Source organism: Mycobacterium sp. NBC_00419, from assembly GCF_036023875.1.
In the GTDB taxonomy this organism is placed as follows: Bacteria; Actinomycetota; Actinomycetes; order Mycobacteriales; family Mycobacteriaceae; genus Mycobacterium.
Genome location: NZ_CP107931.1, coordinates 5,084,526 through 5,315,211, shown reverse-complemented (window position 1 = coordinate 5,315,211; position 230,686 = coordinate 5,084,526). Strand labels below are relative to the sequence as shown.

Annotated in this window: 214 protein-coding genes and 1 pseudogene (1 of these 215 running past the window's edge); 86 read left to right on the top strand and 129 right to left on the bottom strand. The window is 66.4% G+C overall.

Features of this window, described 5'->3' with window-relative positions; all coding sequences use genetic code 11:
* The first annotated feature begins 327 nt into the window (after nt 1-327).
* Nucleotides 328-2,055 carry an aa3-type cytochrome oxidase subunit I gene (ctaD, locus tag OG976_RS25420; protein ID WP_328364014.1) on the top strand — a complete coding sequence of 576 codons (1,728 nt, stop codon included), beginning with the start codon at nt 328-330 and terminating at the stop codon, nt 2,053-2,055.
* Nucleotides 2,056-2,073: 18 nt separating this feature from the next.
* Here ctaD and pyrF read toward each other — a convergent pair whose 3' ends face one another.
* From pyrF to pyrR, 7 genes are all read right to left on the bottom strand, one after another.
* Entirely contained in the window at nt 2,074-2,937 is an 864-nt protein-coding gene (gene pyrF / locus OG976_RS25415) for an orotidine-5'-phosphate decarboxylase (RefSeq protein ID WP_328355368.1), read from the bottom strand.
* On the bottom strand, nt 2,930-6,271 hold the full coding sequence (gene carB / locus OG976_RS25410; protein WP_328355365.1) for a carbamoyl-phosphate synthase large subunit: 3,342 nt from the start codon (nt 6,269-6,271) through the stop codon (nt 2,930-2,932). The genes pyrF and carB overlap by 8 nt, the downstream gene beginning before the upstream one ends.
* Nucleotides 6,272-6,357: 86 nt before the next feature.
* On the bottom strand, nt 6,358-7,479 hold the full coding sequence (gene carA / locus OG976_RS25405) for a glutamine-hydrolyzing carbamoyl-phosphate synthase small subunit (protein WP_442930391.1): 1,122 nt from the start codon (nt 7,477-7,479) through the stop codon (nt 6,358-6,360).
* On the bottom strand, nt 7,476-8,003 hold the full coding sequence (locus OG976_RS25400; RefSeq protein ID WP_328355359.1) for a PH-like domain-containing protein: 528 nt from the start codon (nt 8,001-8,003) through the stop codon (nt 7,476-7,478). The genes carA and OG976_RS25400 overlap by 4 nt, the downstream gene beginning before the upstream one ends.
* Complete coding sequence (locus tag OG976_RS25395) at nt 8,000-9,307, bottom strand: dihydroorotase (protein ID WP_328355356.1); 1,308 nt, start codon at nt 9,305-9,307, stop codon at nt 8,000-8,002. The genes OG976_RS25400 and OG976_RS25395 overlap by 4 nt, the downstream gene beginning before the upstream one ends.
* Nucleotides 9,304-10,257 carry an aspartate carbamoyltransferase catalytic subunit gene (locus OG976_RS25390; RefSeq protein ID WP_328355354.1) on the bottom strand — a complete coding sequence of 318 codons (954 nt, stop codon included), beginning with the start codon at nt 10,255-10,257 and terminating at the stop codon, nt 9,304-9,306. Before OG976_RS25390 ends, OG976_RS25395 begins: the two co-directional genes overlap by 4 nt.
* A complete protein-coding gene (gene pyrR / locus OG976_RS25385) occupies nt 10,254-10,820 on the bottom strand; it encodes a bifunctional pyr operon transcriptional regulator/uracil phosphoribosyltransferase PyrR (RefSeq protein ID WP_328355352.1) in 567 nt (188 codons plus the stop codon). The genes OG976_RS25390 and pyrR overlap by 4 nt, the downstream gene beginning before the upstream one ends.
* Before the next feature lie 122 nt (nt 10,821-10,942).
* Here pyrR and OG976_RS25380 point away from each other — a divergent pair, with 122 nt between their 5' ends.
* Nucleotides 10,943-12,145, top strand: coding sequence for a serine hydrolase domain-containing protein (locus OG976_RS25380; RefSeq protein ID WP_328355349.1), 1,203 nt, complete (start codon nt 10,943-10,945; stop codon nt 12,143-12,145).
* A gap of 21 nt (nt 12,146-12,166) precedes the next feature.
* Here OG976_RS25380 and nusB read toward each other — a convergent pair whose 3' ends face one another.
* The 3 genes from nusB to OG976_RS25365 are packed head-to-tail and all read right to left on the bottom strand — an operon-like array spanning nt 12,167 to nt 14,380.
* On the bottom strand, nt 12,167-12,661 hold the full coding sequence (gene nusB / locus OG976_RS25375; RefSeq protein ID WP_328355346.1) for a transcription antitermination factor NusB: 495 nt from the start codon (nt 12,659-12,661) through the stop codon (nt 12,167-12,169).
* A 1-nt stretch (nt 12,662) separates the two neighbouring features.
* Complete coding sequence (efp, locus tag OG976_RS25370) at nt 12,663-13,226, bottom strand: elongation factor P (protein ID WP_328355343.1); 564 nt, start codon at nt 13,224-13,226, stop codon at nt 12,663-12,665.
* Nucleotides 13,227-13,240: 14 nt separating this feature from the next.
* On the bottom strand, nt 13,241-14,380 hold the full coding sequence (locus OG976_RS25365) for a M24 family metallopeptidase (RefSeq protein ID WP_328355340.1): 1,140 nt from the start codon (nt 14,378-14,380) through the stop codon (nt 13,241-13,243).
* 33 nt (nt 14,381-14,413) lie between these two features.
* On the opposite strand from OG976_RS25365, the gene OG976_RS25360 reads away from it, so the two are divergent.
* Nucleotides 14,414-15,043, top strand: a complete 630-nt coding sequence (locus OG976_RS25360) for a B-4DMT family transporter (RefSeq protein ID WP_328355337.1) — start codon at nt 14,414-14,416, stop codon at nt 15,041-15,043.
* Here the strand turns inward: OG976_RS25360 and aroQ are convergent.
* From aroQ to OG976_RS25300, 12 genes and pseudogenes are all read right to left on the bottom strand, one after another.
* Nucleotides 15,010-15,453 (bottom strand): type II 3-dehydroquinate dehydratase, encoded by a 444-nt coding sequence (gene aroQ / locus OG976_RS25355; RefSeq protein ID WP_328355334.1) that lies wholly within the window; start codon nt 15,451-15,453, stop codon nt 15,010-15,012. The genes OG976_RS25360 and aroQ overlap by 34 nt on opposite strands.
* The gene (gene aroB / locus OG976_RS25350) at nt 15,450-16,547 is read right to left on the bottom strand and encodes a 3-dehydroquinate synthase (RefSeq protein WP_328355331.1); all 1,098 of its coding nucleotides are present in this window, start codon (nt 16,545-16,547) and stop codon (nt 15,450-15,452) included. Before aroB ends, aroQ begins: the two co-directional genes overlap by 4 nt.
* A gap of 167 nt (nt 16,548-16,714) precedes the next feature.
* Nucleotides 16,715-17,230, bottom strand: a pseudogene (locus OG976_RS25345) (shikimate kinase); the annotation flags it as partial.
* Nucleotides 17,231-17,235: 5 nt separating this feature from the next.
* Nucleotides 17,236-18,444 (bottom strand): chorismate synthase, encoded by a 1,209-nt coding sequence (aroC, locus tag OG976_RS25340; RefSeq protein ID WP_328355328.1) that lies wholly within the window; start codon nt 18,442-18,444, stop codon nt 17,236-17,238.
* A 90-nt stretch (nt 18,445-18,534) separates the two neighbouring features.
* Nucleotides 18,535-18,942 carry a prepilin peptidase gene (locus OG976_RS25335; protein ID WP_442930569.1) on the bottom strand — a complete coding sequence of 136 codons (408 nt, stop codon included), beginning with the start codon at nt 18,940-18,942 and terminating at the stop codon, nt 18,535-18,537.
* Nucleotides 18,943-18,961: 19 nt separating this feature from the next.
* A complete protein-coding gene (locus tag OG976_RS25330; RefSeq protein WP_328355321.1) occupies nt 18,962-19,765 on the bottom strand; it encodes a shikimate dehydrogenase in 804 nt (267 codons plus the stop codon).
* 3 nt (nt 19,766-19,768) lie between these two features.
* Nucleotides 19,769-21,019: an endolytic transglycosylase MltG gene (locus OG976_RS25325; protein ID WP_328355320.1), complete on the bottom strand. Its 1,251-nt coding sequence runs from the start codon at nt 21,017-21,019 to the stop codon at nt 19,769-19,771.
* On the bottom strand, nt 21,012-21,515 hold the full coding sequence (gene ruvX / locus OG976_RS25320; RefSeq protein WP_328364011.1) for a Holliday junction resolvase RuvX: 504 nt from the start codon (nt 21,513-21,515) through the stop codon (nt 21,012-21,014). Before ruvX ends, OG976_RS25325 begins: the two co-directional genes overlap by 8 nt.
* Nucleotides 21,516-21,523: 8 nt before the next feature.
* Nucleotides 21,524-24,226, bottom strand: a complete 2,703-nt coding sequence (gene alaS / locus OG976_RS25315) for an alanine--tRNA ligase (protein ID WP_328355318.1) — start codon at nt 24,224-24,226, stop codon at nt 21,524-21,526.
* Nucleotides 24,227-24,303: 77 nt separating this feature from the next.
* Complete coding sequence (locus OG976_RS25310) at nt 24,304-24,693, bottom strand: secondary thiamine-phosphate synthase enzyme YjbQ (protein ID WP_328364008.1); 390 nt, start codon at nt 24,691-24,693, stop codon at nt 24,304-24,306.
* Between the two features lie 22 nt (nt 24,694-24,715).
* Entirely contained in the window at nt 24,716-25,063 is a 348-nt protein-coding gene (locus OG976_RS25305; protein ID WP_328355316.1) for a hypothetical protein, read from the bottom strand.
* Nucleotides 25,064-25,212: 149 nt separating this feature from the next.
* Nucleotides 25,213-26,586 (bottom strand): replication-associated recombination protein A, encoded by a 1,374-nt coding sequence (locus tag OG976_RS25300; RefSeq protein WP_442930390.1) that lies wholly within the window; start codon nt 26,584-26,586, stop codon nt 25,213-25,215.
* Between OG976_RS25300 and OG976_RS25295 the strand changes: the two genes are divergently transcribed.
* Nucleotides 26,577-27,458 (top strand): DMT family transporter, encoded by an 882-nt coding sequence (locus tag OG976_RS25295; RefSeq protein ID WP_328355311.1) that lies wholly within the window; start codon nt 26,577-26,579, stop codon nt 27,456-27,458. The genes OG976_RS25300 and OG976_RS25295 overlap by 10 nt on opposite strands.
* Here OG976_RS25295 and OG976_RS25290 read toward each other — a convergent pair.
* Nucleotides 27,435-28,022: a TetR family transcriptional regulator gene (locus OG976_RS25290; RefSeq protein WP_328355309.1), complete on the bottom strand. Its 588-nt coding sequence runs from the start codon at nt 28,020-28,022 to the stop codon at nt 27,435-27,437. The two genes, OG976_RS25295 and OG976_RS25290, sit on opposite strands and share 24 nt — an antisense overlap.
* A 91-nt stretch (nt 28,023-28,113) precedes the next feature.
* Here OG976_RS25290 and OG976_RS25285 point away from each other — a divergent pair, with 91 nt between their 5' ends.
* On the top strand, nt 28,114-28,905 hold the full coding sequence (locus OG976_RS25285; protein WP_328355306.1) for an SDR family NAD(P)-dependent oxidoreductase: 792 nt from the start codon (nt 28,114-28,116) through the stop codon (nt 28,903-28,905).
* 20 nt (nt 28,906-28,925) lie between these two features.
* Here OG976_RS25285 and OG976_RS25280 read toward each other — a convergent pair whose 3' ends face one another.
* Nucleotides 28,926-29,651: an IclR family transcriptional regulator gene (locus OG976_RS25280; protein WP_328355303.1), complete on the bottom strand. Its 726-nt coding sequence runs from the start codon at nt 29,649-29,651 to the stop codon at nt 28,926-28,928.
* Between the two features lie 107 nt (nt 29,652-29,758).
* On the opposite strand from OG976_RS25280, the gene OG976_RS25275 reads away from it, so the two are divergent.
* From OG976_RS25275 to OG976_RS25265, 3 genes are read left to right on the top strand one after another with little or no spacing between them, the layout of a single operon-like run.
* Complete coding sequence (locus OG976_RS25275; protein WP_328355300.1) at nt 29,759-30,613, top strand: LLM class F420-dependent oxidoreductase; 855 nt, start codon at nt 29,759-29,761, stop codon at nt 30,611-30,613.
* A 10-nt stretch (nt 30,614-30,623) separates the two neighbouring features.
* On the top strand, nt 30,624-31,103 hold the full coding sequence (locus OG976_RS25270) for a nuclear transport factor 2 family protein (RefSeq protein WP_328355298.1): 480 nt from the start codon (nt 30,624-30,626) through the stop codon (nt 31,101-31,103).
* Nucleotides 31,100-31,876 (top strand): SDR family NAD(P)-dependent oxidoreductase, encoded by a 777-nt coding sequence (locus OG976_RS25265; protein WP_328355295.1) that lies wholly within the window; start codon nt 31,100-31,102, stop codon nt 31,874-31,876. The genes OG976_RS25270 and OG976_RS25265 overlap by 4 nt, the downstream gene beginning before the upstream one ends.
* A 3-nt stretch (nt 31,877-31,879) precedes the next feature.
* Here the strand turns inward: OG976_RS25265 and OG976_RS25260 are convergent, their stop codons facing one another.
* Nucleotides 31,880-32,500 carry an FMN-binding negative transcriptional regulator gene (locus OG976_RS25260; RefSeq protein WP_328355292.1) on the bottom strand — a complete coding sequence of 207 codons (621 nt, stop codon included), beginning with the start codon at nt 32,498-32,500 and terminating at the stop codon, nt 31,880-31,882.
* Nucleotides 32,501-32,536: 36 nt separating this feature from the next.
* The gene (locus OG976_RS25255) at nt 32,537-33,376 is read right to left on the bottom strand and encodes a DUF3097 domain-containing protein (protein WP_328355291.1); all 840 of its coding nucleotides are present in this window, start codon (nt 33,374-33,376) and stop codon (nt 32,537-32,539) included.
* A 324-nt stretch (nt 33,377-33,700) separates the two neighbouring features.
* Here OG976_RS25255 and OG976_RS25250 point away from each other — a divergent pair, with 324 nt between their 5' ends.
* The gene (locus OG976_RS25250) at nt 33,701-34,555 is read left to right on the top strand and encodes an LGFP repeat-containing protein (RefSeq protein WP_328355289.1); all 855 of its coding nucleotides are present in this window, start codon (nt 33,701-33,703) and stop codon (nt 34,553-34,555) included.
* Here the strand turns inward: OG976_RS25250 and OG976_RS25245 are convergent.
* The 5 genes from OG976_RS25245 to OG976_RS25225 all read right to left on the bottom strand — a co-directional run bounded on the left by OG976_RS25245 (nt 34,533) and on the right by OG976_RS25225 (nt 43,660).
* A complete protein-coding gene (locus OG976_RS25245) occupies nt 34,533-35,573 on the bottom strand; it encodes a zinc-binding metallopeptidase family protein (protein ID WP_328355287.1) in 1,041 nt (346 codons plus the stop codon). The two genes, OG976_RS25250 and OG976_RS25245, sit on opposite strands and share 23 nt — an antisense overlap.
* Nucleotides 35,566-36,495 carry a transglutaminase family protein gene (locus OG976_RS25240; protein WP_328355285.1) on the bottom strand — a complete coding sequence of 310 codons (930 nt, stop codon included), beginning with the start codon at nt 36,493-36,495 and terminating at the stop codon, nt 35,566-35,568. Before OG976_RS25240 ends, OG976_RS25245 begins: the two co-directional genes overlap by 8 nt.
* Before the next feature lie 85 nt (nt 36,496-36,580).
* Complete coding sequence (locus OG976_RS25235; RefSeq protein ID WP_328364005.1) at nt 36,581-39,262, bottom strand: circularly permuted type 2 ATP-grasp protein; 2,682 nt, start codon at nt 39,260-39,262, stop codon at nt 36,581-36,583.
* Between the two features lie 89 nt (nt 39,263-39,351).
* Complete coding sequence (locus OG976_RS25230; RefSeq protein ID WP_328355282.1) at nt 39,352-42,666, bottom strand: transglutaminase family protein; 3,315 nt, start codon at nt 42,664-42,666, stop codon at nt 39,352-39,354.
* Nucleotides 42,667-42,727: 61 nt separating this feature from the next.
* Nucleotides 42,728-43,660 (bottom strand): DUF389 domain-containing protein, encoded by a 933-nt coding sequence (locus OG976_RS25225; protein ID WP_328355279.1) that lies wholly within the window; start codon nt 43,658-43,660, stop codon nt 42,728-42,730.
* Between the two features lie 41 nt (nt 43,661-43,701).
* Here OG976_RS25225 and OG976_RS25220 point away from each other — a divergent pair, with 41 nt between their 5' ends.
* Nucleotides 43,702-43,992, top strand: a complete 291-nt coding sequence (locus OG976_RS25220) for a hypothetical protein (RefSeq protein WP_328355277.1) — start codon at nt 43,702-43,704, stop codon at nt 43,990-43,992.
* Nucleotides 43,993-44,021: 29 nt separating this feature from the next.
* On the opposite strand, the gene OG976_RS25215 is transcribed toward OG976_RS25220, so the two are convergent.
* From OG976_RS25215 to OG976_RS25200, 4 genes are all read right to left on the bottom strand, one after another.
* Nucleotides 44,022-46,919: an MMPL/RND family transporter gene (locus OG976_RS25215; protein WP_328355275.1), complete on the bottom strand. Its 2,898-nt coding sequence runs from the start codon at nt 46,917-46,919 to the stop codon at nt 44,022-44,024.
* Nucleotides 46,916-47,344: an MmpS family transport accessory protein gene (locus OG976_RS25210; protein ID WP_328364001.1), complete on the bottom strand. Its 429-nt coding sequence runs from the start codon at nt 47,342-47,344 to the stop codon at nt 46,916-46,918. The genes OG976_RS25215 and OG976_RS25210 overlap by 4 nt, the downstream gene beginning before the upstream one ends.
* 262 nt (nt 47,345-47,606) lie before the next feature.
* Nucleotides 47,607-48,941 (bottom strand): hypothetical protein, encoded by a 1,335-nt coding sequence (locus OG976_RS25205; RefSeq protein ID WP_328355273.1) that lies wholly within the window; start codon nt 48,939-48,941, stop codon nt 47,607-47,609.
* Between the two features lie 35 nt (nt 48,942-48,976).
* The gene (locus OG976_RS25200) at nt 48,977-49,459 is read right to left on the bottom strand and encodes a winged helix-turn-helix transcriptional regulator (protein WP_328355270.1); all 483 of its coding nucleotides are present in this window, start codon (nt 49,457-49,459) and stop codon (nt 48,977-48,979) included.
* A 95-nt stretch (nt 49,460-49,554) separates the two neighbouring features.
* On the opposite strand from OG976_RS25200, the gene OG976_RS25195 reads away from it, so the two are divergent.
* Both OG976_RS25195 and OG976_RS25190 read left to right on the top strand, forming a co-directional pair.
* A complete protein-coding gene (locus OG976_RS25195) occupies nt 49,555-50,760 on the top strand; it encodes a thiolase family protein (protein WP_328355267.1) in 1,206 nt (401 codons plus the stop codon).
* Between the two features lie 3 nt (nt 50,761-50,763).
* Nucleotides 50,764-51,261 (top strand): DUF302 domain-containing protein, encoded by a 498-nt coding sequence (locus tag OG976_RS25190; RefSeq protein WP_328355264.1) that lies wholly within the window; start codon nt 50,764-50,766, stop codon nt 51,259-51,261.
* A 15-nt stretch (nt 51,262-51,276) separates the two neighbouring features.
* On the opposite strand, the gene OG976_RS25185 is transcribed toward OG976_RS25190, so the two are convergent.
* Complete coding sequence (locus tag OG976_RS25185; RefSeq protein ID WP_442930389.1) at nt 51,277-52,044, bottom strand: glucose 1-dehydrogenase; 768 nt, start codon at nt 52,042-52,044, stop codon at nt 51,277-51,279.
* Nucleotides 52,045-52,099: 55 nt separating this feature from the next.
* Nucleotides 52,100-53,713 (bottom strand): flavin-containing monooxygenase, encoded by a 1,614-nt coding sequence (locus tag OG976_RS25180; protein ID WP_328355262.1) that lies wholly within the window; start codon nt 53,711-53,713, stop codon nt 52,100-52,102.
* Nucleotides 53,714-53,845: 132 nt separating this feature from the next.
* Between OG976_RS25180 and OG976_RS25175 the strand changes: the two genes are divergently transcribed.
* The 4 genes from OG976_RS25175 (at nt 53,846) to OG976_RS25160 (ending at nt 57,112) form a co-directional block, all read left to right on the top strand.
* Nucleotides 53,846-54,157 (top strand): 2Fe-2S iron-sulfur cluster-binding protein, encoded by a 312-nt coding sequence (locus OG976_RS25175; RefSeq protein WP_442930388.1) that lies wholly within the window; start codon nt 53,846-53,848, stop codon nt 54,155-54,157.
* Nucleotides 54,158-54,301: 144 nt separating this feature from the next.
* The gene (locus tag OG976_RS25170; RefSeq protein WP_328355260.1) at nt 54,302-55,144 is read left to right on the top strand and encodes an IclR family transcriptional regulator; all 843 of its coding nucleotides are present in this window, start codon (nt 54,302-54,304) and stop codon (nt 55,142-55,144) included.
* The gene (locus tag OG976_RS25165) at nt 55,141-56,064 is read left to right on the top strand and encodes an alpha/beta hydrolase (RefSeq protein WP_328355258.1); all 924 of its coding nucleotides are present in this window, start codon (nt 55,141-55,143) and stop codon (nt 56,062-56,064) included. The genes OG976_RS25170 and OG976_RS25165 overlap by 4 nt, the downstream gene beginning before the upstream one ends.
* Before the next feature lie 67 nt (nt 56,065-56,131).
* Nucleotides 56,132-57,112 carry a Dabb family protein gene (locus OG976_RS25160; protein WP_328355255.1) on the top strand — a complete coding sequence of 327 codons (981 nt, stop codon included), beginning with the start codon at nt 56,132-56,134 and terminating at the stop codon, nt 57,110-57,112.
* A gap of 19 nt (nt 57,113-57,131) precedes the next feature.
* On the opposite strand, the gene OG976_RS25155 is transcribed toward OG976_RS25160, so the two are convergent.
* Together OG976_RS25155 and OG976_RS25150 are read right to left on the bottom strand one after the other, a co-directional pair.
* Nucleotides 57,132-58,019 (bottom strand): SDR family NAD(P)-dependent oxidoreductase, encoded by an 888-nt coding sequence (locus OG976_RS25155; RefSeq protein WP_328355252.1) that lies wholly within the window; start codon nt 58,017-58,019, stop codon nt 57,132-57,134.
* Entirely contained in the window at nt 58,016-59,938 is a 1,923-nt protein-coding gene (locus OG976_RS25150; protein ID WP_328355249.1) for a flavin-containing monooxygenase, read from the bottom strand. The genes OG976_RS25155 and OG976_RS25150 overlap by 4 nt, the downstream gene beginning before the upstream one ends.
* Before the next feature lie 100 nt (nt 59,939-60,038).
* On the opposite strand from OG976_RS25150, the gene OG976_RS25145 reads away from it, so the two are divergent.
* From OG976_RS25145 to OG976_RS25120, 6 genes are all read left to right on the top strand, one after another.
* Complete coding sequence (locus OG976_RS25145; RefSeq protein ID WP_328355246.1) at nt 60,039-61,637, top strand: fatty acyl-CoA synthetase; 1,599 nt, start codon at nt 60,039-60,041, stop codon at nt 61,635-61,637.
* A 72-nt stretch (nt 61,638-61,709) separates the two neighbouring features.
* Nucleotides 61,710-62,183, top strand: coding sequence for a nuclear transport factor 2 family protein (locus tag OG976_RS25140; RefSeq protein ID WP_328355243.1), 474 nt, complete (start codon nt 61,710-61,712; stop codon nt 62,181-62,183).
* Complete coding sequence (locus OG976_RS25135; protein ID WP_328355241.1) at nt 62,180-63,043, top strand: SDR family NAD(P)-dependent oxidoreductase; 864 nt, start codon at nt 62,180-62,182, stop codon at nt 63,041-63,043. The genes OG976_RS25140 and OG976_RS25135 overlap by 4 nt, the downstream gene beginning before the upstream one ends.
* A gap of 2 nt (nt 63,044-63,045) precedes the next feature.
* Nucleotides 63,046-64,086: an alpha/beta hydrolase gene (locus OG976_RS25130; RefSeq protein WP_328355238.1), complete on the top strand. Its 1,041-nt coding sequence runs from the start codon at nt 63,046-63,048 to the stop codon at nt 64,084-64,086.
* Nucleotides 64,073-65,149, top strand: a complete 1,077-nt coding sequence (locus tag OG976_RS25125; RefSeq protein ID WP_328355235.1) for a hypothetical protein — start codon at nt 64,073-64,075, stop codon at nt 65,147-65,149. The genes OG976_RS25130 and OG976_RS25125 overlap by 14 nt, the downstream gene beginning before the upstream one ends.
* Nucleotides 65,150-65,156: 7 nt before the next feature.
* Nucleotides 65,157-65,600 (top strand): nuclear transport factor 2 family protein, encoded by a 444-nt coding sequence (locus OG976_RS25120; protein ID WP_328355232.1) that lies wholly within the window; start codon nt 65,157-65,159, stop codon nt 65,598-65,600.
* 1 nt (nt 65,601) lies between these two features.
* On the opposite strand, the gene OG976_RS25115 is transcribed toward OG976_RS25120, so the two are convergent.
* Nucleotides 65,602-65,886 (bottom strand): ferredoxin, encoded by a 285-nt coding sequence (locus tag OG976_RS25115; protein WP_328363995.1) that lies wholly within the window; start codon nt 65,884-65,886, stop codon nt 65,602-65,604.
* 2 nt (nt 65,887-65,888) lie between these two features.
* Entirely contained in the window at nt 65,889-67,034 is a 1,146-nt protein-coding gene (locus tag OG976_RS25110; protein ID WP_328363992.1) for a Rieske 2Fe-2S domain-containing protein, read from the bottom strand.
* A gap of 140 nt (nt 67,035-67,174) precedes the next feature.
* Between OG976_RS25110 and OG976_RS25105 the strand changes: the two genes are divergently transcribed.
* Nucleotides 67,175-68,881: a 3-ketosteroid-delta-1-dehydrogenase gene (locus OG976_RS25105; protein WP_328355229.1), complete on the top strand. Its 1,707-nt coding sequence runs from the start codon at nt 67,175-67,177 to the stop codon at nt 68,879-68,881.
* Between the two features lie 13 nt (nt 68,882-68,894).
* On the opposite strand, the gene OG976_RS25100 is transcribed toward OG976_RS25105, so the two are convergent.
* From OG976_RS25100 to aspS, 4 genes are all read right to left on the bottom strand, one after another.
* Nucleotides 68,895-69,560, bottom strand: a complete 666-nt coding sequence (locus OG976_RS25100; RefSeq protein WP_328355226.1) for a PadR family transcriptional regulator — start codon at nt 69,558-69,560, stop codon at nt 68,895-68,897.
* 91 nt (nt 69,561-69,651) lie between these two features.
* The gene (locus OG976_RS25095; RefSeq protein WP_442930387.1) at nt 69,652-71,088 is read right to left on the bottom strand and encodes an FAD-dependent oxidoreductase; all 1,437 of its coding nucleotides are present in this window, start codon (nt 71,086-71,088) and stop codon (nt 69,652-69,654) included.
* Between the two features lie 100 nt (nt 71,089-71,188).
* The gene (locus tag OG976_RS25090; RefSeq protein WP_328355220.1) at nt 71,189-71,617 is read right to left on the bottom strand and encodes a nitroreductase family deazaflavin-dependent oxidoreductase; all 429 of its coding nucleotides are present in this window, start codon (nt 71,615-71,617) and stop codon (nt 71,189-71,191) included.
* A gap of 11 nt (nt 71,618-71,628) precedes the next feature.
* Nucleotides 71,629-73,392 carry an aspartate--tRNA ligase gene (gene aspS / locus OG976_RS25085; protein WP_328355217.1) on the bottom strand — a complete coding sequence of 588 codons (1,764 nt, stop codon included), beginning with the start codon at nt 73,390-73,392 and terminating at the stop codon, nt 71,629-71,631.
* A 118-nt stretch (nt 73,393-73,510) separates the two neighbouring features.
* Between aspS and OG976_RS25080 the strand changes: the two genes are divergently transcribed.
* Nucleotides 73,511-73,999, top strand: coding sequence for an SRPBCC family protein (locus OG976_RS25080; protein ID WP_328363989.1), 489 nt, complete (start codon nt 73,511-73,513; stop codon nt 73,997-73,999).
* Between the two features lies 1 nt (nt 74,000).
* Here the strand turns inward: OG976_RS25080 and OG976_RS25075 are convergent, their stop codons facing one another.
* A complete protein-coding gene (locus OG976_RS25075) occupies nt 74,001-75,485 on the bottom strand; it encodes a carboxylesterase/lipase family protein (RefSeq protein WP_328355215.1) in 1,485 nt (494 codons plus the stop codon).
* Nucleotides 75,486-75,557: 72 nt separating this feature from the next.
* Between OG976_RS25075 and ypfJ the strand changes: the two genes are divergently transcribed.
* Nucleotides 75,558-76,445, top strand: a complete 888-nt coding sequence (gene ypfJ, locus OG976_RS25070; RefSeq protein ID WP_328355212.1) for a KPN_02809 family neutral zinc metallopeptidase — start codon at nt 75,558-75,560, stop codon at nt 76,443-76,445.
* 9 nt (nt 76,446-76,454) lie between these two features.
* Here the strand turns inward: ypfJ and OG976_RS25065 are convergent, their stop codons facing one another.
* Nucleotides 76,455-77,336 (bottom strand): acyl-CoA thioesterase, encoded by an 882-nt coding sequence (locus OG976_RS25065; RefSeq protein ID WP_328355209.1) that lies wholly within the window; start codon nt 77,334-77,336, stop codon nt 76,455-76,457.
* A gap of 129 nt (nt 77,337-77,465) precedes the next feature.
* On the opposite strand from OG976_RS25065, the gene OG976_RS25060 reads away from it, so the two are divergent.
* From OG976_RS25060 to OG976_RS25045, 4 genes are all read left to right on the top strand, one after another.
* Nucleotides 77,466-78,092 (top strand): TetR/AcrR family transcriptional regulator, encoded by a 627-nt coding sequence (locus tag OG976_RS25060; protein ID WP_328355207.1) that lies wholly within the window; start codon nt 77,466-77,468, stop codon nt 78,090-78,092.
* Between the two features lie 115 nt (nt 78,093-78,207).
* Nucleotides 78,208-79,437 (top strand): amidohydrolase family protein, encoded by a 1,230-nt coding sequence (locus OG976_RS25055; protein WP_328355205.1) that lies wholly within the window; start codon nt 78,208-78,210, stop codon nt 79,435-79,437.
* 82 nt (nt 79,438-79,519) lie between these two features.
* A complete protein-coding gene (locus OG976_RS25050) occupies nt 79,520-80,653 on the top strand; it encodes an acyl-CoA dehydrogenase family protein (RefSeq protein WP_328355202.1) in 1,134 nt (377 codons plus the stop codon).
* Entirely contained in the window at nt 80,653-81,903 is a 1,251-nt protein-coding gene (locus OG976_RS25045) for an acyl-CoA dehydrogenase family protein (RefSeq protein ID WP_328355199.1), read from the top strand. The genes OG976_RS25050 and OG976_RS25045 overlap by 1 nt, the downstream gene beginning before the upstream one ends.
* A gap of 29 nt (nt 81,904-81,932) precedes the next feature.
* On the opposite strand, the gene OG976_RS25040 is transcribed toward OG976_RS25045, so the two are convergent.
* The 3 genes from OG976_RS25040 to OG976_RS25030 form a co-directional block, all read right to left on the bottom strand.
* Entirely contained in the window at nt 81,933-82,946 is a 1,014-nt protein-coding gene (locus OG976_RS25040; protein WP_328355194.1) for an Rv2578c family radical SAM protein, read from the bottom strand.
* Nucleotides 82,947-83,022: 76 nt separating this feature from the next.
* A complete protein-coding gene (locus OG976_RS25035; protein WP_328355191.1) occupies nt 83,023-84,294 on the bottom strand; it encodes a sensor domain-containing phosphodiesterase in 1,272 nt (423 codons plus the stop codon).
* A gap of 291 nt (nt 84,295-84,585) precedes the next feature.
* Entirely contained in the window at nt 84,586-85,248 is a 663-nt protein-coding gene (locus OG976_RS25030; protein WP_328363987.1) for a hypothetical protein, read from the bottom strand.
* A gap of 66 nt (nt 85,249-85,314) precedes the next feature.
* Between OG976_RS25030 and OG976_RS25025 the strand changes: the two genes are divergently transcribed.
* From OG976_RS25025 to OG976_RS25015, 3 genes are read left to right on the top strand one after another with little or no spacing between them, the layout of a single operon-like run.
* On the top strand, nt 85,315-85,920 hold the full coding sequence (locus OG976_RS25025; protein ID WP_328355188.1) for a TetR/AcrR family transcriptional regulator: 606 nt from the start codon (nt 85,315-85,317) through the stop codon (nt 85,918-85,920).
* Nucleotides 85,917-86,807, top strand: coding sequence for a haloalkane dehalogenase (locus OG976_RS25020; protein WP_328355185.1), 891 nt, complete (start codon nt 85,917-85,919; stop codon nt 86,805-86,807). Before OG976_RS25025 ends, OG976_RS25020 begins: the two co-directional genes overlap by 4 nt.
* Nucleotides 86,808-86,816: 9 nt before the next feature.
* Entirely contained in the window at nt 86,817-87,158 is a 342-nt protein-coding gene (locus OG976_RS25015) for a gamma-glutamylcyclotransferase family protein (RefSeq protein ID WP_328355182.1), read from the top strand.
* On the opposite strand, the gene OG976_RS25010 is transcribed toward OG976_RS25015, so the two are convergent.
* Nucleotides 87,155-87,592: a hypothetical protein gene (locus OG976_RS25010; RefSeq protein WP_442930386.1), complete on the bottom strand. Its 438-nt coding sequence runs from the start codon at nt 87,590-87,592 to the stop codon at nt 87,155-87,157. The genes OG976_RS25015 and OG976_RS25010 overlap by 4 nt on opposite strands.
* A 205-nt stretch (nt 87,593-87,797) precedes the next feature.
* Between OG976_RS25010 and urtA the strand changes: the two genes are divergently transcribed.
* The 7 genes from urtA to OG976_RS24975 are packed head-to-tail and all read left to right on the top strand — an operon-like array spanning nt 87,798 to nt 94,207.
* Nucleotides 87,798-89,060 carry an urea ABC transporter substrate-binding protein gene (gene urtA / locus OG976_RS25005; protein WP_328355179.1) on the top strand — a complete coding sequence of 421 codons (1,263 nt, stop codon included), beginning with the start codon at nt 87,798-87,800 and terminating at the stop codon, nt 89,058-89,060.
* Between the two features lie 35 nt (nt 89,061-89,095).
* On the top strand, nt 89,096-89,980 hold the full coding sequence (gene urtB / locus OG976_RS25000) for an urea ABC transporter permease subunit UrtB (protein WP_328355176.1): 885 nt from the start codon (nt 89,096-89,098) through the stop codon (nt 89,978-89,980).
* Nucleotides 89,977-91,086 (top strand): urea ABC transporter permease subunit UrtC, encoded by a 1,110-nt coding sequence (gene urtC, locus OG976_RS24995; protein ID WP_328355174.1) that lies wholly within the window; start codon nt 89,977-89,979, stop codon nt 91,084-91,086. Before urtB ends, urtC begins: the two co-directional genes overlap by 4 nt.
* Nucleotides 91,083-91,886 carry an urea ABC transporter ATP-binding protein UrtD gene (urtD, locus tag OG976_RS24990; RefSeq protein ID WP_328355172.1) on the top strand — a complete coding sequence of 268 codons (804 nt, stop codon included), beginning with the start codon at nt 91,083-91,085 and terminating at the stop codon, nt 91,884-91,886. Before urtC ends, urtD begins: the two co-directional genes overlap by 4 nt.
* Nucleotides 91,886-92,578 (top strand): urea ABC transporter ATP-binding subunit UrtE, encoded by a 693-nt coding sequence (gene urtE / locus OG976_RS24985; protein ID WP_328355169.1) that lies wholly within the window; start codon nt 91,886-91,888, stop codon nt 92,576-92,578. Before urtD ends, urtE begins: the two co-directional genes overlap by 1 nt.
* A 37-nt stretch (nt 92,579-92,615) precedes the next feature.
* Nucleotides 92,616-93,167, top strand: coding sequence for a hypothetical protein (locus OG976_RS24980; RefSeq protein ID WP_328355166.1), 552 nt, complete (start codon nt 92,616-92,618; stop codon nt 93,165-93,167).
* A gap of 14 nt (nt 93,168-93,181) precedes the next feature.
* Nucleotides 93,182-94,207 (top strand): DUF2330 domain-containing protein, encoded by a 1,026-nt coding sequence (locus OG976_RS24975; RefSeq protein ID WP_328355163.1) that lies wholly within the window; start codon nt 93,182-93,184, stop codon nt 94,205-94,207.
* Nucleotides 94,208-94,210: 3 nt separating this feature from the next.
* On the opposite strand, the gene OG976_RS24970 is transcribed toward OG976_RS24975, so the two are convergent.
* From OG976_RS24970 to OG976_RS24960, 3 genes are all read right to left on the bottom strand, one after another.
* Nucleotides 94,211-94,669: a hypothetical protein gene (locus OG976_RS24970; protein ID WP_328355160.1), complete on the bottom strand. Its 459-nt coding sequence runs from the start codon at nt 94,667-94,669 to the stop codon at nt 94,211-94,213.
* 99 nt (nt 94,670-94,768) lie between these two features.
* A complete protein-coding gene (gene hisS / locus OG976_RS24965; RefSeq protein WP_328355157.1) occupies nt 94,769-96,028 on the bottom strand; it encodes a histidine--tRNA ligase in 1,260 nt (419 codons plus the stop codon).
* Nucleotides 96,025-96,678 (bottom strand): MBL fold metallo-hydrolase, encoded by a 654-nt coding sequence (locus tag OG976_RS24960; RefSeq protein WP_328355154.1) that lies wholly within the window; start codon nt 96,676-96,678, stop codon nt 96,025-96,027. The genes hisS and OG976_RS24960 overlap by 4 nt, the downstream gene beginning before the upstream one ends.
* A 114-nt stretch (nt 96,679-96,792) precedes the next feature.
* On the opposite strand from OG976_RS24960, the gene OG976_RS24955 reads away from it, so the two are divergent.
* A complete protein-coding gene (locus tag OG976_RS24955; protein WP_328355151.1) occupies nt 96,793-97,692 on the top strand; it encodes a peptidylprolyl isomerase in 900 nt (299 codons plus the stop codon).
* A gap of 6 nt (nt 97,693-97,698) precedes the next feature.
* Nucleotides 97,699-98,709 carry a peptidylprolyl isomerase gene (locus OG976_RS24950; protein WP_328355148.1) on the top strand — a complete coding sequence of 337 codons (1,011 nt, stop codon included), beginning with the start codon at nt 97,699-97,701 and terminating at the stop codon, nt 98,707-98,709.
* An 8-nt stretch (nt 98,710-98,717) separates the two neighbouring features.
* Here OG976_RS24950 and OG976_RS24945 read toward each other — a convergent pair whose 3' ends face one another.
* Both OG976_RS24945 and OG976_RS24940 read right to left on the bottom strand, forming a co-directional pair.
* Nucleotides 98,718-99,596: a 3-keto-5-aminohexanoate cleavage protein gene (locus OG976_RS24945; protein ID WP_328355145.1), complete on the bottom strand. Its 879-nt coding sequence runs from the start codon at nt 99,594-99,596 to the stop codon at nt 98,718-98,720.
* 23 nt (nt 99,597-99,619) lie between these two features.
* On the bottom strand, nt 99,620-101,530 hold the full coding sequence (locus OG976_RS24940) for a primary-amine oxidase (RefSeq protein WP_442930385.1): 1,911 nt from the start codon (nt 101,528-101,530) through the stop codon (nt 99,620-99,622).
* Between OG976_RS24940 and OG976_RS24935 the strand changes: the two genes are divergently transcribed.
* A complete protein-coding gene (locus tag OG976_RS24935; protein WP_442930384.1) occupies nt 101,472-103,103 on the top strand; it encodes a biotin carboxylase in 1,632 nt (543 codons plus the stop codon). The two genes, OG976_RS24940 and OG976_RS24935, sit on opposite strands and share 59 nt — an antisense overlap.
* 6 nt (nt 103,104-103,109) lie before the next feature.
* Here the strand turns inward: OG976_RS24935 and OG976_RS24930 are convergent, their stop codons facing one another.
* From OG976_RS24930 to yajC, 8 genes are all read right to left on the bottom strand, one after another.
* On the bottom strand, nt 103,110-104,396 hold the full coding sequence (locus OG976_RS24930; RefSeq protein WP_328355139.1) for a serine hydrolase domain-containing protein: 1,287 nt from the start codon (nt 104,394-104,396) through the stop codon (nt 103,110-103,112).
* Between the two features lie 55 nt (nt 104,397-104,451).
* A complete protein-coding gene (locus OG976_RS24925) occupies nt 104,452-105,219 on the bottom strand; it encodes an SDR family NAD(P)-dependent oxidoreductase (RefSeq protein ID WP_328363981.1) in 768 nt (255 codons plus the stop codon).
* Between the two features lie 2 nt (nt 105,220-105,221).
* Complete coding sequence (locus OG976_RS24920) at nt 105,222-107,576, bottom strand: RelA/SpoT family protein (RefSeq protein ID WP_328355136.1); 2,355 nt, start codon at nt 107,574-107,576, stop codon at nt 105,222-105,224.
* Between the two features lie 43 nt (nt 107,577-107,619).
* A complete protein-coding gene (locus OG976_RS24915; protein WP_328355133.1) occupies nt 107,620-108,201 on the bottom strand; it encodes an adenine phosphoribosyltransferase in 582 nt (193 codons plus the stop codon).
* Nucleotides 108,183-109,844, bottom strand: a complete 1,662-nt coding sequence (locus OG976_RS24910; protein WP_328355130.1) for an ABC transporter substrate-binding protein — start codon at nt 109,842-109,844, stop codon at nt 108,183-108,185. Before OG976_RS24910 ends, OG976_RS24915 begins: the two co-directional genes overlap by 19 nt.
* Before the next feature lie 6 nt (nt 109,845-109,850).
* Nucleotides 109,851-111,083 (bottom strand): protein translocase subunit SecF, encoded by a 1,233-nt coding sequence (gene secF / locus OG976_RS24905; protein WP_328355127.1) that lies wholly within the window; start codon nt 111,081-111,083, stop codon nt 109,851-109,853.
* Nucleotides 111,084-111,087: 4 nt separating this feature from the next.
* The gene (gene secD / locus OG976_RS24900; RefSeq protein WP_328355124.1) at nt 111,088-112,896 is read right to left on the bottom strand and encodes a protein translocase subunit SecD; all 1,809 of its coding nucleotides are present in this window, start codon (nt 112,894-112,896) and stop codon (nt 111,088-111,090) included.
* Between the two features lie 99 nt (nt 112,897-112,995).
* The gene (gene yajC / locus OG976_RS24895) at nt 112,996-113,331 is read right to left on the bottom strand and encodes a preprotein translocase subunit YajC (protein WP_328355121.1); all 336 of its coding nucleotides are present in this window, start codon (nt 113,329-113,331) and stop codon (nt 112,996-112,998) included.
* Between the two features lie 160 nt (nt 113,332-113,491).
* Here yajC and OG976_RS24890 point away from each other — a divergent pair, with 160 nt between their 5' ends.
* From OG976_RS24890 to OG976_RS24880, 3 genes are all read left to right on the top strand, one after another.
* Nucleotides 113,492-114,169: a nitroreductase family protein gene (locus OG976_RS24890; protein WP_328355118.1), complete on the top strand. Its 678-nt coding sequence runs from the start codon at nt 113,492-113,494 to the stop codon at nt 114,167-114,169.
* A 151-nt stretch (nt 114,170-114,320) separates the two neighbouring features.
* Nucleotides 114,321-115,661, top strand: coding sequence for a 4-aminobutyrate--2-oxoglutarate transaminase (gabT, locus tag OG976_RS24885; RefSeq protein WP_328355115.1), 1,341 nt, complete (start codon nt 114,321-114,323; stop codon nt 115,659-115,661).
* A gap of 9 nt (nt 115,662-115,670) precedes the next feature.
* Nucleotides 115,671-117,107 (top strand): aminobutyraldehyde dehydrogenase, encoded by a 1,437-nt coding sequence (locus tag OG976_RS24880; protein ID WP_328355112.1) that lies wholly within the window; start codon nt 115,671-115,673, stop codon nt 117,105-117,107.
* A gap of 81 nt (nt 117,108-117,188) precedes the next feature.
* Here OG976_RS24880 and OG976_RS24875 read toward each other — a convergent pair whose 3' ends face one another.
* Entirely contained in the window at nt 117,189-117,809 is a 621-nt protein-coding gene (locus OG976_RS24875) for a hypothetical protein (protein ID WP_328355109.1), read from the bottom strand.
* Nucleotides 117,810-118,029: 220 nt separating this feature from the next.
* On the opposite strand from OG976_RS24875, the gene car reads away from it, so the two are divergent.
* Nucleotides 118,030-121,518, top strand: a complete 3,489-nt coding sequence (gene car / locus OG976_RS24870) for a carboxylic acid reductase (protein ID WP_328355106.1) — start codon at nt 118,030-118,032, stop codon at nt 121,516-121,518.
* 130 nt (nt 121,519-121,648) lie between these two features.
* The gene (locus tag OG976_RS24865; RefSeq protein WP_328355103.1) at nt 121,649-122,761 is read left to right on the top strand and encodes a GGDEF domain-containing protein; all 1,113 of its coding nucleotides are present in this window, start codon (nt 121,649-121,651) and stop codon (nt 122,759-122,761) included.
* Between the two features lie 8 nt (nt 122,762-122,769).
* Here the strand turns inward: OG976_RS24865 and OG976_RS24860 are convergent, their stop codons facing one another.
* From OG976_RS24860 to OG976_RS24825, 8 genes are all read right to left on the bottom strand, one after another.
* On the bottom strand, nt 122,770-123,153 hold the full coding sequence (locus tag OG976_RS24860; RefSeq protein WP_328355100.1) for a DUF1304 domain-containing protein: 384 nt from the start codon (nt 123,151-123,153) through the stop codon (nt 122,770-122,772).
* Between the two features lie 22 nt (nt 123,154-123,175).
* A complete protein-coding gene (ruvB, locus tag OG976_RS24855) occupies nt 123,176-124,243 on the bottom strand; it encodes a Holliday junction branch migration DNA helicase RuvB (protein ID WP_328355097.1) in 1,068 nt (355 codons plus the stop codon).
* On the bottom strand, nt 124,240-124,833 hold the full coding sequence (ruvA, locus tag OG976_RS24850; protein ID WP_328355094.1) for a Holliday junction branch migration protein RuvA: 594 nt from the start codon (nt 124,831-124,833) through the stop codon (nt 124,240-124,242). Before ruvA ends, ruvB begins: the two co-directional genes overlap by 4 nt.
* Nucleotides 124,830-125,384, bottom strand: a complete 555-nt coding sequence (gene ruvC, locus OG976_RS24845; RefSeq protein WP_328355091.1) for a crossover junction endodeoxyribonuclease RuvC — start codon at nt 125,382-125,384, stop codon at nt 124,830-124,832. Before ruvC ends, ruvA begins: the two co-directional genes overlap by 4 nt.
* Before the next feature lie 82 nt (nt 125,385-125,466).
* Nucleotides 125,467-126,687, bottom strand: coding sequence for an MFS transporter (locus OG976_RS24840; RefSeq protein WP_328355089.1), 1,221 nt, complete (start codon nt 126,685-126,687; stop codon nt 125,467-125,469).
* A complete protein-coding gene (locus tag OG976_RS24835) occupies nt 126,671-127,003 on the bottom strand; it encodes a hypothetical protein (RefSeq protein ID WP_328355086.1) in 333 nt (110 codons plus the stop codon). Before OG976_RS24835 ends, OG976_RS24840 begins: the two co-directional genes overlap by 17 nt.
* Before the next feature lie 5 nt (nt 127,004-127,008).
* Nucleotides 127,009-127,764 (bottom strand): YebC/PmpR family DNA-binding transcriptional regulator, encoded by a 756-nt coding sequence (locus OG976_RS24830; protein ID WP_328355083.1) that lies wholly within the window; start codon nt 127,762-127,764, stop codon nt 127,009-127,011.
* A 56-nt stretch (nt 127,765-127,820) separates the two neighbouring features.
* Complete coding sequence (locus OG976_RS24825) at nt 127,821-128,426, bottom strand: TetR/AcrR family transcriptional regulator (protein ID WP_328355080.1); 606 nt, start codon at nt 128,424-128,426, stop codon at nt 127,821-127,823.
* A 91-nt stretch (nt 128,427-128,517) separates the two neighbouring features.
* Here OG976_RS24825 and OG976_RS24820 point away from each other — a divergent pair, with 91 nt between their 5' ends.
* Nucleotides 128,518-130,281: a CocE/NonD family hydrolase gene (locus tag OG976_RS24820; RefSeq protein WP_328355077.1), complete on the top strand. Its 1,764-nt coding sequence runs from the start codon at nt 128,518-128,520 to the stop codon at nt 130,279-130,281.
* Between the two features lie 18 nt (nt 130,282-130,299).
* Here the strand turns inward: OG976_RS24820 and OG976_RS24815 are convergent, their stop codons facing one another.
* From OG976_RS24815 to OG976_RS24765, 11 genes are all read right to left on the bottom strand, one after another.
* Nucleotides 130,300-130,848 carry a nuclear transport factor 2 family protein gene (locus tag OG976_RS24815; RefSeq protein ID WP_328355074.1) on the bottom strand — a complete coding sequence of 183 codons (549 nt, stop codon included), beginning with the start codon at nt 130,846-130,848 and terminating at the stop codon, nt 130,300-130,302.
* Nucleotides 130,849-130,925: 77 nt separating this feature from the next.
* Nucleotides 130,926-131,699 carry an SDR family NAD(P)-dependent oxidoreductase gene (locus tag OG976_RS24810; RefSeq protein ID WP_328355071.1) on the bottom strand — a complete coding sequence of 258 codons (774 nt, stop codon included), beginning with the start codon at nt 131,697-131,699 and terminating at the stop codon, nt 130,926-130,928.
* Nucleotides 131,700-131,783: 84 nt separating this feature from the next.
* On the bottom strand, nt 131,784-132,530 hold the full coding sequence (locus OG976_RS24805) for a FadR/GntR family transcriptional regulator (protein WP_328355068.1): 747 nt from the start codon (nt 132,528-132,530) through the stop codon (nt 131,784-131,786).
* Nucleotides 132,531-132,609: 79 nt separating this feature from the next.
* Nucleotides 132,610-133,503: an acyl-CoA thioesterase gene (locus OG976_RS24800; RefSeq protein WP_328355065.1), complete on the bottom strand. Its 894-nt coding sequence runs from the start codon at nt 133,501-133,503 to the stop codon at nt 132,610-132,612.
* 13 nt (nt 133,504-133,516) lie between these two features.
* On the bottom strand, nt 133,517-134,641 hold the full coding sequence (locus tag OG976_RS24795) for an acyl-CoA dehydrogenase family protein (protein ID WP_328355062.1): 1,125 nt from the start codon (nt 134,639-134,641) through the stop codon (nt 133,517-133,519).
* A 66-nt stretch (nt 134,642-134,707) separates the two neighbouring features.
* On the bottom strand, nt 134,708-135,904 hold the full coding sequence (locus tag OG976_RS24790; RefSeq protein WP_328355059.1) for an acyl-CoA dehydrogenase family protein: 1,197 nt from the start codon (nt 135,902-135,904) through the stop codon (nt 134,708-134,710).
* Between the two features lie 7 nt (nt 135,905-135,911).
* The gene (locus OG976_RS24785; protein ID WP_328355056.1) at nt 135,912-136,703 is read right to left on the bottom strand and encodes an enoyl-CoA hydratase-related protein; all 792 of its coding nucleotides are present in this window, start codon (nt 136,701-136,703) and stop codon (nt 135,912-135,914) included.
* Complete coding sequence (locus OG976_RS24780) at nt 136,700-137,551, bottom strand: enoyl-CoA hydratase-related protein (protein ID WP_328355053.1); 852 nt, start codon at nt 137,549-137,551, stop codon at nt 136,700-136,702. Before OG976_RS24780 ends, OG976_RS24785 begins: the two co-directional genes overlap by 4 nt.
* Entirely contained in the window at nt 137,544-138,437 is an 894-nt protein-coding gene (locus OG976_RS24775; RefSeq protein WP_328355050.1) for an SDR family oxidoreductase, read from the bottom strand. The genes OG976_RS24780 and OG976_RS24775 overlap by 8 nt, the downstream gene beginning before the upstream one ends.
* A 28-nt stretch (nt 138,438-138,465) precedes the next feature.
* Nucleotides 138,466-139,344, bottom strand: a complete 879-nt coding sequence (locus OG976_RS24770) for an amidohydrolase family protein (protein WP_328355047.1) — start codon at nt 139,342-139,344, stop codon at nt 138,466-138,468.
* The gene (locus OG976_RS24765; RefSeq protein WP_328355044.1) at nt 139,331-140,122 is read right to left on the bottom strand and encodes an enoyl-CoA hydratase/isomerase family protein; all 792 of its coding nucleotides are present in this window, start codon (nt 140,120-140,122) and stop codon (nt 139,331-139,333) included. The genes OG976_RS24770 and OG976_RS24765 overlap by 14 nt, the downstream gene beginning before the upstream one ends.
* A 70-nt stretch (nt 140,123-140,192) precedes the next feature.
* Between OG976_RS24765 and OG976_RS24760 the strand changes: the two genes are divergently transcribed.
* From OG976_RS24760 to OG976_RS24745, 4 genes are read left to right on the top strand one after another with little or no spacing between them, the layout of a single operon-like run.
* On the top strand, nt 140,193-141,413 hold the full coding sequence (locus tag OG976_RS24760; RefSeq protein ID WP_442930383.1) for an acyl-CoA dehydrogenase family protein: 1,221 nt from the start codon (nt 140,193-140,195) through the stop codon (nt 141,411-141,413).
* Nucleotides 141,410-142,630, top strand: a complete 1,221-nt coding sequence (locus OG976_RS24755; protein WP_328355038.1) for a CaiB/BaiF CoA transferase family protein — start codon at nt 141,410-141,412, stop codon at nt 142,628-142,630. Before OG976_RS24760 ends, OG976_RS24755 begins: the two co-directional genes overlap by 4 nt.
* Nucleotides 142,631-142,671: 41 nt before the next feature.
* A complete protein-coding gene (locus tag OG976_RS24750) occupies nt 142,672-143,700 on the top strand; it encodes a hypothetical protein (RefSeq protein WP_328355035.1) in 1,029 nt (342 codons plus the stop codon).
* A complete protein-coding gene (locus OG976_RS24745) occupies nt 143,684-145,114 on the top strand; it encodes a class I adenylate-forming enzyme family protein (RefSeq protein WP_328355032.1) in 1,431 nt (476 codons plus the stop codon). The genes OG976_RS24750 and OG976_RS24745 overlap by 17 nt, the downstream gene beginning before the upstream one ends.
* An 11-nt stretch (nt 145,115-145,125) precedes the next feature.
* Here the strand turns inward: OG976_RS24745 and OG976_RS24740 are convergent, their stop codons facing one another.
* Complete coding sequence (locus OG976_RS24740; RefSeq protein ID WP_328363978.1) at nt 145,126-146,298, bottom strand: thiolase family protein; 1,173 nt, start codon at nt 146,296-146,298, stop codon at nt 145,126-145,128.
* A 126-nt stretch (nt 146,299-146,424) separates the two neighbouring features.
* On the opposite strand from OG976_RS24740, the gene OG976_RS24735 reads away from it, so the two are divergent.
* The 3 genes from OG976_RS24735 (at nt 146,425) to OG976_RS24725 (ending at nt 149,924) form a co-directional block, all read left to right on the top strand.
* On the top strand, nt 146,425-147,591 hold the full coding sequence (locus OG976_RS24735; protein ID WP_328355029.1) for an acyl-CoA dehydrogenase family protein: 1,167 nt from the start codon (nt 146,425-146,427) through the stop codon (nt 147,589-147,591).
* Nucleotides 147,588-148,661, top strand: coding sequence for an acyl-CoA dehydrogenase family protein (locus OG976_RS24730; protein ID WP_328355026.1), 1,074 nt, complete (start codon nt 147,588-147,590; stop codon nt 148,659-148,661). Before OG976_RS24735 ends, OG976_RS24730 begins: the two co-directional genes overlap by 4 nt.
* A gap of 114 nt (nt 148,662-148,775) precedes the next feature.
* Nucleotides 148,776-149,924, top strand: coding sequence for an acyl-CoA dehydrogenase family protein (locus tag OG976_RS24725; protein WP_328355023.1), 1,149 nt, complete (start codon nt 148,776-148,778; stop codon nt 149,922-149,924).
* 33 nt (nt 149,925-149,957) lie between these two features.
* On the opposite strand, the gene OG976_RS24720 is transcribed toward OG976_RS24725, so the two are convergent.
* The 3 genes from OG976_RS24720 to OG976_RS24710 all read right to left on the bottom strand — a co-directional run bounded on the left by OG976_RS24720 (nt 149,958) and on the right by OG976_RS24710 (nt 153,327).
* Nucleotides 149,958-150,707 (bottom strand): FadR/GntR family transcriptional regulator, encoded by a 750-nt coding sequence (locus OG976_RS24720; protein WP_328355021.1) that lies wholly within the window; start codon nt 150,705-150,707, stop codon nt 149,958-149,960.
* Nucleotides 150,708-150,864: 157 nt separating this feature from the next.
* A complete protein-coding gene (locus OG976_RS24715; RefSeq protein ID WP_328355019.1) occupies nt 150,865-152,073 on the bottom strand; it encodes an amidohydrolase family protein in 1,209 nt (402 codons plus the stop codon).
* Between the two features lie 129 nt (nt 152,074-152,202).
* Nucleotides 152,203-153,327, bottom strand: a complete 1,125-nt coding sequence (locus OG976_RS24710) for a serine hydrolase domain-containing protein (RefSeq protein WP_328355016.1) — start codon at nt 153,325-153,327, stop codon at nt 152,203-152,205.
* 119 nt (nt 153,328-153,446) lie between these two features.
* On the opposite strand from OG976_RS24710, the gene OG976_RS24705 reads away from it, so the two are divergent.
* Nucleotides 153,447-154,031 carry a TetR/AcrR family transcriptional regulator gene (locus OG976_RS24705; protein WP_328355013.1) on the top strand — a complete coding sequence of 195 codons (585 nt, stop codon included), beginning with the start codon at nt 153,447-153,449 and terminating at the stop codon, nt 154,029-154,031.
* 1 nt (nt 154,032) lies between these two features.
* Here the strand turns inward: OG976_RS24705 and OG976_RS24700 are convergent, their stop codons facing one another.
* The 5 genes from OG976_RS24700 to OG976_RS24680 all read right to left on the bottom strand — a co-directional run bounded on the left by OG976_RS24700 (nt 154,033) and on the right by OG976_RS24680 (nt 159,688).
* Nucleotides 154,033-155,559 carry a class I adenylate-forming enzyme family protein gene (locus OG976_RS24700; protein ID WP_328355010.1) on the bottom strand — a complete coding sequence of 509 codons (1,527 nt, stop codon included), beginning with the start codon at nt 155,557-155,559 and terminating at the stop codon, nt 154,033-154,035.
* 20 nt (nt 155,560-155,579) lie between these two features.
* Nucleotides 155,580-156,386 (bottom strand): enoyl-CoA hydratase/isomerase family protein, encoded by an 807-nt coding sequence (locus OG976_RS24695; RefSeq protein WP_328355007.1) that lies wholly within the window; start codon nt 156,384-156,386, stop codon nt 155,580-155,582.
* A gap of 10 nt (nt 156,387-156,396) precedes the next feature.
* Nucleotides 156,397-157,557 (bottom strand): thiolase C-terminal domain-containing protein, encoded by a 1,161-nt coding sequence (locus tag OG976_RS24690; RefSeq protein WP_328355004.1) that lies wholly within the window; start codon nt 157,555-157,557, stop codon nt 156,397-156,399.
* Nucleotides 157,554-158,789 carry an OB-fold domain-containing protein gene (locus OG976_RS24685; RefSeq protein WP_328355001.1) on the bottom strand — a complete coding sequence of 412 codons (1,236 nt, stop codon included), beginning with the start codon at nt 158,787-158,789 and terminating at the stop codon, nt 157,554-157,556. Before OG976_RS24685 ends, OG976_RS24690 begins: the two co-directional genes overlap by 4 nt.
* 68 nt (nt 158,790-158,857) lie before the next feature.
* A complete protein-coding gene (locus tag OG976_RS24680) occupies nt 158,858-159,688 on the bottom strand; it encodes a PaaI family thioesterase (RefSeq protein ID WP_328354998.1) in 831 nt (276 codons plus the stop codon).
* A gap of 51 nt (nt 159,689-159,739) precedes the next feature.
* On the opposite strand from OG976_RS24680, the gene OG976_RS24675 reads away from it, so the two are divergent.
* Nucleotides 159,740-160,561, top strand: coding sequence for a mycofactocin-coupled SDR family oxidoreductase (locus tag OG976_RS24675; RefSeq protein ID WP_328354995.1), 822 nt, complete (start codon nt 159,740-159,742; stop codon nt 160,559-160,561).
* Between the two features lie 4 nt (nt 160,562-160,565).
* Here OG976_RS24675 and OG976_RS24670 read toward each other — a convergent pair whose 3' ends face one another.
* From OG976_RS24670 to OG976_RS24655, 4 genes are all read right to left on the bottom strand, one after another.
* Nucleotides 160,566-161,102 carry a TetR/AcrR family transcriptional regulator gene (locus OG976_RS24670; protein WP_328354992.1) on the bottom strand — a complete coding sequence of 179 codons (537 nt, stop codon included), beginning with the start codon at nt 161,100-161,102 and terminating at the stop codon, nt 160,566-160,568.
* Between the two features lie 97 nt (nt 161,103-161,199).
* Nucleotides 161,200-162,741, bottom strand: a complete 1,542-nt coding sequence (locus OG976_RS24665) for a class I adenylate-forming enzyme family protein (RefSeq protein ID WP_328354990.1) — start codon at nt 162,739-162,741, stop codon at nt 161,200-161,202.
* A gap of 8 nt (nt 162,742-162,749) precedes the next feature.
* Complete coding sequence (locus OG976_RS24660) at nt 162,750-163,961, bottom strand: amidohydrolase family protein (protein ID WP_328354987.1); 1,212 nt, start codon at nt 163,959-163,961, stop codon at nt 162,750-162,752.
* A 124-nt stretch (nt 163,962-164,085) separates the two neighbouring features.
* Complete coding sequence (locus OG976_RS24655) at nt 164,086-164,544, bottom strand: MaoC family dehydratase (protein WP_328354984.1); 459 nt, start codon at nt 164,542-164,544, stop codon at nt 164,086-164,088.
* 108 nt (nt 164,545-164,652) lie between these two features.
* Here OG976_RS24655 and OG976_RS24650 point away from each other — a divergent pair, with 108 nt between their 5' ends.
* From OG976_RS24650 to OG976_RS24590, 13 genes are all read left to right on the top strand, one after another.
* The gene (locus OG976_RS24650; protein ID WP_328354981.1) at nt 164,653-165,066 is read left to right on the top strand and encodes a Zn-ribbon domain-containing OB-fold protein; all 414 of its coding nucleotides are present in this window, start codon (nt 164,653-164,655) and stop codon (nt 165,064-165,066) included.
* 75 nt (nt 165,067-165,141) lie between these two features.
* Nucleotides 165,142-166,296, top strand: coding sequence for a thiolase family protein (locus tag OG976_RS24645; protein WP_328354978.1), 1,155 nt, complete (start codon nt 165,142-165,144; stop codon nt 166,294-166,296).
* Between the two features lie 5 nt (nt 166,297-166,301).
* A complete protein-coding gene (locus OG976_RS24640; RefSeq protein WP_328354975.1) occupies nt 166,302-167,459 on the top strand; it encodes an acyl-CoA dehydrogenase family protein in 1,158 nt (385 codons plus the stop codon).
* Nucleotides 167,456-168,598, top strand: coding sequence for an acyl-CoA dehydrogenase family protein (locus OG976_RS24635; RefSeq protein ID WP_328354972.1), 1,143 nt, complete (start codon nt 167,456-167,458; stop codon nt 168,596-168,598). The genes OG976_RS24640 and OG976_RS24635 overlap by 4 nt, the downstream gene beginning before the upstream one ends.
* A 19-nt stretch (nt 168,599-168,617) precedes the next feature.
* Nucleotides 168,618-169,793, top strand: coding sequence for an acetyl-CoA hydrolase/transferase C-terminal domain-containing protein (locus OG976_RS24630; RefSeq protein WP_328363975.1), 1,176 nt, complete (start codon nt 168,618-168,620; stop codon nt 169,791-169,793).
* An 11-nt stretch (nt 169,794-169,804) separates the two neighbouring features.
* Nucleotides 169,805-170,713 carry an SDR family NAD(P)-dependent oxidoreductase gene (locus tag OG976_RS24625; RefSeq protein ID WP_328354969.1) on the top strand — a complete coding sequence of 303 codons (909 nt, stop codon included), beginning with the start codon at nt 169,805-169,807 and terminating at the stop codon, nt 170,711-170,713.
* A 69-nt stretch (nt 170,714-170,782) separates the two neighbouring features.
* On the top strand, nt 170,783-171,991 hold the full coding sequence (locus tag OG976_RS24620) for an acyl-CoA dehydrogenase family protein (RefSeq protein WP_328354966.1): 1,209 nt from the start codon (nt 170,783-170,785) through the stop codon (nt 171,989-171,991).
* Nucleotides 171,988-172,974, top strand: coding sequence for an acyl-CoA dehydrogenase family protein (locus OG976_RS24615; protein WP_328354963.1), 987 nt, complete (start codon nt 171,988-171,990; stop codon nt 172,972-172,974). Before OG976_RS24620 ends, OG976_RS24615 begins: the two co-directional genes overlap by 4 nt.
* A gap of 23 nt (nt 172,975-172,997) precedes the next feature.
* Nucleotides 172,998-174,140, top strand: a complete 1,143-nt coding sequence (locus OG976_RS24610; RefSeq protein WP_328354960.1) for an acyl-CoA dehydrogenase family protein — start codon at nt 172,998-173,000, stop codon at nt 174,138-174,140.
* A 6-nt stretch (nt 174,141-174,146) separates the two neighbouring features.
* Nucleotides 174,147-175,031: an alpha/beta fold hydrolase gene (locus OG976_RS24605; protein ID WP_328354958.1), complete on the top strand. Its 885-nt coding sequence runs from the start codon at nt 174,147-174,149 to the stop codon at nt 175,029-175,031.
* Between the two features lie 22 nt (nt 175,032-175,053).
* Nucleotides 175,054-175,869: a hotdog domain-containing protein gene (locus tag OG976_RS24600; protein ID WP_328354956.1), complete on the top strand. Its 816-nt coding sequence runs from the start codon at nt 175,054-175,056 to the stop codon at nt 175,867-175,869.
* A gap of 19 nt (nt 175,870-175,888) precedes the next feature.
* Entirely contained in the window at nt 175,889-176,704 is an 816-nt protein-coding gene (locus OG976_RS24595) for an enoyl-CoA hydratase-related protein (protein WP_328354953.1), read from the top strand.
* Between the two features lie 172 nt (nt 176,705-176,876).
* Entirely contained in the window at nt 176,877-177,866 is a 990-nt protein-coding gene (locus OG976_RS24590) for an IS481 family transposase (RefSeq protein ID WP_328354950.1), read from the top strand.
* A 51-nt stretch (nt 177,867-177,917) separates the two neighbouring features.
* Here the strand turns inward: OG976_RS24590 and OG976_RS24585 are convergent, their stop codons facing one another.
* From OG976_RS24585 to OG976_RS24575, 3 genes are read right to left on the bottom strand one after another with little or no spacing between them, the layout of a single operon-like run.
* Complete coding sequence (locus tag OG976_RS24585) at nt 177,918-178,766, bottom strand: SDR family NAD(P)-dependent oxidoreductase (protein ID WP_328354947.1); 849 nt, start codon at nt 178,764-178,766, stop codon at nt 177,918-177,920.
* Nucleotides 178,718-179,653: a hypothetical protein gene (locus tag OG976_RS24580; RefSeq protein ID WP_328354944.1), complete on the bottom strand. Its 936-nt coding sequence runs from the start codon at nt 179,651-179,653 to the stop codon at nt 178,718-178,720. Before OG976_RS24580 ends, OG976_RS24585 begins: the two co-directional genes overlap by 49 nt.
* Before the next feature lie 50 nt (nt 179,654-179,703).
* Nucleotides 179,704-182,055 (bottom strand): CaiB/BaiF CoA transferase family protein, encoded by a 2,352-nt coding sequence (locus OG976_RS24575; protein ID WP_328354941.1) that lies wholly within the window; start codon nt 182,053-182,055, stop codon nt 179,704-179,706.
* Between the two features lie 197 nt (nt 182,056-182,252).
* Here OG976_RS24575 and OG976_RS24570 point away from each other — a divergent pair, with 197 nt between their 5' ends.
* Nucleotides 182,253-183,521, top strand: a complete 1,269-nt coding sequence (locus OG976_RS24570) for an amidohydrolase family protein (RefSeq protein ID WP_328354938.1) — start codon at nt 182,253-182,255, stop codon at nt 183,519-183,521.
* A 74-nt stretch (nt 183,522-183,595) separates the two neighbouring features.
* Here the strand turns inward: OG976_RS24570 and OG976_RS24565 are convergent, their stop codons facing one another.
* On the bottom strand, nt 183,596-183,847 hold the full coding sequence (locus tag OG976_RS24565; protein WP_328354935.1) for a hypothetical protein: 252 nt from the start codon (nt 183,845-183,847) through the stop codon (nt 183,596-183,598).
* Nucleotides 183,848-183,990: 143 nt separating this feature from the next.
* Nucleotides 183,991-185,112 (bottom strand): NAD(P)H-dependent amine dehydrogenase family protein, encoded by a 1,122-nt coding sequence (locus OG976_RS24560; RefSeq protein WP_328354932.1) that lies wholly within the window; start codon nt 185,110-185,112, stop codon nt 183,991-183,993.
* A 369-nt stretch (nt 185,113-185,481) separates the two neighbouring features.
* Here OG976_RS24560 and OG976_RS24555 point away from each other — a divergent pair, with 369 nt between their 5' ends.
* Nucleotides 185,482-186,315 carry a mycofactocin-coupled SDR family oxidoreductase gene (locus OG976_RS24555; RefSeq protein WP_328354929.1) on the top strand — a complete coding sequence of 278 codons (834 nt, stop codon included), beginning with the start codon at nt 185,482-185,484 and terminating at the stop codon, nt 186,313-186,315.
* A gap of 393 nt (nt 186,316-186,708) precedes the next feature.
* Here OG976_RS24555 and OG976_RS24550 read toward each other — a convergent pair whose 3' ends face one another.
* The 4 genes from OG976_RS24550 to OG976_RS24535 all read right to left on the bottom strand — a co-directional run bounded on the left by OG976_RS24550 (nt 186,709) and on the right by OG976_RS24535 (nt 191,049).
* Nucleotides 186,709-187,551 carry a spirocyclase AveC family protein gene (locus tag OG976_RS24550; RefSeq protein ID WP_328354926.1) on the bottom strand — a complete coding sequence of 281 codons (843 nt, stop codon included), beginning with the start codon at nt 187,549-187,551 and terminating at the stop codon, nt 186,709-186,711.
* Between the two features lie 313 nt (nt 187,552-187,864).
* Nucleotides 187,865-189,061, bottom strand: a complete 1,197-nt coding sequence (locus tag OG976_RS24545; protein WP_328354923.1) for a CaiB/BaiF CoA transferase family protein — start codon at nt 189,059-189,061, stop codon at nt 187,865-187,867.
* Between the two features lie 39 nt (nt 189,062-189,100).
* The gene (locus tag OG976_RS24540) at nt 189,101-190,156 is read right to left on the bottom strand and encodes a hypothetical protein (protein WP_328354920.1); all 1,056 of its coding nucleotides are present in this window, start codon (nt 190,154-190,156) and stop codon (nt 189,101-189,103) included.
* Between the two features lie 227 nt (nt 190,157-190,383).
* On the bottom strand, nt 190,384-191,049 hold the full coding sequence (locus OG976_RS24535) for a TetR/AcrR family transcriptional regulator (RefSeq protein ID WP_328354917.1): 666 nt from the start codon (nt 191,047-191,049) through the stop codon (nt 190,384-190,386).
* Between the two features lie 147 nt (nt 191,050-191,196).
* Between OG976_RS24535 and OG976_RS24530 the strand changes: the two genes are divergently transcribed.
* Nucleotides 191,197-192,654, top strand: coding sequence for an aldehyde dehydrogenase family protein (locus OG976_RS24530; RefSeq protein WP_328354914.1), 1,458 nt, complete (start codon nt 191,197-191,199; stop codon nt 192,652-192,654).
* Nucleotides 192,655-192,754: 100 nt separating this feature from the next.
* Nucleotides 192,755-193,930 carry a cytochrome P450 gene (locus OG976_RS24525; protein WP_328354911.1) on the top strand — a complete coding sequence of 392 codons (1,176 nt, stop codon included), beginning with the start codon at nt 192,755-192,757 and terminating at the stop codon, nt 193,928-193,930.
* A gap of 273 nt (nt 193,931-194,203) precedes the next feature.
* Here the strand turns inward: OG976_RS24525 and OG976_RS24520 are convergent, their stop codons facing one another.
* The 3 genes from OG976_RS24520 to OG976_RS24510 form a co-directional block, all read right to left on the bottom strand.
* Nucleotides 194,204-195,358, bottom strand: coding sequence for an ABC transporter substrate-binding protein (locus tag OG976_RS24520; RefSeq protein ID WP_328354908.1), 1,155 nt, complete (start codon nt 195,356-195,358; stop codon nt 194,204-194,206).
* Between the two features lie 197 nt (nt 195,359-195,555).
* A complete protein-coding gene (locus tag OG976_RS24515) occupies nt 195,556-196,239 on the bottom strand; it encodes an SDR family NAD(P)-dependent oxidoreductase (protein ID WP_328354904.1) in 684 nt (227 codons plus the stop codon).
* 11 nt (nt 196,240-196,250) lie between these two features.
* Nucleotides 196,251-197,282: an LLM class flavin-dependent oxidoreductase gene (locus tag OG976_RS24510; protein ID WP_328354900.1), complete on the bottom strand. Its 1,032-nt coding sequence runs from the start codon at nt 197,280-197,282 to the stop codon at nt 196,251-196,253.
* Nucleotides 197,283-197,421: 139 nt separating this feature from the next.
* Here OG976_RS24510 and OG976_RS24505 point away from each other — a divergent pair, with 139 nt between their 5' ends.
* From OG976_RS24505 to OG976_RS24495, 3 genes are read left to right on the top strand one after another with little or no spacing between them, the layout of a single operon-like run.
* The gene (locus tag OG976_RS24505) at nt 197,422-198,612 is read left to right on the top strand and encodes a thiolase family protein (RefSeq protein ID WP_328354897.1); all 1,191 of its coding nucleotides are present in this window, start codon (nt 197,422-197,424) and stop codon (nt 198,610-198,612) included.
* Nucleotides 198,613-198,615: 3 nt separating this feature from the next.
* Complete coding sequence (locus tag OG976_RS24500) at nt 198,616-200,217, top strand: GMC family oxidoreductase (protein WP_328354894.1); 1,602 nt, start codon at nt 198,616-198,618, stop codon at nt 200,215-200,217.
* A gap of 13 nt (nt 200,218-200,230) precedes the next feature.
* Nucleotides 200,231-202,336 (top strand): molybdopterin-containing oxidoreductase family protein, encoded by a 2,106-nt coding sequence (locus OG976_RS24495; RefSeq protein WP_328354891.1) that lies wholly within the window; start codon nt 200,231-200,233, stop codon nt 202,334-202,336.
* On the opposite strand, the gene OG976_RS24490 is transcribed toward OG976_RS24495, so the two are convergent.
* Nucleotides 202,317-202,868 carry a PaaI family thioesterase gene (locus OG976_RS24490; RefSeq protein ID WP_328354888.1) on the bottom strand — a complete coding sequence of 184 codons (552 nt, stop codon included), beginning with the start codon at nt 202,866-202,868 and terminating at the stop codon, nt 202,317-202,319. The genes OG976_RS24495 and OG976_RS24490 overlap by 20 nt on opposite strands.
* Before the next feature lie 88 nt (nt 202,869-202,956).
* Between OG976_RS24490 and OG976_RS24485 the strand changes: the two genes are divergently transcribed.
* The 4 genes from OG976_RS24485 (at nt 202,957) to OG976_RS24470 (ending at nt 206,943) form a co-directional block, all read left to right on the top strand.
* Nucleotides 202,957-204,429 carry an aldehyde dehydrogenase family protein gene (locus OG976_RS24485; protein ID WP_328354885.1) on the top strand — a complete coding sequence of 491 codons (1,473 nt, stop codon included), beginning with the start codon at nt 202,957-202,959 and terminating at the stop codon, nt 204,427-204,429.
* A 91-nt stretch (nt 204,430-204,520) separates the two neighbouring features.
* The gene (locus tag OG976_RS24480; RefSeq protein ID WP_328354882.1) at nt 204,521-205,303 is read left to right on the top strand and encodes an SDR family NAD(P)-dependent oxidoreductase; all 783 of its coding nucleotides are present in this window, start codon (nt 204,521-204,523) and stop codon (nt 205,301-205,303) included.
* A gap of 8 nt (nt 205,304-205,311) precedes the next feature.
* Entirely contained in the window at nt 205,312-206,127 is an 816-nt protein-coding gene (locus OG976_RS24475; protein WP_328354879.1) for a PaaI family thioesterase, read from the top strand.
* Nucleotides 206,128-206,193: 66 nt separating this feature from the next.
* On the top strand, nt 206,194-206,943 hold the full coding sequence (locus OG976_RS24470; RefSeq protein ID WP_328354876.1) for an SDR family NAD(P)-dependent oxidoreductase: 750 nt from the start codon (nt 206,194-206,196) through the stop codon (nt 206,941-206,943).
* 22 nt (nt 206,944-206,965) lie between these two features.
* Here OG976_RS24470 and OG976_RS24465 read toward each other — a convergent pair whose 3' ends face one another.
* From OG976_RS24465 to OG976_RS24455, 3 genes are read right to left on the bottom strand one after another with little or no spacing between them, the layout of a single operon-like run.
* Nucleotides 206,966-207,781, bottom strand: a complete 816-nt coding sequence (locus OG976_RS24465; RefSeq protein ID WP_328354873.1) for a mycofactocin-coupled SDR family oxidoreductase — start codon at nt 207,779-207,781, stop codon at nt 206,966-206,968.
* A gap of 21 nt (nt 207,782-207,802) precedes the next feature.
* Nucleotides 207,803-208,495, bottom strand: a complete 693-nt coding sequence (locus OG976_RS24460) for a hypothetical protein (RefSeq protein WP_328354870.1) — start codon at nt 208,493-208,495, stop codon at nt 207,803-207,805.
* A 10-nt stretch (nt 208,496-208,505) separates the two neighbouring features.
* The gene (locus OG976_RS24455) at nt 208,506-209,855 is read right to left on the bottom strand and encodes a phenylacetate--CoA ligase family protein (RefSeq protein WP_328354867.1); all 1,350 of its coding nucleotides are present in this window, start codon (nt 209,853-209,855) and stop codon (nt 208,506-208,508) included.
* 154 nt (nt 209,856-210,009) lie between these two features.
* Between OG976_RS24455 and OG976_RS24450 the strand changes: the two genes are divergently transcribed.
* Nucleotides 210,010-211,545 carry an AMP-binding protein gene (locus OG976_RS24450; protein WP_328354864.1) on the top strand — a complete coding sequence of 512 codons (1,536 nt, stop codon included), beginning with the start codon at nt 210,010-210,012 and terminating at the stop codon, nt 211,543-211,545.
* Between the two features lie 25 nt (nt 211,546-211,570).
* On the opposite strand, the gene OG976_RS24445 is transcribed toward OG976_RS24450, so the two are convergent.
* The 5 genes from OG976_RS24445 to OG976_RS24425 all read right to left on the bottom strand — a co-directional run bounded on the left by OG976_RS24445 (nt 211,571) and on the right by OG976_RS24425 (nt 217,091).
* Complete coding sequence (locus tag OG976_RS24445; protein ID WP_328354861.1) at nt 211,571-213,196, bottom strand: class I adenylate-forming enzyme family protein; 1,626 nt, start codon at nt 213,194-213,196, stop codon at nt 211,571-211,573.
* Nucleotides 213,193-213,831 (bottom strand): PaaI family thioesterase, encoded by a 639-nt coding sequence (locus OG976_RS24440; protein ID WP_328354859.1) that lies wholly within the window; start codon nt 213,829-213,831, stop codon nt 213,193-213,195. The genes OG976_RS24445 and OG976_RS24440 overlap by 4 nt, the downstream gene beginning before the upstream one ends.
* Entirely contained in the window at nt 213,828-215,000 is a 1,173-nt protein-coding gene (locus OG976_RS24435; RefSeq protein ID WP_328354857.1) for a hypothetical protein, read from the bottom strand. The genes OG976_RS24440 and OG976_RS24435 overlap by 4 nt, the downstream gene beginning before the upstream one ends.
* Before the next feature lie 17 nt (nt 215,001-215,017).
* The gene (locus OG976_RS24430) at nt 215,018-216,007 is read right to left on the bottom strand and encodes a phosphotransferase family protein (RefSeq protein ID WP_328354855.1); all 990 of its coding nucleotides are present in this window, start codon (nt 216,005-216,007) and stop codon (nt 215,018-215,020) included.
* Between the two features lie 64 nt (nt 216,008-216,071).
* Complete coding sequence (locus OG976_RS24425; protein ID WP_328354853.1) at nt 216,072-217,091, bottom strand: hypothetical protein; 1,020 nt, start codon at nt 217,089-217,091, stop codon at nt 216,072-216,074.
* A gap of 109 nt (nt 217,092-217,200) precedes the next feature.
* Between OG976_RS24425 and OG976_RS24420 the strand changes: the two genes are divergently transcribed.
* Together OG976_RS24420 and OG976_RS24415 are read left to right on the top strand one after the other, a co-directional pair.
* Nucleotides 217,201-218,058, top strand: coding sequence for a helix-turn-helix transcriptional regulator (locus OG976_RS24420; protein WP_328354850.1), 858 nt, complete (start codon nt 217,201-217,203; stop codon nt 218,056-218,058).
* A 182-nt stretch (nt 218,059-218,240) separates the two neighbouring features.
* Nucleotides 218,241-219,164 (top strand): NmrA family NAD(P)-binding protein, encoded by a 924-nt coding sequence (locus tag OG976_RS24415; RefSeq protein ID WP_328354847.1) that lies wholly within the window; start codon nt 218,241-218,243, stop codon nt 219,162-219,164.
* A gap of 60 nt (nt 219,165-219,224) precedes the next feature.
* Here the strand turns inward: OG976_RS24415 and OG976_RS24410 are convergent, their stop codons facing one another.
* The 7 genes from OG976_RS24410 to OG976_RS24380 form a co-directional block, all read right to left on the bottom strand.
* Nucleotides 219,225-220,292: a Rieske 2Fe-2S domain-containing protein gene (locus tag OG976_RS24410; RefSeq protein ID WP_328354844.1), complete on the bottom strand. Its 1,068-nt coding sequence runs from the start codon at nt 220,290-220,292 to the stop codon at nt 219,225-219,227.
* Entirely contained in the window at nt 220,289-220,975 is a 687-nt protein-coding gene (locus OG976_RS24405; RefSeq protein ID WP_328354842.1) for a hypothetical protein, read from the bottom strand. The genes OG976_RS24410 and OG976_RS24405 overlap by 4 nt, the downstream gene beginning before the upstream one ends.
* Nucleotides 220,966-221,217, bottom strand: coding sequence for a hypothetical protein (locus tag OG976_RS24400; RefSeq protein ID WP_328354840.1), 252 nt, complete (start codon nt 221,215-221,217; stop codon nt 220,966-220,968). The genes OG976_RS24405 and OG976_RS24400 overlap by 10 nt, the downstream gene beginning before the upstream one ends.
* 108 nt (nt 221,218-221,325) lie before the next feature.
* On the bottom strand, nt 221,326-221,916 hold the full coding sequence (locus tag OG976_RS24395; protein WP_328354837.1) for a TetR/AcrR family transcriptional regulator: 591 nt from the start codon (nt 221,914-221,916) through the stop codon (nt 221,326-221,328).
* 204 nt (nt 221,917-222,120) lie between these two features.
* Complete coding sequence (locus OG976_RS24390; RefSeq protein WP_328354835.1) at nt 222,121-222,588, bottom strand: nuclear transport factor 2 family protein; 468 nt, start codon at nt 222,586-222,588, stop codon at nt 222,121-222,123.
* Nucleotides 222,589-222,766: 178 nt separating this feature from the next.
* Complete coding sequence (locus OG976_RS24385; RefSeq protein ID WP_328354832.1) at nt 222,767-223,786, bottom strand: hypothetical protein; 1,020 nt, start codon at nt 223,784-223,786, stop codon at nt 222,767-222,769.
* 50 nt (nt 223,787-223,836) lie between these two features.
* Complete coding sequence (locus OG976_RS24380; RefSeq protein WP_328354830.1) at nt 223,837-225,150, bottom strand: amidohydrolase family protein; 1,314 nt, start codon at nt 225,148-225,150, stop codon at nt 223,837-223,839.
* Nucleotides 225,151-225,245: 95 nt separating this feature from the next.
* Here OG976_RS24380 and OG976_RS24375 point away from each other — a divergent pair, with 95 nt between their 5' ends.
* Nucleotides 225,246-226,142 (top strand): LysR family transcriptional regulator, encoded by an 897-nt coding sequence (locus OG976_RS24375; RefSeq protein ID WP_328354827.1) that lies wholly within the window; start codon nt 225,246-225,248, stop codon nt 226,140-226,142.
* Nucleotides 226,143-226,167: 25 nt separating this feature from the next.
* Here the strand turns inward: OG976_RS24375 and OG976_RS24370 are convergent, their stop codons facing one another.
* From OG976_RS24370 to OG976_RS24355, 4 genes are read right to left on the bottom strand one after another with little or no spacing between them, the layout of a single operon-like run.
* The gene (locus OG976_RS24370) at nt 226,168-226,971 is read right to left on the bottom strand and encodes an SDR family oxidoreductase (protein ID WP_328354825.1); all 804 of its coding nucleotides are present in this window, start codon (nt 226,969-226,971) and stop codon (nt 226,168-226,170) included.
* Nucleotides 226,972-226,985: 14 nt separating this feature from the next.
* Entirely contained in the window at nt 226,986-227,735 is a 750-nt protein-coding gene (locus tag OG976_RS24365; protein WP_328354822.1) for an SDR family NAD(P)-dependent oxidoreductase, read from the bottom strand.
* Between the two features lie 11 nt (nt 227,736-227,746).
* Nucleotides 227,747-228,349 (bottom strand): TetR family transcriptional regulator, encoded by a 603-nt coding sequence (locus OG976_RS24360; protein WP_328354820.1) that lies wholly within the window; start codon nt 228,347-228,349, stop codon nt 227,747-227,749.
* 10 nt (nt 228,350-228,359) lie between these two features.
* Nucleotides 228,360-229,394 carry a phosphotransferase family protein gene (locus tag OG976_RS24355; protein WP_328354818.1) on the bottom strand — a complete coding sequence of 345 codons (1,035 nt, stop codon included), beginning with the start codon at nt 229,392-229,394 and terminating at the stop codon, nt 228,360-228,362.
* A gap of 55 nt (nt 229,395-229,449) precedes the next feature.
* Between OG976_RS24355 and OG976_RS24350 the strand changes: the two genes are divergently transcribed.
* Nucleotides 229,450-230,686, top strand: the 5' portion of a protein-coding gene (locus OG976_RS24350) for an acyl-CoA dehydrogenase family protein (RefSeq protein WP_328354815.1). Its footprint extends 2 nt past the window's final position; the window shows 1,237 of its 1,239 coding nt (coding positions 1-1,237); it begins with the start codon at nt 229,450-229,452; only part of the stop codon is in view: it crosses the right edge, with 1 base visible at nt 230,686.

Sequence of the window (230,686 nt, the reverse complement as noted above, 5' to 3'; positions counted from 1 at the left end):
AACCTGCCCAGGGCAAAGGTTCAGACGTGTTCCCGAACACCTCCAGGACCGAACGCGGCGCCGGAAAAACCGGCTTCAACTGGGCTTTTACTGGCCAGTAGGAATGCGGTTGCACACGCAGCGCAACGCCGATCCCGGTTGGTGGCCAATTTTCAGCCTTTGCGCACGCAGACGGCGTGTCGGGCGTGTCGCCGAACGCTTGTCGCTTCGCCGGCGGGTGTGTCGGCCGACACTCTTTGAAGACGGGGGTATCGGAGGTGGATCGGCCGCCGACGGTCTAGAGTGCTCCTCAAGGTGCTGTAGGAAAACTAGATGTTGGGAGACATCGTGGTTTCTGAGGCGCCCCAGGCTGCCCTTTTGCCGGCAAAACGACCCTTCCCCCACGGGGGTGGTCCCAAAGGGAATCTGATCTACAAGGTCATCACGACCACCGATCACAAGCTGATCGGGATCATGTACGTGATCACGTGTTTCGTCTTCTTCGCGGTCGCCGGTGTGATGGCGTTGTTCATCCGGGCCGAGTTGGCGCTGCCGGGACTGCAGTTCCTGTCCAACGAGCAGTACAACCAGCTGTTCACCATGCACGGCACGGCGATGCTGCTGTTCTACGCCACCCCGATCGTGTTCGGGTTCGCCAACCTGGTGCTGCCGCTGCAGATCGGCGCCCCTGACGTCGCCTTCCCACGACTGAACGCATTGTCGTTCTGGCTGTTCCTGTTCGGTGCGATGATCGCGCTGGCTGGTTTCATCACCCCGGGCGGCGCAGCGGACTTCGGCTGGACGGTCTACGTGCCGCTGTCCGACGCGGTGCACAGCCCGGGTGCAGGTGCGGATCTGTGGATCCTGGGTGTCGCGGTGGGCGGCCTGGGCACCATCCTGGGTGCGGTCAACATGATCACCACGATCGTCTGCATGCGCTGCCCCGGCATGACCATGTTCCGGATGCCGATCTTCACCTGGAACATCTTCGTCACCTCGATCCTGGTGCTGCTGATCTTCCCGCTGCTGACCGCGGCGGCCTTCGGCCTGGCCGCCGACCGGCGTCTCGGCGCGCACATCTACGACCCGGCCAACGGCGGTGTCACGCTGTTCCAGCACCTGTTCTGGTACTTCGGCCACCCCGAGGTCTACGTGCTGGCACTGCCGTTCTTCGGGATCGTCTCGGAGATCTTCCCGGTGTTCTCCCGCAAGCCGATCTTCGGCTACACCACCCTGATCTACGCAACCATCAGCATCGCGGCCCTGTCGGTGGCGGTGTGGGCGCACCACATGTATGTCACGGGAGCCGTTCTGCTGCCGTTCTTCTCGTTCATGACGTTCCTGATCGCCGTCCCGACGGGCATCAAGTTCTTCAACTGGATCGGCACGATGTGGAGAGGCCGACTGACCTTCGAGACACCGATGCTGTTTTCGGTGGGCTTCCTGGTGATCTTCCTGCTCGGTGGACTCTCGGGTGTGCTGCTGGCCAGCCCGCCGCTGGACTTCCACGTCAGCGACACCTATTTCGTGGTGGCCCACTTCCATTACGTGCTGTTCGGCGTGATCGTGTTCGCCACCTACGCCGGCATCTACTTCTGGTTCCCGAAGATGACCGGTCGCCTGCTCGACGAGCGACTGGGCAAGCTGCACTTCTGGCTCACCGTCATCGGATTCAACCTCACGTTCCTGGTGCAGCACTGGCTGGGCAACATGGGTATGCCGCGCCGCTACGCCGACTACCTGCCCAGTGACGGGTTCACGACACTGAACATCGTGTCGACCGTCGGCGCGTTCATCCTCGGCATCTCGATGCTGCCGTTCCTGTGGAACGTCTTCAAGAGTTGGCGTTACGGCGAGGTCGTCACCGTCGACGATCCGTGGGGCCATGGCAATTCGCTGGAGTGGGCGACGTCCTGCCCGCCGCCGCGGCACAACTTCACCGAGCTGCCGACCATCCGCTCGGAGCGCCCGGCATTCGAATTGCACTACCCGCACATGGTGGAGCGGATGCGGCGTGAGGCCCACGTCGGACGCGAACACCACCACGACGCCGAGAAGGTCGTCGAGAAGGCCTAGCCCGGTGGCGTCGTTCGCCTACCCGGCGAGGTAGGCGAGCGCGTCACGCATCCGCTCCCCCGCACTCCGGATCGCCGCGAAATCCGGTCCGGCGCGCAGTATTTCGCGCGATACCGCGGGAAGCAGCTGTCCTGGCCGGGCACCGCCGAGGCCGCCGAGGGACTCCGGCCTGCCGCCCTGTGCGCCCACACCGGGGACCAGGACCGGCCCGCCGAGATCGCTGACGTCAGGCACCTGGTCCAGGGTGGCGCCGATCACGACGCCCACCGAACCGGGCTGCGGCAGCGCTGCCCGGTTGACAGTCGCGGCGGCGTCGACGATCGACTGCGCGACGGTGCGCTCCCCCACTTGTGCGCGTTGCACGCTGGCGCCCTCGGGGTTCGAGGTGGCGGCCAGGACGAAGACGCCGCGGCCGTGGGCGGCCGCGGTGTCCAGAAGTGGCTGCAGCGAACCGAATCCGAGATACGGCGAGGCGGTGACGGCGTCGGCGGCCAGCGGTCCGTCCCCTGCCCAGGCTTGGGCGTAGGCGGCCATCGTCGATCCGATGTCACCACGCTTGGCGTCGGCGAGCACCAGCACCCCGGACTCCTGCAGCGCCGCCGTCGTGCGCTCCAGGACCGCGAAACCCGCTGAGCCGTAGGCCTCGAAGAACGCCACCTGCGGTTTGACGACGGCGAAACCGGCGTAGGCCTGCACACAGATGTCACAGAACCGGGCCAGGCCGTCGGCGGAAACCGGCAGATCCCAGGCCTGCAGAAGCTCGGGGTGCGGGTCGATGCCGACACACAGCGGCCCGCGTGCGGTGATCGCCGCCGCGAGCCGGGCGCCAAAGCTCGGCGGGCAGGAGCGAAGCGACTCGGGGGTCGGCACAGCCTCAGCCATGGCCGAAGGTGGCGTGCAGTTCCTGCAGCGAGCGCACGCCGATGTCGCCGCGGATACCGGCCTCGATGCCCTGCACGGCGGCTGACGCACCCTGCACGGTGGTGATACACGGGATGTTCATCGACACCGCCGCCGAGCGGATCTCGTAGCCGTCGATGCGTGGCCCCGAGTTGCCGTAGGGGGTGTTGATCACCATGTTCACGTCACCGGCCAGGATGGCGTCGATGGCCGACATGGCCGGCCGACCCTCGCCGGGCTCCTCGAAGTGCTTGCGCACAACGTCACACGGAATGCCGTTGCGCCGCAACATCTCCGCAGTGCCCTCGGTAGCCAGCACCCGGAAACCGAGATCGGCCAGGCGCTTGACCGGGAACACCAGTGAACGCTTGTCGCGGTTAGCCACCGACACGAAGACGGTGCCGTCGGCCGGCAATGAACCGTACGCGGCGGTCTGGCTCTTGGCGAAGGCACTGCCGAAGTCGTGGTCGATGCCCATCACCTCGCCGGTGGACTTCATCTCGGGCCCCAGCAGCGAGTCGATGCCCGAGCCGTCGGCGCGGCGGAACCGGTGGAACGGCAGCACCGCCTCCTTGACCGCGATCGGGGCGTTCGGGTCCGGGCTGGCCCCGTCGCCGGTGCGCACCAGCACACCCTCCTCACGCAGCTGGGAGATGCTGGCGCCCAACATGACCCGGGCGCACGCCTTGGCCAGCGGCACCGCGGTGGCCTTGGAGACGAACGGCACGGTGCGACTGGCCCGCGGATTGGCCTCCAGCACGTAGAGCACGTCGTCCTTCAGGGCGTACTGCACGTTGAGCAGGCCGACCACCCCGACACCGTGCGCGATGGCCTCGGTGGCGCGGCGCACCGCCTCGATGTCGCTGCGCCCCAGCGTGACCGGCGGCAGCGCACACGCGGAGTCACCGGAGTGGATACCGGCCTCCTCGATGTGCTCCATCACGCCGCCGATGTACACCTCGGTGCCGTCGCACAGCGCGTCGACGTCGATTTCGATGGCGTCCTCGAGGAACCGGTCGACGAGCACCGGATGCTCCGGTGAGAGCTGGGTGGCGCGGGTGATGTAGCCGTGCAGGGTCTGCTCGTCGTAGACGATCTCCATACCGCGCCCGCCCAGCACGTAGGACGGCCGGACCAGCACCGGATAGCCGATCCTGGCGGCGATGTCGCGGGCCTGCTCGAAGCTGGTGGCGGTGCCGAACTTCGGTGCGGGCAGACCGGCATTGGTGAGCACCTGACCGAACCGGCCGCGGTCCTCGGCCAGGTCGATGGCCTCGGGCCGGGTCCCCACGATCGGCACACCGGCATCGGCGAGGCGCTTGGCCAACCCCAGCGGTGTCTGCCCGCCGAGTTGGACGATCACTCCGACCACGCCCGGACCGCCCTGCCCGGACTGCGATTCGGCGTGGTAAACCTCCAGCACGTCCTCGAACGTCAGCGGCTCGAAGTACAGCCGGTCGGCGGTGTCGTAATCGGTTGACACCGTCTCGGGATTGCAGTTGATCATGACCGTCTCGAAACCGGCCTCGGTCAACGTGGTCGCGGCATGCACACAGCTGTAGTCGAATTCGATGCCCTGGCCGATGCGGTTGGGCCCGGAACCGAGGATCAGCACCTTCGGCTTCTCGGTCTGCGGGGCCACCTCGGTCTCGGCCGCGGGGTCCAGTTCGTAGCTGGAGTAGTGGTAGGGCGTCTTGGCCTCGAACTCGGCGGCGCAGGTGTCCACCGTCTTGAACACCGGGTGGATACCGAGCCGCAGACGCAACGACCGAACCCCGGTCTCGCCGGCCAATTCGGGCCGCAGCGCGGAGATCTGGCGATCGGACAGGCCGTTGTACTTGGCCCGGCGCAGCAGCTCCTCGTCGAGCACAGGGGCGTCGATCAGCTCACGCCGCAGCGCCACCAGGCCGTTGACCTGCTCGACGAACCACGGGTCCACACCGGAGGCCTCGGCGACCTCCTCGACGCTCGCACCCATCCGCAGCGCCAGCTCGATGTCGTAGAGCCGTCCCTCGGTCGGGGTGCGCAGCCGCTCCAGGACGTCGGAGACCCAGCCGTCGTCGTCGGGTCCGGTCCAGAACCCCGCCTTGGTGGTCTCCAGCGAGCGCATCACCTTGCCGAGCGCCTCGACGAAGTTGCGCCCCAATGACATCGCCTCGCCCACCGACTTCATGGTGGTGGTCAGCGTCGGGTCGGCACCGGGGAACTTCTCGAAGGCGAACCGTGGCGCCTTGACCACCACGTAGTCCAGTGTGGGCTCGAAGCAGGCCGGGGTCTCCTTGGTGATGTCGTTGACGATCTCGTCGAGGGTGTAGCCGATGGCCAGCTTGGCCGCGATCTTGGCGATCGGGAAGCCGGTGGCCTTCGACGCCAGCGCACTCGAACGCGACACCCGCGGGTTCATCTCGATGACGATCAGCCGGCCGTCCTTGGGGTCGACCGCGAACTGGATGTTGCAGCCGCCGGTGTCGACGCCGACCTCGCGCAGGATCGCGATACCCAGATCCCGCATGGTCTGGTACTCGCGGTCGGTCAGCGTCATCGCTGGGGCGACGGTCACCGAGTCGCCGGTGTGTACCCCCATCGGGTCGACGTTCTCGATCGAGCAGACGACCACCACGTTGTCGCGGCCGTCGCGCATCAACTCGAGCTCGTATTCCTTCCACCCGAAGATGGACTCCTCGATGAGCACGTTGGCACTCGGCGATGCCGCGAGCCCGTCGCCGGCCATCCGTTCGACGTCCTCGAGCGAATGCGCCATGCCGGACCCGAGGCCGCCCATCGTGAACGAGGGACGCACCACCACCGGCAGTCCCAGCTCGGCGACCGTGTCCCGCACTTCGGCCATGGTGAAACAGACACGGCTGAGGGCAGATTCGCCGCCGACCTTGGCAACGATGTCCTTGAACTTCTGCCGGTCCTCACCGCGCTGGATGGCTTCGAAATCGGCGCCGATGAGTTCCACGCCGTAGCGCTCCAGCGCGCCGTTCTCATGCAGCGCCACCGCGGTGTTCAGCGCGGTCTGACCGCCGAGGGTCGCCAGCACGGCATCGATCGGGTTGCCGCGCTCGGCCTGCTGCGCGAAGACCTTCTCGACGAAGGCCGGGGTGATCGGTTCCACGTAGGTGTAGTCGGCGTACTCGGGGTCGGTCATGATCGTCGCCGGATTGGAGTTGACCAGGCTCACGGTCAGCCCCTCGGCGCGCAACACCCGGCAGGCCTGGGTGCCCGAGTAGTCGAACTCACAGGCCTGCCCGATGACGATCGGCCCGGAGCCGATGACCAGGACGTGGTTGAGGTCGGTACGGCGTGGCATCTAGTTCTCCTCGCGAGCGTGCGCAGACGGTACGGAAGTGGCGGCGTGTCGCGCGACGACACGCACGCTCGCGGTGGCGGGCATGCTCACTTGCGGCCTTCCATGAGATCTACGAACTGGTCGAACAGGTAGTTGGCGTCATGCGGCCCGGCGGCGGCCTCCGGGTGGTACTGCACCGAGAAGGCCCGCCCGTCGAGCAGTTTGATGCCTTCCACCACACCGTCGTTGGCGCAGGTGTGGCTGACGATCGCGGGCCCGAAGTCGGTGCCGAACTGTTCGCCTGCCTCGCCTTCGAGGGCGAACCCGTGGTTCTGGGCGGTGATCGCGACCGCACCGGTGGTGTGGTCGATGACCGGCACGTTGATGCCGCGATGGCCGAAGGTCATCTTGTACGTCGACCGGCCCAGGGCGCGGCCCAGGATCTGATTTCCGAAACAGATTCCGAACAGCGGTGTTCCGGACCCGAGTACCTCGCGGGTGACGCCCACGACGTGGTCGGCGGTGGCCGGGTCGCCGGGACCGTTGGACAGGAACACCCCGTCGGGCTTGAGGCCGGCGATCTCGTCGAAGGTGGCACTAGAGGGCAGCACGTGCGTCCGGATACCGCGCAGCGCGAAGTTTCGCGGGGTGTTGGTCTTGATGCCGAGATCCAGCGCGACGACGGTGAACCGCTGCGCGCCTTCGGGTTCCACGATGTAGGTCTCGGTGGTGCTGACTTCACCGGCCAGGTCGGCGCCCAGCATGGCGGGCTGGTTGCGGACGCGGCGCAACATCTCCTCGGCGTCGGCAAGTGCGGCCCCGGAGAAGACACCGGCCTTCATCGACCCACCGGTGCGCAGGTGGCGCACCACCGCTCGGGTGTCGATGCCGGCGATCCCGACGATGCGCTGACGCTTGAGTTCGTCGTCGAGGCTGCCGGTGGCCCGCCAGTTCGACGCGCGCGGTGAGGGATCGCGCACGGCGTAGCCGGCCACCCAGATCTTGTCGCCGCGGCTCTCGGCGTCCTCGTGGTTCCAGCCGGTGTTACCGATCTGCGGGGCGGTCGCCACCACGATCTGGCGGTGGTAACTCGGGTCGGTCAGGGTCTCCTGGTAGCCGGACATGCCGGTGGAGAACACCGCCTCGCCAAGGGTCTCACCGGCCGCACCGAACTCGGTTCCGGTGTAGACCCGCCCGTCCTCCAGCACAAGATGGGCTTTACCCGTCACGCTGCTTCTCCTGTCCATCTCGCGTACTCACTGCGGTCGTCGCCGCGGAATCCGGTGTCGATTTCGGTGCCCGACGGCAGCCGCCAGCGGATCGTCAGGATCCCGGCCGGCGCATCGGGTTTGCCCCGGCCGCCGCCCGGGATGACCTTCCCGGCCATCGCCCGCTCGGTGCGGATCGAGGTGATCGCGTCCTGCGGCATCCAGATCGGGGTGGCCCCGGACCGCTCGAGCAGGATGCCCTCCGGGTAGCGGGTCAGCACCGCCTTGGACCGGAAGCCGACGTCACCGACGGTGATGCGCTCCAGCCAGTTCGGCGCCAGCGTACTGCCGACGTAGAGGCCACGGGTGGGTGCCACGGTGGCCGAGCCGAGCAGGTCGGGCATCGGCGGGAACTCGCCGACCAACTCGGCCTGCAGCTGCGAGCGCCGCTTCCAGCCGCTCAGCATCCGGCGGATCACCGCACCGATGATCACGACGATGAAGAACGCGAAGACGAACGTCGCCACCGCCGTGCCGGTATTCATTGCGCCGGGCTCTTCCCGTCCCTCGCGGTCACCGTGCCCCGCAGCAGCGTCGCGGTGACTTTCGCGGGCAATGTCATTGCCGCATAGGGCGTATTGGCCGACCGGCTGGCCAGGTCGGCGCCGTCGACCACCCATTCGGCCGCCGGGTCGATGACCACGAGGTTGGCGGGCTCGCCGACTTCCAGCGGCCGGCCCTGGTCGTCGAGGCCCACGATGCGGGCCGGGTTCTCGCTCATCACCCGCGCGACACCGCGCCAGTCCAGCAGGCCGGTACGCACCATCGTGTCCACCACGACCGACAGCGCCGTCTGCAGGCCCAGCATGCCGGGGCGTGCGACGGAGAACTCGCAGCACTTCTCGTGCTCGGCGTGCGGGGCGTGGTCGGTGGCCACGCAGTCGATGACGCCGTCGGCCAGCGCCTGCCGCAACGCCACCGCATCGGAGGCCTCCCGCAGCGGCGGGTTGACCCGGTTGACGCCGTCATAGGACGCCAGTCGGCTGTCGTCGAGCATCAGGTGGTGCGGCGTCACCTCCGCGGTGATCGAAATACCCTGCTGCTTTGCCCATTTGACGATCTCGACCGTGCCTGCGGTCGAGGCGTGGCACATGTGTACCCGCGCTCCCGCGTCGCGGGCCAGAATCGCGTCCCGGGCCACGATCGACTCCTCGGCGGCCCGCGGCCAGCCCGCCAGGCCCAGCCGGGCGGCGTTGGGGCCCTCGTGCGCGACGGCGCCGACGGTCAGCCGCGGCTCCTCGGCGTGCTGGGCGATCAGCACACCCAGTCCGGTGGCGTATTCCAGCGCCCGGCGCATCACCAGCGGATCGTCCACGCAGACACCGTCGTCGGAGAACAGCTTCACCTGCGCCACCCCGGCGGCCATCAGGCCCATCTCGGTGAGCTGTTTGCCCTTCAGGCCGACCGTGACCGCACCCACGGGATGGACGTCGACCAGGCCGACCTGCTGACCGCGGCGCCAGACGTGGTCGGTCACCACCGGGCTGTCGGCCACCGGATCGGTGTTGGCCATCGCGAACACCGCGGTGTACCCGCCCAGAGCTGCTGCCGCCGAACCGGTTTCGATGTCCTCGGCGTATTCGCGGCCCGGCTCGCGCAGGTGGGTGTGCAGGTCGACGAAGCCCGGCAGTAGGACCTGGCCGGTGGCGTCGATCACGTCGGCGTCGTCGGGGACGTCGAGTTTCGGGCCGATCTGCGCGATCTGGCCGTCGGCCACCAGCACGTCGACCGGCTCGCCGTCGCCGTAGAGCAGCACGCCCCTGATCAGCACTGGCTGGGTCTGCGTCATACCGTCACCGCCTCGTCCGTGCCGACCAGCAGATGGAACAGCACCGCCATCCGTACGTGCACACCGTTGGAAACCTGTTGCAGCACCGCCGATTGCGATGAATCGGCAACCGAGAACGAGATCTCCATTCCGCGCAGCATCGGCCCCGGGTGCAGCACCACCGCATGATCGGACAGCATCGTCTGACGGCGGTCGGACAGCCCGTAGCGGATCGAGTACTCGCGCTCGGAGGGGAAGAAGCCGCCGTTCATCCGCTCGGCCTGCACCCGCAACATCATCACCGCGTCGGCCGCGGGCAGTTCGGCGTCCAGGTCGTGCGACACCGTCACCGGCCACTCCGAGACGCCCACCGGCAGCAGCGTCGGCGGCGAGACCAGCACCACCTCGGCGCCCAGCGTGTGCAGCAGGCTCACATTGGAGCGGGCCACCCGGCTGTGCAGGATGTCGCCGACGATGACCACACGGCGGCCTTCGATGTCGCCGAGGCGCTGGCGCAGCGTCAGCGCGTCCAGCAGCGCCTGGGTCGGGTGCTCGTGGGTGCCGTCACCGGCATTGATCACCGACGGCCCGCTGCCGTCGTCCTCCAGCGTCCACTCGGCGAGCTGCTGGGCCGCGCCGGAGGCGGGGTGGCGGATGATCAGCGCGTCGGCCCCCGCCGCCCGCAGAGTCAGCGCGGTGTCGCGCAGCGACTCCCCTTTGGACACCGAGGATCCCGAGGCGCTGACGTTGATCACGTCGGCGCTCATCCACTTGCCTGCGACCTCGAACGACACCCGGGTGCGGGTGGAGTTCTCGTAGAACATCGTGATGATGGTGCGCCCGCGCAGGGTGGGCAGCTTCTTGACCTCGCGGCCCAGCAGCGCCTGCCGGAACCGGTCGGCGTTGTCGAGGATCGCGGTGGCTTCGTCGCGGCTCAAGTCGGCCGCCGACAGCAGGTGTCTGATCGTCATCTGGCAGGACCTCCGTGCGGTGCGATCCAGATACCTTCGACCTCGTCGTCCTCCAGCAGCCGGACCATGACGTTCTCGCTGCGCGAGGTGGGCACGTTCTTGCCGACGTAGTCCGCCCGCAGCGGCAACTCGCGGTGACCGCGGTCGACCAGAACCGCCAGCTGCACGGACGTGGGCCTGCCGATATCGCGCAGTGCGTCGAGTGCTGAGCGCACCGAGCGTCCGGTGTAGAGCACATCGTCGACGAGGATCACCAGCGCGTTGTCGATGCCGCCGGCGGGGATGGACGTCTCCTCCAGCGCGCGGGGCGGCTTGAAGTCGAGGTCGTCGCGGTAGAGCGTGATGTCGAGGCCGCCGCAGGCGACGGTGACGCCGGAGAATTCGTGGATCTTCGCGGCCAGCCGGTTGGCCAGCGTGACGCCCCGGGTCGGGATGCCCAGCAGCACGATGCGTGGCGCGTCAGGACCGTCGAGTGCGGTCTTTTCGATGATTTGATGGGCGATGCGAGAAACGGTACGGCCGACGTCCGCGGCGGACATCAATTCCCGGTCGGTGGAGCCCACGAGCTGACCAGACCTCCTTCTCCGCCTCTCTGGACGGATCGTTAAAGGATGTCGAACTGTCCGGCAGCTTAGCATCCATTCGGCGCGATGGCCGCTCGGCGGGCGTGGGTAGACTTCCTCCGATGAATCTCGCGGACAACCGCACCTCGATCGCAGAAGCCGTCGACGGCGGGCTGCTGGCCGGCGCCGTGACGTTGGTCTGGCGGCACGGAAAAGTGTTGCAGGTCAACGAGATCGGCTCCCGGGACGTCGAGGCCAACCTCCCGATGCAACGCGACACCATCTTCCGCATCGCCTCGATGACCAAGCCGGTAACGGTGGCCGCGGCGATGTCCCTAATCGAAGAAGGCAAGCTCGCACTGACCGACCCGGTCAGCCGCTGGCTACCCGAGCTGGCCGATCTGCAGGTGCTCGTCGACCCGACGGGTCCCCTGGACCGCACGGTACCCGCGCGCCGGCCGATCACCATCGACGACCTGATGACCCATCGCAGCGGCCTGGCCTACACGTTCTCGGTCCTCGGGCCGCTCAGCCGGGCGTACGCGCAGGTCTCTTTCCGCCAGGACCAGGACCACTGGCTGGCCGAGATCGCGCAGCTGCCCCTGGTGCACCAGCCCGGCGAGCGGCTGACCTACAGTCACGCCACCGACGTGCTCGGCATCGTCGTCTCGCGGATCGAAGGCAAGTCGCTGCACGCCGTGCTCACGGAGCGGATCTTCGAGCCCCTGGGCATGCCTGACACCGGGTTCTTCATCGCCCCGGCCAAACGTGCCCGGGCGGCCACTATGTACCGCCTCGATGAGGAGACCGGGCTGCACCACGACGCCATGGGCCCGATCCCGGTGATCGAGCCCCGGTTCTGCCAGGGTGGGGCCAGCCTGGTGACCACCGTTGACGACTACCTGCGGTTCGCCCGAATGTTGTTAGGCGGCGGCGAGGTCGACGGGGTGCGGGTGCTCTCCGGGGACTCAGTGCGCCTGATGCGCACCGACCGGTTGACCGCCGAGCAGAAGAACTACCCGTTCCTGGGGATGCCGTTCTGGGTCGGCCGCGGGTTCGGCCTGAACTTGTCGGTGGTGACCGATCCGGCGAAGTCGACACAGTTGTACGGACCAGGCGGCGAAGGCACGTTCAGTTGGCCGGGCGCCTACGGCACGTGGTGGCAGGCCGACCCGGCCAACGATCTGATCCTGATCTACCTGATCCAGAACTATCCGAACCTCAGCGCGCCCGCGGCCGCGGTGGCGGGTAACACCTCGCAGGTCAAGCTGCAGTCGGCGCAGCCGAAGTTCGTGCGCCGTACCTACGCCGCGCTGGGGCTGTAGGTCAGACCGTCCGGCGGGCCGCTACGCCTCCTGGGCACTCCCCTGGACCGCACCCCGCACCGCGTCGGCGGCGGCGCGGATCTGCGGGGTCACCAGCATCACCTGGCCGAGTACCCCGTTGACGAAGCCGGGCGACTCGTCGGTGGACAGCTCCTTGGCCAGTTCCACCGCCTCGTCGACGGCCACCGGCTCCGGAACATCGTCGGCGTGCAGCAACTCCCACACCGCGACCCGCAGGATCGCGCGGTCGACAGCGGGCAGCCGCTCGAGGGTCCAGCCCTGCAGATGGGAGGTGATCAAGTCGTCGATGTGCGCGGTGTGCTCACTGACACCGCGGGCCACCGTCACCGTGTACGGGTTGAGCACCGAGACGTCCTCGGTATTCGACTCGGCCAGCGCGATGCGCGAGTCGGCCACCTCGGTGGCGGTCAGGCCACGGGCCTCGGCTTCGAAGAGCAGGTCGACGGCGCGCTTGCGCGCCTGATGGCGACCCTTGTCACCCTTGCGGTCAGCCATGCTAGGAGTTCACGCGGCCCAGATAGTTTCCGTCGCGGGAGTCAACCTTGAGCTTGTCGCCGGTATTGATGAAAAGGGGCACCTGGATCTCGGCGCCGGTCTCCAGCGTCGCGGGCTTGGTACCCGCGCTGGAGCGATCGCCCTGCAGACCGGGTTCGGTGTGGCTGACCAGCAGCTCGACGGTCACCGGCAGTTCCAGGTACAGCGGCGCACCCTCGTTGAAGGCGATCTGCACCGGCATGCCCTCGAGCAGGAAGCCCGCGGCCCGGCCGACCAGCGCCTCGGGTAGCGGATGCTGCTCGTAGTCTTCGGAATCCATGAACACGAAGTCGGAACCGTCGCGGTAGAGGTAGGTGGCGTCGCGCCGGTCGACGGTCGCGATCTCCACCTTCACGCCGGCGTTGTAGGTCTTGTCGACGACCTTGCCCGAGAGCACGTTCTTCAGCTTGGTGCGCACGAAGGCGGGGCCCTTGCCGGGCTTGACATGCTGGAACTCGGTGATGGTCCACAGCTGGCCGTCGATGTTCAGCACGAGGCCGTTCTTGAAATCGGCAGTAGATGCCACGGTCGGTCGTTCTCCTAGGTCAAGATGGTCAGTTCCTTGGGGAACCGGGTGATCAGCTCGGTTGTCTCATGTCGCCGCCCAAGCGGCTCTGGCGCCCGTTCACCGAGCACGACCAGCGTGTCCTCGATACGTACACCGCCACGGTCGGGCAGGTACACGCCTGGTTCGACGGTCACCACAGAGCCAGCAAGCAGTGTACCGGCGGCCGCCGAGTTGATTCCCGGCGCTTCGTGGATCTGCAGGCCGACGCCGTGCCCCAGGCCGTGGCCGAAGTTCTCGGCGTAGCCGGCGTCGGCGATCACCTGCCGGGCGGCGCGGTCTACCTCGCTCAGGGTGGCGCCCACCTCGAGTGCCTCACGCCCGGCCTGCTGGGCGGTCGACACCAGCGTGTAGATCTCGCGCTGCCAGTCGTCGATCTTGCCGGCCTTGCCGAGCACGAAGGTCCGGGTCATATCGGAGTGGTAGCCGCCGACCAGGGCTCCGAAGTCGATCTTGACGAAGTCGCCGGCGGCGAGCACCGCATCGGTGGGCCGGTGATGCGGGATCGCCGAGTTGGCCCCGGCGGCCACGATGGTCTCGAAGGACGGCCCGTCGGCGCCGTGCTCGAGCATCAGGGCCTCCAGTTCGCGGCCGACCTCTTTCTCGGTGCGCCCCGGACGCAGCCCACCACGCCGTACCAACTCGGCCAACGCCGCGTCGGCGGCCTCGCATGCCAGCCGCAGCAGGGCGAGCTCGCCGGCGTCTTTGACCTCGCGCAGCGCCTCGACGACTCCGGATGCCCGCACCAGTTCGGCGGCGCCGGAATGCTCGTCGAGTTCCTTGGCCAGCAGATCGAACCCGTCGACGGTCACGACGTGACTCTCGAATCCGACCCGGCGGGCCCCGTCGGCGACCGCGCGTCCGACCAGATGCCGTGCGCAGGCACGCTCGATCACCGTCTCCACGTCCGGCGCCTGATTGGCTGCCTGGGTGCGGTAGCGCGAGTCGGTGGCCAGCACCGTCGGCGTGTCGCCGGCGAACACCAGCAACGCCGCGTTTGAACCGGTGAAACCGGACAAATAGCGGACGTTGACCAGGTCACTGACCACCATCGCATCCAGCCCGTCGGCGGCCAGCCGATCGGCCAGCCGGTCTCGGCGTTGGGAATGTGTCACGGTCGCCGACGGTACTCGCTACGCTGATGCCCCATGAACAGTTGGTTGTTGCGCGGACTGGCCTTCGCGGCCGGCATGGTTGTGCTCCGCCTGGTGCAGGGAACGCTGATCAACCAGTTCCCCACCAATGCCGGATTGGTCAGCGTCGCGCTCGTGGTGCTGTTCGGCATCGCGGCCTTCGTGTGGGGCCTGCTCGACGGTCGTGCCGACGCCAACGCCAACCCCGATCCGGACCGCCGCCGCGATCTGGCGATGACCTGGCTGCTCGCCGGGTTGTTCGCCGGGGTGCTCAGCGGCTTCATCGCCTGGCTGATCTCACTGGTCTACAAAGCCGTCTACGTCGAAGGCCTCATCGGCGAGGTGACGACGTTCGCGGCGTTCACCGCTCTGGTGGTGTTCATCCCGGCGATCGCCGCGGCGGCCATCGGCCGTTGGGGCGTCGACCGCAAGCGGCCCGCGCAGCCGCGCCGTCGCTTCGGCGAGGCTGCCGACGTGTTCGACGCCGTTCACGAGGACGACCGCACCGGCCCGATTCCAGGGACTGTCGGAGGCGGCGCGGCTGCTGCCGAGGAGCAGACCTCGGCCATCGCCACCGCCGAACGCGAGGACGCCCCCACCGAGGCGATCGACTACCCCGAAGAGGGCAAGGACTCCGCCAGGTAGCGCAGGGCCAGCAGGTAGCCCTGCACGCCCAAGCCGACGATCACTCCGGTCGCCACGGCACTCAGGTACGAGTGATGCCGAAACTCTTCGCGGGCATGCACATTGGAGATGTGTACCTCGATCAGCGGACCACGCAGCTCGGCGCAGGCGTCACGCAGCGCAATCGAGGTGTGGGTGAAAGCGCCGGCGTTGAGGATCACCGGGTCACCGGCGTCTGCGGCGGCATGCACCCACTGCAGCAGCTGCTCCTCGCTGTTGCTCTGTCGCACAACGGCTTGCAGGCCCAACTCGGTGGCCTCGGCTTCGATCGCGGCGACCAGCTCGTCGTAGGTGGTGCTGCCGTACACGTCGGGTTCGCGCCGGCCGAGCCGGTCGAGGTTGGGACCGTTGAGAACCAGAACTGTGGTCATCGCTTCTCTGCCACCTCCGCATAGGCCGCCACCAGAAGCGACGGGTCGGGCCCCTCGAGCCGGCCGGGTTTGGCCAAGCCGTCGAGTACGACGAAACGCAGCACGCCCGAGCGGGTCTTCTTATCCCCGGCCATGGTCTCGATCAACTGCGGCAGCGCGTCGGCGTCGTAGCTGACGGGCAGCCCGAGGGCGGTGAGCACCGCGCGATGCCGATCGGCGGTGGCGTCGTCCAGCCGTCCGGCGAGTCTGCCCAGTTCCGCGGCGAACACCAGTCCCACCGACACCGCGGCACCGTGGCGCCACCGGTACTGTTCGCGGCGTTCGATGGCATGGGCCAGCGTGTGCCCGTAGTTGAGGATCTCGCGCAGTGCCGATTCCTTCTCGTCGGCCGCGACGACCTCGGCCTTGACTGCGATCGCCCGCCGGATCAGTTCGGGTAGAACACTTCCGGCCGGGTCGACAGCGGCCTGCGGGTCGGCCTCGATGAGGTCGAGAATCACCGGGTCGGCGATGAAGCCGGCCTTGACGATCTCGGCCATCCCGGCCACCAGTTCGTTGCGCGGCAACGTCTCGAGCATGGCCAGGTCGACCAGTACGGCGGCGGGCTGGTGGAACGCGCCGACGAGGTTCTTGCCCGCATCGGTGTTGATGCCGGTCTTACCGCCGACGGCGGCGTCCACCATGGCCAGCAGAGTGGTCGGGATGTGGACAATGTCGACGCCGCGCAACCAGGTGGCAGCGGCGAATCCGGCGACATCGGTGGCCGCCCCTCCGCCCAGGCTCACGACGGCATCTTTACGTCCGATTCCGATGCGGCCCAACACTTCCCAGATGAAGCCCACGACCGCGAGATCCTTGCCGGCTTCGGCGTCGGGGATCTCGATACGGTGGGCGTCGACACCCTTGTCGGCCAGGTGCGCGCGGACGGCTTCGGCGGTCTGGGCGAGTACCGGCTGGTGCAGGATCGCGACCCGGTGCCGCGAGCCGAGCAGATCGCCGAGCTCACCGAGCAGTCCGGTGCCGACGATCACCGGGTAGGGCGGGTTGACGGCAACCTCGATGGTCACCGGGGCGGCCGGGGTGGTCTTGGTCATTTGCGGACTCCAGCGCGGCGGGCGGCCAGCGCTGCCGGCGTGGCAGGCGTGACCGGTGCGGATTCGGTCGGGGCGGATGACGCCGGTGGCGTGGGTGGCGTTGTGTCGGAGGGCTTTTCGGTCCGGCCAGCCGACAGCGACCGCCGCCACGGCGGGCGTCGCCGCCGTGCCGGCTGCGGATTCTCCAGGCGCGCGACAATATGACGCACCACCGCGCCGGGGTTGCGGCGGTTGGTGTTGATCCGGATCTTGGCGACCCGCCGGTACAGCGGCACCCGGTCGTTCATCAGCTTGCGGTACTTATCGGCATGATCGGGCCCGGCGAGCAGCGGGCGCACAGTGCTGCCGCTGGTCCGCCGAACCCCTTCGGCGGCACTGATTTCCAGGAAGACGACGGTGTGGCCGGCCAGGGCGTCCCGGACACCGGGGGTGGTGACCGCTCCGCCGCCCAGCGACAGGATGCCGTCGTGGTTGGCCAGTGCGTCCCGGATGACGTCCTCTTCGATGCGGCGGAACTCCGGTTCGCCGTCGTTGGCGAAGATGTCGGCGATGGTGCGGCCGGTCTTCTCCTCGATGGCGGCGTCGGTGTCGAGCAGGCTCAGGCCCATCGCCTTGGCCAGGCGGCGTCCGATGGTCGATTTACCCGAGCCGGGCAAGCCGATCAGTACGGCCTTGGGCGCCATCTCGGCTACCCCGATGCCCGGACGGCTGTTCCGGACGGTGTCCGAGCCGCGATCGCCGCCAGATAGCCGTCGATGTTGCGGCGGGTCTCCTCGAGCGAGTCGCCGCCGAACTTCTCCAGAACAGCGCGGGCCAGTACCAGGGCCACCATTGTCTCGACGACGACCGCAGCGGCCGGTACCGCACACACGTCGGAGCGCTGGTGGATGGCCACGGCTTCGTCACCGGTGGCCATGTCGACGGTGGCCAGCGCGCGCGGCACGGTGGAGATCGGCTTCATCGCCGCGCGGACCCGCACGGGAAGGCCGTTGGTCATTCCGCCTTCCAGGCCGCCGGCCCGGTTGGTGGAGCGCACCACGCCGTCAGGACCCGGGTACATCTCGTCGTGGGCCTGGCTGCCGCGGCGGCGCGCGGTCTGGAAACCGTCGCCGATCTCGACACCCTTGATGGCCTGGATGCCCATCACCGCGGCGGCGAGTTGGCTGTCGAGTCGGCTGTCGCCACTGGTGAACGAGCCCAGGCCGATGGGCAGCCCGTGCGCCACCACCTCGACCACCCCACCGAGGGTGTCGCCGTCTTTCTTGGCGGCCTCGATCTCGGCGATCATGCTCTCCTCGGCGGCCTTGCCGAAGGCACGCACCGGGCTCTCGTCGATGGCGGCCAGATCGGCGGCCGCCGGGGGCGGCCCGTCGTAGGGCTGCGAATCGCCGATGGAGATGACGTGGGAGACCACCTCGACGCCGACTGCCTGGCGGAGGAACTCTCGGGCCACTGTTCCGGCCGCCACCCGGGCGGCGGTCTCGCGGGCGCTGGCGCGTTCGAGCACCGGCCGTGCGTCGTCGAACCCGTACTTGAGCATGCCGGCGAAGTCGGCGTGACCGGGCCGGGGCCGAGTCAGCGGGGCGTTGCGCGCGACGTCGAGTTCGGCGGGATCCACGGGGTCGGAGGCCATCACGGTCTCCCACTTGGGCCACTCGGTGTTGCCGATCTCGATCGCGATCGGGCCGCCGAGGGTGTTGCCGTGCCGAACTCCGGCCAGGATGGTGACCTGGTCCTGCTCGAACTTCATCCGGGCGCCGCGGCCGTAGCCCAGCCGGCGTCGGGCCAGCTGTCCGCCGATGTCCTCGGAGGTCACCCGGACACCGGCGACCATGCCTTCGACCACCGCTACCAGCGCGCGGCCGTGAGATTCACCAGCAGTTGTCCATCGCAACACGCGTCCCATCTTCCCACGCCGGTCAGCCGGGACCCAATCCGCTCAGCGCGCGGCGCAGGTGCGGGGCGGTCTGGCTGGGGCCCCGGTACCTCAGAACGCCGCCAACGCCACCGCGGCCAGGCTGGCCAGGCACATCGACGGGCCGTGCGGCAGCGTCCTGGCCCGGGCCGCGACGCCGCACAGCGCCGTGAGCAGCGGAGCACCCAGCGCGGCCAGCAGCCACACCTCCGGGCCGAAGGCACCGGTCAGCCCGCCTAGGCCCAACGCCAGTTTGACGTCGCCGGCGCCCAGGGCAGCCGGGGCCAGGAGATGGACCACCAGGTAGAGCGCGGCCAGGCCGGCGGCGCCCGCCAGTGCGGGCAGCCCGCGCCCGGCCACGGCGGCGGCCACCAGAACCACCGCGGCGCCGGGCACTGTCAGCGTGTTGGGCAGGCGGCGCTGCCGGATGTCGAACGCCGTCAGCGCGACGGCCCAGAACAGCACCACACCGAAGGCCAGCCAGCGCATGAGCGCCACGCTAATCCAGGGCGGCGGTCATCTCGTGTCGCGGAGCGGGTCGGCCTGTGAATTGTTCGACCTGGCTGAAGGCCTGGTTCAGCAGCATCTGCAGCCCGCTGATCACCTCACCGCCAGCGGCCTCGACGGCGGCGGCCAGCGGGGTGGGCCAGGGGTCGTAGATCGCGTCGAGCAGCACCGGCACCGCGGCCAACGTGGCCGCGTGACCGGCGGCCGCGTCGGCGGGGATGGTGCTCACCAGAACATCGGCGGCGGTCACCACAGCGGCCAGCTCCGGCCCGTCGAGCGGGCAGAACTCGGTGCTGACCGCGACTGCCCTGCCGAGGTCGACGAGCCGGGCCGCCTTCTCGATGTTGCGGGCGACCACGGTGATGCGGGTGACCCCGATCTCGGCCAGCCCGACGACAGCGGCGGGTGCCGTCCCGCCCGAGCCGAGCACGATCGCATGGCGAAGGTCCCGGTGAGAGGCCAGCGCGCCTGCCACCCCGTCGATGTCGGTGTTGTCGGCCCGCCAACCGTGCCCGGTGCGGACCAGGGTGTTAGCCGAGCCGACCAGCGTGGCACGGTCGGTGCATTCGTCGGCGCACTCCAGCGCGGCGAACTTACCCGGCATGGTCACCGACAGGCCCACCCATTCCGGGCCCAATCCCCTTACCAGAGAGGGCAATTGCTCGGCAGTGCATTCGATCCGGTCGTAGGTCCAGTCGAGCAGGCCCAGCGCCCGATACGCGGCCAGGTGCAGAAGCGGCGACTTCGAGTGCGCGACAGGTGATCCCAGCACCGCCGCCTTGTGGGGCGCGGTCATCGCTCAGCGAGCCGAATCGAGGACACCATTGCGTCGCGCCAACTCGATATTCGCCAGATGCTGCTGATAGTCCTTGGTGAACAGGGTGGTGCCCTCGAGGTCCACCGTCACGAAGTACAGCCAGTCCCCCGGCTCCGGCCGTTCGGCGGCGGCCAGTGCCTCGTCGCCGGGCGAGCAGATCGGGGTGGCGGGCAGACCGTCGGATGCGTAGGTGTTCCACGGCGTGACCTGGGCGCGGTCGGCATCGGTGGTGGCGACCTCTTGGCGGTCCAGCGGGTAGTTGACCGTCGAATCGAACTCGAGGCGCTGCGGTTCGGCCAGCCGGTTGTAGATGACCCGGGCGACCTTGGCGAAGTCCTGCGGCTTGGCTTCGCGCTGCACCAGCGAGCCGACGACGAGGATCTCGTAGGGCGACAGGTTCATCGCCTTGGCGGTGTCGAGCAGTCCGCCGTCGACGTAGTGGGTGGCGCTTTCGGCGACCAGCGTCGCCAGGATCGCCTCGGGTGACCCGGACGGGTCGACGTTCCACGCTCCAGGTGCGATCAGCCCCTCGAGCCGGCGGTGGTTGGCGGCCAGCGCCGTCACCGGTTGCATCGCCCAGTCCGGGACGTTGAGCGCCGACGGCGCGGACTGCTCGGCCGCCTTGCGCAGGCTCTCGGCGGACACACACTTGCGCTCGCCGTTGAGTTCCACACAGCTGGCGTCGGCGATCAGCGTGAAGATCCCATCGGTGACCTTGTCGGAGCCGACGGCCTTGACGTCGTCGAGTTGTCTGCCCTCGGGGATGACGAGCTTGCCCACCCGGTTGGCCGGGTCGGCGAGGCGCTGCACCGCCGATGACGCCGACATCTCGGTGCGCATCTTGTAGTAGCCCGGCTGGATCGCGGCGATGGCCGCGTTGTCCTTGGAGGCGTCGACGAACGACTTGACGCTGGCCACGACGTTGCGGTCACGCAACGACTGGGCCACCTGGGTAGTGGAGTCGCCGGCGCGCACCGCGACGACGACGTCGTCCTTCCCGTCGCCGGTGTACTCGTCGGAGCCGCCGCCGAAGAGTTTGGTGCCCAGCAGTACCAGGGCCACCACCACGGCGATGAGCAGGCCCAACGCACCGAGCCCGATCGCCCTGCGCCGGTTGTTGTTTCGGCGTGCGCGGACTCGTTCGAGTCGGCTCATCCGGCGGCGCGGTGCGCCCACCGCGACCGGATCGGCCCGCTGGGCGTCATACCGGCCGGTGTCGTATTCGTCAGGCATCGTCGCTCTCCGGCTGGGTGGGCGCCGCGCTGCGGCGTTGGTCGAGCCAGCCCTGCAGGATTCCCACAGCAGCGGCCTGGTCAATGACTCCGCGTTGCGCCTTGGCCCGCACGCCGGCCTCCCGCAGCGACCGCTGGGCGGCCACCGTAGTGAGTCGTTCGTCGGCAAGGCGCACGGGCACCGGCCCGATCCGGTCGGCGAGCGCGTCGGCGAGGCCGACGGCGTCCTGCGCCGAGGTGCCGGCACGGTCGGCCAAAGTGCGTGGCAGCCCGACGATCACCTCGACGACCTCGAACTCGTCGACCAGTGCGGCAAGTCGGCGAAGATGTTTGCCGGATCGTTCCCGCCGAACCGTCTCCACCGGCGTGGCCAGGATCCCGTCCGGGTCGCAGATGGCCACACCGATGCGGACGGTACCCACGTCCACTCCGAGGCGCCTGCCCCGGCCCGGGTCGTCGGCACCGGGACGGTCGGGCACACGGTCGTGCGTGGGCAGCACTGAGGCTAGCTCCGGGCGATCTCTGCGCGCACCGCAGCCAGTGCCGCGTCGATCCCGGCGGCGTTCTTGCCGGAGCCCTGGGCGAGGTCCGGCTTTCCGCCGCCGCGGCCGTCGACCGCCGTCGCGATCTGGGCGATCAGTTCGTTGGCGCGCAGGCCGGTGTCCTGGGCGGCGGGGTTGGCCGCCACCACGAACGGCACGACGCCGTCGTCGCCTTCGGCGATCAGGGCCACCACGGCGGGATCCGAACCCATCTTGCCCTTGATGTCACCGACCAGGGAGCGCAGATCGTTGGCGGTCATCCCCGCCGACATCCGCTGCGCCACGAGACGGACCTTACCGACCTGTTCGGCGCCCGCGGCCGCATTTCCCGCCGCCGCGCGGGCCGAGGCCAGCCGCGCCCGGTCCAGTTCCTTCTCGGCGGCCTTGAGCCGCTCGACGAGGGTGGCCACCCTGGCGGGCACTTCCTCGGAAGGCACCTTCAGTGACGACGCCAGTCCCGCCATCAGCGCCCGCTCCTTGGCCAGGTGCCGGAACGAGTCCAGGCCCACATAGGCCTCGACACGCCGCACCCCGGAGCCCACCGAGGACTCACCGAGAATGGTGATCGGCCCGATCTGGGCGGAGTTGTGCACGTGGGTGCCGCCGCAGAGTTCCAGTGAGAACGGGCCGCCGATCTCGACCACCCGCACCTCGTCGGGATACTGCTCGCCGAACATCGCCATCGCGCCCATGGCCTTGGCCTTCTCCAGGCCGGTGGTGAAGGTATTGACCGGGAAGTCGGCCTGCACGGCCTCGTTGGCCACTTCCTCTACCTGGTTGCGCTGCTCTTCACTCAGCGCACCTTGGGCGTTGAAGTCGAAACGCAGGTAACCGGGACGGTTCAGCGAACCTGCCTGAACAGCGTTGGGCCCCAACACCTGTCGCAATGCGGCGTGCACCATGTGGGTACCGGAGTGGCCCTGGGTGGCACCGCGGCGCCACGTCGGGTCGACCGCGGCGACCACCGTGTCACCCTCGACGAACTCGCCGGACTCGACGTTGACGCGGTGCACCCACAGCGACTTGGCGATCTTCTGCACGTCGGTGACGGCGGCCTTGGCAGACTCGCTGCCACCGGTTCCGGAAATCGTTCCGGCGTCGGCGATCTGGCCGCCGGACTCGGCATATAGCGGAGTGCGGTCGAGCACGATCTCGATGCGTTCGGGGGTGGGGGTCTCCGAGTGCACGCGTGACTGGTGGCCCACCACCGGAACCCGCTTGCCGTCGACGAAGATCCCCAGAATTCTTGCCTGCGAAGTCAATTCCTCGAAGCCGGTGAACTCCGTGGGGCCGGCGTCGACCAGCTCCCGGAACGCCGAGAGGTCGGCGTGGGCGTGCTTGCGCGCGGCGGCATCAGCCTTGGCGCGCCTGCGCTGCTCGGCCATCAGCTCGCGGAAGCCGAGTTCGTCGACGGTCAGACCGGCCTCGGATGCCATCTCGAGGGTCAGCTCGATCGGGAATCCGTAGGTGTCGTGCAGCGCGAATGCATCCGAGCCGCCCAGCGTGGTCTTGCCCGCTGCCCTGGTGGCGGCGGCGGCATCCTCGAACAGCTTGGAGCCTGAGGCCAGCGTGCGGTTGAACGCGGTCTCCTCGGCGACGGCGATGCGCTCGATGCGGGGGTCAGCCAGTTCCGGATACGACGGGCTCATCGCGTCGCCCACGGTGAGTATCAGCTCGGACATGATCGGCTGCTCGATGCCCAGGAGCTTGGCCGCGCGGATGATGCGCCGCAGCAACCGGCGCAGCACGTAGCCGCGACCCTCGTTACCCGGGGTGACGCCGTCACCGATGATGATCGCCGCGGTGCGGCTGTGGTCGGCGATCACCCGGTAGCGGACGTCGTCCTCGTGTGACCCCTGGCCGTAGCCACGCGGGGAGTATTGCGCCACCTTGTCGATCACCGGGCGTAGCAGGTCGGTCTCGTAGACGTTGTCGACGTCCTGCAGCAGGCAGGCGATGCGCTCGACGCCCATGCCGGTGTCGATGTTCTGGCGCGGCAGCGGCCCGAGGATCTCGAAATCGTCCTTGCTGGTGCCCTCGCCGCGCTCATTCTGCATGAACACGAGGTTCCAGATCTCGATGTAGCGGTCCTCGTTGGCTTCCGGCCCGCCTTCGATGCCGTACTCGGGTCCCCGGTCGTAGTAGATCTCCGAGCACGGGCCGCAGGGGCCGGGAATGCCCATCGACCAGTAGTTGTCGGCCATGCCTCGGCGCTGGATCCGCTCGGGTGGCAACCCGGCGATCTCCTGCCAGAGCTGCTCGGCCTCGTCGTCGTCGTAGAACACCGTCGCCCACAGCCGCTCCGGGTCGAACCCGTAGCCGCCTTCGGAGACGGGGTTGGTCAGCAGCGTCCAGGCCAGCTCGATGGCGCGGCGCTTGAAGTAGTCGCCGAAGGAGAAGTTGCCCGCCATCTGGAAGAACGTGTTATGCCGGGTGGTGATGCCGACCTCGTCGATGTCGGGGGTGCGGATGCACTTCTGGATGCTGGTGGCCGTCGCGTAGGGCGGCGTGCGCTGGCCCAGGAAGTAGGGCACGAACTGCACCATGCCGGCGTTGACGAACAGCAGGTTCGGATCGTCGAGGATCACCGAGGCGCTGGGCACCTCGGTGTGTCCGGCGTTCACGAAGTGATCCAGGAACCGCTTCCTGATGTCATGTGTCTGCACTGGGTTGCTGTCCTTGCGTTTTTGGGGTGCGGCTCGACTGTCGCTTCGACCGCACTACATTACCGGTCCCGTCCGGCTCACCCGCCCAGGAAGCTCAGCCGCACCGACCGGCGCGGGTTGTCCCGGTTCAGGTCGACCAACACGATGCTTTGCCAGGTACCCAGCAGCGGGCTGCCGTCGCCGACCGGGACGGTCACCGACGGAGCCACGATCCCCGGCAGCACATGGTCGGCGCCGTGCCCGGGTGAGCCGTGCGAGTGGCGGTAGCGGTCATCGCGCGGCAGCAGCCGTTCCAGGGTGTCGACGAGGTCGTCGTCGGAGCCGGCTCCGGTCTCGATGATCGCGATGCCGGCGGTGGCGTGCGGGACGAAGACGTTGCACAAGCCGTCACCGCGGCCCCGGCAGAACGACCGCACCGCGTCGGTGAGATCGACGATCCGCCGCCGGGCTGTGTCGACGTCGAGCACATCGCTATCCACGGCGTCCAGCCTACGGACCCCAATGTCGGGTCGGTGGTTCCCGTCCGTCCTCCCGCAGAAGGCGTTGCGCCTCCTCGGCAACCATCCGCGAATTGTGGAGGCAGAGGCTGCGTAGAGCGGCCTCGCGCTGCCACGCAGACGAGGGCATCGCCGCAATCGCACGAGTGATCTCCAGGCCCTGCACGACGTCGGTGGGAAAAGCGTGGGCGCACAACGCAAGGGCGGCCGCGGTATCAGGGTCGGCGCGGCCCTTCAGGGCGAGGATCGACATCATCCTGGCCGACGGCAGCGGATGCTCGAGCGCATGCACAAGCCGTTCGGTGAACGAGTGGTCGGCCCGCCACCGGTCGGCGTCCACGCCACAAGTCGGGCAATCCCTTGTGCCGAACGGAACCTCGGCAAAGCATGCCGGGCAGAAGTACTGCGCCATGGGTGTGAGGTAATCATCTGCGAGCCGATCGCCCAAGTCGTGCCACCGAGCCACGGCCACGCGCCGAATCCGCGCGGCTATCCCCGACGGCGGCGTAGGATCGCGCGCAGTTTGTCCAGCCGCCCCGCGATCTCCCGCTCGACACCGTGGTTGGTGGGCTTGTAGTAGTCGACACCGACCAGATCGTCGGGTGGATACTGTTGCGGCACAATGCCATCCGGGTCATCGTGCGGGTATCGGTAGCCCACGGCGTTGCCCAGCTTGGCCGCTCCCGCGTAGTGCCCGTCGCGCAGATGTGCCGGCACCAGCCCGGCCTTACCGGCGCGGATGTCGTTCATCGCCGCACCCAGCGCAGTGGTGACCGCGTTGGACTTCGGGGCGGTCGCCAGGTGCACGGTGGCGTGCGCCAGCGTCAGCTGCGCTTCGGGCATCCCGATCAACTGCACCGTCTGCGCAGCTGCCACGGCGGTCTGCAGCGCTGACGGGTCGGCCATCCCGATGTCCTCGCTGGCCAGGATCATCAGCCGGCGGGCCAGGAACCGCGGGTCCTCCCCCGCGACCAGCATCCGCGCCAGATAGTGCAGTGCGGCGTCGACGTCGGAGCCGCGGATGGACTTGATGAAGGCGCTGATGACGTCGTAGTGCTGGTCGCCGTCGCGGTCGTAGCGCACGGCGGCTTTGTCCAGCGACTGCTCGATGACCTCGACAGTGACGTGCTCGCCAGTCTCGGCCGCCACCTCCAGCGCGGTCAGCGCGCGGCGGGCGTCGCCTGCCGACAGCTGCACCACTAGCTCTACGGCGTCGTCGTCGACGGTGACCGTGCCGCCCAGCCCGCGCGGGTCCTCGATGGCCCGGCGTACGACGGCACTGATGTTGTCGGCGGTCAGCGGCTGCAGTTGCAGGATCAGCGACCGAGACAGCAGCGGCGCGACCACCGAGAAGGACGGGTTCTCCGTGGTGGCGGCGACCAGAAGCACGATCCGGTTCTCCACCGCCGCCAGCAGGGCATCCTGCTGGGTCTTGGAGAACCGGTGCACCTCGTCGATGAACAGCACCGTCTGCTCGCCGTAAGCCGCGGCGCGACGGGCATTGTCGATGACCGCCCGAACTTCCTTGACCCCCGCGGTCAGCGCCGACAAGGCCTCGAAGCGACGGCCGGTGGCCTGACTCACCAGCGAGGCCAGCGTCGTCTTGCCGGTACCCGGCGGTCCGTAAAGGATCACCGATGCCGCGCCGGAGCCTTCCACCAGCCGGCGCAACGGTGAGCCGGGCCGCAGCAGGTTCTCCTGGCCGACCACCTCGTCGAGCGAGGACGGGCGCATCCGAACGGCCAGCGGGGCCGACGCGGGCACGTCACGACCGGGCCGGTCGTCGTCCCCGGGTACGTCGAACAGGCTGTCGGCCACGACCACAGGCTTACCACGTTCGTAATGTGGTCGTGGTGAGCGCACGCGGCTGGGTCCTGTTCGCCGCCATGAGTCTGATCTGGGGCGTGCCCTATCTGATGATCAAGGTGGCCGTCGGCGACGTCTCCGTCCCGTTCCTGGTGTTCGTGCGGTCCGCCGTCGGAGCGGCGCTGCTGGCGCCGCTGGCACTCTCAGCGACGAACCGCGCGCTGCTACGCCGACATTGGAAGGCGGTCGCCGGCTTCGCGTTCTTCGAGATGATCGCCGCGTGGCTGATGTTGTCCGACGCCGAACGCCACCTGACCAGTTCCCTGACCGGGCTGCTGATCGCCGCCGCACCGATCATCGCCGCGGTCGCCGACCGGCTCACCGGCGGTGAGCGGCTCGGCCCCACCCGGGTGATCGGGCTGAGTGTCGGACTGGCCGGTGTCGCGGTGCTGGCCGGCCCCGGCCTGACCGGCGGCGGAGCGTGGCCGGTCATCGAGGTGCTGCTGACGGCGACCTGTTACGCGATCGCGCCGCTGATCGCCGCCCGGTATCTCGCCGATGTCCCCGGCCCGGCACTGACGTCGGCGTGCCTGGGGCTGACGGCGCTGGTGTACCTGGTGCCGGCGGGGATGACCTGGCCCACCCACGCCCTGCGGACCCAGACCTACTGGGCGATCGCCGGGCTGGCCGGAGTGTGCACGGCGCTGGCGTTCGTGGTGTTCTTCGCGCTGATCCGCGAGGTGGGCGCCGCCCGGTCGTTGATCGTGACCTACGTCAACCCGGCGGTGGCGCTGCTGGCCGGGGTGATCGTGCTGCGCGAGCCGCTGACATGGTTCAACATCGCGGGGCTGGCGCTGATCCTGGCGGGATCGGCACTGGCCACCCGGCCGGGTACGGCGCGAACCTCAGAACTGGCCGGCCACCAGTAGCCGGCACGCCACCTCGACGTCGGCAAGGGCGCCCTCGGACGTCATCGCGCCGCCGACGGTCCACGTCAGGATGCCGGTGGTGGCCTGTTGCACCAGCCGCACCCGCCGACGCTGTTCGTCGGTGGGATCGTCGACACCGGCGACCTTCAGGATCAGCTGAGCCAGCGTCGGATCCTCCGGCTCGCCGACCTGCGCCCTGACCACCTGGGTGGAGGTGATCATGGCGTGGGCAAGGTGCTTGGACCGCAACACGTTTCGGCAGGCCTCCACCATGACGGCGACGATGTCGTCGACGCTGTTGCCGGTGGGCGCCGGCGGACGGAATCGCGCCACCTGATCGGTCAGCACCGCCGCGAACACGTGGTGCTTGGACGGGTAATAGCGGTAGAGCGTGCGCAACGCCACCCCGGCGTCGGCGGCGATCTCCTGGGCCTGGATCCGGTCGAGCCCCTTGGCGGCACCCAATCTGGCGGCCGCCCGCAGGATCGCGCCGCGGCGATTCTCCTGGTCGTCGGTCGCAGGCAGGGCCGGCGCCCTGGGCTCTCCGATCCGTGGCACGCCCATCAGTATCGGGTATCGCCTTCGGCTCAGCGCGGTGGTACCGATCACCGGGACCACCGCCACACCGGCGGTGCAGACGGGTCAGGATCGATGCGTGTCATACCCGAAGTACGGCCCGTGGGCAGTGGTGGCAGGCGGTTCGGAGGGTGTGGGGGCCGAATTCGCCCGGCTGCTTGCCGGTTCGGGCATCAACCTGGTTCTGGTGGCCAGAAAGCCGGGGCCGCTGGAGAGTACGGCAGCCGAGTGTCGCACGCTCGGTGTCGAAGTACTCACGCTGGCAACCGATCTCACGACGAGTGCCGCCGTCGATACGCTGACCGCCCTGACCGATGGCCTGGAGGTCGGGCTGCTGATCTACAACGCGGGCGCCAATACCTGCAGCGCGGAGTTCCTGGACGCCGAGCTGTCAGACTTCCAGCGGGTGATCGACCTGAACATCACGACGATGATGGCCCTGACCCAGCACTACGGCCGGTTGATGCGGGAGCGGCGGCGCGGCGGGATTTTGCTCGTCGGATCGATGTCGGGCTACCTGGGCTCGGTGCGGCACACCGTGTACGGCGGCGTGAAGGCCTATGGCCGGATCTTCGCCGAGGGCCTGTGGCTGGAGCTTCGGGACTACGGGGTCGATGTCCTCGAACTGGTCCTCGGTGTCACCCGCACTCCGGCCATGGAGCGGGTCGGCCTGAATTTCGACGTGCCGGGGATGCGGGTCGCCGAGCCCGCCGACGTCGCCCGCGAGGGTCTCGAACAGCTTGCGCACGGGCCGGTCTACGTGGCGGGCGGCAACGCCGAGGACGTCGCCCGGCGCAGCGATCCCGACCGGGCCAGAGTGGTGGCCGGTGCGCACCGGATGATGGCGAAACTCATGGGGCTGTCCACCTAGCCCCGACGGGCGCGATGGTGCTAGTTGCTGGCGCTACCGAGCGCTCGCGAGATGCTGGCCGCGGCCGCCCCGACCAGCGGTTGACATCGCTGTGCCATCACCCGGTCGGGTGTCACCACCCCGATCGCGGCGCGGCAACCGATCGTCGCCGCCACCGAGACCATGCCGTCGACGTAGTCACCGCGTCGGGTGGTGACCCGGCGGCGCACGTTGTGCAGCTCGCCCCACCACCCCGGATCGGGTTGCCAGTTGCCGACGTAGCTGAGTTCGGCGATGACGTCCTCCGGTGAGAGTCCGGCCAGCGCAGCGATGCCGAGTGCGACGCGATGCGCCGGGATTCGGCTGCCGACCGATGTCGGCACCTGCCGCGCCGAGGGCCCACCGAGCTTGTCCAGGTGCACGATGCAGCCCCGGTCCAGCAGACCCAGATGCACCACGGCACCGGTGCGAACCTGCAGGTCATGCAGCACGGGGGCGGCCGCCGAACGCAGCCGCACGTCGATACCGTCCCCGGCGCTGCGCCCTGATGTGCGCGCACCCAGCCGGTAGCCGCGGCCGCAATGGCTCAGCCAGCGCAGCCGGACCAGCTGGTCGAGGATCCGGTGCGTGGTGGACCGCGGCAGATTGGCCCGGGCGGCGATCTGGTCGAGCGTGAGCGCGACCGACCCGTCGTCGAAGGCATCGATGATGGCCGTGAACCGATCCAGCATCGATGCTGGAGCGGTATCGGTCAGTGCCGCCGTCATCCACACTCCTGTCCGCTAACGAGAATTCGTTCTACCTCACCGTAGCGGTCCCGATCACCGGGATGCAAGCATTCCCCCGGGTGTGGCGGCCGATAGAACAGCATCTTGTGCGGATTGGTCTGTCAACGCCGATGGTGATGCAGCTGCCCGGGGTCTCGTCCTCCTGGGAGCAGGACGCCACCATCGCAGACCTGGCGCGTATCGCACACACCGCCGACGAGCTGGGTTTCGACCACCTCACCTGCGCCGAGCACGTCGCCGTCCCGGTCGACGCCGCCGGCCAGCGCGGACTCGTCTACTGGGATCCGTTGTCCACCTTCGGTTTTCTCGCCGCGCACACCACTGCGATCAAGTTGGCGACATCCGTGGTCGTGCTGGGCTATCACCATCCGCTCGAGATCGCCAAGAGGTTCGGCACCCTGGACCGGATCAGTGAGGGCCGGCTCGTTCTCGGTGTCGGCGTGGGTTCACTGGCCCAGGAGTTCGAGCTTCTGGGTGCGGTGTTCGACGGTCGCGGCGACCTTGCCGACGACGCCATCGCCGCCTTGCGCGCCTCGCTGTCCAACACCCGCCCCTCCTACCACGGCAGCCATTACCGATTCGACGGGTTCGCCGTCGAGCCGTGCGCAGTGCAGCAGCAGGTGCCGATCTGGGTGGGCGGCCGCACGAAGCGGTCGCTGCGCCGGGCCGTGGCACTGGCCGACGGGTGGATGCCCTTCGGGCTGACCACCACCGAACTTCAGAACATGCTGGCCGGTGTCGATATCCCGCCCGGGTTCGACGTGGTTCTGCCCAGCGGCCACGCCCTGGACCCGGCCGGCGATCCCGAGCGGGTCACCCTGCGGCTCAACGCATTACGCGATGCAGGAGCGACATCGGCCACCTGTTCGGTGAGCGCGGCGTCCGCGGCCCACTATTGCGATCAGCTCGCCGCGCTGCGCGAGCTGGCCGACGCACTGTGAAAGGCACCCGATGAGCGAAGACAGGCTGGCCGCCCTCGAACGGCGCCTGGCGGCGGTGGAGGACGAACGTGCCATTGCCCGCCTGATCGCGTCCTACGGTCCCCTCGTCGACGCCGGGGAGGCACAGGCAGTGGCCGCGCTGTGGACGGCCGACGGCAGCTACGACGTCGGTGACTGGAATATGTCCGGGCGCGCCGAGATCGTCGAGATGGTGCACTCCGATGCCCACCAGGGCCTGATGGCCAGGGGCGCCTGCCACTTCTTCGGTCCACCGGTGGTCAGCGTCGACGGTGACGAGGCGACGGCGGTGTGCCAGTCGATCATCCTGGTCCGCCGGCAGGCGGGCGGCTACCACGCCATGCGCGCGGGGGTACACCTGCTCACCCTGCGCCGCGCCGACCACGGCTGGCAGATCGTGACCCGTGCGGCCCGCCAGCTGGACGGCGGCGGCGAGGCGTTCGGCCTGATCACCGAAGGCCTGCCGACATGAGCCGCGCGCTGGACGGCAAGGTGGCGCTGGTCACCGGTGGCGGCGCCGGTATCGGCGCGGGGATCGCCAGGCGCTTCGCCGACGAAGGCGCGACGGTGGTGGTGGCCGAGTTCGACGCGGGCACCGGCGCCGCAATCGCCAAGGAAATCGGCGGGCTCTTCGTTCCCACCGATGTCACCAAGCGCGAGCAGGTCGAGAATGCCGTAGCCGCAACCCAATCCGAGTTCGGATCGCTCGACATCCTGGTGAACAACGCCTGGGGCGGCGGGGCCATCGGACGGGTCGAGAACAAAACCGACGACGAGCTGGCACACGGTGTCGCGATGGGCTATTACGGCCCGTTCTGGGCGATGCGCGCTGCCTTCGGCCAGATGAAGCAGCGCGGCTGGGGGCGGGTGATCAACATGTGCAGCCTCAACGGGGTCAATGCCCACGTCGGCTCGCTGGAGTACAACGCGGCCAAGGAAGCCCTGCGTGCCCTGACCCGCACCGCCGCCAGGGAGTGGGCCACGACCGGAGTCACCGTCAACGCCATCTGCCCGGCGGCGAAGAGCGCGGCATTCCTGGCCGTCGTCGAAGAACACCCCGAGATCGGATCGCTGGCCGACGCCGCCAACCCGATGGGCCGGATGGGCGACCCCTACGACGACATCGCTCCCGTCGCGGTGTTCCTGGCCGGCGAGGGCAGCCGGTACCTGACGGGCAACACACTGTTCGTCGACGGCGGCAGCCACATCAACGGCGTGGCGTGGGTGCCGGATCTGGGTCCCTAACTCTCACAATCGGTTTCGCGCTTCCACCTGATCAGCGACCTGACGATCCTGCGGCCCATCGGAGCGCCGCAGCCCGTCGACCACCCCGGCCTGATTGCGCTGCGGCTGATTCTGCGACATCTTGGCCTTGCCTTCGACGCGCTCGATGATCAGCTCGACACCCACGATCGCCCGCAGCTGGGCGGTGACGAAGTCCGCCGGAGCGTCGTCGACGGCCCAGGGTGTCGTCCGGGCCGCCTCGTGGTGTTCGGTCAACTGCCCGACCAACTCTCGCACCCACTGCGCATCGTCGTGCACCACCAGCCGGCCGTGCACGACAAGCACGTCGTAGTTCCAGGTCGGAACGACCTTGCCGGTCTCGGCTTTGGTGGCATACAGGCTCGGCGAGATGTAGGCCTGCGGGCCGGCGATGACCGCCACGGATGCCCGCTGTGAATGCTTCCAGTGCGGGTTGGCCCGCGAGACATGCCCGACCAGCGAATGCGTCTGCGCCCGGTACAGCAACGGCAGCGGGGTGACGAGGTACTCATCGTCGCTACGGGTGATCAACTGCGAGAAGCCGCCGGCACCGAGCGCGGACGCCGTCTCGGCGTCGGACAGGGCGAATGCGGCCGGTACGTACATGGACCTATTGTCCCTATGCGATGTGTCCCTATGCGGTCACGCCGGCTGCGTCACGAAGTCGATGAGCTCCTCGACCCGTCCGATGAGGGCGGGCTCGAGATCCGTCCAGTCGCGCACCGAGGAGCGGATTCGCTGCCACGCCCGGGCGATGTCGGCCTGGTTGCGGTGCGGCCAGCCCAGGGCGTCGCACACACCGTGCTTCCATTCGACGGTGCGCGGCACCACCGGCCACTGCGCCAGCCCGATCCGGGCCGGCTTGACCGCCTGCCAGATGTCGACGTAGGGGTGACCGACGACCAGGGTGTGCTCGCCACCCGGCCCGCGCCGCACCGCCTCGGCGATCCGGGCCTCCTTGGACCCGGTGACGAGGTGGTCGACCAGTACCCCGAGCCGGCGGCCGGGGCCGGGCGCGAAGGTCGCGACGATGTCGACGAGGTCGTCGACGCCGCCGAGATGCTCGACCACGACGCCTTCGACGCGCAGGTCGTCTCCCCACACCTGTTCGACGAGTTCGGCGTCGTGGCGGCCTTCGACGTAGATCCGGCTGGCCAGGGCGACTTTGGCCCGAGCGTCGGCCACCTTGACCGAACCGGACTTCGTGCGTTGGCCGGCGGCCGGCGCGCTGCGTGCCGGGGCGGTCAGGATCACCGGCTTGCCCTCGAACCAGAACCCGGGGCCTAGCGGGAACACCCGTCGCCGGCCGCGGCGGTCCTCGAGTTCGACCCGTCCGCCTTCGATCCCGACCACCGCTCCGACATAGCCGGACTGCGGGTCCTCGACGACCATGCCCAGTTCGGCGGCACGCTCGGTCGAGCGGACCCGGCGCGACTGGTGCGGGTCGTCGGCGAGCACATCGGCGCCATAGCGATCAGCCACCCGGCGATCGTAGGGACCACGGGGCCGGTTCGCGGCGCAGGGGACGCGGCGCGTCGCGACACCAGTGGCCAAGGCCACGGCGCACCGTTCTTTGCCGAAGCCTTGCGCGGCGAACACGCGGGGCGGTACGGTGCAGCCGGCTCACAGAATGCGCTTGGGAGGGCGCACTCACCGAGTCAGACTGCCGCCCGGGGGATGTCGATTCGAAACCGCGTGTATGCAAGGGTGCGGCAGCCATGCCCTATTGGACATACACGCGGTCGCAGCCATGCACCGTGGGAACTCCCGCGACACAGTGACGTCTCGCGGGCGAAAGAAGGCCCCATGGCTCACACGCTGAAGTCATCAGCGGTCGGCGCACTACTGTTCGCCGGATTTCTGCTCACCGCCCCACCGGCCGGCGCGGCGCCGTCAGCCGATGCCGTCGACGCGATCGACGCGCACTACGAGGCGCTCGGACGTGACCGGTCCACCCTCGGCCCGCCGGTCAGTGACATCTACGAGGTGCCCGGCGGCGCGGAACGCGACTACGAGGGCGGCTCGATCTACTTCTCGACCGCAACCGGCGCCAAGGCGCTCTACGGGCCGGTGCTCGACCGCTATCAGGCGCTCGGCGGCCCCGGCGGCGAACTCGGCTTCCCGGTGACCGACGAGGTCGATGCCGGTAACGGCGTCGCGCACGTCGCCGACTTCAGCCAGCCGGGCGGGGCCGCCATCTACTGGAGTCCGCAGTGGGGCGCGGTGGTGGTCACCGGACAGGTGCTGCAGACCTACCGCAACGCCGATGGCGCCATCGGCCCGTTCAGCTATCCCAGCGCCGACACCACCACAGTGAACGGCGTCGAGACCGGGACGTTCATCGGCCCGCGGGGAACCAGGATCGCGTGGTCGGCCGCCTCCGGTGTCTCGACAGTCCCGGCGACGCTGGCCGCCACCCTGCCGGCAGCGAAAGCACAAGCCGCTCAGGCGGTTCGACGCAGCCAATGGTGGTGGATACCTACCGCGCTGGCCGGCGGCCTGGCCGTCGTCGCGACCGCTCGGCTCACACTGCGGCGGGTGCGGCGCGCACCCGCGGCACGGGATGCCGCGCGCGAGGCGCAGAACCCACCCAGCTGTCCCGCCGATCCTCGTGCGCTGTTCACGCACGAGGACACCCTCAACGGACTTGCGCCTCGCTGACCACCTCGTCGATCACGGTGTGGATGAAGCGCATCTTCTCCAGCACCGGAACGGGCAGTACGAACGGATAGAGGTCGTCTTTGCCCATCGAGCGGTTCACCATGTTCAACGACCACGCCAGCGGCAACCACATCTGGATGATCGTGTCGAAGCCGCTGGGCCCCAACACTTTGCGCTGGAGGGTCGCGTTCGCCGGGGCGAGCCCGAATGACGCGGCGGTGTCCAGCGTGTCGCGGATGTGCAGATAGTGGGCGAATGTCTCGGCCCAGTCCTCGGCAGGATGCATCGTGGCGTAGGACGACACATAGGTCTTCGCCCAGCCCGCGGGCGGCCCCTGGCTGTAATGCCGGTCCAGCGCCTGCTGATAGTCGGCGTCGGGATCGCCGAACAAGTCGTTGAACTGCTTCCGGTATTCCGGTGACCGGTCGACCAGCCGGTAGAAGTAGTAGTGCCCGACCTCGTGGCGGAAGTGACCGAGCAGGGTTCGGTACGGCTCGTCCATCTCGATGCGCAACTGCTCGCGGTGCACATCGTCGCCCTCGGCCAGATCGAGGGTGATCACCCCGTTGTCGTGGCCGGTGAAGACCTTCTCGGTTGCACTGGAGAGCAGGTCGAACGCCAGCCCGTAGTCCGGATCCTCGTCGCGGCCCACGATCGGCAGACCGATCTCGTGCAACTCGGCGATCAGCCGGCGCTTGGCCCGCTCGGCCACCGCGAAGGCCGCCAACGCGGCGGTGTCGTCGTCTTTGGGCCTGGTGCGCGTCAACCTGCATGAGGCACACAAGGCCCGCACCGGCTGCACCTTGACCAGCCAATTGCATTCGGCCAGATGAAGATTCGCACACAGCTGATATTCGGCGGCGTCGACGGCACCGCCGTGTTCACTCTCGGTACCGGAGGCGATCACCAGGAAGGTCTCATCCTCCAGGGAGAACCCCACCGACCGGCCGCACGACAGGCACACCGAATTCTCGAAGGCCAGGTGCTGGCCGCAGTTGGGACAGATGAAGTCACGCATGCAGCACACCCCCCTCGAACGGGGCGACGTCGACCGAGACGTCGATGACGCTGTGTTCGGAATCGGTGTAGATGATGCCGCGCAGCGGTGGCACGTCGGCATAGTCCCTACCCCAGCCGACGATGATGTAGCGCTCGTCGATCAGCTGGTCGTTGGTCGGATCGAGTCCGACCCAGTGGTTCTGCGGCGTCCACACCGCGGCCCAGGCGTGCGTGGCGTCGACCCCGAACATCCGTTCCTTCCCCGGCGGCGGGTCGGTCGCGAGGTATCCCGACACATAACTCGCCGCCAAACCGTTGGCGCGCAGGCAGGCGATCGCCAGCCGGGCGAAGTCCTGACATACCCCTTCTCGGGCTTTCAAAACCTGGCCTACCTGCGTGGACACCGTCGTGGAACCGGATTTATAGGTGAAATCGGAAAAAATTCGGGCGTTGAGATCGCGCAGCACCTCGACGAGCGGGCGGCCCGGCTCGAAACTGGGCGCGGCGTAGTCACGCACCGCGTCGCTGATCTCCGGCGGGCGTAGATCAAGGGTGAACTCGCACGCCAGCACGCCGTCGCGACCGACCGGGCGGGCCGATTCCCACGGCGCCAGAGCCGAACCGCCGTCGTAGAGTTCGGCGGGCGGCGGGTCGACCTCGACGACGGAGTTGCTGGTCACCGTCAGCGCGTGGTGGCGCTCGGTGACGTGGAAGTAGGAGCTGATGTTCCCGTAGACGTCGCGGCTGGTGGACCGGTCGGCCGGCTCGGGATCGATCTCGAGGGCATTGGTCACGCAGCGCTGGCGCGCGGTGTCGCGGGGGGTGAGGTGCCCGCGGCCGTAGGAACTGGTCACCACATCGGAATAGCTGTACTCGGTGCGGTGGGTGATGCGGTACACCCGGCTGTTGAGCGCCGGGGTGGGACCGTCGGGGAAGCTCATGCTGGTCCCCACCCCCCAGTCGCTTCGCTCCAGCCCGCCGGTCCCCATCCCCCAGTCGCTTCGCTCCAGCCCGCCGGTCCCCCGCTCACGGCACCACCCGGCGCTGGTCGGGTCCCCACAGCGGCTGCATGCCGCCCGGCAGCGACAGCTGAGTACGGGTGATGATGTCGGACAGCTCACGCAGCCCGATCTCCACACCCTTGAGCAGGCCGTCCAATTCGGCCCGGTGCCCCTCGTCGTCGACCTCTTCCAGCTCGGCGGGATCGAGTCGACGGAGCCGGGTGCTGATCTCGTCGACGATGCGCTCCGGCCGCGACGATCCCGAGGCACCGGGCAGCGCCCGCAGGTCGGTACGCAGTCGTTCCAGCTGGAAGACCAGTGATCGCGGGTTCTCCCCGTCGAACAGCACGAGGTCGGCCACGGCAGCCACACTAACCTTGCCCAGGTTGCGGCGCCGGTAGAGCACCGAGGACTCACACGCCACGAGAGCGGATTCGGTGATGGTCTGCTCGGCGCCCGGGCTGCGCTCGACGGTCAGGGTCACCCGCAGCAGGGCAGTCAGCCCCAGCCCGCGTTCGATGCGCTTGCCGATATCCATCATCATCCAGCCGGCGTCGTGGACCATCGACTCGGCGGCGACACCGGACAGCGCGAGCATGCCGGCCAGTGTCTGCTGCTGCGCGGCGGCCAACTGGGTGTCGTCGGCGACCCGTGACCCACGTTGCGGTGAGGGCGGTGAGCCCGCCTGCTGAGCCAGCGCCCGCTCGACGCCGCCGAGAACCATCCAGGTGTCGTTGGACATCTGGTCACGTACCGAACGCGCCGCCAGGCCCAGACCTTCGATGGACTGCGCCAACGAGCCCGGCCGCTGCCGGTCGGCGGTCAGCGACCACAGCGTGCGCTGGGCGCCTGCCACCGTCTCGGCGTAGGAAGTCGTTGTCGCCGAATCGGTTCCGGTGACTTGTTCGAGCGCACCCAGAAGCACCGGCACGCACTCGCTGCCTTCCATGTCCTGGCGGTAGCGGTACTCGTGATAGCGCTCGCGGGTGACGATCAGCAGCCGCGCTAGGTGCTCGGTGCGCTCGGCGTACCGACCCATCCAGAACAGGTCCGACAGCACACGCGGCGAACTGATGAAGCGGGTGCCGCTGGGCAACTCCACCGACGGGACGGTGATCGTCTCGGCCTTGGCCCGCGTCGGCGGACGCACCCAAAGATCTTTGGCGGCAACACTGTTGAGCTTGTAGGCCGCGTTACCGGGGGCGAGAACGTAGCCGAGACCGCCCACCATCGGGGCGTATCCGCCGCGCTGGGACACGGTGAACAGGCGCATCCCGACGCTGACGGCCGACAGCGCTCCCGGGTAGTGGTCGGTGGGCGCCGAGGAGAACTGCGGCAGTTCCTGGCCCACCCACTGCCAGGGCTGCGCCTCGATGCGGGCCGCGACCTGCTCGCGCTCGGCGGCCGACAGGGCCGGACCGACGAGCGTCTCGGGTCCGACCGTCGACTTGATCAACAACGACGACAATCGCGACAGCAGGTGCTGACGTTCCCTGTCGAATCCGCCCCAGTACAACTGCGGGGTGTCCAGCAGCGGCTTCTCCCCCAGCAGCCGCTCCGCGAGTTGCGGCAGGAACCGTTGCAGCCCTGGGCTTTCCAAGATCCCCGCACCGAGGGTGTTGACAACGGTGACCGCCCCACGGCGCTGCACCTCGACCAGGCCCACCACACCGAGGCGGGAATCCGGGCGCAGGTCCAGCGGATCGGCGTACTCGGCGTCGACCCGGCGCAGCACCACGTCCACCCGCTTGAGGGTGCCCAGCGAGCGCATCCACAGCTTGCCGTCGCGGACCACCAGGTCCGCACTTTCGACCAGGGGGAAACCCAGCACCGACGCCAGATAGGCCTGGTCGAACGCCGTCTCGGAGTGGATACCGGGCGAGAGCACCACCACCACGGGATCCTCGGCGGCATCCGGTGCGGCATCGATGAGGGCCAGCCGCAGCGCCTGGGCGAACGGCGACACCGGTCGCGGGCCGATCCGCTCGTAGACATCGGGGATGGCATGGGCAACCACCCGGCGGTCGGCGACCGCATAGCCCGCCCCCGAGGGCGCCTGGGTCCAGTCCGCATTGATCAGGAACCGGCCGTCTGCGGCCCGGCTCAGGTCGCAGCCATGCATGAACAGCTGATGGCGACCCGGGTTCTCGATACCGCGGGCGGCCCGGATGTAGCCGGGATGGGCGAACAGCAGCTGCGGCGGCAGGATGCCGCTGGTGAGTGCCCGGCGCGGGCCGTAGAGATCGGACAGCACGGCGTCGAGCAGCCTGGAGCGTTGCACCACCCCGGCTTCCAGAATGTCCCAGTCGGCGGCCGACAGCAGCAGTGGGATGCCGTCGAGATGCCAGGGCCCCGGCAGGGAGATGCCCTGGTTGTTGGTGACGGCCTCACCGTGCCGGTCGATCTCGATGTAGGTGATGCCGTCGTTGTCGACCAGACCACGCACCACGCCGCGCAGCCGGTCCAGCCCGGCCCGGCCGCGTTCACCGATCAGATCGCCGAGTTCCTGCCACGACGGCCGGACGGTGCCGGTGGCGTCGACGAACTCGTCGTAGCCGGTGCTGCCGAAATGCCCGAAAGCCCCCGGGCCGCCACCGCGCAGGTCGAACAGCGGCTCCTGCGCACGGGCGGCTCGATAGCCCGCGAGCAGGCGGTCCGGGTCGTGGCTGGGCCGGCTGAGGTCAGAGCCGGCAGCCGACAGCGACAACGGCCCCACCTCCTGTTTCAACCACCTCTGTGACTCCTGCAAACCTACGGTTGGCTCCGACCCGGACAGCGCCCGGGTCGGCGACCCCATCAGTTCTGCAGCACGGTACGCACCCGGCGCATGTCGAGGATTCCCGGCGCGCCGACATCGGTGGACTGGCGAGCCTGCTTCTCCCGGAGGTCGGCCACGTCGACCTTGCCGGGCGTGAAGCCGGTGGCCTCGAAGCGCCGCCCGCGCCGGGATTCGGCTTCCACGGCGTTGACCGGTGGGCTGTCGTAGGCGCGTCCGCCGGGATGGGACACGTGATACGTGCATCCGCCGCGCGATGTCCCGCTGGCGACGTCGACCAATTCGAAGCGCAGCGGTCCGTCCACGGTGATCGTCGGGTGCAGGGCGCTCGGCGGCTGCCAGGCCCGGTAGCGCACCCCGCCGACCTGGACGTCGGGATTGTCGGTGGCCAGCATCGGGATGGGATAGCCGTTGCAGGTGAGGACGTGGCGCTGCCGGTCGGCGCCGACGGTGCGCACCTGGATGCGCTCGACGGAGGAGTCGACGTAGCGGGCGGTACCGCCGCCTGCGGATTCCTCGCCGAGGGTGTTCCACGGCTCGATGGCACCCCGAAGTTCGATCTCGACGTGGTCGAAGACGGCGGTGCCGATGCGGGGGAAGCGGAACTCGGTGAACGGGTCCAGCCAGCTGGTGTCGAAGTCGATGCCGTGGCTCCGCAGTTCGGCGCAGACATCGGCGATGTCGTGAATAATGAAGTGCGGCAACAGGTATCGACCATGCAGGTTGAGGTCGTGGCGGATCAGTGGCGCCTGCAGCGGCTGGTTCCAGAACCATGCCACGAGCGAGCGCACCAGCAGCGACTGCACCATGGCCATCTGGAAGTGCGGCGGCATCTCGAAGCCGCGCAGCTCCAGGATGCCCAGGCGTCCGCGCGGGCTGTCCGGGCTGTAGAGCTTGTCGATGCAGAACTCGGCGCGGTGGGTGTTGCCGGTGATGTCGGTGAGCAGGTGGCGCAGGGCCCGGTCGGTGATCCACGCAGCGGGCGCACCTGAGGCGGTCAGCCGGGCGATCTCGGCGAACGCGATCTCCAGTTCGTAGAGCGCCTCGGAGCGGCCCTCGTCGACGCGGGGCGCCTGCGAGGTGGTCCCGATGAAGCGGCCCGCGAACAGATAGGACAGGGCCGGATGGCGCTGCCAATAGGTCAGCAGCGACACCAGCAGGTCGGGGCGGCGCAGCAGCGGAGAGTCCGCCGGGGTGATGCCGCCGAGCGTGATGTGGTTGCCGCCGCCGGTGCCGCCGTGGGTGCCGTCGAAATCGAACGACTCGGTGGACAGCCGGGCCTTGCGGGCTTCCTCGTAGAGCGTCTCCAGTTGCTGGCGCTGCTCGGCGAAACCGGCGCTGGGCGCCACGTTGACCTCGATGACACCCGGGTCGGGGGTGATCGACATCGACTCCAGGCGGGCATCCGACGGCGGGCCGTAGCCCTCGACCACCAGCGGGCAGCCGACTTTGGCCGCGGCGGCCTCAACCCGTGCGATCAGGTCGACGAAGTGGTCGAGCTTGTCGGTCGGCGGCATGAAGATGTAGAGCACCCCGTCGCGCACCTCGGCGACCATCGCGGTGGTCGGCGCGGTCTCCGGGTCCTCCAGGACGGCGTCCGCGCCGTCCGGGCCGACGAGCAGGTCGGCCGCGGCGGTGGCGATCGGATCGTCAGGGAAGGTGCTGCGCGGCGGGCGCCAGCTGATCGAGTTCAGCGGCAGTCGCAGCCCGGCGGGCGAGTCCCCGTCCAACAGCACGACGCGGCCCCGGCGCAGGCGCCAGTCGGCACTGGCCCACGAGGAGTCGTCGTCGCTGCGATGCACCGGAAGCACGTAAGCGGCCGGCTCGGCGACGGGCTCCTCGAGCCGGGCCAGCAGTCCGGCCCGGGCCTCGGGTGCATCGGCCGCCAGGTCGTCGCTAGCCTCGACCGCCTCGCCCGCAGGCAGCCGCACCGCGCTGGCCAGTCGGCTCAGCGGGTCCTCGTAGGCCGGGCGCACCTGGGTGGCGGGCAGGCCCAGGCTCGCGGCGACCACCGAGAGCACCTGCTGGGCGGCCAGCGGTTCGGTGTCGTAACGCTCGGGGCCCCACGGGTCGGCCAGCAGCGAGGCGTCACTCCACAGCGGTTGGCCGTCACGGCGCCAATGCAGTCCGATCTGCCAGCGCGGCAACGGTTCTCCCGGATACCACTTGCCCTGGTTGCGCTGCACCAGACCGTAGGGCGCCCACACCGCCTTGAGCCGCGCCGCCAGCGCGGAGGCGCGCTCGCGCTTGTGCGGGCCGTCGGCGGCGGTGTTCCACTCGTCGTCGACCTGGTTGTCCACCGAGACGAACGTCGGCTCGCCGCCCATGGTCAGCCGCACGTCGGCGTCGGTGAGGCGCCGGTCGATGCGCAGCCCCAGCTCGTTGATGGCCGCCCAGGCGGCATCGGTGTAGGGCAGCGTGACGCGCGGGTCCTCGTGCACGCGGGTGACGGTGTTGGAGAAGTCCAGCGTGGTCTCGGCCACGCCGGTGGCGCCGGTGATGGGCGCCGCCGAGGACGGGTGCGGGGTGGCGGCCAGCGGGATGTGCCCCTCGCCGGCGAACAATCCCGAGGTGGGGTCCAGTCCGATCCAGCCGGCGCCGGGAATGTAGACCTCGGTCCAGGCATGCAGGTCGGTGAAGTCGGCCTCCGGGCCCGACGGCCCGTCGAGAGCTTCGACGTCGGAGGACAGCTGCACCAGATAGCCCGACACGAATCGGGCGGCCAGGCCGAGTTGGCGCAGGATCGACACCAGCAGCCAGGCCGAGTCGCGGCAGGATCCGATGGCGCTGCGCAACGTGTGGTCGGGGGTCTGCACCCCCGCCTCCATGCGCACGCTGTAGCCGACGTCGGCGTTGACCGCCCGGTTCAGCGCGACGAGGAAGTCGATGGTGCGGGTGCCCGGCGGTACGGAGAAGTCCCGCACCCAGGACCCGACGAGGTCGCCGGGCCCGGAACCTTCGTCACCCTCGTCGACCGGACGCAGGTAGGGCTCGAGGTCGTCCTTGAGGGCCTTGGGATAGGCGAACGGATAGGTCTCGGCGTAGTCCTCGATGAAGAAGTCGAACGGGTTGATGACCTTGAGGTCGGCGATCAGACCGACCTTGATGGTCAGCTGCCGGGTGCGACTGGGAAACACCAGCCGGCCCAGGAAGTTGCCGAATGCGTCCTGCTGCCAGTTGATGAAGTGGTCGGCGGGTTCGACCTCCAGCGAGTACGCCTCGATGGGCGTGCGGCTGTGCGGTGCCGGTCGAAGCCTGACCACGTGCGGATGCACCTCGACCAACCGATCGAAGGTGTAGCTGGTCCGGTGCTCCAGCGCCACTTTGATACCCATAGGCCCCAATCCCATCACAAGAGGTAGGGCCGCGCAGGATGCACGCGCGGCGGGCCGCTGCTCAGTGTGCCCTAACCTGCCGGTGCCGGCTGGCGTGGCGGCGCCGAACCGCGAGCACCAGCACGCCGGCCACCGTGATCCCGACCAGGTTGAGCAGCAGCTGAGCGGCCGACTCGACGGCGATGTCCCAGTCCCCCACCGACGCCGCGACGACGGCGAAGCCGGCGGCGGGCACCGTGGTCACCGAGATGAACACTCCCACCAGTGCGGCGGATTTGGCGGACACCAGCGACAGCATGCCCGCCGCACCGGCCAGCAGTGCCACCACGAACGACAGCGGGCCGATCTGGAAGATGAAGTCCACCTCATCGAGCTGACGGGTGCTCTGCAACTGGATCCAGCCCAGCGCCTCACCACCGAGCACGAACGCCGCGGTGGCCGCCATGGCGACCGGGAAGCCCACCAGAAGGGCGATCGAGGCCCGGCGGGCCAGGTCGAGCCTGCGGCGCACCAGCGCGACCGCCAGCGCGGCCAGCGGCCCGAACTCGGGGCCGACGACCATCGCGCCGACGACGGTCACCGGGGAGTCGGTGACGACACCGACGGCGGCGATCATGCATGCCAGGCACAGGAACAACAGGAATGTGATGTTGAGCGTGGACTCCTCGCGGGTGCGGGCGGCGAGTTCCTCCCACACGATGGCGTCGCCCGGGTCGCCGTCGGCCTCTTTCTCGGCCCGGTAGGCCGCGGTTGAGACGACGGTGTCGACGACGTCGAGGGTGATCGCGCCGCGGCTGTGCAAGCCGAGGGCCTTGAGGTCGTCGACGACGTCGTTGGCGCTTTCCCTGGCGATGTCGGCGCTGATCTCGTCACCGGCGGGCTCCAGTGCCGCGTCGCGGTGCACGACCAGATGCGTCACCCCGGGGTGGCGCCGCAGCACGCCGACCACCTCGTCGCGCAGATCGACCGGAGCAATCACCCGCAGATGCAGCACAACCGCGAGACTACTTCGCCACGGGTGCGAGAATCGGAGCCGTGCATCGCTGGATACCGCAATGGTTACGGCCGTGGCTGGCCAGACAGTGGTTCGTCACACTGCTGGCGATCGTCGTGTTCGCCGTTCTGGCAGCGGTGTTCATGGCCGTCTCCGAGCGCAAGGACTCGTCATACTGGGCCGGGTACACCGACGCCCAGCGTTGGGTGCACGAGGGCGGCTACCAGGCCCACGACGAGTCGATCACCGCCTACTGCCATGACCGCAGCGCCCAGCAGAGCGGACAGTTCGAGCGCGGCTGCCTCGACGGCGCCCGCAACGCCATGAAGTAGTTACGCGCGGCCGATAGGACGAGGAGTCGCTAGGGCGAAGAGTCGGCCGAAACAGGTTGCGCCGAATCGGTTTTCGGCTGCGGCCACGGCGAGGGCGCCGGACGCGGGCGAACCCGCTGCGGCCACCAGAACCAGCGGCCCAGTAGCGCGGCGATCGACGGCGTCATGAACGAGCGGATCACCAGGGTGTCCACCAGCAGACCCATGCCGATGGTGGTGCCGACCTGGGCGAGGATGGTCAGCTCACTGAAGGCCATCGACGCCATCGTCACCGCGAACACCAGACCCGCTGAGGTCACCACCGAACCGCTACCGCCCATGGCCCGGATGATGCCGGTGTTGATGCCGGCACCGACTTCCTCCTTGAGTCGGGCCACCAGCAGCAGGTTGTAGTCCGATCCGACGGCGAGCAGGATGATGACCGACATCACCAGCACCATCCAGTGCAGCGGGCGACCGATGAGGTCCTGCCACACCAGCACCGACAGGCCGAACGAGGTCCCCAGGGAGAGCAGCACGGTGCCGACGATCGCCGCGGCGGCGACCACGGCCCGGGTGATGATCAGCATGATGATGAAGATCAGGCAGAGCGCGGCGATTCCGGCGATCAGCAGGTCGTAGTTGGCGCTGTCCTGCATGTCCTTGTAGCTGGCCGCGGTTCCGGCGAGGTAGATCTTGGACCCTTCCAGCGGGGTGCCCTTGATGGCTTCGAATGCCGCGTTCTTGATCGGGTCGACGTGGCTGAGGCCTTCCGGAGACATCGGATCACCCTCGTGAGAGATGATGAACCGCACCGCTTTTCCGTCCGGCGACAGGAACATCTTCATGCCGCGCTGGAAGTCGGGATTGTCGAAGGCTTCCGGCGGGAGATAGAACGAGTCGTCGTTCTTGGCCTCGTCGAAGGCCTTACCCATCGCGCTCTGGTTGTCCTGCTGGGCCGCGAGCTGGTCGTACATGCCGGCCTGCGTGCTCTGCATCGTGAGCTGCATGGTCCGCATGGACTTCATCGTCTCGATCATCGGCGGCATCAGGGTGCGCATCTGAGCGGTCAGGATGTCGAGTTGGTGGAGGTTGGGCACCAGGCTCTGGAAGTCGTCGGTCATCGTGTCGATGCCGTCGAGGGTGTCGAACACCGACCGGATCGACCAGCACATCGGGATGTCGAAGCAGTGCGGTTCCCAGTACAGGTAGTTGCGGATCGGCCGGAAGAAGTCGTCGAAGTCGGCGATGTGGTTGCGCAGCGTCTGGATGTCGGCCAGCGTCAGGTCCATCTTGCCGACCATGCTGTGGGTGGTGGCGTTGAGTTCGCCCATCAGGTCGTACATCTGGGTCATGGTGGCGATGGAGACGTTCATGTCGTCACCCATCTTGAGCATGTCCTTCATCCGGTCGTCGAGATACGACTGGTTCAGGGTCTGCGTGGTGCCCTGCATGCCCAGCATGAACGGGATCGAACTGTGCTCGATGGGCGAGCCCAGTGGTCGGGTGATGGTCTGCACCCGTCCGATGCCCGGGGTGTGGAACATGGCCTTGGCCACCCGGTCGATGACCAGGAAGTCCGCCGAGTTCCGCAGGTCGTGGTCGCTTTGCAGCATCAACAGCTCGGGGCTGAGCCGAGCGGCCGGGAAGTGCCGTTCGGCGGCGGCGAAGCCCTCGGCGGCCGGGATGTCCGGCGGCAGGTAGTGCCGGTCGTTGTAGTCGGTACGGTAGCCCGGCAGCGCGAGCAGACCGATGAGGCACAGCGCGGTGGTCGCCACCAGGATCGGCCCCGGCCAGCGCACGACGGCGGTTCCGATACGCCGCCAAAAGCGTTCACGCGAGGCACGTTTGGGCTCCAGCCGGCCGAAGCGACTGGCTACCGTCACCACGGATGGTCCCAATGTCATCGCGGCGCAGACGACGACGAGCATGCCGATGAACAGAGGTATACCCAGCGAGCTGAACATCGGGCTGCGGGTGAAGTGCAGGCAGAGCATGGCACCGGCGATGGTCAGGCCGGATCCGAGGATCACGTGCGCGGTGCCGTGGAACATCTCGTAGTAGGCGGACTCTTTGTCGGCACCTTTGGACCGGGCTTCCTGATAGCGCCCGAACAGGAAGATCACGTAGTCGGTGCCCGCGGCGATGGCCAGCATGGTGAGCAGGTTGACCGCGAACGTGGAGAGCCCGATCAGATGATGGTGACCCAGGAAGGCCACCACGCCGCGGGCCACTGCCAGTTCGAGGAACACCATGAACATCGCGAGCAGGACGGTGGCGATTGAGCGGTAGACGAACAGCAGCATCACCGTGATGACGCCGAAGGTCAGCAGGGTGATGAGTTGCAGGCTGCGGTCACCGGCGATGTGGGTGTCGGCGATCAGTGCGGACGGCCCGGTGACGTAGGCCTTGACCCCGGGTGGGGCCGGCACACTCTGCACGATCGCCTTGGCTGCTTCGACCGACTCGTTGGCCAGGCCCTCGCCCATGTTGCCGGCCAGATAGACCTGCACGTAGGCGGACTTGCCGTCCTCGCTCTGCGAGCCCGATGCGGTCAGCGGATCGCTCCAGAAGTCCTGGACGTGCTCGACGTGCTTCTTATCGGCGACAAGCTTGCTGATGATGTCGTCGTAGTACTTGTGCGCCGCGTCACCCAGCGGCTGCTGGCCTTCCAGCACGATCATGACCGAGGTGTTGGAGTTGAACTCCTTGAACGTCTTGCCGATCGTGTTCATCGCGATCGTCGACGGGGCGTCGGGGGCCGCCATCGGCACCGACTGCGCCTGACCGACAACCTCGATCTGGGGCACCACCACGTTGGTGACGACCGTCAGCGCCAGCCAGCCGAGGATGATCGGGACCGACAGCCACCGCACCCACTGCGCAATGTGCGGGCGCTTACCGTGCTCGTCGGCCTGTGGTCGGTCCTTTTTGTTCAGCGTGATCATGCCGACTTGACCAGACAAAAGGTCTGGGCGTTCACCCCGGTCGAGGTCTTTTCGTCCTTGAGTTCGCCGTTGACGGTGATGCGGCAGCCGATCGTATCGCTGTCGCCCTGGGCCACGATGTTGGCCGAGGCGGCAGGCGCGGTGGTGGTCAGGGTCAGCGACCACGGCAGGGTGACGTCGCGGGCGATCTGCGGCGTGGCGTCGAGGTCGAGGTAGTTCACGGTGGCCACGGTCCCAGGCGGCCCATAGATCTCGTAGGTCACCGTCTTGGGGTTGAACGGCTTGGTGTCGTTGGCCAGACCCGAGCCCGCGCGGGTGATCTCGGTCTTGCCGAAGACGCCGTGCAGGCGGTACACGCTGAAGCCGGCCACCGCGACGACGAGAAGGATGACCACCGGCAGCCAGATCTTGCGGAAGCCGCGCATCAGCCAGCCGCGCCGCTTCGTGGGGCGCTTGGCGGCGTCACCGGCGGCCGGTGCCGTGGCAGTGGACTCAGCCTCTGACGGTGTCGAGGAGTAGGTCCGGCTATCGAGACTCATGACCCGCCCCCTTCGCTTCCTGCAGTTGCCCCTGACTTGGTACCACGGCTGCAGTTAGCACCGCTACATAGTAGAACTAACCGTTGTGTGATCCTAGCCCGTGTGACAAGCGTCATGGGCATATCCCTGCTCGGATCAGCTCACAGCGCTAGAGCAGCGTGGCCTCGACGCCGAAGTCTTTCAGCGCTTGGTCGAACTGCTCAGCCAGCACTTTCTTGTCGTTGGGGCCGCCGGCATACCAGGCCTGAGTCACCACCAGTATCGTGCCGGCCATCCGCAGCGACGCGACCATCAACGAACCGCCGATCTGGTCGAGCGTGTCGCGTGTGACGGGCCATTCCACGCCGCGGGCCCAGAACGACGCGGCCTCGGTCCCGTCGATCCGGTTCACATCATCCGGGAGGTGCCCGACATTGGAGCAGCCCACCGACTTCTCGCCACCCGTGGTCATCTTCTCCAGCCGCCGCAGCAGGCGCTTCGAGGTCAGCGGGGTCAAGGGCAGAGGCGCAATGAGCTTGTTGCTCTCCTTCTCGAGAGCCTTGAATCCCTCCCGCACGCTGGCGCGCAGGCCCTCGAGGCTGGCCGTCACGGTCTCGGGGTCGCCCTTGATGGTCATTCCGGTGAGAGCATTGGCCCTGGTGTCGGTCAGCGTCCGCTCGCTCACCGGGAAGTTGATCGTCACCAGTCCGTCGGGTCCGATCCGGCCCCGCGTCTTACCGAGCAGGGTGGCCACCCCGGCGACCAGCGAGTTGCTGGTCCCACCGAGGCTGGCCGCGCGGGCGTCCCACACGTCGGCGTCGATATAAGCGGCCACGGTCGGGATGAGGGTCAGCGCGCCGGCCCCGGGCGAATGGTCGATCGGCGGTGGAGTGGCGGTGTCCTGCGACTTGGGGGCACCGGCCTCTTCGCGACCCAGCTTGACTGCCGCCTTCGCGGCTGTGCCCATCGCCGGAACAGCTCGCGCGATCTCGCGAATATCGTCGCGCAGCGCGCGTCCGAGGGGGCGCGAACGCGCGGGCGGGTAGCCGAGTTCCATCTTCTGGCCGTGCAGCGCCGCCATAAGGGACAGCACCATGCCAGCGCCATCGGACACCGAATGCGACACGATCAGCGTCACCGCGCCGCCGCCGTCGGTGAACCCCACGACGGCCATGCGCCATGCCGGGCCGAACTCGGGGTCGATCGGGATGCGAACCTGTTCGTCGAGCCAGTCCAATAACTCCTCGCGCGGCCGTGCGGCAGGGGCGACGTCGAGGTCGGCCTGGCGCGGCGCGGCGACCCAGCGATGCCGCCCGAACGGCAGGGGCGAACGTTCGATCAGACGGCCCAGCAGTGTGTAGCCGAGATTGGCGTGCAGGCGGCGCACCGCGTCGATGTCGATCGGGTGGTCGTAGATCCAGGCGATCTGTTCCTGCGGGCTGTGCCCGAGGGCGCGCAAGCCCAGGAATGACGCCTGATCGATGTAGGCCAGCTGGTTGTCCACCGGCTCATGCTAGACGGCGGTGGCGCCGGCCCGGGTTAGTCAGTGCCGCTTCGCCTCCGCAGCGCCACACCCAGTTCGTCGGGTGGCACGGGATGTCCTTCGGCGCATCGGATCTCGACGGTCGCCTCGGCTCCGCAGCCCCGGTGGGTCAGCCGCAGCCGGGTCTCGTCGCCCAGGTGGCGCCTGCCCCATTCGAACATCGCCCACACCACGGGCATCAGGTCGGTGCCCGCCTCGGTGAGCACGTACTCGTCGCGCGCCCGCTGGCCCGGCTCGCGGTAGGGACGCCGGGTCAGGAGCCCGGCGTCGACGAGCTCGGTCAGCCGCGCGGACGTCGCGGCCTTGGTGATGCCGACCCGGCGCGCGAAATCGTCGAACCGGGTGGTGCCGTAGTAGGCCTCCCGCAGAATCAACATCGCCGACTTGGTGCCGACCACGGCCATGGTCTTTTCGATCGGGCACTTCCCCACCGCTGACCAGCTATCCCGGTCAGCCAGGGGTCCTTGTAGGACTGTCACCGACGTCACCTCCCCTCTGGGTTGTTTGAAGTATACCCAGGTGGTATAGCTGGGTATATAAAGCAATACTCAGAGTGGAGTCTCAGGAGGATGTCATGACCGGAACTTCAGGGCGCGACGCGGTCATCGTGGCGGCGGTGCGCACCCCGGTGGGCAAGGGCAAGCCCGGCGGCGCACTGCATGGTGTGCTGCCCGCCGATCTGCTGGCGCACAGCCTCTCGGAGCTGGTGACCCGCAGCGGCGTCGACCCGGCCGAGATCGACGACGTGATCGCCGGTGCGGTCACCCAGGTGGGCGACCAGGCCGTCAACATCGCCCGCAACGCACTGCTGGGCGCCGGCTTCCCGGAGTCGGTGCCGGGCACGACCGTCGACCGCCAGTGCGGCAGCAGCCAGCAGGCAATCAGCTTCGCCGCCCAGGGCGTGATCGCGGGCGCCTACGACATCGTCATCGCTGCCGGCGTGGAGTCGATGAGCCGGGTGCCGATGGGATCCTCGGTACTGCCCGGCAGCGATCCGTTCGGTGTCGGGTTCGCACAGCGCTACTCCGAAGGCCTTGTGCCCCAGGGCATCAGCGCCGAGTTGATCGCGGCGCGCTGGAACCTCTCGCGCACCGAACTCGACGAGTTCTCGGCGGCCAGCCACGAGAAAGCGGCCCGCGCCACCAAGGACGGGTTGTTCGACAACGAGCTGGTGCCGATCGCGGGGTTGCAGACCGACGAGATCATCCGTCCCGGAACCACCGTCGACACCCTGGCGGGCCTCAAGCCGGCGTTCTACAACGAGGCTGTCGCCCAACGGTTTCCGCAGATCGGCTGGAACATCACCCCGGGTAACTCCTCGCCGCTGTCCGACGGCAGTGCAGCGGTGCTCATCACCACCAGTGAGGTGGCCCGCAAGCGGGGCTGGACGCCGTTGGCGCGCATCCACACCACCACCGTCGTCGGCTCCGATCCGCTGTACATGCTGACCGGAGTGATCCCGGCGACCGAGAAGGTGCTCGCACGCGCCGGGCTGACGATCGCCGACATCGACCTGTTCGAAGTCAACGAGGCGTTCGCGCCGGTGGTGCTGGCCTGGGCCAGTGACGTAAGAGGGGCGCACAGCCGGGATGAGATTTTGGCCCGGACCAATGTCAACGGCGGCGCCATCGCGATCGGCCATCCGTTGGGCGCCAGCGGGGCGCGGATCATGACCACCCTCGTCAACGCCTTTGAGCAGCGCGGTGGGCGCTACGGCCTGCAGACGATGTGCGAAGGCGGCGGTATGGCCAACGCGACGATCATCGAGCGGCTCGGCTAGCCCGTGCCGACCGAGATCGGGTTCCGCGGCGTGCGAGTGCGCTACGACAGTGCCAAGAGCTTCGAGGACCTACTGACCGCGCTGCTCGCCGACATCGGCGAGCAGCGCGTGCCCATCGAGGAGATCACGGTGGCCAGCCCGGACTGGACGTCGTACCGGGATGCGCTCGAGCGGCATGCGGGCCCGAGCGGATTCATGTTGTTCGCATTGTTCGACCACGGCGCGTGGATCACCAAGGCGGGCCTCGAGCGCAAGGCGATGCGGGTCATCCTCGGCAACCCGCTGATCGCGATCACGATGCTGCGCCACGACGTGACGGCCGGGCTGTTCGCCCCTGTCGAAGTTCTGCTCCTCGACGAGGACGGCGGGCGCAGCAGCCTGACCTACGTCAAGCCCTCGTCGCTGATGGTCGTGGCGCCCAACCAGGAATTGCTCAGTGCCGCCGAGGAACTCGACGACAAGCTGGCCGCACTCGCCGCGACGGTGACCTGCTCGCATTGACACGCGCGGCCGCGTTCACTCGCCCATCATCGAGCGCACGGTCGGACCGGCGGTCCAGCCGCCGTCGACGGCGATCTCCGATCCCGTCGTGTAGGCGGCGTCGTCGGACAGCAGGTACCCGACCGCACCGGCAACTTCCTCGGGGACACCGATGCGTTCCATCGGCGCCCCGGGGAAGTTGCCCTCCCCCAACTGGATTCCGATGCCCGACGTCATCGGGGTGTACACCATGCCGGGATGCACCGAGTTCACCCTGATCCGGTCGGCCCCGAGTTCGACGGCAGCGACCTTGGTCAGGCCCCGCACACCCCATTTCGATGCGCCGTACCCGGCGGTCATGGGCAGCCCCATCAGTCCCGCGGCCGAGGAGATGTTCACGATCGAGCCGCCGCCGGAGGCCCGCATCGGCGCGATGACGGACTGCATTCCGTTGAAGACACCGACGAGGTTGACCTCCAGGACCGAACGGAAGTGGTCGACGGGTTCGTGCTCGATGAACTGCCCCGTCGACACGCCGGCATTGTTGACCAACCCGGTCAGTGATCCGAATTCCGCGACCGCGAAATCCACGACGGCACTCCAGCGCTCGCGGTCGGTGACGTCGAGGGGGGCGTAGCGCGCGGCCGGCCCGAGTTCGGCCGCAACAGCCGCACCCTCGTCGTCGAGTACGTCGGCAATCACCACCTGCCCGCCGCGATCGGCCACCATTCGCGCGAATGCCGCGCCCATCCCCCGGGCACCACCGGTGACCAGGACGACCTTGCCCTGCAATGAATCAGCCATTCCTGACAGCCTTCCTCTCGCAGCGGTCATGTCGTCTTCCGAGTGAGGCTTTCATCTAGGGCACCTTGAGAAGGTCGAACCCCTTGTAGCCGGCGGCAGCCACCTCGTTGCAGATATCCAGATACGTCCCGAAGCCGCCGATGAACAGCATGAATTGCCGAGGCTTGCCGGGCACATTCGCTCCCACGTACCAGGAATTGGCCTTGGTGAACAGCGTCGCCTCAGCGCGCTGCGCGCATTCGGCCATCCAGCTCTCGACGGCGCTGGCGCTCGGTTCGATCCCGGTGTAGCCGTGACCGTCGAGGTAGCCGATGACATCGGCGATCCAATTCACGTGGGCCTCGGCATGGAGCACCATGTTGGCCAACACTGCCGGCGCCCCCGGCCCGGACACCAGAAACAGATTGGGAAATCCGTCGGTTCCCAATCCCAGATAGGTGCGCGGCCCACCGGACCAGTCGTCGACCAACCGTTGACCGTGACGACCGACGATGTCGATCTTGGCCAGCGTGCCCGTCATGGCATCGAACCCGGTGGCCAGCACCAGTACGTCGATCTCGAAGCGCTCGTCGGTGGTGGCGATCCCCGTCTCGTCGATCGCTTCGATCGGGGTGTTCCGGACACTGATGAGCCGGACGTTGGGCCGATTGAACGTCTGGAAATAGTTGGAATCGGTGCAGATCCGCTTGGTACCGATCGGATGGTCGGTCGGGATGAGCAGATCCGCGAGCGCTGGATCATCGATCACGGATCGGATCTTCTCTTCGTAGAATCTGCGTGCCTCGTCATTGGATTCCAGGGACACCATCTGATCGGCGAAGGTCTTCGAGAACAGCACGCCGCCGAGCTCCCAACGCTTTTGGAACGCTGCCCTGCGTTCCTCCGGGGTGGCCTCCATCGTCAGCTGTGGATGGGCAACATGCGGTGAGCCACCACCACTGCGCCACGACATTCGCCGCCGCTCGGCATAGTTGGCCTTGACGTCGGCTATCTCGTCTGCCGTCAACGGCCGGTTGCCTGCCGGCACACTGTAGTTCGGCGTGCGCTGGAATACGTACAGCTGTTGCGCTTGGTCGGCAATGATCGGAATAGATTGGACGCCTGAAGATCCGGTGCCGATCACGGCGACGCGTTTGCCGGTGAAGTCGACGCCCTCATGCGGCCAGTGCGCGGTGTGGTACACCTCGCCCCGAAAGGTATCTAGGCCGTTGATATCAGGGGTGAGGGCTGCCGAGAGCGGACCGGTGGCCATCACGACGAAACGTGCCTCGACACTCTCGTCACCGTCGGTGCTCACCGTCCACCGCAACGTCTGTTCGTCGAGCACCGCGCTCATCACCCGGGTGCCGAAGGTGATGTCGCGCCGCAGATCGAGCTTGTCGGCAACCCAGTTGATGTAGGCCAAGATCTCAGTTTGAGTGGCGTACTTCTCAGTCCACGTCCACTCCTGCTGCAACTCGTCGGAGAACGAGTAGCAGTAGTCCACGCTTTCCACATCACACCGCGCACCGGGGTAACGGTTGTAGTACCAAGTGCCTCCCACATCGGGTGCGGCTTCGAATACCCGCACCGACAGTCCCTGGGAACGGAACTTGTGCAGGGCATAGAGGCCGCCGAACCCGGCCCCCACCACCACGACGTCAACATAGGACTTCGATCCGCTGCTCACGCGCCGAACGGTAGGTGGCCCCCACCCTCCCGTGCAGGGTGCCTCCCGGTCACCGGACGCCGAACCCCAACGTCCCGGACATCGGACCTGGCGGCTTGGCGGCGGGAAACCTCCGCGCCAGAATCGGCGCTCATGTCCGACGTCGACAACAGCACCGATCCCGGCGGTGGCGACAGCGCCGGCGTCCAGGTCGATGTGGACGGCACGAGCCACCATGTGCGCTGGCCCCGGCGGACGACGCTGCTCGACACCATGATCGCCGCCGGGATCGACGTGCCGTACTCCTGCAAGGAGGGTCGGTGCGGGTCGTGCGTCGCGACCGTGCTGCATGGCGAGGTGGAGATGGCCAGCTGCGAGATCCTCGAGCCGGAGGACCTCGCCGACGGACTGATCTTGAGCTGCCAGGCCAGGCCGGTCTCCGACGCCCTCCGCATCGAATTCTGAAATCGATTTCCCACCAGAGGCTTCCGCTGACCGGAGTCAAAGTTGCCCGGTGTTTCATGTGACAGCGGCCACAAACCTGTGCTACAAGTATATGACTAATAGTCATATAGCGGGTTGGTATACCGCTGCACCGAGGAGGGCCTCATGACCATGGCTGTCGAGAAGGCCGGCGAGACGCCGAGCGCCGTCATCGATCGGATTTCGCTGGTTCTTGACTCCTTCGACGGGCCGGGGCGGCTGACACTGGCGCAGGTCGTGCGCCGCACCGGGCTGCCGCGGTCATCGGCGCACCGCATGCTCGAACGCCTGGTCGCGCTGCGCTGGCTGCGCCGCGATGGCCGCGACTATGAGTTGGGGATGCGCCTGGTCGAGTTGGGATCATTGGCGCTGCACCAGGACCGCATTCATCAAGCAGCCATCCCGCTGTTGCGTGATCTGCACCGGGCCACGGGACTGGTCGTCCACCTTGCGGTCCTGGATGGCTCCGACGTGGTGTACCTGGAAAAGATCGGCGACCACCTGGGAGCGGCGATCCCCACCCGCGTCGGTGGGCGCCAACCGGCACACTGTACGGCGGTGGGCAAAGCAATCCTCGCCGAGAACGGCATCACAGAGGTCGACCTGTCGGATCGCAAAACGCGCTTTTCGATCGCCACAGCTGCGCAGTTGGTCGCCGAGTTGGACAAGGTGCGCGCACACGGGGCGGCTTTCGAGCGTGAAGAATCGCTGCCCGGCTTCGGTTGCGTTGCCGCACCCGTCGGCCCGCCGGGGCAGGCGGTGGCCGCGATATCGGTCTGTGGCCCGATGAGCCGGATGACATTCGACGGCCGGCTGGTGGCTCCGGTGCGAATGACGGCGATGGCTGTCTGGCGCAGCGCTCACGACGGTCCCGGCTGTGTCGCCCCCACACTGCAGCCGCTGCGCCCGCTGCGTCCCGGGCCGCGCCCCGTCGGGCCGCGGGACTCGGCAGCCCTTCAGCCGGCGTGACGCTCGATCCTCAGATCGCAGCCATGGTGGAAACCCTGGATGCGGGGTTTCCGCCGGTGCATACGATGACCGGCGCCCAGGCCCGCGCGGCGATCCGCGGCCGCGTTGTCCCCAACCCGGACCCCGAACCCGTTTTCCGGGTCACCGACCACCAGGTCGATGTGGCGGGAGGCCGCATCAGGGTCCGGGTATACCGGCCCAACGCCAGTGATTCCTTGCCAATACTCGTCTACGCCCACGGCGGCGGATTCGTCTTCTGCGACCTCGACAGTCATGACGGCTTGTGCCGCAATCTGGCCAATCTCATTCCCGCCGTGGTGGTCTCGGTCGACTATCGGCTAGCGCCCGAGCATCGGTGGCCCACCGCAGCCGAAGATGTACTTGCCGCCACCCGATGGGCCGCGGCGCACGCCGCCGAACTCGGCGGCGATGTCACCAGGATCGCGGTGGGCGGAGACAGCGCCGGCGGCAACCTCGCGGCAGTGACCGCACTGATGGCACGCGACCACGGCTCCCCCGCCATCGCCGCGCAACTCCTGCTGTATCCAATGATCGCAGCCGACTTCGACACCGTGTCGTATCGCCGCTATGGCCGAGGCTTCTACAACCCTCGCCCGGCGTTGCAGTGGTACTGGGATCAGTACGTGCCCGCGCTCGACGATCGCCGACATCCCTATGCCTCACCGCTGCAGGCGGATCTGACAGGTCTGCCACCGTCGATCATCGTGCTGGCCGGACATGATCCCCTGCACGATGAGGGCATCGCCTACGCGAACGCGTTGGCCGCCGCCGGCGTACCGACCACCCGATGGTCCTACGAGGGCGGCATCCACGGCTTCATGACGATGCCCATGCTCGACATCGCCCACCGTGCTCGGCGGGAGGCCAGTCGATCGCTGGGTGAGGTGCTCAACCGCTGACGGTGATCTCCCGATGGCCGGGAGCACCAGGGGCCGCACGCCGGTCGCAACCCGTAACCTCGCGCACATGGCCGAGGTGTTCGTCATCGACCGCGTCGTCACCGCCCCTGGCTGCGCGCGGGCTTTCATCGACGCCTACCTCTCCGGCTACGTCCCAGGTGCTCGTGATCGCGGTATGGATCTGCGCGACGTCATGGTGAGCCCACCGATGCTGTCCGACGACCGCACCAACGTCGTGACCATCACCTGGGCGTTGCCCAGCCCGCAGGCCTGGTGGCAGATGACCTGGCGCGCTCGACCCGACCCGGCGGTCGCGCGCTGGTGGCAGGACATTTCCCACCTGGTGGACGAGCGCAGCCGCAGCGTAGCGTCGCGTGCCGAGGACCTGGGAGACGCCGAAACCACTGTGGCACTGCCTGACTCGCCCGGTACCGAGAGGGTGGGCGTCACCCGACTACTTGATGTCGTCGAGTCCGAGCGTGAGCGAGTACTCGCCATGCTGCGGCAGGCAGCCGAAGCCAGTGATTCGCAGCGGGCACTGGTGCAACCGACGTTGACCGGTTCGCGCAATGGCGGCGATATTCTGGTGCACCTGCGGTTCCGGGACCACACCGACTGGACGGAATGCGGTTTCGACGATGTCCTGCGCGACGAGGCAATTACGAACGTCAACGGCGTGACCTACCGCGGAACACCCCGGCGGCGCGGTAGCGGCACCGTGTATCGAACGCTGCTACTGCGGGTGCCGGCGGAGGTCTCCACCGAAGACGTCACCGCGTTCGAACAAGAACTGGCGATGATGCCCCGCTGTGTGCCGACGATCCAGGCATGGCAGCTCAGCAAAGTCGACGAGGCGATCGGGACGACGCGGTGGACCCACGTGTTCGAGCAGGAGTTCACCGATGTCGACGGTCTGATGGGCCCCTACCTGATGCATCCCGTCCACTGGGCTGTGGTGGACCGCTGGTTCGATCCCGAGACGACGGACATGATCGTGCGAGACCGGGTATGCCACAGTTTCTGCGACATGCCCGCGGCGGTGCTCTGAGGCGACCGTCGACAGACCGTCACAGTCCGGCGGGCAGGATGTTCGGATTCGCCGTCGCCGGCGGCTCCAACGGCGGCAACACGGTGAGCCCGTCGAGGGAGTGCACCGGGAGCTCCTGTGCCCACGGGTAATGCAGGCTGAAGGCCACCAGGCCCGTCCGCTGTTCGGCGGGTAGGTGACACATCGCCAAGACCGTCTCGGCCAGGTATTCCACCGGCTCGGTGGGGAAGCCGTCCGGTATCAATGACGCGGCGCCGGGAGTCAGTACAGCCGTCGACGGGCCGACGCAGTTCACAGCGATGTTCGCGTCAAGCAGTTCGGCGGCCACACCCTGGGTGAATCGGTGCAACGCCGCCTTGCAGGATGCATAGACAACGTCGCCGGCGGTCTTGTTGTAGTCACGGTACGGCCGAACCGGGGCCACCCCGGTTACCGAGCCGATATTGACGATCCATCCCCCGCCCTGTCGCCGCATGTGCGGCACTGCGTACTTCGTCAAGACAAACGGTGTCCTCAGATAGTGCTCGACGGTCCGATCGAATGTCTCTAACGACATGTCCTCAACCAGCCCGTAATCGGCGAAGCCGGCATTGTTGACCACGATGTCGATCCGGCCGCTACGTTCCACCACCGCGTCGATCAGGCCCTCGCGCGCCGCGTCGTCGTCGAGATCGGCAGCCAGACCGAACGCTTCACCGCCGACCTCTTCGATGAGCGCGATCGTCTCGGCGATGGTGCCGGGCAACGCCTCGGCTGCCCCGGAACGCCGCGACGGCGAGGCGGTGTAGGCCCGGGCCGTGACCGCAACCGTGGCGCCTTCGGCCGCCAGTCGCTGGGCGATGGCGCGCCCGATTCCCCGGCTACTTCCCGTCACCAATGCCGTTTTCCCGGCGAGGATCTGACTCATTGCAGGATGAAATCGTCTTCGATGGGAGCCCGGTGCGCTCGCCAGAGGTCGACCAGCCGGTACGGGGTCGCCACGACGACGCGGCCCGATTCCGACCGGTAGTAGGTGTGGGCATTCGGCGTATGGCACCAGACGGTGCGCTGCATTGCCTCGTCGATCCCGGCGACGTAGTCGTCGAAGGCGCCCTGAGTGACTTCGATCGTCGTGGCGTCGCGTAATGCCATGAGCTGCAAGCACTCCACGATGAAGTGCGCAAGGACCTCCATCGAGAAGTTGGCGCCCGCTCCATGTCCCGGGCTGTAGTTGGGCGCCGACGTGATGAACAGGTTCGGGAATCCGGGGACTGTCCCGCCCCGATAGGCCCGCGGACTGTCACCCCACTCCGCGGCCAGGGTCTTTCCGTTGCGTCCGCGGATGTCGACCGTGGACAGGAAGTCGAGGTGGTAGCCGGTGGCGTAGACGATGACGTCGAGGTCGATCTGGCGGCCGTCGGCGGTGACAATGCCGCGAGCGTTCACCTCGGCGGGCTCGCCGGCTTCGACATCGACGTGGTCGCGGGTCAGTGCGGCGTAATAGCCTCCGGGATCACGGATGATGCGCTTCCCGTACGGCGCGAAGTCCGGTGTGACCTTGCGTGCCAACTCGGTGTCGCTGCCGAACATGCGGTCGATGTAGTCCAGGCACATCTGCAGCAAGACGTCGTTGGCCGGCGAGATCGACACGTGCGTCTGCGACCACTCCGGATCTTGCAGGATGACCGGGTAGTTGTTGTCGGCAGTCGCCCAGTATGCCTTGAGCCGGTGCCACATCGCGTAGAAGGGCAGCACCCGGCCCAGGTAGCGGCGGTGCTCGGGCACCTCATCGGAGAGGCGCTTGCGGGGCGCCACCCAGTGCGGTTGGCGTTGGAACACCGTGAGGTGCTCGACTTCCTCGACGCAGGCGTCCACGATCTGCACAGCGGTGCAGCCTGCCCCGATGACGGCCACCTTCTTCCCCGCAAGGTTCAGCGTCGGGTCCCACTGTGCCGAGTGAACACTGTTACCGAAGAAGGTGTCTCGGCTTTTCAGGTCGGGGAATCGTGGCCGGTTCAGGTAGCCGGCGGCAGTGACGACGACGCTGGCGTAGTCGATGCTGCGGGCGCCGTCGGCAGAACGGGAGTGGATCTGCCACTGCTGGCGCGCCTCGTCCCACCACAGTGCTTCGACCTCGGTACCGAACCGGATGTGGCGACGCAGGTCGTGCTTGTCGGCCAGCGCCACCAGATACGCCTGGTACTCCCCGCCTGTCGGGTAGTAGCTCGACCAGTCCGGGTTCACGTCGCGCGACAGCGAGTAGTAGGCCGACGGCGTGTCCACTCCGATGCCCGGATACGTCGTCGTCAGCCAGGTACCGCCGACGTCGTCGTTGCGGTCGAAGATCTCGAATCGAACGCCCTCTTCGGCCGCGGCCAACGCGACGGCGATGCCGGCGATGCCGGCGCCGATGATCGCCATTGTGGTCGTGGACGGAATCGGTTTGGTCCGGGGCAATGTGGGCTGCGACGGGCGAAATCCACCCTGCTCGAGAAGCAGATCCACGTATTCGTCATCGACATCGGAACCCAGTGCGATCGGCAGCACGCTGACGAACAGGTCGCGGTCGACGGCGGTTGTGGCACCAACAGGTCGCGGGCGCCCGAGTGCAGCGACGATCTCGTCGGCCAGCGCTTCGGCCGTGTCGGGATCGGTCGTGCCGGCACGTTCCGGTGGGTCGGGGACGTGGTCGATCTTGGGGCCGTAGCGGTCGATGACCGACGCATCGCCGGTCATCTGCGCCAGGGCGGCCACCAGCACCCCGGGATCGGCCCGCAGCAGGTGCGCGCGCAGCGTGCTCGTGTCGACGTCGGTGCTCGGCGCAACGGCAGATGGTCTCATGCTCATAGCGCCTGAGTATCGAAGAGCTGACTGCACGTGGCGATCCTGTTGTCTACTCAGCGGGAGACTCACCTGCGGCGGCCGTTCCCCGTCCTAGGGTTCGGCCATGCAGCGTGTGCATGACAGCGACGATGACCTCAAGCTCGACGACCTGGTTCGCGCCGCCCGCGGCCACAGTGTGGGCGACATCCCGCGGCGCACCGCCCGGCGCTATCCGGGCAGGGTGGCGATCATCGACGGCGAGGTGACGTTGACGTTTGCCGAATTCGACGAGCTCGTCGACCGCGCGGCGGCAGCTCTGGGCGACAACGGGTTGAGGCCCGGGGACCGTGTGGCGCTGCTGGCACGCAATTGTTGGCAGTACGCGGTGCTGGCGTTCGCCACGGCGCGCGCGGCCGTGGTACTCGTACCCCTGAATTTCATGCTCACCGCCGAGGAGATCGCATACATCTTGGGTCACTGCCGCGCAACGGGTTTCATTGTTCAATCCGACCTCGTCGCAGTGGCCGAGAAGGCAATGCTGCGCAGCGGGGCCGTCACCACGCGAATCGCGATCGCCACCGCGGAAGCTGCAGCACCACCGGGATGGATTGACTTCGAACAATCCCTGACCACAGTGTCGTGCGTGCCGACTCCGGAGGTCGACGATGACCAACTGCTCAGAGTGATGTACACCAGCGGCACCGAGTCACGGCCCAAGGGTGTCATGCACACCAGCCGCAGCCTGATGTGGCAGTACGTCAGCACCGTCACCGCGGGATCCATGAGCGCCGAGGACATCGAAATCCATTCACTGCCGCTCTACCACTGTGCGCAGCTGGATAACTTCCTGGCCACCGACGTGTACCTGGGCGCGACCAGCATCCTGCTGCCACGACCTGATCCGGAAGCGGTGTTGCGCACCATCGAGCGATATGGAGTGACCAATTACTTTGCCCCACCGACGGTCTGGATCAGCCTGTTGCGCAGCCCGGTGTTCGATCACGTGGATCTCTCGAGCCTGCGCAAGGGCTACTACGGGGCGTCGGCGATGCCGACGGAGATCCTGCACGAGATCAGGCGCCGGTTGCCCGACCTTCAGCTCTGGAATTTCTATGGCCAGACCGAGATCGCACCGCTGGCCTCGGCGCTGGGTCCCGCTGACCAGGAGACGCATGCTGGTGCTGCGGGGCGCCCGGTACTCAACGTGGAAACCGTCGTCCTCGACGACATCGACACACCGGTGGCGGCCGGGACAATCGGCGAGATCGCGCATCGCAGCCCACATCTCATGCTGGGTTATCTCGACGACCCGCTCAAGACCGCCGAGGCGTTCCGTGGCGGCTGGTTTCACTCCGGAGACCTCGGCTTCTACGACGATGCCGGGTTCCTCCACGTGGTCGATCGCAAGAAGGACATGATCAAGACGGGCGGCGAGAATGTCGCCAGCCGCGAGGTCGAAGAAGTCCTCTACCTGCACGCCGGGGTGGAGGAGGTCGCGGTGTTCGGGTTGGCGCACCCGGTCTGGGTGGAGGCGGTGGTGGCCGCGGTAGTGCCTCGCGCGGGTGCTCAGTTGAGCCAGGACGAGGTGCTGTCCCACTGCCGCAAGCACCTCGCCGGGTTCAAGACCCCCAAACACATCTTCTTCGTCGACCAGCTGCCGAAGAACCCCAGCGGGAAGCTTCTGAAACGCGACCTTCGAACGCAGTTCAGCCTGCCGGCGTGACGATCCCATCCCGTGTTCCACTCAACGGGCGGGAGCGTTCCTTGCCCGGAGGGAGCCGGGTTGACTGCGGCTATGAGCAACGAGATCGCCCTGGCCGAGATTCAGGAGTTCATCGCGGGATTCTGGTACCACTACGACCAGGGCCATTTCGACGAAATCGGTGTCCGTCTCGGCGAGGAGATGGAATACCTGAGCCGGTCCGACTCGGGCACGTGCCCGTTCGAACATCTCCTGGCCGCCCAGTTGCACGGCAAAGCGGAAACGCTGGCCTGGCTGACCGCTCACCGCAACGAGAATCCGTATCCGTGTCGGCACCACGCCACCAACGTCTTCCGCACAGGCACCGACGGCGACGTGACGACGGTGCGGTTCTACATGTTCGTCAACCAGATCACCAACAACGTGCCGTTCGCGGTGTCCAGCGGCATCGCCGACGCCGGTATCCGACGCTCGGCCGGCGGGCTGGTGCTCACCTCACTGACCGTGGTGCTCGACGCCGAGGATTCCGTGCCGTTCGCACAGCACGCCGCCAAGACCCTGGCGTGAGCGCACGCGAGGTCTTCGCCGGCGGCGTCGCGGTCATCACCGGAGCCGGCGCGGGAATCGGCGCCGGACTGGCCCGCCACGCCAGTCGATTGGGCATGACGGTGGTCCTGGCCGATGTCGACGCCGCGGCCGTCTCGGCGCTACGCGAAGAGCTCACCGCCGCAGGCGGATCGGCGATCGACGCAGTGTGCGATGTTCGCGACGCCGACGCGGTCCAGGCGCTGGCCGACGACGTCTACCGCGACGTGGGCGAGGTGAGACTGTTGGTCAACAATGCCGGCGTCGAACAGTTCGGCTATCTGTGGGACACTCCGCTGCCCAATTGGCAGCGCGTCGTCGACATCAATATCGGCGGTGTCTTCCACGGTATCCGGGCGTTCCTGCCGAAAATGATGGCCACCGACGCCCCGGCGTGGGTCTGGAACCTGTCCTCGATCGGTGGGGTCGCCGTGGTACCCCTGCAGGCGCCCTACATCATGAGCAAGCATGCGATACTCGCTCTGACCGAGTGCCTGCACCTGGAAGTGCAATACGCCGGCCACGCCCACCACGTGCACGTGCAGGCGGTGTTGCCCGGCGCGGTGGTATCCAACATTTTCGAGTCCGCCGGCGGTGTGCAGTCCGGTGACACCGGTGCGGCCGAGGCCCAGCGGTCCGCCATGCTGGACATCAAGGCCGCGGCCATGGACCCGTTGACCGCCGCTGAGGTGGTGTTCGAACACGCCGCCGAGGGCCGGTTCTACCTGCTGACTCAACCTGACTACGTCGGATCGGCAATGCTCGAGCGCGCCCGCATCTTGACCACACAAGAAGCGCCGCGGTTGCGTACCCAGCCTCGATTCGACCCCACCCAGAGCTGAACATGCGCCTCCCCCAACTCGATCCAGACGCGGCGCACCGTGTCGCCTCCCTCGGTGAGCTGAAACCGATGCGCGTCCGGGGGTTGGCCGCAGTACGGGCCGGCATCGAATCCATGCCCCACCCCGATATGCCATCGATGGCCGCCATCGAGGAATGGACCGTGCCGGGTCCGGCGGGACCAATTCCGCTGCGGCTCTACCGACCCACCACAGAGCCGTGTCCGCCGGTGTTGGTGTACCTCCACGGCGGCGGCCTCGTGATGGGAACAAACCACTCATTCGAACCGCTGGCGCGCGAGCTGGCCAACGCAAGTGGCGCAGTGGTGGTGGCCGTCGAATACCGGCTGGCGCCGGAAGCACCGCCGCCGGCTCAATTCGACGACGCCTACGTGGCCACCGAATGGGTTGCCGCCCAGGCCGATACCCTCGGCCTCGATGCGGGCCGGCTTGCTGTGGTCGGCGACAGCGCGGGCGGTTCACTGGCCGCGGCCGTGGCCCTGGCCGCCCGCGATCACCGCGGACCCCGGATCTTCGCGCAGGTGTTGCTCTACCCCGGCCTGGACCGGGACATGGGCGCCCCGTCGGTCACCTCGATGCCGGATGCCCCGATGCTGCGCCACGACGACATCCTGTTCATGCACGAACTGGTCGATCGCGGCGCAGGAGCGCCGCATGATCCGTACCAGATCCCCGCCTATGCGCCTGATCTAAGCGGCCTACCGGCGGCCATCGTGGTCACCGGCGAGTGTGACCCGATCCGGGATTGGGGGGAACGCTACGCGGATCGACTGCGTGAGGCGGGAGTCCAGACGACGCTGACGCGTTATCCCGGCATGTATCACGGATTCTTGATGCGCTCGGATGCCACCGCGCGTGGCCGGCTGGCGATCGCGGAGATCGGGGCTCTGCTGCGCGCCAAGTTCGCCCACCCGTTGTCCATCAGTGAGTCTCCCGATCAACGGACACTCGCCGGATCATCCGGCTCGCTGCAGCCCACAATCGAGAGCCTCACGATCGAAGGAGATCACCATGCTGACGGATGAGCAGCGTCTGACACTGTCCGACATCCTGCGTCCGGTAGCCCCGCCGCGCGAGATCAGCGACATCTACACCGCCGATCAACGGCAGAGGTTGCTCGATGTCGTGCACACCGGCGGACCGTGGAAGCTCATCATCGCCCAGCACTTCGCGTCGGCCGACGAACTGATGGCCACGATGAGCGGAGCGTTTCCCGAGGGATTCACCCCGTCGCTGGATCTGTTCCTCACCCCGACCTTTCGCGGCTATCTGGCCAACTACGGCACCGTGCTCTACCCCGAATTGCACGACTGCTTCTACAACGCCGACTTCGTCGAACACGCGAAGAGCTACTGGAACGCGCAGTACGCCAAGCCGGAAATGATGCTCTTCAACATCAACGGACCGTGCGCCAACCGCGACCCCGGACACCTCGACTCGCCGAGTTTCCGCGGGGTGCGCCATGAGAACGCGCCCACCTGGCTGTGCAGCGTCATGGGCAAGTCGGGGCTGTTCACCGAGTATCTGATCAAGATGGCACAGGTCATCACCTGGTTCTCCCTCGACGAGGGGTCCGGCTTCACCTACTGGCCCGACGGTCCGCTCAAACCGCCCGCACGGGTCGTGCCGCCCATCAACAACCGCGGTGTGGTGGTGCAGAACGAGATGATGGTGCATCGCGGAGAGGCCAATGGCCCACTCGAGCAGCAGATTCCAGCCGGACTGCAGTTCGACACCGTCTTCACCGGGGACCCGGCAGACCGCGATCGCTGGCTGTTGAAAAACGGCGAGGACGTCATCGCCCGTCACCACACCGACGAGTTGCGGTTCCTCGTGCACTGGTCGGCAGAAGTGTTCACCGACTTTGACGAACTCAAGAAGAACATGGACGGCTCCGACGACATCACCACCGAGCGGGCAATCGGCATGATGGTCGACGATCTCAAGGGCAAGGGCATCAAACTCGACGTACCGAGCGAGCCGTTGCACGATCCACAGTTCATCGGAGCACTCAACGCCGCATACGATCTGGGCGGGCCGGCCAACTATCCGCAAGAGGCACCGGTGAGTGCCTTCCAGTTCGCATAATCACCCCATGGAATCAGAGTTTCTGGCGCAACTGCGCGATGAGCGCGCCATCGAGCGAGCGCTGATCCTCTTCGCGCGTGCCATGGACGATCGCGACTGGACGACGATGGCCCAGATCCTCACCGACGACGCGGAGGCAGACCTCGGAACCGGTCGTCTCACGGGCAGCACGGCGATCATCGCGCTGATCCGCGGATTTCTCGACACATGCGGCCCAACCCAGCATCTCCTCGGCAACGTCATCGTCGATGTCGCCGGCGACCTGGCCACCAGCAGGGCCTACATCCGTGACGTCCATCTCGACTCCACCGCGGACCCGTCCGTGCGCTTCTACACACTCGGCGACTACCGGGACACCTGGAGCCGCGCCGGTGACGGCTGCTGGCGCCTGATCGAAAGGATCAAGGTCAACCGGGCGTATGTCGGCCCCCTGGAGATCTTCGACGGTTAGCTCAGGGGCCGGCCGAACCATCGACCACCGCGATGACCCCCGACCGAACCGCATCGCCGATCGATTCGGCCAGCGCCGAGCACGACAAGAACAGACCACGATCGGTTCGCCCGGCCAATTCTGCTGCGGTACAGCGCTCTTCGCATCGACGCAAAGCCGGGCCTGTCCACTGCACACTGGTCTGGTTCCAGCTGCTTTTGCGCACCTGGACCCCGGCGCCACAGCGACCACAGGACACCGGAACCATCGGTGCGTCGTCGAGACGGTTGTCTGCCCGGACCGCCATCGTCACCCGACCGGTCCTGCTGCCGAGGTCCGGGCCGCCAGATTGGCTTCCACTACCTTCATCCAGGCTTCGGTGGGCCGGGTGGTGTCGAGTTCGAATTCGAAGCGGTCCACCATGTCCGGGCTCACGTCGCCGACATCGACGTAGAACTGTTCGTACCAGCGCCGGAGTTGGTACACCGGCCCGTCCTCTTCCACCAGCAGCGGGTTGTCGATCCGGGTCTTGTTGCGCCAGATCTCGACATCCTGCTCGAAGCCCATTTTGACGAAATCGCCAAGACCTATCGCCGTCTGCATGGCGAGGTCATCAGGCAGTTCAGCCGACTTCTTGACGATGATCCCATATTGCAGCACAAAGGAATTGGCGTCGATCGGGTAGTGGCAGTTGATCAGAACGGTGTGGTGGTCGACGTTGGTGTAGTGATAGGTCAAATCGTCGATCATGAATGATGGGCCGTAGTAGGAGGCCACCGATGTCGTGCCCAACATCTGAGTTTCACCGGGTTCCCCGATATCGGGGCGGCCCGCGCTGTTCATGTACTGCGTGGCGACGTGTCCCTCGAAGATGTTCTTGAACTGCGTGGGCAGCGACCCGTGAATGTAGAAAAAGTGCGCCATGTCGACCACGTTGTCGATGATCTCCCGGCAGTTGGTGTGCACCACCGTGGTGTACCAATGCCAATCGGTCCAGCCATCGCTGCCGGCGCCCTCGATGCGAGGGATGGTCACCTCTGCCGGCGGTGCTGTGCCTTCCGGGTCATTCCAGACGAACAGCATGCCGTCCTGTTGCAGTGTGGGCCACGAGGCAGTGCGCGCCAGCCGCGGGGTGCGCTTGCTGTAGGGCACCAACTTGCAGCGGCCGTCCCCTCCCCAGCGCCAGTCGTGGAACGGGCAGGCGATCTCGTTGCCCTTCACCGTTCCCTGCGAGAGGTCGCCACCCATGTGCCGGCAGTAGCCGTCGAGCACACTGATGGCGCCGTCCTCGCCGCGAAACACCACCAACTTCTGGCCGAACGCATTGATTTGATGCGGCGTACCGTCGGCGAAATCACGGACCAGCCCAAGGCAGTGCCAGCCCCGGGCAAAGCGGATGGGAACCGCTCCCGCCTCGATCAACCGGATGTCATCGGCCTCGGAATGCGTCGTCATCATGCGTCCGTCCTTCGATCGATGGCTTCGTGGCTGATTTCTCCATTGAACTGCGCAGGACGGCTTGTGAGAAGGCCCGCGTTCCGCTCAAAGGGATACCGGAATCAAGTTGCCCACACCCCGCCCTATCGTTCACAACCGTGACCACCACCAGCCACAACACCGTGCCCGCCGGATTGACCGTCGCCGACATCGACGTGGATCTCCTCGTCATCGGTTCGGGCACGGGGCTCGCGGCTGCCCTGGCTGGCGCCGAACGCGGGTTGTCCGTTCTCGTCGTCGAGAAGTCCGCCCTCGTCGGCGGGTCGACGGCCAGATCCGGTGGCGCCTTGTGGCTACCCGCCAGCCCGGTCATCACCGAGGGCGGCGGCGTCGACTCCGCTGCCCGGGCGCAGACCTACCTTGATGCCGTCGTCGCGGGCTCCGCCCCACAGGAGCGTTCGGCCGCGTATGTGCAAAACCTGCCCGCGACGGTCGGCCTGCTGCGCCGCACCACACCCATGAAACTGTTCTGGGCCAAGGAGTACTCCGACTATCACCCCGAGGCACCGGGCGGATCGGCGGCGGGGCGGACGTGCGAATGCCGCCCACTCGATACGGCGATCCTCGGCGAGTATCTGCCGGATCTGCGCCCGGGCATCATGGAGGCCAGCATCCCGATGCCGACCACCGGCGCGGACTACCGCTGGATGAACCTCGTGAGCCGGGTACCTCGCAAGGGACTGCCCACCATCGCCAAGCGGCTTGCCCAGGGCGTCGGGGGCCTCGTCCTCGGGCGGCGCTACGCCGCCGGCGGCCAGGCGTTGGCCGCCGGCCTGTTCGCCGGCGTGATTCGCGCCGGAATCCCGATCTGGCTGCGCACCGCCCTGACCGGACTGGTCACCGACGGCACCCGTGTGACCGGTGCCGTCGTCGAGCACCTGGGCCGCACCGTGACAGTCAACGCCCGCCGCGGCGTCGTGCTCGCCGCCGGCGGCTTCGACCACAGCATGGACATGCGGTGGAAGTTCCAGTCCGATTCCCTCACAAGCGATCTCAGCCTGGGTGCGGATTCCAATACCGGTGATGCCATCAAGATCGGCCAGGACATCGGCGCCGACATCGCACTGATGGATCAAGCGTGGTGGTTCCCCGCGGTTGCTCCACTGCCCGACGCGGCTCCTGCGGTCATGCTGGCCGAGCGGTCGCTGCCCGGGTCATTCATCGTCGACCAGAACGGTCGCCGATTCGCCAACGAATCGGCCGACTACATGAGTTTTGGTCAGCGCGTTCTGCAACTGGAGGCCGCAGGGACGCCGGTGGAGACCATGTGGATCGTCTTCGATCAGCACTACCGCAACAGCTACGTCTTCGCAGCCGAACTGTTCCCCCGCATGCCGATCCCCCAGGCCTGGTATGACGCCGGAATTGCCGTTCGCGCAGACGATTTCAACGGCCTGGCCGCCAAGATGGGCGTACCGGTCGACAACTTCTCAGCGACCGTGGCGGTGTTCAACGAGCACGCGTTCGCCGGTGAGGATCCCGACTTCGAACGGGGCCGCAGTGCATACGACCGGTATTACGGCGATCCCACGGTCACGCCGAACCCGAACCTACGGCCGCTGGTCAAGGGACCGTTCTACGCAGTGAAAATGGTGCTCAGCGACCTCGGCACCTGCGGCGGTCTGCGCGCCGATGATCGCGCCCGGGTACTTCGCGAGGATGGAGCGATCATCGATGGGCTGTACGCGATCGGCAACACAGCCGCCAACGCGTTCGGGAACACCTACCCGGGCGCGGGTGCGACCATCGCGCAGGGGCTCGTCTTCGGTTACATCGCCGCACAGGACGCAGCCGACCGGGCGTAGCGCTGTGGAGAAGTCAGCCGCCGTCTTCGGCGTCGGCCTTGCGCTCGATCTCATACCAGAAGTCCGGGTTGGGCCACGGAATCTTCGCGCCCTCACCGACTTTCGGGAAAGTCGCCTCTGCTTCGTCGAGATCTTTGATCAACCTCAGGGTGTGTTCCCGTTCGGACGCGTAATACCGTTCAGCCCAGTCCAACGCGATCTTGGCGTATGCCCAAGACGGGTCGGCGGCGGCCCATCGCGCTTCCTTTGCAGCCTCGCGTTGCATGTCGTCGATGTAGACGAGATGGTCATGCAGCATCTGTTTGAGTGACTCCGGATCGCTCAGATGCCCCAACGTCACCCGCAGTATTGCAGGATGCTTGATCGACGGCGGATCCACGGGGGCTTCTCGCGCCCACCGGGTCACGGCCGCCATGCCGCTATCAGTGATCTTGTAGAGACGGCGATTACGGGTGCCGGTGGCATCCACCCGCGAGGTGAGCAGACCCACCTTCTCCAGCTTCTTCAGCTCAGAATAGATCTGGCTGAACGCCGGGCTGCCGTAGTAGTGCCGCATGCTCCAGCTGATCCACTTGCGGATGTCATAGCCGGATAACTCCGTCTCGTACGACAGCATCCCGAGCAGCGCCCACGCCGTCGCGGACAGCGACGGCTGGACCTGCGGCTCGGGTTCAGTCACGACCTAAGGGTATCAACCCAGGTCACAGGTTCAGGCGAACCGACCGCTGGCCGGGAGCCTGCAGTGCAACAGCGATGCCCGCCAGGACAATTCAGCCCTTGGCCGCGGCCCGTCCGGCCCGCCTGCCGTAGAAACTTCCGTCGCCCAGCGACACTCCACTGGCGTAGCCCCAGGCCGCCAGGCCGGCCGCCGCGCGCCCGGCGGCGAACAGGCCGGGGATCGGCTCGCCGCTGACGTGCAGCACTTCGGCGTCCAGCGTGGTGAGCAGACCACCGAGAGTGAAACCACCGGTGTGACCGCGCAGGTCGAGCGCCCCGATCGGCGACCCGATCGGCCGCAGCCACTGAGACTTCTTGAACAGCAACGGATCTTCGCCGCGCTCGGCACCCTGGTTGTAGGCCGCCACGGTCGCCTGCAAGGAACCGGGCGCCAAGCCGATCTCGGCCTCCAGCTCGGCGACGGTCTCACACACCCAGGTTGGCGGGGTCTTGAAGAACGGAGTAGACGACGTCGCCGCCATCGCCTCCTCGTGGGCTTGCGCATCGAAGATGAGGTACACCGTGTCGTCCTGGTGGTACAGGCTGAGCTGGCCGATGCGTCCGGGATAGGTGTCTTCGGCGACGTAGCGCTGGCCGCGGCCGTTCACCAGGATGCCGCGCGCCACCAGTTGCGGTTCGGCGAAGAAGGCCACCTCCGTGGCATCCATGTGCGCGAGGTCGGCCCCCAGCGCCTGCGCCATCCGGATCGACTGCCCGTCGTGCTCCTCCACCGAGGCGGCGGGCTTGCCCGCGATGCGCGGGGCGTACTGCGCGATCATCGCGTCGTTGTAGGCGAAACTGCCCGTCGCCAGGACCACTCCGCGCCGCGCATGAACCCGCACCGGGTTGCCGTACTGGCGGGCCGACACCCCGATCACCCGCCCGTCGGGGGCGGTCAGAAGTTCGTGAGCGCGCACGTCGTACACCGAGCGCACGCCGAGCGCGGTCGCGGTGTCGACCAGTGGCTTCATCAGCATGTAGCCACCGCCCTTCTCGCCGGTGACCTTCCCGGTCATCTGCGGCACGTGGCCGCGCGGCGCAGGCTGGGCAATGGTGTTGAAAGGGTAGGAGTTCTCCCCGCCGGTGTACATCAGGCCCTGGTCGCCTGGCGGCTCCCAGCCGGGCTCACCCCAGAACTCCGGTTTGAACGGCACCCCGCAGTCGACCAGCCACTCGAAGTGCTCGAGGCTGCCGTCGCAGTAGTCGGCGATGCGGGCCTCGTCAGCACCCGGCCCCATGGCCACGTTCAGGAACGCCCGCATGGCCTCGACGGAATCGTCGAAGCCGCAAGCTTTCTGGATTGCGGTCCCACCACCGAGGTAGACGAATCCGCCCGCCAGTGCGGCCGCGCCACCCCAGCCGCCGGCACGCTCGAGCACCAGGACGTCGGCCCCAGCCCGGGCGGCTTCGATGGCCGCGGACACTCCAGCAATGCCGTAGCCGGCGATCACCACGTCGGCTTCGTAATCCCACTGCTCGGATGCGCTCACTGTCATTCCTCTCCCAGGCCGGTCCGGCGTGCCGTGCAGGAATCGTCGCTACCGCCGCACCCGTCGGCGAGTCACCGTCTCAGTGAGCGGACAGGAATCGCTAGGCCCGGGTGAGCTCGAACAGCGGGATGACCCGGCTGGTGCTGGCCTGATAGTCGCCGAACGTCGGGGCCAGCTCGACGATCTTGGGGTAGGTGGCGTCGCGCTCGTCGGCGGGCAGTTCACGGGCCACAACGTCGTAGGCGTCGGTGCCGACCTCGATGTGTGCGTTCGGGTTGGCCCGCAGGTTGTGCACCCACGCCGGGTTGGTGTCCGCACCGGCCTTGGAGCCGACGATGATCATCTTGTCGTCGATCGTCAGGTAGGCCAGCGGGCTCAGCCGGGGCTCCCCCGACTTCGCGCCCGTGCTCGTGAGCAGCAGCAGGGTGGCACCGGCGAACGGCCCGCCCACCACGCCCCGGTTGGCGCGGAACTCCTCGATGATGGGTTGGTTGAACGCGTCCAGTGCCGCTTTGGAGGTATCAGTCATGTGTTGTGAAGCTACTCCGGCTTGGCGTCTATTCCGGATTCTTTGCGCTGCTGGGCGGTGATCGGCGCGGGTGCATCGGTCAGCGGGTCGACGCCGCCGCCGGACTTGGGGAACGCGATCACGTCGCGGATCGAGTCCGCGCCGAAGAGCAGCGCGGTGATGCGGTCCCAGCCGAACGCGATGCCGCCGTGCGGGGGTGCGCCGAAGGTGAAGGCGTCCAACAGGAATCCGAACTTCTCCTGGGCCTCGGCGTTGTTGATGCCCATCACCGCGAACACCTTCTCCTGGACGTCGCGGCGATGGATACGGATCGAGCCGCCACCGATCTCGTGGCCGTTGCACACGATGTCGTAGGCGTCGGCAAGCACCACGCCGGGATCGGTGTCCACCGAGTCCGCGTACTGCGCCTTGGGTGAGGTGAACGCGTGGTGCACCGCCGTCCACGCACCGGACCCGACGGCGACGTCGCCGGCGGCGGTCGCGTCGCCGGCCGGCTCGAACAGCGGCGGGTCGACGATCCAGGTGAACGCCCACGCGTTCGGATCGATCATGTCCAGGCGCCGGGCGATCTCGCCGCGGGCGGCACCCAGCAGGGCTCGGGAGGTCTTGACGGGGCCGGCGGCGAAGAAGACGCAGTCGCCGGGCTTGGCTCCGACGTGGGCGGCCAGGCCCTCGCGCTCGGCGTCGGAGAGGTTCTTGGCGACCGGGCCGGCCAGTTCACCGTCCTCGCCGATCAGGACGTAGGCCAGCCCCTTGGCGCCGCGTTGTTTGGCCCACTCCTGCCAGCCGTCGAGGGTGCGCCGCGGCTGCGAGGCGCCGCCGGGCATCACGACCGCGCCGACGTACGGCGCCTGGAACACCCGGAACGGGGTGTCGGTGAAGTAGTCGGTGCATTCGACGAGTTCCAGCCCGAACCGCAGATCCGGCTTGTCCGAACCGAACCGGCGCATCGCGTCGGCATAGGTCATCCGCGGGATGGGCCGCGGCACGTCGTATCCGATCAACGCCCACAGCGCGGCGAGGATCTCTTCGGCCACCGCGATGATGTCGTCGGAGTCGACGAAGCTCATCTCCATATCGAGCTGGGTGAACTCGGGTTGGCGGTCGGCGCGGAAGTCTTCGTCGCGGTAGCAGCGGGCGATCTGGTAGTAGCGCTCCATGCCTGCCACCATCAGCAGCTGCTTGAACAGCTGCGGGCTTTGCGGCAGCGCATAGAAGGAGCCGGGCTGCAGTCGGGCCGGCACCAGGAAGTCACGCGCCCCTTCCGGGGTGGACCGGGTCAGGGTGGGGGTTTCGATCTCGACGAAATCGTGGCCCGCGAGCACCGAGCGGGCGGCCGCGTTGGCCTTCGAGCGCAGCCGGATGGCAGCGCCGGGGCCGCCGTCGCGGCGCATGTCGAGGTAGCGGTACTTCAGCCGGGCTTCCTCGCCGGCGGACTCGTCGAGCTGGAACGGCAGCGGTGCGCTCTCCCCCAGCACCGTCAGCGAGGTGGCGTTGACCTCGATGTCACCGGTGGCGATGTCGGCGTTGGCGTTGCCCTCGGGGCGGATTTCCACCACCCCGTCGATGGCGATGCAGAACTCGGCGCGCAGCCGGTGGGCCTGGGCCAGCACGTCAGCGTCCCGGAACACCACCTGGGTGACACCGGACGAGTCGCGCAGGTCGATGAAGATGACACCGCCGTGATCACGGCGCCGCGCGACCCAGCCGGCCAGAGTGACCGTCTGTCCGGCGTCGGTGGCCCGCAACGAACCGGCGGCATGACTGCGCAGCACTGGCTGACTCCTGGAGATTGAGAAATTGGAAACCGGGTGATCAGTCTATGAGGTCGAGCGGACCGCACAGTCGACGCCTCAGTGTATGGTCAGCGCGGAGGTGCGCCTGATGACCACGATGTATCCCTGTGAGCTCGTCGATCTGAGCTTCATCCAGAACGCCCCGTACCGGTTCTCGAACAGCGTCGACCTGGCGATCACGCCGGAGCAGGTGTTCGAGGTTCTCGCCGATGCCGAGTCCTGGCCGCAGTGGGCCAAGGTGATCACCAAGGTCACCTGGACCAGCCCGCAGCCCTACGGCGTGGGCACCACCCGCACCGTGGACATGCTCGGCGGTCTGGTCGGCGACGAGGAGTTCCTCGCCTGGGAGCCGTACAGCTATCTGGCTTTCCGGTTCAACACGGCCTCGAACAAGGCCATCGGCGCGTTCGCCGAGGAGTACCGCGTCGTGCCGACCCCGGGCGGTAGCCGACTGACGTGGACGGTGGCGCAGAAGGCCAACGGCTCGGCCAAGTGGGGACTCATCCTCGGCGGCCCGGTGATGAACCTGTCGTTCAAGTGGTTCCTGGCCAACCTGCGCCGCTACACCGACAAGCGGTACGCCTGATTCAGTACAGGCCTTCCCAGGCCTGACGGCGGGCCGAATCCGGGTCGTCGACGGTGATGTCGCGGCCCGAGCCGATGATGCGGGTCGCCCGCCGCGGGGTGTCGTAGCGCGGCCAATCATCCAGGCCCGGTCCGGTCGCGAAGCCCAGCCAGGTGCGCTGCATCCGGCGACCGACCGACGGCAGCACCCGCCGGCCCAGCGGATGCAGCTTGCGGCCGATGAACGAGCCGTAGCTGTGCTGGATGTGCACGATCTCGCTGCCGTGGGTGGCGCCTAGCCCGATCGCCCGCAGATGCCAGGCCGCATGGTCGAACCGGTAGACGTGGGTGAGCGCGTGGGCGCTGTAGGCGTCGGCGAACGCCCATGTCGGCGCACCGAACATGACGTCGGAGCCGACGTCGATCAGGGCGCTGCGGCGCGGATAGCGCGGATAGGCGGCCAGCACCCTGTCCCGCGCCTCGGGCGCGACGCGCTCGAAGTAGGTGTCGATACCCGGCTGACTAGTCGGCAGCATCGGCGGTTTGGACCAGGCGAACATCGACGCCTCGTGGGTGTTCGTGCCGACGATCAACGGCACCGGGTTGCACTCGCCGCGGCGGGCGGCGTCGATGGGATGGCGCGGCAGCAGGTCCACGCCGAACGTCAGACCGTAGGCCAGCGTTGGTGTCGCCTCGGCGCTGCGGCGCTGAATCTCACCGGCCGCCCGGCGCAACGCGCGCTGCGGCAGGCCTGTCAGCTGCGCCGGAGTGGCACCGACGACGTCGAGGAACTCGTGTGCCCGGCGGGCCCTGGTCTCCCGATCGGCGATCAGGGGCAGCGCCGGGCTTTGGGCGATCGCGCGCGCGAACAGGCCGACGGCTGCCGGGCTGGCCAGCAGCGCCAGCACCGACGTGGCGCCGGCCGATTCGCCGAAGATGGTGACGCACTGCGGATCTCCGCCGAACGCGGCAATGTTGTCGCGCACCCACTGCAGGGCGGCGATCTGGTCGCGCAGGCACAGGTTGTCGGCGAAACCCTCCCCGAGGTCACCGAGTTCGAAACCGCCGAACACCCCGAGCCGGTAGGTCACGTTGACCACGACGACATTGCCGTTGGCGGCCAGCCGGGACCCGTTGTAAAGCTGCAGTTGCCCGGCGCCGTAGACGAACGCCCCGCCAGGGATCCACACCATCACCGGCAGCAACGTCCCGGGCTCGCGCCGCGGCGACCACACGGTGACGGTCAGACAGGCTTCATCGCGGATCTTCGGGTCGTCGCGACCGCCACCGACGAACGAGCGGCCCTGGGGTGGCACCGGCCCGTGCTCGACGGCGTCGCGCAGCCCCGACCACGGCGTGAGCGGTTCGGGAGCCAGGAACCGGCGATGGCCGACGGGTTGCTGCGCGTAGGCGACCCCGCGCCACACCCCGACCCCGCCGTCGGTGGTGCCGCGCAACGCTCCCAAGGAGGTATGAACCACGGTCGACGGATCCGCGACGACAGCCACCGGTGAATCGTAGTGTGGCAAGCTGAACGCGGCTGGTTGCCAGCCTGAACGGTCAATCTTCAAGGAGCGGCGATGACCTTCAACGAGGGTATGCAGATCGACACGAGCACCACCTCCACCGGAGGTGGCGGCGGTGGCGGTCGCGGCATCGCGATCGGCGGCGGCGTCGGCGGTCTGGTCATCGTGCTGCTGGCACTGTTCCTCGGGGTCGACCCCGGCCAGGTGGTCGGCCAGCAGCAGGCGCTGCCGCCCGGCGCCGGTCAGTCGTCGGCCTACGACCTGAGTAAGTGCAAGACCGGTGCGGACGCCAACAAGTACGTCGAGTGCCGCGTGGTGGCCACCGGCAACTCCGTCGACGGGGTGTGGGAGCAGCTGCTGCGCGGGTACAGCCGCCCGAAGATGACGCTGTTCAAGGGTTCGGTGCAGACCGGCTGCGGTCCGGCCACCAGCGACGTCGGCCCGTTCTACTGCCCCGTGGACCGCACCGCCTATTTCGACACCGACTTCTTCCAGGTGCTCAAGACCCAATTCGGTTCCAGCGGTGGGCCGTTGGCCCAGGAGTACGTCGTGGCCCACGAGTACGGCCACCACGTCCAGAACCTGCTCGGCGTGCTCGGCAAGGCTCAGCAGGGCGCCCAGGGCGCGACCGGCAACGGGGTGCGCACCGAACTGCAGGCCGACTGCTACGCCGGGGTGTGGGCGCACTATGCCGCGATCACCAAGCAGCCAGGTACCGATGTGACCTATCTGGAACCGTTGAGCGACAAGGACATCGCCGACGCGCTGTCCGCGGCGGCCTCGGTCGGCGACGACCGCATCCAGAAGCAGGCCACCGGCCGGGTCAACCCCGAGCAGTGGACCCACGGTTCATCTGCCGAGCGCCAGAAGTGGTTCACCGTGGGCTACCAGACCGGTGATCCCAACCAGTGCGACACCTTCAAGGCGCGGGATCTCGGCTAACCGTTACCGCTAGATGCGGGCCTCGACGGCGACTGTGGTGTCGACGGCCCGCATCGGGCGGATCAGCGCATCCTGCGTGAACGAGGCGATCAGCTCGCCCGCTTCGGTGTGGACCGTTCCGCGGATGTAGGACATGCCGGCCCCGGCCTGGGTGCTCTCGTGGGTGTAGAGCAGCCAGCCGGTCCAGGACACCGGCTCGTGGAAACTCACCGTGACCGTCATCGGCGCGGTCGACACCGTGACGTGCGACAGCGCGGTGCCGATGCCCTCGTGAGCGCGCATGCTCGTCGAAATCCCCAGGTGCCCAGTGAAGTACGCGATCAGCGCCTTGGCCAGGTCATCGCGGGCCGGGATGGGGTCGTAGTGCAGCCACGCGTACACCTCGGGTGGGCCGACCTCGTCGGGGCTGTTGATGTCGACGATGTCGACGAGCTTGATTTCCCTTCCGGCCATGGGCATTTCACAGTCGTTGGCCCGATCCGGGCCAGTGACGTCAGGACGTGGCAGATGGTGACGTATCACGTCCTCCGAGGGGACGTCGGTGAAGACCGTGAACGTCATGCACCTCCTGCCGTTCTGGGATGCGGTGACCACCGCGGTCGCGGTGCTGCGCCCCTCGGAGACGACGTCGATGTCGAGAACCACTGGCGGGCCCACCAGAACAGCGCGGGTGAAGACAGAGTGCACCGATCGCACCGACTTGCCCTGGAAGCGTGTGGCCGCCGCGACGATCACCTGAGCCAGCACCTGCGTGCCCTCGACCACCTGTCGTTCGTCGGCGGCGGCGAGGCCGGATTGGGCGATGAAGCGGTCCGTGCCGTCGGGTTCGACCTCGAAGAGATCGAGCAGCTGGCCGAGTGTCCACTGCGTGTGCTGGGTCTGGTCGGTCATGGATTCCCTCACTGCCGGCGTGGTTCGACGGGAGCCGCGGACACACGGTGCTGGCGACATCACCAAGTCATGTTCTACCAGAACGGTAACGTCATTCTCACCAGGGCGGCCAGGCGATAAGGTGTGTCCATGGCCAAGGCCGCCGATCAGGCATCCATCCACGCCGACCCGGAATCCCGGGTCAGCCGCTTCATGCGCTCGGCGCTGTCGATCCTGGCCGAGACCGGCCGCACCGACTTCACCGTGCTGGAGGTCGTCGAACGCTCCAAGACGTCGTTGCGGTCCTTCTACCAGCACTTCTCCACCAAGGACGAGCTGCTGCTGGCGCTGATCGACACGATCATGACCGAGTCGACCAAGACCTGGCGCGAGGAGACCGCCGACCTGCCCGCCGCCGAGGCGCTGCGCGTGCTGATCGAGCGCATCTGCACGCCGGCCGAGACCACCAAGCAGGACAGCATCAACCGCGGCCTGACCTACTACAACGACCACCTCGCGGAGAGCCTGCCGCAGGAGTACGCCAGGGTGCTCTCACCGCTGCACCAGTTGATCGGCGACCTGCTGGAGCGCGGGATGGACGAGGCCGTGTTCCGGGCCGACCTCGAAGCCGAGACGACGTCCGCCCTGATCATGCAGACGGTGCTGGGCGCGATGCGGTTACGCAGCCTCGGCGTCGAACTCAACGGCGTGCCCATCGACGGCGAGCACATCTACGACTTCTGCGTTCAGGGCCTGCTGCCCCGCCCCGGCGCCTAGCCGTTCACGCAGGTAGAGCCGGTACCGAAGCTGTCTCAAAACCTTGGTGGATAGCCTGTGCATCCGTGGTAACGTCATTACCGCTACCGACCAAGCCCACTCTCAGGAGCCGGATATGCCTTCGCGCGAGCTTCCCTACCCGGTGTTCGACGCCGACAACCACTTCTACGAGCCTCAGGAAGCGTTGACGCAGTTCCTGCCCGACAACCGCAAGGGCGTCATCGACTACCTCGACGTCCGCGGGCGGACCAAGATCGTGGTGCGCGGACACATCAGCGACTACATCCCCAATCCGACCTTCGAGGTCGTCGCACGTCCGGGCGCCCAGGAGGAGTACTTCAAGCACGGCAGCGGCGGCAAGAGCTACCGCGAGGTCATGGGCAAACCGATGAAGGCCATCCCTGCCTTCCGCAACCCCGAGGCACGCATCGAGGTACTCGACGGGCTCGGCTTGGACTACACGATCATGTTCCCGACCCTGGCCAGCCTGGTCGAGGAGCGGCTCAAGGACGATCCCGAGTTGATCCTCGACATCGTCCACGCGCTGAACCAGTGGATGTATGAGACCTGGCGCTTCGACTACGAAGGCCGCATCTTCTCCACGCCGGTCATCAACCTCAGCATCGTCGACCGCGCACTCGAGGAACTGCAGTGGTGCCTGGAGCGCGGCGCCAAGACCATCCTGGTGCGGCCGGCCCCGGTAGCGGGTTTCCGCGGTACCCGGTCGATGGGCCTGCCCGAGTTCGACCCGTTCTGGGACGCATGCGTCAAAGCCGGCATCCCGGTCTGCATGCACGCCTCTGACAGCGGGTACTCCGAATACCTCAACGACTGGGAGCCCGCCGACGAGTTCCTGCCGTTCAAGCCCACAGCGTTCCGGATGGTGTCGATGGGCAAGCGGCCCATCGAGGACACCATGGCCGCGCTGGTCTGCCACGGTGCGCTGACCCGCAACCCGGGTCTGCGCATCCTGTCTATCGAGAACGGCGCGTCCTGGCTGCCCTACCTGCTGCACCAGTTCGAGGACGTGTTCGCCAAGCTGCCGCAGGAATTCCCCGAGGACCCGGTCGCGGCATTCAAGCGCGGTGTGTACGTGGCCCCGTTCTGGGAGGACAACTTCAAGCAGATGGCCGACCTGATCGGCGTCGACCGCATCATCTTCGGCTCCGACTGGCCGCACCCCGAGGGTCTGGCCAACCCGATCAACCTGGTCGACGACCTGGTGGCCCAGGGCCTCAACGAGGAAGAGCAACGAAAGGTGATGGGCGGCAACCTGGTCGACCTGTTCAAGGTGCCGAACGTCTCGGTCCACAAGCCCGACGTGCCTGCACTCGTCATCGCTTGAGCGAATCTGATCGTCACAGTGGACGTGTGCGCCGGGACACCGGTGCACACGTCCACTGTCCACTGAAAGCGAGCACGGCACCATGACCGACTCCCCCGAGATCCTGCTGTTCGCCGCCACCACCCAGTCCTTCCTGGACAAGGAAGTTCCGCTGGCCCGGGTCCGCGAATTGCACCGCGACGGTGTCGCTTTCGAACGCGACTGGTGGCAGCGGGCGGCCGAGCTCGGCTGGGTCAGCCTGCTAGTGCCCGAGGAACTCGGGGGCGGCAGCATCTCCGGTGACGGCGTTGCCGACCTGGCGCTGGTGGCCCAGCACAGCGGCAAGACCGTCGCCCCCGGACCGCTGCATCCGGTCTCCATTGTGCTGGCCGGATTGGCTGATGCCGAGGACGGCGAGCGGCACGCCGCAACCGTCGAGGCACTGGTGTCCGGGGAGGCGATCGCGTCCTGGGCCGTCTACGAACCCGGCCAGCCGTGGAACCCCTTGCAGCCCAGCGTTTCTGCTACACCAACCACCGGCGGCTTCCGCATCGACGGCGTCAAGGACCGGGTCGAGGCCGGCGCCGACAGCGACATCCTGTTGGTGGTGGCCGATGTCGCGGGCTCCCCCAGGCAGTTCCTGGTGAGAACCGACGCGCCCGGGGTCAGCGCCGAGGTACAACGCAGCATCGACCTGGTGAAGTCCTACGCCCGAGTCAGCTTCGACGGAGTCGAGGTCGACGAGTCCGCCGCGGTGGGCTCGGCCGAGCAGACCCCGGCGCTGATCGCGCGGCAAACCCAGGTCGCGCTGGTGCTGCAGTGCGCCGAGACCGTCGGCATCCTCGACACCGTCTTCGACATGACGGTGCAGTGGGGCTTCGACCGGCACTCGTTCGGCCGCCCCCTGGTGTCCTACCAGGCGCTCAAGCACAAGTACGCGGACCTGAAGATCTGGCTGGAGGCCTGCCGCGCGACGACGAAGGCGGCTGTGGCCACAGTCGGATCCCGCGCGGCCGACGCCGACCTGGCCGTCAGTATCGCGAAATCCTATGTCGCCGAACATGCCCCGGACATGGTGCAGCTGTGCGTGCAATTACACGGTGGTATCGGGGTGACCTGGGAGCACGACCTGCACCTGTACCTGCGCCGGGTCACCCTGTACCGGTCGATGTACGGCACCCCTGAACACCACAACCTGCGCGTGTATCGGATGACCAAGGAGCTGGAGTCCGCCTGATGACCGAAACCACTGCTGTGCAGACAGAATCAGTCGTCGAGTTCGCCGCCCGCGCCCGCAAGTGGCTGGCCGAGAACATGCCGTCCATCGACCCGAACGACCCGCCCGACGCCGACCGCGGCGAGGAAGCTCCATGGCAGCGGGCCCGCGAACTCCAACGCAAGCTCTGGGAGGGCGGGTTCGCCGGCATCTGCTTTCCGCGCGAGTACGGCGGCCTGGGTCTGCCCATCGAATACCAGCGGGCCTTCGACATCGAGTCCCGCAGCTACGAGATGCCGATCATCCTCAACACACCGACGTTCACCATCTGCGCGGCAACGATTCTCGACATGGGCAGCGAGGAGCAGAAGCGCACACACATCGGCGGAGTGCTGCGTGGCGACGAGGTCCTGGTCCAGTTGCTGTCTGAGCCCAGCGGCGGCTCCGATCTGGCCGGCGTCATCACCCGGGCCGAGCGGCGCGGCGACACGTGGGTCATCAACGGTGCGAAGACCTGGAGCACAAGCGCTTTCGCCGCCGACTACGGAACCCTGCTGGCCCGCACCAACTGGGACGTGCCCAAACACGAGGGACTGACCATGTTCCTGGTGCCGCTGAACGCGCCCGGGATCACCCTTCGGCGCATCAAGCAGGTTAACGGTTCCATCGAGTTCTGCGAGGAGTTCTTCGACGGTCTCGAGGTCGGCGACGACAGCGTGGTCGGCAAGGTCAACGACGGCTGGGCCGTCGCCTCCCGCCAGCTCTACCACGAGCGGCGCGCGGTGGGCGGTGGCTCGGAGTTCTCCAGCGGCATCGGCGCCGAAGGCAAGACTGACAAGCCGACCGACTACGTCGCACTCCTGCAGCGGATCGGCCAGGCCGACAACGAACGGCTCCAGGAGTTGGCGGGCCGGGCGCTGGTACACCGCGCCGTGCAGGAGCAGCTGGTCGATCACGTCTATCACGGCGTCAACGACGGCTCCCTGCCGCCGACGGCGGGCACCATCATCCGTATCTCGCACGCGGAGAACATCAACACCGAACTCGACACCACCCTCGCGATCGCCGGCAGCGCCGGGGTGGTCGACACCGGTGACGACGAGCTGTTCGCCATCGGGAATCGCTACCTGTCCCGACAGACCGCCTCGCTGGGCGGTGGCACCACCGAGGTGGGGCGCAACGTGATCGGCGAGCGGGTGCTGGGCTTCCCGCGCGAGCTGGCCGCCGACAAGGGCGTGCCGTTCAACCAGGTCAAGCGCGGCCGCGGCTAGGTTCCCGCCGTCCCCCCACGTTCGGCGGATCAGAACAGCGTCAACTCCGGCTGGGCCGCGGGTAGCGTTGCCGCACGCGCCGACCTGAATGGCCGGTGGTCTCCGGTCAGCCGGTGCTTGGCGACCAGCGGCGCGGCCCGCCGGCGCAGCATCTGCCGGTAGTCCTCCGGGAGGTAGGCGCTGCGGCGGTACAGCGTGCGGTAGGTCGCGACGAGCTCGGGATGCGAGCGCGCCAGCCAGCCCATGAACCAGCCCCGGGTCGAGCTGCGCAGGTGCAGGCCGAAGACGGTAACCCCGGTGGCACCAGCAGCCGCGATCTGTCCCAGCAGGCTGTCCAGATGCTCGACGGAGTCGGTCAGATGCGGCAGCACCGGCGCCACCATGACATGACAGTCCAGCCCGGCGTCACGGACCGCGGCAATCAGGTCCAGGCGGGCCGCCGGTGACGGCGTGCCGGGTTCGACGTCACGGTGCAGGTCGGGATCGGCGACCGCCAGCGAGATAGCCACCGACAGCGGAACCTGTTGGGCTGCATCGGCAATCAGTGGCAGGTCTCGGCGCAGCAGCGTGCCCTTGGTGAGGATGGACAGCGGTGTGCCAGAACCGGCCAGCGCGGCAATGATTCCCGGCATCAGTGCGTAGCGGCCCTCGGCCCGTTGGTAGGGATCGGTGTTGGTGCCCAGGGCCACGGTGTCACGACGCCAGGACGGGCGGGCAAGTTCGCGGCGCAGCACTTCGACGACGTTGGTCTTCACCACGATCTGGCTGTCGAAGTCCGCGCCGGGATCGAGCTCCAGGTATTCATGGGTGGGGCGCGCGAAGCAATATCGGCAGGCGTGCGCGCAGCCGCGGTAGCCGTTGACGGTGTACTGGAACGGCAGCATGGCCGCGGCGGGGATCTTGTTCAGGGCTGATTTGCACAGCACCTCGTGGAACGTCACACCCTCGAATTGCGGGGTGCGCACCGTGCGCACGAATCCGATGCGCTGCAGACCGGGCAGCGCTCCGTCGTCGACCCTGACCCCCTGGTCCGACCACCGCATCACATCAGTCGAACATGCGTTCGATGCACTGTCAACCCCGATCAGCGGGAAAGATCGGCCTCGGGAAACGCGTCGCTTAGGCCAGCCGAGCGTATTTCCCGTCCAGGTACGGCTGGGCTTCGCGTTGGGGTCGCCCGAGGAAGAAGCCTTGGCCGTATTCGACGCCGAGACCGAGAAGTGTGTGTAGCTGCTCGGGCGTCTCTACAGCCTCAGCCACTGTTTTCGCCTGCAGCTCAGATGCCAGCGTGTTGAGTGCGGTCGTCAACGCACGCTTGGCGGGATCTTCATCGATGCCGTGGATCAACTCGCCGTCGATCTTGATGATGTCCGGTCGCAAGCGCAGCAGTTGGGTGAAACTGGCGTATCCGGCGCCGGCATCGTCGACTGCCAGATGGATTCCGCGAATACGCAGACGCATCAGATCCGCGGCGAGGTAATCGGGAAATGGTTCGTGCTCAGTGATTTCCACGATCAGCGGCCGGTCCTGGCTTGTCAGCATCTCTTGAATCGCCGGCTCGCCCGCCGCACTCGGGCTGAGATTGACCCCAACCGGACACTCACCGGGGTTTGCGCGAGCGGCGGTCAGAATCGTGCGCAGCGCCGCATATTCCAGTTCGATGCCCCGGCCCACCCGCCGGGCAGCACTAAACCATTGCAGTGGTGTGAACTTCGGTGACGCGGGAAAGCGCGTCAGTCCTTCGTATGCAACCGTCGCTCCGCTCGCCAGATGGACGATGGGCTGGAACACCGCACTGAGGGCCTCCGGCTGCATCAGCAGGGTGTCCATTCGGTCCTGCAATCCCTGAACCTCTGCTGCTTCCGGCAGCATCACCGAGGCGACGAAACGCGCTGTGATACTGCTCTTTCCGAGCTCCTCGCCATCTGCCATCGCGTAGGTCAACGTCGAGACGAACTCGCTGATCTCGAGCATGACGTCAATGTCCGTCTCGTCGAACACCCGAGGTGCCCGCGCAGCCAGCATCAGTGATCCGATGGCGTCGTCGCCATGCATCAGGGGAATCACCGCCCACGACCTGGTACCCCACTGCTTGTTCATCGCATGAACACGTTGCGACAGTCGCAAGTCCACGGTCGCGTCATCGATCAGCATGGGTCTTTTCTCCCGCGCCGCAAGGCCCTGGAAACTGCTCGCCTTGGGCACCGCGAAACCCGTCGTAGCCGCAATCACGCCGTGGCAGGACACCGTGACGTACGAATCATCAGAGGCGCGAAGCAGCGCAACGGCTGATCCATCAGCTTTCGGCATGAGTACACACGCCTGCTCAGCAACGCGGCCCATCACCAACGCCGGATCCATCAACGTGGCCAGCGCCGGGACCAACTTCACCACTTCACCCCCCACCCCACCTCAGCTGGACTTGCCGTTGGCAAAGAACGATACCGACCGTCTATCTGACGCGGAGACCTTCCGCCGATGCCGGGTGCTGTACGCCGACACCGGCCAGGTTCTTGCTGCCCGGCCACGGCATCAATGACGCTGGAGCGGTTGACAAATTGTCCACCGACTGTGGGCGGGCGACCAGCAACGTGTCTACGTCATTGAGCGCCGGGCGTATTGACTCTGGTTGGTCGTAAATCGCTGCAACAGCCGCTCCGTAGCGGGCACCCGCCACTCGCGTCAATCATCCAACTCCCCCGCAATTCCTCGCTCCAGCGCACCGCGGGTCCGATCCGGCAGCACCACCAAGCCCTCGAGTTCACCGCGGGCAAGGTCGTACGCGCGCTCGCGCTCCTGCGGAGTCGCCCCGCCGTCGGAGGCCACCCGCAGCAGGCTCTGGGCGCGGGTCAGCCGCTGCTGGTCCTCGCGGCTGAAGTCGCTGCGCCGCCGGCGCGCCGCCTCGGCCTCGGCGGCGCCGAATGCCGTCGCGTAGGCCTCCACGGCGTCGAGATACTGCCGGGCGGCCTCGGGATCGTCGAGCAGCTCCTCGGCCTTGGCCGGCCGCAGCAGGTCGGCACGCAGCTTGGCCCGGTGGAACGCCACCGTCAGCGGCTCACGCATATCGGTCATCACCGGGAAATCCAGCAGCTTGGCGGCATCGAGTTCGTAGTCCAGCCAGCGCCTGTCGGTGCGGCTGTGTTCGTCGAGCACGCGGGTGATCGTGCGCCATTGCGCGGCTTGGCTTTTCGGCTCAGAACGTTCGGCAGGCAGAGCTGGTTCATCAGCAGCACCCGGGTTCTGACGCCGGTTGAGCGCCGAGACCCCCTTGATGGCCGCATAGATCGCACCCGCCAACGGCACCAGGATCAGCAGCAGCTCGGCCAACCGGAAGATCATCCCCACACCAGCCAGCATGCCACCACTGGGTATTGGCATGATGCCCATCATGTGATTAGCATGATCAGCATCATGCGAAATGCACCATCTCGCCGCCGGCTCGGCAAGCAGCAGTCACTCGAGCGAATCCTCGACGCCGCCGCACGCAGGCTGCGCGAAGAGGGCATCGAGGGAACCGCGATCGTGCCCGTCATGCACGACGCCGGCCTCACCCATGGCGCCTTCTACTCCCATTTCGACACCAAGAGCGAACTCGCCGACGCGGCATTCGCCCACGCCATCACCACGGGCCGTTCGCACTGGATCAAACCCGGGCCGAAAGAACCCTGGAACGAACGACTCAAACGCCTCGCCCGGCGCTACCTGACCCCGGCGCACCGCGACGACCTCGGCACCGCATGCGGCTTCGCCGCGCTCAGCTCGGACGCCGCCCGGGCCCCGGATAGTTTCCGCGCCACCTATCAGCGCGAGCTGGAGATCTCCCTGGCCGCGGTCTGCGACGGCGAGGAAACCGAGGACCGGATGGACGACGCCATCGCGCTGGCCATCATCTGCTTCGGCGGCATCGCCCTGGCGCGGGCGGTCCCCGACGACGAGTTCTCGGCACGGGTTCTACGGATCGCCCGTGAGACCGCGGCCACCTACGCCGACCACACCCGCCCCGAAGGACACCGATGACCAACGCCACCCCGTACGGCCACCTGAAGTACGCCGAGGTCCTGGGCAAGCGGATGGCCTACATCGACGAGGGCGCCGGTGACGCGATCGTGTTCCAGCATGGCAACCCCACGTCGTCCTACCTGTGGCGCAACGTCATGCCCCACCTCGAGGGACTGGGCCGGCTCGTGGCCTGCGACCTGATCGGCATGGGCAGCTCCGACAAGCTCCCGGACTCCGGGCCCGGCAGTTACCACTACCGGGAACAACGCGAATACCTCTTCGCGCTCTGGGACGCACTGGACCTCGGCGACAACGTCACCCTGGTCCTGCACGACTGGGGCACCGCGCTGGGATTCGACTGGGCCAACCAGCATCGCGACCGCGTCGCCGGCATCGCCTTCATGGAAGGCATCGCCAAGCCGATCAGCTGGGCGAACTTCCCCAACCGGGTACGTCCGGTCTTTCAGGGCTTCCGCTCCCCCGAAGGCGAGCAGATGGTCCTGACCGACAACGTCTTCGTCGAGGGCGTGCTGCCCGCCTCGATTCTGCGCACCCTGTCCGATACGGAGATGGAGCACTACCGCCGTCCCTTCGCCACGCCCGGCGAGGATCGGCGCCCGACGCTGTCCTGGCCACGCAACATCCCGATCGACGGTGAGCCCGCCGACGTCGCCGCCGTGGTGAGCGACTATGCCGCGTGGCTCGAAACCAGTGACGTGCCCAAGCTTTTCGTCAACGCCGAGCCGGGCGCACTGATGCGCGGCGAGATCCGCGACTACGTGCGCACCTGGCCCAACCTCACCGAGGTGACCGTGCCGGGCATCCACTTCATCCAGGAGGACAGTGCCGACGAGATCGGCGCGGCCGTAGCCCAATTCGTGCGGAGCCTGCGTCGTACTGCTTGACTGGCCGTCATGCCGCAGACCGAACTGCTCTTCTCCTACGGGACGCTGCGCCAGCGCGACGTTCAGCTGGCCACCTTCGGCCGCGAACTCGACGGTGAGCTCGACGCCATCGCCGGCTACGAGCTGGACCATGTGACGATCACCGATCCGCACGTCATCGCCACCAGCGGCAGCGACCGCCATCCGATCCTGAAACCCGCCGGCGACGACGCCGCCGTGGAGGGCACCGTCTTCGCGATCACGCCAGCCGAACTGGCCGCCGCCGACGACTACGAGGTCGACGACTATGCCCGCGTTGCAGTTCCGCTGAGATCGGGCCGCACCGCGTGGGTCTACGTTTTCGCCGGTTAGGACGTCCAGCGCGACAGGTAGCACTGCGGGCTGTACGCAGCGTCCTGCGCGACAGCCACCTGGCCGTCAACGGACACCTCACAGTGCGCGTTCGGCGCGGCCTGGCCGCCATGGGTGGTGCTCCCGACCTGCAGGAACGCCCACTGCGGATCCGCGAGCGTGGTGGTGAAGACCCACGGCGCATCCGGGGACACGCTGATGGTCTCGCGCTTCATGAACGCGTCGGAGTTGGCGTTGAACGCATCCTTGCTCGGCGGCTGCGCGGTCAGATAGGTGATGGTGAAGTCGTAGGTGCCGCCGGTGGCGAGCGTGTAGGTCACCTGGTGCCCGGCCGCCGGATCGGCGGCAGCGACCGCTCCAGTGCCGGCAACACCGGCAGCCGCCAATACCAGCGCCGCACCAACCCTTGCTGTCACTTTTCGCATATCGGCCATATCGGCCACCGTACCGAGGCCGTTACGCGATGCGCCGCCCGCATCGGCCCAGCGAAGTAGCTAGCACGTTAATGCGTTCGTCACATACAGACATTTCACAGAAACTTCTGCGCTCTAACGTCCGGTGTCTACATCGCTGTGGGTCCCGTCGGCTTCGTTGCTGCCGGGACCCAATGCTTGTCACTCACAATAGGAAAGGGCATCCATGCACCTTCGACGTTCCGTAGTGAACCGATCGGCACTGGCCGCGGGAAGTATTGTTTGCGCGGCGAGCCTGGTGTTGTCCGGCTGCGGAAGCAAGGCCAGTGAGACCGATTCAGCAAAGTCGGAATCGTGCGTGGACACCTCAGGTTCCAGCATCAAAGTGGGCTCGTTGAACTCGCTGTCGGGAACGATGGCGATCTCCGAGGTCACCGTGCGGGACTCCATCAAACTCGCCGTCGACGAGATCAACGCCAGGGGCGGTGTCCTGGGCAAGCAGATCACGATCGTCGGCGAGGACGGCGCCTCCGACCCGGCCGTTTTCGCCCAGAAGGCCGAAAAGCTGATCAAGGACGACTGCGTGGCCGCGGTGTTCGGCGGCTGGACCTCCTCGAGCCGCAAGGCCATGCTGCCGGTCTTCGAGAGCAACAATTCGCTGCTCTACTACCCGGTGCAGTACGAGGGCCTGGAGTCCTCCAAGAACATCTTCTACACCGGCGCCACCACCAACCAGCAGATCGTGCCGGCACTGGACTACCTCAAGGAGAAGGGCGTCAAGTCCCTCTACCTGGTGGGCAGTGACTACGTGTTCCCGCAGACCGCCAACCGCATCATCAAGGCCTACGCCGCGGCCAACGGCATCGAGATCAAGGGCGAGGACTACACCCCGCTGGGCTCCACCGACTTCTCGACGATCGTCAACAAGGTCCGCGCGTCCAACGCCGGAGCGGTGTTCAACACCCTCAACGGCGACTCCAACGTCGCGTTCTTCAAGGAGTACACCAACGCCGGCCTGACCGCGCAGAAGATGCCGGTGGTCTCGGTCTCGATCGCTGAGGAAGAGGTCCAGGGCATCGGTGCGCAGAACATCGAGGGCCAGTTGACGGCCTGGAACTACTACCAGACCCTCGACAACCCGGTGAACAAGGCCTTCGTCGCGGCGTTCAAAGCCAAGTACGGCGAGAACCGGGTCACCTCGGACCCGATGGAGGCTGCCTACGTGTCGGTCTACCTGTGGAAGAACACCGTCGAGAAGGCAAAGTCCTTCGACGTCAAAGCAATCCAGGACAACGCGGGCGGTGTAACCTTCGACGCCCCCGAGGGTCTGGTCACCATCGACGGCGAGAACCACCACATCACCAAGACCGCACGCATCGGTGAGATCAAGCCCGACGGCCTGATCTACACCATCTGGTCCTCCCCCGGCCCGATCACGCCGGACCCGTACTTGAAGTCCTACCCGTGGGCCAAGGGTCTGTCGGGCTAGACAGGAGCGAGAGAGCGACGGGGAACTAACACGGTATGGATGTCCTTGTCGGACAGCTGGCAACGGGATTGAGCCTCGGCTCGATCCTGTTGCTGGCTGCACTCGGACTCTCACTGACCTTCGGTCAGATGGGCGTCATCAACATGGCGCACGGCGAATTCATCATGGTCGGCTGCTACACCGCTTACGTGGTGCAGAAGGTCATCTCGAATGCCGGTGCCTCCCTAATCGTTTCGCTCGTCGTCGGGTTCGTGATCGGGGGTCTACTCGGAGTGCTGCTGGAAGTCACGCTGATCCAGCGGATGTATGACCGTCCGCTGGACACGCTGCTGGTGACCTTCGGCGTCGGGCTGATCCTGCAGCAGGCCGCCCGCAGCATCTTCGGCGCTCCGGCGGTGAACGTGACCGCACCGTCGTGGCTATCCGGCGGTGTGGAGATCCTGGGCGCCGTAGTGCCCAAGACCCGCATCTTCATCCTGCTGCTGGCCATCGTCGCCGTGGTGGCCCTGACGCTGCTGATGAAGACCAGCCCACTGGGCCGGCGAATCCGCGCGGTGGTGCAAAACCGCGACCTGGCCGAAACCAGCGGCATCTCGAGTCGCAAGACCGACATCACCACGTTCTTCATCGGGTCCGGTCTGGCCAGCGTCGCCGGTGTGGCGCTGACCCTGATCGGATCCACCAGTTCGACCATCGGGCAGAGCTATCTGATCGACGCATTCCTGGTGGTCGTGGTCGGCGGACTCGGACAGATCAAGGGCACCGTCATCGCGGCGTTCGCCCTGGGCCTGCTGAACTCGTTCATCGAGTACAGCACCACCGCGTCGCTGGCCAAGGTGATCGTGTTCGTGATCATCGTGATCTTCCTGCAGGTCCGCCCGCAGGGCTTGTTCACGGTCCGGACGAGGAGTCTCGTATGAGAAGCGTCATCGGACGCTGGCAGACCTGGGCGGGTTTCGCCGTCGCCGCTGCCGTGCTGTTCGGCCTGGCACCCGCGGTGCTCAGCAGCTTCCGACTCGGCCTGCTGGGTCAGTACCTGTGCTTTGCCATCGTGGCCGCCGGCATCGGGCTGGCCTGGGGCCGCGGCGGCATGCTCACCCTCGGCCAAGGCGTGTTCTTCGGCCTGGGCGCCTACATGATGGGTATGCACCTCAAGATCGCCGACGCCGAGGTCCGCAAGCAGGCCGTGCCCGACTTCATGCAGATCGCGGGAATCCCTGCGCTGCCGGCCTATTGGGAGCCGTTCTCCTCGGCGGCGTTCACGTTGTTCGCCATCGTGGTGATCCCCACCGCGATCGCCGCCCTGCTGGGGCTCGGCGTGTTCAAGCGCCGGGTCAAGGGTGCGTATTTCGCGATCCTGTCCCAGGCCCTGGCCGCCGCGCTGGCCATCCTGCTCGTTGGGCAGTCCACGCTCGGTGGTAGCAACGGGCTCAACGGTTTTCGCACCTTCTTCGGGTTCAAGCTGTCCGACCCGCTGAACCGGCAGATGCTGTACTTCATCGCGGCGGGCACCCTGCTGGTGGTGGTCGCGGTGGTACGCCAGCTGATGCACAGCCGCTACGGCGAACTGCTGGTCGCGGTGCGCGACGGCGAGGAGCGGGTCCGGTTCCTGGGATACGACCCCGCCAACATCAAGGTGGTGGCCTACACCCTGGCCGCGCTGTTCGCCAGCATCGCCGGTGCGCTGTTCGCACCGATCATTGGCTTCATCACCCCGGCGCAGGTCGGGGTGGTGCCCTCGATCGCGTTCCTGATCGGGGTGGCCATCGGCGGCCGGACCACACTGCTGGGCCCGATCCTCGGCGCGGTCGGGGTCGCATGGGCGCAAACCGCGTTCTCCGAACGGTTTCCGTCGGGCTGGACCTACGCCCAGGGTCTGCTGTTCATCGTCGTCGTCGGGTTCTTCCCGGCCGGGCTGGCCGGAATCGGGACGCTTCTGCGCAGGCGACGGCGCAAGGCGGAGCCGCCCGCAGCGCCCGACCCGGATCCGCTCGACGAGGCCGAGAAAGTCGGGGCCGCATCATGACCCTCGCCGAACCGATGGCCGGCGGCAATGTCGGCATGGGCAGCGAATACCTCGAAGTTCGCGATCTGACAGTTGATTTCGACGGCTTCAAGGCGGTCAGCGGGGTCGACCTCACGCTGTTCCAGGGCGATCTGCGGTTCCTGATCGGACCCAACGGCGCGGGCAAGACCACCGTCATCGACGCGATCACCGGACTGGTACCGGCCAGCGGATCGGTGAACAAGTCCGGCGCCGACCTGCTCGGCAAGAAGGTCCACCAGATCGCCAGGCTCGGGGTGGGCCGAACCTTCCAGACCGCCAGCGTCTTCGAGCAACTGACCGTGCTGCAGAACCTCGATATCGCCGCCGGGGCGGGTCGATCGTGGTGGACGTTGTTGCGCAGGCGTGGCGCAGTCCTGCCGGCGATCGAGGAGGCCCTCGAGACCATCGGCCTGACCGACCTGGCCGACCAGCCGGCCGGCGTGCTGGCGCACGGCCAGAAGCAGTGGCTGGAGATCGGCATGCTGCTGGTACAGAACGCCGACGTCCTGCTGCTCGACGAGCCGGTTGCCGGAATGAGCGGTGAGGAACGCGAAGAGACCGGAAACCTGTTGCGCCGCATCGGCTCCACCCGCACGGTGGTGGTCGTCGAGCACGACATGGACTTCATGCGTGCGTTCGCCACCTCGGTGACGGTGCTGGCCCGCGGGCAGGTCATCGCCGAAGGCACGGTGGCCGAGGTCCAAGCCAACCCGAAGGTGCAGGAGGTCTACCTCGGCACCGCCGCGGCCGGGACCTCCGATTTGGAGGCCGACGAATAATGCTGGAACTCATCGATGTTCGTACCGGCTACGGGCGGTCGCAGGTCATTCACGGCGTCAGCGTCGAGGTGCCCTCGGACGGGGTGGCCGCGGTCATGGGCCACAACGGCGCGGGGAAGACCACCCTGCTGCGTGCCGCGGTGGGTCTGCTCAAGTGCTCGGCGGGCAAGGTGCTGCTCGACGGGGAGGACGTCACCAAACTGCGTCCCAGCGCGCGGGTGGCCCGCGGCCTGGCCTACGTGCCGCAGGGTCAGCAGTCCTTCGGCCAGTTGACCACCGCCGAGAACCTGCAGGTGGTCGCGGACGGTCGCAAGAACGGTAAGCAGCTCGTCGACGAACAGCTCGACCTGTTCCCCGCGCTCAAGGAACTGCTGGGCCGGCGCGCCGGGCTGCTCTCCGGTGGCCAGCGCCAGCAGCTGGCGATCGCCCGCGCACTGATCACCACACCGAAGATCCTGATTCTCGACGAGCCCACCGAAGGCATCCAGCCCTCGGTGGTCGCCGAGATCGAGGCCGCCATCACCGCCCTGACGAGCCGGGGCGATCTCGGTGTCCTGTTGGTCGAGCAGCACATCGGCTTCGCGCTGGAATCCGCTCAGCAGTACTACATCCTGGAGTCCGGCCGGGTGACGTCCAGCGGTGCGGGCGGCTCGGCGTCGGAGGCCGACGTGCGCGCCGCGATGGCGATCTAGGGACGGCCCACCCGCCGCGGTGGCAGACTCCACCGCCATGGGCCCGCACGAACCGAGCATTCTCCGCGAGGTCGGCGGTGTGGTGATCGCCGAGGACGGCCCGCGGGTTCTGGTCATCGACCGCGGCAACGGCCCATCGGCGATCCTGGCGTTCGTATCCGGTGTACTCGCCGTGGTGTGCGGCGGCTTCGGTGCGGTCGCCCTCGCGGCTGTCGCGGCCGGCCACGGTGCCGGTCTGCCGACGTCGTTGTGTGCTGCCCTTCTGGTCGTCGGGATCGTCGCCGCGGCGGTCACCGTGGCGATCGTGCGCCGCATCCGGGGCAGCCGCTCGATTCCGGTGAGCCGTTACCGCCCCGTCGCGGTGTTCGACCGAGCCGCCCGGGTCTATCTCGACGCCGACGGGCGGCCACTGGCTCCGCTGGCGGCAGTCAGTTTCCACCGCCGCATGCAGCTGGGTTCGAGTTCACCCAAGCTGGTCGCTCAGACACCGGAGGCGACCTACACCCTGGTGCGTGGCAATCCGTTCACCGGCGGGCTCGGCGATCTGGATTCGGTGCTCACAACCGCGGTCCACGGCCCGCCGAGCTGAGGCATCATGTCGTGATGCGCTGGGTGCGGCTGACCGCGGCGGGCCTGCTGGCTGCCGGAATGCTGGTCGTTGGGCCGGGCGGGCCCGCCGGGGCGTGTGCCTGCGGCGGCATCGTGAGTCCCGATGTGGATGCCAGAGTCACCGGCGAGCAGGCCCTGGTCGCTCTCGATGGCGGCAACGAGACCATCGTGATGTCGCTGGACGTGACGTCCATTGCCGACAACGCCGGGCTGATCGTGCCGACCCCGACCCCGGCGGTGGCCGGTACTGCCGGCCCCGATCTGTTCAGCGAACTGGCGCGGCTGAGCGCCCCGAAGGTGGAACCCGGCCGCAACACCCGGACCGATCTCGATGAGGCCGGTGCGGCGCCTGGGGGCGCGCCGACCGTCGTGGCGCAGGTGCAGCTCGGGCCGTTGGAGGCCACCACACTGTCCGGCGGCGACCTGACTGGCGTGCGCAGCTGGCTCGACAAGCACGGCTACTCCATGCGCCAGGAGGTGACCGCGCAGCTCGACCCGTATCTGCGCGAGGGCTGGTCGTTCGTGGCGATGCGGCTCACCGGCGAGAAGCCGCTCAACGGCCAGCTGGATCCGGTGCGGCTGGACTTCGACTCCGATGAGCTGGTGTACCCGATGCGAATGTCGGCCGCCGCCAAGGACACTCAGCACGTCACGGTCTACACGTTGGCCCGCCACCGGATGCAGCGCACCGACGCCGACGCCGCCGGACAGGCGGTCACGGTGGACTTTGCAGGCCCGGTGCAGGGGCGCACCAGCGACCAGACGCTGACCGAGTTGAGTGCCACCAACCCGTATCTGACGAAGATCTCGACGACAATCACCGACCCCGCCGCGATCGCCACCGACTTCACGTTCGGCCCGGCGCCCACCGACGAGCCCTACCAACGGGTGATCCGGCACGGCGATGCCGAGGACGACACTGCCCTGTTGTGGGCTGTGGGTGCCTCGGTGCTCGTCGCTGTGCTGGCTGCGGCCGTCGGCGCCGGGTTGATCCTGCGTCACCGGCGCTCGGCGCGGTGAGGCTCAGCCCGCGTCGAGCAGATGCGTCGTGCCGCCGGGTGCGGCACTGACCGACGCCTTCAACCGGCCGAACAAGTCGATCGCCGACTGGATGGTGTCGTCGACGACGGCGCCGAAATCCGTGTCCACCGAACCGTTGTAGCGGCGTTGGGCGGCCACCCCGACCAGTCGAGGATCCGACGATGCGAACACCACGGCCGTTGCCGGCGGATCGCAGCGATTCCACTGCGCCGCCAACGCCGCCACCGTGGCGCGCGCGGCGGCCGGGTAGTAACGCTCGGCGGTGATGCTGATCTTCACCATGCGCCGGTCGGGGCCGCACGGTTCGAGGTGCACGTGCAGCCTGCCGTGGTAGGCGTTGACGAGGAAGAAGAACTCGTCGTCGTGGTGGCCCCGGAAGTACCGCACCTGCCGGGTGCGCAGGTAACGCTCGATAAGTTCAGCACCGAACTCGATGGTCATATCCAGCAAACGCACCACCGACCGGGCGCAGTTCCCGTAAACACCTGTGTACAGCCAAGAATCTCGTGAGAATTCGGTAAGTCGCGCCGCGCGCAGCGACTAGGTCAGCCTTGCGAGAACCTCGGCGATCACCGCGTCGACCGCCACGTCGACCTGTTCGCCGTTGGACAGGTCCTTGATGCCGACGGTGCCTGCCTCGATGTCCCGGTCCCCCGCGACCAGCGCGAAGCGGGCACCCGAACGGTCGGCCGCACGCATCGCACCCTTGATGCCGCGGTCGCCGTAGGCCAGATCGACCCGCACACCCGAGGCCCGCAGCCTGGCCGCGATCGTCGCCAGCGCCAGCTTGGCCTGCTCCCCCAGCGGCACCCCGAACACCTCGCAGCGGCTGGTGTTGCCCACCGTCTTACCTTCGGCCCGCAGCGCCAGCACGGTGCGGTCGACACCCAGCCCGAAGCCGATCCCCGACAGGTCCTGGCCACCGAGCTGACGCATCAGCCCGTCATAGCGGCCGCCGCCACCGATCCCGGACTGCGCACCCAGACCGTCGTGCACGAATTCGAAGGTGGTCTTGGTGTAGTAGTCCAGCCCGCGCACCATCCGCGGGTTGATCACATACGGCACCCCGAGCGCGTCGAGGTGGGCTAGCACCGTCTCGAAGTGCGCTTTGGCGACATCGGAGAGGTGGTCCAGCATGACCGGCGCGCCGGCCGTCATCTCCTTCATGTGCGGGCGCTTGTCATCGAGCACCCGCAGCGGGTTGATCTCGGCGCGCCGGCGGGTGTCCTCGTCGAGATCCAGCTTGAACAGGAACTCCTGCAGCAGCTCGCGATACTGCGGGCGGCAGGTGTCGTCACCCAGCGAGGTGATCTCGAGCCGGAAGCCGTCCAGGCCGAGCGAGCGGAAGCCGGCGTCGGCGATCGCGATCACCTCGGCGTCCAGAGCCGGGTCGTCGACCCCGATCGCCTCGATACCGACCTGCTGCAGCTGGCGGTAGCGGCCGGCCTGCGGGCGTTCGTAGCGGAAGAACGGCCCGGCGTAGCAGAGCTTGACCGGCAGCGCGCCGCGGTCCAGGCCGTGCTCGATCACCGCGCGCATGACGCCGGCGGTGCCCTCCGGGCGCAGCGTCACCGACCGTTCGCCGCGGTCGGCGAAGGTGTACATCTCCTTGGACACCACGTCGGTGGACTCGCCCACCCCGCGGGCGAACAGGGCGGTGTCCTCAAAGATCGGCAGCTCGATATCGCCGTAGCCGGCGCGGCGGGCCGCGGTCAGCAGGCCGTCGCGGACAGCGACGAACTCGGCCGACTCGGGCGGCAGGTAATCGGGGACACCCTTGGGTGCCTGGAATTCGCTCACAGAGTCAGACCTTCGAGGAACGGGTTGGTGCGGCGCTCGAGACCGATGGTGCTCGATTCGCCATGGCCGGGGAACACCAGGGTGTCATCGTCGAGCACCAGCAGTTTGTCGACGATGGAGGTCAGCAGCGCGTTGCCGCTGCCGCCGGGCAGGTCGGTGCGGCCGACCGACTGTTTGAACAGGGTGTCACCGGTGAAGAGGTGATTCTCCACCCGGAACACCACCGACCCTCGGGTATGCCCGGGTGTGTGGTCGACGGTGACGGCGAGGCCACCGAAGTCCAGCACGGCGCCGTCGCGGTCGAGTTCGACCACCTGCTTGGGTTCACGGAACAGCGCCCCGAGCGCCAGCTGGCCCAGCCGGGGACCGAGACCCCTGATGGGGTCGGCCAGCATATGCCGGTCCTCGGGATGGATGAACGCCGGGCAGCCGTAGGTGTCGGCCACCTTCTGCGCCGACCAGATGTGGTCGATGTGGCCGTGGGTCAACAACACCGCTGCCGGGGTGAGCCGGTTCTCGTCGAGGATGCGCCGCAACGTCCCCATCGCGCGCTGACCGGGGTCGACGACGATGGCGTCCGACCCCTTGCGCGGGGCCAGCACGTAGCAGTTACACGCCAACATGCCGGCCGGGAACCCGGTGAGCAACACGCCATCCAGTCTCCCATCCGCTGTTCGTGTGGGTCGCGGCCCCTCACCTCAGGATCAGCTGGCACACTCGTTGCCGACTCAACCCGACTGACTGCACGACGGAGGCTCACCGCGGTGCCCACCAACAAACAGCGACGCGAAACGGCCAAGCGCAAACTCGAGCGGCAGCTGGAGCGCCGGGAACAACAGGCCAAGCGACGCCGGCTGCTGGCCATCGTCGGCGGAATCGTGGCGGTCGCCGCGGCGGTGGCGTTGGTCGTGACCTTCGTCCTGACCGACAAGGACAAGAAGGACGACGACACCAGCACCGCTGCATCGTCGGCGCCCTCCAGCCCGGCAGCTGCGCCGGCCGGGGCGACCCCGCTGGTCCGTGGCGGCGCCGATCAGCTTCCCGCCTTCAAGGCGCCCGCCGACCTCGGTGCCAACTGCCAGTACCCGTCTGCCGGACCGGCCAGCAAGCCGGTCGAGGCGCCCAAGACCGGCAAGGTGCCCACCGACCCGGCCACCATCAGCGTCAGCATGGCCACCAACCAGGGCAACATCGGCCTGGTGCTGAACAACGGCGAGGCGACGTGCACCGTCAACAGCTTCGTCAGCCTGGCCCAGAAGGGGTTCTTCAACGACACCCCCTGCCACCGCCTGACCACCTCGCCGTCGCTGGCCGTGCTGCAGTGCGGTGACCCGACCGGCAGCGGCTCGGGCGGGCCGGGCTACGAGTTCGCCAACGAGTACCCGACCAATCAGTACGCCAAAGATGACCCGGCGTTGCAGAAGCCGGTGCTCTACCCGCGCGGATCGCTGGCGATGGCCAATGCCGGCCCGAACACCAACGGCAGCCAGTTCTTCCTGGTCTACAAGGATTCGCAGCTGCCGCCGAACTACACCGTGTTCGGCACGATCGACGCGACCGGCCTGGCGACGCTGGACAAGATCGCGGCCGCCGGGGTGGCCGACGGCGGCCCGGACGGCAAGCCGAAGACCGACGTCCAGATCAAGTCGGTACTGCTCGACTAGGCAGGGATGACACAACCGCCGTACTACCCTTCGCCACCACCGCCGGGCGCACCGCCGCCCTACGGTCCCGGGCCCTACCCGTACCCGCCGCCGCCGACCACCAACGGGATGGCGATCGCGTCGCTGATCTGCGCGTTCGTCTTCGCTCCGCTGGGCATCGTGTTCGGCCACATCTCGCTGTCCCAGATCAAGCGGACCGGCGAGGAAGGCCGCGGCCTGGCGATCGCCGGGCTGGTGATCAGCTACCTGGTGACGGTGCTGACGATCGTGGCGGTGATCGCCGGCGTCGCGCTGTTCGGGTGGATGGCCACCGTGCTGCGCGAGGAGGCTGCGCGCAACGGCGGTGCGGGCATCCCGCGCAGTGCTCCCGGCCCCGGCGGCGACCAGCTTCCCCCGTTCAAGCCGCCGGTCGGCCTCGGCGCCAACTGCACCTACCCCGCCACGGTCACCCCGGCCGACAAGGCGGCCAAACCGCCGCGGCCCGGCAAGGTGCCCACCGTTCCGGCCACCGTGGACGCGACGATGACCACCACCGCGGGCGCCATCGGACTGATCCTGGACAACGCCAAGGCGCCGTGCACCGTCAACAGCTTCGTCAGCCTGGCCCAGCAGGGCTACTTCGACGACACCCCGTGCCATCGGCTGACCGCGTCGGCGGCGCTGGCAGTGCTGCAGTGCGGCGACCCGACCGGCACGGGCCAGGGCGGGCCCGGCTACCGCTTCGCCAACGAGTACCCGACCAACCAGTACCGCCCGTTCGACCCGGCTCTGCAGCAGGCCATCGAATATCCGCGCGGCACACTGGCGATGGCCAATGCCGGGCCGGATTCCAATGGCAGCCAGTTCTTCATCGTCTATCGGGATTCGCTGCTGCCGCCCACCTATACGGTGTTCGGCCGGGTCGACGAGACCGGGCTGGCGACGGTGGACGCGATCGCCGGCGAGGGCATCACCGGCGACCCCGAGGACGGCCGGCCGAAGAACAAGGTGGTCGTCAGCTCGGTCCGGCTGGACTGATCGCGGCGCTAGTCGACCCGCGCGGGTAGGCCGAGGATGGTCGCGGCCTGATCGGGGGTGGCCACCGGACGGCCGGCCTGCGCGCACAATTCGACGGCCTCGGTGGTCAGTTCGACGTTGGTCGGGGTGCGTTCGCCACCGTAGAACTCCAGCCCGACGTGCAGGTGCCCGCCGCGCTCGAGGGCGAGCGTGGCGACGCGGTTGGCGCACAGGTCACCGCCGACCACCGAGACCGCCCACGGAATATCGCATCCCTCAAGCATTTCCATGTAGGCCCCGAACGCCCGCTCGGTGGGCGGCAGGCCGAACGGCGCCCCCATATATCCGCGTTCGGTGGAGAAGTAGAGCTTGATCATGGCACCCCTGGGCAGCCGGCCGGCCCGCCACCAGGCCAGCGCGGCGCGCAGGAACCCGGGCTCGTAGATCGCCAGGCTCGGACCGAGGTTCGTGGTGTGGCAGATCTCGAAGGCGTGGGCGACGGTGTCGAAGGAGTTGCGGTAGATCATCGATCCGGCCGGCAGTCCCTCGGCGTTGGTGTAGCCGAGGTTGACTGACCCGGGATCGGTCACCCCCAGTCGCATACCGCGGGCAGCCAGCGGGACGAGGTGCTCATAGGACGGCGAGAACGTCTCGTCGAGGTGAATTGTCGGGTACAGCAACGCATCCGGACGCTGCGCGAGGATCGGCTGCCACGCCTCGTCGTAGCGGTCGGCGGCCTCGTCCACGCCGATCCCGATCCGGTCGATGTGGTTGTGGATGATCGAGGCGCCGGCCCGCATGCAGGCCAGCGCGTCCGCGACGATCTCGGGTGGCTCGACGGGCACATGCGGGTTGGTCTTCTTCGTGGTGACGCCGTTGATGGCACATTCGATGATGACCGGTTCCATGTGCGCTCCTCTTCTACCCGATGTCAGCTGTGGCAAGAGCCGGCCTGACCCTTGGCGGTCGGCGGGGCGTCGATCGAGGGATTCTGGTCGAAGAAGCCCGATGGCTTGAGCCAGAACGACACCGTGTCGACCGACATGATCGGCCACTCCTCCATCCGGGTGATGTGGTTGATGCCGAAGACATACCACAGCACCACATCGGTGTTCTCAAGTGGCGCATCGTCTTTGACCCACTCACTCATCCCGGCGCAGCCCTCCGACTGGGTGGGGTACTGTCCGGCGGGCCAGCGCTCGTCGGGACTGTTCGCCGTCACCCACAGGGTGTGCCCGATGACCGGAGCCCGAAGGTATTGCGGCGTCGCGGGATCCATCATGACCGGGAAGCTGGCGGTGGGCACGAGCTTGTAGGACACCGGGGTGCCGTGGCGGTTGGTTTTGTTGGTGTTCACCACTTTCCACGACCGCTGGGTGGCCCAGTCGAAATCACGGGCGGCCTCGGCTTCGGAGCGGATCGGCGTCGAACGGGTCACCAGGGCAAGCCCGTACGGGTTCTCCGGTGAGACCGGCGGGGCCACCGAGTCGACCTCCATGACGGTGTTCTGGTCGCCGTCGACGTCCAGGTCGAGGCGGGCGATCAGGAAGTGCTGGTGGAACGGGGCGTAGGTGTTGGTGTCGACGACGGTGCCGTACGGCGGCGGCTCCTGCCCCTCGGGGAACGGCGTGGTCACCATGATGCCGGTGGCGCGGATCTCGCACTCGATGTTGCCGTCCTGGTAGAAGCGCCAATAGACCAGGTACTCGTAGTTGGCGACCGTGGCATGACACGAGATCACCATCCGGCGCTGTCGGCGCACCTCGGCCCCGGTCTTGTGGTCGACATGCTTCCACAGGACGGCGTTGTCCTCCTCGTGCAGGCAGATCGCGTTCTTGACGGTGTAGGGCTGGCCCTTGGTGTCGGGCAGCACGGCGTCGACGTAGACGATCTCGCCGAGGCAGTCACATCCCAGTTCCAGCGAGGTGGTCATGAAGCCCAGGCCCCACTCCCCGATGTCGTAGGCCGTCCGCCGGTAGTGGTCGAAACTGGGGTCCCGGTAGGGCACCACCATCTCGGCCAGCGACATGCGGTAGGCCACCTCGCGGCGGGTGCCGTTGTCGTCGAAGGAAACCTGGTAGAGCACCGGGCCCTCGCGGTAGTTGAAGCCCAGCCGGATACTCCAGTCCTGCCAGCGCAGTTCGGTGCCCTCCAGCGTGAAGGAGGTGCCTTCCGGCTGGGTGATGTGCAGCGGCTTGAGGTCGTCGCGCGACGGGATGCCCCGCACCGACGGCACGTACTCGCAGTCCACCTCGGGATGGCCGAAGTCGTGGTTCTGCTCGATCTCCAGCAGCTCCAGCGTGTTCATGTCCACCACCAGCTTCATCCCCGAGACGGGATGGCCGTACGGGTTGCCCTCGGGTGTAGCCCGCGCCCACAGGTCACACCAGCCCAGCCGGCGGTGCTTGTGCTGTTCGGGCATCAGCGCTTTGCCGTAGGTCCACACGTCGATCAGGATCAGACTCATGTCGGTGAAGCCACGCTCGGCCAGCGCGGCGATCACCTCGGGGTGCTTGCGCATCGCCTCGTCGACGTCGTGGAACTCGTCGACGGTGAAGTTGGGCATCACGCCGGGGATGTGTTCGAAGGACAGGACCGTGTCGCCGGTGAGATCCACCGTCGCCTCGTAGGTTTTGTTCTCGGTGCGGTCCAGCAGCACCGAGAACGACGTCCTGGCGATCGGTTCGCCGGGCCGCCATGCCTTCACCTCGGCTTTGAGCGGTTCCTTCAGTTCGATGGAGGTGAACCGGAAGCGGTCGTCGACGTGGCCCTCGCGTCGCAGGATGTCGGCCGTCTGCCGGAACTCCTCCGCGCTGAGCGGCTCAAGTGGATGCTGCGCCATCGGTGCCTCCTTGTTCGAGAGCCCTAGTCAACCGTTTGGCCGTCATCTTTGTCCCCGTCATGACACAATTCGCCGCGAGGCAGATGTGAGCGAACGACAGAGCTTGATATCAAAAGTCTTCGGATCCCGCGGTTTGACGGGGATCTCGGAGATCCGGACCTTCTTCCGGACCAACGAGCAACCGATTTTCTTCATCGGTCCCACCGCTTTCAATCTGCTCGGAATCGACCGCTGGGTAAGAGGATTCGAGTACATCGTGTACTACGACTCCTGGGATGGCGCCCATCCGAGGGTGTTCGCCCCGACCACCAAGCCCTACGTCGAGTTCAACAGCAGCGAGGAGATCAACAACTACCTGCTGCGCGACGCCGAGGTGCAACGGTTCATCGAGTCACGCTGCGCCCCGCGCCGGTTGCGCCCGATGGTCGCGATGGTGTTCTTCGACGAGGAAACCGAGCAGATCTGCGCCGAACTGGACTACGACCTGATCCTTCCGCCGGACTCGCTGCGCCGCCACCTGGACTCCAAGATCGTCACGACCAAACTCGGCGAAGAGGCCGGCGCCCCGTCGGTTCCCAACGTGCTGGACCGGGCGAGCAGCTACGCCGAACTCACCGAGCTGGCCGCCAACGCGGGCCTGGGTTCTGACCTGGTGGTGCAAACACCCTACGGCGACTCGGGCAAGACGACGTTCTTCATCGCAGGCGAAGCCGAGTGGGACCGCGACAGCGAGGACATCGTCGGCCAGGACCTCAAGATCATGAAGCGGATCAACAACCATGCCGTGGCGGTCGAAGCCGTCAACACCCGGCACGGCACCGTGGTCGGCCCGTTCATGACCGACCTCACCGGCTACCCCGAGCTGACCCCCTACCGCGGCGGCTGGTGCGGCAATGACCTTTTCCCCGAAGCACTTTCGGAAGCTCACCGCGCCACGGCCATCCGGCACGTGCAGCGCCTGGGCGACCGGCTGCGCAAGGAGGGCTACAAGGGCTTCTTCGAAGTCGACGTGCTGGTCGACCTCGACAGCGACGACGTCTACCTCGGTGAGCTCAATCCGCGGATCTCCGGCGCCTCGTCGATCACCAACGTCACCGCAGGCGCCTACTCCGACATCCCGCTGTTCCTGTTCCACCTGCTGGAGTTCATGGACGTCGACTACACCGTGGACGTCGACGAGATCAACGAGCGCTGGCGCGAACTGGCCGCCGTGGACGTGTGGGCGCAACTGATCATGAAAGAGCCCGAGGACTCGGTCGAACGAATCCTGGCCGCCCCCCGCACCGGCCGCTACCGGCTGGCCGAGGACGGGTCGCTGCACTTCGTCGCGGTGACCAACGACTGGCACGACGTCACCCACGAGGACGAGTGCTTCTACATGCGGGTCTACGGGCCGGGCGACTACCGCTTCAAGGGTGCCGATCTGGGCATTCTGGTGACCAAGGGCCGCATGCAGACCAATGACGGCCTGACCGCGCGCTGCCGCAGCTATATCGACGGGATCCGCTCGATGTACCAGAGCGAGCCGCTGGTGGAGCCGCCGACGGTGATTCCGATCGGCTACGTCAAGTAGCTTTGGTCAGCCGTGGCCGCGTTCGCGGCCCTCGACCACACCGATCGGCCCGCTGAGGTTGGCCCGGTGCCGCCCCGCACTCGGCAGGCCGGCGGCGTGCTGGCCGGCGGCGACGAAAGCCCGCACCGTGTCGAGCAGGTACACCGGGTTCTGGGCGGCCGGCCAGGTGGACAGCTTCACCGACACCGTGCGTGTCGCCCGGTCCACCAGAACCATCTGGCCGTGGATGCCCAGGCACAGCTGAAGATCGCCCAGCACGCCCGGCATGAACCAGAACTGGTTGCGGTACCAGCCGCCGGTGAGGAACGGCTCGGAATCCGAGGACGCGAACGCCGACCTGATATCGGGGTCGATGGTGCGTGCCTGGGTCAGCCAACCCTTGGGCACCACGGGCACACCGTCGACCAAACCCTCGTCGAGCACCATCTGCCCGAAGCGGGCCAGATCGCGTGCCCGGGCCGACATCCCGCCGTCGTGGATCGCCGAACCGACTGCATCACAGGTTATTTCGGCGTCGAACTCGGCACCGAGCGGCTGCCAGATCAGCTGTGAGATCAGGTCGGCCATCCGCACGCCGGCCACGCGCTCGCACACCCAGCCCAGCATGTCGGTATCGGCCGACCGGTAGACGAACGGCCCGCCGTGCGCCGACGCGGTGGCCAGGGTGCTCAGGTAGGCGTACATCCCGCGCACCTCGTCACCGTTGGCCCACGGCCGCCAGCCCATGTAGCGCTCCATCACCCGGACCTCGGCGTCGGGGTCGGTGTACTCCTCGCGGAACTGCACGCCGCTGCGCATGTCGAGCAGGTTGCGCACGGTGGCCCCGTCGTAGCCCGAGCCGGCGACCTCCGGCACGTAGCTGGTGACCGGCGCGTCGGGGTCCAGGTGTCCGTCGGCGGCCAGGATTCCGGTCACACAGCCGACGAAGGACTTCGTCACCGACATCAGCAGGTGCGGGGTGTCGGCGGCCATGGGGCCGAAGTAGTTCTCCAGCACGATGCGGCCGTCGTGCACGATCACCACCGCGTCGGTCCAGGTGTCGGCGAGCACGTCGGCCAGCGTCGAGGTGGCGCCCTCGATGCGGTGCACGCTGACGGCCTCGGGAACCAGCGGATGCTGGTGATAGTCCAGCCGGCGCACCGGACCCCAGCCGCGGGCGACGCGGTGCGTGGGAATGACCTCACGCAGGTGCTGGAAAGCCCAGCGGTTGAACGGGGGGTCCTGCCAGTTCGCCAGCGTCACCTGCGTGGGCTCAGCCGGGGGAAAACCGGACATCAGTGGCGCATCCACCATGGAAGAAGACCCTACAGGTGCACGGTCGGACGACCGCCGGTCAGGCTGACGGCGTTCAGTTCCGGCCGCCCATCAGCCGCCCCGTCACGGTGATCAACAGCCGCCGCGGCACCAGCCTGGTCAGCAGGTGTGCGGTGACGGCGTTGCTGAGCCCGTCGACAAAACTCGGCTTGCCGCCATCGAGTTCGCGGATGGTGCGCTCGACGACCTGCCGCGCGGAACGCTTCTTGCCCAGCGCCGCCGATTCGCCTGCGATGTCGAAGAATTCGGTGTCGGTGGCACCGGGGCACACCGCGAGCACACGGATCCCGTGCGGCTTCTCCTCGGCCCACAGTGCTTCGCTGAACGACAGCACGAACGCCTTGGTCGCCCCGTAGACCGCCATGTGCGGCACCGGCTGAAAACCGGCGGTGGAGGCGATGTTGACGATCGTGCCGCGGCCCCGAGCGCGCATCCCGGGCAGGTAGCGCGCCGTCAGGTCGACCAGCGTGGCGCAGTTGAGCTGGATCTCGTCGGCCAGCCGCTGCGGGTCGGCGTCGACGAGATCGCCGTGGGTGCCGAATCCGGCGTTGTTGATCAGCACATCGACCGTGATGCCCGCCGCCTCGGTGGCCGAGACCAGTTCGGCGCCCGCACCCGCGACGGCCAGGTCGCGGGCGAAGACGGTGACCGCGACGTTGTGCGCCGAACGCAGCTCGCTCGCCAGCGTTTCCAGCGCATCCTGGCGGCGGGCGACCAGCACCAGGTCATGTCCGCGGGCGGCGAAAGCGCGCGCATACTCGGCGCCGAGTCCGGCCGAAGCCCCGGTGATCACTGTCGCCATCGTCACGCCGCGCTAGTCACTCGGTAGACGTCGTAGACGCCTTCGACATTGCGCACCGTGTTGAGCACATGGCCCAGATGCTTGGGATCACCCATCTCGAAGGTGAAGCGGCTGATGGCCACCCGGTCGTTGGAGGTGGTCACCGACGCCGACAGGATGTTCACCCGTTCGTCGGCCAGCACCCGGGTGACATCGGAGAGCAGCCGATGCCGGTCGAGCGCCTCGACCTGGATCGCCACCAGGAACACCGACGTGGGCGAGGGCGCCCAGTGCACCTCGATGATGCGTTCGGCCTGCTGCTGCAGCGATGTGGCGTTGGTGCAGTCGGTGCGGTGCACGCTGACCCCGCCGCCACGGGTGACGAAGCCCATGATGTTGTCCCCGGGCACCGGCGTGCAGCACTTGGCCAGTTTGGTCAGCGTTCCGGGCGCGCCGGGCACCGCCACCCCGGTGTCGTCGTTGTTGCGCTGACGCACCGGCATGGTGGCTGGCGTATACCGTTCGGCCAGTTCATCTTCGGCGCTGTCGGTGCCGCCGAGCTGGGCCACCAGGCGCTGCACCACGTGCCGCGGCGAGACGTGACCCTCGCCGACGGCCGTGTAGAGCGCTGAGACGTCGCCGTAGCGCAGCTCCTGGGCCAGGGCAGCCATCGCCTCGCCATTGACCAAGCGCTGCAACGGAAGTCCACCCCGGCGCACCTCACGGGCGATGGAATCCTTGCCCGCCTCCAGAGCCTCCTCGCGGCGCTCCTTGGCGAACCACTGCCGAATCTTGGCCTTGGCGCGTGGGGACACCACGAAGGTCTGCCAGTCCCGGGACGGTCCGGCATTCGGCGCCTTGGAGGTGAAAACCTCGACCACTTCCCCGTTTTCGAGCTTGCGCTCCAATGCGACCAGTCGGCCGTTGACGCGGGCGCCGATGCACCGGTGGCCGACCTCGGTGTGCACGGCGTAGGCGAAGTCCACCGGGGTGGACCCGGCAGGAAGCGTGATCACGTCACCCTTCGGGGTGAACACGAAGATCTCCTGGACGGCGAGGTCGTAGCGCAGTGACTCGAGGAACTCGCCGGGGTCGGCGGCTTCCCGCTGCCAGTCGAGCAGTTGGCGCATCCAGGCCATGTCGTCGATCTCGGCGGCGGCATGCGGATGCGGAACTCCGTTGCGGCCCTTGGATTCTTTGTAGCGCCAGTGCGCGGCGATACCGTACTCGGCGGTGCGGTGCATGTCGCGGGTGCGGATCTGCACCTCCAGCGGCTTGCCTTCCGGGCCGACGACGGTGGTGTGCAACGACTGGTACACCCCGTAGCGGGGCTGGGCGATGTAGTCCTTGAAGCGGCCCGGCATCGGCTGCCACAGCGAATGCACCACGCCCACAGCGGCATAGCAGTCGCGGATCTCGTCGCACAGGATGCGTACCCCGACCAGGTCGTGGATGTCGTCGAAATCGCGGCCCTTGACAATCATCTTCTGATAGATCGACCAGTAGTGCTTGGGCCTGCCCTCGACGACCGCCCCGATCTTCATCCCGGACAGCGCACTGTTGATCTCGGCACGCACCTTGGCCAGATAGGTGTCGCGCGAGGGCGCCCGGTCGGCGACCAGGCGGACGATCTCGTCGTAGCGCTTGGGGTGCAGGATCGCGAACGACAGATCCTCCAGCTCCCACTTGACGGTGGCCATACCGAGGCGATGCGCAAGCGGCGCAATGACTTCCAGCGTCTCGCGGGCTTTGCGGGCCTGCTTCTCCGGCGGCAGGAATCGCATGGTCCGCATGTTGTGCAGCCGGTCGGCGACCTTGATGACGAGCACCCGCGGGTCGCGCGCCATCGCGATGATCATCTTGCGGATGGTCTCGCCCTCCGCGGCGCTGCCCAGCACAACCTTGTCCAGCTTGGTGACGCCGTCGACCAGGTGGCCGACCTCGTCGCCGAAGTCGGTGGTCAGCGCCTCCAGCGTGTAGCCGGTGTCCTCGACGGTGTCGTGCAGCAGAGCAGCAACCAGCGTGGTGGTGTCCATGCCGAGTTCGGCCAGGATGTTGGCGACCGCCAGCGGATGGGTGATGTACGGGTCGCCGGAGCGGCGCAGCTGGTCGGCGTGCTTGGCCTCGGCGACGTCGTAGGCCCGCTGCAGGAACACCAGATCGGCCTTGGGATAGATCTGGCGGTGCACCGCCACCAGCGGCTCGAGCACGGGATTGAGCGTGCTGCGCTGCGACGTCATCCGCCTGGCCAGTCGCGCGCGGACCCGCCGCGATGCGCTGCTGGTGGACTTGGAGGTCTCCACCCGCGGCTCGGCGGGCGGAATCTCGGCGACCGGCAGGGGCTGTACCGCCGCGCCTGTGCCCGGTTCGTCAGCCATGGTCACCTCCTCGCGCTCGCTCCCGTACAGCGAGGATATCGCCTCACATGCTGCGCAAGCTGCGGACCGGCAGCGGCGCCACTTTTTCGCGCCCACCGAGTGCAGCCAGTTCCAGCACCACCGCGGCCACCGGCACGTCGGCCCCGCCGGCGATCAGCAGGTCACGTGCGGCGGCGATGGTGCCGCCGGTGGCCAGCACGTCGTCGATGATCACGATTCGCCGGCCGGTCAGCTCGATGCCCTCAGCCGGGATCTCCAGCGTCGCCGTGCCGTACTCCAGGTCATAGGTGCGGCTGTGCACCGGCGGGGGCAACTTGCCGCCCTTGCGGATGGCGAGCACGCCGATGCCGAGGCGGTGAGCCACCGCGCCGCCGAGCAGAAAACCGCGGGCGTCGATCCCGGCCACCAGGTCGGCCCCGTCGGCGATCTCCGCCAGCGCACCGGTCACCACGGCGAACCCGTGGGTGTCGGCCAGCACCGGGGTGAGGTCCTTGAACTGGATGCCCGGTTCCGGGAAGTCGGGCACCTCGCGGGTCAGCCCGGCGATCACGTCGGCAACGGATGTCTGTCGCCGGCCGCCCGGCTCGTCGGATTCCGGTGTTTGTGTCACTGCTCGTACACCCATCGGTCCATGTTCCAGCCCGCGCCCCATTTGGTCGGATTGCCTTCCACGGCATACATCTTCTTCGACGCCATCACCGTGCGCTGCTGACGGTACAGCGGCAGCGTGGGCATGTCGCCCCACAGGATCGGCGAGCTATCCCCGAGCAGACGCGCCTGCTCCTTGAGGTCGGTGGTGACCGCCAGCGCGGAGATGATCCCGTCGATCTGCGGGTTGGAGTAGCCGGGCAGGTTGTTGCCGTTGCCGCTGAACAGCGTGTAGGCATCCATGGCCGACGAGCCGGTGGAGCCGCTGCCGGAGGCTCCGCCGGTACTGGCCAGCAGCATGTCGATACCGCCGTCGCGCAATGTCTGCGGGCCGGTGGTGTCCGACGTCGCATCCACCACGGTGATGCCCGCGGCCGCGCAGGATTTGGTGATCGCCCCGACGGTCGCGGCCAGCCGGGGGTTGGGCGCCTGGTAGCCGACCCGCACGGTCAGCGGCTGTCCGTTCAGCGCGGCGCGTGCGGCATCGGGATCGGCCGCCCCGAACTGGCCGACGGCAGCAGTCCCCTCGACACCGGTGTAGGCGTTGTCGTCAGCCGGGTTGAGCCGGGCGGTGGAGATCGGCGACTCGGCGTTGAGCGCGATGAGGTCCCGCGGTGTGCACAGCGCCACCGCGCGCCGGGCCGGCGGCCCCGCCAGCGGCCCGACGGGGGCGAAGATGAGCTGCTCGATACCGCCGGAGGGGATCTCGAAGCGGTCGTAGTCGTCCGGGGTCGTCAGGGTGCCCGAGGACCCGGTCGCGACGTCAACGACCTGGAAGCTGCCATTGTTGAGGCGGTCCTGAACGTCGACCCCGCGCGGCCACACCGTCACCCGCTTGGTGATGGGTTTGGCACCCCACCAGCGGTCGTTGGCGGTCAGCACGACCGCGCCCTCGGGCAGCACCGAGTCGATCTTGTACGGGCCCGACGACGGGAACTTCTTGAGGTCCGCGCCCTTCATCCCGGGCTTGAGGTCCCAAGTGGTGTTCCAGGCCTGCGCGACCCGGTCGACGGCCGCGGGGTCACCGACCTGCAGCACCTGGGTGACGCTGAGCCCGAGTTCGTCGTCGAGGACGTGCGAAGGCATCATCGATGTCGCGGTGAACAACTGCATGTAGTCGGTGATGGCCCGGCCGGGTGCGAAGCTCACCCTGGCCTTCTTCTGCCCCGGACGGCATTCGATGCCGTCGATGTCGAGGTAGCCGGCGCGGCTGGCGGCGGCGAAGGCCGGGAAGCGCCCCGACTGGGCGGCCCACGCCAGCACCATGTCGTCGCACGTCACCGGTTTGCCGTCGGAATACACGGCGTTGTCGGCGATCTGATAGTCGAGCACCAGCGGATCGCGGCCCACCACCGCGACCGAACCGAAGTCGTGGTCGGCCAGCGGCTGGCCGTCCGGACCGTGGATGGTGAACCCGGTCAGCACGCGGGCGAAGGCCTGCGGGCCCGCCGACGCCGCCCCGGAGACGGTGTTGGTGTTGTAGCTGATCAGCATGCCGTCGACGGCGTAGTTGACCTGCTCGGCGGCGCTACCGGTGCAGGCGCTGAGCGTGCCGGCGGCGAGAACGCCCACGACAGCCGCCGCCGAGAGAGCGGCGGCGCCCCTGCGCCGGACAACCATGTCGCGTTATCGCCCTCGGGTGCTGCGCTTGCCTGTCGGCCGGCCCGCGCGCGAGCTGGACGGCCGGACCGGGCGGGCGCCGGGCGCCGGCTTGTTGCCCACCGCAGCGGGCACCGGCTCGGCCTCGACGTCGTCGCCGGTGATCTCGGCGGCGGTGGTGGTGGCCGCCGGCTTGCGGCGGTTGAGCACCCGGCGGGTGTGGGTGCGTACCTTGTCGGTGCGCTCCCGCATGGTCACCAGCAGCGGTGTCGCGAAGAAGATCGACGAGTAGGTACCGACGATGACACCGACCAGCTGCACCAGAGCCAGGTCCATCAGCGTGCCGACACCGAGCAACCAGACCGCCACCACGATGAGCGCCAGGATCGGCAGCACCGAGATGAGGCTGGTGTTGATCGAACGCATGAAGGTCTGGTTGACCGCCAGGTTGGCCTGCTCGGCAAAGGTTCGCCGGGTGGTGTGTTCGAAGCCGTGGGTGTTCTCCTCGACCTTGTCGAACACGATGACCGTGTCGTAGAGCGAGAAGCCCAGAATGGTCAGCAGGCCGATCACCGTCGCAGGTGTCACCTCGAAGCCCACGATCGAGTACACGCCCGCGGTGACGACCAGGTCGAACACCAGCGTTGTCAGCGCCGAGATCGCCATGTACTTCTCGTAGCGCAGGGTGATGTAGATGGCGGCGAGCACCAGGAACACCACCAGCGCCAGCAGCGCCTTCTTGGTGATCTGGTCACCCCAGGTTTCGGAGACCGCGGAGTCGCTGATCGCCGTCTCGCTGGGCTGGCCGTCGGAACCCTTGGGCTTGAACGCGTCGAACAGCGCGGTGCGCAGCTGGGCGGTCTGCTGATTGCTCAGCGCCTCCGAGCGGATCTGGATGGTCGCCGTGGAACCGTTGCCCACCTGGACCACCGCCTCGGGGCTCTTACCGAGGGTCTTGCTGAACACGTCCTCGACCTGCTGGGTGGTGGCGATGCTCGTCTCACCCGCCACCGGCAGCGAGACCTTGGTGCCACCTTCGAAGTCGATGCCGAACGTGAAGCCCTTGAGCACGATGCTGGCCACCGCGGCCGCCACGATCAGGCCGCTGATGGCGTACCACATCTTGCGTCTACCGATGACCTCGAAGGCGCCGGTGCCGGTGTAGAGGCGGACGAAGAAGTTATGCCTGGGTGCGGCGGCTTCGAGGTCGGGCGCCTCGACGCCGGTGGTTTCGGTGTCTTCGGTCGTATCCCTGGCCATGTGCTTACCCCCGTCCCGTCACAGAAGCGACAGCGCGACGTTCCCGGGCGATCTGCTGCACCGCTCCGAGACCGTTGAGTGCCGGTTTCGCCATCGTCGGCGACTTGGAGGCCAGGTAGATCAGCGGCCAGGTCACCAGGAACACCACGACTACGTCGAGGATCGTCGTCAGGCCGAGGGTGAACGCGAAGCCCTTGACCTGGCCGACGGCCAGGAAGTAGAGCACCGCGGCGGCCAGGAAGGTCACCGCATTGCCCGACAGGATCGTCTTACGGGCACGCACCCAGCCTCGTGGCACCGCCGAACGGAACGAACGGCCTTCGCGGATCTCGTCTTTGATGCGTTCGAAGAACACCACGAACGAGTCGGCCGTCGTACCGATGCCGATGATCAGACCCGCGATACCGGCCAAGTCGAGTGTGTAGTTGATGTATCTGCCGAGCAGCACCAGGATGCCGAACACCATGGCGCCGGAGGCCACCAGCGACAGCGCCGTCAGCACGCCGAGCACCCGGTAGTACAGCAGCGAGTACACCAGCACCAGCGCCAGACCGATCGCACCGGCGATCAAACCGGCCCGCAGCGACGCCAATCCCAGTGTCGCCGATACGGTTTCAGCTTCCGACGACTCGAACGACAGCGGCAGCGACCCGTACTTGAGGACGTTGGCCAGCTGTTTGGCGGAGTCGGAGGTGAATGGTGGGTTGCCACCGCTGATCTGGGTACGCCCGCCCGGAATGGCCTCCCGGATCTGCGGCGCGCTGACCACCTGCGAGTCGAGCGTGAACGCGGTCTGCGTACCGATGTTGGCGGCGGTGAAGTCGGCCCACGTGGTGGCGGCCTGCTCCTTGAACTCCACGTCGACGACGTAGGCGCCGCTCTGGTTGTCCAGACCGGAGGTGGCGTTCTTGATCTGATCGCCACTGATGATCGACTTGTCCAGCACGTAGACGTACTTGTGGTCTTCCGAGCACGTCACCAGCGGCAGGTTCGGGTCGTCGTTTCCGGCGAGCACGTCTTCCTGGTCGCAGCGGCCGGCCATGTACTGCACGGCCAGCAGCAGCAGGTTCTGGTTGGTGCTCTGGCGCAGTTCCTTCTCGAACTTGATCCGCGCCGCGAGGTCCTTACGCGGATCCGGCGGTCCCGGCGGTGCGGGCGGAGCCGGCTGACCGGGCGCAGGCGCGGGCCCGGCACCCGGAGGTGCGGGCGCGGCGGGCTGGCCGGGCGCGGGTGTGGGCTCCGGGGTCGGCTCCAGCGGGAACGGACGTGGCTGCGGCGCGGGGGCTCCCGACTCCGGGGCCGGAGCGGGGGCGGCAGGCGGCGCGGCACCGGGTGCGGGGGCACCGGCCGGCGGCGCGCCCGGCGGTGCACCGGGCGGCGGTGCGCCGGCGCCGGGACGTTGACCGTTGGCCTGGGCCTTGATGGCCTCCACCGGGATCGGCTGCCCGATTACCGGACGGATGAACAGACGCGCGGTCTGGCCCAGGTTGCGAGCCTCGTTGCCGTCGTTGCCGGGAACGGTGATGACCAGGTTGTCGCCGTCGATCACCACCTCGGATCCCGACACGCCGAGGCCGTTCACCCGGGCACTGATGATCTGCTGCGCCTGGTTGAGGGCATCGCGGGTGGGCTTGGAGCCGTCCGGGGTCCGCGCGGTGAGCGTGACGCGGGTACCGCCCTGCAGGTCGATGCCCAATTTCGGATCCGACTGCTTGTTACCGGTGAGGAAGACGAGCAGGTAGACCCCGATGAGCAGGACCAAGAACAGCGTCAGGTAACGGTACGGATGCACCGGCGCCGAAGACGATGCCACGTTGTTGCTTCTCCTAGGTGTGTGCCGCGATCCGCTCCGCAAGGTACCTGCGAGATCCGCCGTCGGTTCTCGGTAGAGGGTACGTGGCGAGCCTGGCGATCAGTCTTTGGTCAGGCGGTCCGCGTCGCTTTCGGTTATTTCGGCAGCTCCAGACTCCGAATCCTCGTCCTCGGGGGCCTCGGGCTCGACGCGGTCGCGGATGGCCAGCTTCATCCAGGTGGTCACCACGCCGGGGGCGATCTCGAGGTCGACGTTGTCATCGGTGATGCCGGTGATGGTGGCCTGCAGGCCGGAGGTGGTGTGCACACGGTCGCCGACGCTCAAGGACTCGTGCAGGTCGATCGTGGCCTGCATGGCCTTGCGCTGGCGGCGCGACGAGAACCACATGAACGCGCCCATGAGGATGATCAGGGGCAAGAAGACGACTAGATCCATGACAGCACTTTCATATCGGGTGCGGGGGTAATGCTCCGGGACCGATCGGCCACGGGCCTCATAGCGGTCCAGTCTGCCATTGGCGGTTGCGGCTGTGACCGCCACGGTGTTGATCCCCCGGTCGCTTCGCTCCAGCCCGCCGACCGGAGAAGATGGTCGGATGGACCTCATCGAGACGCTGCGTAGCACCGGGACGGTGCGAGATTTCACCGATGAACCCGTGCCGGACGCGGTGCTGGCGCGCATCCTCGACACCGCCCGCTTCGCGCCCAGTGGCGGCAACGCGCAGGCCTGGCGGGTGGTGGTCGTCAAGGATCCCGAGATCCGGTCGCGGCTACGTGACCTGTATCTGCCCGGCTGGACCGACTATCTGGCGATGAGCGCAGCCGGTCTGCGGCCGTGGTCACCGGTCAACGACCCCGATGCCGAGCGCGCCGCGCTGGCGGCCGCGGCCGGGCAGGCCGGCGCGGTGCAGGGTTTCGCCGCCCACCTCGACACGGTTCCGGTTCTGATCGCGCTGTTCGCCGACCTGTCCCAGCTGGCGGCGGTGGACCGCGACCTGGATCGCTACACGTTCGCCGGCGGGGCCTCGGTGTATCCGTTCGCCTGGAACCTGCTGCTGGCCGCGCGGGCCGAAGGCCTCGGCGGCGTCATGACGACCATGCTCATCCAGCGGGAGGACGAGGTGAAACAGCTGCTGGGCGCCCACGGGCCGCTGGCACTGGCCGCCGTGATCGCACTCGGGCACCCCGTTCACCAGCCGACGCGGTTGCGGCGCGGCCCGGTGACGTCGTTCACGACGGTCGATCGGGTCGACGGACCCCCCTTGCCGACATGACACCACCGATTACGTTGATAATGGGTCTCAGAACGACGTAATCCATTACATCTCGCGTCCTCGAACCGGGTTTTCAGTTGAAGTCTGCGCTCGCACCGATAGGCTCTGATGGCCCGCTTCGTCCAGCGCCGCATCGCCTAGGAGAACAGCTGTGACCACCCTCGAGCAGAGCCGCAAACTCGTCACCGAGATCCCCGGCCCCGTGTCGATCGAACTGTCCAAGCGCCGTGTGGCCGCGGTGTCGCGTGGTGTCGGCGTCACCATGCCGGTCTACGCGGCGCGGGCCGCGGGCGGGATCATCGAGGACGTCGACGGCAACCGGCTCATCGATCTCGGCTCGGGTATCGCGGTGACGACGATCGGCAACTCCTCGCCGCGGGTGATCGACGCGGTGCGCGCCCAGGTCGCCGACTTCACCCACACCTGCTTCATGGTGACGCCCTACGAGGAGTACATCGCCGTCGCCGAACATCTCAACCGGCTGACCCCGGGCTCCTACGAGAAGCGTTCGGCGCTGTTCAACTCCGGGGCCGAGGCAGTGGAGAACGCCATCAAGGTGGCCCGCGCCTACACCCGCAAGACCGCGGTGGTGGCCTTCGACCACGCCTACCACGGCCGCACCAACCTCACGATGGCGCTGACCGCCAAGTCGATGCCCTACAAGAGCGGGTTCGGCCCGTTCGCGCCGGAGGTCTACCGGGCGCCGATGTCCTACCCGTACCGCGACGGCCTGATCGACAAAGAGTGGGCCACCGACGGCGAACTCGCCGCCGAGCGCGCACTGACGGTGATCGACAAGCAGATCGGCGCGGGCAACCTGGCCGCGGTCATCATCGAGCCCATCCAGGGCGAGGGCGGATTCATCGTTCCCGCACCCGGGTTCCTGCCGACGCTGCGCGCGTGGTGTTCGGACAACAATGTGGTGTTCATCGCCGACGAGGTGCAGTCCGGGTTCGCCCGTACCGGCGCGATGTTCGCCTGCGAGGACGAGGGCATCGAGCCCGACCTGATCGTCACCGCCAAGGGCATCGCCGACGGCCTGCCGCTGGCAGCGGTGACCGGTCGCGCCGAGATCATGGACGCCCCTCATGTCAGTGGCCTGGGCGGCACCTACGGCGGCAACCCGGTGGCGTGCGCGGCGGCGCTGGCCACCATCGAGACCATCGAGCTCGACGGGCTGCTCGACCGGGCCAAGCACATCGAGAAGGTGATGAAGGACAAGCTCGGCCGCATTCAGGCCGACGACGACCGCATCGGTGATGTCCGCGGCCGCGGCGCGATGATCGCCGTGGAGCTGGTGAAGTCCGGCACGGCCGAACCCGATCCGGACCTGACCAAAACCCTTGCGGCCAAGGCGCATTCACAGGGCGTCCTGGTGCTCACCTGCGGCACGTTCGGCAACATCCTGCGTTTCCTGCCGCCCCTGACCATCAGTGACGAACTGCTGATCGAGGGGCTCGACATCCTGGCCGGCATCCTCGCCGACAGCTAGGACGCCGCGATGACGATCGTCAAGAACTTCATCAACGGCGAACTCGTGGACTCCGTCAGCGGAGCCACGATGCCGATCGTCGACCCGTCGACGGGTGAAAAGTACGGCACGGCACCGATTTCCAACGAGCAGGACATCGACAACGCCTACGCCGCGGCGGCGACGGCGTTCGCCGACTGGAAGCGCACCACCCCGTCGCATCGCCAGAAGGCACTGCTGGGGTTCGCCGATGATGTTGAAAAGGCGGCAGCCGATCTGGTTGCGGCTGAGGGCCGTAACACCGGCAAGCCGAACCATGTGACGGCGGCCGAGGAGATCCCGCCGATGGTCGACCAGATCCGGTTCTTCGCCGGCGCGGCCCGGATTCTGGAGGGCAAGTCCGCCGGGGAGTACCTGGCGAACCACACGTCCTGGATCCGCCGCGAGCCGGTCGGGGTCATCGGCCAGGTTGCGCCGTGGAACTACCCGATGATGATGGCCATCTGGAAGTTCTGCCCGGCCATCGCCGCGGGAAACACGGTGGTACTCAAGCCCAGTGACACCACTCCGGTGTCCACCGTGATGCTGGCCGAGATCGCCGCCAAGCACTTCGGCCCCGGCGTGCTGAACGTGGTCTGCGGCGACCGGGTCACCGGCGCGGGCGTCGTCGCGCACCCGACGCCGCAGATGGTGTCGATCACCGGGTCGGTCGCCGCCGGGCGTGCGGTGGCCGTCAGCGCGGGCGGCAACCTCAAGCGAACCCACCTTGAACTCGGCGGCAAGGCGCCGGTGCTCGTCTTCGACGACGCCGACATCGCCGCCGCCGCAGAGGGTATCGCCGTCGCGGGCTATTTCAACGCCGGCCAGGACTGCACCGCGGCCACCCGGGTGCTCGCCCACGCCGGAGTCGCCGAGGAACTCACGGCTGCGCTGGCAGAGCAGGCCAGGGGTACGGCCACCACGTTCGGGCGCGCACCCGACGACGAGGATGCCTGGGTGCCGCCGGTCAACAACCCGAACCAGCTGGAACGGGTGCTGGGCTTCCTCTCCGATGTGCCGTCGCATGCCACCGTCGCCGCGGGCGGAAACCGTCAGGGCGACAAGGGTTTCTACATCGAGCCGACGGTCATCGGCGGCCTGCGCCAGGGTGACCGCCATGTTCAGGAGGAGATCTTCGGGCCGGTGATCACCGTGCAGTCGTTCGCTGACGAGGCCGAGGCCATCGGCTGGGCCAACGGCGTCGAGTACGGCCTGGCCTCCTCGGTGTGGACCAAGGATGTCTCACGGGCCCTGCGGGTCTCGGCCGCACTGGACTTCGGCTGTGTCTGGATCAATACGCATATCCCGCTGGTCGCCGAGATGCCGCACGGCGGATACAAGTCCTCCGGTCACGGCAAGGACCTGTCGATGTACGGCCTGGAGGACTACACCCGCATCAAGCACGTGATGGCCTACACAGGCGGCTGAGTCCCACTCCCCCGTCGCGCCCAAACCGACACACGGGCGCGAAAAGTCGAGTGGAGGACGCCAATTCGTCGATCTCGGCGCTCACTGGTTGACCGGTGTGCGCCGTGAACCGGTCAACCGTTGCCGCCAGCTACGGCGGGGCCGCGGCTCGTCGTCGACGACGTCAGCCGGGCCGGCCACCACAGGCTCAGCGACGGGGGCGGCGACGGGGCGCTGGGCGTAGCGCACGTCGCGCAGGCTGCGCACGGACAACCGGCCCAGTGCGGTGGCGCCCAGGAAGATGATCAACGCGCCGAGCCCACTGAAGAACAGCAACTCCATGGCGATCTGGCGGGCCACCGTATCGGCCACGGGGGTGCCGACATCGCCCAGGCCCCACGGCCCGGCGAACAGCCGTCCCACCACGAACCAGACACCGGCGACCACGCTGATCCAGCCGCCCAGCATGGCCGTGGCCCGGTTGCCCGAGGCCAGCAGCAGCAGCCCGCCCAGAGCGGTGAGCACACCGGGCAGGACCTCCAGCCAGCCGCGGCCACCGGTCCACGTCCACGGGGTGTCCGGATCGTAGGCGAAGTCGAAGTACGGGCCGATGAACGGCACGAGCGCCCCCCACAGCCCCAGCAGGATGAGTAGAAAGCCGCTCGCCGCACCTCGGCTGCGCGGGATGTCGAGTCGGCCGGCACGGGTGTCCACGTCGTTCATGACGCCTCCTGTCTTCGCCCGGCGCGGAGCGCCGGTGGTGACGTCCGTCGCATACCCGCGCCACCATCGGTCGTAACGCCCGCTACTGACAGGACATTCACAGCGACGAGCAGCGGCGATCCGCCTGCCACCGGGAATATCGTTAGCTTCTCTAACGTCATTGCTTTCGGGCGCAGCGTGGCGCCCACGATCCGATTCTTGACTTGCTTGGAGATTCGTCATGCCACTCGATACCCGCGAAGACCGTTTCACCCGCCGAATCACCGACCTCTATGCCACCGATCCGCAGTTCGCCGCAGCACAGCCCCTGCCCGGGGTCAGCGAGGCAGCTGTCGGGCTGCCCCTGTCCGCGATGGTCAGGACCGTGTTGGCCGGCTACGCCGATCGGCCTGCGGTGGGCCAGCGTGTCACTCGATTGCAGCTCGACCCCGACACCGGGCGCCGGACCCGGGTGACCGAACCGGCATTCGACACCCTCACCTACGGGCAGCTGTGGGAGCGCGTCGAGGCGATCACCCGGGCGTGGGCAGGCACCGCGGTACAACCCGGAGACCGGGTGGCGATCCTCGGGTTCACCAGCGTCGACTACACGGTGGTCGACCTCGCGCTGACTCAGCTCGGCGCCGTGGGCGTGCCATTGCAGACCAGCGCGGCACCCTCGCACCTCGCACCGATCGTCGCCGAGACCGAGCCCGCCCTGATGGCCGTCGGCATCGACTACCTCGATGACGCAGTACAGCTCGTACTGACCGGACCGACGCTGAAACGTTTGGTGGTCTTCGACTTTCATGCCGACGACGACGGGCACCGCGAGGCACTCGACATCGCGGCCATCGCACTGGAGGGCACCGGTGTGACAGTGGCGACCCTGGCAGAAGAGATCGACCGCGGTGTCCTCGGTGCGACCGGCACGCCCACGATTGCACTCGACGACGACCCGCTGGCGCTTCTGGTCTACACCTCGGGCAGCACGGGCGCGCCCAAGGGAGCGATGTACCCCGCAAGCAAGGTCGCCGACATGTGGAGCGCCGCCGCGCAGCAGTGGGACCAGCAGCACGGACAGGTTCCGGCGATCGTGCTCAGCTTCATGCCGATGAGCCATGTGATGGGCCGCGGTGCCCTCTACGGTGCGCTGAGCACCGGTGGCACCGTGTATTTCGCCGCCCGGCCCGATCTCTCGACATTTCTCGAGGACCTCGCGCTGGTCCGACCGACACAGCTCAGTCTGGTCCCCCGCGTGTGGGACATGATCCACCAGGAGGTGCAGCGCGAGGTCGACCGCCGTACCGACACCGACGAGAACCGGGTGCTCGCCGAGAAGCGGCAGAGCCTGCTGGGCGGCCGGTTCGTCACCGCGATGAGCGGGTCGGCGCCGATCGCCCCCGAACTCAAAGACTGGGTCGAGCGGTTCCTGGACATGCACCTGGTCGAGGGATACGGCTCGACCGAGGCCGGCGCCGTCTTCGCCGACGGCCAGATCAGGCGGCCGCCGGTGACCGACTACAAACTCGTCGACGTCCCCGAACTCGGCTACTTCGCCACCGATCTACCCCATCCGCGCGGCGAGCTGCTGGTCAAGTCCGAGCAACTGTTCGCAGGCTATTACCGCCGCCCCGATGTCACCGCCGGGGTGTTCGACGCCGACGGCTTCTACCGCACCGGTGACATCGTCGCCGCCGTCGGGCCCGACCAGGTCCGCTATGTCGACCGCCGCAACAACGTTCTCAAGCTGTCACAAGGCGAGTTCGTCACGGTGTCCACACTGGAGGCGGTGTTCACCGCGAGTCCGCTGGTCTCGCAGATCTACCTGTACGCCAACAGTTCTCGGCCCTACCTGCTCGCTGTGGTGGTGCCCACCGACGAGGCGCGTGCCAGTCGCGACGAGGCCGGACTCAAGTCGGCGATCACCGAGTCACTGCAGACCGTGGCGCACGCCGCGGGCCTGCAGTCCTATGAGATCCCCCGCGACGTCCTGATCGAGACGACGCCGTTCACCGTGGAGAACGGCCTGTTGACCGGCATCCGCAAGCTCGCCTGGCCGCGGTTGAAGGAACGCTACGGCCCCACCCTCGAACAGCTGTACACCGATCTAGCCCGCGCGCAGGAAGACGAGCTGCGGGCCATCCGGGGCAGCGCAGCCGACGCCCCGGTGCTGGCGACGCTTATCCGTGCCGCAGGCGCGCTGCTGGGCACCGCGGCTGGCGATCTCGACGCCGGGGCGCACTTCACCGACCTCGGCGGAGACTCGTTGTCCGCGTTGACCTTTGCCAACCTGCTCAACGAGGTCTTCGGCGTGGAGGTGCCCGTCGGGGTGATCGTCAGTCCGGCCAGTGACCTGCGTTCCATCGCCGCCTACGTCGAGGCGCAGCGTTCCTGCACCAGCACACGGCCGACCTTCGCCGCAGTGCACGGTGCCGCCGCCACCGAGGTCCACGCCAAAGACCTTACGCTGCAACGCTTCATCGACGCCGAGACTCTCAGCGCCGCCGGCACACTGCCCAGCCCGCGCCGTGAGATCCGCACCGTTCTGCTCACCGGGGCGACGGGCTTCCTCGGCCGCTACCTCGCGGTGGAGTGGCTGGAGCGGATGAGCCTGGTCGGCGGAAAGGTGATCTGCCTGGTGCGCGCCCGCTCCGACGAGGATGCCCGCTCCCGCCTCGACGCCACGTTCGACAGCGGTGACGCCAGACTCCTTGCCCATTACCGGCAGCTGGCCGCCGAGCATCTCGAGGTCCTCGCCGGTGACAAGGGTGAGCACAACCTCGGCCTCGATACGACCACCTGGCAGCGGCTCGCCGACACCGTCGACCTGATCGTCGACCCGGCAGCCCTGGTCAACCACGTGTTGCCCTACCGGGAGTTGTTCGCGCCCAACGTGTTAGGTACCGCGGAGCTGATCCGCATCGCGTTGGCCACCCGACTCAAGCCCTACATCTACGTGTCGACGATCGGTGTGGGCGCGGGCATCACCGCGGGCCGATTCGTCGAGGACGCCGATATCCGCAGAATCAGCGCGACGCGGGCGGTCGACGACTCCTATGCCAACGGCTACGGCAACAGCAAGTGGGCGGGTGAGGTGCTGCTGCGGGAAGCTCACGATCTCGCGGGCCTGCCGGTCTCGGTGTTCCGCTGCGACATGATCCTGGCCGACACCAGCTATGCCGGCCAGCTCAATCTGCCCGACATGTTCACCCGGATGATCTTGAGCCTGGTCGCCACCGGATTGGCGCCCACGTCGTTCTACGAACTGGACGCCGCCGGCACCCGGCAACGCGCCCACTATGACGGGCTGCCGGTCGAGTTCGTCGCCGAGGCGATCTCGACGTTGGGCACCGAGGTGACCGACCGCTTCGAGACCTACCACGTGATGAACCCCTACGACGACGGCATCGGGCTCGACGAGTTCGTCGACTGGCTGATCGAGGCCGGATACCCGATCCAGCGGATCGCCGACTACGACATGTGGTTGCAGCGGTTCGAAACGGCGATGCTGGCCCTGCCCGAACGGCAACGGCACTATTCGCTGCTGCCCCTGCTGCACAACTACCGGCGACCGGAGCACCCCCTGCGCGGATCAATGGCACCCACCGACAGCTTCCGCGCCGCGGTACAGGACGCGAAGATCGGTGCGGACAAGGACATCCCGCACGTCTCCCCTGACGTGGTCGTCAAGTACGCAACAGACTTGGCCCTACTCGGACTGCTGTAGTCCGTTTTGCGAAGTCGGCACCGGGGCCGCGATGGGACCCAATCGACGCCCCTGTGTCGTTGTCGTTGCAAGCAGTACGATTGGCCAGGCCGTCAAGTGTTGAGGGCGTGGGGCGGGTTCGGGGAAGCAGATGCAACAGGACGTGGGCGTGACGGCGTCGCTTCGGCGCTGGTGGGAACAGCCCGATCAGTACAACTGGTTCTCGGAGTTTCTGGCCTCGCGTCACCTGCAGGGGTTCGCACGGGTGATGGCCGGCTCGACCGCCGGATTCTTCGCGATAGTGCCCATCGTCATGCTGTGGAGCCCGTCGGGCCCGCACGGTCGGGTGGGCACCATAGGAGCGATCACGATGTCGCTGCTGTGCGTGGCCGGGGCGATCATGTGGTTCGTGCGCTGGCCGAGTCAACGCCAATCAGCCGCGTTCGCCCTCGGCGCCAATGCGTGCGTGACCCTCGGTTGCCTGATTGCCGGCAGCCCCATCACCGGGCTGCTGGCCTGCACCACGTTCGCTCCCCTTGCGGGGTATGTGGCGTTGTTCCACTCCAGCCGGCTGCTGACGGCCACCCTGGTCAACGCGGGCCTGACGACGGCGTTCGCGGCTGTGCGGATCGCCGCTGACGGCGATATCGCCCTGGCAGCAGCGCATTTCATGGCGGTGTCGATCGCGGTTGTCGCCGTGCCGTTCGCCGCTCAGGTGATGGTGCACCTGCTGATCGTGGACGCGCTGCTGTCGCATACCGATCCGCTGACCGGGCTGCGGAACAGGCGCGGCTACTACACGTCCGCGGCGCAGCTGATCGACACCGCCGGCGGGTCTGCGTCGTCGTGGCTCACCGTCACCCTTGTCGACCTGGACGGCTTCAAACAGATCAACGACCGGCACGGTCACGGCTTCGGCGACGCGGTCCTGGTCGCGGTCGCCGAGAACCTGCGGCGGGCAAGCGCCATGAATTCCGTGGTGGCGCGGGTGGGTGGCGAGGAATTCCTGATCGCGGAACTGACGGGACCCGGTGACACCACGACCCGCGCCGAACTCCTGCGCCAGGCCGTCGAATCGACCCCCGGCGGGGTCACCGCCAGCCTCGGGGTGGCCTCGATGGCGCTCGCGGATATCGAGCGGGGTGCTGTGCAGCGGGCAACCCAGCATCTGGTGGACGAAGCCGATGCAGCGATGTACGAGGCGAAGCGGTCCGGCGGCAACCAGATTCGGCACCGGCAGTCGGCGAGCCGGCTGCCAGACTGACGGTCTACCTACAGCACCGAGATCGCCAGCAGCACGACCGCGATCAGCGGAAAAACGCCCTGGGTGATCGCGGCGCGGGCCTTGTCCGGTGAGGCGGCCAGCAGCACGACGGCCGCAGCCAGCATGGAGCCTACGCCGGCAAACACCAGCGCGGAGCCGACAGCGTTGTGTCCCAACACGATTGCCACGGCACCGACGGCAGCAACGATCGCCAGGAACAGGTTGTAGAAGCCTTGGTTGAACGCCAGCAGTTTGGTGGTTTCGGCTTCCTCGGGCGTGGTGCCGAACACCTTTCGGGTACGCGCCGAGGTCCAGGTCAGTGATTCCATGACGAAGATGTAGACGTGCAGCAGCGCGGCGAGCGTGGCGAACACCAAAGCGGCAGCGGTCATGTGGCGATCCGTTCGTCGAAGTTCACTGGAAGAGGCCGGACTGCCCGAGCCCGCTGGCACGCGGTGGTGCGACCATTCCGAGGTGGGTCCAGGCTAGTGGTGTGGCGACGCGGCCGCGAGGAGTTCGCGCGATCATGCCTGCGCGCACCAGGAATGGCTCGCACACCTCCTCGACGGTGGTGGCCTCCTCCCCCACTGCCACCGCCAGGGTCGAGACCCCCACCGGCCCGCCGCCGAAGCTCTTGGTCAGGGCGGAGAGCACAGCGCGGTCCAGCCGGTCCAGGCCGAGTTCGTCGACGTCGTAGACCGCCAGGGCCGCCTTGGCGATGTCGCGGGTAATGATCCCGTCGGCCCGTACCTCGGCGTAGTCACGCACGCGGCGCAACAGCCGGTTGGCGATACGCGGGGTCCCCCGCGACCGGCGGGCGATCTCGGCGCCCGCCTCCGCACCGAGTTCGATGCCCAGGATTCCGGCCGACCGGCCCAGTACGCGCTCGAGTTCGGTGGGCTCGTAGAAGTCCATGTGTGCGGTGAAACCGAAGCGGTCCCGCAGCGGGCCGGTCAGCGCCCCGGACCGGGTGGTCGCACCGACGAGGGTGAACGGCGCCACCTCCAACGGAATGGACGTGGCACCAGGGCCTTTGCCCACCACCACGTCGACGCGGAAGTCCTCCATCGCCAGGTACAGCATTTCCTCGGCGGGCCGCGCGATGCGGTGAATCTCGTCGATGAACAACACGTCGTGCTCGACGAGGTTGGACAGCATCGCCGCCAGGTCACCGGCGCGCTCCAGCGCAGGCCCGGAGGTGACGCGAAGCGATGAGCCCAGCTCGGCGGCGATGATCATCGCCAGCGACGTCTTGCCTAGGCCCGGCGGACCGGACAGCAGGATGTGATCCGGTGTGCCGCCGCGGTTCTTGGCGCCTTCGAGGACCAGCTGCAACTGTTCGCGCACCCGGGCCTGCCCGATGAACTCCCGCAGCGACCGCGGCCGCAGGCTGGCGTCGATGTCGCCTTCGCCGACACTGAGCATCGGCGAGACATCACGGTCGATGTCCTCTTCCTCGGCGTCGCCCTCGAACCGGCTCATGTGGTCTTACCCAGCAACGACAGAGCGGCGCGCAGTGCGCTGGATGTGCTGGCCTCGGGGTCACCTGCCAGGACCTTGTCGCAGGCCTCCTCGGCCTGTTTGATCGCAAAACCAAGTCCGACAAGGGCTTCCACGACCGGAGCGCGCACCGCATGCCCGGAGATGGTGGCCACACCGGCTGAACTGGACACCGGGCCGATCTTGTCGCGCAGTTCGAGCACCATCCGCTCGGCGCCGCGCTTGCCGATCCCGGGCACCCGGGTCAGTGCGGTGACATCGCCGTCGGCCAGCGCCTGGCGCAGCGCGGTCGTGTCGTACACCGCCAGCGTGGCCAGGGCGATCTTGGGACCCACGCCCGAGACCCCGAGCAGCGTCAGGAACAAGTCACGCGCGTCGGCATCGGCGAAGCCGTAGAGCGTCTGGGAATCCTCGCGCACGATCATCGCGGTGATCAGCCGCGCTTCGCTGCCGCGGCGCAGGGTCGCCAGTGTCGATGGGGTGGTGATCACCTTGTAGCCCACGCCGGCGGCCTCGATCACGACGTGATCGAGGGCGATGTCGAGCACCTCGCCGCGCACCGACGCGATCATCTCGCCGCCTTCAGCCGCGCCACGTACGCACGTTTCTGCTCAGCGGCCATTGCCTCGGCCTTGGCCATCCGCGCGATCATCGGAGCCCGCCAGCAGTGGCAGATCGCCAGGGCGAGGGCGTCGGCGGCGTCGGCCGGTGTCGGCTTCTGCTGCAACTGCAGGATCCGGGTGACCATCGCGGTGACCTGTGCCTTGTCGGCGCGGCCATTGCCGGTGACGGCGGCCTTGACCTCGCTGGGAGTGTGGAAGTGGACGTCGATGTCGCGGCGGGCGGCGGCCAGGGCGATCACCCCGGCGGCCTGGGCGGTGCCCATCGCGGTGTTCGCGTTCTGGTTGGCGAACACCCGCTCAATGGCCAGCACCTCCGGTACGTGGGTGTCGAGCCAGTGCTCGACGGTGTCACTGATGGTGAGCAGCCGCTTCTGCAGCGGCTGATCGGCCGGGGTACGCACGACGTCGACATCGAGGGCGACGACCTGACGGCCGCCGTGACCCTCGATCACCGACAGACCGCAGCGCGTCAACCCTGGGTCGACTCCCATCACCCGCACGGATCGCCTTTCGCCTACGAACAGCTGTTCGATACCTTAACCGCTGCGGCCGACAGCACTGCGCAACGACATACCCACCGGGTCAGCGTTCCAGGGCCATCGCAGTCAACGCCGGATCCGAGGTGCCGCCGGAGTGGCCCGGCACCGTGCGCCAGATCAGGGCCGCACACAGCAGGGTGATCAGCACGGCACCGGCGGTCACGACGAACGGCAGCCAGACGGCATGGGCGAACAGTGCTCCGGCCGCCCCTGCACCGACAGCGATGGCCGACATCTCGGCGACCCCGAACAACGACTGCGCGCGCCCGGCGGCGGCGGTCGGGACATTGCGCGACAGTAGTGACAGGGCGGCCGGATAGGCGACGGTGAACCCGGCGGCTTCGAAGGATCCCAGGACGATCAGCACAACCGGGCTGTCGATGAACGGATAAGTGGCCAGGAACGTCGCCGACAGCGCGATCGCGGCCAGCGCGAGCCGGCGTTGGTCATAGCGGTCGACGAGTCGGCCCGAGAACGGCGCGACGACGATGAACGGGATGGCGTAGGCGGCCCACGACAGCCCGATCTGCAGGTTCGTGGCGCCCTTGCTCTGCAGCAACAGCGACCAGCACGCCTCGTACACCCCGGCGCACAAGCCGCCGGCCAACCCGGCGAGCATCGCCCCCTGCAGTCCCCGCCTGCGCAGCAGATCGCGTGCAGACACGGAATCGCTTGGCGTCGAGGGGCTTTCCTCATCGGGCAGCGCGATGAACAGCATCGGCAGGCACGCCAGCACCGAACACACCGCGGTACCGATGAACATCGCGTCGACGTGACGTTCGGGCACCAGGCTGCCCACCACCGGTCCGATGGCCATCCCCGCCAGTTCGCTGGAGTACAGCCAGGCATACCCGACCCCGCGGCGTTCGGCGGGGATGCAGCGGCCGACCATGCTCAGCGCCGCCACCCGCACCGCTCCCGATCCGAACCCCTGCAGCCCGCGCAGCACCGCGTAGGCCGAACCCGCCTCGACGAGGACGAAAGCCACACTGGCGCCGGCATACAGCAGCAGACCGGCGACGATGACCGGGCGATGACCCCAGCGGTCGGCAGCCCACCCGCTGGGGTACTGCGCCACGACGGCCGCCGCGAAGTAGGCGCCCATGACGATGCCGACCGTGCCGACCGAGACCTGCTGGTGGACGAGGAACAACGGGAGGATCGGCAGGATCGCGGTAGCCCCGAGGAACTGCAGGCCCATCGTGGCGGCCACACTGCCGAGCAGCAGACGCTCGGAGCCTCGCGCGTCAGTAGATGACGGCACCAGACTCCGCCTCGGGGCTGCCATGCCCGCGAGCCTCGGCCATGATCTCGGCTATCCGCTCGCCAGAAGCCTTCCAGCCCTTGATCTTTTCCCGGCGCACCTCGTCACCCTTGCGCTTGACCACGATCGTCCACGGGACGCCGAGGAAACGGGCGAGCACCCAGAACGGCCAGATCACCACCAGCGGCAGAGTCAGCAGCACCCCGAGCGCGAATAGCCCGCCCCACTCCGGCAGTTCGAGCAGCCAGGTGCCGAAGGGCCACCAGACCCGGCGAACCGTCCACCGGGTGTTGGTGGCGTCGCGAACCGCCGGCATCGTCGTCAGTCTTCGTCGAGCTGCGCGGCGACGTCGTCGGGAATGTCGATATTGGTGTAGACGTCCTGGACGTCGTCACTGTCCTCGAGCGCGTCGACCAGCTTGAGCACCTTGCGCGCACCCTCCAGATCGACGGGCACGGTGACCGACGGCTGGAAGCTGGCTTCGGCGGAGTCGTAGTCGATGCCGGCGTCCTGCAGTGCGGTGCGCACCGCCACCAGGTCGGTCGGCTCGCAGATGACCTCGAAGCCCTCACCGAGGTCGTTGACCTCTTCTGCACCGGCCTCCAGAACGGCCAGCAGGATGTCGTCCTCGGTCAGGCTGTTCTTCTCCAGCGTGACCACGCCCTTGCGGGCGAACAGGTAGGACACCGAGCCGGGATCGGCCATGTTGCCGCCGTTGCGGGTCATCGCCACGCGGACCTCGCCGGCGGCCCGGTTGCGGTTGTCGGTGAGGCATTCGATGAGGACGGCGACGCCGTTGGGTCCATAGCCCTCGTACATGATCGTCTGCCAGTCGGCGCCGCCGGCTTCCTCACCGGCGCCGCGCTTGCGGGCCCGCTCGATGTTGTCGTTGGGCACCGACGTCTTCTTGGCCTTCTGGATGGCGTCGTACAGCGTCGGGTTGCCGGCCGGGTCGCCGCCGCCGGTGCGGGCCGCGACCTCGATGTTCTTGATCAGCCGGGCGAACTCCTTGCCGCGGCGCGCATCTTTGACGGCCTTCTGGTGCTTGGTGGTGGCCCATTTGGAATGGCCGCTCATCGTGGTACTTCCTCTTCCTTCTGCAGACGGCGCCGAAGCCTCGTAACCCGACGAGTCTACGTGCTGGGGTCGAGCTCACCGTCGACATAGTGCTGCAACACCGGGGTCATCGCGGCCAGCACCTGATCTTCGGGCATCGACGCCAGCGGTTCGATCTTCCAGACGTAGCGCACGAGGGCGAATCCCATCAGCTGACTCGAGATCAGGGCACTGCGGGTGAGCCGCTCGGACTCGTCGTCACCGAGGCTGGACTGCCCGATGAGGCTGCGCTCGACGATGGTCCGCAACTTCTCCCGGGTGGTCGGTTCGTGTGCCGCGGTGAGCACCACGGCCCGCAGCGTCGGTCCGATCTCGTCGTCCTCCCAGCTGCTCATCACGGTTCGCAGCAGTTGGGCGGCCAGCTCCTCGCGGGGGGTCGACCAGGTCGCGGCGACCTTCTCCAGCCAGCGCGGCGGTGGTGCGGTGGCGGCGTCGAGCAGGCCGTCTTTGGATCCGAAGTAGTGGTAGACCAGCGCGGGATCGACGTCGGCAGCGCGGGCTACGGCCCTGATCGTGGTGCCCGCCGAGCCGAATTCAGCAAAGGATTCCCGGGCGGCGGTCAGGATGCGTGCCGAGAGAACTCCGCGTTCATCGCGCGGACCAGGGGAAACAGTCTTGGCCACCGGCCGAGCATACCCGGAGATTCACGTTGCGTTGAAACTAGTTTCACCATACGATGAAACTGTCTCAACGATGCGTGAAAGAGGAGCCGATATGGCCACCGCTTCCGGAACCGAGCCAGGACAGCGCCAACTCAACGGGCCGCAGACCACCGGCCGCACGTATCGCAACCTCAGCGAGCCCCGGCACCTGATGCGGCACGACCGCAACGTCCCGGTACCGATGCGCGACGGCGTCACACTGCTGGCCGACATGCACCGTCCTGACTCCGTTGGGCGCTTTCCCGCTCTGATCGCGGCCTCGCCCTATCCACGCCAGATCCAGGACCTCGGCGCACCGATGGGGTTCATCGAGGCCGGCGCGACCGACTTCTGGGTGCCCCGCGGCTACGCGCATGTCATCGCCAACGTGCGCGGCACCGGCGGTTCCGGCGGCGAGTTCGGCTTCTTCGACGCCCAGGAACGCCAGGACATGTACGACCTCGTCGAGTGGGTGGCAGCCCAGCCGTGGTGTGACGGCACGGTCGGCATGATCGGCATCAGCTACTTCGCCATGACCCAACTGGAAGCCGCGGTGGAACGGCCGCCGCACCTGAAGGCGATCTTCCCGGTGGCCGTCACCGCGGATCTGTACGAGGCAGCCTGCCACCACGGATTGTTCAGTTCGTCGTTCGTCTCGCCGTTCCTCGCGCTGACCGGAATCACCGCCGGGCGCGGCGACCGCTTCTGGCGCAGTGCCCCCTTCGAGGCGGCACGAAAGGTCCTCAAGACCCCGGCCCTGCACCACAAGTTCGCGACCTTCAATGGTGAGGCTGCACTGACGGTGGTCAAGGCCCTGGCGCGCACACCGCACGACCCGCGCCCGTGGGACGAGTTGTGGCTCGATGCTGCGGTACGCCACCCCCTGCGGGACTCCTGGTGGGACGAGCGCGATCTCACCGCGCTGCTCGGCAACGTCGACATCCCGGTCTATCTGGGCTGCGACTGGCAGAACGTGCCGCTGCATTTGCCGTCCACCTTCATCGCCTGGCAGCACCTGACCAACAGCCCGTGCGTGCGGATCGGCCTGCTCGACGAGTTCGGGCTCACCTGGCCATGGGAGAGCCTGCACACCGAAGCTCTGGCCTGGTTCGACCACTGGCTCAAGGGAATCGACACCGGAATTCTCGACGGTCCCCCGGTACGCTACGTGCTGCCCGGAGAAGGCCAGTGGCACGAATCCGAAACCTGGCCTCCACGTGGCGAATTCACCGAGTTCACACTGCACGGCGACGGCAGTCTCGACACCATGGCGGGGCCAGCCGGCAGCCGGGAACTGCTGGTGCTCGGCAGCGGCCTCAACCGGGCCAAAGCCAGTCCGATCGATCCGCCGTCGCAGCTGACCTGGACCAGCGCACCGCTGCAGTTCCCCGTCGATGTCGTCGGCGAGATCGAACTGCGCCTGGTCGCGGCCGCCACGGCCATCGACACCGCCTGGATCGTCACGCTGTCCGACGTGGCACCGGACGGTTCGAGTACACCGGTCACCGCCGGGTGGTTGCGCGCCAGCCTGCGCGAGGTCGACGAGGCGACCAGCCGTCCCGGCGCACCCGTGCTGCCGTGCAGGAGAGCCGAAGCGGTGCCCATCGGGGATGACGTCGAGTATCGGATTCCGTTGGTGCCCAATGCTAGAAGGTTCGCAGCCGGGCACCGCATCGCACTGACGGTCACCAGCGACGACCAGAACCCGGACACCCCGGCGATGATGAACTTCCGGCATGCCAGCGTGGGCACCAGCAGTGTCAACACCGTGAGATCTGCCTCGCGGCTGCTGTTGCCGGTCGTCGAGGTAGCCGAGAAGCTCAGCCGGCCGGCGTGATCACACCGGCCGCACGTTTCACTCGCTGGCCGTCAACCCCGCGCCATCAACGTCAGCCCAGAACGGTCCCCACGTCGGAAATGCATGCGGAAGAACGGGCTTGACTTCCGGGTGCCAGTCGACGAAGCCTTCGTTCTGCTGCGGTCGGCTGAGAAGGTCGGCGGTGTACCAGTGCTTGTCGACTCGGCGCTCGAACAGCCACTCGCCGTCAACCTTGGCGTAGCGGTCGTCGTAGCAGATTGCTATGACCTCCCACTTGTCGCCGACTTCGTGTTCGGCACGACAATACGTCTTGCCCCGCGCGGTCGTGGCATTGACCAACTCAATGCGATGCCCGCAGATCAGATGGATCGACCGATAGAACGTCTGCACCTGCGGAGTGATGTACTTCCGCAGCGCCTCGCGCCCGCGACCAAAACTGCCACAGTCCACGTCGGGCACGAACAGGTTCACCCAGGCGTCGATGTCACGCCCGTCCACCGCGAGCGCGTACCGGATCGGCAGCTGGCCGATCGCCAGGCGATCCTCGATCGCTGTGATCCGAGAAGCGAGATCTCCCTGCGACATGTGCACTCCCCTGGGGCCGAGATACGTGCAATGAGCGACCGGCTGTCGACGCCCGACGACGGCCAGCCCAATTGGGCTCAGTACCGCATGTGGCTGCCGGCGGCCACATTCAGAGTCTCCCCTGTCGTGGAACGTGATCGGTCGGAGAGCAGGTACGAGGCGGCCTCAACGATGTCGGCGACGTCGGCCACCCGCCCCAGCGGCGACTTGGGCAGCTCGAGATCGACAAGTTCCGGGTGGAGTTCGTCAATGAAGCGGGTGCCGGTAACCACGCCCATCGTCAACGAGTTGACTCGAATTCCGTACGGCCCCCCCTCGTGGGCGCAGCATCGAGTCAGAACGTTCAGCCCGCCTTTGGACACCGCATAGGGGGTCTCCATGCCGGCGCCGCCGATGTCGGGTGCGTAGGTGGAGACATTGAGGATGACGCCACCCCTACCGGAGTCACGCATCTGGGTCATCGCCAGCTTCGACAACAGCCACGGCCCGTCCAGGTTGACCGCCATGATGCGGTCCCACTCGGCTGGGTCGTAGTCGAAGATCGAGCCGAGAACGTTCTGGGCGGCATTGTTGACCAGAATGGAGATCGGCCCGACCTCCTCAGCCACCCACTGACAGACGTCGGTGATCTGCTCGCGAACGCCGACATCGAGGGTCCGGCCGAACACGGTCCGGCCGGATTGGGCGGACAGCTCAGCCGCCACCTGCTCGGTACGCCCCGCATGGGAATCAGTGACGACTACCGTTGCGCCGTCACGCACAAGCCGGCTGGCGATCGCCCGACCGATGCCGCGGCCCGCCGCCGCTGTCACAAGCGCGACCTGACCTTCGAATTCGCCACCAGCGGTCATCGCAAGTCCTCTCCCGGATTCTCGAGTCTCTCATCAATAAGATAGATGATTGAGTTCTTTGACGGGAGGGCGGGCTGCAGCGGGCTAGGAGAGCACCTCGACGAGGGTCGAATCGGAGTCGCCGACCATGTACTGCTCCACGTTTCCGAGGTGCTTGCGCCAATGCCGTTGGGCTTCCTCGTTGTCGCCTGCCGACAACAACGACACGAGCTTCGTGTACGCCCGCATCGCGGCCCGATTGACCGGCAGACCAACGTCATGAGTGGCCACGAAGATCTTGTTGTGCGCATCGACGATCTCGAACAACATTGCGCCCAGCAGACTTAGCGTGGCACTGCCGGCAGCGTCGACCACAGCGAGGTGGAACCCCACGCTGAATTCGGCAAAACGCTGCTCATCATCGTTCGACAGAAATTCCTGGCCTTCGTCCAGCTTGCGCTCGAGGTCACGGATCGCTGCCTTGCGGCGGTTACCGCCGATCATCCCGACCGCCGAGACCTCGATCTCGGTGCGCGCCTGGTAGAGGTCACTCAAAGGGACGCCCTGGTACTGCAGGAGGAGACCCATGTACCGAGCGGCCACCGCGCCGTCGGGTTGAAGCACCCGACCACCGCCGCGGGCGCCTCGTTGCACGGTGATGATCGATTCCGATTCCAGGATCCGGAACGCCTCACGCAGTGTCGGACGGGACACGCCGAAATCCTGCATCAACACGACTTCGCTGGGCAGCAGGTCCCCGGAACCGAGCTCGCCGGTGATGATCCGGCGCCGGAGGTTCGCCGCCACCAGCTCACTGGCTTTGGGAACCTTCACCAGTCTCGACTTCGCCACCGTTAGCGCCTCGGCCCTCTCGCTCAAGTCCTGCGAACTGCTTGAAGGAGCAGTCTAACCGTCTGAATCATTCGCCGTCTTAGCTTGCAATCCCGCGCGTCGGCGTCTGACGGTCGGGCGCCGAGGCCGCCGGACGGATCAGTCCCTCCTGCACCACCGTGGCGACATGCCGACCGTCCTGGTAGAACTCGCCCCGGCAGAACCCCCGGCCGGCAGAGGCAATCGGGGAGATCTGGTGGTACAGCAGCCACTCGTCGGCCCGCAGAGGCGCGTGAATCCACAGACAATGGTCCAGCGACGCGATCCGGTAACCGGGGTGCCGGTGGGAGATGCCGTGCGGCGCCAGCGCCGCGCCGAGCAACGTCATATCGGACAGGCACGCCAGGATCGCGATGTGCAGCACCTGGGATCCCCGGACTTCCTCCCGGGTCCGCAGCCACACCTGCGCAGCGGGAGTGTGGCCCGTAGTCGTGGGCCTGGGCAGAACCGGCGGCCGGGGGGACACGCGGATGTCCACGGCCGCCCAACTCCGGTACAGATCGGGCCATCGCTCGACGTCGGCGGCAGGGCCCGTCAAGGGATCGCACGAGTCCGGCGACGGCGCCGCCGGCTGTTCACGATCGTGCCTCAGACCGTCCTCCCCCACGTGAAACGACGCCTGCATGGTCAGGATGTCCGCACCTGATTGGGCCGCAACCACCCGGCGGCGGGAGAAGGATCGGCCGTCACCAACGCGGTCGACCTGATAACTGATCGGTCTGGCAGGCACGGCGGCTGAGACGAACACACAATGCACGGAGTGCGGAAGCCGTTGCCCTGCAACGGTGTCGGCGGCAGCCATCAACGCCTGGCCGATCACATGTCCGCCGAACAGGGCGCGGCCGGTTCGGTCGCCGGCCGACCCCAGGAAGGTGTCATGCCCCTCATCGTGAAGGGTGAGTAAGTCCACCAACTCGCAGACGCTGCCGGCCACGTGGGGTCCTTTCCTATTGCGAGACCAGACCGATCAAGCGGGCAAGACGCTCACGGTGCCAGGACGGGGATCCGAACAGCACTTCTGCTGACTTCGCCCGCTTGAAGTACAGGTGCGCCGGATGCTCCCAGGTGAAGCCGATGCCGCCGTGCATCTGAATGCTCTCGGCGGCAACGTGATAGAAGGCTTTCGAGCAGTAGGTCTTGGCGATCGATGCCGCTGTCGAGAGATCCACGGCCGAGTTGGCCGCTGCTGTGGAGGCGTAAGCCGCTGCGGAGCGGGCGGATTCGAGTTCGACGAGCATATCAGCGCACCGGTGCTTGAGTGCCTGGAAGGATCCGATCGCCCGGCCGAACTGGTGCCGAACCTTGAGGTAGTCGACGGTCGCGTCCAGAACGGCGGCGGTACCGCCGACCTGTTCGCAGGCCAGTGCGACGATCGCCCGGTCGAATACGTCGGCCAGTACCGGCCACCCGGCGCCATCGGCACCGAGCAGGACGGCCGGGGTCGCATCGAAGGTCACCGAAGCGAACCGCCGGCTCAGGTCCAGCACGTCGCGCGCCTCGATTCGAAGACCCTCGGCGGGCGCCTCGACGCAGAACAGTGAGACGCCGGCCGGGGTACGCCCCGCAACGACGAGGAGTCCGGCAATCGCACCGTCGAGCACGTAGGGCTTGGTTCCGGTGAGGACCCAACCGGCCCCACTCGGCTGCGCGGTCACCGTGATGTCATCGGGGTCCCAGTGCGCGGCGCGCTCGGTCACCGCGACGGTGGCGACCAACTCCCCCGCGGCGATCGCGGGCAGATACTGTTCGCAGGCGTTCGTGTCCTGCGAACACAGCAGCGCGTTGGTCGCCAGAACGACGGTGGACAGCACCGGGCCGGTGTAGAGCGCCCGGCCCGTCTCCTCCATCACGATCGCCAGTTCGTCGAAACCGTAACCGGCGCCGCCGAATTCCTCGGGGATCGCCAGTGACGGCAACCCGATCTGATCGGCCGCGGTGTGCCACGCGGATTCGTCGTAACCCGAGTCGCTGTCGAGCTGGGCACGCACCGCGGATTCTGACGAATGCTTGGTCAGGAAGGCGCGCATCACATCGCGAAGAGCGTCGTGCTCTTCGGTGGGTATCAGTGCCATGGCGTTGTCAGACCTCCAGTGAGAATTGCCAGATCAGCAGGTGGATGTGGATGGACATGCCGATCCTCATCGGGGTAGGCCGAGCAGACGCTCGGCGATGATGTTGCGTTGGATCTCCGAGGTGCCGCCGTAGATGGTCTCGGCGCGCGAGAGCAGGAAGAGCTTGCGGGCCTCTGCGCAACGTGTGGTCGTCACCGCGAAGAGGGCATCGGGACCGAAGAGATCGACTGCCAGTTCACCGATTCGCTGATGGTGCACCGAAGCGAACAGCTTGCTGACGGTGGCGGCCGCCTGGGTGGCCGCGCCCGGCTCACCGCCGGACTGACCCAACAGGTCCATCACGATGCGCAGGTTCGTGGAGCGCATCAACTGCACGCCGATGTAGGCGTCGACGAGTTCCTGGCGGACCAGCGGATCGTCGACGGCACCGATGCGCGTCGCCTCCTCGATCAGTTCACTGACTTCACGTTGCATCGCCAGCTGCATCGGCATCAGCGCGCTGCCACGCTCCATGCCGAGGGTGGCCATCACCACCTTCCAGCCGTTGCCCACACCTCCGACGACCATGTCGGCACCCGTCAGTGCATCGTTGAAGAAGCACTCGCTGAACTCCGTTGACCGGGCGAGGTTCTCGATCGGCCGTACGTCCACACCGGGCTGGTGGACGTCCACCAACAGCAGCGACAAGCCGCGGTGACGCAGATCGACGTCAGGGTCGGTCCGGCACAGGACGTAGAGCCAGTCGGCGTGCTGGCCGAAGGTCGTCCAGACCTTCTGCCCGTCGACGTGCCACTGGTCCCCGTCGAAGCTGGCCTTCGTACGCACGGCCGCCAGGTCGGAGCCGGCACCGGGTTCGGAGAAGCCCTGACCCCACATCTCCTCGACGGACAGGATCTTGGGAATGAACCGCTGCTTCTGTTCCTCGGTTCCGAAGGCCAGCAGCGTGGGCCCGAGCAACTCCAGCGCCTGGGTGTTGACCCGCGCGGGGGCGGCAGCGCGCGCGTACTCGTATTCGAAGACGATCTCCTCGACCAGACCGAGCCCGCGGCCGCCGTACTCGCGCGGCCAGGTCAGACCCAACCAGTTGCCGGCTGCCAACTCCCGCTCCCATGCGGTGCGGACATCCCACGCGACGTCGTCGGTGGGGCTGCCCACCCCGCGGTGGGCGGCGAACTCACCGATGAGGTGTTCGTCCAGCCAGGTGCGGACCTCGTCGCGGAACTCTGCCGCACCCGAAATCAGATCAGCGATGTCGAATTCCATGTCTTTCCTAGAGATTCAGCGGGGAGTACGGCCCGAACTCCGGAGTCCGGCGTTCGCGCAGGCTAGCGGTTCCCTCGGCGAAGTCGGGCTGAGCTTTGGACAGCGTCAGCAGATGCTGCGCCCGCACCCTGGCGGCGTCCATGCTCTGTTCGCAGTCTCGCCAGATCTGCGACTTGACCATCGCCATCGCCACCGGCGACACCGTGGCCGCGAGCTGGTGGGCGTACTCCAGCGCGTCGGCCAACACTCGGCCCGGGGGTGACACCCGCTGGACGACGCCGAGTTCCCTCGCTTCGTCGGCCAGGAACACCCGGGCCGAGGCCAGCAGGTCGAATGCGTGCGCCGGGCCGGCGAGGCGCACCAGCATCCACGCGCTGGCGTCCTCGGCCGGCAGCCCGCGTTTGGCGAACGCAGTGCTGAACTTTGCTCCCGCAACGGCGAACCGATAGTCGAAGTTCAGCGCCTGGGCCAGTCCGATCCCCGCGCACGCACCGTTGATGGCGCCGATGATCGGCTTGGGAATCGTGGTGGCATAGGTCTGCGGGCGCCGGTTGCTGGTGTAGGCCTGTCCGCCGGCCACACCGGCGAGCACCTCGGGGTCCAGCCCCGGCACGAAGGAATCACCCGCGCCGGTCACCACGATCACCCGAACCCGCTCGTCGGCTGCGGCCCGGTCCAGCGCTTCGTAGAACTCGTGTTCCATCGCAGCGGTCCACATGTTGCGCCGCTCGGGCCGGCTCAGGGTGAGCACTGCTGCGCCCTCGCCGTCGACGTCGTAGAGCACTGTCGGCTCGGTCACGAGGCCTCCCATCCGTCCAGTTCGTCGGGTAGCGGAATATCCTTCGGCACAGCAAAGTTCGGTGTCCGCTTCTCCAGGAAGGAGGCCACCCCTTCGGCGGAGTCCGGCTGCCGGCCCATCCACCGGAACACTTCCCATTCGGTGCCGAACGCGGCTTCGCGGTCACCCTCGGCCAGCATGTCGTAGAGCAACTGCTTGGTCACCCCGACGGCCGACGGGGCGGTGTTCGTCGCGATGTCAGCAGCAATCGCCAGCGCCCTGTCGAGCACCCGCTCGCCAGGTACCGCCTCGGTCGCCAGGCCCATGCGCGCCGCCTCGGCACCGCTGAACAGCCGACCGGTGAGCAGAAGTTCAGTAGCGGTGGACAGTCCGACCAGTCGCGGTAACAGCCACAGCGAGTTCTGCTCCGGAATCAGTCCGCGCCGGGTGAAGACGAATCCGTACTTGGCCGATTCGTTGACGATCCGAATGTCCCACTGCAGCGGGAACGTCAGCCCCAGCCCCACTGCCGAACCGTTGAGCGCTCCGATGATCGGTGTGCGCATCCGCCACGGCCGCGGCCTAGCCGCAATCTCCGCTTTGGCCTCCCGGTGGCGCTTCTGGTCGAAAGCGAAGTTGGAACCGCCCGGCTCCATGTCCGCACCGGCCGAGAACAGCTTGCCCTCGCCGGTGACGATGATGACCCTGATGGCCTCGTCTTCGTCGAGTTCGGCCAGTTGCCGATGCAGTTCGATCTGCATCGCCGTGGTGAAGCCGTTGCCGCGGTCGGGGCGGGCCAGCCAGATCAGCCCGACCGGGCCGTGGCGGTCAGCCCGGATCCCGTCCACCACGACCGCGGAATCAGACACGGGGCTTACCCGAACCGTCCGAGTTCGGTCGTGCCTCGGCGAGCAGACCAGGAATGACCTCGCCGAGTTCTGCCGGATCCCAGCGGGATTCGCGGCTGACACCCGGACCGGCCTGCCAGGTTTCGGCCACCGAGATCGAGCCGCCCTTGACGTTGAACACCCGGCCGGTCACGGCCTCTGCCTCCGGAGAGGCCAGCCACACCACGATCGGCGAGATGTTGGCCGGTGAGCCGGCGTCGAATCCGGTGCGCTCCTTGATATCTGCCATCGCTGCCACGTAGTTGTCGAGCCCCTGCGTCATCTGGGTCAGGGCGCTGGGGGCGATCGCATTGACGGTGATGCCCAGGCGGGCGAGCTCGTCGGCCAGGATCACGGTGAAGGCGGCGATGCCGGCCTTGGCTGCTCCGTAGTTTGACTGGCCGACATTGCCGTACAGGCCTGACGGCGACGAGGTGTTGACGATGCGGGGATGCGACACCGGCGTGCCCGCCTTGTGCTGGTCCCGCCAGTAGGCCACGGCATGTTTGGTCGGCGCGAAGGTGCCGCGCATGTGCACCTTGATGACGGCATCCCACATGTCGATGTCCATGTTGACGAACATCTTGTCGCGCAGGATGCCGGCGTTGTTGACCAGCACGTGCAGGTCACCGAAGGTGTCCAGGGCGGTCTGTATCAGCCGGCCGGCGCCATCCCAGTCGGAGATGTCGTCGGAGTTCGCGACAGCCTCGCCGCCGAGCTGTGTGATCTCCTCGACCACGTCACCGGCCGGGCCGAGGTCGTTGACCACGACCTTGGCGCCCTGCCGGGCGAATTCCAGTGCGTGTTCGCGCCCGATTCCGCCCGCGGCGCCGGTGACGATGACGACGCGTCCATCATGCAAGCCCATGTGTGCTCCCTTCAAGTGGTGGTGTTGGTCAGGCCGGATCGCCGAAGACGGCCCGCGCGTTGGCACCCAGGTATCCGGTCAGCGAATCACCAGTCAGAGCAACGTTTCTGCCCTCGGCGGCGGTCCGGTCGAACGGCAGGATCGGGTAGTCGGAGGCCCACATCAGCTTGGTGGGATTGCGTCGCTGCGCGAATCGCACGATGTCCTCGGGAATGTACTTCGGCGCCCAGCCGGCAGTCATGGCGAACACGTTGGGGTGCTTGATGAGCATGGCGACGGTCTCACTGATCCACGGGTCGCCCAGGTGGCTCATCACGATTTTGAGCTCCGGAAACGCCAGCGCGACTTCGTCGATGAGGATCGTGCGCTGCAGCTTGGCCGGTTTCATCGGACCTGGCACACCGACGTTGATCGAGACGACGGCTCCCTCGTCACACGCGGCGGTGTACAGCGGGTAGGCCAGTTTGTCGTCGATCGCGATCCCGGTGAACATCGGAATGATGCGGATGCAGCGAATGCCGTACTCGCGCACAGCGATCCGGACGTGTTTGGCGGCTTCATAGCCCAGCCGCGGGTCCAGTCCGACGGAAGTGACGAATCGGCCCGGGTAGTCCCGGGCAATTGTGGCCAGGCGCTCACAGGTCTCGCGCAGCACCGCTTCCCCGGTCTTGGTGCCGTGTACATACGGCGGGGTGATGTCGCGCGGCGCTTTGGACAACACCCCTGCCGCGATGTCGAGGCGGTCCATCTCGGCGATGACGTCGGTCATCGTCTCGCCACCCTCGTAGGCACTGTTCCCACGCTTGAAGCGGGCGACCACCGACGGGTCGGGAGTGACCTCACCGGGCAGGTAGGGCAGATTGATCCAGGCGTCGTACAGACCCTGCGATTGTTCAGCGGCCGACATAACGAGGCTCCCTCTTCTCCTTCATCGCCGCGAGAGCTTCAGCGGCGTCCTCGGTTGCGGCGACCACCGCGAAGTGCGACGAGATCATGTCCAGCGCCGTGCGCAGATCGATATTGGCGGACTGGTAGGTGGCGCGCTTGATCATCCGCACCGACACCGGCGGGTGCGCCGCGATGGCCCCGGCGAACTCAGTGGTCTTGGCGCGCAACTCCGCCGGCTCGGCCAGCCGGTTCACCAGCCCGATCCGCAGTGCCTCGGCCGCATCGATGAAATCGCCGGTCAGCAGCAATTCGAGGGCCTTGGAGGTGCCGACGAGGCGCGGCAGGTAGTACGCGCCACCGTCGCCCGGCGTCAGGCCGACGCGGACGTAGCCTTCCGATACCCGGGCCGTGGTCGACATGATGCGCAGGTCGCACATCAACGCCATGTCGAGTCCGGCGCCGACGGCCACTCCGTTGATCGCGGCGATCAACGGCTTGTCGAGATCGGCTACCGCGTGCGCGACCTGATGGACCTGGTCGTGCAGTTGGCTCTTGCGCTGCAGCGGGGTCAGGTCGGGGTTGGCATTGGAGATCGCCGACAGATCCACGCCCGAGCAGAACGCCTTGTCACCGGCCCCGGTGAGCACGACGACACGCACGTCGTCGTCAGACTTGGCCTGCCGGAGCAGGTCCGCCCATCGCCCGATCATGTCGAACGTGAAGGCGTTGCGGGCCTCCGGCCGATTGAGGGTGATGGTGCCCACCCCGTCCTCGACGGACCACAGCAGGTCGTCCACTCGTCGGTCTCCTCGCACAGTTTCCGGTGAATTAGCTAATTGATTGCACTATACGCGTATGGTGTCTGGTGTGGACGAGGTTGGTCAACTTCCGCTCAGCCCTGCCGATCGTGACTTTCGTGACGACGTGCGCACGTGGCTCGACGAACATCTGACGGGCGATTTCGTCGGTACCGCCGATCGTGGCGGCCCCGACGACGACGACAACTGGGAGCTGCGGCGCGCGTGGGAACGCGAGCTGGGCGCCGGCAATTGGCTGGGTTTGTCCTGGCCCCTCGAGTACGGCGGGCGCGGCGCGACGATGACCCAGGAGATCATCTTCGCGATGGAATGCGCCCGCGCACAGACACCGCCGCGGGCGGCCTTTCACGGCGAGACGTTGATGGCCCCGACCGCGCTGACGCACGGCACCGCCGAGCAGAAGCAGCGCCTGCTACCCCCGATGGCGCGGGGCGAGGTGGTGTGGTGCCAGGGCTACTCGGAGCCCGGCGCGGGCTCGGATCTGGCCGCGATCAACACCCGCGCCGAACGCCACGGCGACCAGTGGGTGGTCAACGGCCAGAAGATCTGGACGACGTTCGCCCAGCACGCCTCGTGGATCTTCGCCATCGTGCGCACCGAACCTGGCACGTCCCGGCACGCCGGGTTGTCCTACATGCTGATCCCCCTCGACCAGCCGGGTGTGACGGTGGTCCCGATCCGCACAATGCTCGGTGACAGCGGCTTCAACGAGGTGTTCTTCGACAACGCGCAGACCTCGGTCGACAACGTGCTCGGCGCCGAAGGCGACGGGTGGAACGCGGCCATGACCACGCTCGGTCATGAACGGGCGACCTCGGTGCTCAACTACCAGTTCTCCTTCGTCCGCGAGATGGATCAGCTGCGGGCGGTGGCGGCCCGCCGCGGTGCCGCCAGCGACCCGGTGCTGCGCCACCGACTCGTCGACAGCTACATCGGACTGCAGATCATGGCGCACAACAACATGCGGACGCTGTCGGTAGCCCTGCGCGACGGGCGGTTCGGGCCGGAGGCCTCGATCGGCAAGTACTACTGGTCGCGTTGGCATCAGCAGTACACCGAGCTGGCGATGGACGTGCTCGGTCCCGACGCGCTGCTGGGCACCGAATGGGGTTCCGGTCCCGACGAGGACAGCCAGGACTGCGAGGCAATTCGGCGGTCCTTCATCCGGGCTCGCGCGGAGACCATCTACGCCGGCACCAGCGAGGTCCAGAAGAACATCATCAGCGAGCGCGTGCTGGGTCTGCCGCGCGAGCCGAAGGTGGGCCTGTGACCGGACATGGCCCGCTGGCCGGTGTGCGGGTGCTCGATCTGAGCCGAATCCTGGCCGCGCCGTTGACCGCCCAGTTGCTCGGCGACCTGGGCGCCGACGTCATCAAGGTGGAGCGGCCCGGCTCCGGCGACGACTCCCGCCAGTACGGTCCGCCGTTCTTCGGTGATGCCGCCGACAACCAGTCGGGCTTCTACCTCAGCGCTAACCGCAACAAGCGCTCGATCACAGTGGATCATTCGCGCCCCGAGGGAGCCGCGCTGCTCGCCGAACTCGCCGAGCATTGCGATGTTCTCATCGAGAACTTCCGCACCGGGGTCCTGGCGAAGTACGGCCTGGACTATCCCACTCTGAGCGCCCGCAACCCGAACCTCATCTACTGCTCGGTCACCGGTTTCGGCCAGGACGGCCCCTACGCGGCGCGGGCCGGTTATGACGGTGTCTTCCAGGCGATGTCGGGGATGATGAGCGTGTCCGGCATACCCGACGGCGAGCCGGGCGCCGGCCCGATGAAGGTCGGCGTGTCGATGGTCGACGTGCTGACCGGGCTCTACGCCAGTTCGGCGATCCTGGCCGCGTTGCACCACCGCGATGGCGGCGGCAGTGGCCAGCACATCGACCTTGCGCTGCTCGATTGCGGGCTGGCGGCGCTGTCGCACTACGCACAGAACTACCTGGTGTCCGGTCAGGCCGCGCCGCGCCGCGGCAACGGCGGCTTCGGTGGAATCCCGTCTCAGGCATTCCGGTGCAGCGACGCCGAGATCTTCGTCGTCGCCTCCACACCTGGCCAGTGGTCCGGGCTCGCCAAGGCCGTCGGCCGGCCGGAACTCGCCGATGATCCCCGCTTCGCCACCGTCTCGGCCCGCATCGCCAATCGTGACATGGTCCTGGACACGCTGGACGCGATCTTCGCCGAGCACACCGCCGAGGAGTGGGTCCGCCGACTCGAAGAGGCCGACGTGCCGGTGAGCCCGGTCAACACCATGGACGGAGTGTTCACCAACCCGCAGATCCGCCACCGCGGGATGCGACGACGGGTCGAGGGCGACGGTGCGCCGCCAATGGAGTTGCTGGCCAACCCCATTCGGTATTCGGAGACGCCGATCGAGACCTATCGGCGTCCCCCAAGCCTCGGCCAGGACACCGCTGAGGTACTGGCTGAACTGCTGCACAAGTCCGATAGCGAAATCAGTGCACTACGCGACAACGGCGTGCTCTGAGCGACGAGAAGGTACTGCTCAACGATGATCGAGAGGAAGAGATGACAACAACGGAGAGCCTGATCGCCTCCCCCAACCGGACCGGCACGTTCGATTGCCAGGCGCTGGCATCCAGGCGTGCGTTCGACGCTCGCGACTTCGTGTCGGACGAGCCGATCCTCGGCCTCTACCGCGAGGGCGGCTACATCTGGGGATCGCTTCGCGACGACCAGGGCACGCTGTACAGCACCATGCGTCGCATCGCGGAGAAGCCGCCGGAGGCGGCCGCTGACGGGCGACAGTCGTTGGGCGGCAGGCATCTTCTGCTCGGCACCGGGGAAGGTGACGGCATGACGATGCGCAAACAGGCACGCTACGCCGTCGACAGTGCGGCGCTGACGAAAACGCTCACCGGCGAGAACTCCGTGACGATCGCGTCGCCGCCGGATGCCGAGGGCCAACCGATGGAGTTGGTGCTCGACGTCGACAACTTCCGCTACCGGGAGGCCGGCACCATCGAGGCCACCGGCACGCTGGTGGTCCCGCCGCTGCAGTGGTACATACCGGGGCGGGATTCCGCGCTGATGTACATCAGCCAGACCTGGCTCGTCGAAGCCGAGATCCTGGGTCGCCCGGCGCGCGGCTTCCTGTTCTGGGAAGAGGCCTGGATGCCGCCGGGCGGCGTGCTGTACCGCACCAAGGACCCACTCCACGACGCGTCCTACACCACCTGGTATTCCTGGGCCAACCACTGGGACGACGGGACCGCCGAAGTCGGCCATTTCCTGTTCGGCCAGCGCGGTTTCCACGTGGGCGTGGTGGCCCACAGTGACGGCACCGTCACCTCCGCACACACGATGGACGCCGCGATCACGCGGGCCGACGATGGCTACTGGCACGATGGCATCGACTACGAGATCAACGGTGTGCCATGGCGGTGCGATCCCGACGCACACGGCCACATGCAGCTTGGGCAGATGCCCAACCCGCAGCAGGAGGGCCGCATGCACCGGGTGTCCGACACCCGCACCCCCGACGTGTGGATGGCCTGGGGCGAATCGGTGCCCGCCAACGGTGAAAAGCGACACTGAGGCACTGCCTTCGGCAGCGGGCGGCTACCCCGGCTTTCTGTCGGCGGCGGCCGCCCGCTGGCCGAACCGGGTAGGCCTTCGCTTCGAGTCGGCCGCGTGGACGTACCGGGAACTGCAGAACGCCACCGAGTCGGCGAGCGAAGTCCTGCAGTCAGCCGGTGTGGGTGTCGGCACCCGAGTGTTGTTGCTCGCCGAGAACTGCCCTGAGTACCTGATCGCGCAGTTCGCCCTGGCCCGGCTGGGCGCGGTGTTCGTCACCCCGAACCCGTACTGGACGGCCGGGGAGGTCCGCCACGCGGTCGACGCCTCCCAGGCCTCGGCGGTAGTGCACGACGCCGGCCGCCCGATACCGGAGCGGATGTCGACAGCTGTCGACATCGCCACCCTGGTCGGCGGGGCGGTGCCGCAGACACCGGCACCGGCCGTCGACCACCATGCCCCGCTGTACATTCCGTTCTCGTCAGGAACCACGGGTCTGCCCAAGGGTGTGGTGCACACGACGGCCAGCCTGTGCGGCGGGGTTGAACAGCTGCGACACCACACCGGCCTGACCGAGCGTGACCGGCTTCAGCTCGCACTGCCGTTGTGTCACATCTTCGGGGCCACCATGGCCGCTGCGGCCATCAACGTAGGTGCTGAGCTGACGTTGTTCCGCCGCTTCGATCTCGAGGAATCCCTCGAGCACATCCGGAGCGCAGGGGTCACCGTCTGGCCGATGGCCGGTGCCGTCGCTCACCGACTGGCAGGCATGGAAGAGCCACGGCGCGAGGACTTTTCGTCACTGCGGTTTTTCATGTGGGGCGGCAGTGCCGTTCCGTCCGGGTTGGCCGCCGAGTTGACCGAACGCACAGGGGTGCCGTTCCTGTGCTCCTACGGGATGACCGAAGCGATGATGGTGGCGTTCAACCCGGTCGATGACCCGACCCGGTGGCGGCTGGACTCCCCCGGCTATCCGACGCTGGGAACCGAAATTCGGGTCGCCCGCTCCGGGGAGCTTCTGGTGCGCGGCCCGAGTGTGGCGGCCGGTTATGCGGGGTTGGATTCACCCGACTTCGACGACGGGTGGTTCGCCACCGGTGACATCGGTCGCATCGACGCCGACGGCCGCCTCTGGATCGTCGACCGCCTCAAAGACGTGCTGAAGGTGTCGGGTTTCCAGGTCGCTCCGACCGAAGTGGAGAACGCGCTGCTCGCTCACCCCGAGGTTTCCGATGTGGGCGTCATCGGCGTGGCCGACCCGCGCACCGGCGAAACACCGGTGGCGTACGTGGTGGGGTCGGCCTCCGCTGCGGCGCTCGACGACTGGCTTCGTCCGCGGTTGGCCACCTACAAGCGCCCCACCCGGTACGTGTTCGTCGATGAACTGCCACGAACGTCGGGTGGCAAGCTACGGCGAGCGCAGCTGCCCCGGTAGCGCCATCCCGGTCACACCAGCTCGTAGATGGTGGCGTTGGCGGTGCCGCCACCTTCACACATCGACTGAAGTCCGTAGCGAATCCCGTTGCGGCGCATGTGATGTATCAGAGTGGTAGCCAGCCTGGCACCCGAGCATCCCAGCGGGTGGCCCAGCGCGATCGCACCGCCGAGCGGGTTCAGCTTCTCGATGGGCGCACCGGTGGCAACCTGCCACGCCATCGGGACCGGGGCGAAGGCCTCGTTGATCTCGAAGGCCCCGATGTCATCGATCGACAGCCCGGAACGCTTCAGCGCGAGTTCAGTCGCCGGGATCGGCCCGGTGAGCATCCGCACCGGGTCGGCGCCGGACACCACCGCGGTGTGGATCCGGGCCAACGGCGTCAGACCCAGTTCGGCCGCACGCTCGCTGGTGGTGATCAGCAGCGCCGCGGCGCCGTCGGAGATCTGAGACGCGTTGCCCGCGGTGATCTTGCCGCCCTCCAAGAACGGCGCCTTGAGGCCGGCGAGCTTCTCCACTGTGGTCCCGCGGCGGATGCCCTCGTCGGCAGCGACCGGACCGGACTCCGTGGCGACCGGCATGATCTCGTCGACGAACAGTCCGGCGTCCTGCGCGGCCGCCGCCCGTTCGTGGGACATCGCCGAGTATTCGTCGAGCTGGGTGCGGGTGAAACCATGGTCCTCAGCGATCAGCTCTGCACCGGCACCCTGATTGAACCGGCCGTGGAAGCCGGGGGTGCTCGCCAGACGATCGGCGTAACGCGTCACCGCACCGCCGCCCATCTCCCCCGTTCCCGGGACGACGGCCGCGCCCATCGGTACTGCCGACATCATCTCGACACCACCGGCGATGATCACGTCGGCCTGCCCGGAGACCACGGTCGCCGCGGCGGTCGAGATCGCCTGCTGGGACGAGCCGCACTGCCGGTCAATGGTGAAGCCGGGGATGGATTCCGGCCAGCCGGCAGCAAGGACGGCCATCCGGCCGACGTTGCCCGACTGCTGGCCCAGGCTGATCACATTGCCCCAGTGCACGTCCTCGACGACCTCCGGGGCGATCCCGGCGCGAGCGATCAGTTCGTTGAGCACCAGCGCCGACAGATCGGCTGCATGCACCGCGGACAGGCCACCGCCTCGCTTGCCGACGGGAGTCCGGACGGCGGCGGTGATGACGGCATCGCGCATGGTCACACTCTTTTCCTCACCCCGTGACGGGGGTCATCGTTGATCGGGAGCAATCAGTTTAATATATTAGCCATATCCGCGGCGGTGCCCACAGGGTGCCCATCGTCTAATCGAGGAGTTCGACCCTTGTCAGTGGCATTGGTGCCGCCATACCGGCCGCTCCCCTCCGGCACCGAGGATCTGCGGGCCCGGGTGCGACAGTTCGTGACCGACGACCAGTCGACGTTCGGCTGGACACCCCGGGTCGACTCCTGGATCTCGTCCTGGGATCCGGCGTTCAGCCGTCGACTCGCCCAGCAGGGTTTCCTGGGCATGACCATTCCCGAGCAGTACGGCGGCCATGGCGCCAGCCACATCGAACGGTTCGTGGTCATCGAAGAGCTGCTGGCTGCCGGCGCACCGATTGCCGCGCACTGGGTGGCCGACCGGCAAGCCGCACCATCACTGCTCAAGCACGGCAACGAGTACCAGCGCCAGCGTTACCTTCCGGCCATCGCCGCCGGTGAGTGCTACTTCGCGATCGGGATGAGCGAACCGGAGTCGGGCTCCGACCTGGCCAGTGTCCAGACCCGCGGGGTGCGGGTCGAGGGCGGCTGGCAGCTGTCGGGCACGAAGGTCTGGACATCGGGTGCGCACCATTCCCATGCATTCTTCGTGCTGACCCGCACGGCGCCGGTGGAGGACGGCAAGCGTCATGAGGGCCTCAGCCAGTTCATCGTCCCGCTGGACAGTCCGGGCTTGGAGATCCGCCCGATCCGGTTGTTGACCGGCGGGCATCACTTCAACGAAGTGGTACTCGACAAGGTGTTCGTGCCCGACGACATGGTTCTGGGCGAGATCGGCGGCGGCTGGCGACAGGTGACCTCCGAGCTGGGGTTCGAACGCAGTGGGCCGGAACGGATTCTGTCAACACAGCCGCTGCTCGACAGTCTGGTCACCACGACCCGAACCGACGATGCCGGGCAGCGCGGCTCGGCCGCGGCTGATATCGGTGACCTGGTGTCCCAGCTGGCCGGGCTGCGCCAGCTATCGGCCTCGCTGGCCGCCGCGCTGTCGGCCCACGAGTCGGTCGACGTGGCGGCCGCCGTCGTCAAGGATCTCGGCACCCGCTACGAGTCGGCGGTCGTCGACACCGCCGCGGCCGCTACCTCGGCGACACCGTCGGTCGGTGCCACCGACACCTTTGCCCGCCTACTGGGCGAGGCCATCCTGCATGCACCCGGGTTCACCCTGCGCGGTGGCACCAACGAGATACTCAGCGGTGTAGTGGCCCGCGGATTGGGATTGCGATGACCATGACGAGCCCCTCGGTGAGCGCGGACGAACTCGCCGAACTGCGCAGTCTTACCGACGACATCTGCAGCACAGCAACCGAACCCGTTCTGGACCTTCAGCGCCGGGACATCGCGTTCGATCCCAAGCTGTGGTCGGACCTGACCGAGGCGGGTCTGACCCTGTTGTCGACCCCCGAGGAGCACGGCGGCAGTGGCGCGGGCCTACTCGAACTCGCGGTTGTGCTCGAACAGCTCGGCTACCACGCCGCGCCGGCTCCGATCGCCGAGAACGATCTCCTGGCCTCATGGCTGCTGCAGACCGCCGGACTCCCGGTCGCAACCGGAGTCATGACCGCCGCGCACACTGCCGTGGCGCCCGCCGACGGCCGATTGGGCGTCACGCTGGAGTCGGTGCCCTGGGCACGCCATGCCGACACCCTGGTGATCGCGGGACCCGGGTTTGTCACCGCGGTGCCTGCGGCCGCGCTGACGGTCTCGCAGGCAGACGACATCGCTGCCCAACCGCTGGACCGTGTGGACGTCGACATCGCCACGGACTCCGACACCTTCGCGACCCTCGATGCGGACCTGGCCACCGAGTTCCGCCTGCGCGGTGCACTTGCCCGTGCCTTGCAGACCTGTGGAGCGCTCAATCGCGCACTGGAGATGACGGTCCGCCACGTCAGTGAACGGGTCCAGTTCGGACGACCACTGGCCAAGTTCCAGGCGGTCCAGAGCCTGGTAGCCGGTAGCGCCAGCGCATTGTGCCTGGTGCGCTCGGCGGCTGATTTCGCCGTCGACATGGCCCAGGTCCACGGGTTCGACTCCGAGCAGGCCCGCTTTGCGATCGCCGTGGCCAAGATCGAATCCGGCCGTGCTGCCACGATCGTCTCGCGCAACACCCACCAGGCACATGGCGCCATCGGGTTCACCCTCGACCACCGGCTGCGGCACTTCACCGGCCGGGCACTGGCATGGCGTTCGGAGTTCGGCGGCACCCGGCAGTGGCAGCAGGAACTGGGCCAGGCAGTCCTCGAATCAGGTTCTACTGCCTGGGAATTCGTCACTTCACGCAGTACGAGCTTTTGATTTCAGCCACCCCCCATCAGCAATAGGCACCCTGGCGGCGTCGGGATGCTGTGCTATATAGTTGGATAATTATTCTGTTCGCAGGTGAACGGAACATCAGAAGGAGCACCCCGGATGCGCAGAGACATCTTCGAACCCGAGCACGACGAGTTCCGCGCCACGGCGCGCTCCTTCTTCGAAACCTTCTGTGTCCCACACACTGAAGAGTGGGAGAAGCGCGGCTACACCGACCGCGAACCGTGGCTGGAGGCAGGCAAACTCGGCCTTATCGGCTGGGAGATGCCCGAAGAGTACGGCGGCGCCGGCATCAAGGATTTCCGCCTCAACGCGATCGTCAACGAGGAGTTCTGGCTCACCGGCTCGGTAGGGCTGGGATTGGGTTTGCAGAACGACATCCTGGCCGGGTACTTCGCCGATCTCACCACCGACGAGCAGAAGGAACGTTGGCTGCCCGGTTATGTCTCCGGCGAACTGATCACCGCTATCGCGATGTCGGAGCCGGGAGCCGGTTCCGACCTCGCCAACATCAAGACCTCGGCCCGTCGCGACGGTGACGACTACATCGTCAACGGGGCAAAGACGTTCATCTCCAACGGCTTGCTGGCCGATCTCGTGGTGGTGGCCTGCCGCACGGACCCGGATGCCGACAAGCCCCACAAGGGCATCAGCCTGATCGTCGTCGAGACCGGGATGCCCGGCTTCAGCCGCGGCCGCAAGCTCGACAAGATCGGGCAACGTTCCGCCGATACCGCAGAGCTGATCTTCGAGGACGTCCGGGTTCCGGCGACAAACCTCCTCGGCCAGGAGAACCGCGGCTTCTACCACCTGATGCGCAACCTTCCCGCCGAACGGCTGGGCATTGCCATCCATGCCGCGGCCGCTGCGCGGCGCGCCCTGGATCTGACGACCGCGTATGCCGGCGACCGCAAGGCCTTCGGCCAAGCCATCGGAACCTTCCAGGTCAACCGGCACGCGTTGGCTCAGATGCGCACCGAGCTCGACGTCATGCAGGTGTACATCGACAAGTGCATCATGGCCGTCAACGCCGGAGAGCTGACCTCCGACGAGGCGGCAGGTGCGAAGTGGTGGAGCACCGAGACTCAGTGGCGCATCGTCGACCGGTGCCTGCAGCTGCACGGCGGCTACGGCTACATCAATGAGTACGAGATTGCGCGGCTGTGGCGCGATTCCAGGATTCAGCGAATTTACGGCGGCACCAACGAGATCATGCTGGACATCGTCGGCCGGGAAATGGGCTTCTGACCGAAGGCCCGGCCCATCTCCTCGAGTAGTTGCCTACTCGAGGAGATCGAGCACCGAGTCGGCGATGCCGGCCTTGCGCAGCCGCGCCCCAGTCTCGGAGATGTGGCGCCGCCAGAGCGATTCCGCGGCGTCGGCATCGCCGGCCTCGATGAGTGATACCAGTTTGGCATGGGTGCGGGTACCGGCCTCATGGGACTGCGGCCGTTCCTCGGGCCGCATATCGGTGTAGCGCTGAGTCGCTATCTCGATGATGTGGCGCAGTACGTCAGTGAGCGCCCGCAATGTCGAATTCCCGGTCAGTTCGATGATCAATCGATGAAAGTCGTTCTGGTGTCCGAGGACCGCAAAACGGTCGTCAGCGGCGTCGTGTTCAGCACTGACCGCCGCGCGAAGCAGTTCGATGTCCTGCGGCGTGTGCGACCGCGCCAGCATTCCCGCGCAGGGAGCCTCGATCGCGGCGGCGGCCTGGAAGACGTCAGCGAGGGTGGCCCGCTGGTACTCGAGCACCAGTCCCGCGTAGTGAGCCGCGGTCTCGGTCCGCGGCACGCTGACCTCGATACCGCCGCGGGATCCGCGTTTGACGACGACCAGGGACTCTGACTCGAGCACCCTGATGGCTTCGCGCAGCGTGGGACGCGATACACCGAATTCGACGAGCAGGTCCTGCTCGCTGGGCAGGGCATCGCCCTCTTGGAGCTCACCTCGGATGATGCGTCGGCGCAGGTTCTCGGCAATCACGCTGGCGGCACGCGTGGTCGGCTGTTCGTTGGTCGTAACCGGCATCGGGTAAGCCTAGCCACTAGGTGGATAATTACGCAGTATCCGGCGCATGACTTTGCCGGTGGCGGTCTTCGATACATTCGCGACGAGGCCCTCGAGAGCGACGCCTCGGACCTGATCAAGCAGCAACGGCACGTCACCGAGCGGCTACCGCCAAGGCTCAGCCGACTCCGTCGGTTAGCTTCATTCCGTTCTCGCGCAGAAAGTTCCGGCGTTGGGTGTCATCGAGACCGTCGACTTTTCGGTAGAAGTCCGCCGGTTCCCGAAGGCCTTCGGCATGTGGCCAGTCCGAGCCCATCAACAGGGTTTGATCGGTGCCGAGCTTCTCGATCATGGCAACGGTGTCGTCCTCGGGATAGGGCACGACCCTGACGTGTTGCTTGAAGATCGTGCTGGGCCGTTCGGTGAGCTGTCCGCCCAACCATCGCCCGAGCCTGGCCATTCCACGGCTCTTGTCCATGTGTCGGATGAAGTGCGGCACCCATTCGGCCCCGAACTCGCTGACCAATACCTTGATGTTGGGATACCGGCCGAAGATGTTGTCGAAGATCAACGCTGACAACGTGTCGGTGATCGGCCGTTCACCGTAGGTGTTCTGCCATTGCCATGCCGAGAACTGGAACGGTGGCGTCAACCCCCAACCCCAGTCCGCGGCAACGTGATCCTGATAGTAGAACTCGGCAATGTGGTAGCACACCACTGCTCGCGCCTCGTTGATTCGAGCCCAGAACGGGTCGAAGTACGGGTCGCCGGGAGAGCGACCGTAGGCCGGGCCCGCCGGCAGGTAGATGAAGCGCGCTCCCGCCGCCAGGACACGATCGAGTTCGGCGCAGGACCGGTCCAGATCGCGCATCGTCATCAGCGCCGGGGCGTAGATGCGACCGCGGTAGTTGAAGCCCCAGTCCTCGTCGATCCACCGGTTGAACGCTTCGATGTTGTCGTACAGCGGGTCGAGACCATCTAGGTACTGCTCGGCCATCAACGCCCATCCACCGGGATACATGATGGCGCGCTCGATCTGCTGTTCGTCGAGCTGCTTGAGCCGGGCGTCGCGGTTCAAATACTCGGTCTGGATGGGTTCGTAAAAGCGGTCCGCATCAGCGGCATCACCGGAGGCCCGCTGCTTGAGCATCTCGACGAGGGAGCCCGGCACGTAGGCCATGTTGAGGTCGTTCTCCAACGCACTCACGATGCGGTCGTTGGCCAGCAGGATCTTGCGGCCCGACGGTGCGATGACGGTCCGCACCGCAGTGTCCTGTTTGGCCTTGGGCATGAACCGGGTGAAGCAGTCCTCTGCCTCGTAGCAGTGCTGATCGAAATCAGTTAACCGATAGGGCAATTCGCCCACAGTGCTTTCGATGAGAGCCATTCTGCAGCAGTCCCTTCCATCAGCCCGTGGTCTAACTATACATGTATACCAACTCCTGGCAATATCACCGGACAGCGCATGCTTGGTTACTGCCGGACCGATCGCGGTAAGCGACGGTGACGGGATTGTTCATCGGTATCCTTCCCCGGACGTCCGCGAAGCGCTGAACAGGTCTGCCGCCAGGTTCGCGATATTGGTGATGCGGTTCAGACCCACTCGGCCCTGCTCGTAGCCGGTCGTCGGATAGCCGTTGGTCAGGAAGGCGACCGACAGTCCGTTCGCGGGATCGGCGAACCCGATCTGACACGGCGCGCCGCCATGGCCGAAGGTGTCAGGACTGCCGGTGGTCGGCAGGAATGCTCGCGCCAGACCGTCGTCGCCGGCAACCGAGACGAACAGCGCCTGATTCGCCGGCACGGTGGCCGTACCACCTCGTTCTCCGGTGATCGGCAACCGCACCCTGATGCGAGTCGCGTCGGTCACCACCTCACGTCGCCACAACGACGAGGACATCAGTGCCTGGTACCAGCCGGCGAGGTCCCGTGCCGTGGACACCAGTGAATGACTGGGTTCACCGGCGGCCAGGATCTCCGGCCGGGACAGGTACCACGGCCCCCACGGGTTGGGTTCGGCGTCGGTGCCCGCGTCGATCCGCAGGAACGCCGCGACGTCGCCCTGACGCTCGATGGGCGGCCCGATTTCGATGCTGTCCAAACCGAGCGGGCCCGATAGCACCTCGCGGAGGTAGTCGGCGATCGGTGCGCCCGTGAGCCGTTCGCACAGCTCGCCGATCACCCAAGCCGCCGATGTGAGGTGATACTGCAACTCAGTACCCGGCGCGTAGACGAGCCGCCATTTCTCGAAGGCTTCGAGCCGCTTCTCTCGGTCCAGCATCTGCGGATAAGCCAACGGCGCCAAGGGGAATCCCGCGACGTGCGTGAGGACCTGTTCGACGGTCACCACGTCCTTACCGTTGCTCGCGAACTCCGGAATGTAGGAGCCCACAGTGCGGGTGATGTCGAGCAGTCCGTCGGAAATCAGTTTCCACACCACTCCCGCGACGATCGGTCGGCCGGCAGACTGCAGGACGTAGCGAGTGGATGAGGTGGCATCGCCGAATGTTTCGTAGGCGTACTCGCGGCCGCGATGGTGCACCGCGACCTGAGCCGATGGCAGCGTGCCGTCAGCAACCTCAAGCCGGCAGCGTTCCAGCAATAGCTCGACACGTCGGGGGTCGGGGACTTCTGCGGGCACATGCTCTCCTATCCATCGATGATCGGCACCGGGCGTATGGTTTTCGCTGCTAGGTCATCTGTTCGTCAACCGTTGGAGGCGCTGTGCCACCTCGTCAATCGCGGCCTGCACGCGCACCGGTGGACCGCGCGGCGATCACCGCGGCTGCCACGGCTCTGCTCACCGAGGGCGGCGTGGAGGCGGTGACGATGCGCAGCCTGGCGGGCCGGCTCGGCGTCTCGGCGATGGCGTTGTACCACCATGTCGAGGACAAGGACGAGGTCCTGCGCATGGTGGGCGATGAGGTGCTCGGCCGTGTCGAACTGCCAGATCCCTTCGCAGCGGAGTGGCGTCAGCAGATCATCTACGTCGTCACGCACTCCTACCGCGCCCTGCAGAGCGTCCCGGGTCTCAGCGGCGTGGTGCTGACCAGCAAGCTGCTGCCCAATGCCAAGGCCAAGTTGTTGTTCTGCCTGCACCAATTCCAGCGCGCCGGGCTGGACCCGGCCGCAGCCCAGGAGGCCTACGCAGGTGTGCACCAGCTTTTCATCGGTCGGCTGTTGATCGCCGACAGCGCCAACTTCCGGCTCAGCTCCACCGCACACGCCACCGACGAGATCCACGACTACATCGCCGTGCTGCATCGCGAGTCCACCTTCATCAAGGCCCTCGAAGCTCTGTTGAACTACTACGCGGCAGTGCCGGCCGAGCGGGCGAAGTCCTGATTCATCCGAGACTGCCGGCGGCAAGGTCTGCGCGTAGCCGCTTCTTGTCAATCTTGCCGCTACCCAACCTGGGCAACGCGTCGACGATGACCAGTCGGCGTGGAATCTTGTAGCGCGCCATGCCATCGGCAAGTTCTTGCACGATCGACTCCAATGTCAGGCTGGTCTCGGCGGTGGGCACGACAGCCGCGCACACCACCTCGCCGAACCGCTCATCGGGAACACCGACCACAGCGCATTCCGCTACCCCGGCGATCCCGCTGAGGGCGTTCTCGACTTCCGGCGAGTAGACGTTCTCACCGCCGGTGATGATCACGTCTTTCTTGCGGTCGATCAGGTGCAGCAAGCCCCGCGTGTCGAAGCACCCGATATCACCGGTGTGATACCAGCCGTCACGAACGGCGTCCAGAGTCGCGCAGTGATCGTTCCAATAGCCTCTGAACATCGTCCCCGACTGCATGACAATCTCACCCGGGACTTCGACCTTGACGTCGCGGCCTTCGCCATCCACGACGCGGACGCGCACATCCGGAAAGGGAAAGCCGACCGACCCGAGTTCCCGCGCCGAATCGGTGGTGTGCAGTTCTGCGGGGAGTCCGGACACGATGCCTTCGGTCTGGCCGTACATGTTGACAAAGCGCGCTTGCGGCAGCATCTCGAGCGCCCGTCGAAGCAACGGCACCGTGATCGGTGCTGCCGAGTACACAACTGTGCGCACGGTCGCCAGCGCGTCCTGCGCGCCGGCTTCGCCGAGGAGGCGCTGAAGCATCACCGGTGCCAAATGCAGCACCGTAATCTGTTGTTGCTCAGCTATATCCAGAGCTTCTCGGACGTCGAACTGCCGCTGCAGCACCACGGTTCCGCCGCCTACGTGCACTCCCCCGGCAATCGCCATCGCACCGATGTGGCACATCGGCATGTTGATCAGTACCCGGTCGGTGCTGCAGGTGCGCATGGTGTTGTTCATGGTGTGCAGGATCCCGAGGAACTCCCGCTGCCCTTCGATACAGCACTTGGCTCCGCCAGTAGTCCCGCTGGTGAACAACAGCAGCGCAATATCGTCGGCCCTTGCGGCGAACGGGAGTTCGTCACCGCCGGTGTTCAGAAACTCCTCGTAGTCGGTTCCGAAACATACGGTCCCGCCGGGCAGTTGGAGGTCCTCGACGGCTGATGCGATGAGTCCGGCGTATTCGGGGTCGTAGAACACCATGACGGGTCCCACCAGGTCGATGGCGGCTCGCACTTCGGCGAGTGACCACCGCCAGTTGGGCGTCGCAATGATGATGCCGCTGAGGTGCCCGGCGGCGAGCACCTCACAGAACTCGACACTGTTCTGACCGAACAGCACGACACGGTCTTGGCGCCGGACGCCGGACCGTGCCATCGCCGAGGCTAACCGGGTTGCCCGACAGGCAAGTTCGGCATGGGTGATCGACTGGTCGACGACCCGGTAGGCCACGGTGTCCGGGAATCGTTGCGCGTTCGCACCGATCAGATCACCCAGGGTGGCGGCTGGGTTTCCGGACATCGAGACCTCCTCGCGGAGCGCTACTTCGACTTGGACCGGAAGGCGGCCACGCGCTCCTGGAACTCCGGCGTGGAGAAGGAGACGAACTCTTCGGCAAGCGCGTATTCGAGAACCCCGAGGGCGGCACGGCTCAGATGCATGTTCATAGCGATCTTCGTCGAGCGCAGCGCCTGGGCCGGCAACGCGGCCAACCGCTCGCCGAGCGCCAGAGCCTTCTCCAGTACCGCATCGTCAGCGACGACCTCGATCGCCAAACCGAGCTGCTCGGCATCCTTGGCGGTGATCCGATCCCCCAGCATGACGTACTGCTTGGCCTTGGTCAGGCCGATCAGCAGCGGGAGCATCGCAGCTCCGCCGTCACCGGCGGTCAGACCGACCGCGACGTGCGGATCGGCCAGATACGAGTTCTCGCCCATGATCACGAGGTCGGACAGCAGGGCGATCGAGCAACCTAGCCCAACGGCCGGACCATTGACCGCCGACACCAGCGGCTTGCTGAAATTGATGACCTCGGTGAAGACCACCTTTGCCTCGGCGATCTGCTGCGCGCGGGCCACTGGGTCTTCGATCAACCTGTCGAACATGACCATGTCGCCGCCGGCCGAGAAGGCCTTTCCGGAGCCGGTGATGACCACCGCACGAACATCGTCGTCGTTGAGCAGCACACGCCAGATCTTCGTCATCGCATGGTGAAGCGCCTCGTCGACCGCGTTGTAGGCCTGCGGGCGGTTGATCCGCACAACATGCACGGCGCCTACCTTCTCGACCAGAAGCGAGGGCGCGAGATCCTCGTAGCCCGGGAGAGTGGAGGATTCGGTGGTGGTCATGGTGCTCCTGTCAGTTCTTGGCCGAGGATAAAACGGTGATGGCCGCCACGGCCGTGGGTCCGCCGATGTTGTGAGCCAGGCCCACCCGGGCTCCATCGACCTGATTTTCGGCGTCGCCGCGTAGTTGATTGAACAGCTCGAAGCACTGCGCCACACCAGTGGCACCCGGTGGATGCCCCTTGGCCTTCAGACCGCCACTGGGATTGATCGGGATCGACCCGCCGACGTAGTTCTCCCGGGACTCGACAAGCTTGTAGGCCTGATGGCGCTCGGCGAAGCCGAGATCCTCGTAGCTGATCAGTTCGACCCCGGTAAAGCAGTCATGCACCTCGGCGACGTCGATGTCCTTCGGGGTGATACCCGCCATCTTCATCGCCGCCTTGGCGGCGCGCACGGTGGGCGGGAACGTCGTCATATCGCCCTTGTGCTGGTGCATGACCCGGTCGAGGCCCAGGCCGACACCACGCACCCAGACCGGGCGGTCGGTGTAGCGGTCGACGACATCCTCGGCGGCCAGGAACAACGCGGCGGCCCCGTCGCTCTGCGGTGTGCAGTCATACAAGCCGAACGGGTCGACCACCATCGGCGCGGCCAACGCCTGCTCAACGGTGATCTCGTAGCGCAATTGCGCATAGGGATTCGTCAGCGCATGGAAGTGGTTCTTCACCGCAATCATCGCCATGTGTTCCTTGGTGGCGGGCGACTCGTGCAGATAGCGATTGACATGCAAGGCGAAGTTGGCCGGTGCGACCAGTCCGAGTGGGTAGTCCCACGCGCTGTCGCGGGTGAACGCCGCCCATTCCCAGAACGTCACGTTGGTCGCGGTCTCACGCACCTTGTCCGCGCCGACCACCAGCGCCACGTCGTACAAGCCGGAGGCGATGGCCAGGGTCGCGTTGCGTACGGCGTCATTGCCTGTAGCGCAGGCATTTTCGACACGGGAGACGGGAATGTCGACCAGGTCGAGAGTGTCTGCTAGGATCCCGGACGGGAAGCCGTCGGTGGTGGCCAGCTCACCGAACCAGGCTGCCTCGATTTCGCTCTTGTCGATACCTTTGTCCACATGTGCGGCAGCGGCGGCGTACGCCATGGGCACCAGGTCTTTGATACCGAGGCCGAAATGCTCACCAAAGGGTGTCATTCCGGCCCCGACGATGGCGACGTTCCTCACGCGGGCACCTCCTGCGATACGGGCAGCTTTCCGGGCCAGAACATGTATCCGTAATCGGGAATGCCGGATCTCAGTGCAATGCGCCTCAGCACCACCGCGCCGGGCTGGCCGATGTGGACCTCTCCAGCGGGCACTCCGGTTACCTTGAGCAACACCCGAAGCGGGCTGCCGTCGAGGGCGATGATGGCCAGGGAGTACGGGCTCGGCAGGTCAGGCACCGGGATACGAATGGTGGACAGGGTGTAGACCGATCCGCTGCGCGGCAGCGGTACCCGGGTGTAGTCCGATACCAGTGTGCCGGCGTCGTTGGTGCGCATTCGGGGTGGGAACACCGGTGTCGAGTCGATGCCCTTGCTCTCCTCGAATACCGCGGCCTCCCAGTAGAGCTTGGGCTCGAACGCGCGGCTGTAGGCCGGCAGTGAGATCGGAATACCGTTGCCGTCGGCCACCGTGGTCTTGGGCAACTCGGCGGCATCCACCTCGTCCCGGGCGATCCGAACATCGGATGTCCCGGCATCCAGGCGGGCCATGGCCGCCGTCGACTGGTCGAAGCCGATGACCAATCCGCTGCGGCGCGCCTCGAGCGCATCGGCAAGCAGCCGAATGACGGCAGCGGCTGATTCGGTGGAATCAGCTGCGGCAGAGGACGTATCGAATCGGTTGCCCAACTGCGCCGCAGCGACCCCGGCCAGCACGCTCACAACGTTGTCGTCGCCGGCCAGGTCGAGGCGGGCCAGAGTCTCCGACATGCCGACCTCGCGCTGCAGCCGCGGGTCGACATAGACGTGGCGAACCCCATCGGCACCGCGGGCGATCAGCGGCAGGCTTCGAACGTTGCGCGAGACCGGCGACAGGCTCGGCGCCTCGCCATCGGTTCCGGTGAGCACGGCCGCAGCTGCGGAGCTACGGGCGTTGTGGTCGGCGGCGATGACCAGCGTGCTCGCCTCGGCGAGGGCAATCTGATCGACGACGGCGGCCGCGCCGCCGAGCACCTCAGCAACCACAGTCGCCGGGCTCAGCGACAGGCCCGCGAGTAGTACAGCGGCATTGCCACCTTCGAGCAGCGGAAAATCACGTGAGACCAGGACTACTCGGCTCGCCGTCGCACCCGGGTCCGCCGCCCGGCCGGCAGCGACCGCCATGGTGAGCGCGTCCTCGTCCGGTCCGGCGACCCGACGCTTGCCCACCACCCACGGCGGCAGGTACGTGCCGATCGCGCTGATCACCGCCATCAATGCCCCTGTCCTCAGACGTACATAGGTGGCAATAGAGTTACATCATTTATCTATTTAGTCAAGCGTCAGCGATAGAACGTCGCTCGGGCCAGCACGGCATCCTTACCGGTCGCGCCGGTCGCGACGGCGTCGGCGATCGCTAACGAGGCGCCGCTACGAACAACGGCCGCGCGATATCCGCCGACGGGATCGCAGGCGAACGGACGGATGTAGTTGACCGCGATTGTCGCCACCCGGAAACAGTCGTCGCCGGCGCCAGCGTTGACGGCGGCTTCGGCGACCAGCGCGAGACCGCTCGCCGCGACACCGCCGTGGACGTGGCCGGTGGCGTTGAGCAGCATGGGATCGACCCGCTGACGCAACTCTGCTCGATCACCCCCTTCGGCCGGCTCCACGGCCAACAACTCCGCAAGGCGGGCCGTCCTGGGATCGGACAGGGACTCTGCCGGTCGGGCATTGCACACCTCGGCACCGGCGACGAAGGCCATGGTTGCCGAACCGCTGGCGAACGCCCGGCCGTCAAGCCGCAATTCGTATCGGGATCGGGCCCGTGATGCCGAGGCCCCCACCAGCTCGCAGCTGGCCGCAACCTCGGCGGTCGGCGGTCCACCGGCGAAGGCGGGATCCACGTGCAGCACGAGTTCGGTGGTGACCGGCCACCCGCGGCCACGTAACCCGAATGCGGCGGCCGAACCGATGGTGTCGGCGAGGACGAGTGCCGAGCCCAAGGAGTGCTCGCCGGTGAGCGGAGACCGTGTGTCGCCGAGCAGCATGTGCATCGTCAGCACACCACGTTTCTCGTCGTACTCCGAGGTTCGCATGCCCAAGCGCAGACGGATGCCGTCCGGGACATCGATGTCGTATGCCCCGGCACCGTCGAGATCCGCGATGCTCACAGTTGTTAGTGTAATGATCTATCTCTATCCACAGAAGCATGGAGGTCTCTCGTGGGCGCGTTGGACGGCAAGGTCGCAGTCATCACCGGTGCCGCTCGTGGTCAGGGCCGCAGTCATGCCGTGGCGTTGGCCCGTGAGGGTGCGGCCGTGATCGCCATCGACATCTGCGCGCAGATCCCGTCCGTGGAGTATCCGATGGCGACCCCCGACGACCTGGCCGAGACGGTGGCGCAGGTGCACGGAGTCGGCGGCCGGATCATCGCGGCACAAGCCGACGTGCGCGACCTCGACGCACTGCGGACGGTGATCGCCGACGCCGAGAGCCACCTGGGCTCGGTCGACATCGTCATCGCGAATGCGGGCATCGCGCCGGTCGGCCTCCCCGGGCAGGATTCGGTGACGCAATTCAATGACGTCATCGACGTCAACCTCAGGGGTGTCTACAACACGGTCAAGGCGACGGTCGGCAGCCTCATCACCAAGGGATCGGGCTCGATCGTCCTGGTGAGTTCCACGCAGGGCCTCAAGGGCACCGGCGGACATGGCGCCGGCGGCGGTCTGGGCTATGCCTGCGCCAAGCACGCCCTGGTCGGCATGATGCGGAGCCTCGCGAATTGGCTTGGACCTCAAGGCATTCGGGTCAACTCGATTCATCCCACCGGAGTCGCGACGCCGATGATCCAGAATTCCGTGATGGAGGGGTTCTTCGCCGCGGCCGATCCCAGCGTGTTCGAAAGCACCAAGAACCTGCTGCCGGTCCCGTGGGTGCAACCCGAGGACATCTCGAACGCGGTGCTCTACCTCGTCTGCGACACCGGGCGGTACGTCACCGGGGTGGCACTGCCCGTCGACGCGGGATTCTCGGCGCGCTGAGAATTCACCGCCGTTGAATGGCCGTCGACCACATGGCGTCGACGATGCGGCGCTGCGATTCCCGTGATGGCGGTTTGAGCCCGGGCGATCGGATCGTACGCATGAACACCACACCGATGAGGGCGTCGGCATACCAGTGGGTGTCGATGCCATGCGGCAACTCCCCCTCACCGACGGCACGATCCAGCAAGGCCGTCAACCGGTGCCCGGCCTTGGCGATGACCTGGTCGCGAAAGGCCTTGAACAGTTGCGGGTGGCGCGGGGCATCGGCGATCAGCCGCAGCTGTATTCCCAACATAGAGGGGTTCATCAGCGCGGCGACGTGAGCGATGATCACGTCAATCTCCGCGCGGACGCTGGCGGCCGGATCGGGCTCCGGCCATTCGGTCAGCCGGTCAAGAGTGTCAATGATCAGCGCGTCGCGATCGGGCCATCGCAAGGCCAGGCTCGGCCGCGACACCCCCGCGCGCCGGGCGACGCTGCGCATGCTGAACGCCTCGAATCCGCGCTCGGCTAGTTCCTCCTTGGCCGCCTGGATCACCCGTGCCTCCACCGAGGGATCCCGTGGACGCCCGGGCCCACCCACGTCAGTCGTCGGCATGCTGGTCACACGCGACACGGTACCGGCGTTGCGGCGTTCACAGAACGTCCTCGTCGGCCATCGCCTCGACGATGCGGAACTTCTGCACCTTCCCCGAGGCGGTCATCGGCAGTTGGTCGGTGATGTGCCATCGGACCGGACGTTTGAACGGTGCCAGCGTGCCTTCGACATGGCGGGTCAGCTGCTCAGCGGACAGCGACGATCCCGGGACCGGAATCACCGCGGCCGCCACGATCTCTCCGAAGCGCTCGTCCGGCAGCCCTACCACGGCCACCAGATCGACATCGGGATGCGAGGCGATGGCGTTCTCCACCTCCACGGCGTAGACGTTCTCGCCGCCCCGCACGATCATTTCCTTGAGCCGGCCCCGGAAACGCAACAGGCCGGTGGCATCCAGACAACCCAGGTCGCCGGTGTGCAGCCATCCGTCGGCGTCGATCGTCTGCGCTGTCTGATCGGGACGGTTCAGGTACTCGCACATAGCCGTCGGCGTTCGAACGACGATCTCCCCCGTCTCACCGACCGCCAGTGGGTCCCCGGAGACGGGATCGACGATCCGCACCTGCCGGTTGGGCAAGGGGCGCCCCACCGTGTCTGCCTTGATCGAGGGTGGGTCGTGCAGATCGGTGGCGGTGAGTACCGGACCCTCGCTTTGGCCGTAGAACACCGCGGCCGGGACGCCGAAATGGAGCTCCAGGCGCTGCACCAGATCGGGTGCGATCGAGGCTCCCCCGACGATGACTGCACTGAGCGCAGGCAACTGGACCCGCGACAGTTCGGGGTCGTCGAGAATTCGGAGGAACAATGTCGGGACACCGCCCAAGAGGGTTGCGCGGGATTCGTGCGCTGCCGACACGAAGCTCCCGGCGGCGAAATCGGCGACCATGACATAGGTTCCGGCCATTGTCGCCGGAGCGAGCGCCATCGCGATGGATCCGCCGACATGATGCAAGGGCACAGGGCTGCACCAGATTTCGTGATCATTGAGGCGCAGGTGTAACGCCATCGAGTGGGCAGCCTCCAGGCATGCCGCATGCGTCAGCACGGCCCCCTTGGGAGTACCCGTGGTGCCTGAGGTGTACTGGATCAGGAACGGATCGGTCGGGCGAACGTGCGCCGAGCCGGAGTTGTCAACCGAGACTGAGTCCGCGACAGCGAGGCGGCCGTACCAGTCCTGCAGGTCGAGAACCTCGATATCGCCGGCGGCACCGTGGCCGAGCCGCTCGCCCCGGCCAACCAACTCGCCGGCGGCCAGCACCGTGCTTGCCCGGCTGTCGGCAAGCAGGACCGCCACTTCGGCGTCGGTGAGGTTGGGGTTGATCGGCACGAGCGGGCGCCCGGACAACGCCGCGGCGTAGAACAGCACCACCCAGGCCGGCGAGTTCGGGCCCCACAGCGCAACCGGGGCGTCGCTGTGCGGCGCGGTCCGCAGCGCGGCAGCACCCGCCTCGGCCAGGGTGACCATGTCCCGCCACGTCAGGCTCGTCAGCTCGCCGCCCGCGAACCACTGCAGCGCCGGCCGCGCAGGATGATCCTGCGCGGCCGCGTGCAGCACGGCGCCAACTGTTTGCGGTGTCATGGCGTGTTCTAGTTGTCGAACAGGTCCAACCCGTTGTCGCGGGTGAACTCCTTGCGCCTCTGCTCACCGAGTCCCTCCACCCGCAGATACATCTCGGCGGGTTCCCGCAGCCCTTCGGCGTGCGGCCAGTCCGATCCCATCACCAGGCACTCGGTGGTGCCCAACTCGTCGGCGATCTTGACCGTGTCGTCCTCGGGATAGGGCACCACGTTGACGTGCCGCTTGAAAATCGTGCTGGGACGCTCGGTGAGCTGACCGCCCAGCCACGGACCCAGCCGGGCCATCCCACGGCTCTTGTCCATGTGGGAAATGAAGTGCGGGACCCAGGATGCGCCGTATTCACTGACCACCACGCGCAAGTCCGGGAATCGGCCGAAGATGTTGTCGAAGATCAGCGCCGAGAGGGTGTCGGTGATCGGCCGCTCCCCGTAGGTGTTCTGCCACTGCCAGGCGGAGAACTGGAACGGCGGACCCATCTTCCAGCCCCACTGCGAGGCCACGTGTTCCTGGTAGTGATTCTCTGCGATGTGGTAGCAGACGACGGCTTTGGCCTCGTTGAGCCTGGCCCAGAACGGGTCGAAGTAGGGGTCACCCGGGCTGCGCCCGTACACCGGGCCGCACGGCAGGACGATGAACTTCGCACCTGCGGCGAGCACCCGGTCCAGCTCGGCGACGGCGCGGTCGAGGTCACGCAGCGACAGCAGCGCCGGCGCGTAGATCGTGTCCTGGTAGTTGAAGCCCCAGTCCTCGTTGATCCACTTGTTGAAGGATTCGTAGTTGTCGTAGAGCGCGTCGACGTCATCCTTGAGGAACGGCTCGGCCAACAGCGCCCAGCCACCGGGATACATGATGGCCTTCTCGATCTGCTGCTCACCGAGTTGGACGACCCGCGCGTCGCGGTCGAGATACTCCTTCTGGAGAGGTTCGAAGAACCGCTCGGCGTCGCTGGCGTTGCCCGACGCGCGCTGGGTCAGCATCTCCACCAACGATCCGGGAACGTAGGCCTTCGAGAGATCGTGCTCCTTCTCGAAGGCAGTGACGAGCCGATCGTTGGCCAGTAGCGCCTGGTGCCCGCTGGGCATGTCCACCAGGTGGACCGCCGAATCCAGCTTGGCCTTGGGCATGAACCGGGTGAAGCAATCGGTGGATTCGTAGGAATGCTGGTCAAAGTCGGTCAGCTTGTAGGGCAGCGGGCCGACAGTGTCCTGAATGAGCGCCATTGAGACTCCTTGATAACGAGAGCGGGTCGTATGCCCATCGCTGTTTTATACCAGAGTGGAACTTTATTGGGAAGCGCGGCGGCGCGATCGCGCCGCGGCCACCGAAAGTCCCCCTGCTCAAGGGTCAGAACACGTAGCGCGCAATCAGTTCGGCGACCGCGGCAGGCTTGTCGTTGCCGTCGATCTGAACGGTGTGCCGAACGGTCAAATTGACCGTGTTGTCGCCGGTCTTGTCGACGGCCGCAACCTCGGAATGCAGCCGGATGCGACTACCCGCCGGGACCGGGGAAACGAACCGAACCTTGTTCAATCCGTAGTTGACAGCCAGCTTCGCGCCCCGGACGACGAACAAGTCCTTGCTGAGGATGGGGATCATCGACAGCGTGAGGAAACCATGGGCGATGGTCGATCCGTACGGACTCTCGGCTTTTGCCCGCTCGACATCGACATGGATCCACTGGTGATCACCCGTCGCCTCGGCGAACAGGTCGATGCGCTGCTGGTCGATCTGAACCCAGTCACTGGTGCCGAGGTCCGCGCCGAGCGACCCGAGCACCTCGTCGATCGAATCCAATGTTTTCACGAGCTGGCCCTCCGCGACTAGATTTTGGGTTACTATTCCGGTAGATATATACACTGTTTTGTTGAACCGGGGTCAGCTGGCCCTGACACGCGCCTACCGAGGTAACAGATGACGCAGATGATCGCCGAAGGACTTTTCCGCACCGAGGGTGACCGGACGGTCCTGATCGGATCCCGCCGTAGTGCCGGTGCCCCGGTCAAGTTCCCCGCCGAAGCCGACTTCCTACTCGACGGCGACGGGTCGATCGAGAAGATCGAGCTCTCCACCCAGGGCACGCTGTACACCTTCACCACGCAGGAGTTCGTGCCGCCGCTGCCCTACAAGGGCGACCGGTCCCCGGAGAAGTTCGCCCGCTACATCGTTGGTTATGTCGAACTACCCGAGGGGCTGCTCGTCGAGGGTCTGGTAGTCGGCGTGGAACCCGAACAGCTGCGCATCGGACAGTCGATGGTGACCACCACCACGACCTTCCACACCGCTGACGGGGAATCGTTGTCGACCTATGCCTTCACCCCTGCCTGACCACCGGCCTTACTCCGCTTCAGCATCAGCACACGCCGGAATGCCACGACAGCAACCGGCCTGGGAAGGAATTCGATGAGCACCACACCTGAGATCGCCATCATCGGCGTCGGGATCCATCCGTTCGGTCGTTACCCCGACCGGTCCGCGCTCGAGATGGGTGCAGTGGCGATCCACCGTGCACTCAAGGACGCCGGGGTGTCCTGGGACCGGATCGGCAGCCTGTTCGCCGGCAGTCTCGAAGTCGCCAATCCCGAAGCGATCACCGGACTGGCCGGTATGACCGGGATCCCGGCGCGCGCCACACTGAGCGGCTGCGCCACCGGCAACTCGCTGCTGACGCTGGCGGCACGTGAAGTGCTCCTTGGTGAAGCGGAAATCGCTGTCGGTGTCGGTCTCGACAAGCACCCGCGCGGGTCGTTCGGGGCAGATCCCGCCGTTGCAGGTCTTCCGCAGTGGTACGGCGACCAGGGGATGTTCCTGACCACCCATTACTTCGGGCACAAGATCAATCGCTACATGCATGACCATGGCATCAGCGAGCACACCCTGGCGCGGGTAGCGGTCAAGAACCTCAACAACGGCGCACTGGCCCCGCACGCGTGGCGTCGCAAGCCGATGGCGTTCGAGGCCATCGCCGAGTCGCCGATGGTCAACTTCCCGCTGCGCCAGTTCATGTACTGCAACCCCAACGAGGGCGCGGCGGCAGTAGTCGTGTGCCGCGCCGAGGACGCCAAGAAGTACACCGACACACCGATCTACATCCGCGCCAGCGAAATCCGTAGCCGCCAGGACGGCGCCTTCGAGCTGCTGCGCACCTCCATCGAGATGCCGATCGTTCCGGGCGCCACCGCCGCCGCGGCCGCTGCGGCCTATGAGCAGGCCGGCATCGGCCCCGAGGATGTGGACGTCGCGCAGTTGCAGGACACCGACTCCGGGTCGGAGATCATCCACATGGCCGAGAGCGGGCTGTGCAAGGACGGCGAGCAGGAGGCCATGCTCGCCAACGGCGACACCGAAATCGGTGGGCGAATCCCGATCAACACCGACGGCGGGTTGCTGGCCAACGGCGAGCCGGTCGGGGCATCCGGGCTGCGCCAGGTCTACGAACTGGTCCAGCAACTGCGCGGTACCGCCGGTGACCGGCAGGTGCCCAACAACCCCACCGTCGGACTCGCCCAACTGTACGGTTCGCCGGGCAGCGGCGCGGTCGCCATCCTGTCTCGCTGAACCCCATGGCACAACAACTGTCCGCCGATGAGCGGGCTGACTTGTCGGCTTCCGTGCGGGCACTGTGCGAGCGCATGCTCACCGACGAGCGGCTCCGCGAGATCGCGTTGGAAACCGAAGGGCCACAACGTGGTTTCGATGGACACCTGTGGCGGGCGCTGTGTGAGCAGATTGGCGTCGGCGCCATCGCGCTGCCAGAAGAACATGGCGGAGCAGGTTACGGCGCCGACGCCCTCGCGGCGGTGGCACACGAGCTGGGCCGGGTGCTGGCTCCGGTCCCGTTCATCTCCTACGTCCTGACCACAGGTCTGCTGCTCGACGCGGCAGCCCCGAATCTGCTCGACGGCATCCTCGAACCATTGGCATCGGGCTCACGCACCGCGGCAGTCATCCTCACCGAGGACAACGGTCTGTGGTCACCGGATTCCGTGGTGCTCACCGTCGATCAAGCCGGCGACGGATGGACGCTGCACGGCACGGCCCGCCATGTCCTGCACGGGACTGCCGCTGACGAGTTCGTGGTGGCAGCACGCGACGGCAGCGATATCGGATTGTTCTTCGTCGAGGCCGGCGACCCCGCGGTGCGACGCCTTCCGGAAGACACCCTCGATGGCACCCGCCCAATGGCGACAATCGAATTCAGCGGGGCTAACGCCGTCCGCCTGGGCAGCGGGGACGCCGCGGCCATCATCGGCCGCAACATCGACCGGACTCTAGCCGTCCTGTCGGCCGAACAGGTCGGAGCCCTGGAACGGGTGCTCCACATTGCCGCCGAGTACGCCCGGACCCGACACCAGTTCGGACGCCCGATCGGCAGCTTCCAAGCCATCAAGCACAAGTGTGCGGACATGCTGGTCGACCTGGAATGGTCACGCTCAGCCTCGCAGGCGGCCCTGGACCGGGTGGACGCGGGAGACGACGAGGCCGGCTGGTCGGCGAGCATGGCCAAAGCTGTCTGCTCCGAAGCATTGCGCAACGCCTCGCACACAAACATCCAAATCCATGGCGGCATCGGATTCACCTGGGAGGACGCCGCTCACCTGTACCTCAAGCGGGCCAGGACCGACGAAGTGCTCTTCGGATCACCGGGCGCCCACTTCGACCAGTTGGCACAGGTCGTTGGCTTCGAGACCGATGCCCTGACGCAGGAGGTACCGCGTTGACGGCCACCGTCGCCGGCGAGGATATCGCCGCTCACCGATCCGAAATCCGCGAGTTCCTGGCCAACTCGCCGCGCCCGGACGGACTGCGCAACTACGGCCCGACACCCACACCTGACGACGTCGGGCCCGGTCGGCTGTGGCACAAACACCTTGCCGCACATGGCTACACCTGTCTGCACTGGCCCGCCGAGTACGGCGGTGCCGACGCATCAGTGGCCGTCCAGGCCGTGTTCGCCGAGGAATGCGCCCGCGCGGGTGTCCCCCGGCAACTCGGCATCACCGCTGTCGACCTCGTCGGGCCCGTGCTGATCGCGTATGGCAGCGAAGAGCAGAAGCGGACCTACCTGGAGCCGATCCGCCTCGGCGACCACGTGTGGACCCAGCTGTTCTCTGAGCCCGGTGCGGGCTCAGACCTGGCCGGTGTGCGCACCAAGGCCGAACCCGTCGACGGCGGCTGGAAGATCAACGGCCAGAAGGTGTGGAGCTCGGCCGCCAATTCGGCCCAGTACGGGCTACTGCTGGCGCGCACCGAGGCCGACAGCCACCGAGGCCTGTCGATGTTCGTCGTACCGATGGACGCTCCCGGGGTGACGGTCCGGCCGCTTCGCCAGATCGATGGCGAATGCAAATTCAACGAGGTGTTCCTCGACGATGTGCTGCTCGGTCCCGAGGCGATCGTCGGCGAGCCGGGGCAGGGCTGGGCTATCGCTTTGCTGACGCTCGGGCGTGAGCGTCTGACACTGGGATCCCAAGCCGTATCGATGTTCAAGCTGCTCGAGTTGATGAGTGCCGCGGCGACAGAGCGCCACCGGCTGGACGCGGTGACCAAGCGTTCGCTGATCAAGCTGTGGACCAGGATGTGGCTGCTGCGCTACACCTGGCAGCGCGCGGTTGCCGGTGGCGACCTGACGGCACCCGCATTCTCGGTCCTGAAGTTGATGACCTCCGAGACCGATCGCGATCTCGGCGACATGGCCACCGACGTGCTCGGTACCGACGCCTGCGCCACACCCGAATCCAGTGAGCTGATCCGGGCGATGTTGGTCGGCCGGGCCCAGACGATCCTCGGCGGAACCAGCGAGATACAGCGAAACATCCTGGCCGAGCGCCTCCTTGGGCTTCCCAAGGACCGGCGTTGACCGGCCGATCGTCGCGGTGATCACCGCCGCGGACCTCACCGCCGCCCTGCGTGCGGCAGTTCCGGCGGGCGGCACCATCGCCGTCGGTGACGGCGTCGGAACCCTCACCGGCCTCGATGACGGCTCGTCGGTCGGAGCGGTCCTGTCCGCCGCGGCCCGCGAGATCGGTGGCGTACGGCTCATCCTGGGCTGGGTACCCGGCGTCATGACGGATCTCGACGTCACCGCATTCGCCGATGTCGTCGTCCTGATGCCGGGCTGGGGTATGCGCGCGGTCCTGAAGAACCCCGGCGCACGCTTCGTCCCGACCGCATTGACCGGTATCGACTCACTGCTGCACACAACGCTGCGGCCAGACGCCCTGTTGACACGACTTACCCTGCGGAACAACGCATTTCGGTTCTGTACCGAGGTGTCCTGGCAGCGCACCCTGATCGATACCGGCGTCACGGTCCTCGCGGTGCTCGACGAGCAAGCGCCTGCGGCAGGTGCCGACTGCATCGACGCCGGTGCACTGCACGTCATCGGTCACACCTCACGCGGCCCGGTCGAGGTTCCCGGGCGAGCACCGGAGGCCATCCATGACGCGCTGGCCGACAACGTCCTCCGATATGTGCCGGCAGGCGCCAGCCTGCAGTACGGGCCGGGCCAACTCGGCACCGCGCTACTACGAAGGATCGCCGTGCCGGTGCACCTGGACACCGGCCTGCTCACCGACGGTGTCATGGAACTCGAGCAGCGCGGACTGCTACTGGGCGAACCGTCGGCCACCTATCTGTTGGGCAGCGCGGAGCTCTACCGGTGGGCCGACGGTCGACCCATTCTGCGCGGTATCGGGTACACCCACGACATCGGCCGGCTGCGCGATCGGACGTTCGTCGCGGTGAATACGGCCATCGAGATCGACCCGGTCGGTCAGATCAACTGTGAAGGTAACGGCGAGAAGGTCGTCGGAGGAATCGGGGGCCACCCCGACTTCTGCGCGGCTGGACGGGCCAGCCGCCACGGACTGTCCATCATCGCCGTGCCGTCTCGGGTCAATGAGCGCTCACCGCTCGTCGACGCGCTGACCAGGCCGACGTCGACCCCTGCTCACGACGTCGACGTCATTGTCACCGAGTCCGGCGCAGTGGATCTTCGCGGCCTCGACTGGCCCGCCCGCCGCGCATCCATCACCCAATTGTTCGACAACTGAGGAGAACACCCATGGCTAAACCACTCGACGGGCGCGTCGTCCTGGTGACCGGCGGCGGACGCGGTATCGGCCGCGCGCACTGCCTCGAACTGGCCCGCCAGGGCGCCGCCGTTGTCGTCAACGACCCGGGAGTCGGCAAGGATGGCCAAGCCGGCGACGGCACCGGCCCCGCCTTCGACGTGGTCGCGGAGATCACCGCTGACGGCGGTCGCGCAGTGGCCCATACCGGATCGGTGTCGAGCTGGGCCGATACCGCCGACATGATCTCGGCCGCGGTCTCCGAATTCGGCACCTTGACCGGTGTGGTGAACAACGCGGGAATCGTGCGGGACGCCACCATCGTCAACGCCACCGAGGCCGACTGGGACGCGGTGCTGGGAGTCCACCTCAAGGGCACCTTCGCTGTCACCAAGCATGCCTGCGAGTACTGGCGCTCGGAAGCCAAGAACGGCAACGTGATCGGTGGCCGCATCGTCAACACGGTGTCGGGCGCCGGGCTGTGGGGCAACTATGGGCAGGGCGCCTACGGCGCAGCGAAGGCGGCAATCGCCAACGTGACGGTGGTGACGGCGTTGGAGGGCCAGCGCTTTGGCGTCACCGCCAACGCCATCTCGCCGCTGGCCGTCACCCGGATCAGCGCCGACTTCTTCGCCGGGGATCGAGCCGCGGATCCGGCCCTGGACCCGGCTCGCAGTTCGGCTGTCGTGGCGTGGCTGCAGTCCGCCGAGTCGGGCTGGCTCAGCGGCCAGATCTTGCGGGTCAACGGTGCCGCGCTGAGCCGCATTGGTGGTTTCACCGAAGCCCCCGGCCGCTACCTGGCCAGCGACGGCGAATCCCTGACGTTCGGGGAGATCGGCCACGCGGCGAGCTGGCTGTGGGACACCCTGCCCAGAGGTCTCGCAGGGCCGTTGCCGCGCTAGTAATCGCGCACCTCATATGGTTAACTCATTATACTTTTTATGCCACCCTGGTAATGGAAGGGGTCTACGTTGACCGCACCGACTGCCGCCGCCGTCGTCGGCTCGCCGGGCCGCTACGCGGAAGATATCGCCGCATACCGCGAAGCTCTGCGCAGCTATCTGGCCGGCATCGACTGGGCCGACGAGTGGCGCCACCCCAGCACTTCGACCGCCGAGGGCATGCGCCATGACACCGCTGTGCTCCAGCGGCTGTTCGAGGCGGGGTGGAACCGCTACGGCTGGCCGGTGGAGGCCGGCGGGCTAGGTGGTGACGTGCTGCATCGCGCGGTCTACTACGAGGAACTCGCCTACGCGATGCTCCCGGTGCCTGCCCAGCAGTGGACGCTGGAGGTGCTCGCTCCCGTACTGCTGGACATCGCGCCCGAACTGGCCCAGCAGCACCTGCCCAAATATCTCGACGGCTCCCAGTGGTGGGGACAGTGCTTCTCCGAGCCAGAGGCCGGAAGCGACCTGGCGACGTTGCGCACGAAGGCCGTCGCCGACGGCGACGGCGGCTACGTGATCAGCGGTCAGAAGATCTGGACCAGTCAAGGACCGGGAGCATCCCGTTTCCTCGTGTTGGCCCGCACCGGCGCCCCGGATTCGCGCCACCGCGGACTGACGACCTTCATGGTGGAGGCGGACGCGCCCGGAGTCACCGTCCGGCCGATCGCGCTGGCCAGCGGTCGCGAGGAAATCGCCGAGGTGTTCTTCGACGACGTCCACGTCGGGCCTGAGCGCGTCATCGGGGATATCGACGCCGGCTGGTCGGTGGTGATGTTCCTGATGCAGTTCGAACGTGGCATGTACGGCTATGCATCCCTGACCAAGGCCCTGACCGAACTCGGACAGCTGCGCGTTGATCTGATCACCCGCGGATGCACCCAGTCCGAACGAGATCGCTTCACCCGTACCTATCTGAACGTCGCTGCAGCACAGGCACGGTGCGCAGGGACCGTGCGCGCGCTGGCAGCCGGCATTCACGTGGGTCCGGCGAGCAGTGTCGACAAGCTGCTGGCCTCCCACGCCGAACGCGAGGCGTTCGATCTGATCTTCGAGATGCGCCAGGACTGGTTGATCGGTAGCGGATTCCAGGGCGCCGAGGATGGCGCCGAGCTGGGCCTGGCCCGCGCCGAGTGGTGGTACTCACGGGCCGCGACAGTCATGGGCGGCACCGCCGAAGTGCAGCGTGGAATCATCGCCGACCATCTACTCGGCCTACCGAAGGAGAAGCGGTGACCGGATCCGTGAACACCACTGATGCCGAGTGGAAGTTGGTCGAGGACAGCGTCTTCGGGCTCTTCGACGAGCTACCCACCGATGCCTACGCGCCAATCGAGGGTCGACTGACCGATCTCGGGTTCGCCGAAATCGAAGAAGAGTACCCGGTCGAGGCCGAGGAGCTGTTGTTCCGTGCCCAAGGGCGCTCGCTGGCACAGACCGACTGCCTCTACCGAGTGATGCTGGCCGAGCTCCCCCGGGACCTGCGCACGGCATCCGCCGTGCTGCTTCCCGCACCTGGCTCAGACCCGGCAGCTCCCCCGGAGCGGGCCCAGGGTGTGATCCTGGGGCCGGCCAGCGGCACAGTGCTCGTCCCGCTGCAGACCGGCGACGGCATCGTTGCCTCCCTCGTTGCCGCAGAGTGCCTTCACGCTGCCCCCGCGGACACCTTCGACCCGACCGTGCGGTGGACTCATCTGCGCAGTGCGGGCAGCGGAACAACTGAACCGGTGTTCGACATCACCGCCCAGTGGACCCGCGCGGTGTCGGCAGCGCAACGAGCGCTTGCCACCGAGATCATCGCATTGGCCGATCAGGTGATTCGCCTTGCGGTCGACCATGTCAGTCTGAGAAAGCAATTCGGCAGCCACATCGGCGCTCTGCAGTCACCGCGACATGCCCTGGCCAATGCGTTCTCGACGGTGGAGGGCGCCCGGGCACTGCTTGGCGAGGCGTGGCGCTACGGCGGCCCGATGGGGGCCCAGGCGGCAAAGGCGACCGCGGGCCGGGCCCACCGCGCGGCCTCCGATGTGGCACTGCAGGTGTGCGGTGCTATCGGTCTGACCTCCGAGCATGACTTGCACCGGTTCGTGCGCCGCGGGTTCCAACTCAACGTGCTCTGCGGGTCACCCGCCCAACTCGAAAGCCAGGTTGCCCGCCGGTTGTTCGATTCCTACCCTGCAGACCTCGGGCTGCCCACGGTGATCGCTTCCAGTCGATAACGCCCTCACAGAAAGACAACGCTATGCGTCCCAACATCTTCGAGCCCGTCCACGAGGAGTTCCGCGCCACCGCGCGGGCGTTCTTCGAGAAGGAGTGCGCGCCCTACTCCGACAAGTGGGAAAAGGACGGCAAGGCCAGCCGCGAAGCATGGCTTGCCGCCGGCGAGCACGGACTGATCGGCTGGGCACTTCCCGTGGAATACGGCGGTCTGGGTCTCGACGATTTCCGCTTCAACCAGATCCTGTCCGAGGAGATGTTCGCCACCGGATCCGTCGGGATCGGACTCGGGGTCCAGAACGACATCCTGGTCACCTACATGAACCACCTGACCACCGACGAGCAGAAGCAGCGTTGGCTTCCGAAATTCATCTCCGGTGAGTACATCGGGTCGATAGCCATGTCCGAACCTGCGGCCGGTTCTGACCTGGCCGGGATCAAGACCACCGCGCGTGATGACGGGGACGCGTGGATCGTCAACGGACAGAAGACGTTCATCAGCAACGGGCTGATGTCGTCGCTCGTCCTGGCCGCCGTGAAGACCGATCCGTCCGCGGGCCGCAAGGGCATCAGCCTGTTGATGATCGAGGACGGAATGCCCGGATTCACCCGGGGCCGCAAACTCGACAAGATCGGCCAGCATTCCGCCGATACCGCCGAGTTGTTCTTCGAGGATGTACGGGTCCCGAAGGAGAACCTGGTCGGCGAACTCAACCGCGGTTTCTACCATCTGGTCTCGCATCTGCCCGCCGAGCGGGTCGGCGTCGCCTGCTACGCCCTGCCGATGGCACGTCGCGCTCTGGAGCTGACCATGACCTATGCCAAGGAGCGGACGGCCTTCGGTCAGCCCATCGGTACTTTCCAGGTGAACCGGCATGCCATTGTGGAGATGAAGACCAAACTCGATGCCGCGCAGAGCTATCTGGACCAGTGCGTGCTGGCAGTCAACGCCGGGACGCTCAGCGATGAGGATGCCGCCGGTCTGAAATGGTGGACCTCCGAGGTGCAGTGGGAGATCCTGGACCGCTGCCTGCAGCTACACGGCGGATACGGCTACATCAACGAGTACGAGATCGCCCGGCTGTGGCGGGATTCGCGCGTCCAGCGGCTGTATGCCGGGACCACCGAGATCATGAAGGATCTCATGGGCCGGGCCATGGGCTTCTGAGCGCGCATGGCGCAGAACACCAAAACTGATCCGGCGCAGCCGGTGTCGTTCCGTGGCAACGTCGGGACGATCCGCGGCGACCGGTGGACTCCGGCCGGTGACGTTCGGGGTTCCCTGCTTCTGTTGCATGGCGGCGGACAGACCCGGCACTCCTGGCGCAAGTCCGCGCCGGGCCTGCAGGCACTTGGCTGGGATGTCGTCGCACTCGATGCGCGTGGCCACGGTGAGAGCGACTGGGCATCCGACGGTGACTACCGGATCGATCGCCTCGTCGATGACCTCACCGCCGTGATCGCGCAACTGGCCGATGACTCGGTGTCGCCCGGTCCGCCGGTGGTGATCGGCGCATCCATGGGTGGCATCACCGGGCTCGTTGCCGAGGGTGAGAACCCCGGCCTGCTCCGAGCGCTGGTCCTGGTCGACATCGCTCCCCGTATCGAACCTGCTGGGGTGCAACGTATTTCTGATTTCATGTGCTCGGCGCCGGATGGGTTCGCCGATCTGAGTGAGGTCGCCGAGGCGGTCAGTGCCTACCGCGGGGATGCAGCCCGGCCGGCCAATGTCGACAGCTTGCGCCGCAACGTGCGCACCGCAGCCAACGGCCGGCTGTTCTGGCATTGGGACCCGGCCTTCACCACCAGCGACCGCAATCTCGGCGACCACGCGGCAATGCTGGTCCGCACCACCGCCGCCGCCTCCAATGTCGCCATACCGACATTGCTCGTCTGGGGTTCGAAGTCCGACATCGTCGACGTTGCGGCGGTCGAGGAACTGCGCACGCTCATCCCCCACGCCACCACGGTGACCATTTCCGACGCCACCCACATGGTCGTCGGCGACGACAACGACACGTTCGTCGCGGGAACCGCAGCCTTTCTGGCTGGGCTCTAGTGGCACGCAGGGTGGACTGCTGATGGAGACTCAAACCCTGCGAGACTTCCGCATTCCGGCCTGGGTCACGGCCGGTCTGCACGACCCGGTCGAGGTTGACGGTCGGATCGCGGCGGGCATGACCATCGGAGCGCACCTCCGCAGCAGTGACGGCACCCTCAACCCCGCCGTCCTTGCTGCCGTCGCGGATGGCTGCCTCGGCTTGGCAGTCATGGCTGGGGCCGGCTTCGACACCGGAGTCGTCACGTCTCACCTGCATGTGGAATTTCCGAAACGCGTTCCGGGGGACCTCGCCACGGCGCACTGCTCTGCGGTGGCGCGCTCCGTCGATGAAGGTTTCGGGTTGAGCGAGGCCACCATCACCGACGCAACCGGCGCCACCCTGGCCTACGCGACCCTGGGCGGGGTCCTTATCCCGCGCCCGACGACGACCGAAGCGCCACAGGACCCCGGGACAGCCGTACCCGCTGTGGCAGCACACCTCGACGAGTTGCTGGGCACACACATCGGATCCCGCACACCCGAGGGCGTCACAGCGACGTTCCGCGCGGACGCCGCGCTGGCGAACCTCTACAAGAACCTGCACGGTGGTCTCGGCGCACTCATCGCAATCCGGACCTTGGACGCGGCTCTGGACACCGGTGACGGGTCCTATCGTCTGGCCGACCTCCGGGCCGTCTTCACGCGGTCGATACCCGCCGACGGCAACGAACTCCGATGCACAGCCACTGTTGCCCATCGGGGTCGCAGAATGGCCGCCGGGCGTGCCGAACTTTTCGCTTCCGACGGCCGGGTTGCGCTGGGTGTCGACGCCACGTACGTCGCCGATAATTCCTGAATCAGAGGTGAATGCCCCTATGTCCGTGGCCGACTCGTTGGTCCTTCGAGATTTCGACAACGGTGTCCTCACGCTCACCTGGAATCGGGCCGAGCAGCGGAACGGCTGGAATGCCGACCTCGAACAGGCCTACTTCACCGCACTCGACGATGCCGAATCGGACCACGCAGTCCGCGCAATCGTGGTGACCGGTGCGGGCAAGACGTTCTGTCCCGGGGTGGATTCGAGCCGGATGGATGCGGCCGCCGGTAAACCGTTGGACCTCAGCGCCCGTCGGCCGTTTCACCGTCCCCTGCACGTCCGCAAGCCGATGATCGCGGCGATCAACGGAGCCTGCGCAGGTGTCGGCGTGGTCCTGGCGCTGCAGTGCGACGTCAGGTTCGCCGCGCGGGGAATCCGATTCGCCACGTCCTTCGCGCGCCGCGGGCTGCCCGCCGAACGAGGCATCGCCTGGCTGCTCCCCCGGCTGATCGGTCCTGAGCGAGCTCTGGACCTGCTGCTGTCGGGACGACCATTCGACGCCGACGAGGCGCTGTCGCTGGGCGTGGTGAGCCGGCTCAGCGCACCGGACGAGGTGGTGAGCGACGCCCAGCAGTATGCTCTCATGCTGGCCACCGAGTGTTCAGCCACCGCTATGGCCGTCATCAAACGTCAGGTCTACCGGGACCTTTTCAGTGATTTCGAGTCGTCCTACCAACGCGCCGACCGGGCGTTGACGGCGATGGCAGCGGGACCGGACTGCAGAGAGGGCGTCGATGCGTTCCTGCAGCGCCGGGCGCCGCAGTTCCCTACACAGCCAACTGATTTCGATCCCGATTCGGTGCTGGGTGAATAGGGCGCGCGCCATTTACCGGCTTGGGCCGTGCCGACTGGTCATTCGCAATGCCGTAGCGGCCTAGCTGTACTGGCCACGGACGTTAGGTACGGCGTGGCGTGGTGACATGACGAAGACCTCCGAGTGAAGTGCGAGCTGTCTAGGAACGCACCAACTCATCTCGGAGGTCTTCGTGTCCCACCGTAATGCCCCATTGTCAGAAACCGGACGCCTGCGACTGGCCCGTTGCGTCGTCGACGACGGCTGGACTCTTCGACGCGCCGCCGAACGGTTCCAGGTTGCAGTGACTACCGCCAGTCGCTGGGCGAGCCGCTACCGCGAACATGGTCCGGCCGGAATGGTCGACCGCAGCTCACGGCCTCATCGCAGCCCCAACCGAACTCCGACACGCACCGAGCGGCGCATCATCAAGGTGCGCGTCATTCGCCGCTGGGGACCAGCGCGCATCGCCTATCTGCTGGGCCTGCATCCCTCGACGGTGCACCGGGTTCTGACGCGCTACGGCCTGGCCAAGTTGCGCTGGCTGGACCGCCCGACCGGGCGTGTCATTCGGCGGATGGAATCAGCGCACTGCGGTGATCTTGTCCACGTCGATGTCAAGAAGCTGGGCAAGATCCCCTCCGGCGGTGGTTGGCGGATGGTGGGTCGCAGTGCCGGCAAGCGCAACGCTCAAGCCGACCGCAGCTCGGGGCTGCTCGACAAGTACTACCGGCCGGTGCGCGGGTACCACTTCCTGCACACCGCCATCGATGCCCACTCCCGGCTGGCCTACAGCGAGATGCTCGGCGATGAACGCAAGGACACGGCCGCTTCGTTCTGGCGGCGCGCAAACGCGTACTTCTCCGAATGCGGTATCGAAGTACGGAATGTACTGACGGACAACGGATCCTGCTATCGCTCACATGTGTTCCGCGATGCGCTCGGCGATATCGGACACCGTCGCACGCGCCCCTATCGGCCGCAGACCAACGGAAAGGTCGAGAGATTCCACCGCACCCTGACCGAGGAATGGGCCTACGCCCGGCTCTATACCAGCGATGCCAAACGTTGCGAGGAGTTCCCTCGCTGGCTACACACCTACAATCACCACCGCGGCCACACCGCACTCGGCGGCCAACCACCCGCCACCCGCGTACCTAACCTCTCAGGTCAGTACACCTAGCCGAAGACGCGTCTCGGTAGGTAGCTGCCCGCCAGTGGATTTCTTCCCCGGTCATCCCTGTGCCATAAAGCCCGCCAGCACCGTGGATGTCGACCATTGACCGGCCGTCATCGCGCCGTCGACGGTGAGCACGTGTCCGTTGACGAAAGCTCCACCATCACTGCACAGGTAGGACACCGCGGCAGCGATATCCCGCTCATTGGCCAGTCGGCCTGCCGGGATGATCTTGCCGATGTCGGCGAGCAAGCCGGGCGGGAGCAGCTCATAGGTCTTCCCCATGTCGGTGATCCCGGACCCGATGCTGTTGACCCGGACGCCGGTGCCCGCCAGCTCCATCGCTGCCGTGCGCGAGATCATGTCCAGCGCCGCCTTGCTCGCACCGTACGTCGCCAGGAACGGTGCCGGTTGACTGCCGCCGATGCTGCTCATATTGATGATGACGCCGAAGCCACGCTCGCTCATGCCAGGCGCGAACGCAGCGATAAGCCGAACCGCGGCAAATACGTTGACGTCGAAGATGGTTTTCCAGGTGGCGATGTCGGCCATCGCCACGGGCGCGTACTGCTCCTCGGCTGCCGCGTTGTTCACCAATATGTCCACTGGGCCCGCTTCGGCGGCCAACCGCGCCACGTCGGAGTCGCTGGACACGTCGGCGGCAATAGCAATGGATCGCCCTCCCGTGGCCTCGATCTCATCGGCCACGGCCCTCAGCGCGGACACACCGCGTCCCACCAGGATCACCGAGGCGCCCTCGGACGCCAACTGGATTGCCGATGCTCGTCCGAGTCCCCGACCGGCCCCGGTGATTAGTGCGGTACGGCCCTCATGAGCTCGTCCGCCTCCCGCGGCGGTCAGGGGACGTACACGCTGTCGTGGAAGAACAGGACTCGGCCGATGCACAGAATCAGCGGCTGTGCGATGAAGATCGCAACGTTCATCGTGATGATCCAAACGGCAAGTCGTGCGGACTCTCGGGACCATCCTGGTGCCAGGGTGTGCACCTTGAAGAGCTTCTCGTTGGGGTAGTTGCCCTGGGCGTCTTCACGCAGAGTCAGCGAGATGATGACCGCAAACAACATGAACGGTATTGCCGGCCAGACGAAAGATAGTGTGCCGTGCGCGGATTCCCATTTGGGCCCAACAGCGTCGACATAGGAGTACCACCCGGCAAGGGTCATCAGACGTTCACCGAGGATATCGACCACATAGAACACCGCCATGGCTGAGACGACCAACACCACCGTCGGCGATACCTTCGGCACCACCCGTTGCAGGGTCCTGGCCACCTTCGGAACCAGCTTGAGCAGGATGATGCACTCGACCGCGAAGAAGACCCCGTAGCCGAAGACGACGTTCACCGGCTTCGTGTACGTCTGGTACCAGGTGGACGTCCAGCCAGTGAAGTTCCAGAAGTCCCGGTTGTAGACCAGATAGGACCCCCAGTCCGCCGGCCATTCGATCCAGAACATGGTGGTGCCGGCGACGAACAGCATGGCCGGCATGGAGATCTTCTTGTCCCGAACGGTCTTGACTGCGAAGTAGGCCAGGAGGCCGACCCACGCGATCGGGAACGCGAAGGCCCACAACCAAGGGAGGTGCGGATCGTCGAGGTGGTCATGCGGATACGGCGGCTCGGCCACTGTGGCACTGTTGTCGGTCACCACGAAGGTACCGACCACAACAGCGGTGAGCACGCCCACTACCAGCCAGGGCAACCAGGCGGCTACCCGTGACGGCGCCGAGGCGACCCGCCCCGACGCGGCCTCGGTTGGTGTGTCAACGCTCATCGTTTTCCCTTCCATATTGCCGATCTTCGTGTCGTCATCATCGAGCCGCGCTACCAGGCAAGGGTTTTGATCTCGGACCGGCCGATCACGCCTGCTTCACGCAGCTTTCGGTATTCGTCCTCAGCCAGCCCAACCTGGTTGAGCCACACTTCGTCGTCGTGCTCGCCAAGCATCGGCGCGGGACCGGCCTGAACATGGCCCGGAATCGACGACCAGCGGGCCGGTAGGCCCGCATGAGTGTTGACCCCTGTCTTCGGATGGTCCACCTGTTCGAAGAACCGGCGGTGCTGGAGCTGCTCGAGTTCGGGGGTCAGATGCCCAAGCACCACCTCACCGACGGGTACGCCGCATTCCGTCATCATCTCGACGACGGCGTCCACTGTGAGCTTCGACGTCCATGCCGTTATGGCAGTGTCGATCTCATCGTGATGCGCCCTGCGCTCAGGCTGGGTCCACTCGGCCCAACGCGGCCGGTCGATCAACCCGCACACCGCTCGCCACCCCGCGTCGTCGACGACAGACAGCCCTATCCAGCGGCAATCGCCCAGTCCGACCCGATCCCTCTCCGACGTTGGGTAGATGCCCTGCGGTGCAACACTGTTCGACCGGTTGCCCGATCGAGCGCAATCGACGCCGTTGGCGCTCTGCTCGATGACCACGCTGGCGGCAACGTTGAGCGCCGCGGTGATCATGGGCGCTTCGACCATGATGCCCTCACCGGTAACTTTCGCCTGCTCGAGCGCCAAGATCAACGCCAACGTGGCGTGGCTGCCCGCGATGGGATCACAGGGCCCGTTCGGGATCTCGGGCGTGGAGTCGGGCCATCCGGTGCACCACGCCATCCCCGAAGCCATCTCCATGGTCTGGGCGTATCCGCCACGGTCGCGCCAGGGCCCGTCGAGTCCGTAGGCCGGCATGCGCACCATCACCGCCCGCGGGTTGATCGCATGCACTTCGTCCCAGCTCAGGCCCCAGGATTCCATGACGTGGGGACTGTAGTTCTCGATGACGACATCACATGTCGCGACAAGACGTCGAGCCAAGGATCGACCGTCCTCAGTCGACATATCGACGGTGACCGAGCGTTTCCCGGTGTTGGTTCCCTGGAAGATGCCAGAGAACTCGGGCCAGTCCGGATCACTCATCGACTTGCAGGTGTTGCTGCGGATCGCGTCGGGACGCTTGCCGCCCTCGACGTGTATGACCTCCGCACCGAGCATTGCCAGTACGTGCCCCACGATCGGGCCCGCCCAGTTGGCAGTGAAGTCGGCGATGCGGATTCCGGTGAACGGCTTGTCCCGTTTGGGCCGTGATGGACCTGCGGTCCACGACGGGAGGCCGTGCGCGCCGAGTGCCGGCGCCACCCCGCGAGGCGGTGTGGTACCCCCGTGGAACTGCCAGGGAACGACCGGCTGAAGGAATCCACCCGATGCGTTGGTCTCATATGCCCGACGCTCGACGAGGTGCTCGAGTTCCGGAATCGTCGCCCCCGTGCCCACATTGGCGGCGGGCACCCGTAGTAAGTCGGCGAGCTCGAGGACTTCGGCTGTGGTGTGCTGAATTGACCACGCATCGATGGCATCCATCAATTCGTGACGGCGAACGAAGCGATTCGCCATGAGTCCGAGCTCTGGGTCGTCCATCCAGTCGCTTCGGTCGATCAAAGAGCAGAAGTCCAGCCACTGTTGGCCGGTGACGACCATGAATCCGACGTATCCGTCCTTGGTGGGATGGACATCGGGGAGATTGCGCGCCCGGAGCGGACGCATGGGCCGCCCGGCGATCGTGTACCACGACACCGGATGCACCGTCGTCGTCAGGATAAGGGATTCCAGGATTGAGACGTCGAGAAGTTCTGCTCCACCACCGAACAAGGCGGCTGCTGTGTGCACCGCCGCGAACATGCCGGCGACCCATTCCGGAAGCCGGCCTCCGGCGATCAGCGGGGGTCGCTCCGGCGCCCCACGCTGGCCGGGCCCGCCCGACATGGCTTGCAGCGTCAGTTCTGTCGCCGGTCGATCCACCCACGGACCGGTAAGCCCGAAGTTGGTGATCGCGGTGACAACCGCGCGTGGGTTGATCGCACGAAGAACCTCGGGTGTCAATGTGCGTGCGACATCGGAGTGCGGTGACCACACGATGACGTCAGCGGCCGCCAAGGTTTCCGTAAGCTCGGCCGGATCTGTGACGACCATCGACGTCGAACCTGCCGCCAGAAACTGAAACAACGCACCATCGGAATCGGTGGGTCCGGCATGGGACCAGTGCCGTAGTGGATCACCCGCGGGATCTTCTATCCGAAGAACCTGCGCTCCCCCGTCGCCGAGGAGCCGACAGCAATAGCCACCGGCAAGCTCACCGGCGAGACAGACGACCTTGGCCGAGGACACCGCCGGCGTCATCACTTGTGTCGTTCCTCCTGAATGGACGGTGCGCAGCGTCAAACACACTGCGCTCGTGAGAGGTTCACATGCCATCGACAGCAGTGCGGGTGTTGCACCCACGACAAAGTCGACGGTATTGTCGAATTTAGCTCATCGTGATGCACATCTCAATAGCAGTGCCCAAGATCGAGCATTCCCATCTATCCGGAGGAACGATGCTCAAACTGTTCAGCGTCGACGATCACATCGTCGAGCCCGCCGATGTGTGGACCAAACGGCTGCCACACAAGTTCCAGGAAAAGGGCCCCCACGTCATCGAGGCCGACGGTCGACAGTTCTGGGTCTACGAAGACCAGCGCTCGGCCACAATGGGCCTCAATGCCGTGGCGGGGAAGGACCCCGAGGACTGGGGCACCGATCCGGTGCGCTTCACCGACCTCATTCCTGGTTGCTACGACGCCGCCGCACGCGCCGACGACTTCCGCGCGGACGGCATTGTCGGAAGCGTGCTCTTCCCATCGCTTCCCGGATTCGGCGGCCGGGTGTTCTTCGAGATGAAGGACAAGGAACTCGCCGATCTGTGCGTGCGGGCCTACAACGATTTCGTGCTCGACGAGTGGTGCGCGGCGGCACCGGACATCTTCGTGCCGACCATCATCCTGCAACTCTGGGATCCGCACCTCGCCGCCGCCGAACTGCGCCGATGCGCCGAACGGGGAGCTCGCGCAGTCTCGTTCCCCGAGAACCCGAGCTACTTGAAGTTGCCCTCCCTGCACACCGATCACTGGGATCCGGTCTTCCACGCCTTCGAGGACACCGGCGTGGTGTGCTCGATGCACTTGGGCTCGAGCGGGCACATCCCGATTCCCACGCCGGATTCCCATTTCAGCGTGGCGATCACGGCCGCCCCAGCAGTTGTCGGAATCGAGACCATCACCGACATGTTGTTCGGGACTCTGCCCCGCCGCTTTCCCAACGTGCAGTTCGTCATGACCGAGGGCGGCATTGGCTACATCCCTTACCTGCTCGAACGCGCCGACTTCGTCTGGGGCAAGCACCGATTCTGGGCACCGTTCGGTGACATCACACCGTCGGAGATCTTCAAGAGGCAGTTCGCCGTGTGCGCCGTCAACGAATCCTTCGGCCTCAGTGCGGATTCCATTGACCGCATCGGCATCGACAACATCCTGTGGGAGTCTGACTACCCACACTCGGAGACCACGTGGCCATCGAGCCAAACCGAGGCCGCCAAGGTTCTGGGCCACCTCCGACCGGATCAGATCGAGAAGATCACCTACAAGAACGCCGAACGGATCTTCAACTTCCCAGTCAGCCCGGAAGCTAAGCCAGAATCTCGGCATCGTCTCGACAATGCCCAATCCAACGGCCAGCGTCCCGAACCGATCAAGGCCTACCCCGTCGACGCCGGATCCGACGACGAGCCCTCTGACGTCAGCCACGTCGTCAGCGGCAGAACTAAGTAGGCGCACCCGCCTGTTGCGCTGAACATGAAACCGCGGACGCGCCGTTGCTGGCCGTCCGCGGTTTTCATGTTGGCCTACTGCTTATGAATGGGGGGCTGGGTACGCTGTGCACTTATGCGCCCCCGCACTCGGCCCAGCGCTTCCAATCTCGTCTGCTGAGCAGCAATCTCGTCGTGGTCGACTTCCGCAGCATCCCTGAGCCGCGCGATGACCTCTCTGGTACGGACCAGCTCGCGATAGAGGCGCGCGTCGGCCTCCTGAAAGGTGATGAGGTCCATCTCCTCGGCCAGAGGGTCGTGTTCGGGGGCCAATTCCTCGTCACTCATCAATACTCACCTTCAGCTCACCACATTGACCGAGTTGACCCTCGACGGTGTCATCGAGGAGTAGTTCCTGACCGACAATACTGTCGGGTCTAGATGGCGGTCAGCCCACCATCGACAATGAGCTCGGAACCAGTTGCACTTGCTCAGCCTTGCCCCGGCATCACGACGACATTGCGCGATGGATTCAACGGAAGCTCGAGCGAGGAGATAAGACCTGCAGGAGCATTGGGCATCTCGGCAATCAGATTGACCAAACGCATCGCCGTACCGCTGACCGACCCCCAGACCTCGCCGGACCGCCCCAGGTCCAGATCGCACCGCATGTTGGGATTACCCGAGATCGTGACCCGATAGTTCGATTCACCAACACCGTCGAATCTCGGCCAATCCGGTGCGACTTCGGCAGCCATTCGGGTGATGTGCTCGGCGGTGACTACGGCACGGCCTGCCACTCGCCCCTCGCACGCGACTCGCAGGGCAACAACGGTGCCCGCCTCCATCAGACCGACCGAGGTATTCAAATCCTTGTCATGCACAGCCTTGTCCGACGTCACCACGAGTTCGTCCAATTCGACGCCAAGCCGATCGGCCAGCTGACGGACCATCGGACCCCAGAAGGCTTCGAATGCACCGCCGGCGGTGATCGGCGCTTCATACGTGGGCGGACGTCCGAAACCCATGATGTCCCGAATTACGGGCTCGACGTCATAGTGGTCGTATATCCCGATCTCCTGCACATGTACGTGCTCGACCTCGTCCGACAACGTCAGCAGCGCGAGCGGCAGCACGTCAGTGGAGAATCCGGGATCCAGCCCGGTCGACAGGAATGTCGAGCCACCCCGAACGGCAGCATCTTCCAACGGCTTTCGTAGGACCTCGGGTGCCGCCGGCGGGTACAACAGGCTCAACAATGAGATTGTGATGACGTTGACGCCAGCCGATAGCACCTGCGCGATCTCCTCCACCACCTCGCCTTCTCGACCGAGTCCGTTCGCGCAGTAACTCAGCACGTCCGGCGCGGTGGCCAACAGTTCTTCGAGTGAGCCGACCGCGGTGACGCCGACAGGGTCGAGCCCGACGAGTTCGCCAGCATCGCGGCCGACCTTCTCCTCCGAGGACACCCACAGGGAGGTCAGATCCAAGCGGTCGTTCGCGATAATCCCTCGCAGCGCCTCGCGACCGGTAAGTCCGGTACCGACGTGTGCGACTCGGATCTTGTTGCGCGCCCCGTCTATGGTCACTCTCCACTCCATTCCCTCGGGCAACGTTACCGACACACTAGTCGATTTCATCGCTAGCGGAACCTGCCAGCTAGCGGCACCCGTTGGCCGGCGCAACATCCAGAAGATGGGATCAAGCCGATGCAAAGGCGACACCGAGGGCGAAGATCCAGATACAGCCTGGTCGCGGGCTTCCCAGGCAGGGCCCTGTCGGCCCATCCACGGTAGCGAGACTGCCTCGGCATCGGCATTCCCGGCTGCAAAACCATGGGCCAGAACTCGGCTTCCAGTCCACTGACGCGATAGTTGACAAGTGTGTCGGTCGAGGCTTAGCCTCGCTGAAACGTGGACTTCGTCACGCTGTCTGCTGTCGCTCCCCACCCCGAGTCGGAACGAAGAGATCGAGGAAACACCATGGGTAAGTTGGATGGTCGCGTTGCATTCATCACCGGCGCGGGTCGCGGCCAAGGCAGGGCGCACGCTATCCGGCTGGCCGAGGAAGGCGCCGACATCATTGCCGTCGACATCTGCGCCGACCTGCCCACCGTGCCCTACTCACTATCCTCGCTAGACGATCTCGAGCACACCGCCAAGCTCGCCGGCGAAGCAGGAGCCCGAGTGGTCACCAAGGTTGCCGATGTCCGAGACATCAACGCCCTGCGCACCGCCTTCGACGAAGGCGTTGCCGAACTCGGCGGCCGCATCGACATCGTGGTCGCCAATGCCGGCATCATGCACTTCGGTGACGTCGACGAGAATCACGAAGACGACGACGCATCCTGGGAACTCGCGGTCGCCGTTCTTCTGACCGGTGTGCGTAACACCATCAAGGTGGCCAGACAACCCCTCATCGACGGCGGCCGCGGCGGCTCCATCATCATCACCAGCTCCGCAGCCGGACTCAAGGGCATGTCCGATGGAAATGGCGGACCAGACGGCTATGTGGCCTCCAAGCACGGCGTCATCGGCCTAATGCGCACCTATGCCAATATTCTTGCCCCACACAGCATCCGAGTGAACACAATTCACCCCACCGGCGTCATGACCCCCATGATCATGAACGAATCATTCGCCGCATGGGTCACCACCCATCCCGAAATCGCCGACCGCATGACCAATCCAATGCCTGTACCCGCTCTCGACCCCCGCGACGTCAGCCACACCGTCGCCTTCCTGGCATCCGATGAAGCCAAGTACATCACCGGCGTAACCCTGCCCGTCGACGCTGGCTTCAACGCCCGCCTCTAGGTCCACCATGGTGGTCCACCAGTCGGGCGGGTGGGCCACCGAACCTGGTGCGCAGTCGCACAGAGTGCGTGTACTGGGCCTACTTCTGACGGTCGACAGTGCGCCTATCCGGGCCCAGCTCCGATCGCGGGTACGACGAACTTCAACAGATGGCTGAAGAATCGCGTCCGCGATTGCTCGTCGGTGGCCTCACATTTCCGATCACTTGGTCGTTGACGTTCGCCTATCAGATTCGCAACTACGCGAATTCCTCGCAGCTTGCGCTCTACGTCGACTGTCGAATTGTTCAATCCACGTTCGGTCAGCACGCGCACCACTCCGGAACATCGCCGGCCGACGGTGCGGGCATGAATCGCGCTGCGGGGCAGAGAATATCGGTGATGCGGACCCGATCTATGGAACCAGTTCCGATGCCGGCCCGAACAACAGCCGTGCGAGCATCTGCGGGAGGATGGTGGTGGTCAGGAACGCGACATTGAACAAGACGACCCAAGAGACCAGAATTGCGAGCTGGCCCGGCTTGCGTCGGAGGACAACTCGGGCAGTCAGCTCGAAGACGTCCTCCCCCTCAGCGCTTCGCCACATCATCGCGAAGGCAACCAGGGCGATGAACGGCACCTGTTCGACGATGGGCCACACCAGGGGGAAGGCGCCGTGGCCGACGGTCAGGCCCGGCCCCCAAAGAATGTGGGTGTAGTGCCACAGCCCCAATCCGGTCGCAAACCCCTCGAGAATCAGGTCGAAGACATAGAACACCGGGAAGCTGACCGCAGCCGCCAAGATGTACGGGTTTCGCGTGGGCCACCGCTTGCGGACGTAGTTGACGACCACCTCCATCTGAACGAAGAGCAAGCCGTAGAAGATCACATATCCGGCAATGAACCACCAGCACCGGACCGGACCCGTGAAAGCAGTGTCACCCCACGTGAAGGTCCAGAATCGGTCACTGTAGAGCACGTAGGAAGCCCAGTCACCGTACGTCTCCTGCCAGAATGCGGAGGATGACGCCACCGCGACAAGGAGTAACCGACTGAGTCGACGTTCCTTCACCGATTGCGCGACGCCCACCCCTAGCACCGCGAGCGCGGCGATGATGAAGCCGATCTCCCAAACCCGGAATCCAACCGGATGCTCAAGGGTCCCGCCGCTCTGCGCGGCGAAGACGAGCAATCCGGCGCCCGCAGCAAGGGAGACAACGACGATCAGTGCAGCGCGAGCCGAGAACAGCGCACGCACCTCATCACTTCCGGGAAGAATCGCTGCTTCCGAACCGACCCTATCGGCACCAATCGGCATAAACGCTCCTTGACTCACGACGGGAAGGAATCACCTATTCCCGATTCGGCGGATCTGACAACATCCGACCTATCCGACGCATGTGACGTGAACAACACAACCAGACTGTCAGAAACTTGGCAAGTGTGTCGTTTTTCGTAGCCGCGCCTGCGCCGGCTCAAACTAGGCCAGGCGAAGCGCGGTTGAAACCCCAGAACATGCACCCCGAGCCAGATGTGGAATATCGACGGCGGGCGTCGGCCAATTGCTCGGGCTACTCCCCTGCGTCGAGCTCCGCGAGGATCTCGTCGGTGTGTTCACCCGGGGCGGGCGCGTGGCGACGCACGGTAAACCGTTCGCCGTCAACAACTGCGGCCGATCCCACATACGAGATTGGCCCTGCTACCGGATGCTCACCCTCGACGAAGACGTTACGACTGGCGACGTGCGGATCAGCCGCGACCTCGTCGATACTCTGGTGCGCCGCCCCGAGCGCGAACCCGTGCTCTGCCGCCAATGCCAGCCACTCGTCCAAAGTCCTCGTGGCGATCACCTCGGCGACTAGTCGGCGCTCGGCGTCGTCGCCCCAGTCCACTGATCCGTTGGACGTGTCGGCTTGACGGCCGATCAGGTCATCGCGCCCCGCGGCTCCTGCCCACTTGTCCCAGAAGCGTTGCTCGATGCACCCGAACAGAACGACCTTGCCATCGGCAGTCTCATAGAACTGATACCGCGAACCCGTCATCTCGCCACCGGATCTGGCTGCCATTCCCGAGCGGTCGGTGATGCGATAATCATTTCTTTGCAACGTAATTGGCAACCACGCTGTCATGGCGGTTGCGTCCGAGCCCGCTACATCGACGTAGGCCCCGATACCAGTCTCCCTCGCGCGCACCACCGCCGCTACCGCATTCAGGGCAGCATGCAGGGCGCCTACGCTGGTGGATTCACCGCCTAGGTTGGCTCCATCCTGTTCGAACGAGCCACGATGGAGCAGACCATCGTCGCCGCGCCGGACAGCGTGCGCGCCGACCAAAGCGTTCATCAGCATCCCGTGGGTGGGAATCCGGGCATACGGACCCGTTGCGCCGAACCCGGTGTGCTGCACGTAAACAAGGCTGGGTTTGCGCGCCCGCATGGCGTCAGGCCCCACGCCGAGTTTGTCGCACACCCCCGGACGATTGCCGTCGACGAAGATGTCCGCGGTGTCGATCAGCTTCCAGAAATTTTCGCGGTCGGCTTGCTGGGTCAGGTCAAGCAGTATCGACCGCTTGTTCCGGTTCACCTGAGCGTGCGGGACGCTCACACCGGGAACAATCTGGCCAAGGAAATACCGCAAGTAGTCTCCGGCGGGCGGTGATTCGACCTTGATCACATCGGCGCCGAGATCACCGAGGAGCATTCCAACGGTGTCACCGTTGAGCAGCACCGCCGATTCCACCACGCGCACGCCTTTTAGCAGGTTGGACACTGTGAGCCTTTCGCAGATTCCGAAGAAGGGTCGTACTGCTCAGCGCAGAGCGATCGCCGAACCCGTGCGACGATGCTTGGGCGTCCCGAACACCGGTGCCAGGAGATGCCCGGGGACGGCGTCCACCACACCCGGGATGGCGTTGACGAATGCCGCCACCGAGGTGAACGATTGTGAGTCCATCCAATGGTCACCGTCGGGGTCGTTTGCGTGCCCGCCGTGCCGGACACCATCGGCGAAGGACAGGCCACGCGCGTACCGGACTTGCAGTGACGGCGTCCCCTCGACGGTGATGATCCAGTCGTTGTCGGCTTCCCATCCCCGGATCTCCAGGTCGCACACCCACCGGCAGGTGACAGTGACAAACGGCTCATCGTCGACGATTCCAGTCCAGGAAAACTCCGTTCCCGCAACAGTTCCCGGCGGAACCGGTGCAGTCACCGCGGTCAGCTCACGATCCGTGACGGCGAAACGCGCATCCACGTCGACCCGATCCAGCCGTTGCCCCAGCTGAGCAGCCACGGCGTGGGGCGTCTGTCGGTACATGTGGTCGAACATGGCGATGATCTGATCGCGCGGGAAGTCGTCGGGCTTTGCGCCGAAGCCCAGCAGCGGGTAGACGTGTGCGTCGAGATCGGTGCAATCCATCCGTTCGAGCACCTGAACATGAGCTACTTCTAGCGTGTGCCCGGCCAGGGTGGTGGCCAACCGCTCGGCGACGAACCCAGGCGAGGAGCCCACGGCCAGCACGGTGGAGCCGCCGCGCTGGCACGCGTCGTCGACCTCACGGGCGTAGTCGTCGCTGATCCCCGACGGGTAGAAGTAGTCGTGAGCGAGAAGCAGATTCTTGCCACCGGCCAGCAACCGCATCGCATCGGCATGGCTCTGGGTGGGGTCGAATGACACCAGCGGGGTGAAGATCACCACGTCAGCATCGAGCCGATCGATCTCATCGCGATCACGGGTGACGGTCACACTGCCATGCGAGGGCAGCCCCACGAGTTCACCGATGTCGCGCCCTTCCTTGTCAGGAGAGAACGCGAAGACTCCGACGACGTCAAACTCATCGCGGCGCTGCAGGAGGGCCCGCAACACGAACCCCCCGAGCCGCCCAGGCCCCCAGACAATGACCTTGGTGCGTCCGGACATGAGCATCCCTCCGATATGTGATGTTCCGCGAGGGAACACGAGTGAGCCACAGGCCGGCATCAGGTACTGCTCGTGCCCGATTCTCGTGCCAGTCCCACCAAGGGATTATTAGCGCCCCTGGGGCAATATCCGACACACTAGTCGTTTATGCCCCGCTGACGGAATAGGAGCTGTCAGTCGGCGGTGTGGATCTCGGGTTCGTGGTGTGCGCTGGCCCAGATGATGTGGGCGATGCTGCGATTAATTGCGCTATCTTTCACCGGCGCGCCCGAGACGCGCCAGTGGTACCAGAATCGTTCGATCATTGATTGGATGGCCAGTCCCTGGACCATCGGGTCGATACCGGGCAGCCGTTTGCCGCCGCGGAGTTTGACCAGGGCTTGGCCCAGGATTTTGGCGCCCGTCATCTCGGCTGCGACACTCCATTGCCGTAGTTCGGGGTGCACGTAAGCGGCCTGTACCGCGGCGTTGACGAACGATCCGTGTTCGTCCCAGAACCTCAGGTATTCCTCGACCCACTGCGCGACATCGTCGATGGTGGCGGTTTCATTCATCCGGCGAAGGCCCTCCGCGGCAACCATCCCGGCTTCCTCGGCATCACGGCCGATCGCCAGCAGCACGTCCTGCTTGCTGGTGAAGTAGGTGTAGAACGACGCACGCCGGATACCGGCGGCTTCAGTGATATCGCTGATCGAGGTGGCGTCGTAGCCCTTCTCCAGCAACAGACGTTTCGTTTCGGCGAGGATCCGCATTTTTGTCCGCAGCCCCTTGCGGCCGACCTCGGAGGCCGGCGCCGTCTGGCGGGCACTGGTCTGGGGACGAGGCGAAGTTCTAGGCACCAGGAAATCTTGACACGACCGTCGGACTTTCGAGGGGAGCATCGACCGAGCGCCGTGAATCGACAGTCTTGTCAAGAACACTGATTTCCCGTAGCTTTGCCACAGCCCGGAGGTTCCACCCCACCGTGAGAAAGGTCGCGCGCGCCCATGATCGCTCCACCGTTGGAGAAACTGCCCAAGCCCGCGCTCCTGATCGGCGACCAGCGCATCAACGACAGCTCCGGTGGGGTGTTCAACCACGTGTACGGGGCGACTGCTACGAGCACCTCGGAGGTCACCCTCGCAGGTAGCCGGGAGATCGACCTCGCGGTCGAGGCAGCACGATCAGCGCTGCCGGCGTGGCGCGCGACCCCGCCCGACCAACGCCGCGAACTGCTGCTGCGCGCGGCGCAGCTGCTGCGCGACAACGCAGACGAACTGATCGCGATCTCCCAGATCGACAACAGCATGCCGGTATTCGCCGCCTCCGGCGGACCGACAATTGCTGCCGATGCGTTCTCCTACTACGCCGGATGGGCCGACAAGATGGTCGGTGACGTCATCCCGACCTGGCCGACACCCTCACTGGACTACGCCACGCTCAATCCATACGGCGTCGTCGGCATCATCATTCCCTGGAACGGCCCGATCTATGCCATCGGCATGACCGTGGCGCCGGCGCTGGCGGCCGGAAACTGTGTGCTCCTCAAGCCACCGGAGCTGGCACCGTATGCCGCGTTGCGCATCGGTGAGTTGTTCTTGGAGGCAGGCTTTCCCCCCGGTGTCCTCAACGTGGTGACCGCAGGCGCCGAAGGCGGCCAGGCGATGGTCGCCCACCCCGGCATCAACAAGATCCACTTCACCGGCAGCGGCGCCACCGCCAAACGCATCCTCGATACCGCCAAGGACGTCCTCAAACCGGTAGGCCTGGAACTGGGCGGAAAGTCGGCGAACATCATCTTCGCTGACGCCGACCTGAACAACGCTGCCATGCAGGCCGTGCTGGGCATGCAGGGCAGCGGCCAAGGATGCATCAACGGCACCCGAGTGCTGGTGCAACGACCTGTCTACGAAGAAGTTCTCACCATGGTCCAAGCCATCTTGGGCACGCTCGAAGTGGGCGACCCACTGGTGGCGTCCACCTTTTTCGGACCGGTCATCAACGCGACCGCTGCCGAACGAATCGTCGGGATAATCGAAACGGCTAAGGCCAGCGGCGCCCGCATCGTGGCCGGCGGCCAACGCCTCGGCGGAGAACTCGCAGACGGCTACTTCGTCGCCCCCACCGTATTCGCAGACGTCGACAATTCCTCACCACTGGCCCAAGAGGAAATCTTTGGCCCCGTCGTCGCCGTCATCCCCTTCGACACCGAAGAAGAAGCGATACGCATCGCCAACGACTCCACGTTCGGACTCGCGGCCTACATCCAAACCTCCAACCTCAAACGAGCACACACCATCGCCCAACAACTCGAGGTCGGATTGATCTGGATCAACGGCTTCCTCGGAATCCCGACATCCGTCCCCTTCGGTGGCGCCAAACAAAGCGGATGGGGACGCCTCGGCGGCTTCGACGGCATCCGCGAATTCACCCAATCCAAGAACGTCTTCATCAACCTGATGTGAACGGAATCGACACACCATGACCGACACCCAACACAGCCCCTCCCGGCCCACCGTCGACTTCGACCACCACTCCGCCGAATTCGCCGACAACTGGCGCGAGGTGACCAAAAACCTGCGCTCACAGTGTCCGGTCGCCTGGACCGAAGCCCACGGCGGCTATTGGGTGGTCTCACGCTACGAAGACGTCAAAGACGTCGCCCGCGACGACGAAACGTTCTCCTCCGACAACGACACGCTCGGCGAACGAAGCGGATACAAGGGCACCGCCATCCCGTCAGCACCCATGCAGCTGATCCCGCTGGAGGTCGATGGCCCACGGTTCAATCAGTACCGGCAACTGCTGAATCCGCTCTTCTCACCGCGCGCGGCCGACAAATGGCGTCCCTTCATCCAACAGATGGCCGACGCATTGATCGATCAGTTCTGCGAGACCGGCGAGTGTGACATCGTCAAAGATGTCGCCAGCCCCGTACCGGCAATGCTCACCATGAAACTACTCGGCCTGCCCCTCGCCGACTGGGAACACGTCGCCACCCCATTCCACGAAATATCCTGGGCCGTACCCGGTTCAGACATGTACCAGCGCGCCATCGAGGGCATCTTCGCAGTACTCGGACAGCTGTCCGAGGAGCTCGTCAAACGGCGCAACGCACCTGAGGATGACCTGCTCACCTTCCTCGTTGAGTCGACAATCGATGACAAGCCACTCTCCGAGGAAGAAATCCTCAAGATCTGCTTCCTGATGCTGATCGGTGGCGTGGACACCACAACGGGCCTGCTCTCCCACACCTACGCGTGGCTGTCCGGACACCCTTCAGAAGCACGCCGACTGATCGCTGAACCAGATCTGCTCAAGACCGCTACCGAAGAATTCCTGCGCTGGGCCTCTCCGGCGCCTGCGCTCGCTCGAACCGTCACCACCGAAACCGTCCTCGGCGGCCAGCGCCTGTGCCCCGGCGACAGATTGCTGCTGTCGTGGAGCTCAGCGAATCAGGACGAGTCGGTTTTCGGCAATCCGGATGAAGTCGACCTCGAACGCTGGCCCAACCGCCACCAAGCCTTCGGACTCGGCGCCCACCGCTGCCTCGGCTCCAACCTCGGCCGCGTCCAATTCCAAGAAGTCCTCATGGCCACACTGCGGCGACTCCCCGACCTCACCGTGAACCTCACCGCCGCACAACGCTACCCGTCACTCGGCCAGGTAAACGGCTACTCCACCCTCCCAGCAACATTCACGCCCGTCGAACCAGTCGGGGCGAAACTCCCACTCGACTAGAACTAAACCGTGGTCATCTCTGTCGCGGCAACGCTGGCAGTTGCCTGAAGTCCCGCCATCGACGTCACTTCGCATGACTAGTTCCGAGCGATCTTCCATCAGGCTGACCAAGAACAGCTCTCGGAACGTTGAAGTGGGGCATCACCGAAGTGGCAGGCGACTACCTGCCCTACCTGCCTGAGCGCCCGGACTTCATGACTGCGGCGTCCTACTTTGGACCAACCGCACTGATCGTGGCCTTTGCCTGAACGCACGTGCAGATGGTCGGCACTCCTAAGCCCCGTCGATGGCCAGGACGTTCGCGCCGTTGACAATCTGGCGCATCACGATGTAGTCGCCCTTGTAGCCACGATGGTCGTACCGCGCGAAGGAGATGTGGTTACCTGGGCCGCCGGCCGCGGCGTCAAGCCGCCGCACCGACTCTAGGCTGCGGCGCAGGCCATCACGCGTCAGCGGTTTGGCACTCGCAAGCCCATGCGCCACAACATTTCCCATGTCATACCCCTGGGCCGTATAGCAATGCATCGGCCGTCGCCCAAACCGCTTCTCGAACCTGTCGAGCATGTCGGTGAACACGCGGTTACGTTCGTCGAACTGATCGACCCCGACCCACCCCTCGAAGTTATCGATCAGGCCCACGTAGGGCGAGAGGCCGTCAATAGTTCCCATGAAAATCGACATCGTGATTCTCGCCGCGCCGTACCCATCTGCGGCGGCGCGCTGCGAAGCGCCGAGCACCGCGAAGGCGGTCGCCCCGAATCCGACGTACATATAGGCCTCAGCACCCGCGTCTCGCATTGCTTGCACTGCCGCCGTCGCCGTAGCTTCGTCCACGAACGACCCGACGCGCACATCGGCGACAATCGACGCGCCCCGCTGGCCTGCGCGCTTCTTGATCCAGCGCGCATACTCCTCGCCTAGCAGATTGTCCTCGCTGATGAGGCCGATCTTGTGCGCGCCGGAGACATCGACCGCGTAGTCGACCATCCGGATTGCCTCATCACTGAAAGTGCCGTTCGGAGTCAGGAATGTCCACGGTCCGGCGACGTCAAGCGCCCCGGACTGAGCGATGAACGGTATCCCCGTACTTTCGATGTAGGGGGTTACGACTGGCACGTTCTCGGACGTGTGCGGGCCTATGACGGCGATCGGAGCAAACTCGCTTACCACTCGGTCCAGGGCTTCTAGCAGCGTGCTGGCCCTGGCATACGGCAAGCCTTCAACCTCAATGACCTTGAGCTCTACCGGCCGATCCAGCAATCCGCTCTCGTAGGCCTCTTCGAAGGCAAGCTGGGTCGCGTCGTACTGGTCGTACAACGGCTGCAAGCCGATGCCCCAGTCTTGGACGATCGCAACACGATGCGGCTCTCGTTGACCATAGGTCGCCGGGGTCAGGGTGCGCGAGATTCCTTCGGGGTATTCGGTCATGTGCCACTCCATCGTCGGCGGGAATGAACCGACGCTATGAATTACCGACAGTCTTGTCAAGTATGCTGCACTGGTCGCGTTCTCGCGGCATGCACATTCAGAAGACATTGGGCCCGCCGGTCGGACTCATATGCGGAGAACGGTGTTCCCATCCGAACCAATCGCCACCGCGTCGGAGGGTGGTTGGCGGGATCTATCTACCTGGCGCCCTTGGGAATCACTTCACCGGCCGGCGTCATGAGCACTTCGGCGGTATCGCGGTCGCGCACCAGGGTGAACATCCGCTCCGCCATCACAACAGGATCCAGCTGGTCGGATGCAACGGCTCCCTCCACCCCGATCATCCCGGCAGCGGTATAGAACGCGGCATGGGCATCGGCTTTCGCCAGGGCCGATGCCAGCATCAGCGCATAGTTGCGAAGCCCGGCCATCGCCATGCCGAGATTCCCGAAGAACCGCAACGGTGTTCGGGCTGACCCACCGCCGACGAAGACGAGGCTGCCGCTGCGGCGCTGGACCATTCTCGGCGCCAGCACCGAACCGACCGCGACGGCGCCGAGCACCAACATGTCCAGGTGCGGTCGAACGTTGTCCACCGTGGCATTCAGGACATCGACCATCTGCTCTGCACCGCGAGGCTGGAAGATACAGGCGTCCAGCGGCGTCGCATCGTCGATGGCGGCGACGGTAGCGCTGAGCGCCGCATGATCGGTCACGTCACCGACGTGGGTGTGTACCTTCACTCCCTCGGCAATCAGCGGCTCAGCAGCGCGTCCAAGGCGTTCGGCATTGCGCGCCAGGAGATGAACGGTCCACCCTTCGGCCCCGAAACGGCGCGCCGTCGACAGGCTCAGGCCGGTGCCCGCGCCGATGATCAGCAACTGGGGCGCGCTCACTTGGCCTTCACCTCGGCGGCATTGAGCAGCGGTTTGACCCGGGTGCAGATGGTCTCGATATTGCGCATCACCATGTCCTCGGACATCCCGCCCACGGACGCCCAGAGATACACCGTCTCGACGGGGGCTTCGCCGATATAGCGCCGTGTCGCGTCGACCACGAATTCGGGTGTGCCGTAGGTGAATGAGGCCAGTGGCCCAGTGCGGTCGCTGTTGACCAGCTTGTCCACGTTGACCGGATGAGGGACCGGAGTGTCGGTGCCTTCGACCATGTGCTTGCGGTAGGAGTTCAGTTGGTGGGCAAGGTGTTCGGAGACCACGGGCCAGTCCCGCTCCGGGTCGTCGGAGGCCCAGGCCTGCAGGCCGCCGGCCATCCGCCCGGACTCGACCGGGTGCCCGGCCTCGGCCAGGCCAGCGGCGTACGGCTCCCACATTGCGCCTTCGGCCGTGAGCAAGCCCTCGCCGAGTAGCCCCGCCCGCCGGGCGCCCTTCGGCCCTTGGTATCCCATCCATATCGGTACGGGATTCTGCACCGGGCCGGGCCGCACCCCATCCGGTCCCCACAGCTCGCGCAGCGCTCGAGCGGTGCCGTCGGTGCGTCCATACCGTCGCTCCAGCGTCGTTCCATAAAGCTCGAACTCAGGGACCCGGTATCCCGTGCCCAGCCCGAGATCCAGGCGCCCGTTGGAGACCAGGTCGATGACCGCGCACTGTTCGGCCAATTCGGCCGGGTGATGCAACGGGGCAATGACGATCGCGGTGCCCAGGCGCACCTTCTTGGTGCGCGCCCCTGCTGCAGCAGCGAACGTCAGCGGGCTGGCCAGGTAATCGTCATCGAAGAGATGGTGCTCGGAGAACCAGATCGAATCGGCGCCGAGTCGCTCCGCCTCTTCACACGCCTCCAAGGTGAAGCCGTAGAGCCTGGCCGGGTCTTGCCGCCACTGCGGGGGATTGCGCAGGTCGAAGTAGACGCCGACCTTGATCGGCCGCTGAGGCTGCGACTCGGCAACTCCGGTGCCCTGCACCATGGCTTCGACCTTTCCCGCGCGTGTGGCCGCCTACCGCCCGGCCGCTGAAGAGTATCTTCCAACCTTAGCCTAATCCGCTATATGATCTAACGACCTTTCCCTTATGTGCAACGCGCATAGGCCAGCCCAGGAGACGAGAATGGCATCCGGAACACCCAAGGCGTCGATCGTCGCCGCAGCCCGCACCGCGATCGGGACCGCGCGACGGGGAACGCTGGTGAATATGCCGGCCGACGAACTCGCCAAACCGGTGGTCCAGGCCGTCGTCGAGCGCTCCGGAATCGACGTGGCCGACTTCGACGACCTCGTGCTGGCCGAGGTGCTCCAAGGTGGCGGCGATACGGCCCGACACATCACGGTCGACCTGGGGATGACAACCGTGCCGGGTATTGCGGTCAACCGCCAGTGCGCGTCCAGCCTCTCGGCAATCGCGTTCGGCGCCGGTGACATCGCCGCCGGCATGAGCCGTGCGGTGCTCGCAGGTGGCATGGAGTCGATCTCGACGAGTCCGCTGTTGCGCAAACGGCGACCATTCACCACCGGCAAGTCAGCCGATGACTACGACGACCCCTGGTTCCCGAACTCCCATCGTCCGACACCGGACGCGCCCGCATTGGACATGTCGATCACCGTGGCCCACAACTGCGCGGTGGAGTACGACATCTCCCGCCAGGAGCAGGACGAATGGGCACTGCGCAGCCACCAGCGCGCCATTAAGGCCATCGACTCGGGATCGTTCCTCGATGAGATCATTCCGATCTCGGTGCCCCAAGCTGACGGTACCGCCGCCCTCTTCAGCGTCGATGAGCATCCACGGCGCGAGAGTTCGATGGAGACTCTCAGCGGCTTGAAGGTGTTGCATCCCGAGATCGAGGGTTTCGGCGTGACGGCGGGAAACTCTTCAGGAATCAATGATGCCGCTGCAGCGGTGGCGCTCGCCGCGCCGGGGACCACCGCCAACCCGCTGGCCTCGGTACTGTCCTGGGCCGCAGTCGGCGTCGAGCCCAAGCGCACCGGCAGCGGCCCCATCTACGCCATTCCCAAAGCGCTGGAACGTGCCGGGCGCACGCTGGGCGATGTCGCACTGTTCGAGATCAATGAAGCCTTTGCCGCCCAGGCGATCGCTTGTACCCGCGCGTTGGGACTCGACGATGAACTCGTCAACGTCTACGGCTCAGGCATCAGCCTCGGGCATCCGATCGCGGCATCCGGCGCGCGCATGGTCACGTCGGCGATCTACGAATTGCGCCGCCGCGGCGGCGGTTTAGGTGTGTTGTCGATGTGTGCCGGCGGCGGCATGGGCTTCGCACTGGTCATCGAGGTGGCCTGAGCCATGCCGGAATTCGACTACGTCATCGTGGGTGCCGGCTCGGCGGGCTGCGTGCTGGCCAACCGGCTCAGCGCGGATCCGCGTAACCGGGTACTGCTGATCGAGGCCGGCGGGAAGGGCACCAATCCCCTGGTCCGCATTCCCAAGGGTTTCGGCAAGCTCGTCGGCCACCCGACGCTGGCGTGGCACTTTCCGGTTCGCCCGATCGGCCCCTCGCGGCTGGTTGAACAGTGGACCCGCGGACGTATGCTCGGCGGTTCGAGTGCGATCAACGGCATGGTGTACAACCGCGGCAACGCGGCCGACTATGACGCGATGGTCGAGTTGGGCAACCCGGGGTGGGGCTGGGCCGACATCCTGCCGATCTATCGACAGATGGAGAACCACGAACTTGGGCCCGGGGAATTGCGCGGTATCGGCGGTCCACTGGACGTCTCGGTAGACAACGACGTACCCGAGCTCTGCAACCAGTTCATCACCTCGGCCAGCCAACTCGGAATGTCGGTGACCCGTGACCTGAACGGCTCCGATGAGCCGCGGGTCGGCCCGGCCACTCGCACCATCAAGGACGGCCGCCGGATCAGTGCGGCGTGGGCGTTCCTGCGCCCCATCCGCAATCGGCCGAACTTGACCATCACGACCGACACCACCATCACGAGCGTGTTGTTCGACGCCGACAAGGCCGTCGGGGTCGCCGGCCACACCAAGTCCGGGCCCGTGAGCTTCTCGGCGGCACGCGAAGTGGTGCTCTCGCTGGGCAGCATCGGAACTCCGAAACTCTTGCAGCTCTCCGGCATCGGCCCCGCCGATGTATTGCGCAGCGCCGGCGTCGACATCCGTATCGACAGCCCCAACGTCGGTCAGCGCATGCGTGAACATCGCTGTGTCGCAGTGCAATACCGACTGGCGCGCGACATCGGCTACAACCGCGACCTGGCAACCCCGCTCGCACAGGCAAAGAGCGGGGTCCGCTACCTGCTGACCCACAAAGGCCCGATGGCTACTTCTGCCTACGACGTGCTTGGCTTCTTCAAGACGAGCCCGGAGCAGCAGCGACCCGACGCCCAGCTGCTGATGGCACCATTCTCGGCGAAACCATTCGAACCTGGAGAAGATGTCGGAGTCGAACACGCACCCGGTGTCCAGGCCATCGGGTTCATCCTTCGCCCGGATAGCGAGGGCTTCGTCAACATCACCTCGTCGGACCCGGATGCGGAACTCGACATCGACCCGAACTTCTTCGATACCGAGCATGATCGAAGGATCGCGACCGAACTGTTCCGCACCTTGCGCACGATCTTCGAGCAGTCACCCATCGCCGAGGAGATCGTGGCCGAAACCCGCCCAGGCCCTGCGGTCACCACCGATGACGCCATCATCGACGCCGCACTGGACCAGGGGTACTGCGGATACCACGCGATCGGTACCTGCGCGATGGGCCCCGACGAACTCGACGTGGTGGACGCCCAGCTTCGGGTCCGGGGCGTGCAGAACCTGCGGGTGATGGACTGTTCGGTGATGCCGACGATGGTGTCGGGCAATCTCAACGCCCCAGCCATGGCGATGGCCTGGCGGGCCGCCGACATGATCCTCGCCGACCGCTGAGGGGCGCGTTCAGATGAGCGATGCGAACGAGGTCTTCACCAGCTGCCGAATCTGCGGTGCCCGTTGCGGATTGGCAGCCACGGTCGTTGACAACCGGGTTGTGCGCATCGGGCCGGACAAGCAGAATCCTTCATCGTGGCGAGACTTCTGTGTGAAGGGTCGCACCGCCCACCAACTCGTCGAACATCCGCGCAGAATCCTGGCGCCGATGCGCCGCGTCGGTGACCGATACGTCGCAGCCAGCTACGACGAGGCTTGGGCCGAGATCGGCGCGTCGCTCTCGAGCATCATCAGCCGCGACTCCCCCGACGCAGTGGGCTGCTACTACGGCAACCCGGCCGGCTACGACCCAGGTTCCCTTGGCGCCCTGACGCAGTTCATGCGTGCACTCGGCAGCCGCAGTGTCTACAACTGGGGATCGGTCGACACCAACGCCAAAGCTGTGGTGTGCGGAGAGATGTTCGGCGTCACCATGATTCCGATGATCCCCGACGTCGACAACTGCGACTGCTTCCTGTTCATCGGAACCAACCCCGCTGAGAGCAAGCTCGTGTGGATCAGTTCGGTTCCGGACGGCTGGCGGCGCGTGCTCGCCCGCGTCGACGACGGGGCCGATCTGATCGTGGTCGACCCCTACCGAACACAGACCGCAGCCGCCGCCACCCAATACGTAGCCGTAGCACCAGGGCAGGATTGGGCATTGCTACTCGGTGTGATCAAGGTGGTCATCGAGCAGGGCCTCCACGATGCCGCAGCGTGTGCGGCCGAGGTCGGCTTCGATGCCATCGAGGCACTGGTCGCACGCGCCGATCTCCCCGATCTGGCACGACGGGCCGGGGTGGAGGTGGCAGCCATCGAGACCATCGCCCTCCGGTTCGCGGGCGCCCACAGTGCCATCGCCCTGACCCGCACCGGAGTGTCGCAGACCAGCCGCGGCACGCTCGCACTGTGGCTGTCCGAGGTCTTGACCGTGATCACCGGCAACTGGGACATCCGCGGCGGCCGCCACTTCCAGCGCGGGGCGATCAAGCCCAAACTTCCCCCTTACGATCCGACTCCGCCGCTGTCGAGGGTTGCACGCCGCCCGGCCATCGAGGGTTGCTTCTCCATCGCTGAACTGCCCGCCGAGATCCGTACCCCCGGTCCGGGCCAGTTACGCGCGCTGTTCATCCAGAATGGCAATCCGGTGGTAGCAGGCCCGCAGGGCGACCAACTCGATGCAGCGCTGGCCGACCTCGAGTTGCTGGTGGCCGTCGACATGGTGCAGCGGGAGAGCCACCGTCATGCGCACTGGCTGATCCCGGGCACGCATTGGCTGGAACGCGATGAGTTCGCCCCGTTCGCGTCCATGACCACCGAGGTTCCGTTCGTCCAGTTCACCCCGCGCGCCGTCGATCCCCCCGAAGCAGTTCTGCCCGAGACCGAGTTCTTCCATCGATTGGGTGCGCAGATGGGACTACCGGGGTATCTCACCGGAGAACCGTTCTCCCTCATGGACGCGTCCCGCGCCGCCTTCGAACGGGCGGGTCACGCCAGCTGGCAGGAACTGCTCGACCATCCACACGGCATGGTCGTGGGCGAGCGCGAATACGGGAACGCGCGAGCAATGCTGCGCACCCCGGATCACCGGATCAACCTGGCTCCGGCCCGCTTTATCGAAGAGTTGCTTCGGCAGTTGCACACCGAGCCCTCAGCTGCGCCGGACGGATTGACGCTGCAACTCGGCAACCGCCGCCGGCTCAGCTCCATGAACTCGTTTTTGAACGAACTACCCGGACCACGCAAGATCGTCGAGAGCAATCGGGCCGAACTGCACCGCGACGATGCCGATCGGCTCGGTATCGCTGATGGTGATCGGGTGAGAGTCCGGTCCGCGGCCGGCGCGATCGAACTGACCGCGGCGGTCACCGATGCGCCACGACCTGGCGTCGTTATTGTCGAACATGGTTGGGGTTCAAGGGTTTTCGATCCCAATGGCACGGCAGAACCCGATGTCGTCGGGGTGAATCGCAATCTGCTCACCGCCGCCGACGAAGAGGATCCGCTCTCGCTGATGTCGGCGTTCAACGAGACCTGGGTGACGGTAGAACCGCTCGATGTCACTCAGTCGGCGCGTTGAGCTCCGCGGCCAGCCATTGGTCGTGGCGATCGAAATGGTCCGCGGGGCGCCGGACCATGACGGCCTCGGCACTGGCCACGACTGTCCCGGTTTCGGCCAGCTTGATCTCGGCCGAGACAAACACCCGGCGCCCCTCGCGCCGCAGGACGTGGCTCTCGGCGATCAAGGGAACCTCAATCGGAACCGGCTTGCGGAAGACCACGGTCAATGTTCCGGTGACGGCGAACTCGCCGCGCAACAGAAGCGTGTGACCCACGATTTCGTCGAGAACGCCGGCAGTCCAGCCGCCATGGGCCACCTTGCGGCCGCCCTCGTCCTTCTTGGGACAAGCCAGCTCGCTGAAGACGACACCGTCCTCACGCAGCGTCTCCGCCACGAGCCCCATCCGGCAGCGGCCCGCAGCGCGACAGCCACCGCAAAGGGTGACGCCGGTATCGGAAGTCACCACGTACAGCGGGGAACTCGGATCGACATCCTTCATCGATGCCAGCGGCTCCGGTAATCCGTCAGATTGTTGAACTGTGTCAGTCATCACGTTACAGTGTAAGCCAGCTGATTTTCCATGCCAATCCAGCGACACCATCGGCGAGAACGCCCTCCCGAAGGAAAGGTTCCATTACATGTCCTCCAATGATCTCGAAGGCCGACTCTTCATCGACGGCGAGTTCCGAGATGCCAAGTCCGGCAAGTGTTATGACGTTCTGAACCCGGCTACTGACGAAGTGGTGGCGCAGGCCGCCGACGCGGGTCCCGACGATGTCGACGATGCGGTGGAAGCGGCGCGGCGCGCGTTCGACGAGACGGATTGGGGTACCGACCACAAGTTCCGGCGGCACTGCCTCGAGCAGTTCCAGGCAGCCATGCGCGAGGAGCGTGACACCTTCAGCGATATCCTCACCGCCGAGGCCGGCATCCCGAAGGGCATCCACTCCACCCACATCGATTACATGATCGACGGGATGGACTACTGGAACGACCTGACCACGTCGTTCGAATGGGAACGTCAGCTCGAGCCCAGCGTGGTTCTGGGATTGACCAGTAATCGCGCCGTGCGGTACCAGCCCTACGGCGTCGTCGGTGCCATCACACCGTGGAACGCGCCTTTCATGACGGCCATCTGGAAGGTCACCCACGCGATGTCGACCGGCAACACCGTGGTTCTCAAGAGCGCCCCGGACACGCCGCTGACTGCCGCCAAGATGGCCCAGATCGCCGCAGAGAAAACAGACATCCCGGCCGGCGTCTTCAACGCTCTCAGCGCGGCCGACAAAGGCATCGTCGGCGATGCGATGACCGGCGATCCGCGCATCGACCTGTTCCACTTCACCGGTTCACCCGGTGTGGGGCAACGCATCATGGAGCGCGCGGCCAACGGCATCCGCAAGGTGGTGCTGGAGTTGGGCGGCAAGTCGGCCAACGTGATACTGCCCGACGCCGATCTCGACCAGGCGTGCGGAATGGCCACGATGATGTGCATGACCAGCAGCGGACAGGGTTGCGCGCTCGGCACCCGCGCGGTCGTGCACGCCGATATCTACGACGAGGTGGTGGCACGTCTGCAGGCCATCATCGGCATGGTTCCCTGGGGCGATCCCACCGACCCGGGAACGATCGTCGGCCCGATCATTCGCGAGGAGCAGCGAGTCCGGATGGAAGGCATGGTCAGCCGGGCGCGTGAAGCCGGCGCCCGGGTGCTCGTCGGCGGCGAGCGTGGTGAGGTCAACGGCAAGGCGAACTGGTACAAGCCGACGCTGATCGTCGATGTCGCCCCCGATGCCGAGATCGCCCAGCTCGAGGTGTTCGGCCCCGTCTTGTCGGTGATCCGTTACGACGGCGACGACGACGAAGCCGTGCGGATCGCCAACAACACCCGCTACGGACTGTCGTCCTACATTCAGTCGTCTGACGAAGAGCGGGCGCGCCGAGTGGCCAACAAGCTGCGCGCGGGCACGGTCAACATCGGACCGTCGTTCTACCTCGGTGCGGACAGCCCCTTCGGCGGCTGGGGTATCAGCGGGCTCGGGGTCGAGCACGGAATCGAGGGCTTCCGCGAGTACCTGCAGGTGAAGACGATCGCCACACCGGGCAGCTAAAAGTTCGGCACTATCCAACCCATCAGGGACGCATGGTCGGCTCACCCGCTGCGGGTGAGCCGACCGTGTGTCTGAAGAGATTCGAGAGTCAATGAGCACAGCAGATTTCCCTGACCAGGCAGTAGCACTCGTCACCGGCGGCACCGGAGGTCTGGGCCAGGCGACTGTCCGCCGTCTGCACGCCGAGGGCCTCGGCGTCGTCATCGCCGATGTGAACGACGAGAAGGGCACGGCGCTTGCCGACGAACTCGGCCAGGGCGCGGTGTTCGCGCACACCGACGTCACCGACGCCGACAGCGTCGGTGCGGCCATTGCCGCAGCCTCGGAGCTGGGCACGCTGCGCTACGCCGTCGTCGCACACGGCGGGCTGGGCGGCAAGCCGGAACGCACCGTCAACCGTGATGGCAGCCCGGCCAGCCTCGCCGGATTCACCGGCATCATCGACATCTACCTGACCGCGACCTACAACGTGGTCCGACTGGCGGCGTCGGCGATGGCGGCCAACGAGCCGGTCGACGGCGAGCGTGGCGCGGTGGTGATGACGGCGTCGATCGCCGGATACGAAGGGCAGATCGGGCAGGCTTCTTACGCGGCGGCCAAGGCCGGGATCATCGGCTTGACCCTGGCCGTGGCCCGCGACCTGAGTGCGGTGGGGATCCGGATCAACAGCATCGCTCCCGGCACCATGCTGACACCGATGATGGCCTCGGTCGGCGAGGAGGCGCTCGCCGCGTTCTCCGCGAATGTGCCGTTCCCGAAGCGGTTGGGCGAACCATCGGAATTCGCCGACGCGGCTCGCTTCCTGCTGGCCAACCATTACGTCAACGGCGAGGTCCTGCGCCTTGACGGCGCGCAGCGCTTCCAGCCACGCTAGATGCTGAGATGACCACCACACCACGACCGGACAATGCCGACATCTACGGGGTATGGGCCGAGAGTCTGGCCGAGTTGGTCAGCTACCGCTATCTGGGCTGCCGGTCGGTACTGCACGACGGGTTCGACGCCACCGGTCGCATGCCGCTGCGAAGCGACATGCGACCGGGGGGCTCGTTGTTGGCCGCGCCGGCGGCGATCGCGATGCTGGACACCGCCGGCATCGCGATCGACCGGCACTGGCAATTGGCCCTGACTCACGTCGAGGTCAACCTCATTGGCGGCGCCCGTGGTGTCGGCACGTTGGGCGTGCAGGGTTCGATGACCCGTGCCGCGCGCAGCCAGGTGTTCACCGAGTCCCGTTTTGTCGACGCGAATCATCCGGATACCGTCGTCGGGTTCGGTACTGCCGACTGGACGGTGATCACCCCAACAGCAACAGGTTTCGACTACATCGATCCCGGCACTGGGATTGAAGACAGCCCTTACCTGCCCCCCTTGCACGATGCCTACGGTGCCGTTGCCGATGGCACCGGATTCACCATTGCCGAGGTCACCCCCAAACTCGGTGGGCCGGTGTTGCATCACGGCCCGATCCTCGTGACGCTAGAGGCAGCCGCACTGGCGGTGCTGGAACCCAGCGCCGAACAGGTCGAGTCGCTGAGCGTGCGACTGGTGCGCGCAGGCAAGCGCGGACCGCTACGCGCCACGGCGCAGATTCTCACCGAAAGCCGCACGGCAGTCCTAGTGCGATCCGATCTGCGGCAAGACGACCCCGACGGCGATCTGATCGCCACCGCGACGGTTCGCGTGCGCCGCGACTAATCGCTGTGCGCCAATCCGGCGATGCCTGGCGCCCCTGTTGATGTGCCAAGAGATGGAAGTGCTGAGATGGGAAGACTCGACGGCAAGATCGCAGTGGTCACCGGTGCGGGCCAGGGCGTTGGCCGCGGTATCGCCATCGCGATGGCGAAGGAAGGCGCACACCTCGCGTTACTCGGCCGCACGCTGTCGAAGTGCGAGTCCGTCGCCGACGAGATCCGGTCACTCCCCGGCGGTTCGGCGCTGGCCCTGCCCTGCGATGTGGGTGATCGAGGCGACTACACCTCGGCCATCTCCCATGCTGTCGACCACTTCGGCGGGTTGGACATTCTCGTCAACAATGCCCAAACCCCTGCGCAGGGAAAGATCATCGACATCACCGATGAGGATGTCGACATCACCTACCGGACCGGCACTTTGGCGACCCTCTACGGAATGCAAGCTGCATATCCGCATCTGGTGGCCCGCAACGGCGGGTCCGTCGTCAACCTCGGCTCGCAGACCGCGATAGTCGGCAACCGTGGCTTCGGCGCGTATGCGATGGCCAAGGAGGGCATCCGTGGACTCTCGCGGGTGGCAGCGCGTGAGTGGGGCCCGGACGGCATCCGCGTCAACGTCGTCGTTCCCGCCGCCGAGACGCCGGCGTCGCTCGAGTTCCGCGAGCAGCATCCTGAGCGATACCAGGGCCAGTTGAACATGATCCCGTTGCGCCGCATGGGCGATGCGGAGACCGACATCGGCTGCGCGGTGGCGGCTTTGGTCTCCGACGACCAGCGCTACATCACCGGCCAGACCATCATGCTCACCGGCGGCGGGTAACCGCCGGTAAGCACGAGACGGATCAAACCTTGGTAGCGCCCATGTCGACCGGCACCTGCGCGCCGGTCACGGCACGGGAGAGATCCGAGGCCAGCCAGAGCACCGCGTCGGAGATGTCGCTTGGCTCGGCGATTGCCACCCCCGGCAAGACTGAGCCGAACGACATCAGGTAGTTGGGATGGGCTGTGATCACTGCCTCCATCGTGGGGTCCTGGATCATCGGGGTATTCACTCCCCAGGGGTGAATGGTGTTGACCCGAATCCCATACTCGCCCAGTTCGATCGCCGCTGACTTCACCAAGCCCACCACACCGTGTTTGGCTGCACTGTAGTGAGATTGGGCGGGAAGGGATTTGATGCCGGCCACCGAGCTCGTCGCGATGATCGAGCCACCGTTGCCCGCCGCCAGCATGTGCGGCACCGCCGCTTTCATCGTTTTCCACACGCCGGTCAGGTTGACGTCGATCATCGTCTGCCACTGATCTTCGGGCATCTCCCAGAACCTGTTCCAGTTGACGATACCGGCGTTCGCGACGACCACGTCGAGCCTGTTACCGAGTTCGGGAACTGCCCGCGCCAACAATGCAGTCATCGCCTCGGCGTCCCGGATGTCGACCGCCTCGACGATGTACGGCTGGCCGACGTCTGCCAGCAGCTTCTCGGTCTCGGCCAGATCGGCTGTCGTCGCATGCGGATAGCCGTTGTGATCAGCCACCGGTGCTGCGACATCGATACCGATGATGGCCGCACCTTCACCGGCCAATCGCACCGCGTGGCTTCGGCCCTGCGCCCGCGCGACGCCAGTGATAAACGCAACCCGGCCCTCCAACAAACCCATATCAGTCTTCCTCTCCGGCAATCACAGATCGAACTCGACGACGGTACCCAGCTCGACACGCGGGCCCACGCGGCCACGAATGCCTGTCTCGACGTTGGTGAACCGAGCACGCCGATCACCCGCGGTTGACACCACGAACTGGCCGTCCACGGCCTGGACATCCCATTCGTCGGTGTTGACCACCGCACCCACGCCCGGCACTCCGATCGCCAAGGCGGGGCCCAGTGGGACCAGGGGCAACGCCGCCAATCCGGCCTCGGCCAGGGGTCCCAGAGCGTCGTGGCGCGCCCACACGAACTCGATCCCGCCGAGCAGCTCGCCGACATCGTCACCCTGACCAGTCAGACCGCTGATGGTCTCGGCGCCGAGCCCGACGATCGCACGCGGCTTCAGGCTTCGGACCATGTGCCCTGCGCGCCGGGCATCCCAGGCGTAGTTCTCCGCCAGAGCGCGAATCACGTTGAAGGTGTGCAATGCGGTCAACACCGGGTTGAACCATGGCCCTTCCCAGTTCGGCAGCGTTACCAGCGCGACGTCTTCACTGCCCAGCCCCGCGGTCTGCAGAGCTGCCTGTGCCCAGGCAATGTCGCGTTCGGCTTCCTCCCAACCGATTTCGAAATCGTGGAACTCGGTACCGACCTTGCACGATGCGATCCCGAACAACTCTGGGCGTGGCGACTGGGCCGCCACGGCGGCCATCGATGATCTGCTCATTGCCGTCCTCTCATGCCTTCACTGTGCGCGGGAACTTCGCCACACTCGACGACGTCCTGAGGATGTCATCAACTGTCATCAGGTCGACATGGGATGCGACGCCAAGTTTCTGCTCCAGCAATGCCACCGCGCGTGCATGCAGCTCGTCGATGTCGGCCGTCTTCTCGGGGGTATAGCCGATCCGGATCCGCAATTCGTCCATCTCCGTTGCGTACCTGACGATCTGGAACAGGGCGTCCCCGCACTCCGGCAGGGATTCCACCGGATCCCAAATATCCTTGATGACAAAGGACTTTCCGCCGATCCTCATCTCGTCCCCGGCGCGACCGACAACCCAGATCCGCATCTGGGTGCGGCCGCTGGCCGCAGGCTGATGGGTGACCTTGACCAGATCCTCGGACCGAAAACGAATGTAGGGCGCGGCGTTGTTGTCCAGGTCGGTGGCGATGACCTCACCGGTCTCGAGTTCGCCCACCGGACGCCCGGTGACCGGGTCGACGACCTCGATGAGCGCGGTGTCCTCTTGGATGAAGTATCCGTTGTGCTCGTGGCCTTCCCAGGCCCCGCCGGTGTCCCCGGCGCTCGTCCAGGTGAACAGGTTCACGCCCCATTCCTCACGGACCTTGCGCTCCAGCGTCGCACTGAGCGGCTGTCCGGCGAAGGCCGCGCCTTTCAGCGAGGACAGCATGTCGCGGATGTCGTATTTGGCTTCCAGCGCCTCAAACTCCATCACCGTGGGCATGAACATCTGGAAGTAGCTGACCTGATGGCGTTTGATCGCGTTGAGGACGCGCTCACCTTCCCCGATCCAGCCGTCGATGTAGATGGGCACGAGTCCCAGCAGGCGCGCGTAGTCGTCCCAGAAGCCGCGGAAGGAGCCTGCCGGTACCAGCGCACGGTCTCCCGGGCGCAGACCCATTTCCCACAGTGCGCGCGTCGAGGTGATCGGCAGCGGCCAGGCGGCGTCCCAGATCTCGGGGAGGAACTCCGGCAGTGACGTCGTACCGGAGGTCGACGTGATCGAGGTCAGTTCGCTGCGCTCCACACAGAGCACGCCGGCGAATGGATCACCCGTCCGCTCGCGGTAGGCCTTGAGGTCGTCCTTACAGAAGGTCGGGATCTTGGCGTGGAAGTCGTCCAACGAGCGGATGTCTTCCGGGCTCACTCCGGCTCGTGACCACAGGTCCCGGTAGAAGCCGGAACGTTCCCATGCGTACGGGATCAGCTCCAGGATCCGCTTCTCCTGGGCGGCTCGGATCTCCTCGCGGCTGGCGGTCTCGATCTCGGGCTCGTAGAAGTACCGTTCACCGTGTGCTGCGGCAGTCGCAGCCGTCGAAACGCTCGGGGGTTGGCTAGCCACCATGCTCCTTTGCTATCTACACCGGCCCGTGGGCTCACACCGCCTGGTGCGCCGTGTACGTTACGCTGTAACGTGAACCACGCCACACCATAGTGGTAGATGATTGAATAGATTTCAAGCCCATCGACCCACCCCACACCCAGGAGTGATCGCGATGCCTCAGGTGACATTGTCGGACATCTGCGCCGAGCACCGGCGCCGTTTCCCGAATCAGATCGCAGTTGTCGACGGCCCGGTGCGATTGACCTGGCCAGAATTCGATGAGCGCGTGAACCAGGCCGCCCGACTGCTGTCTTCCAACGGGGTGCGGCGCGGCGACCGCGTGCTCTGGCTGGCCCAAACCTCGCACCGTTTCCTCGAGCTGATGATCGCCTGCGCCCGGATCGGCGCCATGATCTGTCCGGCCAACTGGCGCCAGTCGGCCGATGAATTCGCGTTCGTCATCGACGACTTCGCCCCCACCGTGGTGCTGTGGCAGAACGAGGAGATCGGTGACCGCATCGACGGAGCCCGGACACTGGTGAGCACGTCGGCCACCTGGATCCAACTCGACTCCGAGCGCTCCGACGGATATGACGCATTGCTCGCCGCGCAGAGCGGCGATCCGCTGGCACCATCCGGTGAGGCCGACGATGCGCTGCTCGTGATCTACACCGCCGCCATCGGTGGCCACCCCAACGGCTCCATGCTCAGCCAGCACAACCTCATCGCGATGGGCACCCTCACCGCAGGCGTGACGGGTGTGGACCACCGCAGTGTGTTCATCAACTCCGGCCCGCTCTTCCACATCGGCAACTTCCAGTTCGATTCCATGGCTACCTTCCTGTTCGGTGGTACCAACGTCTACATCCGGCGGGTGCAGGAGGACGAGCTGCTGACGCTGATCGCCGACGAACGCGCCACCTCCGCGTTCCTCATGCCGCCCACGATCTTCAAGCTCAAGGAGCTCAACGAGACCGCCAAGCTCGACATCTCCTCGCTGCGCGCCGGACCGATGTCCCCGGTGTGGGGCGATGCGCTGCCGCCGGATACCACCCCGTGGGGTACGGAGGCTGGTGGTTTCGGACAGACCGAGGTGACCGGATTGCCGATCATGAGTGCCTTCGGCGGCCGCGGAATAGGTAACTCCGGCCGGCCTTCGCCGTTGACTCAGGTGCGCATCGTCGGACCGGACGGCAACGAGGTACCCGACGGCACCGCGGGCGAGATCACGATCCGCGGCGAGACCGTGCATCTGGGGTACTGGAACCGGCCAGAGTTGAACGCGGCCCGGATGCGCGACGGCTGGTGGCACACCACCGATCTCGGGCGGCGCGAGCCGGACGGGACGCTGCAGTTCATGGGCACGATGACGCGGATGATCAAGTCGGCCGCCGAGAACATCTACCCCCAGGAAGTCGAGTCCTGCCTGACCAGCCATCCGGCGGTTCGCGAGGCCGCGATCATCGGGGTACCGGATCCGCGCTTCACCCAGTCCGTCAAGGCCGTCATCGTCCTCGAACCCGGGCAGAGCGCCAGCGCTGACGACATCATCGAGCACTGCCGCGCGCATATCGCCTCGTACAAGAAGCCGAAGTCGGTCGAGTTCATCGAGGCGATCCCACGGGTCGGCGGCCTCACCGACTACGAGGCACTGGATGAAATGTTCGGTGGCGGCGGCTATCCCGGCGGGGCCAACGTCAACGCCTGACCCGTCGTGGCCCGGTCTGGGTCGTCTACTGTTCGGTGAGTGACTGCTGCAGGATGTGCTTGCGCACCTTTCCTGCCGCGGTGCGCGGAAACTCCTCGACCACAAACCATTTCGCCGGGCGCTTACTAGGACTCAATACGCCCTCGGCGAACGCCGAGAGTTCGTCGGGCGTGACGGAGGCGCCTTCGACCGGCAGCACCGCAGCCGCCACCGTCTGGCCGAGGCGCCGATCCGGAAGGCCGAAAACGGCAACTTCCCGCACGGCGGGATGCGCCGAGAGCCGTTGTTCGAGCTCGGCCGGGTAGATGTTAGTGCCCCCACGAATGATCAGATCGCGCGATCTGCCGCTCATGTACAGGATTCCGGCATCGTCGAGCACGCAGATGTCTCCGGTCCGTCGCCATCCGGTGACGGTGGTGTCGGGCGCGAGGTCGCCACCCGGGCGGACGTAGCCCGACATGTTCAGCGGACCTCGGACGCACAGCTCACCCGGCTCCCCCACCCCAACGACGGCCCCTTCAAGATCGGCGATACAGTAATCGCGCCCGGGCAGCGGATGACCCAGTGACGTGGTACGCACCTCCGGCGAGTCCGCCGAGAATGTCATGGTCATGCAGGGTGCTTCGCTTTGGCCGTAAGCGATGTTGAACCGAATGCCCAGTCGCTCTTCGACATCGGCGATCAGATTCGGGTCGACATCGGTCGCGCCGCCGAGCACGGTACGAACCGACGCGAAGTCCGATGGCGCCACGTCCGGTTGGTCGAGCAGGTCGATCAGCATCGTCGGCACCATCCCGATGAAACTGGGCCGGGTCTCGCGCACCGCCCGGAGCGCCACCTCCGCGGAGAACCGTTCGATGACGGTGTAGGCCGACGCAATCGACAGGCAGGACAACATGCCCGAGACCAGTCCGCCGACGTGGTACAGCGGGAGCGGATTGAGCCATACCTCGCCGGAGAGGCTGCCGGTACCCTCGGCGAAGAACCTGGCGGCGTTGAGTGCCGCACGATGAGACAGGCTCGCCGGTTTCGGCCGGCCGGTTGTTCCCGACGTGTACTGCACCAGGAACTCGTCCTCCACCGAACCCGTCTGCCACGCGCGCTCGGGAGCCGGGGCCCAGTCACCCATAGGTCGCACCGGGGCGTCGCTGCCCGCTTCGACGCATGCCTCGACGGCACGGCCACACAGCACATGGTCACCGGACCGATCATCGACCACGAGGGCGCCGACGGTGAAATCTCCTAGTACGGAGATGATCTCGTCGATCGTGGTTGCCGGGCTCAGCGGCACGATGGGCATACCGGCAAGGCTGGCCCCATAAGCGGTGACGATCCATTCCGCGGAGTTGCCGCCGAGGATCACCACTCGGGCCCGAGCGGGGTTGATCCTCAGCAGTTCGTATGCCGCTGCCGACGCCTGGGTCGCAAGTTGCGACCAGGTCATCGTCTCGACCCCGGTTCGGGTCAGCCACATCAACGCGGGCTGATCAGGGCGCTCGCTGGCGACCCGTACCAGTGTCTGACCGACGGTCTCCCCGGTCAGGTGAGCGGCGTTGGCGAGCTTGACATACGAGAAGCCCGCCAGCTCCTCGGCATCTGGTCCGAGCTCCGCGAGCGTCAACGACGACGCAGCACTGGCACTTTCGGTCATCGCGACACACTATCCGGGTAGATCGGTTCATCGATACGGCCACCGGGGTGATGAACCGCAACAGCGGAAGCGGTGACCTTCCCGCCGCTGCGGATCTCAGCGGAGGTCAAGAAGACCGAGCCGGTCTGGCCGGCAGACTGGGCCCACAGCGAGAGCTCCTCGTCCAGCGGTGTCGGGCGAAGGTAGGTGATGGTCAGAGTCCGGGTGTAACCGAATCGGCCATGCGCCATGATCGCGATGCTGGTCAGCTCGTCGAGCAATGCTGCCACCACCCCGCCGTGCGCCGTCGAGATGGGTCCCGCGTGGATTGGCGACAACGTGACCGTTCCCAACAGTTCCCTACCGTCGACCCGCAGCGAGGCCTCACCCGAGATGGGGTTCAGCTTCCCCAGGAACGGACTGTACGGAATCGTCCGGCAGACGTCGTCCGGATCCCACTGCAAAACAACCTCGTTCGGTGGGGACAGTTGCTCTGCTGCGTACGGTGGCGCAGCGATATGCGGTTCCAGCAAGGCACTGGCCTGTTCGATGAGGTCCTTGATGTGGGGCACCTCGGAGGCGGGGACGTCAGAGGTGCGAACCGCATTCAGAAGTTTCTTGACCGTCTCGACCAGACTCGGCTGACCGGCCGTCATCCGAGGGTCTCGTCAGTGATGCCGTAACGCGGTAGCGCACCGATCGCCCACGGTTCCATGACGCCGTAGCCGGTCTCATCGCCACACACACAGTCGACGGCGATCTCTTCGCAGCCGTAGAGTTCATCGAGATCTGCCTTGCTGCGCAGGTCCATGACCTCACCGGCGACGTCGAGGGCGCCGCGATACCCGCCCTGCCACCAGCCACGGAAGCCGAAGTAGCCGCCTCCGCGGAAGTAGTAGACCAGGTCCTTCCAGGAGCAGGTGATGTCCCGCGATGTGCCATCTTCCAGTTCCGCATGGGCCCGCAGTGATTTCGCCCGTCGGGTGCCCGGCCAGAATTCGAAGTCCAGGTCAAGGCTGGTGATACGCAGCCGGGGCCGCTCGCCGTCGGCAAAGGCAATGAATCCCTCGGTTGTTCCGGTGCTGGACTTCATCGGTCGGCCGTCGGGCCCCTGGGTGAATGTCGATGACAGGCACCAGGTTCCGAAGCTGAAGTTGAGGTAGCCGTGCAGGACACCCTGGCCGTGTCCTGGAGCAGGGCGCAGTCCGGTCTCAGGAACTGCAGTCGGGTCGTTGAACCAGAACGAGTTGGGATTCGGAATGCCGGTCATTGTGCGGATTCCCCAGGACCGGTCCTTGTAGGCGTAGCTACGCTCCGGATCAAGCGTGTAGGTGCGCCCTTCCACGGTGACGGTGCCGCTGGCACGGCCGGGCTGGAAGTATCGGATGGTGTGGTTTCCGGTGATACCGCGATCACGTCTCTCACCCGGTGAACCGACGATCGGCGCAAAGTTGCTTTCGTAGGTGACGTCATAGCTGACGCCGAGTTCATTCTCGGCCAACATGATTCGGTTATGACTCGGCGCGCGCACGACCTCCCACGAGATCGGCCCGACGGTGGTGCTGTCCAGTTCGGGACGGAGCTCGCGGGTCGCACGCACGTTGTACTGCCTGCCCGGTACCGTGACGCCGGCAAAGGCATCCATGACATCGCGGTTGCTGTACTTGCCGATTCCGGCGCTGACCATGATCTCGCCGGAGACGTCGTAGGCGACGATATAGCCCTTCTCAGTCCAATTGCGATCAGTCGTGCCGACCTGTTCGAAACTGCCCACCATCTGGTGGTTCAGGTATTCATCGGCGGCCGTGAGGATTACGTCAGTCATGAGTTTCCGATCGTGATTCAGTGGACGCGCATGAGCTGCGCGAGCCTGCGGGTAGGAACGTTCTCGGTGAGATAGTTCGGCGGGAAATCGAGTTCGGGCGGGCTCAGCAGCACGGTCATGACCAACATGGTCGCCATCCGCAAAGCCTGCAGAATCCGGTGATACTCATAGTTGCGGATGCCCCTGCCAACCGCCCGCTGGTAGTGCGCGACAGTCTCGGCCGCATCGGGTAGTCCGGGAAGCCTTGGGACGTTGTTGAGTTCGGCGACAACCTCGTCGACGAGCAGGAAGTAGGCCAGGTCGCCCTCGGGCGCTCCGTAATGTGCCAGTTCCCAATCGAGCGCGGCAGCGACCTGTCCATCGCGGTAGATGATGTTGCCCGGCCGGGCGTCACCCCAGCACAGGACGACGTCCAGGTTGTCGGGCATCGTGGTGCGCAACTGGTCGAGTGCCTGCCAGAGCACGGGAACCTCAGCGTCGATGGATCGGAGTTGAGATTCGATTCGCGCTAGCAAGGCCGCGATGGCCTCCTGCCCGTTGCCGGGCGAGCCCATCGAGGTGGGCAACGTCAGGGATGACGGATCTAATCGGTGAAGATCCGCCATCACATCGACGGCCGCAAACCACATCTGGCGCCGTCGCTCGACGGTGGCCTCGAAGAACAGGCCGTGCCCGTGGAAGCCCGGCCGGTAGCCTGAGGCTACCTCGCCGCGGACGCGGTTCATCAGGAACGCCGGAACACCGAGAGTGTCCGTTTCCTCGAGGAACCATGCCAGCCTCGGTACGGGGATGGCGGTTTCAGCCAGAGCTGCCATGACGTCGTACTGCAGATGAAGGTCATCATCGGGGAACAAAGTCTGGTCGGGTGGCACCGCCCGCAGCACCATCTCACGGCGGTGTGGTCCCGTGGCGTCACTCCAGGTGAGATCCGTAAACAGTGTCACGTTGGAAAATCCCGAGCTTGCCGGACTGAACGGCGTCAGCGTGACGGAATCGGCCTGCGGCATCCTCGCTGCGATCCAGTCTGCAAGGTCCGCACGCCGACTCGCGAAGTAGTCGATGCTTCCCATATCACTGGCCGCGGGGGCTGCGCCGGGGCGCCAATCCGTGCGACGGGGCGATCTCGCCGTAGGCGAACCAGTGCGCCGGTTCACGGACGTCACCGATACGCCGCCAACGACCTTCGATCTGTGGGTTGGGCATCGGCATGAAGTCGACCATCCGGCCGCGGGAGTCCGGCAGGAACTCCCAGTCCTCGCCCGGCGCGTGAACCTCGATACGCGTTGGCCACGTGCCGCTTTCGTCGAGTTCGACACGTCCGTCGACGTCGGTAGTGCGGCGCACCCGTCCGTCGTGATCGCACAGCAACAGCATGCCGAGTCCGTCATGCCCCAGCATGAAATGCCCGGCGTCCAGGGACCCGTCGGTGTAGCGCGTGGCCCAGGTGTACCAGGTGACGTGCAACTTGTTCCCAACCAGGAGATCGTCCTGGTAGATCAATCCATTGGCGTAGAGATCGTCGGCGCCATAGAACCCGCGCACCGGCCGTCCGAGGATCTCGCCGTGCACTTCGTACAGTTGCGACACGTAGTAGTAGCCCTCGTCGGTGCCGTGTGTCGCCGCTGGCAGATGCCACTGCAGGCCCGGCTCGATCAGGGTGCCGTGCAGATCCATGGTGCCGTCTTCGACCCAGGTGGACGTCGTCGCATCGACCTCGAACCGAAACGGTTGGCCTTCGGCACCAACCGGGCTGTGAATCGCAGTAATACCCCCACGGTGGTCCCTGACGAAACCTTCGTTACGCGCCGATGCCCTGCTGGCCTCGTGCACGTGCAGATCGTCCGCGCCGAGCGTGGTCTGCAGATAGAAGCGCTTGCGACCGCCGCCGTTGCGTTCAGGCACCCGGAGAACGGTGTAGAGCTGACCCTCGTCGTCACGCAGACTGCCATAGAGGAACAGTGCCGACCACGCGAGGCCGAACCAACGACGTTGCGCGGCAACCTCGGCGGGGTCACTGTCATGCTCGCCGAGCAGTAGTTGGTAGTGGAACTGGCCGCGCTTGGACAACCCGTCGAATGTCGTAGTAGTCATGGTGATGCGAGTCTGCGGCCCTGTGCACCGCACCTACAAGACCGGAATGGTGCTACCACTCTGAGTGATAGCACCAGATGCCTCCGCCGCTTTGGCATGATGATTTGCCATGGCGTCCGACTCAGAGCAGCGCCGCCGCGAGCTCGCGGCCTTCCTCAGTGCCCGCCGGGCAGCTTTGTCACCAGAGCAGGTCGGTCTGCGCGCTGGCCTTCGCCCCCGTCGTGTCCGGGGCCTTCGGCGCGAGGAGGTCGCCAACCTCGCCGGCGTCAGCTACAGCTGGTACACCCGGCTGGAACAGGGGCAGGACATCCAGGCAACCGTCGAGGTGATCGACAGCATCGCCGAGGCACTCCGACTGACCGACGACGAGCACCGGCATCTGCGCCGGCTTGCGGCGCTGCCGCTGGGTGCCGCGGACAACCACGACGAGACCGTCGACGAACACACTCGCCAACTACTAGCCACGCTGCTGCCGTCTCCGGCGTACGTTTTGGGACCTCGGTCGGACTATCTGGCCTGGAACGACGCGCTGTCGGCGGTGTTCTGCGATGTCGGCGCTCTGCCGAGGGATCGGCGCAATGTGCTGTGGGCGACCTTCGCCGTTGACGGCGTCCGCGACTCCCTGGCGGACTGGGAAGGGCATGCCCGCCGTGTCGTCGGGCAATTCCGGGCGGAAGCCGCGGCCCATCCCACAGACCCGCGATTCGGGGCACTGGCCGACGAATTGGCTTCAATCAGTGCAGAATTCCGGCTGTGGTGGTCCAGCCACGAGGTGGTGCGGGCAGCCGGCGGAGCACAGTCGTTTCGCCACCCTGCTGCCGGCGAGCTGTCGACGCATCTGATGCAGTTTCGGATACTCGACCGACCCGCGCTGAAGTTGATCATCCACCACCCCTCGACCGATGCCGATCTGGACAAGCTCAACCAGATTCGCGGCTCAGCACAGTGGGATGCTCGGGTCAACTGACCTTCAGTGACGATGTTGACGCTGAATTATGTAGACGATAGCCTGCGACCAGTTCGGCACGCCAACACATCTCAGATGACGCACCGGCTCTGTCGCGGGCGACGGCACCCCCTTGCGCTCGGGACATGCCCCGACCGGCCACCGGACTCATAGCGGTCGATCCATGGAGATGAGTCGTAACAGTGAATATCGCAGGACCAATTCTTGTCACCGGCGCGACCGGCGCTCAGGGCGGTGCAGTCGTCGACGCCCTCTTGGACGCTGGCGCCGATGTACGTGCGCTCGTTCGCAACCCGCAATCGGCGACGGCGGCGCAACTCGCCGAGCGGGGAGTTGATCTGGTGCGTGGAGACTTCGAGGATCCCGAGAGCCTAACGAAGGCGGTAGACGGCACCTACGGAGTGTTCTCGATGCAGATGCCGCCGACGCCGAAAGACCCGGAGGTGGAGGTGCGTACCGGCCGGGCGCTCGTTGCGGCTGCGCGCACAGCAGGGGTCGAGGTCTTCGTGCACACATCGGTGGCACGCGCCGGTGACCATGAGAAGTTTGCCGGGTGGGCCGAACAGCGATGGTGGCCGGTCTACTGGCTCAGCAAGGCAGCCGTGAACGACATCGTGCGCAGCGCGGGATTTCCCAAGTGGGTTGTGCTCAAACCCGCCTTCATGATGGACAACTTCATCCCACCCAAGTCGCACTACCTGTTTCCGCCACTGGCCGCAGGCCGACTACACACTGCGTTAGCCGATGACACGCGGATGCATCTGATCGCCGCCGCCGACGTCGGGAGATTCGCCGCAGCCGCCTTTGCCGATCCGGATCGCCATCACGGTCAAGAGATCGATCTGGCTGCCGATGCGCTCACCATGGCCGAGGTGGCACAGGTGATTTCGGCAATCACCACGGTGCCGATCTCCGTCAAGGGGCTGCCTCGAGATGAGGCCATCGCCTCGGGTACCTCCTCGCTGGTAGTGGGCAACCAGGAATGGGCGAACGTCGAAGGCTACGCGGTGGACCTCGATGTCGCTCGCTCTCGAGGCATCGCTCTGGAGCGATTCGCAGATTGGGCGAATCGGCACGCCGACCAGTTCGACATCGCACCGTCGTAAGGCCGCCAAGTGCTACCGGGGTGAGGCTGCGCCAGAACTGCAACCCTTCGGGCCGCCAGATTATTCAGTGCGCCCCGCGAGCGGCCGTGCCGACGGATCGGCGGGATAGAACTGGCGAGCCCAGCGTCGCAGATCGGCGAACGCGCGGCCCTCGCGCGACGCCAGTGCCGGCGGGTCCTCGAAGATCTGGTGTTGCCAGATCTCGATGTCATTGGGTAGTTGCGCGGTAGCCGCCACCAGGCGGGCCTCGACGACGCCCGGGACATCGTCGCCGTCGAGCTTCTCCAACCACACGGTCTGGAGGAGCTCGCTGGACTCAGCGTCGACCGGCGTCGTCGACAGCAGAATCACGGTGTTCTGACTGCCGGAAAGCGCGGTGAGGTTGAGCCCCACCCCTGCGACCAGAATGCTCAGGGTGTCGCCGTCATGACTCGACGGGTCCATCTCGATCCAGCGCCGTCCGAACCCGATTTGACTGAACCACAACGCATCCCGCTCCCACCGCCGCAGGAAGACCGGATGGTCGCGAGTGCCGTGGACGTAGCGGAAGTGGATGGGGTCCGCGGCGTTCTCGGACACCAACTGCGGGTGCAGTGTCAAACGGCCGTAGTTGATCCGGGCGCTCTCGGTGGGTTCGTGGAACTCGCGGTGGGCGACGTGTGGGGCCGTGTCGACGAAGATATCGGGCACCTGCCACTGCGGGGGGCCGCCGGTGGAGTCGTGCCATAAATACGCAACCCCGGCATGCTCGTACGTCGACCATGCCTGCAACGTTCTCGAGCGGTTTGGCCGGTCGGGCTGATAGGCAATGTATCGATTGGTTCCGTCCGGCCCCCAGTGCCAGCCGTGGAACGGGCAGACGACGCAGTCGCCCTCCACCCTGCCGCCATACCCGAGGTGGCCACCGAGATGACGGCAGTGCGCTTCCAAGACGGTCAGCGTCCCCTGCCCGGACCGGTAGGCCACAAGGTCACGGCCGAAGTAGTGCAGCGGTCGCACCACCTCGTGGGGGAAGTCGGCCGACCAGCCGATCTGGAACCAGCCGGTGGGCCGCCAATGCGGGACAAGGCGGTTCCCACCCTGTTCACTCGACGGCGACGACAGCTCTCCGGGCGTTGCTGCCCTCACCGATTCCATCTCGTCTTGTCGACGGTGTAGAGGTACGGCAGGACGAACACCGGGGAAAGGTAGAAGAGGTTGAACAGCCACCAACCCAGACCGAACTCGCTGCTGGCGATTCGCTCCTGAAAGTCAAGGCTGAGGGCCATGGTGTAACCGGCCCAGAGCATCAGGTAGAGCCAGGAGGAGATCTTCATGAAGTGCAGTCCCCAGGTCTTCATCTGCAGGAAGGCCCACGCGCTGACGACCCGCATCGGCATGACGATGAAGACGGCAAGCAGTTGCCACATCTTCTCGGTGTGATTGGCTACCCCGCCGAGTGCACCTTCGTTGTAGTGCAGGAAGAAGGCACCGTCGAAGAACCTGCCGTAACCGGTGATGAACGTCTCGCCGAGGACGGTGTTGTGCGCGAAGGTGTCCAGCGACCACGGCATGAAGTTGATCATTCCGTCGATCATGCAGAATGTCCCGATAACCGTTGCAGCCCAGGGCCTTACGTTGGTGCCGGCTTTGACCGAACGCCATAGTTTGTAGAGCCCGACAAACAGCGGGATGGCCCCGAACGGCCCCAGCAGCATGGTGCCGCAGGCCAGAATGCCCGCGGCGAGCCACCCGTCGGCCGGTTCGACCCACCGGCGATCCGTTGCACCGACCGACTGCTCGAGCGTCGAGGAACTCTCTTTCAGGACCATCCGAACCTCACAAGGATTGCAGGAAACATGGCTACGCACTCGACAATCAAGCCGATCAGCAGGAAGAAGCAGACAAAGGTCAGGATCTTATGCAGCGCCGAGGCGCCATTCTCTACCTCGGCGTTGGCCGAGGCTGGCGCTTGCTCGGCGGGCACGAGACGGCTACCGAGGAACCACCAGGCAGCGATGATCAGCAGATCGGCAACAGCCATGCCGACCAAAAGGAGCGCATCGTTGAGCATGTTCGACCTATCCGTAGTGGGCGGCTTGCAGGAAGTGCACGGTGAGAATGGTTGCCAGCCACAACCCCGTCAGAATGAAGAAGCCGATTACTCCGGCCATCCGTGAATTCATTGTCGCCCTTTCACTTTCGATTCCCTGATCGCTCGTTCGCCGAGCTCGGTCTTGAGCCCGCTGAGCAGGATGTCCAACGCCGACGCGAAGGTGTCGATATCGGTCTTGTTGCGTGCGCGGCCTTGCACGGCGACGCGCGCCCCCAGCCATAGGTAGGTCACCGCGCGGTAGACGTACACCGCCTCGTCGAGACTCAGTCCCTGAGCCTGCAGTGCATCCATTCCCCCACGCCTCATGAGGTTGGCCTGCGGGGATTCCGGTGAGCGCGAGACGATCTCCATATCCAGGCCGGGATACCGATCGACCAGAGCCTGCATGCCCAGCATCTGGGCACGCAGCGCAAGCCAACAGTCGCCGCCGTCCGGGGAGATTCTCGGCGCCTCACTGAGCACCTTCTCGACCACCATGGTGACCAGTTCTTCACGCCCCGAAACGTGCTTGTACAACGCACCCGGGGTGACCTGGAGCTTGTCACTCAGACTGCGCATCGTCAGGTCGGCGAGTCGGTGTTGTGCGATCTCGAGGGCCGCATCGACGATCACGTCTGTGTTGATGCGATCCTGGCGGTTCTTCGGGCGTCCAGCCATATGGCCATAGTAAACATGGTTTACTTTGATATGCAAGGCTCAGATTGTCGGCGTCTCAACATTGCTCTGCCACGACCCGTGGGGCGCGCGCGTCCTCAATGAGGCTGCGGGACAGTGGATTTGCGATGGCATGAGGACCCTCACGCGTCACCATGGGCGCGGTGGAGCCCCTGGCGCGCCGCACCGAATCAGCTGAGGTGCGTCTCAGATGGTCAGCGAAATGTCGTGCAACCGTCCCGCAAGGAAGTCGGGGCGGCCCATCAGGCGGGGCAGCAGCCGTCGGCGGGCGAACCGCCAGCCTTCCGGTGTGCGAACGACCTCATCCCGGTACACCCCGAGGAAGAGAATGCCCTTCTGGTCCTTGGAAGTGCGGGCCCACTCGGTGATCGGGAAATTGGTGGTGGCCCGGTCGCCGTCGACCTCCACCAGTCCCTGGTGCAACGTTTGGAAGACGAAGTCCAACGTGGACACCGTCTTCGAGATCGTCTCGAAGATGGCAGCCCTACCGACAGCATCCTCGGTTGTCGGGCTAGAGAGAATTCCGTCCTCGGCGTACGTCTGCACCGCCTCCTGCACTTCGAAGCGGCACATCGCCTCGGAGTAACTCGCGGCCAGATGGTTGATCGCGATGATGTCGGCAACCTGACTGGGTGTCGGATCGGAGATGATCATGGCGTTCCTTACTTGCGGCGGGCGAGACCGGCGCATCGCGGCTTCGTTCGAACAACAATAACGTCCACCGTGGCCTAAAAGTGCAATACCCCTGCGGCACGCGAAGACCCCGGGTATGAGATGCCGCCATCTCATACCCGGGGTCTCGTGAATGATGATTTCCGGTACCTGACCAGTGCTAGCGCACCGGCCCGACCTGCCGCCTGCGACGGATGCCGTGGGAGGGATAGGTTTCGCCCCAGCACCACCAGACCTCCGGGCGACGGTCTTCGCCCGGACGGTGCATCCACCCTTCTTGCTGAGGATTGGGGAGATCGCCGAAGCTCGTCATGCGGCCCCGCGGGTCGGGGTCGAAGCGCCAAGCCTGGCCTCCGACCGTGAAATGCACGTGCCGCGCCCAGTACCCGTCGGGTTCTTTCTCCACGGTGACCTCGATGTCGTCGGTGGCGACCTCCATGCCGTCACTCGTGCTGATGAACGCCACGCCGGATCGACCATGCCCGGCGGCGAACTGTCCGACCTCCCAGGACCCATCGGTATATCGGGTTCCCCAGGTGTACCAGGCCAGTTCCAGCCCCTCGCTGGTCTTCTCGCCGACCCACGGATCGGAGACGTAGAGTCGGCGCCCGGGAGCAAGGTAGACCTGATCGAACCCGATGAAGCCACGGATCGGACGGCCCAACAAGGTGCCCTCGCCGAAGTAGAACTGCGAGCAGTAGATCATCCGGTCATGTGGGCGGGGAAGGTACCACTGTGTTCCTGATCCGATCAGCGGCCCGCTGATGTCGAGCAGGTCGGCCTCGATCCAGCTGATCTCGGACCCCGTCCAGCGCAACTGCGACTGGTTACCCTCCGCACCTGCCGAACTAGACATCTCGAAGGTATCCCCGACCAATTGTCGGTTGATGCTCGCATTCGAGACCGCGTACCTGCCGGCGCGATCGATGGTCAGATTCTTACCGTCGCCGCGCGTGCTGAACACGATGATCTTGCCGGTGTTGTCCTGGGCACCAGGCCATTGCCGACGCACGATGGAGTACAGCTCGCCCTCGTCATCCCGAAAGGTCCCATAAGGAACGATCTCAGCCAGTGGTAGACCCAGCAGTCCCTCACCACCGTCGAGCGCCCGCGGGTCGGGCGTCGCCAAGCTGAACAGCGTCGCCGCCTCGAAGTCACCGTAGGGTGCCCATTGGGCCATCTATATTTCCTTTCCTTGCAAATGGTCTGATGACGCCCTCCGAATCCGGGTTAGACCCAGGCTGCAACATCACGAAAGGCCATGGTGTACTCGCGCACACCATCGGGAATATCGCCGGCCTCCAGCGGCACCGCGACATCGGCGACCGACGGGGCATTGATGCGCGCTGCGACCCGACGCAAGGCCTCGAGATCTAGGCCGTACACCCGCGCGGCGTTCTCACCGGTGATCGCGCGGATGGTGTCGGCACTACGACCTGCCAGCGCGTGGCGCAACGCCAGATGTGTTGTCGGAGTCTCGAGTTCCGGCATAGCCTGCCAGGTGCCCTCGACGTGTGGATAGTCCGACCCCCAGAGCAATCGGTCGGCGTAGCCACCGCGTTCGGCGTCCAACGCCTCGAAGGGAGCGATGAAACTCGCTCCGACGAAAAGGGATCGTGCGCATGCCTCACTGGGCAGCTCCGGGATGACCGTCCTGACCCGACGCGCAGGGGCGGCCTGGTAAACCATGTCGAGCTCAGCCAGGTACGACGTCCACCAACTGCCCGGCTGCTCGGTGAGCACCATGCGGAGCTTCTGATGGCGGTAGAAGACACCGGAGAAGATCATCCAGTGCACACCGCGACGGCTCATCCATCCGCCGGCGGTCTCGAGCAGCACTACTGCGCTGGAATGCGGACCGAGCGGCGCCCAGCTGTTGCCAGCACCGGCATGGGTCGTCAGAGCCATCCCCAGGTCTTCACACACCGACCAGAACGGCTCCCAGTCCGGACGGTCGTACTCCACCACCCCAGATCGCGGCGCCGGGAAGTTGATCCCGCGCAGACCGGCCTCCCGCGCCCAGTTAACTTCAGCCAGGGTGGCGTCGATATCCCAGATCGGAAGGTGCGCCAAACCGACGTGGCGCTCGGGTTCGATGGAGCAGACATCGGCCAACCACCGGTTGTACATCCGGATTCCGACCGCCTCCAGCTCGCGCTTGCGTGCCGACACCTGGCCGGCATCGCTACGGGTCAGCGACCCGAAGAAGTCCGTGTCGGCGAACGGCACCGGCTGTCCGTTCTGACTGCCGTGAAACACCACCTCGGCCGCCACACCATCGGCGTCCATGTCCGCCAGGCGAGCGTTCATGTCGTAATGACCGCGGGTCTGCGCATTGCGCAGGACGGCCTGTACTTGCGGATCTTCCCTATCCCAGCCGAAGGGTGAGTTCTTTGCGGCTTCCTTCAGCACATCGAGGTAGCCGTCGTACTCCTCGAGGTACTCCGCCGGGCAGTACGCCCGTAGGTCCTTGAGCCGGGGGCCGATGTGGGTATCCGAGCTCACCAGCACGAGTGCCTGGTCGTCACCTTCTGCAGACTTCACTGTCATCCTCCTCGCCAAGGGTGGAATGTATTGCGGCGACGCCTTGCCGGCAAGGCACCGTTGCACAACACGCAACACCGTCGCTACGGTGAACCATGGAGTTGCGGGACATTGAAGCCTTCGTCACGGTGGCCCAGGAGCACGGGGTGCGTGCAGCGTCGGTAGTCCTGAATGTCGATCCAGGGACGGTGTCGCGAGCCATCACACGCTTGGAACGATCCGTCGGCGCACAACTTGTGACCCGACAGTCCAGTGGTGTCATCTTGACTCACGCGGGCCACTTGTTCCTCGGTGAAGCCCGGGCAGCGCTAGTGCATGCTGGTCGTGCTGCTCTCCTGGCCCGCCACGCCAGCATGCCGCACAGAGTTTCCGGGGCGAAGCCAATCGTCATCGGATTCCCGCCAATTCCCGCTGTCCCCGAGGTGAGCCAGGTGCTCGCCCATGTACGGCGGGCGGCGAAAGATCATCCGTACACATTGCGCCGGCTCAGCTGGCGTGAGGACTTCAGTGGCGACCAGGTGCGCAAAGGCTCAGTCGACATTGCCATCTCGGTTCTTCCTGGCACGGCGAAGGATCTGACCGGTGTGGCACTGAGGCCCGTCCCGCGGGTGGTGGCGTTTCCCATCACCCATCAGACCTCACCGCCGCGGAACATCACGCCCCGCGACCTCGACGGACTCAAAGCAGTCGCACCCCAGTCGCTTGCCGGAGAAGCCTTGGCCTTTTGGACGCTCGATCCGCAGTCCGACGGCAAACCCCGGCGGCTGGCGCGACGCCCACGAAGCGTGTCAGAGTTGCTCAGTCAGATCGCCGATGGCAGAGGATTTCTCACACTTCCGGCGTTTATCCCGCTCATGTGGCAACGCAGCGACCTGATGTTCCGCAGGCTCGATGCGCCGGAGTGCGCGATCGGGCTCACCTGGAGACCCGGTGGCATCGACCAACAGCTACACGATCGCCTGGTCGACGGTCGCGAAACCTGGACGAGCTGAGCCACATACCCAGCCCGGCGCCACGTCAGGATGGCGGGGTGACCGTCTGCATCTTCTGGAGCCGCTGGTTCGTGCGGGCCAGCCACGCGTCGTAGTCCGTGGCCTTGCGTAGAAACGACTCCCCAACACGAGGGTGAGGCAACACCAGGAAGTTGCCGGCGGCTGCCGCATCGAGTGTCATGCGTGCGCAGTCCTCCGGTTCGACGATATCGCCGAGTCCCGCGATTTCGACACTCGCAGAGCTGTTTTCGTCATCCTCATTGCGGCCGAGCATGCCGGTGTTGACTGCATTCGGACATAGGCACGTCACCTGAATACCGCGGTGCGCGTAGTTCAGCGCCGCCCATTCGGCGAAACCGAGCGCACCGTGCTTGCTGAGGGTGTACCCCATGAACGACGGACCGGTGATGAGCGCGGCCGAGGAAATCGTCTGGATGAGCCAGCCCTCTTCGCGGTCGAGCATGCCCGGCAACACTGCCTGGGCAGCCCAGACATGGCTGAGCAGGTTCACATCGATGATCTTGCGCAGCTCCCCCGGCGCCAGACTCAAACCGTCACCGGTGTCGGAGTACCCGGCGTTGGAACAGAACACCGAGACCGGCCCGAAGGCATCCTCGGCCGCACCCACCAGTGCCGTCATACTCTCCGGAGAGCCGACATCACAGGCCACGGCGAGCCCGCCGATTCGGTCGGCAACCCGTTGCGCCCGATCGCCGTTCAGGTCTGCCACCACCACCCGCGCACCGCGGTTGGCCAGTTCCTCCGACAACGCCCGGCCAATCCCGTGGGCTCCCCCGGTGACGACCGCGCAGCGTCCGTTCAGATCCATTGTGATTCCTACTTTCAGACGTGGCCGCCGTCAACGGCGAGCACTTGCCCTGTGGTGAAGCTTGCAGCATCGGACGCCAGATAGAGTGCAGCGCCGGCAATCTCCTCCGGATGGCCGATCCGGCCGAGCACCGCGGTCGCGCTGGCCAGGTCACGCTCGGACTGCGGCCACGCCTTCATCACATCGGTCTCGATCGCACCCGGCATGATCGCGTTCACACGGACAGTTGGGGCGAGAGTCTGCGCGAAGGACTTCGTCAGGTTGTTCAGCCCGGCCTTGGCTGCCGCGTAGACGATCGCGTGCCCGGCACCGACCTGGGCGGAGATCGTCGAGATGTTGACGATGCATCCGCCACCGTCGGCGACCATGCGGCTGCCGATCAACGCACTGAGCCGGAACGGCCCCTTGAGATTCAGAGCGATCGTCTTGTCGAAAAGCTCCTCGCTGATCCCATCCACACTGTCGTAACGCAGTGACGATCCGGCGTTGTTGATCAGGATGTCGATCCGCCCGGCTGCTTCGTAAGCCCTTCCGACCAGATCGTCACATTCCGACCACCGGTTGACGTTCGCAGGTAGCGCCCACGCCCGCCGGCCCGTCGCGGCGATCTCGGTGGCGGTCTGCTCGCAGGCTTCGGCCTTGCGGCTCGTCACGATGATGTCGGCACCGGCGGCCGCGAGTCGATCGGCGATCGCGCGGCCGATACCGCGGGTGGCGCCGGTGATCAGCGCGATGCGCCCGGACAGGTCAAACGGATTGGTCACGCTGCGCTCCTCTAGCGGTCGAACTGGGCAAGTCCGTCTTCCAGCAAAGCCAGTGCGGCCCCGATCCGGACGGCCGGATCGCCGCGACCGCCGGACTGTGCCCACGCACCGAATTCGGCTGCGGCGACGGCGTTCATCGCCGTGACGATCACTCGTGCCTGATTGCGCGTCGTCGACGTGTTGGCCGGGAATCGAGCGGCGATCAACTCGATCAGGTCCGAATCGTTGATGAGTCGCTGCCCGCGGCTTCGCGCATTGAGCTCGGGCGCCTGAGCAAGGATGCCGCCCAGTTGGGCAACCCGGACACGATCGGCAGGCTCGACGTGCGAAGTGGACAGAAACGCCTCGCGCAGCGCGGTGACGGGCCCTTCACCCGCGGGACGGGCAGCCACGGCGGCGACAAGGCGCTCCCACACATGCCGTTCGTAGGCGAGCAGCACTTCGTCCTTCGTGGCGAAGTACCGGAAGAAGGTTCGCTCGGAAATGCCTGCAGCGAGGGCGATATCAGCAACGGTGACGCCGTCGAAGCCACGCTCGGCGAACAAACGCACGGCCGCGCGACCGATATCGTCTCGCACCAGGCGGCGGCGCCGATCTGTGAGTGCTTCGGTCATGCCCGTAGTCTCACACGCGCTGCCCGCGAGCGAACTCTGCCGCCCCGGCCAGAAGACGAATAACCCGCGGTCCCATGTCGGTTCGGTCTGCATCGACACCGGCCTTGACCTGGCGGGCATGCGACCCTTCCAGAATCACAGCCAGTTTGAACAGAGCCAGAGCCTGGTAGTACGGCAGTGCAGTGAGATCCCGACCGCTCAGTTCGGCATAGCGGGCCGCCATCTGTCGGCGACTCGGATAACCTTCCGGACCGCCGGCCTGCTCGGTGATGATGGGATCCTCACCGGGTTCGGTCCACCGGGCCAGTAGGTGCCCGATGTCGAGCAGCGGATCGCCGATGGTCCCGGTGTCCCAGTCGACGATCGCCGCGAGCCTGGCCGGCGCACTAGGTGCGACCATGACATTGAACGGGCTGTAATCGCCGTGCATGATCGCCGCCGGGCTCATCGTGGGGATGTTGGCGGTCAGCCACTCGGACAGGAAGTCGAGTTCGGGTAGCTCCCGCGTCCGGTAGCGATCCAGTTGTGCGAGCCAGCGGGGCACCTGGCGCTCCAGGAATCCGTCCGGCTTGCCGAGATCGGCCAGGCCGGCCTGCTTCCAGTCGACGGCAGCCAACTGGACCAGGCCGTCGACGTAGGCCATGCCGAGGGCGAAGCGCAGCGAGAGGTCACCGAGGAATGGTTCGGGCAGATCGAAGCCCGGAGTGAACCCGTCAACGACGCCCATCAGCATGAACTCGGTGCCGATGACGTCGGCGTCGCTGCAATAGAGGACCGGCTCCGGGTGCGGGACCGCGGTTCCCTGCAATGCCCGAAGGATGCGCCACTCCCGCAACGTGTTCGAGGCGCTCGGGTGGTTCTTGACGGCGGGTGGGCGGCGCAGTACCCACGCATGGTCTCCGCGGGCCACTCGGTACAGGGCATTGGCGATCCCGGTGCTCGCTCCGATGCGCTGTGCGGTCATCGTCGTTCCGGGCCCGGGCAGTGTGTCGCCGATCCAGGCGTCCAGCCTCTCGATGTCCAGCACCGTGGCAGTCGAAGTCATGGGCCGACGGTAACCATTGTTGACAGTCACTGTCAATAATGTCAGTCTATGCCACATGATCGACTTCGAGCTTCCTGACGAGATTCAGCAGCTACGTGCGCGCGTCGCATCCTTCATCGACAACGTGGTGCTGCCGGCCGAGCCGCAGATCGGCACCCGACCCTTCTTTGACATCGTCGCCGAGCTGCAGGGCAAAGCCCGCGCCGATGGCCTGTGGTGCCCCTTCGTGCCGGTCGAGTACGGCGGAATGGGGCTGGGACACTTGGCCAACGCGGTGGTGCAGGTCGAGGTGGGCCGATCGTTCAGCCATCTCGGCGCGTGGGCGATGAACTGTATGGGGCCTCAGGACGCCACCATGCTCACCCTCATCGAGCACGGCACCGAGGAGCAGAAGCAGCGCTACCTGGTACCGCTCGTCAACGGCGACATCCGCGTGTGCTTCGCGATGACCGAGAGGGCGGCCGGCGCAGACGCGACTGGCATGCAGACCAGTGCGGTCCGAGACGGGGACACCTGGGTGCTCAACGGCGAAAAGTGGTACACCTCAGGGGCATCCATCTCACAACTCGCGCTGGTGATGGCCAAGACCGACCCCGATGCCCCACGCCACCAGCAGTACACCACCTTCCTGGTGGAACTGCCCAGCCCGGGTTTCGACATCGTCCGCAACATCCCGATCATGGGCGAGAGCGACATCCCGCATTACGGTGACGAAGTCCAGATGGGCCACGCCGAGGTCCACATCAACGATCTGGAGGTGCCGCACGACAACATCCTCGGCGGCTTGGGCCAGGGCTTCGCGATGGGCCAGCACCGCCTGGGTTACGGCCGACTGCGGCACGGCATGTGGAGCGTCGCGAAAGCCCAAGCCGCTCTTGACATGGCGGCCGCGCGAGCGTGTGAACGCGTGACCTTCGGCAAGCGGGTGGCCGACCGTCAGGGCATCCAGTGGATGCTCTCCGATTGTGCCGAGAAGCTCTACATCACCCGGCTGATGATCCTGCACCTGGCCTACAAGATGGAGCACGGGCTGGACTTGCGCATCGAGAACTCGATCGCCAAGACCTACATCGCCAACATGCTCATCGAGGTCGTCGACACCGCTCTGCAGATTCACGGATCACTGGGCTACTCCCACGACCTGCCGTTGGCGGCATGGTTGGCCGAGGCCCGGATGAACCGAATCGTCGACGGACCCGACGAGGTGCACCGGTGGACTGTCGGTCGCAGCGTGGTCAAAGCTTTCGAGTCCACCGGTACCACGGCGCGGGCTGCCGGCGGGGATCTCTTCT

Excerpts from the sequence above, each read along its gene's own strand:
- pyrF (WP_328355368.1), bottom strand. The coding sequence starts at position 2,937 with ATGGCTGAGGCTGTGCCGACCCCCGAGTCGCTTCGCTCCTGCCCGCCG.
- carB (WP_328355365.1), bottom strand. The coding sequence starts at position 6,271 with ATGCCACGCCGTACCGACCTCAACCACGTCCTGGTCATCGGCTCCGGG.
- OG976_RS25400 (WP_328355359.1), bottom strand. The coding sequence starts at position 8,003 with ATGAATACCGGCACGGCGGTGGCGACGTTCGTCTTCGCGTTCTTCATC.
- OG976_RS25395 (WP_328355356.1), bottom strand. The coding sequence starts at position 9,307 with ATGACGCAGACCCAGCCAGTGCTGATCAGGGGCGTGCTGCTCTACGGC.
- OG976_RS25390 (WP_328355354.1), bottom strand. The coding sequence starts at position 10,257 with ATGACGATCAGACACCTGCTGTCGGCGGCCGACTTGAGCCGCGACGAA.
- OG976_RS25380 (WP_328355349.1), top strand. The coding sequence starts at position 10,943 with ATGAATCTCGCGGACAACCGCACCTCGATCGCAGAAGCCGTCGACGGC.
- nusB (WP_328355346.1), bottom strand. The coding sequence starts at position 12,661 with ATGGCTGACCGCAAGGGTGACAAGGGTCGCCATCAGGCGCGCAAGCGC.
- OG976_RS25360 (WP_328355337.1), top strand. The coding sequence starts at position 14,414 with ATGAACAGTTGGTTGTTGCGCGGACTGGCCTTCGCGGCCGGCATGGTT.
- aroQ (WP_328355334.1), bottom strand. The coding sequence starts at position 15,453 with ATGACCACAGTTCTGGTTCTCAACGGTCCCAACCTCGACCGGCTCGGC.
- aroB (WP_328355331.1), bottom strand. The coding sequence starts at position 16,547 with ATGACCAAGACCACCCCGGCCGCCCCGGTGACCATCGAGGTTGCCGTC.
- OG976_RS25330 (WP_328355321.1), bottom strand. The coding sequence starts at position 19,765 with ATGACCGCGCCCCACAAGGCGGCGGTGCTGGGATCACCTGTCGCGCAC.
- OG976_RS25325 (WP_328355320.1), bottom strand. The coding sequence starts at position 21,019 with ATGCCTGACGAATACGACACCGGCCGGTATGACGCCCAGCGGGCCGAT.
- OG976_RS25290 (WP_328355309.1), bottom strand. The coding sequence starts at position 28,022 with ATGGGCGTGCCACGGATCGGAGAGCCCAGGGCGCCGGCCCTGCCTGCG.
- OG976_RS25280 (WP_328355303.1), bottom strand. The coding sequence starts at position 29,651 with ATGACGGCGGCACTGACCGATACCGCTCCAGCATCGATGCTGGATCGG.
- OG976_RS25270 (WP_328355298.1), top strand. The coding sequence starts at position 30,624 with ATGAGCGAAGACAGGCTGGCCGCCCTCGAACGGCGCCTGGCGGCGGTG.
- OG976_RS25265 (WP_328355295.1), top strand. The coding sequence starts at position 31,100 with ATGAGCCGCGCGCTGGACGGCAAGGTGGCGCTGGTCACCGGTGGCGGC.
- OG976_RS25260 (WP_328355292.1), bottom strand. The coding sequence starts at position 32,500 with ATGTACGTACCGGCCGCATTCGCCCTGTCCGACGCCGAGACGGCGTCC.
- OG976_RS25250 (WP_328355289.1), top strand. The coding sequence starts at position 33,701 with ATGGCTCACACGCTGAAGTCATCAGCGGTCGGCGCACTACTGTTCGCC.
- OG976_RS25245 (WP_328355287.1), bottom strand. The coding sequence starts at position 35,573 with ATGCGTGACTTCATCTGTCCCAACTGCGGCCAGCACCTGGCCTTCGAG.
- OG976_RS25240 (WP_328355285.1), bottom strand. The coding sequence starts at position 36,495 with ATGAGCTTCCCCGACGGTCCCACCCCGGCGCTCAACAGCCGGGTGTAC.
- OG976_RS25230 (WP_328355282.1), bottom strand. The coding sequence starts at position 42,666 with ATGGGTATCAAAGTGGCGCTGGAGCACCGGACCAGCTACACCTTCGAT.
- OG976_RS25215 (WP_328355275.1), bottom strand. The coding sequence starts at position 46,919 with ATGATCACGCTGAACAAAAAGGACCGACCACAGGCCGACGAGCACGGT.
- OG976_RS25210 (WP_328364001.1), bottom strand. The coding sequence starts at position 47,344 with ATGCGCGGCTTCCGCAAGATCTGGCTGCCGGTGGTCATCCTTCTCGTC.
- OG976_RS25195 (WP_328355267.1), top strand. The coding sequence starts at position 49,555 with ATGACCGGAACTTCAGGGCGCGACGCGGTCATCGTGGCGGCGGTGCGC.
- OG976_RS25185 (WP_442930389.1), bottom strand. The coding sequence starts at position 52,044 with ATGGCTGATTCATTGCAGGGCAAGGTCGTCCTGGTCACCGGTGGTGCC.
- OG976_RS25175 (WP_442930388.1), top strand. The coding sequence starts at position 53,846 with ATGTCCGACGTCGACAACAGCACCGATCCCGGCGGTGGCGACAGCGCC.
- OG976_RS25170 (WP_328355260.1), top strand. The coding sequence starts at position 54,302 with ATGACCATGGCTGTCGAGAAGGCCGGCGAGACGCCGAGCGCCGTCATC.
- OG976_RS25160 (WP_328355255.1), top strand. The coding sequence starts at position 56,132 with ATGGCCGAGGTGTTCGTCATCGACCGCGTCGTCACCGCCCCTGGCTGC.
- OG976_RS25155 (WP_328355252.1), bottom strand. The coding sequence starts at position 58,019 with ATGAGTCAGATCCTCGCCGGGAAAACGGCATTGGTGACGGGAAGTAGC.
- OG976_RS25150 (WP_328355249.1), bottom strand. The coding sequence starts at position 59,938 with ATGAGCATGAGACCATCTGCCGTTGCGCCGAGCACCGACGTCGACACG.
- OG976_RS25145 (WP_328355246.1), top strand. The coding sequence starts at position 60,039 with ATGCAGCGTGTGCATGACAGCGACGATGACCTCAAGCTCGACGACCTG.
- OG976_RS25140 (WP_328355243.1), top strand. The coding sequence starts at position 61,710 with ATGAGCAACGAGATCGCCCTGGCCGAGATTCAGGAGTTCATCGCGGGA.
- OG976_RS25130 (WP_328355238.1), top strand. The coding sequence starts at position 63,046 with ATGCGCCTCCCCCAACTCGATCCAGACGCGGCGCACCGTGTCGCCTCC.
- OG976_RS25125 (WP_328355235.1), top strand. The coding sequence starts at position 64,073 with ATGCTGACGGATGAGCAGCGTCTGACACTGTCCGACATCCTGCGTCCG.
- OG976_RS25120 (WP_328355232.1), top strand. The coding sequence starts at position 65,157 with ATGGAATCAGAGTTTCTGGCGCAACTGCGCGATGAGCGCGCCATCGAG.
- OG976_RS25115 (WP_328363995.1), bottom strand. The coding sequence starts at position 65,886 with ATGGCGGTCCGGGCAGACAACCGTCTCGACGACGCACCGATGGTTCCG.
- OG976_RS25110 (WP_328363992.1), bottom strand. The coding sequence starts at position 67,034 with ATGACGACGCATTCCGAGGCCGATGACATCCGGTTGATCGAGGCGGGA.
- OG976_RS25090 (WP_328355220.1), bottom strand. The coding sequence starts at position 71,617 with ATGACTGATACCTCCAAAGCGGCACTGGACGCGTTCAACCAACCCATC.
- OG976_RS25080 (WP_328363989.1), top strand. The coding sequence starts at position 73,511 with ATGTATCCCTGTGAGCTCGTCGATCTGAGCTTCATCCAGAACGCCCCG.
- ypfJ (WP_328355212.1), top strand. The coding sequence starts at position 75,558 with ATGACCTTCAACGAGGGTATGCAGATCGACACGAGCACCACCTCCACC.
- OG976_RS25065 (WP_328355209.1), bottom strand. The coding sequence starts at position 77,336 with ATGACCGACCAGACCCAGCACACGCAGTGGACACTCGGCCAGCTGCTC.
- OG976_RS25060 (WP_328355207.1), top strand. The coding sequence starts at position 77,466 with ATGGCCAAGGCCGCCGATCAGGCATCCATCCACGCCGACCCGGAATCC.
- OG976_RS25055 (WP_328355205.1), top strand. The coding sequence starts at position 78,208 with ATGCCTTCGCGCGAGCTTCCCTACCCGGTGTTCGACGCCGACAACCAC.
- OG976_RS25050 (WP_328355202.1), top strand. The coding sequence starts at position 79,520 with ATGACCGACTCCCCCGAGATCCTGCTGTTCGCCGCCACCACCCAGTCC.
- OG976_RS25045 (WP_328355199.1), top strand. The coding sequence starts at position 80,653 with ATGACCGAAACCACTGCTGTGCAGACAGAATCAGTCGTCGAGTTCGCC.
- OG976_RS25040 (WP_328355194.1), bottom strand. The coding sequence starts at position 82,946 with ATGCGGTGGTCGGACCAGGGGGTCAGGGTCGACGACGGAGCGCTGCCC.
- OG976_RS25025 (WP_328355188.1), top strand. The coding sequence starts at position 85,315 with ATGCGAAATGCACCATCTCGCCGCCGGCTCGGCAAGCAGCAGTCACTC.
- OG976_RS25020 (WP_328355185.1), top strand. The coding sequence starts at position 85,917 with ATGACCAACGCCACCCCGTACGGCCACCTGAAGTACGCCGAGGTCCTG.
- OG976_RS25015 (WP_328355182.1), top strand. The coding sequence starts at position 86,817 with ATGCCGCAGACCGAACTGCTCTTCTCCTACGGGACGCTGCGCCAGCGC.
- OG976_RS25010 (WP_442930386.1), bottom strand. The coding sequence starts at position 87,592 with ATGGCCGATATGCGAAAAGTGACAGCAAGGGTTGGTGCGGCGCTGGTA.
- urtA (WP_328355179.1), top strand. The coding sequence starts at position 87,798 with ATGCACCTTCGACGTTCCGTAGTGAACCGATCGGCACTGGCCGCGGGA.
- urtB (WP_328355176.1), top strand. The coding sequence starts at position 89,096 with ATGGATGTCCTTGTCGGACAGCTGGCAACGGGATTGAGCCTCGGCTCG.
- urtC (WP_328355174.1), top strand. The coding sequence starts at position 89,977 with ATGAGAAGCGTCATCGGACGCTGGCAGACCTGGGCGGGTTTCGCCGTC.
- urtD (WP_328355172.1), top strand. The coding sequence starts at position 91,083 with ATGACCCTCGCCGAACCGATGGCCGGCGGCAATGTCGGCATGGGCAGC.
- urtE (WP_328355169.1), top strand. The coding sequence starts at position 91,886 with ATGCTGGAACTCATCGATGTTCGTACCGGCTACGGGCGGTCGCAGGTC.
- OG976_RS24980 (WP_328355166.1), top strand. The coding sequence starts at position 92,616 with ATGGGCCCGCACGAACCGAGCATTCTCCGCGAGGTCGGCGGTGTGGTG.
- OG976_RS24975 (WP_328355163.1), top strand. The coding sequence starts at position 93,182 with ATGCGCTGGGTGCGGCTGACCGCGGCGGGCCTGCTGGCTGCCGGAATG.
- OG976_RS24970 (WP_328355160.1), bottom strand. The coding sequence starts at position 94,669 with ATGACCATCGAGTTCGGTGCTGAACTTATCGAGCGTTACCTGCGCACC.
- OG976_RS24950 (WP_328355148.1), top strand. The coding sequence starts at position 97,699 with ATGACACAACCGCCGTACTACCCTTCGCCACCACCGCCGGGCGCACCG.
- OG976_RS24945 (WP_328355145.1), bottom strand. The coding sequence starts at position 99,596 with ATGGAACCGGTCATCATCGAATGTGCCATCAACGGCGTCACCACGAAG.
- OG976_RS24935 (WP_442930384.1), top strand. The coding sequence starts at position 101,472 with ATGTCGGCCGTCTGCCGGAACTCCTCCGCGCTGAGCGGCTCAAGTGGA.
- OG976_RS24940 (WP_442930385.1), bottom strand. The coding sequence starts at position 101,530 with ATGGCGCAGCATCCACTTGAGCCGCTCAGCGCGGAGGAGTTCCGGCAG.
- OG976_RS24930 (WP_328355139.1), bottom strand. The coding sequence starts at position 104,396 with ATGGTGGATGCGCCACTGATGTCCGGTTTTCCCCCGGCTGAGCCCACG.
- OG976_RS24925 (WP_328363981.1), bottom strand. The coding sequence starts at position 105,219 with ATGGCGACAGTGATCACCGGGGCTTCGGCCGGACTCGGCGCCGAGTAT.
- OG976_RS24920 (WP_328355136.1), bottom strand. The coding sequence starts at position 107,576 with ATGGCTGACGAACCGGGCACAGGCGCGGCGGTACAGCCCCTGCCGGTC.
- OG976_RS24915 (WP_328355133.1), bottom strand. The coding sequence starts at position 108,201 with ATGGGTGTACGAGCAGTGACACAAACACCGGAATCCGACGAGCCGGGC.
- OG976_RS24910 (WP_328355130.1), bottom strand. The coding sequence starts at position 109,844 with ATGGTTGTCCGGCGCAGGGGCGCCGCCGCTCTCTCGGCGGCGGCTGTC.
- secF (WP_328355127.1), bottom strand. The coding sequence starts at position 111,083 with ATGGCCAGGGATACGACCGAAGACACCGAAACCACCGGCGTCGAGGCG.
- yajC (WP_328355121.1), bottom strand. The coding sequence starts at position 113,331 with ATGGATCTAGTCGTCTTCTTGCCCCTGATCATCCTCATGGGCGCGTTC.
- OG976_RS24890 (WP_328355118.1), top strand. The coding sequence starts at position 113,492 with ATGGACCTCATCGAGACGCTGCGTAGCACCGGGACGGTGCGAGATTTC.
- OG976_RS24880 (WP_328355112.1), top strand. The coding sequence starts at position 115,671 with ATGACGATCGTCAAGAACTTCATCAACGGCGAACTCGTGGACTCCGTC.
- OG976_RS24875 (WP_328355109.1), bottom strand. The coding sequence starts at position 117,809 with ATGAACGACGTGGACACCCGTGCCGGCCGACTCGACATCCCGCGCAGC.
- car (WP_328355106.1), top strand. The coding sequence starts at position 118,030 with ATGCCACTCGATACCCGCGAAGACCGTTTCACCCGCCGAATCACCGAC.
- OG976_RS24865 (WP_328355103.1), top strand. The coding sequence starts at position 121,649 with ATGCAACAGGACGTGGGCGTGACGGCGTCGCTTCGGCGCTGGTGGGAA.
- OG976_RS24860 (WP_328355100.1), bottom strand. The coding sequence starts at position 123,153 with ATGACCGCTGCCGCTTTGGTGTTCGCCACGCTCGCCGCGCTGCTGCAC.
- ruvB (WP_328355097.1), bottom strand. The coding sequence starts at position 124,243 with ATGAGCCGGTTCGAGGGCGACGCCGAGGAAGAGGACATCGACCGTGAT.
- ruvA (WP_328355094.1), bottom strand. The coding sequence starts at position 124,833 with ATGATCGCGTCGGTGCGCGGCGAGGTGCTCGACATCGCCCTCGATCAC.
- OG976_RS24835 (WP_328355086.1), bottom strand. The coding sequence starts at position 127,003 with ATGCCGGCGGTTCGCGACGCCACCAACACCCGGTGGACGGTTCGCCGG.
- OG976_RS24830 (WP_328355083.1), bottom strand. The coding sequence starts at position 127,764 with ATGAGCGGCCATTCCAAATGGGCCACCACCAAGCACCAGAAGGCCGTC.
- OG976_RS24820 (WP_328355077.1), top strand. The coding sequence starts at position 128,518 with ATGGCCACCGCTTCCGGAACCGAGCCAGGACAGCGCCAACTCAACGGG.
- OG976_RS24815 (WP_328355074.1), bottom strand. The coding sequence starts at position 130,848 with ATGTCGCAGGGAGATCTCGCTTCTCGGATCACAGCGATCGAGGATCGC.
- OG976_RS24810 (WP_328355071.1), bottom strand. The coding sequence starts at position 131,699 with ATGACCGCTGGTGGCGAATTCGAAGGTCAGGTCGCGCTTGTGACAGCG.
- OG976_RS24795 (WP_328355062.1), bottom strand. The coding sequence starts at position 134,641 with ATGGCACTGATACCCACCGAAGAGCACGACGCTCTTCGCGATGTGATG.
- OG976_RS24790 (WP_328355059.1), bottom strand. The coding sequence starts at position 135,904 with ATGGAATTCGACATCGCTGATCTGATTTCGGGTGCGGCAGAGTTCCGC.
- OG976_RS24775 (WP_328355050.1), bottom strand. The coding sequence starts at position 138,437 with ATGGGCTTGCATGATGGACGCGTCGTCATCGTCACCGGCGCCGCGGGC.
- OG976_RS24770 (WP_328355047.1), bottom strand. The coding sequence starts at position 139,344 with ATGTCGGCCGCTGAACAATCGCAGGGTCTGTACGACGCCTGGATCAAT.
- OG976_RS24750 (WP_328355035.1), top strand. The coding sequence starts at position 142,672 with ATGACAACAACGGAGAGCCTGATCGCCTCCCCCAACCGGACCGGCACG.
- OG976_RS24740 (WP_328363978.1), bottom strand. The coding sequence starts at position 146,298 with ATGCGCGATGCCGTCATCACCGCCGCCGTCCGGACTCCCGTCGGCAAG.
- OG976_RS24730 (WP_328355026.1), top strand. The coding sequence starts at position 147,588 with ATGACCATGACGAGCCCCTCGGTGAGCGCGGACGAACTCGCCGAACTG.
- OG976_RS24725 (WP_328355023.1), top strand. The coding sequence starts at position 148,776 with ATGCGCAGAGACATCTTCGAACCCGAGCACGACGAGTTCCGCGCCACG.
- OG976_RS24720 (WP_328355021.1), bottom strand. The coding sequence starts at position 150,707 with ATGCCGGTTACGACCAACGAACAGCCGACCACGCGTGCCGCCAGCGTG.
- OG976_RS24715 (WP_328355019.1), bottom strand. The coding sequence starts at position 152,073 with ATGGCTCTCATCGAAAGCACTGTGGGCGAATTGCCCTATCGGTTAACT.
- OG976_RS24700 (WP_328355010.1), bottom strand. The coding sequence starts at position 155,559 with ATGTCCGGAAACCCAGCCGCCACCCTGGGTGATCTGATCGGTGCGAAC.
- OG976_RS24695 (WP_328355007.1), bottom strand. The coding sequence starts at position 156,386 with ATGACCACCACCGAATCCTCCACTCTCCCGGGCTACGAGGATCTCGCG.
- OG976_RS24685 (WP_328355001.1), bottom strand. The coding sequence starts at position 158,789 with ATGGCGGTGATCAGCGCGATCGGCACGTACCTGCCGCCGTGGGTGGTG.
- OG976_RS24665 (WP_328354990.1), bottom strand. The coding sequence starts at position 162,741 with ATGACACCGCAAACAGTTGGCGCCGTGCTGCACGCGGCCGCGCAGGAT.
- OG976_RS24660 (WP_328354987.1), bottom strand. The coding sequence starts at position 163,961 with ATGGCGCTCATTCAGGACACTGTCGGCCCGCTGCCCTACAAGCTGACC.
- OG976_RS24650 (WP_328354981.1), top strand. The coding sequence starts at position 164,653 with ATGACGCAGATGATCGCCGAAGGACTTTTCCGCACCGAGGGTGACCGG.
- OG976_RS24645 (WP_328354978.1), top strand. The coding sequence starts at position 165,142 with ATGAGCACCACACCTGAGATCGCCATCATCGGCGTCGGGATCCATCCG.
- OG976_RS24640 (WP_328354975.1), top strand. The coding sequence starts at position 166,302 with ATGGCACAACAACTGTCCGCCGATGAGCGGGCTGACTTGTCGGCTTCC.
- OG976_RS24625 (WP_328354969.1), top strand. The coding sequence starts at position 169,805 with ATGGCTAAACCACTCGACGGGCGCGTCGTCCTGGTGACCGGCGGCGGA.
- OG976_RS24610 (WP_328354960.1), top strand. The coding sequence starts at position 172,998 with ATGCGTCCCAACATCTTCGAGCCCGTCCACGAGGAGTTCCGCGCCACC.
- OG976_RS24605 (WP_328354958.1), top strand. The coding sequence starts at position 174,147 with ATGGCGCAGAACACCAAAACTGATCCGGCGCAGCCGGTGTCGTTCCGT.
- OG976_RS24600 (WP_328354956.1), top strand. The coding sequence starts at position 175,054 with ATGGAGACTCAAACCCTGCGAGACTTCCGCATTCCGGCCTGGGTCACG.
- OG976_RS24595 (WP_328354953.1), top strand. The coding sequence starts at position 175,889 with ATGTCCGTGGCCGACTCGTTGGTCCTTCGAGATTTCGACAACGGTGTC.
- OG976_RS24580 (WP_328354944.1), bottom strand. The coding sequence starts at position 179,653 with ATGAGCGTTGACACACCAACCGAGGCCGCGTCGGGGCGGGTCGCCTCG.
- OG976_RS24575 (WP_328354941.1), bottom strand. The coding sequence starts at position 182,055 with ATGACGCCGGCGGTGTCCTCGGCCAAGGTCGTCTGTCTCGCCGGTGAG.
- OG976_RS24570 (WP_328354938.1), top strand. The coding sequence starts at position 182,253 with ATGCTCAAACTGTTCAGCGTCGACGATCACATCGTCGAGCCCGCCGAT.
- OG976_RS24565 (WP_328354935.1), bottom strand. The coding sequence starts at position 183,847 with ATGAGTGACGAGGAATTGGCCCCCGAACACGACCCTCTGGCCGAGGAG.
- OG976_RS24555 (WP_328354929.1), top strand. The coding sequence starts at position 185,482 with ATGGGTAAGTTGGATGGTCGCGTTGCATTCATCACCGGCGCGGGTCGC.
- OG976_RS24530 (WP_328354914.1), top strand. The coding sequence starts at position 191,197 with ATGATCGCTCCACCGTTGGAGAAACTGCCCAAGCCCGCGCTCCTGATC.
- OG976_RS24520 (WP_328354908.1), bottom strand. The coding sequence starts at position 195,358 with ATGACCGAATACCCCGAAGGAATCTCGCGCACCCTGACCCCGGCGACC.
- OG976_RS24510 (WP_328354900.1), bottom strand. The coding sequence starts at position 197,282 with ATGGTGCAGGGCACCGGAGTTGCCGAGTCGCAGCCTCAGCGGCCGATC.
- OG976_RS24505 (WP_328354897.1), top strand. The coding sequence starts at position 197,422 with ATGGCATCCGGAACACCCAAGGCGTCGATCGTCGCCGCAGCCCGCACC.
- OG976_RS24500 (WP_328354894.1), top strand. The coding sequence starts at position 198,616 with ATGCCGGAATTCGACTACGTCATCGTGGGTGCCGGCTCGGCGGGCTGC.
- OG976_RS24495 (WP_328354891.1), top strand. The coding sequence starts at position 200,231 with ATGAGCGATGCGAACGAGGTCTTCACCAGCTGCCGAATCTGCGGTGCC.
- OG976_RS24490 (WP_328354888.1), bottom strand. The coding sequence starts at position 202,868 with ATGACTGACACAGTTCAACAATCTGACGGATTACCGGAGCCGCTGGCA.
- OG976_RS24485 (WP_328354885.1), top strand. The coding sequence starts at position 202,957 with ATGTCCTCCAATGATCTCGAAGGCCGACTCTTCATCGACGGCGAGTTC.
- OG976_RS24480 (WP_328354882.1), top strand. The coding sequence starts at position 204,521 with ATGAGCACAGCAGATTTCCCTGACCAGGCAGTAGCACTCGTCACCGGC.
- OG976_RS24475 (WP_328354879.1), top strand. The coding sequence starts at position 205,312 with ATGACCACCACACCACGACCGGACAATGCCGACATCTACGGGGTATGG.
- OG976_RS24470 (WP_328354876.1), top strand. The coding sequence starts at position 206,194 with ATGGGAAGACTCGACGGCAAGATCGCAGTGGTCACCGGTGCGGGCCAG.
- OG976_RS24465 (WP_328354873.1), bottom strand. The coding sequence starts at position 207,781 with ATGGGTTTGTTGGAGGGCCGGGTTGCGTTTATCACTGGCGTCGCGCGG.
- OG976_RS24460 (WP_328354870.1), bottom strand. The coding sequence starts at position 208,495 with ATGAGCAGATCATCGATGGCCGCCGTGGCGGCCCAGTCGCCACGCCCA.
- OG976_RS24450 (WP_328354864.1), top strand. The coding sequence starts at position 210,010 with ATGCCTCAGGTGACATTGTCGGACATCTGCGCCGAGCACCGGCGCCGT.
- OG976_RS24445 (WP_328354861.1), bottom strand. The coding sequence starts at position 213,196 with ATGACCGAAAGTGCCAGTGCTGCGTCGTCGTTGACGCTCGCGGAGCTC.
- OG976_RS24440 (WP_328354859.1), bottom strand. The coding sequence starts at position 213,831 with ATGACGGCCGGTCAGCCGAGTCTGGTCGAGACGGTCAAGAAACTTCTG.
- OG976_RS24435 (WP_328354857.1), bottom strand. The coding sequence starts at position 215,000 with ATGACTGACGTAATCCTCACGGCCGCCGATGAATACCTGAACCACCAG.
- OG976_RS24430 (WP_328354855.1), bottom strand. The coding sequence starts at position 216,007 with ATGCCGCAGGCCGATTCCGTCACGCTGACGCCGTTCAGTCCGGCAAGC.
- OG976_RS24425 (WP_328354853.1), bottom strand. The coding sequence starts at position 217,091 with ATGACTACTACGACATTCGACGGGTTGTCCAAGCGCGGCCAGTTCCAC.
- OG976_RS24420 (WP_328354850.1), top strand. The coding sequence starts at position 217,201 with ATGGCGTCCGACTCAGAGCAGCGCCGCCGCGAGCTCGCGGCCTTCCTC.
- OG976_RS24405 (WP_328354842.1), bottom strand. The coding sequence starts at position 220,975 with ATGGTCCTGAAAGAGAGTTCCTCGACGCTCGAGCAGTCGGTCGGTGCA.
- OG976_RS24400 (WP_328354840.1), bottom strand. The coding sequence starts at position 221,217 with ATGCTCAACGATGCGCTCCTTTTGGTCGGCATGGCTGTTGCCGATCTG.
- OG976_RS24395 (WP_328354837.1), bottom strand. The coding sequence starts at position 221,916 with ATGGCTGGACGCCCGAAGAACCGCCAGGATCGCATCAACACAGACGTG.
- OG976_RS24390 (WP_328354835.1), bottom strand. The coding sequence starts at position 222,588 with ATGATCATCTCCGATCCGACACCCAGTCAGGTTGCCGACATCATCGCG.
- OG976_RS24385 (WP_328354832.1), bottom strand. The coding sequence starts at position 223,786 with ATGGCCCAATGGGCACCCTACGGTGACTTCGAGGCGGCGACGCTGTTC.
- OG976_RS24375 (WP_328354827.1), top strand. The coding sequence starts at position 225,246 with ATGGAGTTGCGGGACATTGAAGCCTTCGTCACGGTGGCCCAGGAGCAC.
- OG976_RS24370 (WP_328354825.1), bottom strand. The coding sequence starts at position 226,971 with ATGGATCTGAACGGACGCTGCGCGGTCGTCACCGGGGGAGCCCACGGG.
- OG976_RS24360 (WP_328354820.1), bottom strand. The coding sequence starts at position 228,349 with ATGACCGAAGCACTCACAGATCGGCGCCGCCGCCTGGTGCGAGACGAT.
- OG976_RS24355 (WP_328354818.1), bottom strand. The coding sequence starts at position 229,394 with ATGACTTCGACTGCCACGGTGCTGGACATCGAGAGGCTGGACGCCTGG.